This is a genomic window from Sporosarcina sp. BP05 (assembly GCF_014282005.1).
Classification (GTDB): Bacteria; Bacillota; Bacilli; order Bacillales_A; family Planococcaceae; genus Sporosarcina.
Map to the genome: position 1 here is coordinate 1 of NZ_JACFTD010000007.1, position 230686 is coordinate 230686.

At 42.4% G+C, this 230686-nt stretch carries 214 protein-coding genes, 3 pseudogenes, 1 riboswitch and 1 other annotated feature (1 of these 219 cut by a window edge); of the genes and pseudogenes, 21 read left to right on the forward strand and 196 right to left on the reverse strand.

Annotated elements, in window-relative coordinates; genetic code table 11:
• Positions 1–277 precede the first annotated feature (277 nt).
• Genes H2672_RS09750 through H2672_RS09770 form a run of 5 tightly spaced genes read right to left on the reverse strand, consistent with a single transcriptional unit; the run spans position 278 to position 4853 of the window.
• Complete coding sequence (locus H2672_RS09750) at positions 278–1408, reverse strand: hypothetical protein (protein WP_186671134.1); 1131 nt, start codon at positions 1406–1408, stop codon at positions 278–280.
• A gap of 12 nt (positions 1409–1420) precedes the next feature.
• On the reverse strand, positions 1421–2671 hold the full coding sequence (locus H2672_RS09755) for a hypothetical protein (RefSeq protein WP_186671135.1): 1251 nt from the start codon (positions 2669–2671) through the stop codon (positions 1421–1423).
• The gene (locus H2672_RS09760; protein ID WP_186671136.1) at positions 2671–3546 is read right to left on the reverse strand and encodes an ABC transporter ATP-binding protein; all 876 of its coding nucleotides are present in this window, start codon (positions 3544–3546) and stop codon (positions 2671–2673) included. Before H2672_RS09760 ends, H2672_RS09755 begins: the two co-directional genes overlap by 1 nt.
• 1 nt (position 3547) lies before the next feature.
• Complete coding sequence (locus H2672_RS09765) at positions 3548–4300, reverse strand: hypothetical protein (RefSeq protein WP_186671137.1); 753 nt, start codon at positions 4298–4300, stop codon at positions 3548–3550.
• Complete coding sequence (locus tag H2672_RS09770) at positions 4281–4853, reverse strand: RNA polymerase sigma factor (RefSeq protein ID WP_186671138.1); 573 nt, start codon at positions 4851–4853, stop codon at positions 4281–4283. The genes H2672_RS09765 and H2672_RS09770 overlap by 20 nt, the downstream gene beginning before the upstream one ends.
• Before the next feature lie 436 nt (positions 4854–5289).
• Between H2672_RS09770 and H2672_RS09775 the strand changes: the two genes are divergently transcribed.
• The gene (locus H2672_RS09775) at positions 5290–5742 is read left to right on the forward strand and encodes a hypothetical protein (protein WP_186671139.1); all 453 of its coding nucleotides are present in this window, start codon (positions 5290–5292) and stop codon (positions 5740–5742) included.
• Between the two features lie 1498 nt (positions 5743–7240).
• Here the strand turns inward: H2672_RS09775 and H2672_RS09780 are convergent.
• The gene (locus H2672_RS09780; RefSeq protein ID WP_186671140.1) at positions 7241–8155 is read right to left on the reverse strand and encodes an NERD domain-containing protein; all 915 of its coding nucleotides are present in this window, start codon (positions 8153–8155) and stop codon (positions 7241–7243) included.
• Positions 8156–8663: 508 nt separating this feature from the next.
• Here H2672_RS09780 and H2672_RS09785 point away from each other — a divergent pair.
• Both H2672_RS09785 and H2672_RS09790 read left to right on the forward strand, forming a co-directional pair.
• Positions 8664–9338, forward strand: coding sequence for a hypothetical protein (locus tag H2672_RS09785; protein ID WP_186671141.1), 675 nt, complete (start codon positions 8664–8666; stop codon positions 9336–9338).
• 568 nt (positions 9339–9906) lie between these two features.
• Positions 9907–10245 carry a hypothetical protein gene (locus H2672_RS09790; RefSeq protein ID WP_186671142.1) on the forward strand — a complete coding sequence of 113 codons (339 nt, stop codon included), beginning with the start codon at positions 9907–9909 and terminating at the stop codon, positions 10243–10245.
• A 346-nt stretch (positions 10246–10591) separates the two neighbouring features.
• On the opposite strand, the gene H2672_RS09795 is transcribed toward H2672_RS09790, so the two are convergent.
• The 4 genes and pseudogenes from H2672_RS09795 to H2672_RS09810 form a co-directional block, all read right to left on the reverse strand.
• Positions 10592–11599, reverse strand: coding sequence for a lysozyme inhibitor LprI family protein (locus tag H2672_RS09795; RefSeq protein ID WP_186671143.1), 1008 nt, complete (start codon positions 11597–11599; stop codon positions 10592–10594).
• A 559-nt stretch (positions 11600–12158) separates the two neighbouring features.
• Positions 12159–12407: pseudogene (locus tag H2672_RS09800) on the reverse strand (transglutaminase domain-containing protein); the annotation flags it as partial.
• Between the two features lie 177 nt (positions 12408–12584).
• A complete protein-coding gene (locus H2672_RS09805; RefSeq protein ID WP_186671145.1) occupies positions 12585–13355 on the reverse strand; it encodes an HNH endonuclease in 771 nt (256 codons plus the stop codon).
• 5 nt (positions 13356–13360) lie between these two features.
• Positions 13361–15295: a DUF2075 domain-containing protein gene (locus tag H2672_RS09810; protein ID WP_186671146.1), complete on the reverse strand. Its 1935-nt coding sequence runs from the start codon at positions 15293–15295 to the stop codon at positions 13361–13363.
• Between the two features lie 491 nt (positions 15296–15786).
• Here H2672_RS09810 and H2672_RS20085 point away from each other — a divergent pair.
• Positions 15787–16500, forward strand: a pseudogene (locus H2672_RS20085) (transposase); the annotation flags it as partial.
• A gap of 200 nt (positions 16501–16700) precedes the next feature.
• Here the strand turns inward: H2672_RS20085 and H2672_RS09815 are convergent.
• Both H2672_RS09815 and H2672_RS09820 read right to left on the reverse strand, forming a co-directional pair.
• Entirely contained in the window at positions 16701–17828 is a 1128-nt protein-coding gene (locus H2672_RS09815) for a DUF4145 domain-containing protein (RefSeq protein WP_186671147.1), read from the reverse strand.
• A gap of 666 nt (positions 17829–18494) precedes the next feature.
• Positions 18495–18650: a hypothetical protein gene (locus tag H2672_RS09820; protein WP_186671148.1), complete on the reverse strand. Its 156-nt coding sequence runs from the start codon at positions 18648–18650 to the stop codon at positions 18495–18497.
• A 455-nt stretch (positions 18651–19105) separates the two neighbouring features.
• Between H2672_RS09820 and H2672_RS09825 the strand changes: the two genes are divergently transcribed.
• Both H2672_RS09825 and H2672_RS09830 read left to right on the forward strand, forming a co-directional pair.
• A complete protein-coding gene (locus tag H2672_RS09825; protein ID WP_186671149.1) occupies positions 19106–19471 on the forward strand; it encodes an SLAP domain-containing protein in 366 nt (121 codons plus the stop codon).
• Between the two features lie 142 nt (positions 19472–19613).
• Positions 19614–20438 (forward strand): aldo/keto reductase, encoded by an 825-nt coding sequence (locus H2672_RS09830; RefSeq protein WP_186671150.1) that lies wholly within the window; start codon positions 19614–19616, stop codon positions 20436–20438.
• Between the two features lie 75 nt (positions 20439–20513).
• Here the strand turns inward: H2672_RS09830 and H2672_RS09835 are convergent, their stop codons facing one another.
• Complete coding sequence (locus H2672_RS09835; RefSeq protein ID WP_186671330.1) at positions 20514–22691, reverse strand: transglycosylase domain-containing protein; 2178 nt, start codon at positions 22689–22691, stop codon at positions 20514–20516.
• Positions 22692–23114: 423 nt separating this feature from the next.
• Between H2672_RS09835 and H2672_RS09840 the strand changes: the two genes are divergently transcribed.
• The 6 genes from H2672_RS09840 to H2672_RS09865 all read left to right on the forward strand — a co-directional run bounded on the left by H2672_RS09840 (position 23115) and on the right by H2672_RS09865 (position 28944).
• Positions 23115–23501: an OsmC family protein gene (locus H2672_RS09840; RefSeq protein ID WP_186671151.1), complete on the forward strand. Its 387-nt coding sequence runs from the start codon at positions 23115–23117 to the stop codon at positions 23499–23501.
• A gap of 495 nt (positions 23502–23996) precedes the next feature.
• Positions 23997–24719, forward strand: coding sequence for a cytochrome c biogenesis CcdA family protein (locus H2672_RS09845; RefSeq protein WP_186671152.1), 723 nt, complete (start codon positions 23997–23999; stop codon positions 24717–24719).
• A gap of 18 nt (positions 24720–24737) precedes the next feature.
• Complete coding sequence (locus H2672_RS09850; protein WP_186671331.1) at positions 24738–25241, forward strand: TlpA family protein disulfide reductase; 504 nt, start codon at positions 24738–24740, stop codon at positions 25239–25241.
• Positions 25242–25270: 29 nt separating this feature from the next.
• Entirely contained in the window at positions 25271–26395 is a 1125-nt protein-coding gene (gene msrB / locus H2672_RS09855) for a peptide-methionine (R)-S-oxide reductase MsrB (RefSeq protein ID WP_186671153.1), read from the forward strand.
• A 48-nt stretch (positions 26396–26443) separates the two neighbouring features.
• Complete coding sequence (locus H2672_RS09860) at positions 26444–27211, forward strand: response regulator transcription factor (protein ID WP_186671154.1); 768 nt, start codon at positions 26444–26446, stop codon at positions 27209–27211.
• Entirely contained in the window at positions 27208–28944 is a 1737-nt protein-coding gene (locus H2672_RS09865) for a sensor histidine kinase (protein ID WP_186671155.1), read from the forward strand. The genes H2672_RS09860 and H2672_RS09865 overlap by 4 nt, the downstream gene beginning before the upstream one ends.
• A gap of 193 nt (positions 28945–29137) precedes the next feature.
• On the opposite strand, the gene H2672_RS09870 is transcribed toward H2672_RS09865, so the two are convergent.
• From H2672_RS09870 to H2672_RS09885, 4 genes are all read right to left on the reverse strand, one after another.
• Positions 29138–29608, reverse strand: coding sequence for a hypothetical protein (locus H2672_RS09870; protein WP_186671156.1), 471 nt, complete (start codon positions 29606–29608; stop codon positions 29138–29140).
• 30 nt (positions 29609–29638) lie between these two features.
• The gene (locus H2672_RS09875; protein WP_186671157.1) at positions 29639–30085 is read right to left on the reverse strand and encodes an Rpn family recombination-promoting nuclease/putative transposase; all 447 of its coding nucleotides are present in this window, start codon (positions 30083–30085) and stop codon (positions 29639–29641) included.
• Between the two features lie 154 nt (positions 30086–30239).
• Positions 30240–33677: a methionine synthase gene (gene metH / locus H2672_RS09880; protein WP_186671158.1), complete on the reverse strand. Its 3438-nt coding sequence runs from the start codon at positions 33675–33677 to the stop codon at positions 30240–30242.
• Between the two features lie 210 nt (positions 33678–33887).
• A riboswitch (SAM riboswitch) is annotated at positions 33888–33992 on the reverse strand.
• A 944-nt stretch (positions 33993–34936) separates the two neighbouring features.
• Positions 34937–35356, reverse strand: coding sequence for a DUF3139 domain-containing protein (locus H2672_RS09885; protein WP_255485648.1), 420 nt, complete (start codon positions 35354–35356; stop codon positions 34937–34939).
• A 432-nt stretch (positions 35357–35788) separates the two neighbouring features.
• Between H2672_RS09885 and H2672_RS09890 the strand changes: the two genes are divergently transcribed.
• A complete protein-coding gene (locus H2672_RS09890; RefSeq protein ID WP_186671160.1) occupies positions 35789–36061 on the forward strand; it encodes an alpha/beta-type small acid-soluble spore protein in 273 nt (90 codons plus the stop codon).
• A 222-nt stretch (positions 36062–36283) separates the two neighbouring features.
• Here H2672_RS09890 and H2672_RS09895 read toward each other — a convergent pair whose 3' ends face one another.
• Both H2672_RS09895 and H2672_RS09900 read right to left on the reverse strand, forming a co-directional pair.
• Positions 36284–36535 (reverse strand): YqkE family protein, encoded by a 252-nt coding sequence (locus tag H2672_RS09895; RefSeq protein WP_186671161.1) that lies wholly within the window; start codon positions 36533–36535, stop codon positions 36284–36286.
• A gap of 19 nt (positions 36536–36554) precedes the next feature.
• Positions 36555–37739: an acetyl-CoA C-acetyltransferase gene (locus H2672_RS09900; protein WP_186671162.1), complete on the reverse strand. Its 1185-nt coding sequence runs from the start codon at positions 37737–37739 to the stop codon at positions 36555–36557.
• A 76-nt stretch (positions 37740–37815) separates the two neighbouring features.
• Between H2672_RS09900 and H2672_RS09905 the strand changes: the two genes are divergently transcribed.
• Both H2672_RS09905 and H2672_RS09910 read left to right on the forward strand, forming a co-directional pair.
• A complete protein-coding gene (locus tag H2672_RS09905) occupies positions 37816–38718 on the forward strand; it encodes a hydroxymethylglutaryl-CoA lyase (protein WP_186671163.1) in 903 nt (300 codons plus the stop codon).
• 15 nt (positions 38719–38733) lie between these two features.
• Complete coding sequence (locus H2672_RS09910) at positions 38734–39660, forward strand: alpha/beta hydrolase (protein ID WP_186671164.1); 927 nt, start codon at positions 38734–38736, stop codon at positions 39658–39660.
• A gap of 437 nt (positions 39661–40097) precedes the next feature.
• Here the strand turns inward: H2672_RS09910 and H2672_RS09915 are convergent, their stop codons facing one another.
• The 6 genes from H2672_RS09915 to yneA all read right to left on the reverse strand — a co-directional run bounded on the left by H2672_RS09915 (position 40098) and on the right by yneA (position 44513).
• Positions 40098–40340, reverse strand: coding sequence for a YneF family protein (locus H2672_RS09915; protein WP_186671165.1), 243 nt, complete (start codon positions 40338–40340; stop codon positions 40098–40100).
• Between the two features lie 206 nt (positions 40341–40546).
• Positions 40547–40996 carry a sporulation inhibitor of replication protein SirA gene (sirA, locus tag H2672_RS09920; protein WP_186671166.1) on the reverse strand — a complete coding sequence of 150 codons (450 nt, stop codon included), beginning with the start codon at positions 40994–40996 and terminating at the stop codon, positions 40547–40549.
• 180 nt (positions 40997–41176) lie between these two features.
• Positions 41177–43183 carry a transketolase gene (gene tkt / locus H2672_RS09925; RefSeq protein WP_186671167.1) on the reverse strand — a complete coding sequence of 669 codons (2007 nt, stop codon included), beginning with the start codon at positions 43181–43183 and terminating at the stop codon, positions 41177–41179.
• Between the two features lie 74 nt (positions 43184–43257).
• A complete protein-coding gene (locus H2672_RS09930; protein ID WP_186671168.1) occupies positions 43258–43491 on the reverse strand; it encodes a DUF896 domain-containing protein in 234 nt (77 codons plus the stop codon).
• Between the two features lie 63 nt (positions 43492–43554).
• Entirely contained in the window at positions 43555–44217 is a 663-nt protein-coding gene (locus H2672_RS09935; RefSeq protein WP_186671169.1) for a YneB family resolvase-like protein, read from the reverse strand.
• Positions 44214–44513 (reverse strand): cell division suppressor protein YneA, encoded by a 300-nt coding sequence (gene yneA, locus H2672_RS09940; RefSeq protein ID WP_186671170.1) that lies wholly within the window; start codon positions 44511–44513, stop codon positions 44214–44216. Before yneA ends, H2672_RS09935 begins: the two co-directional genes overlap by 4 nt.
• A gap of 203 nt (positions 44514–44716) precedes the next feature.
• Here yneA and lexA point away from each other — a divergent pair, with 203 nt between their 5' ends.
• A complete protein-coding gene (gene lexA, locus H2672_RS09945) occupies positions 44717–45337 on the forward strand; it encodes a transcriptional repressor LexA (protein ID WP_186671171.1) in 621 nt (206 codons plus the stop codon).
• A 141-nt stretch (positions 45338–45478) separates the two neighbouring features.
• Here the strand turns inward: lexA and H2672_RS09950 are convergent, their stop codons facing one another.
• On the reverse strand, positions 45479–46747 hold the full coding sequence (locus H2672_RS09950; protein WP_186671172.1) for a methionine gamma-lyase family protein: 1269 nt from the start codon (positions 46745–46747) through the stop codon (positions 45479–45481).
• A gap of 143 nt (positions 46748–46890) precedes the next feature.
• On the opposite strand from H2672_RS09950, the gene H2672_RS09955 reads away from it, so the two are divergent.
• Positions 46891–47490, forward strand: a complete 600-nt coding sequence (locus tag H2672_RS09955; protein ID WP_186671173.1) for a TRIC cation channel family protein — start codon at positions 46891–46893, stop codon at positions 47488–47490.
• Positions 47491–47743: 253 nt separating this feature from the next.
• Here the strand turns inward: H2672_RS09955 and hfq are convergent, their stop codons facing one another.
• The 122 genes and pseudogenes from hfq to H2672_RS10565 form a co-directional block, all read right to left on the reverse strand.
• Positions 47744–47971, reverse strand: coding sequence for an RNA chaperone Hfq (gene hfq / locus H2672_RS09960; protein ID WP_186671174.1), 228 nt, complete (start codon positions 47969–47971; stop codon positions 47744–47746).
• Positions 47972–48016: 45 nt separating this feature from the next.
• The gene (miaA, locus tag H2672_RS09965; RefSeq protein ID WP_255485690.1) at positions 48017–48964 is read right to left on the reverse strand and encodes a tRNA (adenosine(37)-N6)-dimethylallyltransferase MiaA; all 948 of its coding nucleotides are present in this window, start codon (positions 48962–48964) and stop codon (positions 48017–48019) included.
• Positions 48948–49874: an alpha/beta fold hydrolase gene (locus H2672_RS09970; RefSeq protein ID WP_186671175.1), complete on the reverse strand. Its 927-nt coding sequence runs from the start codon at positions 49872–49874 to the stop codon at positions 48948–48950. Before H2672_RS09970 ends, miaA begins: the two co-directional genes overlap by 17 nt.
• A gap of 41 nt (positions 49875–49915) precedes the next feature.
• On the reverse strand, positions 49916–51757 hold the full coding sequence (mutL, locus tag H2672_RS09975) for a DNA mismatch repair endonuclease MutL (protein WP_186671333.1): 1842 nt from the start codon (positions 51755–51757) through the stop codon (positions 49916–49918).
• Positions 51758–51762: 5 nt separating this feature from the next.
• On the reverse strand, positions 51763–54330 hold the full coding sequence (gene mutS / locus H2672_RS09980) for a DNA mismatch repair protein MutS (RefSeq protein WP_186671176.1): 2568 nt from the start codon (positions 54328–54330) through the stop codon (positions 51763–51765).
• A gap of 702 nt (positions 54331–55032) precedes the next feature.
• A complete protein-coding gene (gene cotE, locus H2672_RS09985) occupies positions 55033–55611 on the reverse strand; it encodes an outer spore coat protein CotE (protein ID WP_370569630.1) in 579 nt (192 codons plus the stop codon).
• 123 nt (positions 55612–55734) lie between these two features.
• Positions 55735–56166 carry a YlbF/YmcA family competence regulator gene (locus H2672_RS09990; RefSeq protein WP_186671177.1) on the reverse strand — a complete coding sequence of 144 codons (432 nt, stop codon included), beginning with the start codon at positions 56164–56166 and terminating at the stop codon, positions 55735–55737.
• Positions 56166–57707: a tRNA (N6-isopentenyl adenosine(37)-C2)-methylthiotransferase MiaB gene (gene miaB, locus H2672_RS09995; protein WP_186671178.1), complete on the reverse strand. Its 1542-nt coding sequence runs from the start codon at positions 57705–57707 to the stop codon at positions 56166–56168. The genes H2672_RS09990 and miaB overlap by 1 nt, the downstream gene beginning before the upstream one ends.
• A 327-nt stretch (positions 57708–58034) precedes the next feature.
• Positions 58035–58307: a stage V sporulation protein S gene (locus H2672_RS10000; RefSeq protein ID WP_186671179.1), complete on the reverse strand. Its 273-nt coding sequence runs from the start codon at positions 58305–58307 to the stop codon at positions 58035–58037.
• A gap of 86 nt (positions 58308–58393) precedes the next feature.
• Positions 58394–59191, reverse strand: a complete 798-nt coding sequence (locus H2672_RS10005) for a TIGR00282 family metallophosphoesterase (RefSeq protein ID WP_186671180.1) — start codon at positions 59189–59191, stop codon at positions 58394–58396.
• 65 nt (positions 59192–59256) lie between these two features.
• Positions 59257–60819, reverse strand: a complete 1563-nt coding sequence (rny, locus tag H2672_RS10010) for a ribonuclease Y (protein WP_186671181.1) — start codon at positions 60817–60819, stop codon at positions 59257–59259.
• A 247-nt stretch (positions 60820–61066) separates the two neighbouring features.
• Positions 61067–62125, reverse strand: coding sequence for a recombinase RecA (gene recA, locus H2672_RS10015; RefSeq protein ID WP_186671182.1), 1059 nt, complete (start codon positions 62123–62125; stop codon positions 61067–61069).
• Positions 62126–62301: 176 nt separating this feature from the next.
• Complete coding sequence (locus H2672_RS10020) at positions 62302–63555, reverse strand: competence/damage-inducible protein A (RefSeq protein ID WP_186671183.1); 1254 nt, start codon at positions 63553–63555, stop codon at positions 62302–62304.
• A 14-nt stretch (positions 63556–63569) separates the two neighbouring features.
• Positions 63570–64148, reverse strand: a complete 579-nt coding sequence (pgsA, locus tag H2672_RS10025; protein WP_186671184.1) for a CDP-diacylglycerol--glycerol-3-phosphate 3-phosphatidyltransferase — start codon at positions 64146–64148, stop codon at positions 63570–63572.
• Positions 64149–64198: 50 nt separating this feature from the next.
• Positions 64199–65068, reverse strand: a complete 870-nt coding sequence (locus tag H2672_RS10030; RefSeq protein ID WP_186671185.1) for a helix-turn-helix domain-containing protein — start codon at positions 65066–65068, stop codon at positions 64199–64201.
• Between the two features lie 16 nt (positions 65069–65084).
• The gene (locus tag H2672_RS10035; RefSeq protein ID WP_186671186.1) at positions 65085–65882 is read right to left on the reverse strand and encodes a DUF3388 domain-containing protein; all 798 of its coding nucleotides are present in this window, start codon (positions 65880–65882) and stop codon (positions 65085–65087) included.
• 135 nt (positions 65883–66017) lie between these two features.
• Positions 66018–66752 carry an elongation factor P 5-aminopentanone reductase gene (ymfI, locus tag H2672_RS10040; protein WP_186671187.1) on the reverse strand — a complete coding sequence of 245 codons (735 nt, stop codon included), beginning with the start codon at positions 66750–66752 and terminating at the stop codon, positions 66018–66020.
• The gene (gene yfmH / locus H2672_RS10045) at positions 66749–68047 is read right to left on the reverse strand and encodes an EF-P 5-aminopentanol modification-associated protein YfmH (protein WP_186671335.1); all 1299 of its coding nucleotides are present in this window, start codon (positions 68045–68047) and stop codon (positions 66749–66751) included. The genes ymfI and yfmH overlap by 4 nt, the downstream gene beginning before the upstream one ends.
• Positions 68047–69324: an EF-P 5-aminopentanol modification-associated protein YfmF gene (gene yfmF, locus H2672_RS10050; RefSeq protein ID WP_186671188.1), complete on the reverse strand. Its 1278-nt coding sequence runs from the start codon at positions 69322–69324 to the stop codon at positions 68047–68049. Before yfmF ends, yfmH begins: the two co-directional genes overlap by 1 nt.
• Positions 69325–69499: 175 nt before the next feature.
• Positions 69500–70458: pseudogene (locus tag H2672_RS10055) on the reverse strand (ABC transporter permease).
• Position 70459: 1 nt separating this feature from the next.
• On the reverse strand, positions 70460–71506 hold the full coding sequence (locus H2672_RS10060) for an ABC transporter permease (protein WP_186671189.1): 1047 nt from the start codon (positions 71504–71506) through the stop codon (positions 70460–70462).
• On the reverse strand, positions 71496–73052 hold the full coding sequence (locus H2672_RS10065; RefSeq protein ID WP_186671190.1) for an ABC transporter ATP-binding protein: 1557 nt from the start codon (positions 73050–73052) through the stop codon (positions 71496–71498). The genes H2672_RS10060 and H2672_RS10065 overlap by 11 nt, the downstream gene beginning before the upstream one ends.
• Before the next feature lie 144 nt (positions 73053–73196).
• Positions 73197–74267 (reverse strand): BMP family lipoprotein, encoded by a 1071-nt coding sequence (locus H2672_RS10070; protein ID WP_186671191.1) that lies wholly within the window; start codon positions 74265–74267, stop codon positions 73197–73199.
• A gap of 283 nt (positions 74268–74550) precedes the next feature.
• Entirely contained in the window at positions 74551–75624 is a 1074-nt protein-coding gene (locus H2672_RS10075) for a BMP family lipoprotein (RefSeq protein WP_186671192.1), read from the reverse strand.
• 49 nt (positions 75625–75673) lie between these two features.
• Positions 75674–76402, reverse strand: coding sequence for a GntR family transcriptional regulator (locus tag H2672_RS10080; protein ID WP_186671193.1), 729 nt, complete (start codon positions 76400–76402; stop codon positions 75674–75676).
• Between the two features lie 161 nt (positions 76403–76563).
• A complete protein-coding gene (locus H2672_RS10085) occupies positions 76564–78900 on the reverse strand; it encodes an FtsK/SpoIIIE family DNA translocase (protein WP_186671194.1) in 2337 nt (778 codons plus the stop codon).
• A 196-nt stretch (positions 78901–79096) separates the two neighbouring features.
• A complete protein-coding gene (locus H2672_RS10090; RefSeq protein ID WP_186671195.1) occupies positions 79097–80764 on the reverse strand; it encodes a ribonuclease J in 1668 nt (555 codons plus the stop codon).
• A 108-nt stretch (positions 80765–80872) separates the two neighbouring features.
• Positions 80873–81763, reverse strand: a complete 891-nt coding sequence (dapA, locus tag H2672_RS10095) for a 4-hydroxy-tetrahydrodipicolinate synthase (protein ID WP_186671196.1) — start codon at positions 81761–81763, stop codon at positions 80873–80875.
• Between the two features lie 26 nt (positions 81764–81789).
• Positions 81790–82815, reverse strand: a complete 1026-nt coding sequence (locus H2672_RS10100; protein WP_186671197.1) for an aspartate-semialdehyde dehydrogenase — start codon at positions 82813–82815, stop codon at positions 81790–81792.
• Between the two features lie 177 nt (positions 82816–82992).
• Positions 82993–83583 (reverse strand): dipicolinate synthase subunit B, encoded by a 591-nt coding sequence (locus H2672_RS10105; RefSeq protein ID WP_186671198.1) that lies wholly within the window; start codon positions 83581–83583, stop codon positions 82993–82995.
• Positions 83584–83595: 12 nt separating this feature from the next.
• Entirely contained in the window at positions 83596–84369 is a 774-nt protein-coding gene (locus H2672_RS10110; RefSeq protein WP_186671199.1) for a dipicolinate synthase, read from the reverse strand.
• A complete protein-coding gene (locus tag H2672_RS10115; RefSeq protein ID WP_186671200.1) occupies positions 84359–84634 on the reverse strand; it encodes a YlmC/YmxH family sporulation protein in 276 nt (91 codons plus the stop codon). The genes H2672_RS10110 and H2672_RS10115 overlap by 11 nt, the downstream gene beginning before the upstream one ends.
• A gap of 217 nt (positions 84635–84851) precedes the next feature.
• Positions 84852–86099, reverse strand: coding sequence for a M16 family metallopeptidase (locus tag H2672_RS10120; protein ID WP_186671201.1), 1248 nt, complete (start codon positions 86097–86099; stop codon positions 84852–84854).
• A 117-nt stretch (positions 86100–86216) separates the two neighbouring features.
• Complete coding sequence (gene pnp / locus H2672_RS10125) at positions 86217–88334, reverse strand: polyribonucleotide nucleotidyltransferase (RefSeq protein WP_186671202.1); 2118 nt, start codon at positions 88332–88334, stop codon at positions 86217–86219.
• A gap of 515 nt (positions 88335–88849) precedes the next feature.
• Positions 88850–89119, reverse strand: coding sequence for a 30S ribosomal protein S15 (rpsO, locus tag H2672_RS10130; protein WP_067211137.1), 270 nt, complete (start codon positions 89117–89119; stop codon positions 88850–88852).
• A 128-nt stretch (positions 89120–89247) separates the two neighbouring features.
• On the reverse strand, positions 89248–90195 hold the full coding sequence (locus tag H2672_RS10135; protein ID WP_186671203.1) for a bifunctional riboflavin kinase/FAD synthetase: 948 nt from the start codon (positions 90193–90195) through the stop codon (positions 89248–89250).
• 12 nt (positions 90196–90207) lie between these two features.
• On the reverse strand, positions 90208–91119 hold the full coding sequence (truB, locus tag H2672_RS10140) for a tRNA pseudouridine(55) synthase TruB (protein ID WP_186671204.1): 912 nt from the start codon (positions 91117–91119) through the stop codon (positions 90208–90210).
• A gap of 91 nt (positions 91120–91210) precedes the next feature.
• Complete coding sequence (gene rbfA, locus H2672_RS10145) at positions 91211–91567, reverse strand: 30S ribosome-binding factor RbfA (protein ID WP_186671205.1); 357 nt, start codon at positions 91565–91567, stop codon at positions 91211–91213.
• Positions 91568–91589: 22 nt separating this feature from the next.
• Positions 91590–91868: a DUF503 domain-containing protein gene (locus H2672_RS10150; RefSeq protein WP_067211147.1), complete on the reverse strand. Its 279-nt coding sequence runs from the start codon at positions 91866–91868 to the stop codon at positions 91590–91592.
• The gene (infB, locus tag H2672_RS10155; RefSeq protein ID WP_186671206.1) at positions 91865–94369 is read right to left on the reverse strand and encodes a translation initiation factor IF-2; all 2505 of its coding nucleotides are present in this window, start codon (positions 94367–94369) and stop codon (positions 91865–91867) included. The genes H2672_RS10150 and infB overlap by 4 nt, the downstream gene beginning before the upstream one ends.
• Entirely contained in the window at positions 94317–94694 is a 378-nt protein-coding gene (locus H2672_RS10160; protein WP_186671207.1) for a YlxQ family RNA-binding protein, read from the reverse strand. Before H2672_RS10160 ends, infB begins: the two co-directional genes overlap by 53 nt.
• Positions 94691–94969, reverse strand: coding sequence for an RNase P modulator RnpM (rnpM, locus tag H2672_RS10165; protein WP_067211155.1), 279 nt, complete (start codon positions 94967–94969; stop codon positions 94691–94693). The genes H2672_RS10160 and rnpM overlap by 4 nt, the downstream gene beginning before the upstream one ends.
• Before the next feature lie 18 nt (positions 94970–94987).
• Complete coding sequence (gene nusA / locus H2672_RS10170; RefSeq protein WP_186671208.1) at positions 94988–96184, reverse strand: transcription termination factor NusA; 1197 nt, start codon at positions 96182–96184, stop codon at positions 94988–94990.
• A gap of 22 nt (positions 96185–96206) precedes the next feature.
• Positions 96207–96683: a ribosome maturation factor RimP gene (gene rimP / locus H2672_RS10175; RefSeq protein ID WP_186671209.1), complete on the reverse strand. Its 477-nt coding sequence runs from the start codon at positions 96681–96683 to the stop codon at positions 96207–96209.
• Positions 96684–97050: 367 nt separating this feature from the next.
• Positions 97051–101361: a PolC-type DNA polymerase III gene (locus H2672_RS10180; protein ID WP_186671336.1), complete on the reverse strand. Its 4311-nt coding sequence runs from the start codon at positions 101359–101361 to the stop codon at positions 97051–97053.
• A gap of 349 nt (positions 101362–101710) precedes the next feature.
• Complete coding sequence (locus H2672_RS10185; RefSeq protein ID WP_186671210.1) at positions 101711–103417, reverse strand: proline--tRNA ligase; 1707 nt, start codon at positions 103415–103417, stop codon at positions 101711–101713.
• 318 nt (positions 103418–103735) lie between these two features.
• Positions 103736–104998 (reverse strand): RIP metalloprotease RseP, encoded by a 1263-nt coding sequence (rseP, locus tag H2672_RS10190; RefSeq protein ID WP_186671211.1) that lies wholly within the window; start codon positions 104996–104998, stop codon positions 103736–103738.
• Positions 104999–105041: 43 nt separating this feature from the next.
• The gene (locus H2672_RS10195; protein ID WP_186671212.1) at positions 105042–106190 is read right to left on the reverse strand and encodes a 1-deoxy-D-xylulose-5-phosphate reductoisomerase; all 1149 of its coding nucleotides are present in this window, start codon (positions 106188–106190) and stop codon (positions 105042–105044) included.
• Between the two features lie 16 nt (positions 106191–106206).
• Entirely contained in the window at positions 106207–107001 is a 795-nt protein-coding gene (locus H2672_RS10200) for a phosphatidate cytidylyltransferase (protein ID WP_186671213.1), read from the reverse strand.
• A complete protein-coding gene (locus tag H2672_RS10205; RefSeq protein WP_186671214.1) occupies positions 106998–107792 on the reverse strand; it encodes an undecaprenyl pyrophosphate synthase in 795 nt (264 codons plus the stop codon). Before H2672_RS10205 ends, H2672_RS10200 begins: the two co-directional genes overlap by 4 nt.
• Before the next feature lie 142 nt (positions 107793–107934).
• The gene (gene frr, locus H2672_RS10210) at positions 107935–108492 is read right to left on the reverse strand and encodes a ribosome recycling factor (protein ID WP_186671215.1); all 558 of its coding nucleotides are present in this window, start codon (positions 108490–108492) and stop codon (positions 107935–107937) included.
• Positions 108492–109217 carry a UMP kinase gene (gene pyrH / locus H2672_RS10215; protein WP_186671216.1) on the reverse strand — a complete coding sequence of 242 codons (726 nt, stop codon included), beginning with the start codon at positions 109215–109217 and terminating at the stop codon, positions 108492–108494. Before pyrH ends, frr begins: the two co-directional genes overlap by 1 nt.
• Before the next feature lie 79 nt (positions 109218–109296).
• Complete coding sequence (gene tsf, locus H2672_RS10220; protein ID WP_186671217.1) at positions 109297–110181, reverse strand: translation elongation factor Ts; 885 nt, start codon at positions 110179–110181, stop codon at positions 109297–109299.
• An 85-nt stretch (positions 110182–110266) separates the two neighbouring features.
• On the reverse strand, positions 110267–110992 hold the full coding sequence (gene rpsB / locus H2672_RS10225; protein ID WP_067211184.1) for a 30S ribosomal protein S2: 726 nt from the start codon (positions 110990–110992) through the stop codon (positions 110267–110269).
• A 145-nt stretch (positions 110993–111137) separates the two neighbouring features.
• On the reverse strand, positions 111138–111638 hold the full coding sequence (locus H2672_RS10230) for a DUF6115 domain-containing protein (RefSeq protein WP_186671218.1): 501 nt from the start codon (positions 111636–111638) through the stop codon (positions 111138–111140).
• A 5-nt stretch (positions 111639–111643) separates the two neighbouring features.
• A complete protein-coding gene (locus H2672_RS10235) occupies positions 111644–111943 on the reverse strand; it encodes an RNA polymerase subunit sigma (protein ID WP_186671219.1) in 300 nt (99 codons plus the stop codon).
• Complete coding sequence (locus tag H2672_RS10240; RefSeq protein ID WP_186671220.1) at positions 111940–112722, reverse strand: FliA/WhiG family RNA polymerase sigma factor; 783 nt, start codon at positions 112720–112722, stop codon at positions 111940–111942. Before H2672_RS10240 ends, H2672_RS10235 begins: the two co-directional genes overlap by 4 nt.
• 308 nt (positions 112723–113030) lie before the next feature.
• Positions 113031–113525: a chemotaxis protein CheD gene (locus tag H2672_RS10245; RefSeq protein WP_186671221.1), complete on the reverse strand. Its 495-nt coding sequence runs from the start codon at positions 113523–113525 to the stop codon at positions 113031–113033.
• Position 113526: 1 nt separating this feature from the next.
• Positions 113527–114159 carry a chemotaxis protein CheC gene (locus H2672_RS10250; RefSeq protein ID WP_186671222.1) on the reverse strand — a complete coding sequence of 211 codons (633 nt, stop codon included), beginning with the start codon at positions 114157–114159 and terminating at the stop codon, positions 113527–113529.
• Positions 114149–114616 carry a chemotaxis protein CheW gene (locus H2672_RS10255; RefSeq protein WP_186671223.1) on the reverse strand — a complete coding sequence of 156 codons (468 nt, stop codon included), beginning with the start codon at positions 114614–114616 and terminating at the stop codon, positions 114149–114151. Before H2672_RS10255 ends, H2672_RS10250 begins: the two co-directional genes overlap by 11 nt.
• 15 nt (positions 114617–114631) lie before the next feature.
• Positions 114632–116653 carry a chemotaxis protein CheA gene (locus H2672_RS10260; RefSeq protein WP_186671224.1) on the reverse strand — a complete coding sequence of 674 codons (2022 nt, stop codon included), beginning with the start codon at positions 116651–116653 and terminating at the stop codon, positions 114632–114634.
• 13 nt (positions 116654–116666) lie between these two features.
• Positions 116667–117803 (reverse strand): protein-glutamate methylesterase/protein-glutamine glutaminase, encoded by a 1137-nt coding sequence (locus H2672_RS10265; RefSeq protein WP_186671337.1) that lies wholly within the window; start codon positions 117801–117803, stop codon positions 116667–116669.
• A gap of 1 nt (position 117804) precedes the next feature.
• Entirely contained in the window at positions 117805–118671 is an 867-nt protein-coding gene (locus H2672_RS10270; protein WP_186671225.1) for a MinD/ParA family protein, read from the reverse strand.
• The gene (flhF, locus tag H2672_RS10275) at positions 118664–119776 is read right to left on the reverse strand and encodes a flagellar biosynthesis GTPase FlhF (protein WP_186671226.1); all 1113 of its coding nucleotides are present in this window, start codon (positions 119774–119776) and stop codon (positions 118664–118666) included. Before flhF ends, H2672_RS10270 begins: the two co-directional genes overlap by 8 nt.
• The gene (gene flhA / locus H2672_RS10280; protein ID WP_186671227.1) at positions 119776–121806 is read right to left on the reverse strand and encodes a flagellar biosynthesis protein FlhA; all 2031 of its coding nucleotides are present in this window, start codon (positions 121804–121806) and stop codon (positions 119776–119778) included. The genes flhF and flhA overlap by 1 nt, the downstream gene beginning before the upstream one ends.
• A 261-nt stretch (positions 121807–122067) precedes the next feature.
• Positions 122068–123150, reverse strand: a complete 1083-nt coding sequence (gene flhB / locus H2672_RS10285) for a flagellar biosynthesis protein FlhB (RefSeq protein ID WP_186671228.1) — start codon at positions 123148–123150, stop codon at positions 122068–122070.
• A gap of 1 nt (position 123151) precedes the next feature.
• Complete coding sequence (fliR, locus tag H2672_RS10290; protein ID WP_186671229.1) at positions 123152–123928, reverse strand: flagellar biosynthetic protein FliR; 777 nt, start codon at positions 123926–123928, stop codon at positions 123152–123154.
• A gap of 4 nt (positions 123929–123932) precedes the next feature.
• Positions 123933–124202: a flagellar biosynthesis protein FliQ gene (gene fliQ, locus H2672_RS10295; protein WP_186671230.1), complete on the reverse strand. Its 270-nt coding sequence runs from the start codon at positions 124200–124202 to the stop codon at positions 123933–123935.
• A 12-nt stretch (positions 124203–124214) separates the two neighbouring features.
• Positions 124215–124880 carry a flagellar type III secretion system pore protein FliP gene (gene fliP, locus H2672_RS10300; RefSeq protein WP_186671231.1) on the reverse strand — a complete coding sequence of 222 codons (666 nt, stop codon included), beginning with the start codon at positions 124878–124880 and terminating at the stop codon, positions 124215–124217.
• Positions 124873–125583 (reverse strand): flagellar biosynthetic protein FliO, encoded by a 711-nt coding sequence (locus H2672_RS10305; RefSeq protein ID WP_186671232.1) that lies wholly within the window; start codon positions 125581–125583, stop codon positions 124873–124875. Before H2672_RS10305 ends, fliP begins: the two co-directional genes overlap by 8 nt.
• Before the next feature lie 7 nt (positions 125584–125590).
• Positions 125591–125953, reverse strand: a complete 363-nt coding sequence (locus tag H2672_RS10310; protein WP_186671233.1) for a response regulator — start codon at positions 125951–125953, stop codon at positions 125591–125593.
• 19 nt (positions 125954–125972) lie between these two features.
• Positions 125973–127199: a flagellar motor switch phosphatase FliY gene (fliY, locus tag H2672_RS10315; protein WP_186671234.1), complete on the reverse strand. Its 1227-nt coding sequence runs from the start codon at positions 127197–127199 to the stop codon at positions 125973–125975.
• Positions 127192–128190, reverse strand: coding sequence for a flagellar motor switch protein FliM (gene fliM, locus H2672_RS10320; RefSeq protein WP_186671235.1), 999 nt, complete (start codon positions 128188–128190; stop codon positions 127192–127194). The genes fliY and fliM overlap by 8 nt, the downstream gene beginning before the upstream one ends.
• A gap of 138 nt (positions 128191–128328) precedes the next feature.
• Positions 128329–128754, reverse strand: coding sequence for a flagellar basal body-associated protein FliL (gene fliL, locus H2672_RS10325; RefSeq protein WP_186671236.1), 426 nt, complete (start codon positions 128752–128754; stop codon positions 128329–128331).
• Entirely contained in the window at positions 128744–128965 is a 222-nt protein-coding gene (locus H2672_RS10330) for a flagellar FlbD family protein (protein WP_186671338.1), read from the reverse strand. The genes fliL and H2672_RS10330 overlap by 11 nt, the downstream gene beginning before the upstream one ends.
• An 80-nt stretch (positions 128966–129045) precedes the next feature.
• Positions 129046–129876: a flagellar basal body rod protein FlgG gene (gene flgG, locus H2672_RS10335; protein WP_186671237.1), complete on the reverse strand. Its 831-nt coding sequence runs from the start codon at positions 129874–129876 to the stop codon at positions 129046–129048.
• 85 nt (positions 129877–129961) lie between these two features.
• Positions 129962–130342 carry a TIGR02530 family flagellar biosynthesis protein gene (locus H2672_RS10340; protein ID WP_186671238.1) on the reverse strand — a complete coding sequence of 127 codons (381 nt, stop codon included), beginning with the start codon at positions 130340–130342 and terminating at the stop codon, positions 129962–129964.
• 4 nt (positions 130343–130346) lie between these two features.
• A complete protein-coding gene (gene flgD / locus H2672_RS10345) occupies positions 130347–131030 on the reverse strand; it encodes a flagellar hook assembly protein FlgD (RefSeq protein WP_186671239.1) in 684 nt (227 codons plus the stop codon).
• Positions 131031–131033: 3 nt separating this feature from the next.
• Complete coding sequence (locus H2672_RS19950) at positions 131034–132281, reverse strand: flagellar hook-length control protein FliK (RefSeq protein WP_186671240.1); 1248 nt, start codon at positions 132279–132281, stop codon at positions 131034–131036.
• 40 nt (positions 132282–132321) lie between these two features.
• The gene (locus tag H2672_RS19955; protein WP_186671241.1) at positions 132322–132924 is read right to left on the reverse strand and encodes a MotE family protein; all 603 of its coding nucleotides are present in this window, start codon (positions 132922–132924) and stop codon (positions 132322–132324) included.
• Between the two features lie 7 nt (positions 132925–132931).
• Complete coding sequence (fliJ, locus tag H2672_RS10360; RefSeq protein ID WP_186671242.1) at positions 132932–133381, reverse strand: flagellar export protein FliJ; 450 nt, start codon at positions 133379–133381, stop codon at positions 132932–132934.
• Complete coding sequence (fliI, locus tag H2672_RS10365) at positions 133378–134709, reverse strand: flagellar protein export ATPase FliI (protein ID WP_186671243.1); 1332 nt, start codon at positions 134707–134709, stop codon at positions 133378–133380. The genes fliJ and fliI overlap by 4 nt, the downstream gene beginning before the upstream one ends.
• Positions 134710–134711: 2 nt before the next feature.
• Complete coding sequence (fliH, locus tag H2672_RS10370; RefSeq protein ID WP_186671244.1) at positions 134712–135491, reverse strand: flagellar assembly protein FliH; 780 nt, start codon at positions 135489–135491, stop codon at positions 134712–134714.
• The gene (gene fliG / locus H2672_RS10375; RefSeq protein ID WP_186671245.1) at positions 135475–136488 is read right to left on the reverse strand and encodes a flagellar motor switch protein FliG; all 1014 of its coding nucleotides are present in this window, start codon (positions 136486–136488) and stop codon (positions 135475–135477) included. Before fliG ends, fliH begins: the two co-directional genes overlap by 17 nt.
• Before the next feature lie 14 nt (positions 136489–136502).
• Positions 136503–138092, reverse strand: a complete 1590-nt coding sequence (gene fliF / locus H2672_RS10380) for a flagellar basal-body MS-ring/collar protein FliF (protein WP_186671246.1) — start codon at positions 138090–138092, stop codon at positions 136503–136505.
• 59 nt (positions 138093–138151) lie between these two features.
• Entirely contained in the window at positions 138152–138466 is a 315-nt protein-coding gene (gene fliE, locus H2672_RS10385; RefSeq protein WP_186671247.1) for a flagellar hook-basal body complex protein FliE, read from the reverse strand.
• A 24-nt stretch (positions 138467–138490) separates the two neighbouring features.
• Complete coding sequence (gene flgC / locus H2672_RS10390; RefSeq protein ID WP_186671248.1) at positions 138491–138952, reverse strand: flagellar basal body rod protein FlgC; 462 nt, start codon at positions 138950–138952, stop codon at positions 138491–138493.
• A 2-nt stretch (positions 138953–138954) separates the two neighbouring features.
• Positions 138955–139347 carry a flagellar basal body rod protein FlgB gene (gene flgB / locus H2672_RS10395; RefSeq protein WP_186671249.1) on the reverse strand — a complete coding sequence of 131 codons (393 nt, stop codon included), beginning with the start codon at positions 139345–139347 and terminating at the stop codon, positions 138955–138957.
• A gap of 337 nt (positions 139348–139684) precedes the next feature.
• Positions 139685–140461: a GTP-sensing pleiotropic transcriptional regulator CodY gene (gene codY / locus H2672_RS10400; RefSeq protein WP_186671250.1), complete on the reverse strand. Its 777-nt coding sequence runs from the start codon at positions 140459–140461 to the stop codon at positions 139685–139687.
• Positions 140462–140548: 87 nt separating this feature from the next.
• A complete protein-coding gene (gene hslU / locus H2672_RS10405) occupies positions 140549–141946 on the reverse strand; it encodes an ATP-dependent protease ATPase subunit HslU (protein ID WP_370569633.1) in 1398 nt (465 codons plus the stop codon).
• Positions 141946–142491, reverse strand: a complete 546-nt coding sequence (hslV, locus tag H2672_RS10410; protein WP_156476072.1) for an ATP-dependent protease subunit HslV — start codon at positions 142489–142491, stop codon at positions 141946–141948. The genes hslU and hslV overlap by 1 nt, the downstream gene beginning before the upstream one ends.
• Positions 142492–142500: 9 nt before the next feature.
• A complete protein-coding gene (gene xerC, locus H2672_RS10415; RefSeq protein WP_186671252.1) occupies positions 142501–143400 on the reverse strand; it encodes a tyrosine recombinase XerC in 900 nt (299 codons plus the stop codon).
• A gap of 417 nt (positions 143401–143817) precedes the next feature.
• Positions 143818–145128, reverse strand: a complete 1311-nt coding sequence (trmFO, locus tag H2672_RS10420; RefSeq protein ID WP_186671253.1) for an FADH(2)-oxidizing methylenetetrahydrofolate--tRNA-(uracil(54)-C(5))-methyltransferase TrmFO — start codon at positions 145126–145128, stop codon at positions 143818–143820.
• Between the two features lie 645 nt (positions 145129–145773).
• A complete protein-coding gene (gene topA, locus H2672_RS10425) occupies positions 145774–147849 on the reverse strand; it encodes a type I DNA topoisomerase (protein WP_186671254.1) in 2076 nt (691 codons plus the stop codon).
• Between the two features lie 114 nt (positions 147850–147963).
• Positions 147964–148851, reverse strand: a complete 888-nt coding sequence (gene dprA / locus H2672_RS10430; protein WP_186671255.1) for a DNA-processing protein DprA — start codon at positions 148849–148851, stop codon at positions 147964–147966.
• Positions 148852–148918: 67 nt separating this feature from the next.
• Positions 148919–149821: a succinate--CoA ligase subunit alpha gene (sucD, locus tag H2672_RS10435; RefSeq protein WP_186671256.1), complete on the reverse strand. Its 903-nt coding sequence runs from the start codon at positions 149819–149821 to the stop codon at positions 148919–148921.
• A gap of 18 nt (positions 149822–149839) precedes the next feature.
• The gene (gene sucC / locus H2672_RS10440; protein WP_186671257.1) at positions 149840–151000 is read right to left on the reverse strand and encodes an ADP-forming succinate--CoA ligase subunit beta; all 1161 of its coding nucleotides are present in this window, start codon (positions 150998–151000) and stop codon (positions 149840–149842) included.
• Between the two features lie 117 nt (positions 151001–151117).
• On the reverse strand, positions 151118–151414 hold the full coding sequence (locus tag H2672_RS10445) for an EscU/YscU/HrcU family type III secretion system export apparatus switch protein (protein WP_186671258.1): 297 nt from the start codon (positions 151412–151414) through the stop codon (positions 151118–151120).
• Entirely contained in the window at positions 151411–153411 is a 2001-nt protein-coding gene (locus H2672_RS10450) for a hypothetical protein (protein ID WP_186671259.1), read from the reverse strand. The genes H2672_RS10445 and H2672_RS10450 overlap by 4 nt, the downstream gene beginning before the upstream one ends.
• On the reverse strand, positions 153408–154199 hold the full coding sequence (locus H2672_RS10455; RefSeq protein WP_370569631.1) for a ribonuclease HII: 792 nt from the start codon (positions 154197–154199) through the stop codon (positions 153408–153410). Before H2672_RS10455 ends, H2672_RS10450 begins: the two co-directional genes overlap by 4 nt.
• Positions 154200–154323: 124 nt before the next feature.
• A complete protein-coding gene (gene ylqF / locus H2672_RS10460; protein ID WP_186671261.1) occupies positions 154324–155187 on the reverse strand; it encodes a ribosome biogenesis GTPase YlqF in 864 nt (287 codons plus the stop codon).
• Positions 155188–155204: 17 nt separating this feature from the next.
• The gene (gene lepB, locus H2672_RS10465; protein WP_186671262.1) at positions 155205–155765 is read right to left on the reverse strand and encodes a signal peptidase I; all 561 of its coding nucleotides are present in this window, start codon (positions 155763–155765) and stop codon (positions 155205–155207) included.
• 95 nt (positions 155766–155860) lie between these two features.
• Positions 155861–156205 (reverse strand): 50S ribosomal protein L19, encoded by a 345-nt coding sequence (gene rplS, locus H2672_RS10470; RefSeq protein ID WP_186671263.1) that lies wholly within the window; start codon positions 156203–156205, stop codon positions 155861–155863.
• A gap of 131 nt (positions 156206–156336) precedes the next feature.
• A complete protein-coding gene (gene trmD / locus H2672_RS10475) occupies positions 156337–157074 on the reverse strand; it encodes a tRNA (guanosine(37)-N1)-methyltransferase TrmD (RefSeq protein WP_186671339.1) in 738 nt (245 codons plus the stop codon).
• A complete protein-coding gene (gene rimM, locus H2672_RS10480) occupies positions 157074–157589 on the reverse strand; it encodes a ribosome maturation factor RimM (protein WP_186671340.1) in 516 nt (171 codons plus the stop codon). The genes trmD and rimM overlap by 1 nt, the downstream gene beginning before the upstream one ends.
• Before the next feature lie 270 nt (positions 157590–157859).
• Positions 157860–158093, reverse strand: coding sequence for a KH domain-containing protein (locus tag H2672_RS10485; protein ID WP_067211298.1), 234 nt, complete (start codon positions 158091–158093; stop codon positions 157860–157862).
• Positions 158094–158108: 15 nt separating this feature from the next.
• Positions 158109–158381, reverse strand: a complete 273-nt coding sequence (gene rpsP / locus H2672_RS10490; protein WP_067211301.1) for a 30S ribosomal protein S16 — start codon at positions 158379–158381, stop codon at positions 158109–158111.
• Between the two features lie 112 nt (positions 158382–158493).
• A complete protein-coding gene (gene ffh / locus H2672_RS10495; RefSeq protein WP_186671264.1) occupies positions 158494–159849 on the reverse strand; it encodes a signal recognition particle protein in 1356 nt (451 codons plus the stop codon).
• 12 nt (positions 159850–159861) lie between these two features.
• Positions 159862–160197, reverse strand: coding sequence for a putative DNA-binding protein (locus H2672_RS10500; protein ID WP_067211307.1), 336 nt, complete (start codon positions 160195–160197; stop codon positions 159862–159864).
• 69 nt (positions 160198–160266) lie between these two features.
• Positions 160267–161268 (reverse strand): signal recognition particle-docking protein FtsY, encoded by a 1002-nt coding sequence (gene ftsY / locus H2672_RS10505; protein ID WP_186671265.1) that lies wholly within the window; start codon positions 161266–161268, stop codon positions 160267–160269.
• A gap of 14 nt (positions 161269–161282) precedes the next feature.
• A complete protein-coding gene (gene smc / locus H2672_RS10510) occupies positions 161283–164840 on the reverse strand; it encodes a chromosome segregation protein SMC (RefSeq protein ID WP_186671266.1) in 3558 nt (1185 codons plus the stop codon).
• 2 nt (positions 164841–164842) lie between these two features.
• Entirely contained in the window at positions 164843–165610 is a 768-nt protein-coding gene (gene rnc / locus H2672_RS10515) for a ribonuclease III (RefSeq protein WP_186671341.1), read from the reverse strand.
• Between the two features lie 145 nt (positions 165611–165755).
• Positions 165756–165992: an acyl carrier protein gene (locus H2672_RS10520; RefSeq protein WP_067211315.1), complete on the reverse strand. Its 237-nt coding sequence runs from the start codon at positions 165990–165992 to the stop codon at positions 165756–165758.
• A gap of 408 nt (positions 165993–166400) precedes the next feature.
• A complete protein-coding gene (gene fabG / locus H2672_RS10525; protein ID WP_186671267.1) occupies positions 166401–167147 on the reverse strand; it encodes a 3-oxoacyl-[acyl-carrier-protein] reductase in 747 nt (248 codons plus the stop codon).
• Positions 167147–168091 (reverse strand): ACP S-malonyltransferase, encoded by a 945-nt coding sequence (gene fabD, locus H2672_RS10530; RefSeq protein ID WP_186671268.1) that lies wholly within the window; start codon positions 168089–168091, stop codon positions 167147–167149. Before fabD ends, fabG begins: the two co-directional genes overlap by 1 nt.
• Positions 168088–169080, reverse strand: a complete 993-nt coding sequence (gene plsX / locus H2672_RS10535; RefSeq protein WP_186671269.1) for a phosphate acyltransferase PlsX — start codon at positions 169078–169080, stop codon at positions 168088–168090. The genes fabD and plsX overlap by 4 nt, the downstream gene beginning before the upstream one ends.
• Entirely contained in the window at positions 169077–169661 is a 585-nt protein-coding gene (gene fapR / locus H2672_RS10540; RefSeq protein WP_186671270.1) for a transcription factor FapR, read from the reverse strand. The genes plsX and fapR overlap by 4 nt, the downstream gene beginning before the upstream one ends.
• 734 nt (positions 169662–170395) lie before the next feature.
• Entirely contained in the window at positions 170396–172438 is a 2043-nt protein-coding gene (gene recG / locus H2672_RS10545; RefSeq protein WP_222439371.1) for an ATP-dependent DNA helicase RecG, read from the reverse strand.
• On the reverse strand, positions 172425–173333 hold the full coding sequence (gene sdaAA, locus H2672_RS10550) for an L-serine ammonia-lyase, iron-sulfur-dependent, subunit alpha (protein WP_186671272.1): 909 nt from the start codon (positions 173331–173333) through the stop codon (positions 172425–172427). Before sdaAA ends, recG begins: the two co-directional genes overlap by 14 nt.
• A gap of 28 nt (positions 173334–173361) precedes the next feature.
• Entirely contained in the window at positions 173362–174024 is a 663-nt protein-coding gene (gene sdaAB, locus H2672_RS10555; protein ID WP_186671273.1) for an L-serine ammonia-lyase, iron-sulfur-dependent subunit beta, read from the reverse strand.
• Between the two features lie 138 nt (positions 174025–174162).
• Positions 174163–175830 (reverse strand): DAK2 domain-containing protein, encoded by a 1668-nt coding sequence (locus tag H2672_RS10560; RefSeq protein WP_186671274.1) that lies wholly within the window; start codon positions 175828–175830, stop codon positions 174163–174165.
• Positions 175831–175848: 18 nt separating this feature from the next.
• Complete coding sequence (locus H2672_RS10565) at positions 175849–176211, reverse strand: Asp23/Gls24 family envelope stress response protein (protein ID WP_186671275.1); 363 nt, start codon at positions 176209–176211, stop codon at positions 175849–175851.
• Positions 176212–176679: 468 nt separating this feature from the next.
• On the opposite strand from H2672_RS10565, the gene rpmB reads away from it, so the two are divergent.
• Positions 176680–176868 (forward strand): 50S ribosomal protein L28, encoded by a 189-nt coding sequence (gene rpmB, locus H2672_RS10570; RefSeq protein ID WP_186671276.1) that lies wholly within the window; start codon positions 176680–176682, stop codon positions 176866–176868.
• 231 nt (positions 176869–177099) lie between these two features.
• On the opposite strand, the gene H2672_RS10575 is transcribed toward rpmB, so the two are convergent.
• From H2672_RS10575 to gmk, 12 genes are all read right to left on the reverse strand, one after another.
• The gene (locus tag H2672_RS10575) at positions 177100–177753 is read right to left on the reverse strand and encodes a thiamine diphosphokinase (protein ID WP_186671277.1); all 654 of its coding nucleotides are present in this window, start codon (positions 177751–177753) and stop codon (positions 177100–177102) included.
• Positions 177750–178418 (reverse strand): ribulose-phosphate 3-epimerase, encoded by a 669-nt coding sequence (rpe, locus tag H2672_RS10580; protein WP_186671278.1) that lies wholly within the window; start codon positions 178416–178418, stop codon positions 177750–177752. The genes H2672_RS10575 and rpe overlap by 4 nt, the downstream gene beginning before the upstream one ends.
• Positions 178411–179304, reverse strand: a complete 894-nt coding sequence (gene rsgA, locus H2672_RS10585) for a ribosome small subunit-dependent GTPase A (RefSeq protein ID WP_186671279.1) — start codon at positions 179302–179304, stop codon at positions 178411–178413. Before rsgA ends, rpe begins: the two co-directional genes overlap by 8 nt.
• 28 nt (positions 179305–179332) lie before the next feature.
• Positions 179333–181327 (reverse strand): Stk1 family PASTA domain-containing Ser/Thr kinase, encoded by a 1995-nt coding sequence (gene pknB, locus H2672_RS10590; RefSeq protein WP_186671280.1) that lies wholly within the window; start codon positions 181325–181327, stop codon positions 179333–179335.
• The gene (locus H2672_RS10595; RefSeq protein ID WP_186671281.1) at positions 181324–182082 is read right to left on the reverse strand and encodes a Stp1/IreP family PP2C-type Ser/Thr phosphatase; all 759 of its coding nucleotides are present in this window, start codon (positions 182080–182082) and stop codon (positions 181324–181326) included. Before H2672_RS10595 ends, pknB begins: the two co-directional genes overlap by 4 nt.
• Positions 182083–182115: 33 nt before the next feature.
• Positions 182116–183474: a 16S rRNA (cytosine(967)-C(5))-methyltransferase RsmB gene (gene rsmB / locus H2672_RS10600; protein ID WP_186671342.1), complete on the reverse strand. Its 1359-nt coding sequence runs from the start codon at positions 183472–183474 to the stop codon at positions 182116–182118.
• Between the two features lie 2 nt (positions 183475–183476).
• On the reverse strand, positions 183477–184418 hold the full coding sequence (gene fmt / locus H2672_RS10605) for a methionyl-tRNA formyltransferase (RefSeq protein ID WP_186671282.1): 942 nt from the start codon (positions 184416–184418) through the stop codon (positions 183477–183479).
• Positions 184415–184930: a peptide deformylase gene (def, locus tag H2672_RS10610; protein WP_186671283.1), complete on the reverse strand. Its 516-nt coding sequence runs from the start codon at positions 184928–184930 to the stop codon at positions 184415–184417. The genes fmt and def overlap by 4 nt, the downstream gene beginning before the upstream one ends.
• A gap of 262 nt (positions 184931–185192) precedes the next feature.
• Entirely contained in the window at positions 185193–187604 is a 2412-nt protein-coding gene (gene priA, locus H2672_RS10615) for a primosomal protein N' (RefSeq protein ID WP_186671284.1), read from the reverse strand.
• Positions 187594–188811, reverse strand: coding sequence for a bifunctional phosphopantothenoylcysteine decarboxylase/phosphopantothenate--cysteine ligase CoaBC (gene coaBC / locus H2672_RS10620; protein ID WP_186671285.1), 1218 nt, complete (start codon positions 188809–188811; stop codon positions 187594–187596). The genes priA and coaBC overlap by 11 nt, the downstream gene beginning before the upstream one ends.
• Before the next feature lie 208 nt (positions 188812–189019).
• Complete coding sequence (rpoZ, locus tag H2672_RS10625) at positions 189020–189244, reverse strand: DNA-directed RNA polymerase subunit omega (RefSeq protein WP_186671286.1); 225 nt, start codon at positions 189242–189244, stop codon at positions 189020–189022.
• Positions 189245–189247: 3 nt separating this feature from the next.
• Entirely contained in the window at positions 189248–189865 is a 618-nt protein-coding gene (gene gmk / locus H2672_RS10630; protein WP_186671287.1) for a guanylate kinase, read from the reverse strand.
• Positions 189866–190022: 157 nt separating this feature from the next.
• Here gmk and H2672_RS10635 point away from each other — a divergent pair, with 157 nt between their 5' ends.
• Positions 190023–191714, forward strand: coding sequence for an Rqc2 family fibronectin-binding protein (locus H2672_RS10635; RefSeq protein WP_186671288.1), 1692 nt, complete (start codon positions 190023–190025; stop codon positions 191712–191714).
• A gap of 337 nt (positions 191715–192051) precedes the next feature.
• Here the strand turns inward: H2672_RS10635 and H2672_RS10640 are convergent, their stop codons facing one another.
• Positions 192052–192480 (reverse strand): helix-turn-helix domain-containing protein, encoded by a 429-nt coding sequence (locus tag H2672_RS10640; protein WP_186671289.1) that lies wholly within the window; start codon positions 192478–192480, stop codon positions 192052–192054.
• A gap of 530 nt (positions 192481–193010) precedes the next feature.
• On the opposite strand from H2672_RS10640, the gene H2672_RS10645 reads away from it, so the two are divergent.
• Positions 193011–193304 carry a hypothetical protein gene (locus H2672_RS10645; RefSeq protein WP_186671290.1) on the forward strand — a complete coding sequence of 98 codons (294 nt, stop codon included), beginning with the start codon at positions 193011–193013 and terminating at the stop codon, positions 193302–193304.
• A gap of 176 nt (positions 193305–193480) precedes the next feature.
• Here the strand turns inward: H2672_RS10645 and H2672_RS10650 are convergent, their stop codons facing one another.
• Positions 193481–193711 (reverse strand): hypothetical protein, encoded by a 231-nt coding sequence (locus tag H2672_RS10650; RefSeq protein WP_186671291.1) that lies wholly within the window; start codon positions 193709–193711, stop codon positions 193481–193483.
• A 395-nt stretch (positions 193712–194106) separates the two neighbouring features.
• On the opposite strand from H2672_RS10650, the gene H2672_RS10655 reads away from it, so the two are divergent.
• On the forward strand, positions 194107–194763 hold the full coding sequence (locus H2672_RS10655) for an MOSC domain-containing protein (RefSeq protein WP_186671343.1): 657 nt from the start codon (positions 194107–194109) through the stop codon (positions 194761–194763).
• Between the two features lie 80 nt (positions 194764–194843).
• Here the strand turns inward: H2672_RS10655 and pyrE are convergent, their stop codons facing one another.
• The 34 genes from pyrE to H2672_RS10825 all read right to left on the reverse strand — a co-directional run.
• On the reverse strand, positions 194844–195473 hold the full coding sequence (gene pyrE / locus H2672_RS10660; protein WP_186671292.1) for an orotate phosphoribosyltransferase: 630 nt from the start codon (positions 195471–195473) through the stop codon (positions 194844–194846).
• Positions 195474–195475: 2 nt separating this feature from the next.
• The gene (gene pyrF / locus H2672_RS10665; protein WP_186671293.1) at positions 195476–196186 is read right to left on the reverse strand and encodes an orotidine-5'-phosphate decarboxylase; all 711 of its coding nucleotides are present in this window, start codon (positions 196184–196186) and stop codon (positions 195476–195478) included.
• Positions 196183–197097 carry a dihydroorotate dehydrogenase gene (locus tag H2672_RS10670; protein WP_186671294.1) on the reverse strand — a complete coding sequence of 305 codons (915 nt, stop codon included), beginning with the start codon at positions 197095–197097 and terminating at the stop codon, positions 196183–196185. Before H2672_RS10670 ends, pyrF begins: the two co-directional genes overlap by 4 nt.
• Positions 197094–197870: a dihydroorotate dehydrogenase electron transfer subunit gene (locus tag H2672_RS10675; RefSeq protein ID WP_186671295.1), complete on the reverse strand. Its 777-nt coding sequence runs from the start codon at positions 197868–197870 to the stop codon at positions 197094–197096. The genes H2672_RS10670 and H2672_RS10675 overlap by 4 nt, the downstream gene beginning before the upstream one ends.
• Positions 197867–201064, reverse strand: a complete 3198-nt coding sequence (gene carB, locus H2672_RS10680; RefSeq protein WP_186671296.1) for a carbamoyl-phosphate synthase large subunit — start codon at positions 201062–201064, stop codon at positions 197867–197869. Before carB ends, H2672_RS10675 begins: the two co-directional genes overlap by 4 nt.
• Positions 201057–202157, reverse strand: a complete 1101-nt coding sequence (locus H2672_RS10685; protein ID WP_186671344.1) for a carbamoyl phosphate synthase small subunit — start codon at positions 202155–202157, stop codon at positions 201057–201059. Before H2672_RS10685 ends, carB begins: the two co-directional genes overlap by 8 nt.
• Positions 202157–203434 (reverse strand): dihydroorotase, encoded by a 1278-nt coding sequence (locus H2672_RS10690; protein WP_186671297.1) that lies wholly within the window; start codon positions 203432–203434, stop codon positions 202157–202159. Before H2672_RS10690 ends, H2672_RS10685 begins: the two co-directional genes overlap by 1 nt.
• 1 nt (position 203435) lies before the next feature.
• Entirely contained in the window at positions 203436–204314 is an 879-nt protein-coding gene (locus tag H2672_RS10695; RefSeq protein ID WP_186671298.1) for an aspartate carbamoyltransferase catalytic subunit, read from the reverse strand.
• Between the two features lie 273 nt (positions 204315–204587).
• Positions 204588–205874, reverse strand: a complete 1287-nt coding sequence (locus H2672_RS10700) for a uracil-xanthine permease family protein (protein WP_186671299.1) — start codon at positions 205872–205874, stop codon at positions 204588–204590.
• 60 nt (positions 205875–205934) lie between these two features.
• On the reverse strand, positions 205935–206477 hold the full coding sequence (pyrR, locus tag H2672_RS10705) for a bifunctional pyr operon transcriptional regulator/uracil phosphoribosyltransferase PyrR (RefSeq protein ID WP_186671300.1): 543 nt from the start codon (positions 206475–206477) through the stop codon (positions 205935–205937).
• 246 nt (positions 206478–206723) lie between these two features.
• Positions 206724–207671: an RluA family pseudouridine synthase gene (locus H2672_RS10710; RefSeq protein ID WP_222439364.1), complete on the reverse strand. Its 948-nt coding sequence runs from the start codon at positions 207669–207671 to the stop codon at positions 206724–206726.
• Positions 207672–207673: 2 nt separating this feature from the next.
• Positions 207674–208147 carry a signal peptidase II gene (lspA, locus tag H2672_RS10715; protein WP_186671346.1) on the reverse strand — a complete coding sequence of 158 codons (474 nt, stop codon included), beginning with the start codon at positions 208145–208147 and terminating at the stop codon, positions 207674–207676.
• Positions 208148–208294: 147 nt separating this feature from the next.
• Positions 208295–211057, reverse strand: coding sequence for an isoleucine--tRNA ligase (ileS, locus tag H2672_RS10720; RefSeq protein ID WP_186671301.1), 2763 nt, complete (start codon positions 211055–211057; stop codon positions 208295–208297).
• 209 nt (positions 211058–211266) lie between these two features.
• Positions 211267–211484 (reverse strand) — a binding site (T-box leader).
• A 52-nt stretch (positions 211485–211536) separates the two neighbouring features.
• Positions 211537–212046: a DivIVA domain-containing protein gene (locus H2672_RS10725; RefSeq protein ID WP_186671302.1), complete on the reverse strand. Its 510-nt coding sequence runs from the start codon at positions 212044–212046 to the stop codon at positions 211537–211539.
• A gap of 90 nt (positions 212047–212136) precedes the next feature.
• Positions 212137–212913, reverse strand: a complete 777-nt coding sequence (locus H2672_RS10730; protein ID WP_186671303.1) for a YlmH family RNA-binding protein — start codon at positions 212911–212913, stop codon at positions 212137–212139.
• 54 nt (positions 212914–212967) lie between these two features.
• Positions 212968–213243: a YggT family protein gene (locus H2672_RS10735; RefSeq protein WP_186671304.1), complete on the reverse strand. Its 276-nt coding sequence runs from the start codon at positions 213241–213243 to the stop codon at positions 212968–212970.
• Between the two features lie 26 nt (positions 213244–213269).
• Positions 213270–213719, reverse strand: coding sequence for a cell division protein SepF (locus H2672_RS10740; protein WP_186671305.1), 450 nt, complete (start codon positions 213717–213719; stop codon positions 213270–213272).
• Positions 213716–214408 (reverse strand): YggS family pyridoxal phosphate-dependent enzyme, encoded by a 693-nt coding sequence (locus H2672_RS10745; protein WP_186671306.1) that lies wholly within the window; start codon positions 214406–214408, stop codon positions 213716–213718. The genes H2672_RS10740 and H2672_RS10745 overlap by 4 nt, the downstream gene beginning before the upstream one ends.
• A 69-nt stretch (positions 214409–214477) precedes the next feature.
• On the reverse strand, positions 214478–214723 hold the full coding sequence (locus H2672_RS10750) for a PRC-barrel domain-containing protein (RefSeq protein ID WP_067211451.1): 246 nt from the start codon (positions 214721–214723) through the stop codon (positions 214478–214480).
• A gap of 82 nt (positions 214724–214805) precedes the next feature.
• Positions 214806–215585 carry an RNA polymerase sporulation sigma factor SigG gene (gene sigG / locus H2672_RS10755; protein ID WP_186671307.1) on the reverse strand — a complete coding sequence of 260 codons (780 nt, stop codon included), beginning with the start codon at positions 215583–215585 and terminating at the stop codon, positions 214806–214808.
• A 94-nt stretch (positions 215586–215679) separates the two neighbouring features.
• The gene (sigE, locus tag H2672_RS10760) at positions 215680–216390 is read right to left on the reverse strand and encodes an RNA polymerase sporulation sigma factor SigE (RefSeq protein WP_186671308.1); all 711 of its coding nucleotides are present in this window, start codon (positions 216388–216390) and stop codon (positions 215680–215682) included.
• Positions 216380–217234: a sigma-E processing peptidase SpoIIGA gene (locus tag H2672_RS10765; protein ID WP_186671309.1), complete on the reverse strand. Its 855-nt coding sequence runs from the start codon at positions 217232–217234 to the stop codon at positions 216380–216382. The genes sigE and H2672_RS10765 overlap by 11 nt, the downstream gene beginning before the upstream one ends.
• A gap of 485 nt (positions 217235–217719) precedes the next feature.
• Positions 217720–219204, reverse strand: a complete 1485-nt coding sequence (locus H2672_RS10770; protein ID WP_186671310.1) for a transposase — start codon at positions 219202–219204, stop codon at positions 217720–217722.
• A 346-nt stretch (positions 219205–219550) separates the two neighbouring features.
• Positions 219551–220726, reverse strand: coding sequence for a cell division protein FtsZ (ftsZ, locus tag H2672_RS10775; RefSeq protein ID WP_186671311.1), 1176 nt, complete (start codon positions 220724–220726; stop codon positions 219551–219553).
• Positions 220727–220767: 41 nt separating this feature from the next.
• The gene (gene ftsA / locus H2672_RS10780) at positions 220768–222051 is read right to left on the reverse strand and encodes a cell division protein FtsA (RefSeq protein ID WP_186671312.1); all 1284 of its coding nucleotides are present in this window, start codon (positions 222049–222051) and stop codon (positions 220768–220770) included.
• Positions 222052–222148: 97 nt separating this feature from the next.
• Positions 222149–222517 (reverse strand): small basic family protein, encoded by a 369-nt coding sequence (locus tag H2672_RS10785; RefSeq protein ID WP_186671313.1) that lies wholly within the window; start codon positions 222515–222517, stop codon positions 222149–222151.
• Between the two features lie 3 nt (positions 222518–222520).
• Positions 222521–223240: a DUF881 domain-containing protein gene (locus tag H2672_RS10790; RefSeq protein ID WP_186671314.1), complete on the reverse strand. Its 720-nt coding sequence runs from the start codon at positions 223238–223240 to the stop codon at positions 222521–222523.
• 24 nt (positions 223241–223264) lie between these two features.
• Positions 223265–223987, reverse strand: a complete 723-nt coding sequence (locus H2672_RS10795; protein WP_186671315.1) for a DUF881 domain-containing protein — start codon at positions 223985–223987, stop codon at positions 223265–223267.
• Positions 223968–224756, reverse strand: coding sequence for a cell division protein FtsQ/DivIB (locus H2672_RS10800; protein WP_186671316.1), 789 nt, complete (start codon positions 224754–224756; stop codon positions 223968–223970). The genes H2672_RS10795 and H2672_RS10800 overlap by 20 nt, the downstream gene beginning before the upstream one ends.
• A gap of 15 nt (positions 224757–224771) precedes the next feature.
• Positions 224772–225863 (reverse strand): putative lipid II flippase FtsW, encoded by a 1092-nt coding sequence (ftsW, locus tag H2672_RS10805; protein ID WP_186671317.1) that lies wholly within the window; start codon positions 225861–225863, stop codon positions 224772–224774.
• Between the two features lie 261 nt (positions 225864–226124).
• Positions 226125–227474: a UDP-N-acetylmuramoyl-L-alanine--D-glutamate ligase gene (murD, locus tag H2672_RS10810; protein ID WP_186671318.1), complete on the reverse strand. Its 1350-nt coding sequence runs from the start codon at positions 227472–227474 to the stop codon at positions 226125–226127.
• Entirely contained in the window at positions 227475–228446 is a 972-nt protein-coding gene (gene mraY, locus H2672_RS10815) for a phospho-N-acetylmuramoyl-pentapeptide-transferase (RefSeq protein ID WP_186671319.1), read from the reverse strand.
• 70 nt (positions 228447–228516) lie between these two features.
• Complete coding sequence (locus H2672_RS10820) at positions 228517–230430, reverse strand: penicillin-binding transpeptidase domain-containing protein (protein ID WP_483315864.1); 1914 nt, start codon at positions 230428–230430, stop codon at positions 228517–228519.
• 57 nt (positions 230431–230487) lie between these two features.
• Positions 230488–230686: the end of a penicillin-binding protein gene (locus tag H2672_RS10825; RefSeq protein ID WP_186671320.1), read on the reverse strand. 1964 nt of this gene lie beyond the right edge of the window; only the last 199 of its 2163 coding nucleotides appear in the window; the start codon falls outside the window, past its right edge; it ends in the stop codon at positions 230488–230490.

Genomic DNA, 230686 nt, shown 5'->3' on the forward strand with positions numbered 1-230686 from the left:
ACCCGATTGTTGAACACAAGTTAAACAACACTTTTCAACTAAACTGCCCCGTTAATTGAACAAAAAATATATTTCTATTCAGTGATGCAAAAAGGACATCCTTGTTGTTTTCATACACTTCTCGCTTGACTTGTTTCGGTATAGATACTTGTGATTGCTGTTCTCATAGAATTTCAATTCTTCAACGGAAACCCTTGTTATTACAGAAAGTTGCTGTTGATGCAGCGGCTATCTTCTATTAGTTCAGTCTTTTTAAGATTTAACAAGGTCTTTTTTTTCATAACAAAACTTCCACCTTCTTCTCGCGCTTCACAAGAAAGTAAATAATAATGATGCTTACGATAACCATGCTGCTGAAAGAAACAGGGGCTAACCACTTAGGATTCCAAATGTTTATCATATCCGGCAATAATCGATTCAGGCCGAAGATCAAGAAACCGACAACAAATGGGATTTGGATTCCAATTAATGAAACCATATTAGGAACTACATTTGAAAAACTCATCGTAAGTGTTACAAAGAAGAACCCGATCAAGTAAATAGCAGCGATGCAAAGCATGATGAATTGGAAAAACGTTGGGTCAAACCAGGATTCATTCCAAATAAATGTGTTGACACGCACATTAAAAAACATGTCCGTATTGTTCAAAGAATACACACTGAAATAAACGGCCAACAATCCAGTAATGACGATGAATGTTGCAATATACCCTGCCAGAATTTTCGTTTTGAAAAGATTTCGTCCCTTTTTCGAAGTGTATTGCAGCAGAAGGAGCCCCCTTGAACGGTCCCGCAGTATTATTGGCGAGATGACTAGCACAACGCTGAACAGGATAACAATGCCAACACCTTTAATAAATGATTTAAAGTTCCAGATAACTATTTCCGCGTATACTCCGAATTTTTCTTCAGCAATCAATTCCATTAAACGGTCTCTCTTGTTAACATTAGTTACTTCAGGAGTATTTTTCCTGATATTATAAAACTCAATCAGCCTTTCACGCTCTTGTAACTCCCAAAAGAGATCGATAGTATTATCGAAAAAAACATCATTTTCCAAGGCACGTGCTTCTTCAGAAGGATTCGACCAATCATATGCTTGGAATTTTTCATATGTATCCAATCCAACTACAATAGCATCTTCCCTTGACTGCAAATATCGATTTGTTTCTTCCAATTTTTCCTCATATGTGTTTTGGAAGTCAATGAATTCATCCTCATCCATCGCATCACCGTATTTCTCTACCATCTCAACTGCAATATTGTATGAGTAACTATTATCTCCACTCGGGAAATTAGTAATATAAAACTCAATCAATAGAAAATAGAGGACCGCATTGATAAACAACAGCAATAACATCGTTTTCCACGTGAAGATTTTCTTCAATTCATTCCATAAAATTCTCATTGCTGCACCCCCTCACGAAATATCGACCTTACTAAAACGTTTATATGAAATATAGCAAACTGCAATCGTAATCATCGTCCAACAGCTAATTGTCATCCATTCAAAGTTTTCAAAAAGAATCAATCCGCTGCTTCCCATGAACGAGAAACTGACTGCTAAGAGTAAAGTCGGTAAAGTATACGCAAAGACGAATAATAGGTTTGAAAACTTTGGCATAAAGCTTGGTAATAGCCACATGAGGACGAATAGTGCTGCGATTAGAAAGAAAGTGATGTAGCTGTTTTTCACCGCGACAGAAATTGCAAATGTTAAACCTGAAAATAACAGTAGCGAGATGAAAACAAATGCAATTACACCTATTAGAAAGGTTCCTACAGGTAAATCCCACCAAGCGACATACGGGAAATTATCTTCCCAGTTGAACGCACTGCTAATGGATGTTTGCCAGACGTGGGAGTAATCAAAAACTGTGAAAAACGTTCCGAGTGTTATCGCGAATAGGAAGACTACAATAGTTGTAGCCATTGTTAAAGAAGCTAGAAGCTTGTTCTTCATCAACTTTCTGCCACTTTTGGTGGAGTACGCAACGAGATGTGTCTTGTTTTCAAACTCATACGTCGTGATCAATGCAGTCGTCAAGACGATTAATAGAAGAGATTCGATAATGATATGCAGGAAGACCGTTTTGAATAGAAATTTATGCATGTAGTACGCTTTCCCCGCGAAAAACCATTGCTTATGCTCTCCGTTTTCAACCATTTCCTCGTACCGCTCTGAGAATTTCTCGTATTCATTCAGAAGTGTTTCAGCAGCATTGCCACTGAGACGATACTTCTCTATATCCTCCTCACCCAATTTCCGTATATCAATTTCTTCATAGTTTTCATCAATCGAATTTGCCATGTTCAAATACATTTCTTTTAGTTGCAGTTGGTGAATGAACTCCCATTGTTCATCGGTATAATTCTCGTGATCCTCAAAGTGCAATCCGCCAAGGAATTCATTGACGCTTGTAAACTCGGACGCTGTCATCCTATTTAATTCAGCTATGTCGATTTGAACGTCTCTGCTGAAATCGTCCAATGAATCATCTGTTATGTCCAATTCGTACGTTTCGATAATTTCATTGATTATCTTCAATTCTTCTTTATGGTCGGATGAACTGATGATGACAAATAGATTAAAAGCCGAAAAGACGATGAGCAATGCAATCATGATTGGCGTTGTCAATGCCTTCTTATATTCATAGATGAGTATACGCATCAAACTTCCCCTTCGATTTCATCGCGGTATTCGTAAAGGAACACATCCTCCAGCTCCGGCACGACTGGCTTCCATTCAACTTCCGGCACGCCTTTATGGATAAAGCGGACAATCATCTTGCCATACTCTTGCTTCTCAGAAAGAAGGACATATTTCTTCCGGAACGCTTTCATCAATTCAAAATTGACGGTTGTTTCGAACACATTCCCTTTCAATGTTGAACAAATATTCTCAACCGAATCCTTATAAAGCAGTTGCTTGTTTTTGATCATAATGATTTCATTCGCAATCGATTCAATATCCGATACGATATGGGTAGATATAATGACAAGTCGGTCACGGGCGAGTTCCGTGAGTAAATGACGGAAACGCGCCCTTTCTTTCGGATCGAGGCCTGCCGTTGGCTCGTCTAAAATGAGGATTTTCGGATCGTTCAGCAATGCTTGAGCGATGCCGACACGTTGAATCATTCCACCAGAAAATTTCTTCATTTTTTTATTTACTACATCACCTAAAGCGACTTTTTCCAAGAGTTCGTCTATTTTTCGGAGTGCCTCTTTTTTCCCTAACCCTTTCAAGGCTGCTAAATACAACATATATTGCTTAGGCGAATAGTTTTTGTAATAACCGAATTGCTGCGGCAAAAAGCCTAACAGTTCACGGTACTGCTCATCCATAGCTATGATGTTTTTTCCGTTATAATAGATTTCCCCTTCGCTTGGCGTAATCAAGGTCGCCAACATTTTGATGAGCGTCGTTTTCCCTGCCCCATTTGGAGCAAGCAATCCATAAAGACCCGTGTTGAATTCCAAATTGATCTGTTGCAATGCGGTAAAATCACCGTAACGCTTGCTGACATTTTTCACGACTAACATGTTAAAATACCCCCTCCACCTGCTTGAATACGATTAGTTTTTTCAAGTAGTTCATATAAATTATCAGGCAACAGAGTAGAATAACCGCATATACAATTACTGGTATATGAAGAAGGACCCCGTTGTAAAAATCGTTATTCGCCGACTTCAAAAGTGTGTTACCCATGATCCATACTGTTAATGTTACCGTGACAATCCCTTTTGTCCTCCGATTCATCAAGGCGACTAAAAGAATGATTGAAAATAGGAACAGAGATGTGCCAGATAGCATGAACGCACGCATAAAATGGATTTCTTCAAATTTCATAGCAATAAAGGCAATTGCCAACGTATTGAGGATCAGTGTAGAAACACTAAACGCCAGCATTCGAAAGGCAATGACTTGATAAACATTATATTTACAAGCCATTTCCACGTCGTACGTAGCATTTTGTGTTTTATTCACGTACGTATAGATTGAGAGAGCAAGGAACAGAATCGGTGATAACAGAAAAATAAATGCGTAAAGATCTTGGATTTCGACTTGATTTGGTATGATGAGAAACAGGCTGTATATTCCTATGACGATAGTTAAAATAAAGCTAAGTTCCAATCGATCCGAAAATAGATGCCTCCAGCCCACCTGTTGCACCATTGATTGCAAATAGGACGAAAAGGATTCTCTCTTCACTAAACCTTGTGAGACTATTTGACTGATTTGCCTAACGATGGTGCTGTCATCGGGCATCGGTATTTTAAATTGATCTTTCTTCACGTTTCTCCACCTCCATTTCTTTACGGATCCATTTCAATGCTGCGTAGTATCTAGTTTTTACAGTCGATATGGGAATTGCTTCAAAGGATGCAATCTCCTTCAACGTATAATCACCGAAGAGTTTCAAGCGAATAATTTGTTGTGAATGTGCATCAAGTCGGTTGACTAATTCATTGACAAGCTTAAATTGCTCCTTGTGTTCAAGAGCGATCTCCAAATTGTATTCATCTTCGAAATCCTGATTGATGTCTTGGATTGGCTGTGTAAATTGTGCATACCGATAATGCTTAGAGCGGAAGTAATCGACGATACGGTTTGAAGCGAGCCTATACAGCCATGTACGGAAAGATGCTTTTTTCGGGTCGAAACTATGTATGGATTGCAAGACGACAATGAAATGCTCCTGTGTTAAATCCAGTGACAGCTCCGCATCCAACGTCTGCTTATAATGAAAAGCATACATTTCCTTATAATATTTAGACACGAGCGCATTCGCCGCTGATTCGCTGGCATTTTTCTTTATCTGTTTGATCCAGCGTAGATCATTCTCCATTTATTCATCACATGCTTTCCAAAAATCATTGCTTATAAGTATATTCGTAATTTGTACGAAAAAGGTTTTAACTTTCCTAAAGAAAAATTAGTTTAGATAGGACTGCGTCATTTGCTTTGGAGGATTGATAAAATAAAAAAAGACACCAATTCATATGTGAATTGTGTATCCTATTAAATTGTTATTCAATTTTCTCCCTATCATCCGAACCCGGTAAATAAAGATTGTCGGTTGTTGTTATCGACTTCTCCCTTGTTCAACTAACACCCCTTGAACAAGAAAAAAAGAGCCGACTAAGCAGCTCATTGCGCTTCAAGTAGAGCACCCCGTTAGTTTAACAAGAAACTCGATTATTTCCATCCGCAAACCTTCGAATTTATCGCTTCGTATGTAATTCACATACAAACCAATACTATGTTTAAAGGGAGGTGTAAAAATGAAAAAGAGCATTTTGATACTTTCGTTAATTTCTTTAATCTCATTGAGTATAACTTGGTCCGCATTCGCAACAAACAAACCAGAAGATGATTTTTATTCTTCCTTATCCAAGAATGAAAATGAGTACAAAGAATATAAAAATGCAACTTTTAATATTAGGAAAAAACTTAACGGAAGCGAACTAAAGGATTTAGAACAAGAATTAGCTAAGTATTCTTTTAGCGCTTTAACCGCTGATTATCCAGAACATGATGTGTATTTTTTTGCTTCCTATTATGAAGACAAGCATATGGTAGTAAAGAAATACGCTATTTATGATTTGGATGGAAATTTATTGTATTCTGGAGTTGGTCGTACTGCCAAAAAAGAAGCTGTGTTAAATGGGGAGTTTAATGGTTGGAAAAACCCAAGTGGAGAAAATGAACTTGCTGATGATAATCCAACCGATTAATTCATTCCTATAAACAAGTTAACTAATTTAAAGTTCAACTGTCATAAGATTTGAAAACTTAACGCCTTCTTTTAAAAGTAGGTCTTCATCATCTGTAAATGGATTTTCTATTACGGTAATTATCACATTTCGTTAGGAATATTTGTAAAATTCGCAACTACTTCATTCAAGGAAGTAGTTGACTCCATTACTCAATAAGAATCAGCTGCCATGAAAGGCAGCTGATTCTTCAACTAACCTGCCCCTTTAGTTCAATAAGAAAAAGCTGTCATGAAAGGCAGGAAGCTGATTTCTATTTAAATAGATCAAATAAGGGATATAATGGATTACCGAATAAAGGGATAATAACAAGAATAGTTATCAACATTGCAATGACGAATATTCCGAGCCTTTTTTTTTTGCTCATATGTTATTTCACTTCCTTTTCAATCCAATATTGCAGTAATTATCCAGTTTCTCGAGATTAATCGGCATAACATCGAATCAATCGCTGGAAGGGCTTGTATAGTCCATACCCTTTTAGTTAACATAACGCCAGTTCTCAGCAGTTGATCATACGCCATGACCCCTTATAAACACTCAGTTCATCTCCTGACGTCTTGATTCTTCTTTATGCACGGGAAAATACACCGTTAAGTTAACGGGCTTTCTGGTGAACGCTAGGCATGTCTACATGAATAGTTATGCAGATTGACCTCAACAAGAAGCAGACGAAAACCCTCCCTGGAAATTCATAGCGGGGGGGGGAAAGATATTTTCTGGCCGTGATTTTAACATCTCTTTGATAGCCAGCATTTCGTCCCCAGTGAATTGCCCATGATTAGCATGTGAATCCGTTTTTCTAAGTTACGACATTCCCGTATTGTCTTTACCTATCACGTGTCTTAATAAGCGTCTTATAATATCGTCCTACTGTCCAGATCATCTGATCCATTTCTTAAGTTGTCATATGGGTTGGCTGCTTCCCCTTCAACTGCTCAAACAACTTCTCCTCAGTCCCAATCCCAACATTCGCATACTTCGCATTCAGCTTTTTACTGCATCAATGCAGACTCCGACTTTATGACTAAAAAGAGGTACCTGTGTCAGACACAAAGGTGAACTATTCACACGTTCAAATAATGATACATAAAATAAAAAAACCTTATAGGTATTAATTTAGTTTGTATAATTATACAACCGCATTGTATTCACTGAATAGTGTCAAGCACAGGTACCTAAAATTTATTATATTAGCATTCATAAAGACAATTGAATCTTATTGCAAAGTGATTTCCAATGTATCGCATGCTGAATGACGTATTAGATTTTGGATGGTGTCAAATAATCGGTGCAACCAAAAAGGGGTACCTGTGTGAGACACAGTTTCAAACAATTCACGCGTTCAAGTAATTTATAGAAAAACCGCATAGGTATTGATTTACTTTGTACTATTATAGAGTTGCATTGTATTTACTGAATGGTTTCGCGCATAGGTACATAAATTTGTCTAACAATATCAAACACTCCGCCGCCGCTGCTGCTGATCCACATGCACACTCTCCGTATTCCGACATTTAGGATAATTACTGCAGCCATAAAACTTTCCGAACTTACCAGCCTTCAACGTCAACTGCCCATTACACTTCGAACAAGTAGTATGTGATTGCGGGCTATCATGCTTGGAAATCTTTTTCGCATGGCTCGTATGTGAACGTGCTGGCTTTTTGGCGTTTTTCGCTTTTCGAATCGATTGCATGTGCTCTGCCTTGAAACGTTTCCTATCATTCTTAACTAGAGTCAAAAGTTCCTCGAGCTTTTCATTAATCCCCTTCACGGTATCCTCACTAATTTGTTGCTCCTTGTACTGGCTGATTGTTGTTAGAAGTTCAGGGAACTGTATGACATGTGCAGAGTTGAAACCCTTATTGAATTTAAAAGTAGAGTTAGATGAAAATGCAATGATGGAAAAGACATCCTGCAATTCTTCTTGTGCTATGTAGGTAAGCAAAGCTTGTATATGGCCGTAATTTTGCCGGATTGGATTGTAAATTTTTGTTTTCCGTTTATATAGTACTTGTGTCCAATATGGTTTAAATTCATCACCAAAAATCCAACCGCTGTAATGTTTCGTTTCGATGACAAACACGCCATACACGGAGGTTACGATATGATCTACTTGAGTCAGTCCCCGCTCACCATTCGGAATATACACATCATGGAAGACAGTGTATGCATCCCCTAATTTCCGAAGCTTTTTCTTTACAACCCACTCCCCATACTTCCCTTTAATAACCGGCATCTTCCACTGCAGTATATTCCACAAAATCACCAATAGGACGACAACCGGAAACGCACTTGATGTAATAACCATTTTGATTATAATCAAAATCCCCTCATAAAATCCCGACATCATACTATTGTCTGCATTCATGATATCCCTCCAGGTTAATCACTTAGTTGTCGGCAACCACATCAATGTCTCTACCTTTCCAACTATTACAATAATATCATATAATGCGAAAATAGTTCCATAAAATAGGTACCTGTGTCACCATAGGAATACCCAAACCGATTCGCTCCGTCCAGTTTCCGTATAGTGATGGCTGCCTATGCACCACATACTCCAACTAAAACCTTCTCATAAAGCCCCGTAACAAGTTACAACAAGCCTATGTATAGTGATATAGAAAGCGAGGGAATGAAATGAAAACTTGTTGTATTGTGATAAGAAAGCGACCGATAGATATCGAATAAATGAATTCGGAGATATGTATTGTAAAGAGGAATGTTATGAAGAAAATGATATTAAATGTATGGATCATTTTCACCCATATATCGATGATTACGAAGCAATACGAAGCGTTTATTTCGAATGGTTTGATCATTGGGAAGATGAAATAATCGAAAGAGGGAAAAACTTTCAATGAAGTGTTGACGATGTGCTTGATCTTATAGACGAAGAAATAGAACCCTATTGGGATTACTATATCAAGCAAGGAGATGATGGCGTCTTCGCTCAAGAAATTTATAGATACTATGCAAAGTTCCAACATCCCCAAAGGAAAATACTAAAGTGGAGACCAGAACGTGATGTTTATTATTATAAGTCTTTTCAATTAGACCATCCTTTACTTAAAAACAAATGGATATCGGGTGAAGAGTTTGTCACCTTTCTTACGACTATTCAAGAAATTGAGTTTGCTGAATTATTAAAGGAGCGTTTGCATCCTTACGATGAAATGGCATTTTATTTTGACACGAAAGAAGAGGCAAAAAACATTAGTAGAATTTTAGAGGATAATTTTGGCCTGGACCTAATTGATTCCATCTACATTGATAAAGCATATTTATGTGAAGGCGAATGTCACGATATTGAACCGATTGCTACTATCAATATGGATCATTTGGACGGATGGTTTTTCTGTGATTCATGCCAAAGCTATTTTCCTGGATTTTTTGCAAAAGAAGAGTTATTGAAAGAAATTCAATTATATGAAACACAGCCTACAAGAAATGAATTCTACACACGAAAAATAAAACGTTCCTGTCGCTATCATGATGTGGGCTTTCGAATTTATCTTAGTTTTAGAATAAATAACACTATATACAGCTAATCCTGGGGATGTTCCGGTACGCATAGTTGAGAAATTATACATCATATAAGAAGCTTCCAAAGCTACCGAAATTGCATCTATGGAAACTTTGGTGATGTAACTATAGAATACGAACAGATTTCTCAGATCAACAAGGGAAAGAACTTCGCACCTATAATCAAAAGAAAATCATTTCCCTTCTCACTTGCATGCCCTTGTCCTATTGGAGCGGTTCTTCAAGAGGTTTAATTTCATTTCTAGACAATGTCTTTACAATCCATGTGACTCCTTTACCCGAGCACGCAGAAATTCTTTTCCGATGGACTGAGGAAATTTGTGATTATAAATTGCATGCGTATTTTGAGCGGAAATCGAATTTTGTTGAATGAATTCACATTCACGAATAGGAGTGTGTGGTGCACAGGCAGCCATTATTCCAAAAACTTATCCGTACTTGGATAGGAAATAGCGTTTCCGCGTGGTATTATTAATGGACTATTAATCGGAAGTATACGGGTCGTCTCAGAATGGAACGAGCAGCTAAGGAAGCTGCTTACTATCACTCATACAAGAGAGGAGGAAGTAAACAATGGACAAGGAATTAATGGATGCATTAAAATCCATTTTAGATGCTGCGCTGCAGCCGATCCATCTGGAATTGAAAGCCATAGATCAACGGTTTGACGGGATGGATGAACGGTTTGATAGTTTGGTAGGCGAGTTAAAGGAATTCCGTGATGAAACGAAGACGGCTCTTCAAGTTATTCAAATCGGACAGCAAGGTACGCGAACAGAAATGACCCAACGCTTCAATGAAACGAATAAAGGGCTGGACCGACTTGAATCCGATATTGAATTCACATATCAAAAAACGGCGATGCATGATTTGAAACTCAACCGGATTGAAAACAATCCTAACGAAAACTAGTAATAAAAGAGGCACACAAAGGCGAACTATTCACAAGTTCAAATAATGATACAAAAAATAAAGAAAAACCGCATAGGTATTGATTTATTGGTATTTCTTTTGGCGTGCCTGTGTACCGCACAACTTAAAAACAATTCTGAGTAGTGCCTAAGTTGTGTGGTACACAGGTGCACAAACAATCCCCATACTTACAGCCGTCCAAGTAGATCCATTTTGCTGCAACTTAATGTGTATCGAATCAATTAATTTTAGGATCCCGATACAAGGGTAGAATAACTTTTATTTAATGTCGTGCAAGGCTAGTGGCACCTAAAACTAAGATACCTTTTTTAGCGCACTTCAGCACTTAGTTAAAATACTCTTCTAAAAACCAATAACAACGTTTTCGTGTTTCTTCAGCACTTACCGAATTGTAAACAGCTGGCTCCCAACTACCACCTTTAAATTCAGTAATTGCTTCCTCCGCTTTAATATCTCGCGTCTTTATCCATTCACGCTGTGATTTACGCAATGAATTAAAATCTTCATATGATAACTGGACTTTCAGAAGTCCATAAATTTCATTTAACTTATCATCCCAAATTTGATATTCATCTATTGTAAAACCAACAATTTGATTATCAGAACCAAACTCCCAAACTCCAGATTCCATTGCCAGGTCCTCATCAATTTTTTGTAATTGTGACAAGTATATTGAAAACATTCCACCAGTAGTCTTATCAGTCTTACTTATTATATTTTTATTAATTCCTTCTGAACCATCTAGTATGCTTGAGGTTGATATTACGTCCAGTTGTTCACTAGGTGTCTGCTTCGACTCAACATCACCGACAATAGTATCACTAGTCACAGGAACTACATAACCTTGATCACTGTCAGAACTTGATGAACTTTCGGTAAAATTGTAAGGTGTATCGGTGTTATCATCTGTAAATGAAAAGTTACTGAGAAGTTTCGCTAGGATTGATAGTAAGACGAAACTACTAATAATATATTTCCAGATTGGTTTTCTGTTTTTATGTTCTGTGTCAGGTTGATCTTCAGCATTTACAGTTTCAGATTCCTCTTTAGCCGAATCGTTCGATTGAAAACGCGTTTCATAGTCTTGCTTCTCTTGATTACCATTGTTGTATTTCAAGTTTTCTATCCCGTTATAGATTTTGTCATAATCCCTTCTCATAGATTTATCCATAAGCGTTTCATAAGCAGTATGTAAAATAATAAATTCCGCTTCAGAACCACCCAAATCGGGGTGAGTATTTTTCGAACCAATTCGGTATGCTTTATGGATTAATTCTGTACTGGCGCGGGGGGAGACACCTAGCAGTTCGTAATAATCAATAAAGTCTTTCATAGGCATTCTCTCCTTGTTCGTTTCATTAGCGATTTCACTCTTACATCTACAATATCGCTACCGTAAAGAAACACGATGTTGATACCTAAACACCCAAAGCCTTAGACACAGCATCTGTCGGATCCACATAAAACACCGGCTGGACTTTAGTGTTTGTGTGCCTGTGCAACAAACAACAACCAACAATTCAACCAATTGTATAAAAAGCCAAAGTTTATTAGATAATCAGTTACCTATCTAAACTCCTTTGCATAAATATGAAATTGGAGTGAATTGTCCGAATACACCCCTACACAGGTACCTGACACTAATTGTTTCATGCACGGCATTTTTTTTACTTACGGAACGCTCTTCTATTCGCATAGTCCACACAGAGTGGGCATACGTTTATCTTTACATTCTTCTCATTACGATAAACCCTAAAATCCGCCGACTTTCGTTTGCAAAAATAACAAGTCTTGGTTGCAGGCGTAGTAATCTTTGCTATCTTCTCGAAAAACCTTGTCAAAATAGACACTTCAATTCCCCCTACTCGTTTCCTGTACAATTACATGAGTGTTCAATATTCTATAGATTCGCGCGTATGCGTTTTAAACGTATCTGCGGAAGGGTCAAAATAATCTTCTGTGTAATCCAGAACGAATTCATTATTCTCCATATAACCCGCACCCCAAGTGGGATCCATAGTTAACCACTTACGATCTACTTTTACTTCCAACCACGGTTGATACGTGAGATTGACGTCAAAACCTGTCGTTCCAACTACATACCTCGATTCCAATCCTGCCGCACGAAGAAGCGCAACTGCTAGTGAGAGGTACCTGTGTCAGACACAAAGGCGAACAATTCACACATCCAAATAATCATACAAGAAATAAAGAAAAAACCGCATAGGTATTGATATAATTTGTATTATTATACATTTGTATTGTATTAACTGAATAGTGCCAGACAGGCACCTAACACTACTTGTCGTCAATTTTCACTAAGTATTTTTCAATCTGTAAACCTCTTTCAGCTCGGCAATACTTAAACTTTCATCATTTATTTTTCTGTGTAACATCGCATGACAGTTTGGACAAACAGGAACTAGATCTTTTTTATAATTCACTTTATATGTATCTTCGATTTCATGAAGCGGAACAATATGATGTACATGGATAAAGCCTTTTCCTAATTCACCGTATATTACTTCGAAATTCATATCACACACACTACAATTATGACCATGCTCTTCAATACTTTTATTGCGAGCGACAGAGCTTCTTTCATATATATTCACAGACACTGTTCGCTTATGTCCTTCAATTATACCTTCATCAATTTCTTCTGGAAAAATCCCCTCTGCATAATAATCATTAATATTCTTCTCCAAATAACTTCCTAATTCTTCTTTAACTTTTATTGGACCTTGAGGTGCAGCTTTCAATCCATACTCTTTTAATCTATCTAATGCTAATTTATCGGTATTTACTCGTTCAACGAGTCTGAGTCTAGCATATTTCCCTGATATTGATTTCTCATATTCCTCAATGTTAATCCAATATTTTTTGTCATCAGTAATTTTTTCAAATACCAAATCCACTTTTTCTACTACTGTTTTATACATTACTTTCATATAAGGTTTAGTTGCATAGATGTATACTATATCGCCTACTTGATACTTTGCAGTTTGTCTCCAATCAATGTAACCAAATTCATCAAACGCTGCCACGTGATTATACATTTTACCATTTGCAGAAATTAACCATTTCAACTAACCTACCCCCTCCTATACCCCTCTCGTCCATCCACCAAATACAACGTCTCCTGCCTTTTCTTCCGATAAAACGTAACTTTTTCCAACCGCTCATTCAAATACTCCTGGAGCGCAGAATCCGTGCAATATACAAAACACCCCTTTTGACCACGCGTCATTAATGTTCTATAGGTATTACGAATAATAGGATCTGCCAATGCATGCGCTTCCTCTGGATTTTCTTTTGCAATCTTTTTTATACCCTTTAAAGATTGGTCTGTCTTGGCACGTTTTGTGTAATCTGTGATTATTTGTCCGTTTTCATATCGCATGTCATTGCCGATAATGACGCCTACATAGTCAAACTCCAATCCTTGAGCAGTATGAATACAGCCGGCTTCCCTAACTGAAGAGTTTTCGATTGCCCAGGTGTTTTCTATATTCCAGCTTATTCCGAAGTCGTGTTCAGGAATGGCGATGTCAAGATGATTAACATCCTGCCGATTTTGCTTTGGCCATTCCCAACAGTAACCTGCCATAACACGGGATTTGTTGTTTCTTCTATTAAGTTTTTCAATTTCAGAAAGCATTTCATTGGGGTCTCCAAAAAGTCGAACGTCATAATCCATCCCTAGTTCATGCATATTGGCTGTATTTCTTATTTGCAATACATCATCCAGCCAGGCGATATAGCCGTCTGACCCATCACAACGGAACTGGGACGTTAGTTCACACGAAATTATGTTAGCTTTGTATTGCTTAGCATAGTGTTCTATCAAATCGACACTACCAATATCACTTAGTGTGACTTTTTGATTTTCATCAATAAAAAATATTGTGAATTTGGAGCCTTTGATTAGCTCCTTCACCTGGTTTTCACCTTTATTGCGAAACATGCCTGACTTCTCGTTCAACCGATGTGCTTCATCTACAATCAGTACGTCAAACTCATTTTTCTCAACTTCTGTAAAACTACCGGATCCTTTAAATAGATTATCAATATGCGTCTTTCTAAAATCACCCTTTAGTTTTGCGGAGTAAATATTACGTGGTGCAGCATTCTTTGTTACATACATCGCCACTAATCCCTGATCAATTAGTTTTACCATTAAGTTAATGGCAAGAACTGACTTTCCTGTGCCAGGACCCCCTTGCACAATCATGACTTGTTTTGTACCAGTTTTAACACTATCCATCGCCTGATGAAACGCCTCTTCAAAGAACACTTTTTGTTCATCAATCATTATGAATTCTTCATTGCCTTTTAACATACTGTTTAACGCATCTTGCAACGATTTTGAAGGACGGATTTTGCCGTTCTCAATTTGATAGAGTAATTGGTTCCTGTCCCCTATTTTAATGAATTTCTTAATAAACGAACGGAGCTTTTCTATTTCACCCTTTGTGAAAACAGGTGCTTTTTCGAGATGTTCCTCATAGTGGACATCCGTCAATGGATCATTTTCGACTTTTCTATAGTTATGTAGGTATGCACATGGCTTTAATTGGATTTCTTGCTTTTGAACATTTTCATTAAAATCCTCAATCAGCGCTGAATAAGACCACGCTTGATAGGACGGATGCGTCATTTCTCGATTCGCTTTACCGACAAACGTTTTGACGATGCCATCCCTTGTGGCAATCTTTTCAACGGTCTCCCACTGTTTTAATTCCACAATGACCACATGATCCTGATTTCCATCGTTTCCAGCAATTAAAAAATCAATACGTTTAGATGTATTAGGAATATTAAACTCAATTGCTACTGAAGCATCATTCGGAATTTCTCCGTCTTGCATCACATTGGACATTTTTTGCAATGAATTCTCCCATGAACGAATCTCAGCCTTTGATGTCCGACCAATTTTCTCCTGATATGAATTGTATAAGCGGTCTATGAGCAGTTCATTTACAATGTCCCCTACAAATTGCTCTTTTGTAGATTCATATATGATCATTTATACACCAGCCTTAGTCTTTTAAGTATCAAACTTTTTTTAATCAACATGTTAAATTAGTACCAAAATTCAACTTCCTTATTAATACAATATTACCACATAAAAAGTTAGTTGTTGGAAGTACTGGCAAAATGATATTCATTTTGAAACTACAACCAATCAAGCTTTGCAAGATGCTTGTATGACAATAATATAAAAATAGGTTGTCCTTGGTACTAGTCAATTAATTCACCCAAATTGAATCAATTTCATATCTACGAGCCCTTACGGCGCTAATTGTAAAACGACAAGGAAGCCTGTTTAACATGCAATTTTTATTCGGCTTGGTACCTACCGAACGTTTATATTCAATTTTATCTAGTATTGATATTCATCCAATCCTTGATGTTTTGATGAAAAAGTCTCGATTCAGACCCAAACAATCACTTAATTACCCCGCAATGATCTATTTGTTAATCATTCGAGTCACCGAGCGCATTCCTTTCATTTAGGACCTAGTAAAGCTTCACTTTACAGATTTACGATTTAAGGTTTATTGTGGATTCCTGGTATCTGATGAGATTCCATCCGAAGCTTCCTATTCTCGAATGATCACATTGATTAGCAAATCTGAAGCGCTAGAAATTGTTCACGAAAGGCTGCTTCTTCAGTCGATGTCGGAAGGTTTAGTCTTAGATGAAACAATAACCATTGATGCAACACACGTTGAAACGTGTGATTAGGCCTCATCTAAATTAGAAATGGGGAATAAAGAAGTACAGTGAAGTAAAGTGCGTATTTTGGTATGGATTCAAGTGCCATCTGGCAGTTGGGACGAAAATCCAATACCCCCTTTAATCTCTATATTCTTTGGATAATCTTAATGATGGAAAAGCCTCAATCCCATTATTAAGATTATCCAAAGAACGCCTGCCATTTTTAAAATCAAGAACATGACATTGAATGCTGGGTACGATTACCAACCAGTTTATCGTAATGTGGCGCAGTCTATCATTGCCTATAATAAAAAGAACGAACCCGGGTCAACTGGATTTGATAAGTATTTCGCACCAATATACATGCGGGCACACTCCTATCGTTATGACAGCTTCGATGCAAAGTACATAACGCTGAAATACACAAGACCAAACGAATGTTAGGACTGCCCATTAGCCAACGACAGTCTATCTAAGAAGGTCTATAATAAGAAATTCACAGACGATTTAAAAGAGGTATCTGTGTCAGACACAAAGACGAGGTATTCACAAATTAAAATAATTATACAAAAAATAATGAAGCACCTTATAGGTATCGATTTTTTGTATGATTATACATTTTTCGTATTTAATAAATAGTGTCGCGCAGGTTCTTAAAATTATTTATGGAGAATTTTCAATACCCGGGCGACAAACACTCACTACTGCCCTCACACTGTTACTTCCATCCTTTGCTTCCCCTTCAACTGCTCAAACAACTTCTCCACAGTCCCAATCCCAACATTCTCATACTTTGCGAGGATCACCAATTCCTTCGGCAACTGCCCAACCGTTTCAATCTGGTCTTCATTCAGTTGTCTAAGAAGGCTAGGACTACCAGTAAATTCCTCCGCAGTAAATGGAATTTCAGAAAGTTCTTTTGTCACAACAATGTAGTCCGCTTTATAAAAGAAGAACAGCTCACCCGGACGCTCAAGTGCAAGTTTTCTTCTGACTTTTTCTTCTTCGATATATACCTTTAGTTCATCGAATAAATTCTCGTCGTTTTTTTCACCATACCGTTTTACATGTTTGTGAAGCCCCTCGAGATTGTTTGGTAATTCACTCATGATGCGCGCCTGTTGCTCAGCTCCAAGCCTGATGAGAAACGTTTCGGATTTATCGAACCGCTGTGGCAACAAAAATGCATCTCGCAAAAAATACGGAACGTCGAGTATTTGGCCCTTATATGTAATCGTTCGGATTGTTGTAAATCCAGGTCGTTCGGATTCTGTTACTGCACCCATTTCTTTAGTTGCCGCCACTTCGTCGTGTACAGGTTCTTCCGCAGGCTTCTGTACGGATGCAATAAGCAATTCTTCTAGTGCTTTGAGCCGCACTTCTAGTTCAGTGATGTCATAAGCCTGTTCCGCTCGATGTGATGGATCTTGATAATCCGGAACTGTGACGTCGACGGGACCGTACACTTCGACGTACCATTTGACGATTGTATAGACGGCCTCCCATGACAACAGCGCTTCGGAGTAGCGGAACATCCGGGAATCATGCGCTGCTTTATTGCCAATTTGACGCACGTGGTGAAGTGCGTCTCTGATTTCGGGTGTTAAGTAGCCGTTTTCATTGAGCAAATCGAGTCTTTCTTTTAAATTCGACCACGATTCATCTGGTAGCTTTTCAGCCTGGATGACTTGCTGCAATATATTTTCAACGAATACTCTTGCATGTGTAAGCATTGTGCGTGGGCTTGTGAATATACTGTTTTCAAGCTCACGGGCAACGTATGCAAGTTCTTTTGATAGTGGTTCAAGAAATTTAAAGAAGTATGGTTGATTGTCCATTTGACGTTTCCTCCAGCCGTTTGAATTTCCTATTATAGTCTTATTTTACCACAATTCTATAGTGTCTGCGTTTCCATAATATAGTGAAGCTAAGCTTAGTAGTAAAGATGTTTCCACCTCCCCATTGTCTTGTGGATCATACAGCCATTCTTTCGCTTTCGAATCAATGACAGACACAACGTCGAGATCGTTCTCGACAATATCTTTTTATTTCTTTTAATCTCTTTGGTTATTGCTAGGGGCATTTTGCCCTCTGTAGAGGGTGCAAAATGCACTTCCTCTTGGAGAGATTTTGCGGTCGTCGATGGTGCATCTTGCCCCCTGATTGTGCAGAATTGTATAATCCATGCGGTACCATTTCGTCTTGTGCATTTTCATCCGATTACCCCGCATTAACGGGCAATAAGACCCCCAACTTCAAGTCTTCGTGGAAGCAAGAAGAATTAGTCGGGAATCAATTGCCCGTAGAAGCCCGAATGGCTCAACTAACAATCAGTGGAGGATGAGGCAGACTAAAAACGCGACGTCCTGTCGCAACGTCTGCACTAGCACGTCCTGTACGTCGAAAAAGCCCCACTGATTGAAGTTCCGCTTATACGAAGCGGCCGAAATGATATAACCACTGTCTTCCATTCGACGAATCGCTCTTTTCATCGTATCGCTAGATCAAAATGGGAACTCCTCGTTTTTCCACTCTTCATATGTTTTGTAAACCCACTTATGCCCATCCCGCACATTCGTCGAGATGAGCGCTTTAAAATACAGTTGCTGCAGTAAAATTGCCGCGTTTAATCCAACTGCCATCGCGAGCGACGGAAGCACTTGAAGAGGCATCTCTTAAATTAATAAATGCATCTCGAATCCTCCTTTGAATGAAGTCCAAACACACGTCTCCCTACTCACTAGTGTTTTTTGACGATAGCACGAGGTCTTTGGCCTAGACGAACGATGCTTTCACCCTATATATAGACAAACCATCTGAAAAAGGGGACAACTGGTGACATTTATTTTTAGTTTATGACTGCCATCCATTTTCAGAGCGCCTTAATTGTGTGGTGCCTGTGCACGAAGCATTTATGTATGTTTCTACAATCAGATCTGTATCATGGAAGGAACAACTCAGAATTGCGTTTGAATTGTGTAATAAACAGGCAGCCATCACTCAATATGATAGAAAAAGGCCTTCCAAGCAGATCATTGCAGAACAAATTATCGCTCGTTCATCAAATTGTCAAAAATATGTGAGCGCAAACTAACTGAATGAAGGTGAAAAGACGATGCAAAAGCTCTATTTTGAACCTGCATGGGACCGAGCAATTGCCCCTGCTGATCGCAAAAAAATGATGAATCATTTCCAACAACAAACAAAACAACTGCAAGGCGGCGTCCATTTTTCATTTTTATGGAATGCCCGGAATTATAAAGGTGAACAGCTTATTACTGTACTCATTCACAATTTTGATGAAGTAAACTTCCGCTTACAAAATACAACCATTGCCTACTATGAACAAGGCAACCAACTGGCCAATGCAACGTTTAGCTTACCTTGTGAAATTGCCAGAAATACCTCCATGCCATGGACGTTTATATTTTCAAAAACGATTGAAACAACTAGTTGTCCGGAGTATACAATCTGGAATTAAGGAAAAAGAGTTTGGTCTAATTGCATATCCATTACTTACCTTATGGGCCAAACTCAATAAAAAATAAAGCACATACCTAAAAATCCAATTTTCTGAAAGGTTATGATAGACTAATAGAATAGCAAAGAAAGGAAGCGATTTTATGCAATTTAAAACACTAAACAATGGACTTGAAATCCCTCAACTTGGCTTCGGAGTGTGGAAAATCCCTGATGAAGAAGCAAAAAATGCGGTGGAACAAGCACTAGAAGCTGGCTATCGTTTGATTGATACTGCAAAAATTTATCGAAATGAAGTTGGTGTCGGTAAAGCACTTGCAGCTAGCACTGTGCCGCGAGAGGATCTATTCATCACAACCAAACTTTGGAATGCCGATCAAGGCTATGAAAATACACTACAAGCATTCGATGAAAGTCTCGAAAAACTTGGTCTCGATTATGTTGATCTATACTTAATCCATTGGCCAACACCAATGTTTGATACGTATGTAGAAACGTACAAGGCGTTGGAAACAATTTATAAAGATGGCCGTGCAAAGGCTATTGGCGTCTGTAACTTTGATATCGAGCATTTACAACGAATCATAAACGAATGTGAAGTAATGCCGTCTGTGAACCAAGTGGAGTGCCACCCCTATCTACAGCAAACAGAACTCAAGGCGTTTTGTAAAGAACATGGCATTCTTTTCGAAGCATACAGCCCATTAATGAACGGCACCAAGGTTTTACAAGATCCAGTAATTCAGGAAATTGCAAATCAATATGGCAAAACTCCAGCCCAAGTCATTTTGCGCTGGCATCTTCAAACAGATGTCGTTGCCATTCCTAAAACAGTGACACCTTCACGAATGGACGAAAACATAAACGTATTTGATTTTGAATTAAGTGACACGGATTTAGATAAGATTGCGACACTTGAACGCAACAAACGCCATAATGCAGTACCTAGCCTATTTGACATGCGTTAATTGCAGACACCGAAAATAAAATAATCCCTCATTTTCTCGGAATAGAAAATGAGGGATTATTTTAACTTTCATGATTTAATGAGGATCTTTGTCTTTGTCTTTGTCTTTGTCTTTGTCTTTGTCTTTGCCTTTATCTTTATTTTTCTCCTTATCTCTCTTGTTCTCCTTATCTCTCTTATCCTTTTTGTTTTCTTTCTCACTGTCTCTCCCGTTATCTTTCTTGTCCTCCTTATCCTTTTTGTTCTCTTTCTCTCTGTCTTTCCTCTTATCTTTCTTATCCTCTTTATCCTTTTTCTTTTCTTTATCTTTCTTCTTCCCGTTGTCTATCATTCCACTTCGTTTCTTTTTCTTCTTTTCAACTAATGGTAAATTAAATGCCTTGTTAGGCAATTCACTCATGGATTTAGTTATTATTTGTTGGAATATGGTTGTCACTGTGACACCACTTGTTGCTGTCAAGTAATGGTCTTGATCGGTTTTATCATACCCTAACCAAATCGCACCAACGATATCTGGTGTGTATCCAACAAACCAGTGATCTTTTGAACCAGCTACGCCAGGGAAAGGCAATTGTGTAGTACCGGTTTTTCCAGCAATGTCTATGCCGGGTATCTGTGCATTCTTAGCTGTTCCGTTATCCACTACCCCTTTTAACATATACGTCATCTTTTGAGCAACTTCCGGTTCTGTAACCTGAGCGGACTTTTCACTCCACTTTCCAACTACTTTTCCTCCTGCATCCTTTATTTCTGAAATAGCATGAGCTTGCATCATTATTCCATCGTTCGGAAATGCGGAAAAAGCCTGTGCCATTAATAACGGTGACGTTCCTTGGTGTAAACCACCAAGTGCTAGCCCGAGATTATGATCTTCTTTTTCTAAAGGAATACCAAACCGTTCAACTGTGCTAAAACCTTGTTCAATTCCGATTTTATGTAATAGCCAAACTGGAGGTATGTTGTACGAGTTAATTAGCGCATCATACAGTGTCACTTGGCCGCGGTATCGTTTATCAATATTTTGTGGTTGATAGCCATCTATATTGATTGGTTCATCAACCAGCATATCGTCAAAGTCATAGCCCTGCTCCAATGCAGACGTATAAACAGCAAGTGGTTTTAATGCTGATCCGGGTTGCCTTACTAAATTTGTCGCGTTATTAAATCGTTTGTACGTATAGTCTCCTCTTCCTCCAACTAACGCGCTAATCCCACCCGTTTTAGGATTAAGAAATACGGATCCACTTTGAATTAGTTGATCGGGCTTGCTAACTGGAAAGTTGTTTTCATTCTGATAGACTTCTTCCGTAGCGTCCTGAATAACTGGGTTTAGTTCCGTATAAATGTGAAGTCCCCCGGACAACACTTCGTTTTCAGTTAATCCGTACTTTTGTACTGCTTCCTCGATTAGATAGTCCACATAATACGGATATTTCCCTTTATAATCGATGGTCTCTTTATCCGTTAACGCAATGGGTTGATCTATTGTTTTTTCAAGATCCTTTTGATTGATATAGCCTTCGCTCTTCATTAATGACAGCACGATATTTCTTCGTTCAACCGCTTTTTCCATGCTTTTATAAGGTGATAAGGTAGACGGGGCCTTGACTAGTCCCGCTAATGTAGCTGATTCGTTTAATGTTAATTCACTAACATCTTTACCAAAATAGACGTGTGCTGCTCGTTGAATCCCCCATGCGCCTTCACCAAAATAGATTTGGTTTAAATAACGTTCCATGATTTCATCTTTTGAGTACTTTTTTTCGATTTTCTTTGTGAATATAAGTTCTTTGAATTTACGCGTATACGTGCGTTCCTCTGTTAAAAATACATTTTTCGAAAGCTGTTGCGTAATTGTACTACCGCCAGCAACAACTTTACCTTTTACTAGATTTTTCATAAGTGCTTTGGTAATACCAAAGTAGTTAATACCATTATGCTTATAAAATCGTTGGTCTTCTGTAGCGACAAAAGCTTCAATGAGTTCTGTTGGAATCTGATCCAGACTAACTCCTTCAATTTTCGAGTTAGAAACTTTACTAGCTACTTCGCCATTTATATCATAAATAAATGTAGGTCTTGGTTCTACAATATTCAATTTACTTACATCGCTAAACGCTATTAAAATAGAAAATACCAATAGCCCAAACAAGATAATACCTAGGAAGACTACTACTAGTCTATTGATGCGTTTTTTTGATTTAAACCGTTCTTTACTGCTGCTTAATCGAGTCTGTTGTTTCCTACGTTCCATTCTGCTCAAACGAATACCACCTTCTATGTTGTTGCAAAAAAATATGGAGCTATGAGTTACAACTAATTCTTGGGAATGCATGCCTAACATTTAACACTAAACTAACGCCAATACGATATCAATAGTGTCATTGTCGCATTTGGTGCCAGGTGATACTTTCTCGCAATGCCGTTGTACCCTACTTCCATAATGAAACAATAGTACGACACAAAAAATAACCACCTTATAAAGGTAGTCGGTAGCATACATATCAAATTTTTGTACCTACGAAACGAACAATTCTGTTTGTTTAGACATTCACTATACCTTATTGCACAGCATAGGTACTTCAAATCTTAGGTGCGCATTGAAAAGGTATAAACGTTTTCCACGCTTTATTGCCAAAAATCATATATAATTCAATCATCAAGAGGGGGAAGATTTATGAAATTCGAAATGACGGAAAACGGTTTTGAGACAACGACGGCATTTGGTCAACTAACCATTTCAGGTAATGAGGATTATGGGTTTAGGCCATACCAACTTCTTGTTTCTTCTGTTGCGGTATGTAGTGGTGGTGTATTACGAAATATACTAGAAAAAATGCGCATGCCCGCTGAAAATGTAACAATTGAAGTGAATGAAGTACTTCGTAATCCAGAGATGGCCAACCGAGTTGAAAAAATCCATCTTCATTTTATCATTAAAGGTCAACATATCGATGAGTCAAAAATGGATAAAGTATTCGAGTTGACCAAGAAGAACTGTTCCATGGCCCAATCCGTCATCGATTCAATTGAACTGGTTGAAACGTATGAAATTATAGCTTGAGGTGTAGTATGTTACGTCTGTTGATTAACCAATAGTAATGAGTTAATTACTTGATCAGCACATGCCCACTACTTGTATAGTTGCGCTTTTGGATTGAATGACTTCTATGTTTCAAGTCAAAAAACCCACACTTTCTTTCCATTTAAATAAGGTACCCATATATCAATCATCTAATGAAGTATTTCACTTCGCATGAGATGGATAAATGGGTACCTTTTTATAGCGTTACACCTTAAACTCTTGAATCATTTCTTGCAAGTCGATTGCCTTTTCGAGTCCCGGTTGCCTGTGCACCACACATTTTTTGCAATCCACCATTAATTTGCTCCATCATTCCACCATTTCCTTCTCAAATTTTAGGCAATATCCCTTTCCATATACATATCCCCAAAACACCAAACCATATCTAAGATTTGTATAACCTAAATCTATGTAATTCCTAGACCATTCACACTACAATAAACCTATACAGATGAAAGGCGGTGCTCTACACCTATGATTAGCGAACAAATCTTAATCAGCACAGTTTTCATTGCTGGGATGCTATCCTTTTTTTCACCATGCATCCTTCCCCTACTTCCTGTTTATATATCCATCCTTTCAACGGATGAAAATGGCACACAAGATCGGCAACCTTTGAAAAGACTCGGTAAATGGCAAGTAAACCCGCGTTTAATTTTCAAAACAATTATTTTTGTTTTCGGACTATCCACAAGCTTTGTCATCTTAGGATTTGGTGCTGGGGCTCTTGGCTCTTTCATTAATACAGATTGGTTTATCGGCTTTTGCGGGGCTATCGTGGTGGTGCTTGGATTACACCAAATGGGGTTATTTAACCTCTCTCTATTAAACCGACAAAAAAAGGTTGAACTTAAAAGAAGTGGCAAGCGAGATATGCTAGGAACCTATTTACTCGGTTTTACATTCAGTTTTGGATGGACCCCTTGTATCGGCCCAATCCTTGGCGCAGTTTTAGGATTATCCGCAAGTGAAGGTCACGCACTATATGGGGCTATGCTCATGTCATTTTATGCACTTGGTTTGTTAATCCCCTTTTTACTACTTTCTATTTTCTCGGATCTATTACTAAGACAAGTAAAGAAAATCAACAAGCATATGCGTAAAATACGCTTTATTGGCGGTGTCATTATTGTCATCATGGGCCTTATTCTGATGACGAACAACTTAAATCTATTCGTATCTTTAATACCACAGTAAAGGAGGCGTTTAATTGTGATGAAAAAAATACCTATTCTTCTCGCTCTCGTCTTTTTAATGACAGCATGCTCTGGCGATAAGGATCAAACTACTAAGCAAACAAACAATGAAAAGCAAGCACCAACTTTTGACTTAGTGGATGTAGATGGAAATACGCACAATCTCTCGGATTATGCGGGCAAAAAAGTATATATTAAATTCTGGGCTTCTTGGTGTTCAATCTGCTTATCGGGCCTAGAAGAAATAAATACGCTAGCTGCGGAAGAGAAGGACTTTGTCGTTCTTACAATTGTTTCACCCGGTTTTAACAATGAAAAGAACAGTGATGCCTTTATTAAATGGTTCAAAGGCGTTGAAAATGTCTCGTCTATACCTGTTCTCTTAGATGAGGGTGGCTCCATAGCCAAACACTATCAGGTACGAGGTTACCCTACTTCTGTCTTCATTAATGCAGACGGTGAATTGATCAAAACGCAACCTGGACATTTAAGCAACGAACAAATCAGAACTCAATTAAAATAATACCACTAACGAAGGGGGCTTGAAGAACAATGAAATTTAAACTTATCGGCGGATTAATAGGACTACTGCTTCTACTTGCGGGTTGTTCGACATCGAACGCAACGTTAAAAAGCGTTACAGATACTTCACCTAATTCAGCTGGAGCGACTTCCAAGTATCCTGAAAACCCAAATTTACAAGTGACATATGATCCCGATAAATTAGAGGAAATTTGGCTTGCAGGCGGTTGCTTTTGGGGAGTTGAAGCCTATATGGCTCGGGTGTATGGTGTAGCTGATGTTACTTCTGGTTACGCAAACGGCCATACAGAAGACCCTACCTATGAAAAGGTAATTAAGGGAGACACGGGATACGCTGAAACAGTCCATGTACGTTACGACCCGGAGCGCGTTGATTTGGAAAAACTGTTAACACACTATTTCCAAGTGATTGACCCGACTGTCTTAAATCGACAAGGAAATGATCGCGGAGAACAATACCGTACGGGCGTTTATTATAAAAAATCCTCAGATAAAGGTATAATTGATCAAGTAGTCTCAAAGGAACAGAAAAAATATGATGACCCCATTGTGACTGAAGTTGAATCATTACTATCCTACACACTTGCAGAGGATTATCATCAAGATTATCTGGAGAAAAATCCAGACGGTTATTGCCATATCGAATTTGATTCGCTTGAAGATCAGGAAATACCTAGCCTCATTGATCCCGCGTTATACCCTAAACCGAGCGATAAGGAACTTAAAGAAAAATTGACTGACATTCAGTATAAAGTGACCCAAGGTAATGGAACTGAAATGGCTTTTTCTAATGATTTTTGGGACAATTATGAACCTGGTCTATATGTTGATATTGCAACTGGTGAACCTCTTTTTTCATCATCAGACAAATATGATTCTGGCTGTGGCTGGCCAAGTTTTACAAAACCAATTGACCCGGATGTAGTCGTTGAACTTGAAGATAAAAGCTTTAATATGATTAGAATTGAGGTAAGAAGTCGCTCAGGAAATAGCCATTTAGGGCATGTTTTTGACGATGGACCAAAAGACAAAGGCGGATTACGCTATTGCATTAACAGTGCTGCGATAGCTTTCATTCCACAAGCAGAAATGGAAGCAGCTGGTTACGGCTATCTTAAAAACAGTACAAAATAAGGGGGTTCTTGCCCCCTTTTTAGTCATTTAGATAGAAAGGAGAAAGCCATGTACACATTACTAGTAGTCGATGATGAACCTATCATTATTAAAGGTATTCGCTCCTTTGTCGATTTTGAAGCACTTTCGATTACAGCTGTCTACGAAGCATCCAATGGTGAAATGGCGCTTGAAAGCTTTAAGGAGCATCTACCTGATCTTGTTTTAGCTGATATTAATATGCCTAAAATGAATGGTCTTGATTTTGCCATTGCTGCAAAAGCCATTAAACCAGATGTGAAAATTGCACTCGTAACTGGCTATGATTATTTTGACTATGCATTAACGGCTTTAAAGAATGGCATTGACGACTATGTATTAAAACCCGTATCCAGAAAAGACATTCAAGAAACTTTAAAAAAGCTCATTGAAAAGCTTAACAATGACCAAAGTAATTTAGAGGTTTCGCGACTAGTAAAGGATATTATCAGCAACTCGATTTCTTCTGAAGATACGGGCTACAAATCTAAAATCCAAAATGAAATAGCTCTAAACATCTCAAATAACGAGTTCTCTTTAACCTATTTGGCGAAACAAATGTCTCTTAGCACATCCTACCTAAGCACGCTATTTAAGTCGCTTTATGGCACTACATTCCAAGATCATATGCTTTCCATTCGACTGGATCGCGCTAAAATTTTGTTGCTTAGTACAGAGATGAAAGTATATGAAATTGCTGCTGCAGTAGGCTTTGACGATCCTAACTATTTCAGTGCAACCTTCAAAAGGAGATTTCATTTTTCTCCAAATCAGTTTAAGGAAAAGGCAAAAGAATGAAGCGATTTACATCTAAAATGATGAAAAAACTTCGCGTGCAAATTGCCCTCCATTATTTAATGGCGAGTGCACTCACCCTCTTACTGATGGGATTCATCCTCTATGCGAGTATTTCATCAGTTGTATTAAAAGAGGCTGTAACTACAACCGAGAACGCTGTTGATAAAAGTGGGATGTATATTGACTTATATATTGATCGTTTAAAAGCTGTTTCAAGCTTACTCTCTGAAAATCCACAACTTGTTAGCTATTTATCCAACACAAAGCGTGATCCTTTAGCAAAGAAAGATATATACACGAGTATTGACACAACAATTGCTTCAGATTCCTTCATTAAATCGGTCATTATTGTCAGTAAGGATGGACAAATCCTTTCGAATGAACGTAACTTAAACATGAGCATGTCCAGTGATATGATGAAGGAACAATGGTATACCTCCGCAATCCATAGTGGAAGCATGCCTGTACTCACGTCTGCGAGAATGCAGAAGTTTTCTATGGACAAAGACAGTTGGGTAATCTCCATCAGCCGCGAGATTAAGAACACACAAGGCGAAAATATTGGTGTGTTGCTGATTGATATCGAATATAAGGTAATTGACGATTACTTAGCAAATTTGGATTTAGGTAAAACCGGTTTCTCTTTTATTATCAATGACAATTCCGAGGTCGTTTACCATAAGGACCCTGTTTACTTTAGAGACGTGGCGAAACAAAACACACTTCGAAATATTGTTGCAAATAAAGACAGTTATGACACGAAACAAAATACACTTACACATACCTATCCTCTCAAAAATGCGGATTGGCTCCTTGTCGGTGTGTCTTCTCAAGATGGTCTACTCGCTATAAAAAAACAACTTCTAGAAATCTTTTTATTGGTAGGAATCGTCCTTCAAATCATCGCAGCTATAAGTGTTGGCTTATTTGCTGGGAGAATAACTGCACCTTTTCAAAAATTAGAAAAAGCGATGCAAGAAATTGAGAATGGTTTATCAGAAGTGCCAATTGACGACAAAGGTTGTTATGAAGCACAAAGTTTAGCAAGACATTTCAATCTTATGATTCAAAAAATTGAAAAGCTCATGCAGGAAATTACGGAGAAAGAAAAGCATCTTAGATCTTCTGAAATTAATGTACTACATAGCCAAATCAATCCGCACTTTTTATACAATACGCTCGATACAATTGTATGGATGGCTGAGTTTAATAATAGTGAAAAGGTCATTGAAATCACGAAGGCACTTGCACAATTTTTCCGTTTGTCGCTTAGTGGTGGCAAGGAACTAACGACTGTAGAAAATGAACTCGATCATGTACGCCAATACCTCTTTATACAACAAGAGCGCTATGGGGATCAGATGGCCTATGATATTGTCTGTGATGATGCATTAATGCAGATGCAAATGCCGAAGATTTTAGTACAACCCATCGTTGAAAATGCTTTGTATCATGGCATCCGTGGTATGGCCCATCAAGGTCATATTGAGATTCGGGCCGAAGAGAGCGCTAGTGATATTCTCCTAATTGTAAAAGACAACGGAGAAGGCTTTGATTTGACGCAAATTGACCAGAATGTTTCAAACAATGTCGCTAAACTTGGCGGAGTCGGTATTAAAAATGTTGATGAGCGCATCAAGCTTTACTATGGAGAAGCGTATGGAATAACAATCGATTCAATTGTCGGAAGTGGGACGACTGTAACAATTAAAATCCCCCAGAATAGAGTTTAAAATACACCGCCTACAGATTAACTATCTGTGGGCGGTGTATTTTCTCTTCTATATACGGTGATTGCAATCTTTTGGCTTGCCATCAACTTCGCGACCGTATGCCGTACTTTTTTTCGATATCTAACATTTGAAAGTCCTTTTCTTGAAGTTCAGCTCTTAATGTTCCCTTCAACTTATGCGCATTTTTTGTCTTTCATTTTGTTAACCTCAAGCTTGCGATTTCTTCTTCGCTCAGTGGAAGAAGTCCCATAATCTCTTCATTGCTATATCCCTTTGTAATCATCGAACGTGCAAGAGCTCTTCTTTCTTCAGTAATTCCTTCTTTAATCCCTTCCGCCCTATCCATTGCCATCAGCTCCGCAACTGTAGGCGGTACGTTATTTTTTTCGAAATGTAACATTTGAAAGTCCTCCTCTTGAAGTTCAACTCTTAATGATTCCTTTAGCTGCTCAGGTAATCGCAATAAATAATCGATGAAGTAAAACAATGCAGATATGGATGGACGCTGAATGTTTTCATCGTGCAACAACTCACGCAACAACTTCACCTTGAAAACGAACCGTGCATCCGCATCAAGCTTTGTTTTATTCAAATAAATTGCAGCTAGGACTGCCTTACTGAACAAATTTGGCGATTGTTCCAACTCACTTACATTTTGCTCCATCAACGTGTATTGATTGAATACATAACTTAATTACGTACCGAAATAAGCATACTCGAAAGCGTTGGGAATTATCCGCTCATCCGCACCTGTTTGTATCGCCATTGCAACGATTTCTTGGTCATAGCGGTCGTAGATCCGGTAGAAATATTGAAACATTCTTTTTGGGAAATCTAGGTCAGCGTCACCTTGCACTTCGATATGAATCAAAATCCATTTCTCTTGCCCGTCTTTCAAATGTACTTTGACAATCTGATCGGCAATTTTCCGACCTTTCTTTTTTTCAATAATTACTTTGAATAACTCTTGTTGCAAAAAATCCGGCGGCTTAGTGAAGTCGATTTTCTCATACAGGTCCGGTAGAAAAAACAATAGAAAATCCTCAAACAGATCCGCTATGACCTTCTTCCACAGACCATCCTGATCCACATTACTTACCTTGTAGGCACTTGTTTTTTCAAGAATCAGTGCGTTTACCATAATTATATCACACTCCAAATTCTAAGTTACCACTATAATCAGATTAATTATAACACATAAGAACATACATTCCAATTTGTATAGAAACAAAAACACACCGCCTACAGATAAACTATCTGTAGGCGGTGTGTTTCTCTCTTCTACCATGTTCAGCTTAATTCACAACAAAATACCTCGCATCCGGATGAGCAAATACCATCGCAGACACGGATGCTTCTGGTTCCATCATGAATTCTTCTGTTAACTCAACGCCAATATCTTCTGGGTTTATCAAACCAAAAAGCTTGGCTTGATCATCTAGATTTGGACATGCTGGGTAACCAAAGGAGAAGCGTTGCCCTTGGTATTTGGCAGCGAAAGCATCTTTCATTGTAAAGTCTGTTGCGTCTGGGAAGCCCCACTGATCTCGAATTTCTTGGTGAATTCGTTCCGCAAAACCTTCCGCTAGTTCAAGGGCAGTTGCTTGGAATGCATGGCTTTCTAAAAACTTGCCTTGTTCCTTTAATCTGTTCGCTTCGGCACGCACGCCGTGACCTGTCGTTACTTGCATAAACGCAACATAGTCCATTTCTCCACTTTCCACTGATTTCAAGAAATCAGCTAGGCACAAGAAAGGTGTGACAGATTGACGTGGGAATGTGAAACGTTCGATTTCTGTTTTAGCGTCTTTCGGATCATAGATAATTACATCATCGCCATCTGCTTGCGCAGGGAAAAATTGATACAACCCTCGTGGTTTTAATAGATCCGATCGTAAGAACCCAGTGACGAGTTCATGGAGCCCAGTTGCACGTTCATCTCCTCTTTCGATTAGCTTATCGCTATATCCCCTTAAACCTAAGTGATGGCCAATCAATGTGCGCATATTGACATAAGGATGAAGGTGGGCAACGGAATAATCTCTCATCACATGTCGTCGAAGATCTTTCGGAATGTAGACGGCAACATCTTCACGGACCGTTTTCACTGGCTTCTCTAATACAGCAACCGCAGTTTTGGAAGCACGAACCGCCTCTGCTAGTACACGTTTCTCCTGTTGGATAACTAAGTCGTCCAATAAAACCACTTTATCTTCCTTATCCTGCAAACGATTGGCTAGATCGAGCCCTTGCATGGCATCTTTTGCATATAACACCGGACCGTCGTATTCAGCAGATATTTTTGTTTCTGTGAAACGACGAGACAGAGCTGCTCCCCCTACAAGGATTGGTACATCAATACCCGCCTCTTTAAAATCTTGTGCAGTAATCACCATTTGATGCGCAGATTTAACGAGAAGGCCAGACAAACCAATGATATCCGGCTTTTCTTGACGAATGACTTCTATCAGCTTAGCGGGTGTAACTTTAATGCCAACATCGATTACTTTATAGCCATTATTACTTAAAATAATCTCAACCAGATTTTTCCCAATATCATGCACATCACCCTTGACTGTTGCCAACACGATTTTCCCCTTACCGGAATCGTCTTCTTTTTTCTCCATGAAATCTTCTAGGTAGCCAACAGATGCTTTCATAACACCTGCACTTTGCAGTACTTCGGCAACAATGAGTTTATTCTCATTGAACAAGCGCCCTACCTCAGCCATCCCTTTCATCAGCGGCCCGTTGATAATATCAAGCGGCGTATCATACATCTGAAGTGCAGCTTCCAAATCAGGGAGTAGCCCTTCTTTTGTTCCTTCAATAATGTAATAAGCAAGACGTTCAGGAACTGTTTTTGGAATATCATCTTCTGTTTTCTCTTTTTTCTTACCGCGATAAAAATCAGTGAAATCAGCAAGTGTTTTGTCCGTTGTGGTAAATAAAAGCTCGTCCGCCATTTTAATTTCCTGCTCCGGAATAGACGCAAAACGCTCCAGTTTCTCTGTGTTCACAATCGCAAAATCAAGCCCTGCTTGCGTACAATGGTATAAATAAACGGCATTCAGCACTTCACGTCCAACTGGCGGAAGTCCAAATGACACATTACTTACACCTAACGTCGTTAGACAGCGCGGCATCTTTTCTTTTATTAAACGAATGCCTTCAATCGTTTCTACTGCTGCACCAATGTATTGTTGATCCCCTGTTCCGACTGGGAATACGAGCGGATCGAAAATAATATCTTCCGGCGCAAGGCCCCATTTGTTGACAAGCAAGTCATATGAACGCTCCGCGATTTCAAGTTTTCGTTCACGCGTAACGCCCATTCCAATTTCATCAATCGTCCCTACGACGACAGCGGCACCATACTTTTTCACAAGTGGCATCACTGCGTCAAATCGTTCTTCTCCGTCTTCTAGGTTGATGGAGTTAATGATTGTTTTACCTTGTGAATACTTTAACGCTTCTTCAATCACTTTTTCATCCGTCGAGTCAATGACAAGTGGTACTTTAACTTTTTTCACGACTTCTTTCATGAATTCGGACATGTCCTCTAACTCATCACGGTCTGGGTTCGCAAGACAAATATCAATAACGTGCGCGCCGCCTTTTACTTGAGCACGTGCAATTTCAGATGCTTCTTCAAACTTGCCTTCTATAATTAGTCGTTTAAATTTCCGAGATCCTATTACATTCGTGCGTTCGCCAATTAATAAAGGACGCATTGATTCATCATATTGAAGGGGCTCAATCCCAGATAAAACATGACCACGACTTGATTCCGCCGGCTTACGTGGCGCCAAATCTTTCACCGCTTCTCGTAGTGCTTTAATATGTGCCGGAGTCGTTCCGCAACATCCACCCACCACATTTAACCACCCTTTTTCCGCAAAACCCATTAACTTTTTAGAAAGTGATTCGGGCGATTCATGGTAATGCCCTTCTTCATCTGGTAATCCAGCGTTCGGATAACAACTAACATAGCCATCCGATATCTCTGACAGCGAGCGGATATGATCCCTCATAAATTCTGGTCCAGTTGCACAGTTTAAGCCTACAGAAAGTGGTTTAATATGCTCAATGGAAATATAGAAGGCTTCAATACTTTGTCCAGCTAGCGTCGTCCCCATCGGTTCAATTGTTCCTGAAATCATAATAGGAAGTTCTATCCCCGTTTCTTCAAACGCTTTTTTAATGCCAATTGTAGCAGCCTTGACGTTCAGCATATCTTGGCTAGTTTCTAGTAAAATTAAGTCACTTCCGCCTTCAACTAATGCTTTTGCTTGTATGTAAAAGTCCTGTGTCAATTCGTCAAACGTAATTCCCCCTGTGACAGATAGCGTTTTCGTCGTTGGCCCAATTGCACCTGCTACAAAACGTGGCCATTCATCTGTAGAGAATTCAGCACTGCATTTCTTCGCAAATTGTGCTGCGCGGAAGTTAATGTCATGTGCTTGGTCTCCAAGATCATAATCATTCAACACAACTGGCGTTCCACCGAACGTATTCGTACAAATGATATCGGCACCCGCTTCTAAATAACCACGATGAATCGTTTCAATAACCTCTGGATTAACGATATTTAAATATTCATTACAGCCATCATATTCTTCCCCACCGAAATCTTCCGGAGATAGATTCGCGTTTTGAATCATCGTTCCCATTGCTCCATCAATGATAAGAATTCTTTTTTGAAGTTCCTCTTTAATTAGATGAGTCGACATAGCTGATCTCTCTCTCTCTGTACGTTAATTTAGTTGTGATGGTGAATCAATTTCAGTAACATGCCATTTCGAATGAAAAACGTGATTATGTATTAGCTACTAAAAAACCTTTTGCAGCTTTAGTTCCCCTAGTAAACCTATTCTACTTATCCTGCTAAATCACAAAAAAACCTTCTATGAAAAGAAGGCTTACGATATCTAATACGTTCCTTTTCATCTGTCAGGACATCGCTCGCCTGCTGGATTTAGCACCTGACCTCACGGCTGGTTGCTGAAGCGTCATAGGGCCAGTCCCTCAACTTCTCTTGATAAGAATTCACTATTCAGTTTTAGTTAGTAAGTGTATCGTAACTTGATAGTCTGTTTCAGTCAAGCCTATTTTCGCAAGAAAGGGAATTTTCTCTATCTTACGCTAGACAGTTGATTCAATCATCCTTACCATTTTTATAACCTCCTTTTGCTATTAAGCCATGAATCAATAAAATGATTTTTCATTAAAATTGGTTTATCTTAAATCAGTGCGGGTATAGTTAGATTACAAGGCGGAACTACCGAAGGATGGACCTTAGTAGACGAGTAACCTACAGGCGATTCTGACGATGAACTGCACAGCCTTGGCGGAAAATTTGCTTTACTGGCGACAGGCACACTTTTTTAGAACCACGTTATCAGGTTCCAATCTTTATGTGCTAACCAAGCAGTAAACGTACCATTTTTTGTGGAAGTGCAACTTGAAGACTGACTTCAAAAAAGCGGATCGCGTACCAACCATCTTGCGACTGCATGGCCGGAATGGCTAATTGAGTCAGCCCTATCAAACTGCATCGACGAGCGTTTCATTATTATTCGTCAGGAAGAACAGTTTGTGTGATTGAAATAACTATCAAATTTTCCGAGTGCACCCCCTTTTTTATCAGGGAATAAAAAAAGCATGATCCTCTTAGTTTGTAACCCGTTCAGTGGAGTGGTACAAAATTCAAATTAAAGCATTTTAAAGACCGCTAATTCGATTATGAATTAGCGGTCTTTAAAATGCCTATACAACAATGTTTACATATAAATCACACTCGTTTTTACAATTGGATTGACAGAAGAAGCAATCACCTTGCAATAAATATTGTAAGGTGAATATAACGTGTTAAAACCACTGCTAATTTAGTGGTTAAATTGAAGGATAATGTAGAGAGAAAAGATGAGATTTATTCAACCCAAAAACTTAAAAATGCAAATATGTAAAAAGGACCAAACTTGCCCTTTTGCTAATACCGATTAAGTGAATTGGTGCAATTCTTTTCGCTATGTTTAGTTTCATCTTGGACAATTTCAGTAATTCCAGCTGGAGTTAGTTTATCTTTCTCACAAAACTGTTTTACCTTGTTTCCTATTTTTGTGATTCCATAATAATACGTTATATCTGTTTCATCTTTGAAAACTACCATATAGTGACCGTGAAAAAACTTCCTGTTTATAGTGTGTTTTGGTTCTATAAAGTGAGATTTATTTATCTCTTCTTCTGCATATCCCTTTTCCGACAAATATGTCGGCACTTTTTTGTCTGCTATATATTTTGTAATAGGATTACCATTGTTCAACACGTAAAAAAGACTTAAAGTGATTCCTATGATGATAATAAGCACACTAAGACTTAAAGCAATCACTCTAAAGATTTTCTTTTTCATCAAACTTCCCCCTAGGCAAATTCCGTATTTTGGTAGAGTCGTTGAGTAACGGTACTTTTATTAATACGTTTTAGCAAATATTAAGTTTCATTTTTTAAAAATACCGTGAATTAGAAATGACTACGCATCAATCTCCTTTACCCTCTATACTATATATATCCAACAAATCCTTTTAAAGATAATTTTAAACTTTAGATATCTGATGAGTTCAAGAAATGAAAAAGCACCACTACATACGGTGCTAATTAGTAACTAGAAATGGTGTGAAACATCTGCTGAAATCTAGTTAATTATTGTGTTATTTGATTTGTTATTTTGTGTTTTGTACTACTGAACTGAATGGGGAAAATTTATTAACAGTTGTTATTTCATCAATTTGCGGTTGTAATTTGTTTTATTCCGGGAACACTACAGCTTACTGGAGGAGATAAAATGGCTAGAAATAATAGAATTTTAGTGCCAGGTGCACGACAAGCATTAGATCGGCTGAAAGCGGACGTCATGCAAGCCCAAGGCTACGACGTGGATAAAACCGAGCCTAATAACGTGAAATTCGAAATTGCGAATGAACTAGGCATTCCACTGACGAAGGGCTATAACGGAAAACTAACGTCGGAACAGGCGGGGAAAATCGGTGGCCCGATTGGCGGCAATATGGTGAAAGAAATGGTGAGAATGGCGCAAGAACAAATGGCGAAGAAATGAAAATAACGCTTGTCCCGCAACTTATGGGGCAGCGTTTTTTATTTGTTGGACAGTTTGTCATGTTTGTTGGACACTTCAGCAAAATGGTTGGACACTCTACTGCGTTTGTTAGACACTTCGGTACAATGGTTGGAAATCACCGCGTTCGTCGGACTCTAACATAATGGTTGGACTGTTTGGCACCTAAAAAAGCACCAGCCAAGTTGCAGCCGGTGCTCCCTTTTAAAACTTCGATCCAGTATCTCCGAACTCTTTGAGTAGTTCCCCAAAACTTTTGTTTTTCTCACGTTCTTTGCGTTCAAGGCGAAGTTGCTCTTGGCGTTCTTCTTCTTTCGTCTCTTCAACAGCTGACAATGCCTTTTTTGCCGCTTTTAATTTCTCAAGAATATCATCATCAAGTGCATCGGAATATACAGATCCTTCGTTAGCCCTTTTTTTCGGTTGTGGTGTGGTTTGTTTACGTTTTTTCGCCATTTATTTCACCTACTTTCGTTCATGGTCGTGTAACGATGGTTGCGACACCTTGACCCCCACCAATGCATAGCGTGGCAAGTCCGGATTTAACATCACGACGTTTCATTTCGTGAAGAAGTGTCACTAGGATGCGTGCCCCACTAGCCCCGATTGGATGGCCAAGTGCGATTGCACCGCCGTTGACGTTAAGTTTTGATGCATCAAATTCTAGTTCTTTTCCGACTGCGATTGACTGTGCTGCGAATGCTTCGTTCGCTTCAATCAAATCAATCTCGGATAGTTGCATATTGGCTTTAGTGAGTGCTTTTTTAACTGCTTCCACAGGGCCCAGACCCATAACGGAAGGATCCACGCCAGCATTACCATTGGCTACGATTGTTGCAAGTGGTGTCAAGCCAAGCTCGTCAGCTTTTTCTTTCGACATGATGACAAATGCTGCCGCACCGTCGTTAATGCCCGAAGCATTCCCTGCTGTTACACTGCCATCTTTTTTGAATGCCGGTCGAAGTTTACCGAGCTTGTCTGCAGTTGTTCCGGCTTTGACGTATTCGTCTTGGTCGAAAATAATAGGGGCACCTTTACGCTGCGGGATTTCAATCGCAACGATTTCTTCAGCGAAAGTTCCGGCTTCAATTGCCGCCGCAGCTTTTGCCTGCGATGTTGCCGAAAATGTATCTTGCTCTTCACGTGTAATTGAATAGCGATCACAAAGATTTTCTGCCGTGATGCCCATATGGTAATCATTGAATGCACACCATAGTCCGTCAGAGATCATACTGTCGATAATTTTTTGGTCCCCCATTTTAAAGCCTTCTCGGCCATCTTTCATTATGTATGGGGCTTGGCTCATATTTTCCATACCGCCTGCAACAATAATATCCGCATCTCCTGCAATAATTGCTTGACGTGCAAGATGCACAGCTTTTAATCCAGAACCGCATACTTTGTTAATTGTCAGAGCAGGAACGGTTTCAGGTAGTCCCGCTTTTATGGCCGCTTGTCGTGCCGGATTTTGACCTAATCCCGCCTGTAGGACATTCCCCATGATCACTTCGTCAACGCTCTCTGGTGCTACCCCTGCACGTTTTAATGCCTCTTTGATAACTGTCGCCCCAAGATCTGTTGCCGGTATATCTTTCAATGAACCAAGGAACGATCCGATAGCAGAACGAACAGCACTGATAATTACGATTTCTTTCGACATTTCTTTTCCCCCATTCCCTTATTTAAGTTGCCTGTATATGCATCCCTTCATTACAATATACTAGAGGAGGGATGATATGTTCATTTTACCAAATAACGTTACAATAATCGAGGTTGGTCCACGTGATGGACTACAAAACGAAAAGAAACATGTCGCCGAAAACGACAAACTAGCATTTATTGAAGCTTTACAAGGGGCGGGCATTCAAGAAATGGAGCTAACTTCGTTTGTATCACCGAAATGGGTGCCGCAAATGGCAGATGCAAAAACAATTGTAGAAAAATCAAAGAAGGTCGGCAGGCAATTCGTTCTTGCGCCGAATGACAAAGGTGCCGAGCTTGCAATTGAAGCTGGCGCGACTAGTATTGCCGTGTTCGTTGGGGTGAGCAATACATTTAACATGAAAAACATTAACCGTTCAACAGATGAAAGCATCGATGCGCTCCAGCCCGTCTTTGCGAAATTAAAAATAAATGACATTTTTATACGGGCTTGTATTTCAACTGCGTTTTATTGTCCGTATGAAGGGAAGATAGAAATAGAGGATGTCGTTGCACTATGTAAACGGTTTGTCGACATGGGTGCAGACGAACTAAGTGTCGCGGATACAATCGGTAAGGCGAATCCCCGTGAAAGTTATGAGTTGTTCAAGACGTTGAAAGAGGAATTTCCAAACGTACTGTTGACAGCTCATTTCCACGATACACACAAAATGGCGATAGCAAATATTTTTGCTGCGCTACAAGCAGGTATCAACCGCTTTGATACGTCTGCAGGCGGCTTGGGCGGCTGTCCATTCGCACCTGGAGCAACAGGTAACGTCGCTACTGAGGATGTTGTCAACATGCTCGATACGCTTGGTATCGAAACCGGTGTCGATGTGAATAAAGTTTGTGCTGCAGTCCGAGTGATTGCGCCGCATGTGTCACGGCCGATTGATACAGGTATGTACAGATTGTTCGAAAACAATCAACCTTAAAAGGAGTTGAGTGGTTTGAAACGGCGCATTCTTTATATGACCGGCGTGATTTCCAGTGTTGTTACAGCGTTACTGACCATTTTCGGATTTATCGCAACGAATAGGCTGATGTTTTTGAAGTTGAAGGATTCCAATTTTATTTTAGAACGCGAAATCATTTCGAAACGGTTCGATGAACATTGGTATGAAACAGTGCGCAAAGATGATATGTGGATTAAGTCACCAAACGGTTATTTATTGAGAGCGGTCTTTCTAAAACCACTCGAAACGGCAAGAACTGTGATTATCTGCCACGGCGTAACGGAAAACAAAATCAATTCGACGAAATATGCCCGTCTTTTTGAACGACTTGGATTTAATTCGGTCATCTATGATCATCGACGACATGGGGACTCTGGAGGCAGGACGACAAGTTTTGGTTATTACGAAAAAATTGATTTGCAGGCAATTGTCCATGCTGTACGGGAACGAATCGGAAAGCGGGCTTTGCTCGGTATCCACGGCGAATCAATGGGTGCTGCAACGACAATCTTATATGCGGGAACATATAAGGATGAAGCAAATTTTCATATCGTCGATTGCCCATTTTCAGATTTCTCCGAGCAAATTCTTCATATATTACGGAAAAATACGCCTATTCGGACATCAATGGCTCTACGTATCGCCAACACTTTCCTAAAAATGCGCGATGGCTATACCCTGAACCTTGTTTCTCCGAGAGAAGTCGTCCGAAATATTTCAAAACCTGTCCTTTTCATACACAGTCTGGAAGACGATTTCATCCTTCCCTATATGACAGAGGAATTATACGAAGCAAAGCAAGGCGACAAAATGTTGAAATTTTTTAGTAAAGGTGCCCATGCGAAGTCGTTCAATGATAATCCGGTGCAATACGAAAAAACAGTACAAGAATTTCTGGGACGGTTTGGATTTAGAGATTGAAGAAAAACACCCGTAATGAACGATTAAAATGTACCCCGAATTCCGGACACTTTGAAAAAAGATCCGTGAATTTCGGGGTTTTATATATAATTACTGGAATTCTTCTGGCAAGACCAATCATATCCCATGCCAACCAATCATAAACTCCCCAAGACCGATCATATCCCACGCCAACCAACCATATCCCACGCCAACCGATCATAGATCCCCCTCGACCAATCATATCCTCGCCCTAATCAATCAATAAATTTCTAGACAACAAAAAAACCATCTTCCCTGTCAAACGTTCAACAGAAAAAACGGCTTATTAAGTGATCGGTAGAAAGTTTAAGTAATCCAAGTAAATTTCAGGTGAAAGATTAACCTATGTATACAAAATTGCAGGCTTTCCTTTTCACTAATCCTTTACAAACCCATTAATGACGGGTATTACATAATTACTTTTTAACCTTTTTTTCCTTTTTGTCACTTACTTTGTTCATTTGGTTCATCATTTGATTGATTTTTTTCTGTGAGGGTTTTTGCCCCATTTGCATCATCATCATACGTAACATGTCTTCATTAATCGGCGGGTTATCTTTCAAATATTTCATCATATATTGACGTGCAATGAAAAATCCGAGGGCCACACCTGCTAATAGCGCGACGATGATCAAAACGATCCACCATACTGTACTCATCCGCTATACCTCCTCTACTTCAGTTATTCGATTTTACTCTACCATGATGGATTATACAACATTGTACGGGTGAATAGCAATGGACCTTAATTAAATATTCTATTCATCGCATAATGGACCACTTTACTTCATTCTATTTGAACAGACAAAATAGACCCTAATTTTGAGATTTGGGTCCTTTTTGTCCCTATCCTATCAGAATATTTTCAAAGATAGGCAGCTTCTTCATATGCACGAAAATCAGTCGTTTTGACCGGTTTCAGCCATCCCCACTCCCCGCGTCCGTCCATTACAGCGAAGAAACGATCAGCCGCCCCAGATAAAGCAACAAACAAATCCAAATCCAACATGCGGGATCCGTCGCAAAACACATTAAGCGAATACGATGATAGCGAAATATGAATGGAACCTTTGACAGGATGCGTCAGTTTGTATTCCCCATTTTGAGATTCAATCGACGTAAATCCTTCGCCAAGGTTTGCAATTATAGCCTCATTAATCATTTTCTCTTCAAGCCTGTCACATAAATAATGAATTTCAGGCATACAATTATTCTTCTGCTCGTCTTCTTTTAAAAGATCATACAAAAGCCGTTCACGTCCAATGACGAATGGCTGGTACATTTCTTTCACTTTATAAATTCCATATGATCGCAATATCGCCACCCCCTAGAGATAATCCTACATGGTTTGATGTAAAAAGGATGTCATATTGCGGAATAGAACTGCACTATTATTGTCGGAAAAAACGGATAACTAAAGATTCTGTCAAGTTGCCCTAAAAAGCAGTCCCGATTGCCAAAAATTCTTCGACAAACAGGACTGCTTCATTTATTTTTAGTTGTTGATTAACATTTTTACAGTTGCAAGAACATTGTCCTCTGTGAAACCGAATTCTTTGATGACAGTATCTCCAGGTGCACTTGCCCCGAATGTGTCAATCGCAATGATTGCGCCTTCGTCACCAACATATTTATGCCAGCCTAATGAAACACCCATCTCGATACCCAGACGTTTTTTTACGTCTTTCGGCAATACACTTTGTTTGTATGCATCGTCTTGCTTCTCAAACAGATCCCATGAAGGCATGGAAACAACAGCAACATCGATTCCTTCAGCTAACAGTTTCGATTGTGCAGATACCGCTAGGTTCACTTCCGAACCAGTCGCGATTAAAATTGCGTCTGCTTGTTTTTTGCTTGCAGGAGATATGATGTAAGCTCCCTTTTTGACGCCTTCCATTGCAAGTTCAGCTGACTTCGGAAGAACAGTCAAGTTTTGACGAGACAATACAAGTGCAGTCGGCGAGTTCTTCGACGACACTGCAATATTCCATGCAGCTGCCGTTTCGTTAGCGTCAGCCGGACGAATAACCGACAGTCCAGGCATCGCACGAAGCGCAGCAAGTTGTTCAACAGGTTCATGTGTAGGTCCATCTTCACCAACAGCTACGCTGTCGTGTGTGAAAACGTATGTGACAGGGATAGCCATAAGAGCTGAAAGTCTGATTGCAGGACGTACATAGTCACTGAACACGAAGAACGTTCCACCGAATACATGTAATCCGCCATGCAAAGTCATTCCATTTAGCGCAGTTCCCATTGCGAACTCACGAACACCAAACCAAATATTACGGCCGGAATAATCGGTAGCAAGGAAATCGCCAGCACCTTTAATTGTCGTCTTGTTAGAGCCTGCAAGGTCCGCACTTCCACCAAAGAATGAAGGAAGCTGTTTAGCAATTGCATTGATAGCGTCACCGGATGCAGAACGTGTCGCGTGGGATGAACCCGCTTCATACGTTGGCAAGGATTTTTCGAATCCTTCAGGCAGTTTACGTTCGATTGCATCTTTCAATTGCATCGCAAGATCAGCATGCGTCGTTTCGTATTTTTCAAATAGTTCGTTCCATTCCTGTTCTTTTTGCGCGCCCAATTTCTCAGCCGCTTCTTGGAATGTTTCATAGACCCCTTCAGGAACATGGAAATCTTCTTCCAACGTCCATTTATAGTATTCTTTTGTCAATTTCATTTCATCTTCACCAAGTGGCATGCCATGCGCATCCGATTTTCCGGACCTATTTGGCGATCCGTAACCGATGACCGTTTTAACTTCGATCATTGTCGGGCCTCCGACATTGCCTTTTGCTTCTTCAATCGCTGTTGAAACGAGGTCAATGTTGTTGCCATCTTCAACACGGATGTAATTCCAGCCGTATGATTCAAAGCGTTTACGAATATTTTCAGAGAAGGACATGTCAAGTTCACCATCTAGTGAAATGTCATTGCTATCATAGAGGACAATCAGTTTATTTAACTGCAAGTGACCTGCAAGTGAAATTGCTTCAGCAGCAACGCCTTCCATGAGATCGCCATCACCGCAAAGAGCATATGTGAAGTGGTCGACAACGTCAAAGCTTGGTTGATTGTACGTTGCAGCAAGGTGTTGTTCTGCCATTGCCATTCCGACTGCCATACCAATACCTTGTCCAAGTGGACCAGTTGTTGCTTCAACGCCGACTGTATGACCGTATTCCGGATGTCCTGGTGTTTTAGAGTTCCATTGTCTGAAATTCTTGATTTCATCCATCGGAAGTCCGTAACCGCCTAGATGAAGCAGGCTATATAGGAGCATTGAGCCGTGTCCTGCCGATAAAACGAAACGGTCACGGTTAAACCACTGTGGATTTGAAGGGTTGTGATGCATATGTTTTGTCCAAAGTGTATAAGCCATTGGAGCAGCCCCCATTGGTAAACCTGGGTGTCCAGAATTCGCTTTTTCGATTGCGTCAATAGAGAGCGTACGGATTGTGTTAATGGCTAGCTGGTCAATTTGTTTAGTCATTGTGTACATCCTTCCCGTCATATGTATTTATCTACATATCCTAGTTTAGACAATTCGCGCAGTGAATGCAAAGCTCAGTTTAGATATTTGCCGCTACGGGCGTCTTTCACCTTGTCAGGTGTCACATCGTTGCCTTCAGGATCAAGGACTTTGACTTGCTCAATTGTGTTGCGCATAGACGAACGAAATGTCTCTAAATATTCTTTTCTTAGTTGTGTCTGTTCTTTTGCTTCTTCAATTGATAGACCTGCCGTCTTCGACTTTTTTGAAAGTTCATTAATTCGTTTCATTTTCTCAGCTGGTAGCATATAATTTCCTCCATTTAGTTTATGATTACAAACGTATACAAAAACTGCAGAAAGTGCAATAAATCAGCCTTCCTGCTCCATCTCATATTCTTTATACCTGCGGTGCACGGTCGCTTTACTAATATCATGACCGAGCCCTTTCAAGACGCCCGTAATTTCTTCGTAGGTCAGTCCTTTGTCCCTCAATGAAACGATTTCAGCTATCGGCACTTCAATACGCTCACGGCCTTCAGCGTTGCCCCTGTTTTTCAAGTTACGCTCGGGCCGATAGCCTTCCCTAACTGCACGTTTCATACCCCTCTTAATTTTGGCATTATGTAGTTTACGTTGGTATTCTTCGACGATAGCTAAAATTTCAAGTAACATTGTGTCCATTTCATTGAGCGCAATTGGCCCACTATCATTATGCGAATAAATCGCCGTGTCCGTTTTCGCTAATAGATGCAAAACCGCCATCCGTGCATTTCCACGCCCAAGCCTTGTTTCATCTTGGATAAGGATTGCATCGACTTCCTCATCCCGGATGTAATCCAGAAGACTTAGAAGCCCCTCGCGGTCAATGTCAAAACCACTGTGTTTATCCATAAATGTCGCTACGTGGTCGAGACCAAGTTCTGCTGCCAAGTCAACAAGCTCTTCTTCTTGCCTCACTAGCGACATTTCCTGCGTTTCTTTCTCAGTGCTCACCCGGCAATAGATGACACCTCTTTTATTGCGTCCAGTCATCGATTAACACCCGCCAGTTGTGTATTGGTTTTCCGCACAGTAGGCAAAAGTAGATTCTCACCTTTTTTTATTGTAGCAGATGGTAAGTCATTCAATTTTATCACTTCTTTGATCCATTTATCTGTAGACATATTTGCCGAGTGGTGATTTGCGAGACCCCAAAGTGTATCCCCTTCAGTAATTGTGATTTTCGTGTCCGTTTGTTCTTTCTCGTATTTGCTTACACCTATGATTGCAAAACCCATACATAAAACGATAATTAGTAGAACATAACTATTTTCTTTAATAAAAGTCATCATTATTCCCCCTTGCGAATACTTGTTCGGAATGCCTGTTCTTATTATAGAAAAAACAATCTGCATTGTCAACACTTATTCGAACCTGTGTTTGCCATTTATCCAGGAGACTGATATAATGAATCTATTGAAAAGACTAGATTGTCGGTAATTTTTTCACGGCTTTCGGAAGTTAGCAGAATATAAGGTGAGAGGTGAATGGGATGAAAAAAATTTCAAAAAGACAAGAAGATATTTTGTCTTTCATTAAATCAGAAGTGAAGAAAAAAGGTTATCCACCATCCGTAAGGGAAATTGGCGAGGCTGTCGGCTTGGCATCAAGTTCAACTGTTCACGGACATCTAGCGCGATTGGAAAGCAAAGGTTTCATTAGAAGAGACCCAACAAAACCGAGAGCAATTGAAATACTCGATCCTGAAGGGTTGGAAACGATGAAACCCGGCGTTCTTCACGTACCCCTTGTCGGTAAAGTTACGGCAGGTCTTCCAATTACAGCAATTGAAAATATCGAGGAGTACTTCCCACTTCCTGAATCTTTTGGTACATCTGAAGACAATCTGTTCATGCTTGAAATAGTTGGGAACAGTATGATTGAAGCCGGAATTTTGAATGGCGACTATGTTGTCGTTAAACAACAACAAACAGCTAATAACGGCGAGATTGTCGTAGCAATGACCGAAGACGATGAAGCTACAGTGAAACGTTTCTTTAAAGAAAAAGATTATTTCCGTCTGCAACCTGAAAATGCTTCGATGGCTCCAATCATTCTCGATAATGTATCGATTCTAGGTAAAGTGGTTGGCGTTTATCGCATGATACACTAATTTAAAGTATGCAAAAGGGCTGTATCCTTCACTTGAAGGATACAGCCCTTTTTTAATTGAAGAATTGATTTGACAGTTTGGCTTTGCCAGGACAGTTTAACGCCTTGCACTCACAGTTTCACTGATTGCCAAGACAGTTAACTAACTTTTTTTCCCAATCAAATTTTCTTTAACTAGTTTACCGATTGAGGATAACACAGCTACTTTTACATGCTCGTACGTCAGACCACCTTGGACATATGCCGTATAGGGCGGTCTGATTGGGCCGTCTGCTGTCAGCTCGATGCTGGAGCCTTGAATGAATGTTCCCGCCGCCATGATGACGTCGTCCGTGTAGCCAGGCATATACGATGGCTCAGGCGCGTAGTGCGCATTGATAGGCGAGTTTTCTTGTATTGACCGACAGAACGCAATCATTTGATCTGCATTTTCGAAGGATACCGATTGAATCAGGTCCGTTCTTTTTTCAGAGTAATGTGGCGACGTATTGAGTCCGAAGCTTTCTAGGAGTGCTGCTGTGAATAGCGCTCCTTTTACAGCTTGACTAACAACATGCGGCGCTAGGAAGAATCCTTGGTACATTTCACGTAGTGTATCCAGCGATGCCCCCGCTTCTGCCCCGAGACCTGGTGATGTCATCCGGTATGCACACTTTTCAACTAGATCGGCACGGCCAGCGATATAGCCACCCGTTCTTGCAAGTCCGCCACCTGGATTCTTGATGAGTGAACCTGCCATAAGGTCAACACCGACTTGAGTGGGCTCTTTGTCTTCGACAAATTCACCGTAACAGTTGTCCACAAAAACGACTAGCTCAGGATTAATGGCCTTCACTTTACGAACCATTTCACCGATTTCATCCACCATGAAAGAGGGACGATCCGAATAGCCTTTCGACCGCTGGATACCAATCATTTTCGTCTTACCGTGTATGTTTTTAGCTACTTCTTCAAAATCGACTGTACCATTTTCATTTAGATCAATATGTTTATAGGTAATGCCATAATCATGCAGTGAACCTGTGTCTTTCCCTTTTCCAGAAACGATAGAATCCAATGTGTCATAAGGTTTCCCCGTAATATAAAGGAGTTCATCACCCGGTCTTAGGATTCCGAAAAGGCTGATTGAAATTGCGTGTGTGCCCGAAATAATTTGGTTGCGTACGACGCAATCTTCCGCCCCAAAAACGTCGGCGTATACTTGTTCCAATACATCCCGGCCCGCGTCATCGTAGCCGTAACCTGTTGAACCGGTCAGATGAAAATCGCTCACCATATTTTTACGGAATGCTCTTAGCACTTTCCGTTGATTGTAAAAAGCAGTTTTTTCTACGTCCTTAAAATAGGGTGCAAGTTTCTCTTCTATTATTTCAGCATCCTCAAATAACAAATCGTCTTGTTCAGTAAACATGATTGGTATTCCTCTTTTCATTAAATAGTCACTTCATTATCTTATCAGTCTGCTCGCAGAGGTCAACGTTTTACCGGGGCCTCATTGATAATTTATGAATACCTGTTAGAATTCTAAAGGGTGTATTGAATGGAGGAAACGAAGTGGCTTGGGATGTTTTTAGTTTTATCGGTACTGCGGCATTTGCCATTTCAGGCGCAATTGTTGCGATGGAAGAGGAATATGACATCTTTGGTGTTTATATATTGGGTATGGTCACTGCTTTTGGCGGCGGTGCCGTTCGTAACGTCTTAATAGGTGTGCCTGTCTCTGTTTTATGGGACCAGCAATTCTTATTTTTAGTGGCAAGTATTTTGATAACTATTATTTTCTTTTTTTCTAGGTATCTTCTTTCTCATTGGAATAGATGGGGTAATTACTTTGATGCAATCGGATTAGCTGCGTTCGCCATACAAGGCGCTATGTTGGCTATATCACTCAACATGTCGATTTATGCAATTATGGTCGCTGCGGTTTTAACAGGGGCTGGCGGCGGTGTTATCCGTGACCTGTTAGCAGGCAGGAGACCACTTGTCTTTAAACGAGACATCTATGCAGTATGGGCTGCAATCGCCGGCCTTATTGTCGGCCTCGGCCTATTTAAAAGTGATTTAGCACTATACGGACTGCTCGTTCTGACTGCCACACTTCGTATTCTATCGGTTGTCTTCCAATGGAAATTGCCGAACGGTAAAATCCAATAAATACAAAAGCGGAACGGGGATTATACTCCCTGTTCCGCTTTTTCACGTCTAGACTTCCGCTTTTGCTTACGTCTAGACTCCGGGCACCTAGAGGCTCGGACATAAGTCGGTCCGGCTATGCGGCAAAGAACGCCACTTGGGCCTGCCGGATGCAGGTCATGCAGTCATTGCGACAGGACGTCGCGCACTTAGACTGCCTTCCTTTTTCACGTCTTATGTCTGCCGCCTCTAAACAGGTACCCTCCGCTTTTGGTTATTCAGTTTCGTCTTTTAAAATAACCGGTTTCGTTGGGACATATGTGGAAATCGCATGTTTATAAATTAGTTGTTGCTTGCCGTCCGATTCAAGCAAGACGGTATAATTATCATACGATTTAATAAGTCCTTTCAATTGAAATCCATTCAGTAAGAATACCGTTACAAATGTATTATTCTTTCGTAACGCGTTTAAAAACGTTTCTTGCATGTTAACCTGTTTCATACGCCGAATCCTCCAGTTGTCATAGCTATATTTCTAGTGCTCCACTTACTTTATTCGACCTGGCTTATCGAAATCCTTCAATATTAACAAAATTCTCTTTATAATTTCGGTTGTGCCCAATTCTGCATCGAACCAGCTGATGTCCAATTTGTTGCGGAAATAGGTCATTTGCCGTTTTGCGTAGTTACGCGTATTTTTTTTTATTAATTCAACAGCCTCGTCTAGGTACAACTTTTCTTCGATATAGAGATGAAGTTCCTTATAGCCAATCGCTTGTACAGATTGTACGCCACGAATGTTTTCATCCCATAATCGATTCGCTTCCTTAAGGAGACCTTGTTCCATCATTACGTCGACCCGGAGACCAATCCGTTCATAAAGCACTTCACGGTCCATCTCAAGACCAATAATGAGGTGATCATACAGAGGCGCCTGTCCCGCGTCATCTTCGTGGTCGTCTTTCGTTTTACCTGTCACCTCAATGATTTCAAGCGCACGAACCAACCGACGATGATTGTTCGGATGAATTTTTTCAGCACTCACTGGGTCAAGCTTGACGAGTTTTTCATGCAGATAGGCGGCCCCTTTTTCAGTCAGTTCCTGCTCTAAGCGTTGTCTTACTTCTAGATCCGCCGCTTCTTCTGTAAAACGAAAATCGAACAGCACGGATTGAATATATAATCCTGTACCCCCTGCGATAATTGGTATTTTTCCACGACCTTGTATATCTGCAATCCATTTACGCACATCCGTTTGGTACTCAGCTACAGAAAAAGGTTCATTCGGTTCTTTTATATCGAATAAATGATGCGGGATGCCAGCCATTTCCTCTTCAGTGATTTTAGCCGTTCCAATATCAAGCCCTTTGTATACTTGCATTGCATCGCCATTAATGACTTCCCCACCAATTTTTTTGGCAAGTTCGACACTTAACGCCGTCTTTCCAGATGCTGTTGGTCCGACGATTGCGATTACTTCAGGATAATTTCTCATTTTTTTCAATCCAGTCATAAACGGTTTCGAATACGTGTTGCCGGTTCTTTTCATGGAGCATTTCATGCCTGCCGCCTTCGAACAAAAATACCGTAACCTCTTCTATGCCCGCGTTATTATATTGCTTTGCTACACTCCAAACCCCTTTTCCATTTTCACCTACCGGGTCTTCACTCCCTGAAAAGAGGAATATAGGAAGTTTTTTCGGGATTTTATTTATTTCATCTATGTCATGGATGTCTCCAAGTCCTTTGAATAAATCCGCAAAAAATTGTGTTGTTGAGACTGCTCCACACTGGGGATCAATCAAGTATTTTTCAACCGCTTCCGTATCCGTAGATAGCCAATCGAATGGTGTCTTCGGTTGATGGACCGATTTATTGAAACCACCAAAAACGAGTTTATTCAGGAAATTATCTGGCTGATCAAAACCGTTTTTCTTGCCATTTAGATAGGCAACTGCCTGTCCGGCCAAACGGCTTACACCAGGATTCCCCCCTGTCCCTGACAAGATTGCCAGGTCTACTTCACTGCCATGGAGCTGGATATATCTCCGTGCAACAAACGATCCCATGCTATGACCGAACAGTACAAAACGCGGGGATGGGTACTGCTCCCGGAGATTCGAAATGACTTCGAAAGCATCTTGAACAACGTGGTCAAATCCACCTTCATCGGCAAAATGCCCTTTTATGCCATTCATTTTAGCCGTTTTACCATGTCCTCTGTGGTCGTGGCCGGAAACGATATAGCCTTTCCCTACAAGGTATTGTGCAAATTCTTCATACCTGCCAATATGCTCGGCCATACCGTGGAGAAGATGGATATGTCCCAGTGGATTGCCTTCTGGTTTCATAACGATAGCGTGGATTAAAAAACCATCTGTCATTTCGATTGTCGCTTCTCTCATTGACGTCCACCATCCTTCACTTTAGGTCTTGGAATTGCTTCCTACATCACTCGTTTGAACATTTTTTCAAGTTCATATGTCGTGAAATGAATAAGCACCGGTCTGCCATGCGGACAAGTAAATGGATTGTCGGCGGCGGATAGATCATTCAACAACCTTTCCATATCTGCAAGTGTCAAATGGTGATTAGCTTTGATGGACCGTTTGCAACTCATCATAATGGCTGCTTCTTCACGAAATTTACCAATATCAATTTTCCGTGTAGTCAACACTTGTTCAATAATATCTTCGATGATAACCGTCTCTTCTCCTGCTGGAAACCAAGATGGATATTCTTTTACCGCATAAGAAGAGGGCCCAAACTCCTCCAGAAAGATACCGACTTCCTGCAACAGACTCATGTTTTCCTCGATTTTCGTTTTCTCATCTGCAGAGTAATGAAACATAAGGGGTATCAATAACATTTGACGTTCTTCATTATCTGTCTCACTCAATTTATCTCTAAAAAATTCATATTTTATTCGTTCTTGAGCTGCGTGCTGATCAATCATGAAGAAGCCGTCTTCATTTTGCGCAACAATATAGGTGCCATGAACCTGTCCAACTGGTGCTAGAGTTGGGAAGTTTTTGTCCAATTCCCGCTGTTCCGCTTCGTCTGGAACAGGCGTCAATTCAATTGGTTCAGTTGATTCAGTTGGTTCATTGACCATCCACTGCGTATGGTCTCCTGGTTCATTTTCAGCAAGTTCATAAGGTTGATACGCAGGCTTTTCGAGTGGTGCCATTGACGGCGCTATCACGGGTGTAGGTCTTTCCGTTCGGAATTGATTCCACATATTTACTTGTTCAGATTGATTTTTCTTTGCAGGTTCTTTTTTAATAGCATCTGGAACGATCGTGTTTTTCCGGATCGCTTTCTGGACAGATTCTTTAATTAACGCCAGTAACTCGCCCTCTTTACTCATGCGGATATGTTGTTTGGAAGGATGCACGTTGACGTCTGTCAAATAAGGGTCCCCTTCAACGTTGATAACCGAAATTGGAGATCGTCCAATCGGCAAATACGTATGGAATGCATCTAGTATCGCGTGATTGATCGCATTGCTCTTTACCCATCTACCATTGACGATTAACGTCATATAGTTTCTTGACGCACGGGTCATTTCGGGCAATGTTACATGGCCTGAAACCCTGTAATCTGCATTCTCGCCAGCGAAGCTTACCATTTTACGGGCGACAGCAATGCCATATATATCAGATAGCACACGACGCTGATCTCCGCTTCCAGCTGTCTGCAATAGCACTTGACTGTAATGCGAGAGTTTAAATGCGATGGTGGGATGGCTGAGCGCAAGTCGATTGACGAGATCGATTGTATGACCAAGCTCAGTCTGGATTGTTTTCATATATTTCAGTCGTGCAGGTGTATTGAAAAACAACTGGGAAACAGTAATGTCCGTCCCTTTGCGGAATGCCGCATTATCGTGTTTGACAAGTCGACCTCCGTCAATTTGTACTTCTGTGCCTTCTGTTTCACCGTCAGAAGTCCACATAATGATCTTGGACACGGATGCAATACTCGCAAGTGCTTCTCCGCGGAATCCAAGTGTACGAATTCGGAACAGATCATGGTCATTGGATATCTTACTCGTTGCATGCCGCTCAAACGCTTGAACAGCATCTTTTTTAGACATACCATTGCCGTTATCTGTTACACGAATTGTCAGTAGTCCGGCTTCCTCAAGTCCAATTTCAATCACAGTACTTTCTGCATCAATCGCATTTTCAACAAGCTCTTTCACGATGGAAGCAGGACGTTCGACGACTTCGCCCGCAGCGATTTTATTGGACAGCGTATCGTCCATCACTTTGATGATGTCTATCGGTCTCACCCTTTCTTAGGTCTGAGCTTTTCTTTCAATTCATGGATGTATTGCAGTGCCTGAAACGGCGTCATATTAAGTAGATCAGCATCATTCAGATCAGTCAGTACTTCTTGTTCCTCTGTCGACAAGGTAATCTGCTCTTCCTGTTGGATATCAAAAAAGTTCAATTGCGTCGGTTCATCTTCACGAACCGTTCGTTTTTCCACATTTTCAAAAGTAGTGAGTAATGTTTTTGCTCGGTTGAGAAGCGATTCGGGTAGACCTGCAAGATCGGCAACGTAAATTCCGTAACTTTTATCAGCTGGCCCCGCCATCACTTTATGGAGAAAGACGACTTTTCCATCCTGTTCCATTGCAGCGACATGAACATTTTCAAGTCGTGAAAGTTCTTTATCCAAATTGGTCAGTTCATGATAATGGGTAGAAAACAGCGTATTCGCTCCGATTTCATTGTGAATATGCTCCATCATCGCCTGCGCCAAAGCCATGCCATCGTAAGTTGAAGTCCCGCGTCCGATTTCATCAAAAAGGAGTAGACTTTGTGCAGTTGCATTTGCGATGGCGAATTGAGATTCCATCATTTCCATCATAAATGTACTTTGTCCTGAAGCCAGGTCATCCGCTGCGCCAATTCTTGTGAATATTTGATCGGTAACAGGAAGTAACGCCTGGTCACAAGGAACGTAGCAACCAATCTGTGCCATCACGACAATTAGCGCAACTTGCCTCATGTATGTACTTTTACCGGACATGTTTGGTCCTGTGATAAGGAGCATATTCGCTTCATCAGTCAATTTGCAGTTATTGGGAACATAAAGAGAATGGTCAATCATCTTTTCAACGACCGGATGACGCCCGTTCTTGATTTCCAATGCTTTCCCATCGTGGAATACTGGTTTTACGTAGTTACGCTTTTCCGAAACCGCCGCAAATGAAAGAAGGACATCCAGTTCGCTGAGTACACTTGCGAGATGCTGAATATGCCGAATATGTGTTTTCATGGAATCCCGGATTGTACTGAATAATTGATACTCAAGATCTAGCCCTTCCGCTTCCGCATTTAGGATAAGGTCTTCCTTCTCTTTTAGTTCAGGCGTTATGTAACGTTCAGCATTCGCAAGCGTCTGCTTTCTTTCATATCGGTCCAAATCGGCAAGATGGATATTGGATTTCGTAATCTCTATATAATAGCCGAATATTCTGTTATACCCTATTTTTAAAGATTTAATGCCTGTCCGTTCGCGCTCCTCACGTTCTAGTTCTGCAAGCCATGCCTTCCCATTTTTTGAAGCATCACGGTATTGGTCCAGTTTTGCATCGTAGCCGTCCTTGATGATGCCGCCTTCTTTAACGGATAGTGGTGGATTTTCAGCAATTGCTAGTTCTAGAATTTGTAGCGCTTCTTCGCAACCGTCAATTCGCTCAGAAAATTGATTCAGCAGCGGGCGTTCTGATTCATGAAGTGCTTTTTTGATGTTCGGGACACGACGAAGTGAGTTACGAAGTTGTGCAAGATCCCTCCCACTCGCACTTCCCATCGAAATTCGTCCAGCGAGTCGCTCTAAATCGTATACTTCTTTCAGGCTTGTCTTCAATTCATCCCGCAGGAAAAATTCTTCTATCAGCTCAGTTACTGCATTAAGACGATTTTCAATGGTTCTTTTTTCAGCTAATGGCTGATGAATCCACATTTTTAATTTACGGGCGCCCATCGCTGTAACCGTCTCGTCAAGCAACCAGTAAAGCGTGCCATCCTTGCTACCGTTGCGGATTGATTGAATGAGTTCCAAATTACGCATTGAATTGGCATCAATGGATAGTTTAGTTTGTTTCTGAATAAATTCAAATGGACGTATATGATCGAGTGCCGTTTTCTGCGTGCGCTTCACATAGGATACAAGCATGCTACATGCTTCTGTGACATCGTTTGGAATCGCGCCAAATAGATCTTCCACTGCGAACTGTTCTTCGCCATACTCGATGGACAATACAATACTGCGTTTCGCCATGCTTTCACTAAGTGCGAGATGCAGTCTTTCATCGACAACGACTTCTTTCATACCCAGTGCCTCAATCTCGGCAATCAGCGTCCGCTCATCGCCTTCCACACACTCCACTTTGCCCTCACCTGTTGCTAGGTCAAGATAAGCAAGTGCATACTTGTTGCCATCTATACTATCAGCTGAACCGATAAAATGATTCGTGTTGGCATCAATTGTTTTTCCTTCCGTCATCGTACCAGGGGTAATGATTTTAACGACTTCCCTTTTGACGATGCCCTTCGCTTCTTTCGGATCTTCAGTCTGTTCACAAATAGCCACTTTATGCCCTTTACGTACGAGCGTTTCTATATAACCCGCAGCCGCATGATAGGGTACACCACACATCGGAATCCGTTCACGATTTGCAGCATCCCTACTGGTTAATGTAATTTCAAGAATTTGAGATGCTTTTTCTGCATCCGTGAAAAATAATTCATAGAAATCGCCTAATCTAAAAAACAAAAATGCATCTTCATGCTCTGATTTCACTTTTAAATATTGCTGAATCATTGGTGTATGTGTTGTCATTTTTTAACCTCTTTACGTTTACTGTTTTTTATTATTATACCAAAGTTGGGCCACGAAGAGCCCAACTTCTGCGTGATTTTTGTGGGCTTTGAAAATCTAAGCAAAACTGGGCCACGAAGAGCCCAAATTCTGCGTGATTTTTGTGATCTGCAAAAATCTAAGCAAATACCGGACAACGAAGAGCCCGGTATTTGTGTAATTTACACGGGCTGTGTGGAAATTACAACAAAGTTGGACCACGAAGAGCCCAACTTCTGTGTGATTTTTGTGATCTGCAAAAATCTAAGCAAATACCGGACAACGAAGAGTCCGGTATTTGTGTAATTTACACGGGCTGTGTGGAAATTACAACAAAGTTGGGCCACGAAGAGCCCAACTTCTGCGTGATTTTTGTGATTTTCAAAAATCTAAGCAAAGTGTATAATCTCAACTTCACGATTTTAATTGCAACTTCACCGCTCTAATCGCAACTCCACGATTTTAATTGCAACTTCACCATTCTAATTTCAGCTCCACATTTAGAGTCATAACGCCGGACAATAAAAGTGTGTAATCGTAACTGCGAAATCCTAATCACAACTCCACCGCTCTAATCCCAACTTTGCAATTCTAATGGCAACTTCACGATTCTAATCCCAACTGAACATTTATCATCACAAACTTCATCCAAACGAAAAAAAAGCCGGTAGTGTTTTCCGGCTCTTAAAATGACGATGATTCTCTACCTTGTTTATGATTTTGTCCTTGGCCTTGTTCATTGCCTCGCACCTGCGCTTGCCCCCGCTCATTTTCTTGGCTGTGGCCAGGTTCATGAGATGATGATTCATCCGAGAACTTCCATTCCTCTTCAAAACTTTGCGGATGCACCGTAATACAGACTTTTGTTTCGCCAACAACTTCTGCCATCAATTCTCTTTCAATCGTAATGCAGAACTTCTCACCACATTCCGAAATGATCGCTTCTGTACAGTTCGGATGCTGGATAACATCAACGATAACTTCTTCATGCCCAGATGTCGGCTCGTCTCGATAATGCAAACGAATCCGGTCCTTGTAAGGTACTGACTCCGTAAACACAGATGTCTTTGAATGTTCTTGATGGGAATACCAAACATTGACGTCGAACTTACCGGTAACTTCGATGAATTTACCGACCTTTTTCGCCTGATGTGTATGGTTGATGACCCAACATCCGAGTATACTCGTCGGATTATTTGGTGGCTTCAGTGTAACAGTCGTCTCAGTCCGCTTCTTCCCTTTGGCAATAACCGTCTTCGTCACGATCTGACGTAAATTTTTCAGTTCGATTCCTCCTCCATTCGCTTCAATCCATCTTATGCAACAGAAGCCCAGAGAGTGAGAAAAATCGGCAGGAAATATTTTCCCACCGATTGGTATACTTACTTATAGTTTTTCATATGTCGTATTTTTTATATAAGAACCTGTTTCGCCACGTCTGATATCGCCATCAGTTGCTTTGATGATTTCATCCGTAACAGTGTTTGCGATTGTGTTCGATACAAGTTGGAGTAAATCATTCACTTCACCTTGTGATTGTTTAAATTCCTGAACAATCGGAACTTCGTCTATATCACTTTGGATTTTTTCAATTTTACCTTCAATGATTCCCAACGCTCTTTCTTTTCCGTACTGTTGGAAATTGACTGCCTGCTTTTGCAAGGATTTTAGACTTGCAATATTTTCACGGATTTTTTGGTTTTCATTAATCTGCTCTTCTGCCCGCTTGAAAAACTCTACTTGCTCTGTGTTCGCAATCATTACTGCAATCTCGCGTGCCTTTGCTATAATTTCGTCTTTTGAATATGTTTTTTCCATTATGACATCACCTTTTCCTTTTCTACTACGCCGATAAATTCACCGTCGAGTGACCATGTTTTGGCCTCTATTATTTTTACATTGACAATTTTCCCAATCACAGATTGAGGTGCTTTGAAGTTGACGAGTTTGCTCTTTTCAGTGTATCCAGCGAGAACTTCTGGATTACGCTTACTTTCCCCTTCAACAAGTACCTCAACGATTTTACCTTTGTAAGGTTTCATCGCTTCTGCGGATAAATCATTTACGACTTTATTTAATCGTTGTAGACGTTCTTTTTTCACTTCCATCGGAATATTGTCGACCATTTTTGCGGCCGGTGTGCCATCCCGTGGCGAATAAATATACGTATAAGCGATATCGAAACCGACTTCCTTATACAATGACAGCGTCTCTTCGAATTGCTCGTCTGTTTCATTCGGGAATCCTACGATAATATCTGTCGTTAACGTAACAGTGGGTATTGCTTTTTTAATTTTCCGGACGAGTTCCAGATAATGTTCACGAGTATATTTCCGCGCCATGATTTTCAAAATGTCACTAGAACCCGATTGAACTGGGAGATGAATATGATCGACGAGATTGCCGCCTTTCGCAAGCACTTCGATTAGATAGTCATCGAAATCACGAGGATGGCTCGTTGTGAAACGGATTCGCGCAATGTCGATTTTACTTAAATCATTCATTAAATCGCCAAAACGATAACTCGTCTCTTCAAAATCTTTTCCATACGCATTGACGTTCTGACCAAGCAACGTAATTTCCTTATACCCTTCTGCCGCTAACTGTCGTACTTCCTGGATAATATCTTGCGGACGTCTGCTTCGTTCCTTGCCCCTCGTGTAGGGCACGATGCAATAGGTACAAAACTTATCGCAACCGAACATAATGTTCACCCAAGCCTTAATGTTTCCATGACGGGCTTTTGGAAGACTTTCGATAATGTCGCCTTCTTTGGACCACACTTCAATGACCATTTCTTTTGATAAATAAGCCTCATGTAAAATATGGGGCAATCTGTGGATGTTGTGTGTCCCAAAAATCATATCAACTTGATCATACTTTTTAAGGATTTTATTAACAACAGATTCTTCTTGCGACATACAACCGCATACGCCAATCAAGACATCAGGATTTCTTCTTTTCAACGATTGTAAATGGCCAAGCTCCCCAAACACTTTGTTTTCGGCGTTTTCACGAATGGCACATGTATTGAGCAACACGACATTCGCATCTTCAACAGTGTCTGTCGGTTCATAACCAAGACCTATTAAAATACCAGCAATTACTTCTGTATCATGTTCATTCATTTGGCAACCATATGTCCGTATATAAAACTTCCGATTTGCCCCCATTTCACGGAAGCGCTCGTCAATCTCAAAGTTATCGTAATAAGCGATTTCTTCCTTGCCACGTTTTTTGGCGTCTTTTAAAGAAGGCGGTGCGTAGGCTGTCTGAAAATAGTGGCTATAGTCCTTGTCAGCAGTTTTCGCTAGATTCGGCTTCACTAGCCCTTCATTCAATCGCTGTTCCTCGTTCATTTAACTTGTCCCCTTTCATAACAGAGCCTTGGGAATATTAATTTCGCCTTGGCGTAATTACGTCCAAACTTTGAATTGCGTTTACGCAATTTACTCCTTTTCAAAATTTGTGACATCCGCCGGAGGCTTAACTTTAATCAGCAGGGAGTTTGCGCCCTGCTGATTAAAGTTAAACGTATGGTTTCATTATACTTAATTGTTGACCGCCTGTACAAGAAGTCAAAGCTTTGTCGGTTGTTTGTCACAGTTATTATTGAACTTTCTCTTATTATACAACTAAAAGACCACAGGGAATTAACGCGTCCCGTGGTCCTGACTTTTTCTAATTTAAATATGACGCTGTCGTTTTTCAACAAGTAATTTCAATGCCGTACGTCCTTCACCGTTAATCTCAATATCAGTGAAAGCGGGTGCACAGATGAGATCACCGCCACTTGGAGCGACGAATCCACGTGCAATTGCGATTGCCTTTATTGCCTGATTTAAGGCACCAGCACCTACTGCCTGCATTTCTGCGTACCCCTGGTCCCGTATAACTGCAACGAGTGCTCCTGCAACAGAATTCGGATTCGAGCGAGATGATACTTTTAATGGGTTCAACATGATTCCTCCTTATTTTTCGGTGTCTATGGAACGGATATCTCCATAAACCATCCTATGATTCGGAGGCGATGTTTAGACGCGGATTAGCCTTTGAATGTACGGTCAGCATTGATGGCAACTCGTTCAACTCTGATAGCATTTCCTGTTTCATCATCCAATACTGCGAAGAGTCCGTTCAACTGGGTACGTCCCGTCTTCGGAACTTCAAAACGAACTGGTAAATTCGTACGAAAACGATAGATGACGTCTTCTTTTTTCATACCTAAAATCTCATCGTAGGGACCCGTCATGCCTGCATCAGTTAAATAGGCAGTTCCCCCTGGAAGAATGCGATCATCCGCTGTCTGGACATGCGTGTGCGTTCCTACAACAACAGATGCTTTCCCATCAAGGTGCCAACCCATCGCAATTTTTTCACTTGTCGCTTCGGCGTGGAAATCAACGAAGACAAGCGGAGAAATTTCTCTTGCTTCCGCTACCAATTCATCTGCTTTCTCAAATGGATCGCCGTGCGGTGGTAAAAATGTCCGGCCATGCAGATTGATGATAGATAATGTCACACCATTACGTGAAATCGTTGTCATCCCTTTACCTGGTGCATCATCTGAAAAATTGGCAGGACGGATTAGATAATCTGTGTCATCGATAAAATCGTAGATCTCTTTTTGGTCCCATGTGTGATTTCCCATTGTTACAACGTCTACTCCAGCACGGAGCAGATCATCAAATATCGCTTTTGTGATTCCTCTTCCGGCTGCTGCATTTTCCCCGTTCGCGATAATAACATCAGGGTTATACTTTCTTTTTAGTCGTGGTAAATAGTCAAATACCATATCTCGTCCTAGCGATCCTACTATATCACCTATAAATAATACTCTCATAAAATAATCTCTCCCAATAGAAAAAGAGGCTCCCGGACCGAAATGCACGGAAACCCCCTTTTTCTTTATTTTGCGTATTCGACCGCCCGTGTCTCACGGATGACCGTTACTTTAATGTGTCCTGGATAATCGAGCTCTTCTTCAATCCGTTTCCGGATATCTCGCGCTAGACGATGGGCTGTAATATCATCAATTTGGTCTGGGCGGACAATAATTCGAACTTCGCGTCCTGCCTGGATGGCAAATGATTTCTCCACGCCGTCGTACGATTCAGAAATCTCTTCAAGCTTTTTCAGTCTGCGGATATAGTTTTCAAGCGTTTCACTGCGCGCTCCCGGCCTTGCAGCTGATAATGCATCTGCTGCTGCAACCAATACGGCAATGACTGATGTCGCTTCAGTATCCCCATGATGGGATGCGATACTGTTAATAACAACAGGATGTTCTTTATACTTCGTTGCAAGTTCAACGCCAATTTCAACGTGACTGCCTTCTACTTCATGGTCAATCGCTTTTCCGATATCATGAAGCAGTCCAGCACGTCGTGCGAGCGTTACATCTTCTCCAAGTTCTGCCGCCAATAAACCTGCTAGATAAGCAACTTCTGTCGAATGCTTCAAGACATTTTGGCCATAACTTGTGCGGAATCGCAATCTTCCGATGATTTTAATAAGATCTGGGTGTAGATTATGAATGCCAATATCGAAAGTTGTCTGTTCTCCAGTTTCACGGATAAGTTCATCCACTTCACGCCTCGATTTATCAACCATCTCTTCAATACGTGCTGGGTGAATTCGTCCATCTTGTACAAGTTTCTCTAGTGCAAGTCGTGCAGTTTCCCGGCGTACCGGATCAAAGCCTGACAAGATGACCGCTTCTGGTGTATCGTCGATGATTAGGTCAATTCCTGTCAACGTTTCGAGTGTGCGGATGTTACGTCCTTCACGACCGATAATACGGCCTTTCATCTCATCATTGGGGAGATTTACTACCGATACAGTCGTTTCAGCAACATGGTCTGCTGCAAAACGTTGCAGTGCGATAGAAAGGATTTCACGTGATTTTTTATCCGATTCCTCTTTTGCTCGTTGCTCTGCTTCTTTCGTCATAACGGCGATATCTGTAGCAAGTTCCTTCTCTACTTCACTAAGGATGAGCCTTTTCGCTTCATCGCGTGTCAGTGATGAAATCTTTTCAAGTTCAGCTTTCTGAACCGAAACAAGTTCTTCCGCTTTGCGTTCCATCTGTTCGATATGCTGTTGTCTTCCGGAAAGCGCTTCTTCTTTGCGCTCCAGACCTGCGTCTCTTTTATTGAGAGCTTCATCTTTACGGTCATGATTTTCTTCCCGTTGCAAAAGACGGCTTTCTTGTTTTTGCAGTTCCGCCCTTCGTTCACGGATCTCTGATTCCGCTTCAATTCTCAGTTTGTGAGTTTCATCCTTCGCTTCTAGTAGTGCCTCTTTTTTAAGAGCATCCGCTTCACGCTTCGCCTCTTCGACGATTTGTTCTGCCGTAAATTTGGCACCAGTCACTTTTGAATCGTTCACTTTCTTATTAAAGAAATAGGTAACAGCGACACCAACGAGCAGACCAAGCAAAGCGAAGATGATCAATTGTAGTACTAACATCCAGGTCACCTCCTCCTGCTATTCTTTTCATTTTTAGTCGGCTCATATATCAACGTACAACATACTGCCAAAATCATTTCAATGGTATGAAATTATACAATTCTAATTGTATCTATGTAAATTTGACATGTCAAGGTTACACAAGTCTTTACGACACATTATTCTTGGATTAATAGTAGTATTTTTCAGCGTTTATTTAAAAACCGATCGCGCCCTATAAAGAGGACGGATCGGCTTTCTGTAAAGCTTATTTTTCATCTAGTAAAAGTTCTAACTCTTCATCCTCATCTACTTCATGAGCACCAATCACATAGTTGGAGCTTGCAAGTCCATATGATTCACGAATTTTGTTGGCAATTTCCGCACGAATATCCGGATTTTCCTTCAGGAACTGCTTGGAATTTTCTCGCCCCTGTCCAAGTCGTTCACCTTCATAGGAATACCAAGATCCACTCTTTTGGACAACTTCGGAGTCGGCACCAAGGTCGATGATTTCTCCTTCTCTAGAAATTCCTTCTCCGTACATAATATCGACTTCCGCAGTTTTAAACGGAGGTGCGACTTTATTTTTGACAACACGGATTCGGGTTTTATTTCCCACTATATCATTGCCTTGTTTGATTGCTTCTCCACGTCGTACATCTAGGCGTACTGAAGAGTAGAATTTCAATGCGCGCCCCCCTGGAGTTACTTCTGGACTACCAAACATAACGCCGACTTTTTCACGAATTTGGTTAATGAATATCGCAATTGTATTTGACTTATTAATGGCACCGGAAAGTTTACGCAAAGCTTGTGACATAAGACGGGCTTGTAAACCGATATGCGAATCACCCATCTCGCCTTCAATTTCCGCTTTTGGTACAAGGGCAGCGACGGAGTCTACAACAAAGATATCCACTGCACCGCTTCGTACAAGCGCTTCAGCGATTTCAAGTGCTTGCTCTCCCGTATCAGGCTGGGAAAGTAATAATTCGTCGATGTTAACGCCTAATTTACGGGCATAGATCGGATCGAGGGCATGTTCAGCGTCGATAAATGCCGCTGTTCCTCCAGCTGCTTGTACTTCTGCGATGGCATGAAGGGCAACAGTCGTTTTACCCGAACTTTCAGGTCCGTATATTTCAATGACACGGCCACGTGGATATCCACCTATGCCGAGTGCAGAATCGAGTGCAAGGGAGCCTGTCGAAGAAGTTTCAACTTCCAGGTTTGTTTTTTCACCCAGTTTCATAATAGATCCTTTACCAAATTGCTTTTCTATCTGTTTTAACGCCATTTCTAAGGCGGCTTTACGATCGCTCAATTTATTTCCTCCCTCAAGGTAATGTTTCTGTTTTTCTTACTACCTTTAGTATACTCCTTTAATGAGAAATACTCAATCAAAAAGCGAACATTTATTCGATTACTTTTCTTAAATTAAATATATAAGTGAGAATACCGGGGTGTTTAACGTTTTTAATTGAGAAAGCAAGTTAAATCTTAACTTTGGTCTTCTTTTGCAGTTAGATGTTTAATGAGATAATAGAGCGCAAATCTTGCTGCCCTGAGACGGTTAGCGTTTCTTGAGCCCGATAGTAACAACTTAAATGTTTCTGTATCTGCATTTGTAGATGCGATACCAATCCACACAGTGCCGACCGGCTTACCGTCATGTGGATCTGGGCCTGCCGCACCCGTTAAACCGATTCCGATATCCGTTTTGAACGTTCGTTTTACGTTTACCGCAAGGGCGGCCGCACATTCTGAACTGACGACGCCATACTCCGTAAGTAAAGACTGTTCAATACCAAGTCGTTCCACTTTCGTTTTTTCATTGTAGACGACAACGCCGCCTTCAAGTGACGAACTAATCCCTGGTTCACCGGCCAGTTCTGCCATGAAAAGGCCAGCCGTTAAACTTTCCGCCGCGGCAATTGTCCAACCGTTTCGGATTAGGAGTTCGGCGGCTTTGGACGCTAATGTATCATCATCAGTTCCGTAGATGTAATCCCCAACTAGTGATCGTATCTGCTCTTCCATAGGCTCAATCAGCTTCAATGCCGCACCAGTTGTTTGTGCTTTTGCAGTGAGGCGCAATGTGACCGCGTCAGCTGTTGCCAGCGGGGCAACTGTCGGATTCGTTTGTTTGTCCAAAATGGGTTGAATCCGGTGTTCAAGCTCGGCCTCTCCAATTCCATAAAACTTCAGAACCCGCGATGTGATGACTTCGTGCTTGCCAGTAGCGCCTAATAAATAAGGTATCGCTTCGTCCGTAAACATTGGCTCCATTTCATGCGGTGGACCTGGTAGAAGGATAAATCGTACGCCATCCTTCTCCACAGCCATTCCGGGTGCCATTCCTTTTCGATTCGCAAGGACTTTCGCGCCTCTAAACACCAGTGCCTGTTTCTTATTATTTTCCGTCATAACTCGACCGCTACGTTCGAAGTACTGCTGAATATAAAGAAGTGCCTCGTCATCACTGACTAGTGTTGTACCGATATGTTTCACGATGGTTTCTTTTGTCATGTCATCTTTCGTCGGTCCAAGTCCTCCTGTAAAGATTAGAATATCTGCACGTTTCCTTGCAATTTCAATCACTTCATCCAAACGATCCGGGTTGTCGCCCACGACCGTCTGATAATGAACATCGATACCGATTTCTGCGAGTTTTAATGAAATGAATTTAGCGTTCGTATTCGTAATTTGTCCAAGCAATAACTCTGAACCAATTGCAATGATTTCTGCATTCATAGCTACCCATCCCCTTACATTGAATCAACCAGTACACGTCTGTTTTTATAGAAGTAATCGAAACCTGACCAAATTGTAAAGATGAGCGCGATGTAAAGCATGATGACACCGAATGGTACACCAATCGACTCGAAAAATATATTATTTAACAACAGTGAGGTAATTGCTAAGATCTGTGCTACCGTCTTAATTTTCCCAAGCTGGTTGGCCGCCACGACTTCTCCGCCACCTGCCAGGATAAGCCTAAGGCCCGTCACAGCGAATTCACGGCTAATGATGATGATGACAATCCATGAAGGTGCAGCTCCAAGTTCAACAAGTATGATGAAAGCTGCAGAAACAAGCAATTTATCCGCAAGTGGATCAAGAAATTTCCCCATATTTGTAACAAGATTATTCTTCCTAGCGATATAGCCATCAAGCCAATCTGTTATAGAAGCAATAATAAAAATAAGTCCACCAATTAAATGCTCTTTCATCATTTCTGTACCAGCGACAGTTATAGTGCCCAATTTAAAATCAACCAGCATGAAAACCATAAAAACTGGAATGAGCAGAACGCGTGATACAGTTATTTTATTTGGCAAATTCATAAAATACACCTTTCCTTTCAAAGAAAATAGTCATCTGAAGTAGATGACTATCACTCTTTCCTGTATTCAATCATAATGTTTTGTGGGACAGTATCCTGCGCTGGCACACCATATTCAAGTAACACACCGTTTACATATATTTCTGCAGACTTAGGGCGCCCTACACGGATTCGCACCGAGTCCGTAGCCGTCACATCAAATTCAACCGATTCTCCCGCTGCCATAATGCGCGCAGGCGTCATCCACTCTTTCCCAGCGCCATCTTTAACACCAATCCAAGATCCGCCAGTTAAACGGATTTCAAGTTGGAATGATTCCGCTCCAGTTAATGCGTACATCGACGTTTCACCGGTTGCACTTTCAAAAGCTAAAGTCTGTTCCGGTCTGTCCGGTTCTGGCTCTTCTTCCACAGGCTTTTCTTCTACTTTTTCTGGATCTTTCTTAGTAGGATCTGGCTCGCTTTTTTCCATTATTACTGGTTGGTTCGTTTCGCCGCTATCTACATCACCCTGCTTGTTGTTAGATGTCCCTTGATAAAGAGTCCAAATGACAACCACAATAACGATAATAAATAAAGCAACGATGATCTTTGGCATCATTTCATTTAACTGGTCATTATTTTTCAAACCTCTTTTACGTGTCAATGTCGACGAAGCGCGCTGACCTGCCTCTTCTTTGGATGACACTTCAGGAGACGTGTTTTTATACATAGATAGCATTTCATCAGAATCTAGACCTACTGCTTCTGCATATTGTTTTATGAATGCCCGTACATAAAACGATCCAGGCATCATGCTGTAATCTTCATTTTCGATACCAGAAAGGTACCGTTTCTGTATTTTCGTTATTGACTGTAAATCATCCAATGTAAATCCTTTAGCCGTTCTCGCCTGCTTGAGACGATCACCTAATCCGGTCACCAAAAACACCTGCCTATCAGAAGTTGAATAAACCCGATCCATCCGTCATTCCATGATCGGACATCATATCGTTTTTTTCCATCATTTCATATGTAATTTCTTGATCTGGATCTGTTCTTAATTCAATAATATAATCAAAATCTTCAATACTGTATTCCGAATGCTGAACGAACATATCCGGATGTTCCACAACTTTTATAGAAGGCATTCGCATCATTTCTCGGACAAGTTGCATATGACGCTCATCCTCCGCCTTACGCGTAACAATGCCATCTAAGATGAAGATATTATCTTTTGAAAACTCATCGCCTGCTAAGTTTTTCCGCAATGTTTGCTTAATCATTGTCGAAGAAAGGAAAATCCATTTTTTGTTGGCGCAGACGCTTGCTGCAACAACTGATTCCGTCTTCCCAACACGCGGCATCCCACGAACACCAATCAATTTATGACCTTCCTGTTTGAATATTTCAGCCATGAAATCAACTAGAATTCCAAGGTCACTTCGAAGAAACCGGAACGTTTTTTTATCATCCGCATCACGCTGTATATAACGTCCGTGTCTAACCGCAAGAATATCACGTAACTTCGGCTCACGGATTTTTATCACTTGAATCGTTTCCATCGTCTCGGCGATTTGTTCAAAACGTGCAATCTGGTCGTCGTTGTCAGTTCGTAGCAGCATTCCACGATGTCCGCCATCAACACCATTAATTGTAACAATGTTCACGCGCAACATTCCGAGCAGCGACGATATATCGCCCAGAAGGCCAGGGCGGTTAACCTGAATTTCATATTCAAGATACCATTCACCCATCAGACACACACTCCTTTTGTCCATTTTTTGAACACGCACTACTATATGACGCACAAGAAGTAATATAGTTCTATGATAGCTGATTAAATGCATTATGAAAAGGAAAAAGGGGATTATCGTAATCCCCTTACACAATTAAATATACCAGCCGCCATTCACTTTCATAATTTCGCCTGTCATATAATCCGCCTTGCCGCTTAACAGGAAATTAACTGCTTCAGCGACATGTTCTGGTGTCCCGGTACGCATAAGCGGTATTTCATCAATAACCATCTGTCGTTCATCCAATGGTATGTCATTGTTCATACGTGTTTCAATCCACCCCGGTGCCACAGCGTTGATGCGCATTCCTGAAAAGGCGGCTTCTTTCGCATATGCTTTCACAAATGCGTGTTGCGCCCCCTTCACAGCGGAGTACATCACTTCTCCTGCCGCCCCCGTATTGCCCCATATAGAGCCAATCATGACCACGTACGATTGTTCAAACTTGCGTAATTGAGGAGATACAAGACTTATAAAAAGCGCTGGATTTTGCACATGGACCTTCCATAGTGCATCCATATCTTCAGCGCTCGTTTCCGTCAATAGTTTCATCATCGATTGCCCATTCGCTACAACGACAGCACTAACATTTCGTACTAGTTTGACGAGTAATTCTGCTCCGTCTTGTGCACTAAAATCTGCTTGGACTGCCTGAAAATCCAATTGTGGATATGCTGCACTGAGTTCTTTTTGTAAAGCATTAGCATGTGCAGCATTTTCATTGTAATGAAGGAATAGCGACCAGCCTGCCGCCGCTAGTGTCCGACTAATCGCATCGCCTATTCCACCTGATGCACCAAGTACAACGCAGTATTTCTGTCCCGTCATTCTGCCTTATCAGCTGGAACAATTGAATAGACCGTATGACCGCTTTCATCTGAAAACGTTTGGAATGCATCTTTCAAGTTTTCGAGCGTTAATTTCTCAAGTGTTGGAACAACATCGAACAAATTCATGTTATTGAATGTATAGCGCGTAAACTGGTTGGCGATAAATTCCGGAGAATTCAATGACCGCATGAATTGACCAATTTTCTTTTTCCTCATTCGATTAAGTTCTAGGTCCGTGATTGGCCATGTTTCCACAGTATTTTTCACAGTTGTCCGGATTGCTTTTTCGAGTTGTTCCGGCTGGTCTGTATCAGAACCAATCATTGCGAAACCAAAGCCATTCTCCATCGTGAAATCATAAGAAAACGACTCATCAATAAGCCCCTCATTATATGTTTCCGTATAAAAATTGGAAGACCTGCCAAACAGAATATCCAGGACAAGACCCGCGGAAAGTTCTTGGATTAGCATCTCTTCTCCATCGATATCCGTGTTAGTGCATTTCATACCCATATTTAATTTCGGCTTTGATACGTCCATTGCAAGCTTCCGCTCAGCGATTGCTACAGTATCCGTTTCAGTCGGGAAACTACGTATAATTTCTGCAGGATCTTCGAATGTTTTTGCACCTTGATTTTTTTTGATGAATGCCATCATCTCTTCCGGATCAACAGCACCTACAACGAAAAGCACCATATTGGATGGATGATAAAACGTTTCATAGCATTCATACAAGTAGTCCGCTGTGATGTCTTGAATCGATGCGACCGTACCAGCGATATCAATTTTCACTGGATGTTCATGGAACAGGTTTTCAATTGTTCCGAAATAAAGACGCCAATCCGGCTGATCATCATACATCGTTATTTCCTGGGCAATGATACCTTTCTCCTTATCAACAGTCTTTTCCGTGAAGTACGGTTCCTGTACGAAATCAAGAAGAATTTCCGTATTTTCATACAACTTATCCGTAGCAGAAAACAAATAAGCAGTCCGTGTGAATGATGTAAACGCATTGGCGGATGCACCGTGCACACTAAACTTTTGGAATACGTCCCCATCTTCTTTTTCAAACATTTTATGCTCAAGGAAATGAGCGATACCATCGGGAACCTTCACTTCTTCTGTTTTTCCACGCGGAATAAACGTTCGATCGATTGAACCATATTTAGTTGTAAACGTTACGAATGTTTTTGAAAATCCACGTTTCGGTAAAATATAGACATCCAAACCATTGTCGAGTTTTTCATTATATAATGTTTCCTGTAAATTATCAAAGTGAATATTCTTCATCATTCATTAGCCTCCTTGCCCGATAACAGATAGACGATTTCTAGTTTAATTTCAGCTGCCATATTTTTAACATCGTCTTTTGTAACGGTTTCCCAGCCTGCAATGATTGTGTCTGCCGTGAAATTTTCATCCAGCTCTTTGTATTGATCAAATACTTCAATCTGTCCTCTTGCAGAATCAAACGCACTTTTAATGCCGTTCGCAAGTAATGCTTTCGTCTGTTCCATTTCAAGGTCAGTAATTTCACCTTGTTGAAGAGCCGTGAGTTGAGCATTAATCAGATTTACCGCTTTTTCTTCAAGTTCAGCATCGATTCCTGCCATTACATAAAGAAGCCCATAATGCGAAGAATAAGAACTGGATGCGTAATAGGCCATGCTTTCTTTTTCACGAACATTAACGAAAAGTTTGCTGTGCGCAAAACCGCCGAAAACACCGTTCGTAATTTGCATTTTCGCATAATCAGGATGACGGAATGTAACAGGCGTACTGAAGCCTAAATGTAGTTTCCCTTGTTTCATGTCCTGCTTTTCGCGAACATGACGCACGTCGGTTACTTGAGTCACCGTATGTTGTGTTGTCGATTGACGTGCCTGCACTTTACGGCTACTGAACGTCAATAGTGACCTGATCTTTTCAGTCATGTCATCTTCGTCAATGTCACCTACAATGTAGATATCAATTTCATCTTCATTTAACATGCTTTCGTATGCTGCAAATAGGTCTGCAGATGTAAGTGCATCTACATCCTCTTCCGTTCCATATGACGGTGCGGATGCAGCGCTATCAGGACGTATTAATTCGAGCATACGCATCTGTGCAAATCGCGTCTTATCATCGTAAAGCGAACGAATTCGCTCTTTCACAGACCTTTTTTCACGGTTGACAACCGTTTCATCGAACCGTCCGTCTACCACATTTGGGTCAAATATGACGGTCTTGATCAAACTCAGTACTTCTTCAAGTACGCCGCCTTCGGATAGATATTCGTCATTTACACATTCAGCGGATAGTGAAACGATATGCGTTTCCCCACGTTTTCCAGCGTCTGTGTACAATACGGTTCCGTATAATTCATCTAACGCATTACGGAATTCAGTTTGTGACCGGTATCGACCGTTAGATTCTTCTAAAACATTCGCGAGTACTGCACGAAGAGCCGATTTCTTTTCATCAAGAGCTGTTTTCCACTTGACGGAGAAATTGACAGTTTTGAACTGTTCTGACTTGCGGATATATAATGTGACGCCCTCTTGTAGCTCAACTTTTTTGAACATATAAACACCTCTGTTTTAGTTAATATGCGGAATCCTCACTTCACTATACATTCCAGAAGTCAAAAGATGCAAATTAACTAGCGAATGCATCGTAACTTATATAAAAAACCGGATGCTATAGGCCAAAAAATGCCCCTAAGTCCAACGTAACAGACTATCGGGGCATTTTCATTTTTTATCGATTTCCTTTGATGTACGGTTGTCCACTTGCTTTTGGCGCGTTTGCTCTTCCAATAAACCCTGCTAGCGCAAGAATGGTCAATGCATACGGCAAGATGTGGAAATACACAGCCGGTACATTTTCCAAGTACGATATGCTTGACGAACTAATAGCAAGTGCTTGTGCAAATCCAAAGAACAATGCGGCTCCCATTGCACCAATCGGATGCCATTTACCAAAGATCATTGCAGCAAGTGCCATGAACCCTTGTCCGTTAATCGTCGCATGACTAAAATCATTCGTCATTGTTTGGGAATAAATAGCCCCACCAATACCTGCAAGACCACCCGAAATGATAACCGCAATATAGCGGATTTTAGTTACGTTGATGCCCATTGTATCAGCGGCCATCGGGTGTTCTCCTACTGACCTAAGACGAAGACCAAATGGTGTTTTATAGATGATGAACCAAGCCAAAAACGCAAGGCCTATCGCCAATATTGATGAACCATAAATCCCTGTGAAAAACATGGGTCCAATAAATGGAATTTCATGTAATATCGGAACGTTGAAACGCGGAATACTATGTTGAATGAAATCCGTTTGCCCTTTTCCAAAAATCAATTTCACTGAGAACAACGCAATGGCGATCCCTAGCATGTTAATGGCAACCCCTGATACCACTTGGTCAGCACGGAATGTAATCGATGCGACCGCATGCATAATGGAGAAGATTGCGGAAACAACCATTGCCACAAGTAAGGCAATCCACGGAGTCCATGAGCCAAATGTATCTGCATAAAACAGATTGAATATAATGCCGACAAAAGCACCCATTACCATGAGTCCTTCAAGTCCGATGTTAACTACACCTGAACGTTCCGAGAACACGCCTCCAATTGCAGTGAAAATAAGGGGGCAGCGTATGAAATGGTTAACGGAATGATGAAATAAACTATCTCAAGAAAACTCATATCATTTTGCCTCCTTTTTCTTCTTCATCTTGCTAAGAAGCACTCGGATGATATAGCCTGATGCAACGAAGAATATGATAAGTGCAATAACAATGGAAACAATTTCAATTGGTACTCCTGCCTCATTTGGCATATTGCCGGCACCGTATTTTAGTGATCCGAAAAGCGATGCACCAAAAATAACACCAAGTGGCGTATTAGCCCCTAATAAAGCAACGGCAATCCCGTCAAATCCAATACCAGTAAAGCCACCGCGTGTTACCATGTTACCAAATGTCCCAAGGGCTTCCATCGCTCCTCCAAGTCCTGCGAAAGCACCCGAAACAACCATTGAAAGGATGATGTTCTTTTTAACATTCATTCCTGCATATTGTGAAGCATGGTCGTTAAATCCGACCGATTTAAGCTCAAATCCAGTTTTCGTTTTTTCTAAAATAAACCACATGACTGCTACCATCGCTAGTGCGACGAAGATTCCATAGTGTAACGTAGAGAAATCAGTTAGATTGGATAAAAATTCTGAACGTAGCGATGCCGTTTGATGAATTTTTTCTGTCTTGTATCCACCTTCAGATACCGCTTTTATCAACGCATTTACTGTATGAAGTGCGATGTAGTTCATCATGATTGTAACAATAACTTCGTGTACATGAAGTGTTGCTTTTAAAATACCTGGAATCAATCCCCACAGCGCTCCTGCTAATGCCGCTGCAATAAGGGCAAGTGGCAAGTGGATGAATTTCGGTAATTCAAACGCCATACCGACGTATGCTGCTGCAAACCAGCCAACAATCAATTGTCCTTCTACCCCTATATTGAATAGTCCCGAGCGGAATGCAAATGCAACCGCAAGACCCGCTAGTATATAAGGGCTTATTTGCCGGATGGTTTCTCCGATTGAATACATATCCCCGAAGATTCCATTCCATAACGCGATATAGCCAGCAACCGGATCGTATCCGCTGAACCACATTACGGCCGCTCCCACTAGCAATCCCAAAATAATCGAGATGATGGGTACCAGTAAATTTATAAACCTATTCGACATGGTTATCATCACCTTCTGTTAATGTTACAGCAGCCTTGTCCCTGGATTGTCCTGCCATGAGAAGGCCAAGTTGCTGCTCTGTTGTTTCGGTCGGAATAACTGTATCAACGATAATTCCGTCGTAAATAACCGCAATACGGTCAGAGACGTTCATGACCTCATCTAGTTCAAATGATATAAGAAGAACCGCTTTGCCATTATCACGTTGTTCAATTAATCTTTTATGGATGAATTCAATTGCACCAACATCAAGTCCGCGCGTTGGAAGTGCTGCAATCAATAGTTCCGGGTTACGATCCACTTCTCGTCCAATAATGAGCTTTTGCTGGTTACCACCTGACAGCGAACGGGCTAACTCATGCTCCCCTTGTGTCCGCACGTCAAACATCTCGATAATTTCTTTTGCTTTCTTAGACACGAGTTTATAATTCATAATTCCCTTTTTGGATAGAGGCTCTTTATAATAGGTTTGTAATGCCACATTATAGCCGACAGAGAAATCAAGAACAAGGCCATGCTTATGACGGTCTTGCGGAATATGACCTAGACCAGATTCCGTTATTTCACGAGGTTTTTTCCCAGTGACATCCTTTGAATCTATGAACACTTTCCCACTTTTCACTTTACGAAGACCCGCTACTGCTTCAATCAATTCGGATTGTCCATTGCCGTCAATCCCCGCGATTCCTACGATTTCACCTTTACGGACGGAAAGATTTAAGCCTTTCACTTTTTGAATTCCACGGTAATCTTCTACAACTAGGTTTTCTATTCGAAGAACTTCTTCAGCGGGATAGGACGGTCCTTTTTCCGTTTTGAATGTCACTTGTCGTCCGACCATCAATGTTGCAAGCTCTACCGGGTTCGACTCTGAAGTAATAACTGTTCCAATCCCTTTACCTTTGCGGATAATCGTCACCCGATCAGACACATCCATTATTTCCTGTAGTTTGTGGGTGATGATGATAATCGATTTTCCTTCTTCAATCAGCTTTTTCATAATTGAAATCAATTCATTGATTTCTTGCGGCGTCAAAGATGCAGTCGGTTCATCGAAAATAAGAATTTCTGCTCCACGATAAAGCGTTTTCAAAATCTCTACACGCTGTTGCATACCAACTGAGATATCTTCAATCTTTGCATAAGGATCCACGTCAAGTCCATATAGTTTCGAAATTTCAGCCACCTTTTTCGCGGCATCTTTCACATTAATCATGCCCATTTTTTTCGGTTCATTACCAAGAATGATATTTTCTGTGACAGTCAGATTTTCAACAAGCATGAAATGTTGATGAACCATTCCGATACCCAAACCATTTGCGACGTTGGGGTCTGTAATAGCAGTCGCTTTTCCCCGCACCTTAATTTCTCCACCCTCAGGCTGATAAAGACCAAACAGCACGTTCATAAGTGTAGATTTCCCTGCACCATTCTCGCCTAATAAAGCATGAATTTCACCTTTTTTAAGCTGAAGGGTAATATCGTCGTTCGCAACAAAATTACCGAACTCCTTTCGGATGTTCAACATTTCAATAACATATTCCACTAGGTTCACTCCCTCGCGTTTGCGTATGTAAGATTAAATTAACACAAGAAAAGAGACCTTGAACGGTATCTTTTCTTCTACTAATTTAAAGGACAATCATGGAGACCGAAGTAAATCGGCCTTCATGATTGCTTATCTCTGTTATTATTTTTTAGCTTTGAATTCTGGAACTTCAATTTCACCGTCTGCAATTTGCTTAGTGTATTTTGCTACTTCGTCTAATACATCTTGTGGAATTGCTCCGCGCGAATCAGCAAGTGCAATACCTTCGTCAGCAAGACCGAAAGTTGTTACTTCACCGCCTGGGAATTCACCTTTAGCAGCTAATTCAGCTGTGTTTTTAACTGCAATATCAACGCGTTTAAGCATTGAAGTCAACGTTATGTTATCGTCGCCGATTTGTCCGTCTTCATACTGGTCAGAGTCAACACCGATTACCCAAACATACGCGTTTGGATCTGCTTTTTTACGTTCTTTTGCCTCAGCGAAAACGCCTGTACCTGAACCACCAGCTGCGTGGAAAATAATATCTACGCCTGTAGAATACATACGGTTCGCAAGTGCTTTACCTAGTTCAGCTTTGGCAAAATCGCCTGTATACTGAACATCAACTTTAAGTTCTGGCTTCACTGCAGCAACACCTGCAAGAAATCCAGCTTCAAAACGCTCGATTACTGGGATTTCCATACCGCCAACAAAACCAATTTTACCTGATTTCGTCATATGAGCAGCTGCAACACCCGCAAGGAATGAACCTTCTTGCTCTTTGAACATAAGACTTGCTATGTTTGGCAAATCAGAAACTTCATCAACAAGTGCAAATTTATTGTCTGGACGTTGTGTAGCCACTTCTTCAATAGACTCTTTCAATAAGTAGCCAATTCCGTAAATTAAATCGAAGTCACGTTGAACTAGTTTGTTTAAGTTTGGCATGTATTCAGCGTCTTCTTTTGACTGCAGATAGTCAAAGCCGCCATCGCCTTTTTCAAGATTGTTTTCTTTACCGTAATCCTGGATTCCTTTCCAAGCTGATGTGTTGAACGATTTGTCGTCCACACCGCCTGTGTCAGTTACCATTGCGATTGAAAAAGTATCTTCCTTCGGAGTGCTTGTAGAACCTTCCTTTTCTTTCGCTTTATCCGTTCCGCATGCACCAAGTAGTGTACCTGCTGCAAGAATCATTGATAAAACAAGACCAAATTTACGTTTGCTCATTTGTCGAACCCCCTGTTTTTATTATTATTATTATTATATAGTAGGACGCGTTAGCGTCTAATACCTGTTTCCAGAAAACATAAATGTTGAAAAGTACTAACTAACGCTCGGATGAAGTGGGGGACTTCTGCCAAATCAAGTTAAATCTTTTTCGAAGATTCAGTATCCCCATACCTCATTCCCAGTGATGCACTTCCTCGCGATTGCCTAATAACATAATAATGGTAGCTATAACTTCACACAAATCCATGAAGGCTGGATTACTCAAGCCTCCATGATTTTATTATTTAGTCGGATATTCAGGTACTTCGATTTCACCGTCAGCGATTTTTTTCGCAAACTCATCAACTTTTGCAAGGACATCATCTGGAATCGCACCATGTGAATCAGTAAGTGCCATTCCATCCTCAGCTAGACCGTAAGTTTTCACTTCGCCTCCTGGGAATTTACCGTCACGTGCAAGTTCCGAAATATTTTTCACGGCTACGTCTACGCGCTTGAGCATAGAAGTCAATGTGATGTTTTCATCGCCGACTTGTCCTTCTTCATATTGGTCAGAGTCAACACCTATGACCCAAACGGATGCGTTTTTATCAGCTGATTTACGTTCTTTTGCTTCAGAAAACACACCATTGCCTGTTGCGCCAGCAGCGTGGAATATAATATCTACACCTGAAGAATACATACGGTTCGCAACCGCTTTACCGAGTTCTGCTTTTCCAAAATCACCGGTATACTGAACGTCAACTGTAATGTCAGGGTTCACTGCTGCAACACCTGCTACGAAGCCCGCTTGGAATCGTTCAATAACCGGAATTTGCATTCCACCGGCGAAACCAATTTTGTTAGTTTTTGTCATTAGCGCAGCTGCAGCACCCGCTAGGAAGGCACCTTCTTGCTCTTTGAACATAATGCTGACCACATTCGGACTGTCAGCAATTTCATCGACAAGACCGAACATTGTTTCCGGATGCTGATCCGCAATTACTTCCATCGCATCTTTCAGAAGATAACCGATTCCGTATACAAGATTGAAGTCACGGCGGACAAGTCTGTTCAAGTTCGGCTCAAAATCAGCGTCGCCCTTAGATTCCAAGTAGTCGTAGCCGCCATCACCTCTCTCAAGGTTGTTTTCTTTGGCAAATTCTTGGATCCCTTTCCAAGCCGATTGGTTGAACGATTTATCATCAACACCGTTTGTGTCCGTAATCATTGCAATTGAAAAAGTATCTTCTTTTGCTCCTTGTTTAGAACCTGTGCCTTCGTTGTTCTTTGCTTTTTCCGTTCCACATGCACCAAGTATTGTACCGGCAGCAAGAACCATCGATAAAGCAAGACCAAATTTACGTTTGCTCACTTTTGGAACCTCCTCATTTTCTTCATATTAGTTAGGACGTACTAACGTCTTATACCCTTTTTCGCACAACATGAAAACTAAATTTATCGGCCCGGAAATAATTTTTCGAGTAGAGGACCATTTCGCCTTCCTCACTGTAATGGTGTTGCCGAAGGACAAGGAGTGGAACGTCGACGCCACACCTTAGTATGGACGAAGCTTCATCATCGTATCCAACTGGTTCAATGTGCGTCACAGCTTGAACGATATGAATTGTACCCGACTTTTCGATTGCATCGAATATGGAGTTATTCAATAATTCATCCGTATCTGACGAAAGATTTTTTGATAGAACCTGATCAACGCAATAAACGACCGGGTCGCCGTCCGCAGTCCTTACTCTTTTAATTGTAACTAGACGATCATCTTCACTGCATCCGAATTTCGCGATGCTTTCATCACATGGTGTCGTCTCTAAAACGTCCATAAAAATCGTTCCTGGCTCCATCCCCGCATCGCGAATCATAGAGGATACACTGGATAAATTTTCGATTCCAGATGAAAATAGTGGTTTTGGTTTAACGAACGTGCCAACGCCGTGTTTACGGACAATAACTTTATCCTCCTCTAACACACGAAGTGCCTCACGGAGTGTTGCACGGCTGACACCCAACGTACGAGCAAGTTCAAATTCTGAAGGGAACCGCTCATTCTCTTTGAATATACCTGATTCAATATCCTTTTTCAGCCGTTCAATCACCTGAACATATAGATGCCTTTGGTCCGCCTTTACCATCATTACATCTCCCCCCTTCAACGAGGTCAGACCTCTGATGTTAAACGTCACTACTAATCATCCATACTATATCACTTTCATCGTATAAAATAAAGAATACTTCAAAAAAATATTATCAATGTGTTCTTTTGATGCACTCAAATAGACCTATTCTGCCATTCTTTTTAGGAATGAATATCCGATTCATCCTTACTCATTAGCACTTGACGCGGTTTACTGCCTTCAGGTGGCCCTACAACTCCCCGCATCTCCATCTGATCTACAATGCGTGCCGCTCTCGAATAGCCGACCCTGAAACGACGCTGCAACAAGGAGACGGAAGCTGTCTGCATATCCGTCACAAGTTGTACTGCTTCATCGTAATAGTCATCCGTTTCTTCATGTGGTGCCACTTCTTCTATTTCTGTTGGAATCATCTCTTCTTGGTACTGGGCTTTTTGCTGGTCAATAACAAAATCGACGACTGCCTCAACTTCTGCATCCGTGACAAACGCACCTTGTATCCGGACCGGTTTTGCGACACCCGCTGGAAGGAACAGCATGTCACCTCTACCAAGTAGCTTTTCTGCACCACCGCCATCCAAAATCGTCCTTGAATCAATTGATGATGACACTGCGAATGCAATCCTAGATGGGATGTTCGCTTTAATGATTCCTGTAATAACGTCAACACTCGGCCGTTGTGTCGCAATGATCAAGTGAATCCCAGCAGCACGGGCCATTTGCGCAAGCCTTGTGATTGAATCTTCCACATCGCTGGACGCAACCATCATGAGATCCGCGAGCTCATCGACAATAACGACGATGTACGGCATACGTGGATGCTTTTCATCATTCTCTCCGTTCCAGACTTCGATATGGTCATTGTACCCTTCAATATTTCTAGTTCCCGTGTGAGAAAATAATTCGTAACGTCTTTCCATTTCAGAAACAACTTTCTTCAGCGCTTGAGATGCTTTCCGCGGATCAGTGACAACGGGGGCAAGCAAGTGTGGAACGCCGTTATAGACATTCAACTCAACCATTTTAGGATCAATCATCATCATTTTCACTTCATGCGGTTTTGCACGCATTAAAATACTGACAATAATGCCGTTGATACATACACTTTTACCGCTACCTGTTGAACCGGCTATCAGAACGTGCGGCATCTTATTCAATTCTGCCAGCATCGCCTGTCCTGTTACATCACGTCCAAGGGAGATCATTAATTTTGAATCCGGGCGATTATTCTCTTTTGCTTCAATTACTTCCCGCAGACTGACAACAGCAACCGAACTGTTCGGAACCTCGATTCCGATTGCAGACTTCCCTGGAATCGGTGCTTCAATACGAATTCCGCTTGCTGCAAGTGCAAGTGCGATGTCGTCAGCAAGGCTCACGATGCGGCTTACTTTAACCCCTGTATCCGGTAACACTTCATACTTCGTGACAGCTGGCCCAAGATGTACCTCAGTAACCTTCGCTTTCACGCCGAAACTAAGAAAAGTTCGTTCAAGCTTTTGCGCATTCGCCTGAATCGAATTGTATTCCTCTGATTGATCAATAATAGGCGTTTGTTTAAGTAATGACGGGGGAGGTAAGATGTACGATTCGTTCTCCTCTTCCCCTGTTACACCTGTATAAGCATTAACTTCTATGGTAACTTCCTGTTCATGTTCGTGTTGCTCCTCCACCACTGCCGCCTGCTCGTCCTGAATAGGCTTATCTATCCGTTCACTAAAGGCAGAAATAATTGGTTGGGACACAACCTCTTCGATTTCGGGCTGGATTGGAAGCGGATTTTGCACAGATTGTTCATCCGCTGATTCCGCTTTCTTCTTCGAGCGGGTCGTTCTTGATTCGCTCGAAGTCTTTTTAACTTGCGGTGTCTTTTTGGGAAATGAATCTTTCATCGACTTAAGTATTTTTGGGAATTGTTCGGCTATAAATGGGACAAATGCTTTTCCTGATATGAGAACAACACCAATTAAAAATAATAAAATTCCTGCAACCGTTGCCCCGGCCGAATCGAGCAGTGAATAGAACATTGCGTAAAGAATCGCCCCCGCCATTCCGCCCCCGAGCGCTCCACTTCTCGATGTGATCCCATCATTTATGACAAGTACTTTCCACGTTTCTTTTAGTGCTGAATCCGTCATAAGAACACGACTTTCATACAGTTCCTTGAACAAATGGACGTGGCTAAATAGCACGAAACTTGCCAAGATGAATAAAAATCCGCCCACAATACGGTTTTTCCAACCGCCCACTTTCTGTTTAATCATAAACATGAGTGCCTGAACAATAAGTAGGAGTGGGATTGCAACATGCCAGTTGCCGAAAATAAATCGAGACAAAGAAGAGAGGCCCCTCCCAACAATCCCGTATTCAAAGATGATGATGATGGCAAGGCCAATCATCACCAAGCCCATCACTTCATAGATCAAAGGTTGCAACCCGGATGACTTCTTTTTTTGCGCGGTCGATTTTTTCTTCTTCTTTCCTGATTTCCGTGACATATTCTTACGTTACCTCCTTTTTACAAAAAAGGGTTTCCCGCCGGTCAGACGGCAAGGAAACCCTTTGTAGCTTTATTATCGATTCTATACACCTTGAAAATGAAGATTTCATTCTACCCGCTTCGGCTACCCCATGTAAGGTGCCTTCGCTTAGTTTATATAGGTAGTCATTATTCAACATAATATAGTTGTAGTATTAGTATTCCATAATTATTGGAATAATCATTGGTCTTCTTTTCGTTTGTTGATACAAATACGAACTTAGTGTATCGCGTATCTCTTGTTTAATGTTTGTCCATTCGAACGTCTCTTTATTCACATACTTCTCAACAATTTTTCTGACAAGGTTTGCAGACTCTTCAAGAAGCTCTTCGGATTCGCGTACATAAACGAATCCACGAGAGACTATTTCCGGTCCTGCTGCGATGCGTTTCTGTTTACGGTTTAGAGTGACAACGACTGTAAAGATCCCATCCTGTGACAGGAGTTTACGATCACGGAGTACAATATTTCCAACGTCCCCTACGCCAATGCCGTCAATCAGAATATTACCTGCTTGAACACGTCCACTCATGCGCATCTTACTATTTTTATATTCGACAATGTCGCCTTTGTCTGCAATAAATATTTGTGATTTTTGAAGCCCTGTCTCTTGTGCAAGCTTGGAATGCGCAATAAGCATCCGATACTCGCCTTGGATTGGGATGAAATAGCTAGGTTGCATCAAGTTGAGCATTAGTTTCAAATCTTCAGAACTACCATGCCCGGATACGTGGACATTCTTACTTGAAGTAAGAACATTTGCGCCAGCTTTTGCAAGATCATTCATCGTCTGGAACATCGAAACTTCCATTCCTGGTGATGGTGTGAACGTAATAAGAACTGTATCTGTTTCTTTGATACGTAGGTCTCTATGCTGTTTACGGACAATTTTCTCAAGCGCATCAAGCGGCTCGCCTTGGTTACCCGTCACGATAATGACAACTTTGTCATCGTCATACTTCTCGATTTCTTTTACCGGAATGACAATGTCATCGTCAACAGTTAAATAACCGAGCTTCAAGCCGACTTCGAAGTAACTTTCTAGACTTTTCCCAACGACTGCCACTTTTTTACCTGTTTCCAATGCCGTATCGAATACTTGCTGAATACGGATAAAATTCGACGCATAAAGTGCGACTAGAATTCTACCTTCTGCTCCGTGGAACGTTTTAGATAGACTTTTTTCGATAACCGACTCAGATGTCGTGTAACCCGGACGTTCTGCTTCGGAAGAATCCGACATAAGGATGAAGACGCCTTCTTCACCAAGTGCCGCCATTTTCGCAATGTCAGGGCGATACTTTCCTTTAGCAGACTGATCGAATTTAAATTCTCCTGTATGCACAATTGCCCCTTCACTCGTGTGGAATACGATTCCCAGTGAATCTGGTATGCTGTGTGTCGTATGGAAGAATGTTACGTACGTCCCTTTGAAATTCATGCGACTTTTGTTCGTCACTTCAAAAAACTTAACGTTCTGGGGTGCCGGCATTTCTTTCAAATGTTCTTTTGCCAGTGCGATTGTCAACTTAGAACCATAGACAGGCGCCTGTACTTTTTGCAGAAGATAGGAAATCGAGCCGATTGCATCTTCATGACCATGTGTCAGGAAGATTCCTTTTACGCGGTCTTTATTTTCTTCGATATAACTTATATCTGGAATGACGATGTCAATTCCAAGCATTTCTCCTTCAGGGAACATAAGCCCCGCGTCAACGATGAACAGTTCGTCATCAACTTCGACCACATACATTGCTTTCCCGATTTCTCCAACTCCACCGAGTGGAATAATTCTAATTAGTTCATTTTTAGTTTTTGTCACTTTGTTTCCTCCTATTAATAATTCCCGTCCATAACGACTATATTTCATTATACGGGACTGAAGCTATCTGTACAAACAAAAAAAGCCGGTAATTGATACCGGCCCCGATTAATTAAAAATATGAAGGTTTTTTCTATAGTTTTCCCAGACTTTATCAAAGTGTTCATCCTTGCCTTCAAGCCCGACCAGCGGCAGTCTGACTCCCCCAGTTTCGACGCCTAGTTTTTTTAGCGCGTATTTAACCATTACTGGATTGGGTGCGGTAAAAATTGCCCGAAATAAAGGTAGCAACGCTCTATGCATCGCACCGGCTTGTTCTGTCCGCCCATCTTTGAAGGCAGCAATCATCTGTTGCATTTCATTACCCGCAACGTGTGAGGCAACGGATACGATACCTTTTCCGCCTATTGCAAAGGTCGGTAACGCCAATGAGTCGTCTCCGCTATAGACAGAAAACCCGTCATCCGTCCCTGAAATAATATCAACCATCTGATCCAGGCTGCCACTCGCTTCTTTTACCGCACGGATATTTGTTATTTTCGATAAAGCGATGAGCGTTTCAGGAAGCATGTTGACGGCTGATCGCCCCGGAATATTATACAACATCACCGGCAAGCTAGTTTCTCCTGCAACTAGCGAGAAGTGGGCGTACATTCCTTTTTGGTCGGGTTTATTGTAATAAGGTGCGACGAGCATAATACCATCAGCCCCTACCCGTTCCGCCATCCGTGTCAGCTTGATGGTTTCCTTTGTAGAAAATGTCCCTGTCCCTGCAATGACTGGTATTCGTTTATTTACTGCTTTTATCGTGAACGTAAAAAGTGCTTCCTTCTCTTCGACGGAAAGTGTAGGAGATTCACCTGTCGTACCACAGACAACCAACGAATCGCTGCCATTCGCGATCAGGTGTTCAATCAGTTTTGCGGTTTTGTCGTAATCAATGTCTCCCGTTGCTGAAAATGGTGTGACCATTGCCGTCGATACGCGTCCAAGTTCCATAATTATCAGCCCTTTACTTTTGTTTGTTAATTAAGCAGCGTTTCTGCGATTTGCACCGAATTGAGTGCTGCTCCTTTTAGGAGATTGTCCGATACAATCCACAAATGGAATCCCGCTGGGTGTTCTGGGTCTTTTCGAATACGGCCTACAAACACTTCGTCTTTACCTTCTGCAAATAATGGCATCGGATACAATTGTTTAGATGGATTGTCTTGGACGACGACACCTGGTGCATTTTCTAATAAGTTTTGAAGTACTTCTACAGTAACTCCTTCTGTACCTATTTCAATATAAACCGACTCAGAATGGCCCGTAACAACAGGAAGACGTACACATGTCGCCGACACGGACAATTTCTGATCGCCAAATATTTTTTTTGTTTCATTCATCATTTTTAGTTCCTCAAGTGTATAGCCTGAAGGATCGAAGGCATCAATTTGAGGGATTGCATTGAAAGCGATTGGATAATGCCGTTCTGCTGAAGCTGACGGTAAAATAGTCGCTTCCGTTTTCGAACGGTTTTCAAACTGTAAACTTTGACTTTCTAATTCATTAATCGCTTCAGAACCGGCACCTGAAACGGCTTGATACGTTGACACAATGATTCGATCCAAGCCGAACTTGTCACGAATCGGTTGGAGCGCAGTCACCATTTGAATCGTCGAACAGTTTGGGTTGGCGATGATTCCTGTATGTCCGCTTAAAGCTCCAGCGTTCACTTCAGGAACAACTAACGGAATGTTTTCCATCATCCGGAATGCGCTCGTATTATCAATAACGACCGCTCCTCTTTTGACTGCTTCATGTGCAAACTTTTCTGAAATAGATCCACCCGCACTGAAAAATGCGATGTCAATGCCTTCGAATGATTCTGGAACCGTTTCTTCAACAATATAGTTTTGGCCACCTGCCGTAATTTCTGTACCGGCAGATCGCTTAGAGGCTAGCAGCTTAATTGATTGGACCGGAAAATTACGTTCAAGTAATTTTTCAAGAATTTTTGTACCGACAGCTCCCGTAGCACCGACTATTGCAACATTAACCTTTTTCATCTTTATCTCCCTTTCAGCTTATACGGATGCATAAATAATCAGGACATGCATGTTTTATACTGTTTTTCAAATTGTTGCAAAAAACAGCATGATTAGCACAATTACTTCTGTCCCTTACATCGTTAGCAGTTCATTGGAGGAATTATATCATATATCCGATTATTCTGCCCTGTATTTTTATATTTTGTCGTGAATAATTAATAACGGTTGTAGTTGTCTTTTTTCGAGGGCAGCAGCTGCCGCAGGTACCATGAGTGTGAAATCGGAGATAAGTGAGTTTGGTTTTTTCAACGGATCGTCCTGTCCGAACGGGATAAAAAAGACGTTTTTCATATTGAGCAGTTTCATTAGATTCATTGCATTTAGACCAAGTGCATCGTTTGTTGAAATACCGATGAGCACTGGGCTTTCATTTCGTAGCGTGGCTTTGGCAGCCATTAAGACAGGTGAATCTGTTGCTGCATTAGCAAATCTACTCATGGAATTCCCAGTCATCGGTGCAATAATCATACAATCGACAGGCGTTTTCGGACCGAATGGCTCAGCTCCAACAATTGTAGCTATTACTTTTTCACCAGTTGCAGCTTCTATTCGTGCAATCCATTCTTCCCCAGTTCCGAAACGCGTTGCGGCTGTCAAAACAGAGTGAGTGATAACGGGTACAACGGTTGCTCCCGCGTCTTTTAGTGCATCAATAGTCGGTATGATTGCCTCATACGTACAATGTGACGCCGTAATTCCAAGGCCTATCCTCTTTCCCTTTAGCATCGTGTTCCCCTTTCATCTTCTATACATTCTCTCGAGCGCATCCGCCAAAGCGACTGCTGCATCTACAGGAAAGTGCTTTCCCGGTAATCCGAGGAGTACTGTATAGTATTCAGATGAAAGCTGCGCCTTTAGGCAGCCCGGGGCTGATGCAAGGTCGTAAATGTGCACACTAGGGTTCTGAGGTGCAGCAAGCCATTTTACGGGAATCGTGTTGATCAGCGTTCCCTCTTCCATGGCCCACTCATCCGTTAGACGTTCAATCTTATATCCATGGTAACTAGCTTCGCCGAGCTGATCATCGGACCTGGCAACGACTGTCACAACGGCCCCTAAAGACGCCAATGCGTGCGCTGTCGCCTTGCCAACCCTACCAAAACCCGCTATGGAGAAATGCCCCCCTGAAATACACCGTTTAGTGCGTGCATAGTATTCATGAATGAATCCCTCGGCAGTCAGCTTCGCATTTTGCCAGATGAATTGCTCTTCTTGCGTATAAGAATGGAGTGACAATCCTGCCTCTCTTAAAGGCCTCAACCACTGTTCCGATGCAATGCCTGTATAGAGTTCCACTCCTTCTTCTAGCAATAAAGGAGGAATTGCGTTTTTCATTTGTAAAATCGGGAAAACAATTTGCCTTGGCGAATATTTCACGATTTCTTCACCAAGTTCATCCGTATAATGATCGGTTCCAATGTGGCGAGTGGCAAATCCTCTTTCAAACATTATGTCTCCGCAAGCCGCCAATCTGCTGTCCGTTCCTATGAATAGCCAGTTATTATCTTTCATCGCTAGCCAACTCATCCATACTATGCGTTTTTCCAAACAAAATTCGATGTTCTCCAATCAAGACAATTTCATGCCAAGGTATGAATTCATCCGAAGCTTCTTGACGGTTCTTGAATGAAAAACGACCGAATTTCTTCTTTATTTCAAATCCGATAATATCCCCTGTTCTCCCGTTAAAAATAAGGTCGGTATCCGCCAAAAAACCATAGCGGACCCCGTCCTCAACTTGAATAAGCTCTTTCTGAGCAAGTTCTGAAAGTAGCATCGTCATTCCCCTTTCCTACGTCTCCATCCATCATATGAGATGAACACGGGAAAACTGACTAACGCTATAAAGTTAATCTTAAACAGTGGGGGGCTTTATCCCCCACTGTTTATTAGTTTAACCATTCGGGCTTTTACGGGCAGTTGCCCCCCACTTATTCTACTTGTGTCCTCGAAGACTTGGAGTGGGGGCTTACTGCCCGTTAATGCGGGAGCAATCAACTCATAAATTCTTTTAGAACATCCTTTGGCGCAATGATCGATGTTGCCCGTTGCCCACTAAAGATGTCGTTTGCCATTCTATAAACCTGACTTAATTCGACATTGTCGATAAGAGCTACGACTTCATCAACTGATTTATGCTCCTCTAAAATGAGTTCATTTTTACCGTTTCGGTGCATCCTTGCTTCTGAACTTTCAAGACCTAGTAGGAACCCACCTTTTAACTGCTCTTTCGCATTATGCAATTCGTTTTCTGTAACGCCGTCTTCCAATATTGACTGAATCACTTCATCAATCGTATCGGATAATTCCCTCAAATTCTCAGGAGATGTTCCGCCGTATATCATGAATGCGCCCGTCGTCTTATACGCCGAGTAATAGGAATGAATTGAGTAGGCCAAACCGCGTTCTTCACGTACTTCCTGAAATAGACGTGAAGACATCGAGCCGCCTATAATACTATCCAACACAATCAACTCAGGGATTCGTTTATCGTCCACAGTAAGCCCATTAAAGCCAAGGCAGATATGGGCTTGTTCAATATCTTTTTCTTTCAGCGTACTGCCACCGTGAAATGCAGGTAACGTTACTGGTGACGCCTGTTCAATCTTTTCTTCCTGTTTGAATGAACCGAATTGAACTTCAATCAGCTGTATTAATCGATCATCATAGTTGCCCGCCACGGAAATAACAATCCGTTCTGGTGTGTACTTTCGCCCCATAAAGTCATTGATCATTTTGCGGTCGAACGTATTGATTGTTGATTCATCACCCAGTACCGGTTTACCAATCGGTTGTTCGGGATACATAACGCTCCACAACCGTTCATCTACATCGTCATCCGGTGCATCTTCGACTGCCGCAATTTCATCAAGGACAATCGATTTTTCTTTCGCAATTTCTGCTTCATCAAACTTCGAGTTGAAAAACATATCTGCTAAGATTGATAGCGCACGAGGCGCCTGATGTCCAAGTACTGTCGTGTAATAACAAGTCATTTCTTTTGATGTGAAGGCGTTAACATCTCCTCCAATCCGGTCAAATTCCTCTGCTATCGTGCGCGCACTTCGCGACGGTGTTCCTTTAAAAAGCATATGTTCAATAAAATGAGCGATACCCGCTTCTGATTCCATCTCGTCTCCTGAACCTGCACCGACCCATATCCCTAGTGCTACCGAGCGTACATGCGGCATTTTTTCATGGACGATTCTGACGCCATTTCGGCATACATGTGTTTCTATCATTCATTGAATCCCCCTTTTAAACTCTATTCTATTTTATTTATTATATTTGATTAAAGAAGAAAAAGCCCTCATCTTCACTTGAAGAGGGGGCTTTCCATTCTAGTGCTGTATGTCGATTCAGCTATTCGCTTTTTCAGCTGCTTCTTTTTCTTCAAGAATGACAATTTTTCTAGACAGGTTAACGCGTCCTTGGTTATCAACTTCAGTTACTTTTACGAACATTTCATCGCCCATTTTCAAGACATCTTCAACCACTTTTGTCCGCTCTTCTGCAATTTCAGAAACGTGGAGTAGTCCGTCTTTACCTGGGAATAGTTCAAGGAATGCACCGAATTTCTCAATGCGTTTCACTTTCGCCATATAGTATTCGCCAACTTTTGCTTCGCGAACGATATTCTCAATCATCGCTTTCGCTTTGGCATTCATTTCATTATTTGGAGAAGAGATATAAATCGTACCATCTTGTTCCGTATCGATTTTAACGCTTGTCTCTTCGATGATTTTATTAATCACTTTTCCGCCAGGCCCAATTACGTCACGAATCTTGTCTGGGTTGATTTTGATCATGATAATCTTCGGAGCGAATTCCGAAAGCTCAGTACGTGGGGCACCGATAGCCGTAATCATATGATCCAAGATTTTCAAGCGACCGACTTTTGCTTGCGCCAATGCTTCTTCCAAGATTTGACGAGAAAGACCATCGATTTTAATGTCCATTTGAAGGGCAGTAATTCCTTTTTCAGTACCTGCCACTTTGAAGTCCATATCGCCGAGATGGTCTTCCATCCCTTGAATATCGGAAAGGACTGAGTAGTTATCCCCTTTTTTCACAAGTCCCATTGCAATTCCTGCAACCGGCGCTTTCAGTGGAACACCTGCATCCATCATCGCCATTGTTGACGCACAGATAGAAGCCTGTGAAGAAGAACCGTTCGATTCAAGTACTTCCGCTACCAAACGCAGTGTATACGGGAAATCCGTTTCATTCGGAAGGACAGCTAAAAGTGCACGTTCACCAAGTGCTCCGTGACCGATTTCGCGACGACCCGGTCCACGAATCGGACCTGTTTCACCGACGCTGAAGTTCGGGAAATTATAATGATGCATGAAACGTTTTGATTCTTCTAGGCCAAGACCATCGATGATTTGTACTTCACCAAGTGCCCCAAGTGTACAAACGCTAAGTGCTTGTGTTTGCCCACGTGTAAAGAGACCTGATCCGTGTGTGCGTGGCAAAATGCCAACTTCAGAAGCAAGTGGACGAATTTCGTCAAGACCACGACCGTCTGGACGGATTTTTTCATCCGTAATCAAGCGACGGACTTCTTCTTTAACAAGTTGATCCAGCACGCCTTTTACTTGTTTCATCGTCGCGTCGTCCGCTTCGTTTTCTTTGTAGCGTTCGATTACTTCGTCTTTCACTGCATTGATAGCGTCCTCACGCGCATGCTTTTCCTGTGTTTGAATAGCATTGATAAGGTCTGTTTCACAGCTATTTTTTATGTCCGTTAAGATCACTTCATCCAATTGGAACAATTTCACTTCCGTTTTGGCTTTACCGACTTCGGCAATAATTTTCTCTTGGAATTCAATCAATTTAATGATTTCACCATGTCCGAACATGATTGCTTCTAGAACGGTGTCTTCAGCAACTTCCTTAGCACCGGCTTCAACCATATTGATCGCATCTTTTGTTCCTGCAACAACAAGGTCAAGATCACTCTTCTCTAGTTGTGCCGGTGTTGGATTGACGATGAATTTGCCGTCAATAAGACCAATTTGAATACCTGCAATCGGTCCTTCAAACGGAATATCAGAAACAGACAATGCTAGAGAAGAACCAAGCATTGCAGCCATTTCAGATGAGCAGTCCTGGTCGACTGACATAACAAGTGAGATAACTTGTACATCATTACGGAATCCGTCTGCAAATAAAGGACGAATCGGACGGTCAATCAGACGGCTCGTTAATACAGCCTTATCAGATGGACGTCCTTCACGTTTAAGGAAGCCACCTGGAATTTTTCCAACTGCATACATACGCTCTTCATAGTTCACCGTAAGTGGGAAGAAATCTAACCCCCGTGAATTTTTTGAAGCCGTTGCTGTAGAAAGTACTGTTGTATCTCCGTAACGGACAAGTACTGCTCCGTTCGCCTGTTTAGCAAGTTGCCCCGTTTCAATTGTCAACGGTCGTCCTGCCCAATCAAGTGTATAAACTTTTTTCTCTGTCATAAATTGAACCCCTCTCCATATTCCAGCCTGAACTGTATACGTGTATGTATTAGTAGTAGTGTAAGTGATAGCGCTCAGTGAACACAAGTTTTTATCATCATTTAACCGTCATCATGGCACATTTGTATAGTATACCACTTTTTTGTAGTTTCTAGTATAGAACGGGGGTAATTAATGAGGTTTTGATTTTTTTAGAAGAATAGAACATGTCGAAATGCATTGTGTCAGCTGCTGGCACCACACACTGAACAGAAAAGGCTACACCAAACACTCTCTAAAGACGTAAAGAACATAAAGATTCCACTCAACTCGCTTCGGCTACCCCTGTAAGGCGCCTGCGCTGAATGTTCACATTTCCAATCAGTAGCCGCACACAAAACTACCCAGTACAGAACCAAAAAATACACGGTGCCAGTTACTGACACCACACAATGAATAGGAAAGACCACTCCAAACAACTAAAATAAACGCACAAAAAAAAGCGGGCACAAGGCCCACTTTCTGTAGTCATCTTATTAACGGCGAAGGCCGAGTTTAGCAATAAGATCACGGTAACGCTGAACTTCATTGTCTCGTAAGTATCTCAAAAGTCTTTTACGAGTTCCGATCATTTTGTAAAGACCACGACGTGAGTGGTTGTCTTTCTTATGAAGACGGAAATGTTCTGTCAGGTTATTGATCTCTTCTGTAAGGACAGCGATTTGTACATCTGCTGATCCAGTATCAGTATCATGAATTTTGTATTCACTGATCAATTCATTTTTACGTTCTTGTGTGATAGCCATCTTCTTCACCTCCAATAGTAAGATATCCCCGGTTCCCGAGCAAGCGTTGGTGATTCGCGATGCCAAGGAATGGTTTGTGCACATTGGCACGTATTTATAGTACCATGCCTATTTTCGAAATGCAACAATCATCCACGTGCTCCTAGAATCTCTTGTGCGTTATTTTTGTCTTTGGCAATTTGTTCGATAAGTAGATCAATGGAACCGAATTTTTGCTCATCGCGGATATGTCCAATCCAGTCTACAGATACTTCTTTGCCATAGAGATCTCCGGAAAAATCGAGAACATGCACCTCAACGACGCCCTGCCTTTCACTTGGATCATGGAACGTCGGTTTCACGCCGACATTGCATACACCATCATATATTTTTTCATCCACAGTGAAACGCACTGCATAGACACCATTTGCCGGCAACACCGCGCTACTCTCTGGCATAACGTTGGCAGTCGGGAATCCGAGTAGCCTTCCTCTTTTCTCACCGTCAACAACCACGCCAACCGTCCGAAAAGGTCTGCCAAGAAGTAATTCCGTCTCTTCAACATTGCCTTTAGACAAAAGCTTACGAATCCGTGTTGATGAAATCTTTTGCTCATTATCCGTCACTTTTTTGATTACAGTTGTACCGAATGTTCCGCCCGACAAAGCAGCCATCTGTTCCATAGTGCCTGCACCCTTCGAACCGAATGTAAAATCAAACCCTGCAGTGACATGCAAAACATGTAGTTCTTTCAAGAATACATCGACAAATTGCTTAGGCGACAGCGAAGCAAGCGCCCAGTCGAACGTCACGATAAACAAAGCATCGATGCCCATCGAACGAAGCAGCCTAACTTTTTCTGGATACTGCGTAATATAGCCTACCTTATTTTTATCATCACCAAATAGATGTGAGGGATGCGGATCGAATGTCATAACAGCAGAACGGATACCAAGTTCTTCGGCCTTTCTTTTCGCTCCGTTAATCACCGACTGATGACCTTTATGCAAGCCGTCAAAGAATCCGATTGCAAGGGAATAATGCGCATCATTATCAATCGTAACTTTTCCTGGGTAATGCAATTTGTAGATGTCCATTGTAATCTCCCCTTACCTGTTCAACGGAAACATCTTTTCAGGCTTCATGAGACCAAGCTTGGTAGGATGCTTCCTGTATACTGCAAGTGCCTTGCCTTCATTCATAAATACGATTGCCTCTTCACTTTCAAGCAGTGGATGCTCAGGCAGCACTTGTCCATTCTCTACTTTTTCAAGGAGCTCTTCAGTTATTTCAAGGGCCGCAAAATCATTTAGTGCATCTTCAAGCGGACGAAGTATCGTTGCAATTCGGCCTTCTTCCTGAAGTGCCCTTACTTCATCTAGCGTCCGGCAGTCTGCCTGCACGTAAGTTCCTGACGATGTACGGACTAATGCCGCCATATGCGCAGGGAAACCCAGCAGCTCCCCAATCTGGACAGCAAGCGTGCGGATATACGTTCCTTTGCCGCAAGCAACTCGAATGCGGAACGAAACTGTTTCACCTTCATACCATTGTACAGGGTCCAACAATTCGATTTCATGAATGAACACTTTTCGTTCAGGTCTTTCAACTTCAATCCCTTTTCGGGCGTATTCATATAACTTTCTACCATTCACTTTTACAGCAGAATACATCGGTGGAATTTGGATAATTTCGCCTGTCAATTTGGCGAGTACTGCTTCAATTTCCGTTCGCGTAATATGTTTTGGTGATAAATCCGAAGCTACAACTGCTCCATCTGCATCTTCCGTTTCAGTCGCAGTCCCAATGGACACAACTGCTATATATTCCTTGCCGGAATCTGTTACATATTCAGCGACCTTCGTTGCCTGTCCGATACAAATCGGCAATACGCCCTCTACACTTGGATCAAGTGTACCGGTATGTCCCACTTTTTTCGTACCTAGAATCTTCCGCAATTTGAATACACAATCATGCGAAGTCATTCCTTTTTCCTTCCACAAGGGAAGTATTCCATTCATACACGCCACCGCCTTCACAATTGTCGCTATATGTAAAAAGAAGAAGCCGGAAAGTCCTTGTGGACACCGACTTCCTCCTTTCTTCAATCATTTATTCTTTGACTTCTTCTTCGTTTTTCACCTGTTTAAGAAGTGATTCAATCCGAGTTCCGTATGCAACGGAACTATCGAATTCGAACTTAATTTCGGGTGTTATTCGAAGCCTGATCCGCTTGCCGATTTCAGTACGAATATATCCTTTCGCCTGATTCAGCCCTCTCAGCGTATCTTTCTTTTCCGACTCTTTTCCGAGAACAGAAATGTAAATTGTGGCATGCTGAAGATCACCAGTCACCTCGACATCGGTTACTGTAACAAAACCGATACGTGGATCTTTAATTTTTTGACCGATGATTTCACCAAGCTCTTTTTTCATCTGCTCTGCAACACGATTAGCGCGCATTGTCATGGATGGTCACCCCAATCCCGTTTTAATAATAGTCGAGCGTCAGGTTGGACAATTCCCACTCTGGATTTGACTCCAAAAGTCGGATTGCCCGCCTAACTTCACGCTCAGCTGCATCTTTTGATGAGGCAACAGCAACAAGAGCGATTGTTGTTCGTTGCCATAGATCCTGATGATCTAGTTCTGAGATGGAGACATTATAATCATTTTTGACTCTGTCCGTCATCCGTTTTAAAACAGACCGCTTCTCTTTCAATGAAGCCGCCTCCGGAATGAAGAATGAACATTCCGCGTAGACAATCATACTCGTTTAATTTCTTCCATGATGAAGGCTTCGATAACGTCGCCTACATGGATATCATCAAAGTTTTTGATTGTAATTCCACATTCATAGCCTTTAGCTACTTCTTTTGCATCGTCTTTAAAGCGTTTCAATGTATCTATTTCGCCTTCGAAGATGACGATGTTGTCGCGAACGATACGAACGCTTGAATCACGCGTAATTTTACCGCTTGTTACATAGCTTCCCGCAATCGTTCCGATTTTAGACACTTTAATTGTTTCGCGTACTTCAACTTGTCCGATAACTTTTTCTTCGTATTCAGGATCAAGCATACCCTTCATTGCCAATTCGATTTCTTCAATCACTTTATAGATGACACGGTGTTGTCTGATTTCAACGCCTTCTTCTTCCGCCGCGCGTTTCGCGTTGACGTCTGGACGAACGTTGAATCCAATAACGATGGCATTTGATGCAGCAGCAAGTGAAATATCAGATTCATTAATCGCACCAGCACCTGTATGGATGATTTTAACGTTAACGCCTTCAACTTCAATTTTCATGAGTGAAGATGCCATCGCTTCAACCGTACCTTGTACGTCTGCTTTGACGATTAAGTTCAATTCTTTGATTTCGCCTTGTTTCATATGATCAAACAAGTTATCAAGTGTTACACGTGTTTTCTCAACGCGTTGATCTTGCAGCGCTTCACCGGCTCTAGTTTCCCCGATTTGGCGTGCTGTTTTCTCATCTTCAAAGACAACAAAACGATCTCCAGCTTGAGGTACATCGCTTAACCCTGTAATTTCAATCGGTGTAGATGGGCCAGCTTCTTTCACGCGGCGTCCAATGTCGCTTACCATCGCACGTACGCGACCATATGTGTTACCAACTACGATTGGATCTCCTACACGAAGCGTTCCGTCTTGAACAAGAAGCGTTGCAACAGCACCGCGACCTTTATCAAGAGAAGCTTCAATGACACTTCCGCGTGCGCGGATGTTCGGATCAGCTTTCAGTTCAGCGACTTCAGCAACAAGAAGAACCATTTCAATCAACTGGTCAATTCCTTCGCCTTTTAATGCTGAGATTGGTACGAAAATTGCATCTCCGCCCCATGCTTCAGCAACAAGTCCTTGGTCTGTTAATTCTTGCATAACACGGTCTGGATTTGCAGAAGGCTTATCCATCTTATTCACTGCAACGATAATCGGAACATCAGCCGCTTTTGCATGGTTGATGGCTTCGATTGTTTGTGGCATAACACCATCATCCGCTGCAACAACAAGAATCGTAATATCAGTCACTTTCGCACCGCGTGCACGCATCGTTGTAAACGCAGCGTGACCTGGTGTATCAAGGAATGTTATTTTCTTGCCTTTTTCTTCGATTTGGTAAGCACCAATATGCTGAGTGATACCGCCCGCTTCGCCTTGTGTAACTTTCGTATTACGAATCGAGTCTAGAAGTGTCGTTTTACCGTGGTCAACATGCCCCATGATTGTAACGACTGGAGGACGTTCAATTGAAGCAATAGCTGTTTCCTCATGCTCCTCAAAGTACGTTTCAAGATCAGTTACGTCGATACGAATTTCTTCTTCTACTTCAACTTCATAATCTGCGCAGATGAGTTCAATCGCATCTTTGTCTAATTCTTGGTTGATTGTTGCCATGATACCAAGCATGAAGAGTTTTTTGATGATGCCAGACGGTTCACGGCCTAGTTTGTTCGCTAGTTCAGCAACAGACAGTGATTCGTAAAAAGTGATTTTTTCCGGTAACGGTTTTTCCACTTTTGGAATTGGGTTCGCTGGACGATATCTTCTGCGACCTTGGTTTATACCGCGTGCTGGTGGACGTCCACCGCGACCGCCACCTGGACGACCTCCTGGACCTCCGCCACTTGGGCGACCGCCTTGTCCGCTTGGTGCACCTTGTGCTGGACGATTGCCGCCCGTTGAACCTTGCGCTGGACGGTTGCCGCCTGTTGAGCCTTGCGCTGGGCGATTACCGCTTGTTGAACCTTGTGCTGGGCGATTGCCGCCTGTTGAGCTTTGCGCTGGGCGATTGCCGCCTGTTGAGCCTTGTGCTGGGCGATTGCCGCCTGTTGAGCCTTGCGCTGGGCGATTGCCGCCTGTTGAACCTTGCGCTGGGCGATTGCCGCCTGTTGAACCTTGTGCTGGGCGAGTACCGCCTGTTGAGCCTTGTGATGGGCGATTGCCGCCTGTTGAGCCTTGTGATGGGCGAGTACCGCCTGTTGAGCCTTGCGCTGGGCGATTGCCGCCTGTCGAACCTTGTGATTGATTTGGAGCCATTTTTTGTTCAGCACCCTTCGTTTCTACTTTTGGCGCACTTTGTTTAGTGACATTGCCACTGAATTTACTATTCAGTTTTGTAATTGAATCATTATCCAATGTAGACATATGATTTGTGACACTTACATTTATCTTTCCAAGCTCATCAATAACTTCTTTACTCGTCCGATTCACTTGTTTCGCGTATTCGTGTACCCGTATTTTCGTCATTAGTCCACCCCCGGTTATATTCGTTGAGCAGCCCGGACACTTTTTTAGCAAAACCATTGTCCGTTAGCGCAAGTACGACCCGCGACTCTTTTCCAACTGCATGTCCAAGCTCTTCTCGATTCCCAAAAACATGCTTCTCAACGTTGTAAAACGTACTTTTATCTGTTAATTTTTTCATCGTATTTTTTGATGCGTCCTCTGAAATAATCACAAGACGCGCTTTGCCGGCACGAATCTCCCGAACAACCAAATCTTCACCCATAATAAGCATTCTTGCCCGCGCCGCCATGCCAAGCATTTGATAAATCTTTTTCGGATCTGTCATTTTAATGCCTCCCGGCGGATTGCGTGGAGAAGATCCTCGAATACCTGTTCAGGTACGGCCGTCCCAAGTTGACTTTCAATCGATCTGTTACGGCGCGCGGATTCAACTGCTTCTTCGGATTTTGACACATATGTCCCTCGGCCTGACTTCTTGCCAGTGAGATCGACTGAAACTTCCCCTTCTTTCGGGCGAACAATGCGGATCATTTCCTTTTTAGGAAACATATTGCCTGTCGCCGCACATTTACGCAGAGGAATTTTTTTCATGTTTGTCATGTGTACTCATCCTTCCTCTCAGTCTTCGTTTTCCGTATCCGTATACAGATCAATTGTTTCAGTTCCAATGGCTTCTGTAACTTCATCTTCAACGAAGTATGGATCGCTTTCGTTCGCGTCTTCATCCAATTGGACTTGTTCTATGATTAACGCACTAGTTGCTGACGGATAAATCCCAAGTTCCCGTGCATCCGTTTCGCTCTTAATGTCGATTTTCCAACCAGTCATCTTGGCAGCAAGTCTAGCGTTCTGACCACGTTTTCCGATAGCAAGTGACAATTGATAGTCAGGTACAACAACCGTTGTTGATCGATCTTCTTCATTCACCTGAACGTCAATTACTTTTGACGGGCTCAGTGCATTTGCAACGAATATAGCTGGATCCTCTGACCATTCGACGATATCGATTTTCTCGCCATTCAGTTCATTTGATATTGATTGAACGCGGGCACCTCTTGCACCTACACATGAACCGACCGGATCTACTGCATCATTATTCGTATGAACTGAAATTTTAGAACGATCTCCCGCTTCTCGTGCAATCGATTTTATTTCAACGATGCCTTCAAAGATTTCAGGAACCTCAACTTCAAACAGCCTGCGGAGAAGGCCAGGATGTGTTCTAGATACGAACACTTGCGGTCCACGTGATGTACGTTCAACTTTTGTAATATATACTTTGATACGATCATGGGGTTTATACGTTTCTGTCGGAATCTGTTCCCCTACCGGTAAAACAGCTTCGACTTTCCCAAGACCTACATACAAATTTCGTGCGTCAAGACGTTCAACAATACCGTTGACGATATCATCTTCCCTGTCGACGTACTCTTCATAGATGATGCCACGTTCCGCTTCCCTCACACGCTGCGTAACAACTTGCTTCGCAGTTTGTGCTGCAACACGACCAAAATCGCGAGGCGTCACTTCTTCTTCAACAACATCCTCCAGTTCATAAGATGGGTTGATTTTATGTGCATCTTCAAGACTGATTTGCAGACGCTCATCTTCGACTTCTTCGACAACGTCTTTTCTTGAATACACTTTCATCGTTCCTTTATCAAGGTTCAAATCAACGCGCACATTTTGTGCCTGATTAAAATTGCGTTTATATGCGGTTACAAGTGCTGCTTCGATTGCTTCTACTAATACGTCCCTAGAAATGCCTTTTTGCTTTTCTAGGGCTGTCAATGCATCGAGTAGATCACTACTCATGTTAATCACTCCTACTATTCAATTATGCGGAAAAGTCGATTGCCAAACGGGCAAGTGCGATTTTATCCTGGCCGATTACAACCGTTAATTTTCTCGTCTTAATGCGCATTTCAACTTCTGCTCCCTCAGGACCATATGCCAACAAATAACCTTCGAACTCTTTCATATCATTAATGGCTTCGTACGTTTTAATGAATACGAACTGTCCAATTGCTTTTTGAAAATCTTCTTCCTTCTTCAACGGACGCTCTGCACCTGGTGAAGACACTTCAAGAAAATAGTTTTGCGGAATTGGGTCAGTACGGTCAAGCTCTTCACTTAACTTTTCACTAACTTGAGAGCACTGATCAATATCGATGTTTCCGTTAGGTGTATCGATATAGACCCGTAAAAACCAGTCTCTTCCTTCTTTAACGAACTCTACATCGACAAGTTCCAATTCTAGTTCCTCAACAATTGAACTGGCGATTTTTGCGACTTCTTCCGTAATATTACTCATCTTAGCCCTCCCGAAATATTAATCAAATACGCCTCTGCGTATTTGCGCCCAGATTAAGTAGATTAATTTCACTACAAAATCCGTGGCATCCGCCGGAGGCTCTAATTTCACTTGATGAGAGCCTGAACTCCTACCAAATAAAATTAAAAAACAGTACAGAACAACAGAAAAGAGCGGGAAATCCCACTCTTTTTGCGCAAGACTATTACAAAAGTTGTTCCCATCATACCATACGATATTTGCTGGTGCAAACAAACCGAACAAGAAGGTTCGGTTTGATGTTATAATTCTCGCTCCCATTGCGGAAATTATACAATAGATGCCCAACAACGCACCCTATTGTAATTCGAAAAACATAGCATAAATCCTAGAAGAGAGACAGCTGATTCGCATCAGGCATGCCTTCCAAACAACCTAATGAGTCCATATACTCGACAATCGTCTTCGAAACTCGACCGCGCTGTTGGAAGTCTTCTTTCGAAAGAAACTCTCCGTCTTTCCTTGCTTCAACAATTGAATTCGCAACGTTCGTCCCAAGAGATGGAACTGAATTGAATGGCGGAATCAGTGCATTGCCTTCAATAAGGAATGTTGTTGCGTCGGATTTATACAAATCTGGTCTTTCCAATGAAATACCTCGTTCCCACATTTCCAGCGCAATTTCAAGTACGGTGAGCAAGCTCTTTTCTTTCGGCGTTGCATCCAGCCCTTTTGCATTAATTTCTTTAACTTGCGCCCGGATCGACGCCGATCCCTTCGTCATGGTCAGTAGATCAAAGTCCGTTGCCCGTATTGTGAAGTATGTTGCATAGTACAAAATTGGGTGATGCACTTTGAAGTAGGCGATGCGCAGCGCCATCAATACATAGGCAGCTGCGTGCGCTTTCGGGAACATGTATTTAATCTTTTTACACGATTCGATATACCAGTTAGGCACGCTTTGAGCTTTCATTTCCGCTTCAAACTCCGGTGTCAATCCACGGCCTTTACGGACAAATTCCATAATCTGAAATGCCATCGACGGATCTAATCCTTGATAGATTAAATACACCATAATATCATCACGACAACCGATAACATCTTTCAGTTCACATGTTTTGTTTTGGATCAATTCCTGTGCATTGCCGAGCCAAACGTCCGTACCATGAGATAATCCGGAAATTTGAATTAGTTCCGAAAACGTCGACGGCTTCGTCTCTTCAAGCATCTGCCGAACGAATCTTGTCCCAAACTCAGGTACACCGAGCGTCCCCGTCTTACAACCGATTTGCTCCGGGGTGACCCCGAGCGAAGTTGTACCGCTGAATAATTCCATAACCCCTTTATCATCTGGTGGAATCGTCAGTGGATCAATTCCCGATAAATCCTGCAACATTTTAATCATCGTCGGATCATCATGACCGAGAATATCGAGTTTCAACAAGTTATTGTCAATGGAATGGAAGTCAAAATGAGTCGTCTTCCAGCTCGAATTCAAATCATTCGCCGGAAATTGAATGGGTGTGAAATCGAATATATCCATATCATCGGGAACAACGATTATTCCGCCGGGATGCTGCCCTGTATTCCGTTTAACACCAGAACAGCCTTGTACAAGGCGATCAATTTCAGCGCCGCGGAAGTTCAAATTATTATCATTCATATAACCGCGTACATAGCCGTAAGCCGTCTTCTCAGCGACAGTCCCTATCGTCCCCGCACGGTAAACAAAATCTTCACCGAACAGTTCCTTGGTATAATTATGGGCATGCGCTTGATAATCGCCACTGAAGTTAAGGTCAATATCCGGAACTTTATCCCCATTAAATCCAAGGAAAGTCTCAAACGGGATATCCTGACCATCCTTTTTGAAAGGTGTTTCGCATGTTGGGCACATTTTGTCTGGAAGATCGTAGCCAGAACTGACGGATCCATCATCGAAAAACTCGGACTTCTTGCAGGTCGGGCAAATGTAATGTGGCGGCATCGGATTTACTTCAGTGATTTCCATCATTGTAGCGACAAGCGATGAGCCGACCGACCCCCGAGACCCAACAAGATACCCCTCATCCAGCGATTTCTTCACAAGCTTGTGTGAGATGAGGTAGATAACCGCAAAGCCGTGGCCGATAATCGATTTCAATTCTTTTTCAATACGCGCTTCGATGTTTTCCGGCAATTGCTCACCATATATTCCGTGTGCCATCGAATAAGTCAATTCACGTACTTCTTCGTCCGCACCTTCGATTGTCGGAGTATAAAGATCATCTTTGATTGGTTTTACGTTCCCTATTCTAGCTAAAATTGCATGCGGGTTATCTATAACTATTTCTTCCGCAACTTCTTGACCTAGAAACGCGAATTCCTCCAGCATTTCATCCGTCGTTCGGAATTGAACTGCCGGCAGAGAATGCCTGTTCATCGGATTGGCCCCACCTTGTGATCTGACAAGTACTTGGCGGAATACCGCATCCGTTTCATCAATGTAATGGACATTTCCTGTTGCACAAACCGGTAGACCAACCTTTTTCCCAAGCTTAATCAGTTTGCGCATAATGTCTTCCATATTCCACTCATCGCGAATCAATTCAAGTTCAAGCAGATGTGAATAAACCGGTTTCGGATGTACTTCCAAGTAATCGTAAAACTTCGCAATCTCCTCTACCTCTTCCATCGGTTTCTGCATAAGCCCCTCGAACACTTCACCTTTATCACACCCAGAGCCGACAAGCAGCCCTTTGCGGTATTTAACAAGCAATGAACGTGGTATACGCGGAATACGATAAAAATAATTCATATGTGAGTAAGAAACGAGTTTAAACAAGTTTTTCAATCCTTCATCATCGACCGCTAAAAGTGTACAATGCGATGGGCGAGACCGTTTGTAGACGTCTCCTTCACCAATATGGCGGTTAAAGTCATCCAAGTATTCGATGCCTTTTCCTTCCGCATCTTTTAACAAACGAAGGAACAAATGCGCAGTCGCTTCAGTATCATAGATTGCTCGGTGAGCCTGAGTCAGTTCAATTCCGAACTTTTTCGCCAGCGTGCCTAGCCTGTGATTCCCCATTTCTGGATAAAGGAAGCGGGCCAATTCGAGCGTATCGATGACTGGATAGGCCGCGGCTTCCAAGTCCGCCTTTTTACATGCTTGATAAAAGAAGCCCATATCGAATTTCGCATTATGTGCCACAAGAATCGAATCGCCAATAAATTCGATGAAATCTTTCGTGACATCCTCGATTTCCGGTGCATCTTTCACCATATCATCGGTAATTCCCGTTAGCCTGGTCGTTGTAGAAGATAACGGATGATGCGGATTTGAGAACCTTTCGAACGTCTCAATAATCTCACCATTTTTCACTCTGACCGCAGCCAGCTCGATGATTCTGTCATACACCGCTGAAAGCCCTGTCGTCTCAACGTCAAATACAACAAATGAATCATTTTCCAGTTTTCTATGCTGTTCATCAAAAACGATTGGCACTCCGTCATCCACTAAATTTGCTTCTAGTCCAAAAATGACTTTCACACCATGTTTTTTCCCAGCGTTATATGCCTCTGGAAATGATTGAACGTTCGCGTGATCTGTAATTGCGATTGCGGGGTGTCCCCATTTCGCTGCTTGTTCAACAAGTGCAGATGCAGATACAACGGCATCCATCTGACTCATCGTCGTGTGTGCATGCAGTTCAATCCTTTTCCTGTCCTTCGGCGCCTTGTCGTGCCGGATAATAGGTGACACTTCCATAACGTCTTGGGCCATCATAATGAGATCGCGTACGAACGTATCATTTTGGATACCGCCGCGGGCTCGAATCCATGTCCCTTTTTTCAGCGCCTTCATCATTTCCGCATCTTCGTTATCACGCGAGAACATTTTAACAAGAATTGAATCCGTGTAATCTGTTACTTTAATCGTTAATAGTGAGCGTCCACTCCGAAGTTCCCGAACATCCGTGTCAAATACATAACCTTCTATCGTCACGCGACGTTCTTCGTCCTGAATTTGCTGAATTTCGAGCATAGGCTCATCTGGTTTAATTGGCGTTCCGAGACGGAATGGTCCAGATACAGCGCCACTTTCTTTCTGGGACGTTTCCCTTAGTTTTAAATCCTCAAGCGCTTTTTTACCATACGCTTCCTCTTCCGCTAGCCGTTGCGCCATAAACGCTTCACGGGCAGCTTCCGCCCCGCTATCTTCCTCTGCCAATTTGAAATCGACAACAGGCCGCGGAAAACCGAATGATGTATAAACATCCGTGATGAGTTCAGCATATTTGCCTTTCATCATTTGTAGTTCCAAATCACTTGTACAAGAAAGAGTCATTTTCCCACCCGTCATGACAGGCTTTTGTCCACTAAGACGTTCCCTGATTGGCGGGGACATATCACTCAACTCTTCGATGATAAACGGCCAATAATCCGTTAGTAATTGCCCATCTACTTCCTGGTTTTTGGATGTAATATGAAGCTTCACCGTTGCAATGGCTGCAAATGTTTTATTCACACGTTGCGAAAATATTGTATACACATCTGCCGGTAATGGCTTTTCGAGCGTTAAATTAAATTGCCACACCCTCGATTTCCGATGAATGTTCACACGGTTAAGTTCCGCATGTTCAAAGTGAATGGCATATTGATCATCCGTCATCTCGATTTGCTGCAGCAAGATATATAATTTATTTATAGCGTCCATAAGTCTCTCCAATCCTTCATCAGCGAAAAACGCAAGGCGCCAAAAGGAACGCAGCTTAAGTGCACCACTTCCTGTGGCAACAGCTGCATGACCTACATCCTGTAGGCCCGCGACAGGCATAAGTCTATCCAGGGGAAGGCAGTCTAAGAGCGCGACTTCCTGTCGCAACGACTGCATACCTGCATCCTTGCAGGTACGACGTGGCGCTCTTTGCCACATAGCTGGATTGCTTATGACCCGAGCGGCTGGCGCCTGGAGTTAGACACTGTTCTAGGTCAAAAAACGTATTCTTTCTTATTCTTCCGAAAAAGAAGGGAAGTACCGACATGCGGCCTTCCCTTCTTGATAGTTATTCAGCTGTGAAAAATGCTTGTAACTTTTCAGTTAACTCTTCTTTTTGCCATTCAGCCGTTTCTCCGGTTTGTCTGAATTTAATTTCGACAATTCCTTCAGAAGCTTTTTTTCCGACTGTAATTCGAACTGGCAAGCCAATTAAATCCGAATCGGCGAATTTAACGCCTGCTCGTTCAGGACGGTCATCATAGAGTACATCGTATCTATACGATTTTAGAACACTATATAATTCTTCAGCCAATTCTTTTTGACTTTCATCCTTAAGATTAACAGCAATAAGATGGACATCAAATGGTGCAATCTTCTTCGGCCATTTCAAGCCGTACTCATCGTTGAACTGTTCTGCGACAGCTGCAAGTATACGTGAAACGCCAATGCCATAACAGCCCATGATGTATGGTTTCGATCTGCCATTTTCATCAAGGAATGTTCCGCCCATTGGTTCACTATACGTCGTACCTAATTTGAATACATGTCCAAGTTCAATGCCTCTAGCGAACTTAATCGTACCGTTGCCATCCGGAGATGCGTCTCCTTCAATGATGAATCGAAGATCTTCATAACGATCCACAGCAAAATCACGTTCTGGATTGACATTCGTCAAATGGAAACCATCTTCATTCGCTCCGCATACACCGTTTACGATTGAAGCGATTGAGTGGTCTGCAATTACTTTGAGATCCAGAGGAAGTTTAACAGGCCCAATTGAACCAACCCCACAAGACAGAAGCGCAGTAACATCAACTTCAGCAGCGAATTCAACTTCAGATGCCCCTAGTACATTTTTCAGTTTAATATCATTGATTTCATGGTCACCACGACAAAGCACTGCAATTAGCTCGTCATCTGCTTTGAAGATTAGCGTCTTAATAAGACGAGTCGCATCGACATTCAGGAATGAAGCGACTTCGCTGATTGTTTTTTGATCAGGCGTTGCGACTTTCTCAACTTCCTGTAACGCTTCATCCAGTTTTTCATAGTCCACATTCACTTCGGCCATTTCAATATTAGCAGCATATGACGAAGAGTCGCTATACGCGATTGTGTCTTCACCAATGTCAGATAGCGCCATGAATTCATGCGTATCTGTACCACCGATTGAACCACCATCTGCCATAACCGCACGGAAATCAAGTCCAAGTCTCGTAAAGATATTCGAATAGGCTTGCATCATTTCCTGGTATTTCTCATCAAGGCTTTCTTCCGTCGCATGGAATGAATACGCGTCTTTCATGATGAATTCGCGTCCTCGAAGAAGTCCGAAACGTGGACGCTGTTCATCCCTGAATTTGGTCTGGATTTGGTACATCGTCAACGGTAACTTCTTATACGATTTAACTTCATCACGGACAAGTGAAGTGATTACTTCTTCATGAGTCGCACCAAGAGCGAATTCCCTTTTATGCCTATCAGTCATTCTGAATAGCTCAGGACCATACGAGTACCATCTTCCGGTTTCCTGCCATAGTTCTGCTTGTTGCATAGCAGGCATAAATACCTCTACCGCTTCGATTGCTTCCATTTCTTCACGGATAATTGTCTCGACTTTTTGAAGTACTTTTTTTCCTAAAGGTAGGAATGAATAAATTCCGCTTGTATTTTGTCGGATAAAACCTGCGCGCAAAAGTAATTGATGTGATTTTACATCGGCATCAGAAGGTACTTCACGCATTGTAGGTATGAATGTTCGCGATTGTTTCATCTATGTCCCCACCTTAAGTAATGTTTTTGGAAGTGTTGTTAAATTCTCTAGACTAAACGGCGCCTTGCGCTTTTTTTGTCCAGACTACAGACACCAGCCCCTCGAGCCGCTTCGGTCCTGGCGATAAAGGCAAAGAACGCCTTTACCGACAGGCTCTCCAGCGCTTGTCGGAGCTAAACGGCGCCTTGCGCTTTTCTTGTCCAGACTACAGACGCCAGCCCCTCGAGTCGCTTCGGTCCTGGCGATAAAGGCAAAGAACGCCTTTACCGACAGGCTCTCCAGCGCTTGTCGGAGCTAAACGGCGCCTTGCGCTTTTCTTTAAGAAAAGAAAAAGCGTTGTATATCATTCCAGGTTACAACAAGCATTAGCAACATCAGCAGAACAATTCCAACAAAATGGACCATTCCTTCTTTCTGCTTGTCAACTGGCTTACCTCGAATTGCTTCAAACAAGAAGAACAATAGCCTTCCGCCGTCAAGTGCTGGTAATGGCAACAAGTTCATAATCCCCAGGTTAATGCTTAAAATTGCAGCCCAGTTCATGAGACTATATATACCGCTCTTTGCCATCTCCCCAGTAGCTTGGTAAATACCTACCGGACCTGATAAGGCGTCGAATGACAATTGACCCGTTACGAGCATCCCAAGTAATTCGGCAATTCTTTTAAACCATACAATTGTTTCTTCCGCCCCATACTGAACTGCTTTTAAGGGACCTTTCACTACTGGGCTTGTATATTTCACGCCAATCTGACCGTATTCTGTCCCTTTTTCTTCGAGTGTCTTTGGTACAACATCCATTATCACTGAATCACCGTTACGATCCACTTCGAGTTGGAGCAATACACCGGGACTGTTTTGAATGATTGTAGCAAACTCCTGCCAAGTGCTGATGGGTTTACCATCGACCCCTGTAACGTAGTCTCCATCTTTCATCCCTGCAACCTGTGCTGGATCACCGCTTACTACGCTCGTAATAATCGGTTCATACGTCGGAACACCTTGTAACAATCCAATCGCAAGAAATATGAAAAACGCCAGGATAAAGTTAAATAATGGACCTGCAAAGATAGCCATTGCTCGACTGCCTAGAGATTTCGATTCGAATTGGCGATCATACGGAGCAATAAGCGTTTTCTGCCCCTTCTCATAGATAACCGCTTGTCTAGATATGTTGTAACGGACAAGCTGCCCCTCTTCATCATAACCTTCGATAAACAATTCCTTTTCCAAATCAGATGATTCTGTTTCAAGGAACAGAACGTCAGGATTCGCAACATTGCGGTTCAAATAAATTTTTTCAACTTCATTTGCAGTATTAATCAATAGACCTACACGATAACCAGCCAGTAATTCAACCGTATCAAAGTCTTCCCCTGCCATCCGAACATAACCACCAAGCGGCAGAAGTCGAACTGTATATAACGTTTCACCTTTTTGAATACCAATAATTTTAGGCCCAAATCCAATTGCGAATTCACGCACCATAATTCCAGCCTTTTTCGCAAACAAGAAATGTCCTAGTTCATGAAAAAAGACCAACGTACCGAATACGATTATAAACGAAATAACGGTTTCCATGAAAAACCACCTTCACTGACCTCTTAGGCCGTTTCTAAAAAACTCATTCTACCATAGCATACACCATTTTTCGAGTAAGCGAATCTGTTTCCAAAATCGCTTCAAGATTCGGAGTTGAAATTGTTCGATGCGCCTCCATTACCCGTTCAATGATATCTTCAATTTGTACAAATTGGATGCGCCCATTCATAAACAACGCTACAGCCACTTCATTTGCGGCATTCATAGCAGCTGGCATTGTACCACCTTCTCTACCTGCAGCATATGCAAGTCCCAGCGCCTTAAAGCGAACAAGATCCATTTTCTCGAAATGCAACATTCCAATTTCTTCAAGTCGAAGCGGTTTCGCGTTTTGCATTGGAATCCGATCAGGATAGGTCAAAGCGTATTGGATTGGCACCCGCATATCAGGTGAACCCAGTTGTGCCATGACACTAGTGTCTTCGAACTCAATCATCGAATGGATGATACTTTCTTCGTGAAGCAAGCAATCGATTTTATCATAAGGCATTCCAAAAAGATGATGCGCCTCAATCACTTCGAGTCCCTTGTTTAACATTGTCGCCGAGTCGATTGTTAATTTATTGCCCATCGACCAATTAGGATGCGCGAGAGCCTGTTCGAGCGTCACGTTGGAAAGTTCTGCTCGGGTAAGATCCCTGAAACTTCCGCCTGAAGCGGTCAAAATAAGTCTGGAAATACGTTTCGGATCTTCTCCGTTCAACGCTTGGAAAAGTGCTGAATGCTCACTGTCCACAGGTAAAATCGATACACCGTATTTACGGGCTTCACTCATGACGATATCCCCTGCTGCGACAAGTGTCTCCTTATTGGCAATTGCGATTGTTATCCCTGCGCGGATTGCTTCCAGTGTTGGTTTAAGTCCAACACTGCCGATGACTGCGTTAAGCAAAATATCAGCACCTGTGCGTGCCGCGACTTCAACAAGGCCCTCATCGCCATAAACAAATTCGATAGCCGGAAATTCCGTTTTCAGCATTTCGGCATCTTCACGTTTGATTACAGATACCATTCGCGGCTGATATGCGGAAGCAATTTTCCTTACACTATCGATATTCAAACCAGCCGAAAAAGATACGAGCTTAAATTTATCCGGGTTGGAACCAATGATGTCCAAAGTCTGTATACCGATTGAGCCTGTAGCCCCAAGTAGGCTTATTTTCTTTGTCATGTAAACACCCTTTCTCTTATCCTACAAAGTGTAGGAAATGAAGTAATGGCAATACAAAAAGGAGACTATCGAACCTGTCTAGGATCCCACCATGGCCCGGCAGGAGCTTTCCTGAATCCTTAACTTCATAATGCCTTTTTAATGCCGATTCGACAAGATCGCCCAACTGCCCGACAATCGATGCAATAATCGTCACAACAATAAGTATGATATATGTAGAAGCAATTGGGAAGATGATTTGGAAGATGCAAGCAAAAACAACTGCTGACATTACACCGCCTACAAAACCTTCGACTGTCTTATTTGGAGATATTTCCGGCCACAGTTTGCGCTTGCCAATTTTCCTGCCTATGAAATAAGCACCAGAATCGGTCGTCCAGATTACCAGCAAAGCATACACGACGTATTCGATTCCAAACAATCTCGTTTCAATCAAATAATAAAATCCGATTCCGACATACAATGCTGCCAAAACAGAAAAAGCGGCATGGTCGAACGTAAATCGATTTTTAACAACAACTGTATAAATCAATAGCATAAGGACAAGAGCGAATGTCATTTCTATTTTTGTATAACCAACCATTTCGTAGATGTTACCGCTCCACCTGGCAGGCATAAGTAAAATTGCAAGCGCTATCCATGTCAAAATACCTTCGATTGAAAATAGTTGGATGTCCCTCATTCGTAATAGTTCATATAACCCAATTGTTGCAATTGCATAAACTGCAATCGTGAAGGTCATCCCACCTATTACAACTAGCGGAACGAAAAAGATAAGCGCAACGATTGCCGTTAATATCCTTTGTTTCAAACGTCCCCATTCCCTTCTACACTTCCAAAACGTCTATTTCGCATTTGGAATTCTTCGATCGCATTCAGCATGCATATTTCATCAAAATCTGGCCACAACACGTCTGTGAAAGAAAACTCGGCATATGCGAGCTGCCACAGCATGAAATTGGACAACCTGACTTCACCGCTTGTGCGGATCAGTAAATCCGGTTCCGGTAAATGAGCGGTCATTAAATGAGATCCAATGAGTGACTCATTAATATCCTCAGGATTAATTGAACCGTCGGCTACCAGTGCTGCAATTTCTTTGACGGATTCGACAAGTTCTAGCCTACTACCGTAATTCATTGCAAAGTTCAATGTTAAACCGTCATTGTGCTTTGTTTCATCCATTGCTTTACTAATTGCTTTTTTCGTATGATCTGGCAACATTTCAAAATTTCCAATCATTTCCACTTTTACATTCTGCTCGATTAGCTCGGGGAGATAAGTGCTAAGAAACTCTCCAGGAAGTTTCATCAGGAAATCTATTTCGAGTTTCGGGCGTTTCCAATTTTCCGTAGAGAATGCGTAAAGTGTAAGCACTTTTACACCAAGATCATTTGCGATGCGCGTTATTTTACGAACCTTTTTCATACCTTCATGGTGACCTGCTATTCTGGGTAAATTACGTTGTTTCGCCCATCTGCCGTTGCCGTCCATAATAATCGCCACATGAGCAGGGATATTCCTGCTTTTAGCAGTTGCAATTCGGTCCGTAATTGAACTAGCCGCCACCACAATTTTTTTCCCAAAAAGTTTTTCTAGCATGTCGTTTCCTCCACTCAGCTACTATCAGAGCAAGTACATACTCTATCGTAACAAATTAGACGGTTAATTTCATTTTTAATTGCAGTTAAAAGAAAAAGACGTCCTGAAATAAGGACGTCTCGAAATATAGAAAGTTCTTCTATCAGATTTCCATTATTTCATTTTCTTTAACTTTTGCAATTTCATCGATTCTCACGATTTGCGAATCCGTCAACTTTTGGATTTCCTCACCATAGCGGCGTAGCTCATCCTCAGTAATATCGCTACTTTTTTCGAGTTTCTTGAAATCTTCATTCGCATCACGACGTACATTGCGAATCCCAATTTTCGCTTCTTCTGCTTCTTTTTTCACAGATTTCACAAGCTCTTTACGACGATCTTCTGTCAATGCTGGAACAGCAAGGCGGATGACGCTACCGTCATTCGAAGGTGTAATTCCGATATCCGATTTCATGATTGCCTTTTCAATATCGGCAAGTATTGTTTTGTCATATGGTTGAATGACAAGTAGACGCGCCTCAGGTACTGAAATACCAGCCATCTGTGATATCGGAGTAGGAGCGCCGTAATACTCAATAGTTAATCTGTCCAGCATTGCAGCACTTGCACGTCCTGCACGAATAGACGCTAGTTCTCTCGTATATCCACCAATTGCTTTTTCCATACGATCTTTAGCTTGATCCATTACTTCGTTAGCCATTACAAATTCCTCCTGACGACCGTCCCAATCGATTCACCTAGGACAGCTCTTTTAATATTTCCATTTTCCATAATAGAGAATACTACGAGTGGGATATCGTTGTCCATACATAGAGTTGAAGCAGTAGAATCCATTACTTCAAGCCCTTGATTGATGACATCCAAAAACGATAGTTCTAAGTATTTGACTGCATTCTTATCTTTAGCTGGGTCAGCTGAATAAACGCCGTCCACATTATTTTTCGCCATAAGAATGACATCCGCTTCAATTTCAGCTGCACGGAGTGCTGCTGTCGTATCAGTTGAGAAATATGGATTTCCCGTACCTGCTGCGAAAATGACGACCCGTTTCTTTTCAAGATGGCGGATTGCTTTGCGGCGTATGTATGGTTCCGCAACTTGCCTCATTTCAATTGATGAAGAGACGCGGGTTTCAACGCCGATTTTTTCAAGTGAATCTTGTAGAGCAAGGGAATTCATGACCGTAGCAAGCATGCCCATGTAATCTGCTGTCGCACGATCCATTCCCATTTCACTGCCTACTTTACCACGCCAAATATTTCCGCCTCCGACAACAACGGCAACTTCGACATCGAGGTCAACAACTTCTTTCACTTGTTCTGCAACGTTTTTAATAACCTCTGGCGAAAGACCGAAACCTTGATCGCCAGCAAGTGCTTCACCGCTTAATTTCAAGACGATACGTTTATATTTTGGGTTGCTCATTTGTATCCTCCATCTATTCTTTATTCTTGAAAAATGGGGAACACACGCATGTGTTCCCCATTTGTTAGTCTATAACGGCTCAGTTACCTTTAACTTGACTCATAACTTCGTCTGCGAAGTTATCTTCAGGTTTTTCAATTCCTTCACCAACTGCATAACGGATAAATTCTTTCAATGTGCCACCAGTTGACTTCACGAAGTCTCCAACTTTTTGATCAGAGTTTTTAACAAACGCCTGGTCAAGTACACAAATATCTTCGAAGTATTTACCGATACGGCCTTCAACCATTTTCGCAACGATGTTTTCTGGTTTACCTTCGTTAAGTGCTTGTTCTGTAAGGATTTTACGTTCGTGCTCAACTTCTTCAGCAGAAACTTGGTCACGTGAAACGTATTTCGGATTCAATGCTGCAATGTGCATTGCAACGTCTTTTGCTGCATCTGAATCTGTCGAACCTTCAACAATAGTAAGGACACTGATTCGTCCACCCATGTGCAAGTATGGACCGAATGCATCGTTATCCGTTTTCGTACGGATTTCATAACGACGAAGTGTGATCTTTTCACCGATTTTAGCAACGGTATTTGAAATATGATCCGCTACTGATAATCCGTTTGGCAATATAGATGCAACTGCTTCTTCGACTGTAGCAGGTTTTGTAGCAAGAAGATGTACAGAAAGGTCGCTAACAAGCGTTTGGAAACCTTCATTTTTAGCCACAAAATCAGTTTCTGCGTTCACTTCAATAATAATTGCTTCGTTACCGTCAACGTAAATAGACGTTGTACCGTCTGCAGCAATACGATCCGCTTTCTTAGCAGAACTAGAAAGACCTTTTTCACGTAGGAAATCAATTGCAGCTTCCATATCACCGTTTGTTTCTGTTAACGCTTTTTTACAATCCATCATACCTGTACCTGTTTTTTCTCGTAATTCCTTAACCATTTGTGCTGTAATCTTCATTTTCTATTCCTCCTATATTAAGCCATCGATTCCGAAAAAAGACGATAAGGGTATAAGCCGCTTATCGTCTTTTCATTTACTGGATTTACTCTGCAGCTACAGTTTCTTCTTGAGTCGCTTCTTCGTCTTCGCCTTGTCTTGATTCAAGCAAAGCATCAGCCATTTTGCTAGTCAATAGACGTACTGCGCGAATTGCATCATCATTCGCAGGAATGATGTAATCAATTTCGTCTGGATCACAGTTCGTGTCAACGATTCCAACTAGTGGAATATTCAATTTGATTGCTTCAGCAACCGCGATGCGTTCTTTGCGTGGGTCAACAACGAACATAACATCCGGAATTGCTTTCATATCACGGATTCCGCCAAGGAATTTAACAAGACGTTCGTGTTGTTTCTTAAGTTGTCCAACTTCTTTTTTAGGAAGTACGTCAAATGTACCGTCTTCTTCCATTTTCTCGATTTGTTTCATACGTGCAACACGTTTTTGGATTGTGCCAAAGTTCGTAAGTGTTCCACCAAGCCAGCGTTGGTTAATATAATACATTCCAGCGCGTTCAGCTTCTTCTTTAATTGCATCTTGTGCTTGTTTTTTAGTACCGACGAATAGAACTTTACCGCCATCAGCACCAACTTGACGCATGAATGCGTAAGCTTCTTCAAGTTTCTTCACCGTTTTTTGAAGATCGATGATGTAGATTCCGTTACGTTCCACGAAGATGAATTTCTTCATTTTCGGGTTCCAGCGGCGTGTTTGGTGACCGAAGTGTACTCCGGCTTCAAGCAGTTGTTTCATTGAGATAACTGACATTTTTTATTCCTCCTGTTTTGGTTTAATTCCCTCCGTGTACCTCATCCGCCAAAACGACCTTTCGGCACCATTCCTGACGTCCGTCCACGTGTGTAGTAATACCATTCGATAATATACCATATGATTATCTTTATTGCAACCTACTTCACCTAAATTTCAAGATTAACTCTATCTCTGTGCGTCCCTTGCCTAGTTGCTTAGCAATTTCTTCTATGGACTGTCCCGCGTCATGCAGTCTATTCACCTGTGTTCGTTCATCCCCGGCTTCTACTGGTGCAACAGCCTCCTCTGGGACCTGAGCTGCAGCCTTATAAGACTTGAGAGCAAGATTAACTGGCATCGTAGGTATGCTGGCACGCATGACGGGCCGGACTTCTTCTGATGTCGCGGATTCTTGTGCAGCACGTACTATTGTTTTTTTGAGAGTAGGTTGTTTATCATGGACTGTAAGCTGTTCAATTAAGCGATCGTTCTCGTCTTTCAACTCTGATAAGTATGCGCCAATCGAATTGTCCATTTCAGCCATAAGCTTGCGCTGTTTTTTTTCAAGATCATCAAACTTTGTAACTTTAGTGTAAAGCAAAGCTAGGAAGTAAAAACTTATTATTTGTATGATGAATAAAAACACTAAGAAAATCGTTATCATCGTCATTAGCCTGTAAAGTCGACAAACGCACCTTTGTATGGGTGTACCGTCTTCTTTTCCTCTTCGTTTTGTTGTGGATCTCCGTCCTGAAGCTGACTTTGTTCCTGTCGAAGTCCATCCGAATCCGTCTTCGCTGCCTCTTCCGATTTCAATACAGTTTCTTTACCTTTTAATGCTTGCCGTTCCATAAGAGAATTAGCATGGTCTAGGTTTAATTGGGTTTGTTGGTGCTTTTGTTCAGCGATTTTCCCCGCATCGAAAGTCTTGGGTATGGCAATTTGCAGTTCAATCCCTTTCAGACTCATAAAATCCCTCCATCAACAATTTCAGCTGCTAATAGTTTGCGTAGTTTGAACAACGCCTTGGAGTGAATTTGAGAAATCCGCGACGTAGATAAACCCAAAATTTCTCCGATTTCTGTAAGAGTCATTTCTTCTGTATAAAAAAAGCTCAATACAAGCTGTTCATTTTTATTTAGTTCTTTAATTTTAGTGATCAAGTCACCAATCAATTCGGTCATCATTGTCTTCTGCTCAGGTGTTCTTGTACCCTCGTCCTTTATGACAAACGACTTTTGTCCTTCATCGTCATCATCATTGATTTTCTCATCAATCGAAAGAACGTTGGAAAAGTAATGTTCATGGACAGTCTGATAAACCTGATTTACACTTATCCCCATATGTTCAGCAATTTCTTCCGGTGTCGCATGACGTTGCAACTTCTGTTCAAGCTTCATAATTTCTTCTTCTTGTTTTTTAGATTTCTCCCTTGAAGAACGCGGCAACCAATCTTCTTTTCTCAAACCATCGATAATTGTGCCCCGGATACGAAAAGATGCATACGTATCAAATTTCAAATCCCTGCCCGGATCGAATTTCGTCAACGCGTCAAATAGACCGTGAAGCCCAAGACTCATTATGTCGTCTCGAGACACATTACGTGGCAGTCCAGAGCTAATCCGTTGCACATGATAGCTAACAAGTGGCGTGTATTTACGGACAAGTACGTCTCCTGCTTCGGGATCACGATTATGAATCCACAGGTCCCAACATACATCTTCCTCCATTAAACCCTGTTTCGACATCGAATCCCTCGCTTTCCATGCTGATTCCGTCATAGTTACTTATATTATAGCAAAGAAACGTAAGAAAAGCGCAAGGCGTCTAAAAGGAACGCAGCTTAAGTACGCCGCGTCCTGCGGCAATAAGAAGGGATACAGTTCAATCCCTACCCGCTACGTGAACCACATCCTGTGGGCCTCTGAGCGGCTGGCGCCTGGAGTCTAGACACCGATTGAAGTAGAAAAAACTTATACTTTCATTCAAAAAAGGCGACTGGACTGACCAGCCGCCGTGCTTAATTGTCCTGCGGCCGAATTGATCCGCTCTATTTTCAGATTTCTTTCGTCCCTAAGTTTACTGTACGAACGTTTAGCATTGACTCTATAGGATTAAATTCAATTGTGCGGCCGCTCGACCCACCTGTGTCTTCAGCAATAATTGGGATAGACAGTCGTTTCAATTCTTGTTTAACAGCTTCAACGTTTCGCGGACCAATGCGAATCGTGTCGCTTGAACCGAATTGAAACATTTGTGAACCACCCGCAATTTTCGCCTTCAAAGCCATCGGTCTGACACCTTCCGCCTTTAGCAATTCCATCAACGCGTATATACCGGTATCCGCAAACTTAGCGACATTAATGCGATCCGATTTACCAAGACTGGAATCCGGAAGCATGATATGTACCATTCCCGCAATTTTTTTGCGCTCATCGTAAAGCACAATTCCGACACATGAACCCAGTCCTGAGGTTCTAATTGTCATCGGTTCCTTGACGATATTCATATCCGCAATCCCTACCCTAATTACCTCGTTCAAAATCACCATCTCACATTACACCTAGTGAACGAAAAATTGTAATGTAAGATGAAGGGTCCGGGAGCAGGAAGAAGTGACCATCTACACTTGCAATTCCTCCCTCACTTTCCTCTCGAATCTGCGTATCAATAACGATGACTTCATCGCTATAATGAGATACTTCAATTAGTCCGAAACTGACGATTGCACCAACCATGTCGACACTTAACGAAGGTACTGTGGGATAAATTTTCAAGCCTGTAAAATCGGACAGTGCGGACAAGTAAGATCCCGAAAGAATATTGCCTAGTTCTTGCATTGCGGATATACCTATTTCAGGTAGATTAGGAGAGGCAAAATCGAATGTCTCGTCCCCAATTAATTTTCTAATGAAGTGATTTGCTGATTCAACGGGAAGAACGAAAAACATGCTGCCAGACAAATCCCCCTCAATTCGGAGGTAGATTCCAGCAACTATTGTTTCGGCACCACCAGCAAGGTCACACATTTCATCGAATGATACCAGTTTGACATTCGGAACATGCATATCGATTTTACGGTTAAGCAGTTGTGACAATGAAGTCGCCGCATGCGCAGCTCCAATATTCCCCACTTCTTTCAATACATCAAGATGCATATCTGTAATTGAATTGTCAGAGTTCATCTGACGTCACCCGCTTCACAGGCTCAAGAACTTTATCTAGATTCAACATAACAAGTAGGTGTTTTCCAACTTTTGCAACACCTGATATGAAGTCTGATTCAACGGAACCGACAACTTCCGGTTGTGGTTCGATTGCATTCACTGGAATGTCGAGTACATCATTCGCGGCATCTACAATTAGCCCTACATCAAATTCGTCCAAAGTGACAATAATTATTCTTGTACTGTCATCCATCTCTTTTGATGTGAGGCCAAACCGCTCACGTAAGTCGACAATTGGTGTAACTATTCCTCTAAGGTTAATGACTCCCTTAACATAAGCCGGCGTTTTGGGAACCCGAGTAATCGAAAGTACTTTCTCGATTGACTGAACGATATCAACACTGATGGCATACTCCATATCCAACAATTGAAAAACGATTACTTTCATTTCTTTTTGATTGAGTTTGTCAGTCATATTCTTCACCCCCACTTATTTAATCAATGCATTGCAATCGACAATGAGTGCAACTTGTCCATTTCCAAGAATCGTTGCACCAGATATCGCGAATACACTTTGCAAATAATCACCAAGCGATTTCAACACAATTTCCTGTTGCCCGATGAATGAATCGACAACCAGTCCCGCTAATCTTTCGCCTTTACGGACTATAACTACAGACAGATAGTCATCCGACTCACTATTTCGTTCGGGTATTTCGAAAATTTCCGTCAAATTTAATAATGGAATGATATTGCCACGGAAATCGATAACTTGTTGGTTATGTGCATTCATAATTTCAGAAGTCTGAATGATAGCCGTCTCAATGATTGATGACAACGGAATCGCAAACACTTCTTTTTTCAACTCTACTAGCATAACGGAAATGATAGATAGCGTTAATGGAAGTTGTACTTGGAACAATGAACCTTGTCCTTCTTTCGATTCAATTGACATAAACCCGCCGAGCGATTCAATGGTGTTTTTCACGACATCTAACCCTACGCCTCGTCCAGATACATCCGAAATCTTTTCAGCTGTCGAGAAACCTGATGCAAGAATAAGTTCAGCTACTTGACGGTCCGTGAGCGATTCAGCCGCCTCTTTTGTAACAATGCCGCTTTTAATTGCTTTTGCAAGCACGCGTTCACGATTGACACCAGCTCCATCGTCTTCAAGCTCTATAAATACATGATTACCTGAATGATAAGCACGTAGTGTTACTGTACCCTCCTCAGGCTTTCCTTTTGCAACTCGCTCAGCTGGACTTTCGATGCCATGATCCAGTGCATTACGAATCAAGTGAACGAGCGGATCCCCGATTTCGTCAATAACTGTTCGATCAAGTTCAGTTTCAGCTCCAATGATTTCGAGTTCGACTTTCTTGTTAAGATCACGTGCCAACTGCCTGACCATTTTAGGGAAACGATTGAATACTGTCTCAACCGGTATCATGCGCATGTTCAAGATGATGCTTTGCAAATCACCAGATACACGCGTAATCCGTTCGACCGTTTCATTTAATTCTGGGTTATGGATTTCACTTGCGATTGATTGAAGTCTCCCCCGATCAATAATCAGCTCTTCAAACAGATTCATAAGAACATCGAGTCTATCAATATTCACCCGGATAGTTTTATTACCGGATTGCACCCCTGAGTTACGTTTTCCTTTTTTAGTTTCTGCATCGATACTAGTAGGCGCAATCGATTCTGTCTCTTTAGCAGGCTCTTCATCTGCATCGCGCATCAAATAATCAGTTTTAACAGGAATGACAGTCACACTTTCAATTTCGGACACTTTCAATACTTTGGCTTTCAAGACATCCGCATCTTCTTTTGTAATAAGTGCCACTGTAAACGTTTCGTTAAAGTCTTCATTTTCAAGCCGTTCTACTTTGGGTTCAGATTTAATGATTTCACCGGATTTTTCCAGTATTTCAAATACCATATACACCCTTGCTGCTTTCAATAAACAATCGTCTCGTAGTTTCACATTAATTTCAAATGCGCTGAAGCCTTGCTCAAATGATTGACTAATGACAGTCATTTCGTACCCATCATAACTTAGTGAATCTTCATGACTAACTTCATCTTCAAGTACAACGGCTGCTGCAGTTTCAGCTACTACCGCCCCACCTACTTCAATCCTGTTCAATGATTCTACAAGTTTGGTTACATCTTTTTTTCCTGTTCCACCTGAGGCGATATCCATAACCATCTCTTCAAGGTAATCGACAGCTTGCAAAACGACGTCCAAAATTTCAGTTGTCACACGAATCTTTGAATTACGGATTGCGTCTAATACATTTTCCATCATATGTGTAAGATCGGCGATGTCTTCATATCCCATTGTTGCCGACATCCCTTTCAACGTATGAGCGGACCGGAATACTTCATTTACAATGGCAAGATTTAGCGGGTTTTTCTCGAGTTCCAACAGATGCTCGTTGCATGCTTGTAGATGCTCCTTACTCTCATCTATAAACATTTCCAAGTATTGACTTGTATCCATCGTGACGCCTCCTTTAAGACTTTATGATACCTATGATTGATTCTGATATATCGTGTAAGTCCACGACCTTATCAGCAAAACCAGCTTCTTTAATTGCTTTTGGCATGCCATATACGACAGATGTCTTTGCCGATTCAGCAATCGTTATTGTTTTACCGTTTCTCCGTAATACTTCCATACCATTTTTCCCGTCATACCCCATGCCTGTCATAATAACGGTCAAAAAGTTCAACTCCCCGTACTCGGCAGCTGACTCTAGAAGAACATCAACGGACGGTCGATGTCCTGCACGCGGGGGATCGACCGCGTCTAGTCGGACATAGTAGGACAGGCCTTTTTTTATCATTTTAAGATGTTTTCCACCAGGTGCAATATAGGCTGTACCCTTTTCAAGTAACTCGCCATCTTCTGCTTCTTTTACTTGAATATCACAAAGACCGTCCAGTCTATCTGCAAGAGATTTTGTAAAACCTGGAGGCATATGTTGAACAACAAGTATTGGAACACCGATTGAAGCGGGTAAACCCGTTAGTACCTCTTGTAGTGCCCGAGGTCCCCCCGTCGATGTGCCTATTACAACAAATGTTTTGCCTGTTTTGGGAATCTTATATTTGGACACATTTGTTAGCTGACTCCGATTAGGGAAAAAGGTGGGTATTTCAACAGCTTTATCAACCGTTTTTGAACTAATCGGCTGCGTCAAACGTCGCCCTGTATACTTTCTTGTCAGCGTAGACAGCCGTACGCCCGAAGCGGCAATGACTTTCCCCAGAATTTCTTCTTTCACCTCGTGAAGATTCAAGGATATTGCCCCACCCGGCTTCGCGACAAAGTCAACTGCACCGTATTCCATAGCGAGTATGGTATTTTCTGCTCCAATTTTCGTTGTACTTGACAACATGACAATCGGTACTGGATGGCTCGCCATAATTTCTTTTAACGCTTCGAGACCATCCATAATTGGCATTTCAATATCCATGGTCACAACGTCAGGTTTCAACGTTTGCACTTTTTCGACAGCCTCTTTACCATTGCGTGCAGTCCCTATTACTTCAATTTCCGGATGGCCCGACAGGAAGTCGGATATGAGCTTACGCATAAATGCCGAATCATCCACAACAAGCACTTTCTTGCGATTGCCTGTACTCAAATCATCCACGCCCTTTCGCAAATAAACTTCTCATTTTACCGAGGAATCCTTCTCCTTGTTTGAACCCCTCATCAGAACTTGGACTAACAAACGACTCTGCAATTGCCATCATTCTTTGGGATATAGGAGCTTTGGGATAGAGAAGCAAAAATGGCTCCTGCGCAAGCACGGCCTTATGAACGACTGGATCTTCAGGCAGGAAACCTAGAATTTTAGTCTCTTTCCCTAAGAACTTACGCATAGCATATTGAAGTCTCGTAACAGCATCATTGCCATCATCGCCCTTTGAAACACGGTTACTGACGATGCTGAATACCTTATCGGGATCTTGCAAGCAAATAAATTTCATCATGGAGTAGGCATCAGTGATGGATGTTGGTTCAGTTGTCGAAATGACAATAATCTCATCCACAGAGACAATCAATTCAATTGAACGTTGCGTTGCGCCCGCTCCCATATCAAACAAGATGAAATCATATCTTTGTTGTAAATGTTCAAACGCTTGGATTAGCCTGTCGAACATAGCTGCCGACCATTCCATAACCATATCCAGCCCCGAACCGCCAGAAATGAACGACAATCCTCCAGGTGCTTCATTTACCACTTCATCTATTTCTACCTTATTAAGTAAATAGTCTGTCAAACTATTCCGCGGTGCCATCCCAAGTAGAATGTGGATGTTACCCATTCCAATGTCCATATCAATGATAATTACTTTCTTACCTTTAGCTAAAAGGGCATGGGCGAAATTTGTTGAGAAATTCGATTTCCCAACACCACCTTTACCACTGACTATAGCAATCGATTTTGACAGTTTACCTTGGGATTTCAGCATCTTGAGCCTAAGTGTTTCCGCCTGATCACGCATCATAAGCACCCTTTACTAACAAGGAAATCAGTTTCATACTATCTGCATCGGTAATATCTTCCGGCACTTCCTGACCATCCGTGTAATACGCGGTTCCAATACCATAATCCTTCATCAGATTAAACATCGGACCAATTGAGCCGGTTTCATCCATTTTAGTGAAGATGAACTTTTCAACGGAAAATGACTTGAACTGTTCAATGATTGCCCGCATGTCTTCCTCTTTAGATGTCATAGAAAGAACTAGATACGATTCCATATCAAGCGAAAAATCGATTAGACGAGTCAAATCTTCTACGAATTTAGCCTCTTTGTAATTTCGACCTGCGGTATCAATAAATATCAGATCACGGTCAGCCAATTTCTCGATTGCTTGTTCGAAATCCTTGCTATTATATGCAATTTCCACTGGAGCTTGCAACAAGTTCGCATATGTACGAAGTTGTTCAATCGCTGCAATTCGGTACGTATCAGTGGTGATAAAACCGATTTTCTTCTTTTTTTCAAGAAGTGCCCGTGCAGCAATTTTGGCAATAGTTGTGGTCTTTCCAACACCTGTTGGTCCAAGAACATTAATGAATCTTTTATTGAAAGAAATGCCCCCGAACGGTAAATCACCAATTTCCCGTTCAAGTAATTGTTTCACAATGACAAGCTGCTCTTCATTTGTGAAATCTTTTTTCTCCACTTTCATCCTATCGTAAAGATGTTCACCCAACTCAGTGATGAAATTTGCAGACAATCCCTGTTTTTCAAGATGCGTAAGTAACGGTTTCACTTCATTTGGAAAACGGGAATGGGTAGCGGCTTGCTGCATATCCTTCAACATTTTTTTCATTTCGGTCATTTCTCTTTTTAAGACTCCGGAAGTATCGTCGCCTCTTTCAGCATGCAATGAAATAGATGGGAGAACTGTTTCTTCTTTTCTTGAGACCGGTTCATCAAAACCCGCAACCACTTCCACAGACTTCTTTTTAAACAAACCTAAGAACCCTTTGGATTTAATGACATTTGAACTAAGGATAAGTGCATCATCACCAAAGTCCAGACGAACTTTTTTCATGGCTTCTACCATTGTTTCCGCTGTATATTTTTTCATTTTCATCAGATATCCACCACCCCAACACTTTGGACTTCAATTGAAGCTTCAAGTTCATTGTATGATAACACTGGAATTTGAGGGAAATATCGTTCCGTTATTTGCCTCAAATACATGCGGATTGCTGGCGTACAAAGGACAACCGGCGATTGATCCATCAGTGCGACACGTTCTACTTCCCCTGCAATCGATTCGAGGATTTCCTGGGAATGTTGTGGGTCTAGTGATAAATAATTACCTTGTTCCGTTTGTTGGATACTATCCGCAATCATTTTCTCAACTTTGCCAGAGACGGTCAGTACTTTGAGCAATTGACCAGTCGTCGCGTACTGATTTGTAATTTGCCTTGCAAGAGCCTGTCTAACATACTCTGTTAAGACGTCGACGTCTGATGTATATTTCGAATAATCCGCAAGTGTTTCAAAGATGATTGGCAAGTTCCGTACTGAGACATGCTCGTTCAGCAACTTCGCAAGTACTTTTTGAATTTCACCAATCGATAACGGTGTAGGTGTGAGCTCGTCGACAAGTATCGGGTACGTTTCACGCACGTGATCGACCAATTGTTTTGTTTCTTGACGGCCAATCAAGTCCGCAGCATTCGCACGAATTACTTCTGTCAGATGCGTCGAAACAACACTTGGTGGGTCGACAACCGTATAACCAAGAATCTCTGCATCTTCTTTGACATCTTCCGTTATCCATTTAGCCGGAAGTCCGAATGATGGCTCGATTGTATCAATACCTTCAATCGAATCGTCTCCGCCCGGACTCATTGCTAGGTAATGATCAAGAAGTAATTCCCCTCTTGCTAATTCACTTCCCTTAATCTTGATTCTATACTCATTTGGTTGTAACTGGATATTATCCCTAATACGAACAACCGGGATAACGAGGCCCAGCTCAATTGCCAACTGCCTACGAATCATGACAACACGGTCGAGTAAATCCCCACCCTGCGTCGCATCTACTAGCGGAATAAGCCCATAGCCAAACTCGAATTCAATTGGGTCTACATTTAGCAAATTGACAACATTCTCCGGGCTTTTCAGACCTTCCGTTTCAACATCTTCTTCCATCTCCAGCAGTTCCTTAGGATCTTCTACGACCTTCTTAGACATTAGATAGGCCCCGGCTGCAAGCGTAATCGCAACCGGAATTGTAAGTATGTCGTTAATAGGTGTAGCAAGCCCAAGTAAAAATACTGTTGCAGCTGCGACGTAAAGTAATTTTGCTTCTCCAAAAAGCTGGCTGATAATATCGGTACCTAGATTGCCCTTAGACGCGGCACGTGTTACGACAATACCTGTTGCAGTTGAAATAAGCAGCGCTGGTATTTGTGAAACGATACCATCACCAACTGTCAATTGTGAAAAGAGCAAAGCGGCTTCCGCGAATGGTAGCCCCATTTGAACTACCCCAATGATCATTCCGACAAGCAGGTTTATAATGACGATAATGATACCGGCGATTGCGTCTCCTTTAACGAACTTTGTTGCCCCGTCCATGGCTCCGTAAAAGTCGGCTTCATTACTGACTTTTTCACGTCTCATACGCGCTTCCGTGTCAGAAATCATACCGGCGTTCAAGTCAGCATCGATACTCATCTGTTTCCCTGGCATTGCATCAAGCGTGAAACGGGCTGCTACTTCAGATACCCGCTCCGCACCTTTTGTAATGACGATAAACTGAATAATGACAAGGATAACGAAGATAACGAGACCGACGACGATATTTCCTCCCGTAACAAAGGTACCGAACGTTTCAACAACTCCACCCGCATCTCCGTTTGACAAAATTGCCCGGGTCGTTGAAACGTTAAGGCCCAAACGGAAAAGTGTAAGCAAGAGTAATAAGGTAGGAAAAATTGAAAACTGTAACGCTTCCTGCATGTTCATGGCTGTTAAAAGAACTAAAAGTCCAAGTGTAATATTTATAATTATCAAGAAACTCAAAAGCCATGGTGGAAGCGGGATGACAAGCATCGCAACAATCATAATTACCGCCGCGAGTACTCCTATATCTCTGAATTTCATGTCATCCCTACTTTCTAGTATTTAATCAAACACGCCTTGGAGTGTTTGCGTCCAGATTTTGAATTGAGGTTGTGCAAGCAGGACGCAGGATGCGGCGAACTTAGGTTGCCTTTTCACTCCTTTCAAAATCTGCGACATTCGCCGGCCGACTAAAGGAGCCGCGTCCTGCGGCAACGTCGGCACTAGTACGTCCTGTACGTCGGAGGCTTTTGGTCAACAGGATGGGAGGATTGAACTACATCCTTCCTCCTGTTGACCAAATCAAATTTTACGTTGAATTCTGTATACATACGCAAGTATTTCAGCTATCGCTTTGAAGAACTCTTCAGGAATCCTTCCACCAATTTCAACATCGTCGTAAAGCGCTCTCGCGAGTGGTCGATTTTCTACCATGACAATGTTATTTTCAGTGGCAATCAATTTAATCTTTTGAGCGACGAAATCGACACCTTTTGCGACAACGATGGGCGCATCCATATCCCCGTCCTTATACTTCAGTGCAATCGCATAATGGGTCGGGTTCGTGATAACGACATCTGCGTTAGGCACTTCCTGCATCATGCGTCGCATCGCCATTTCACGTTGCTGCTGCTTAATTTTGGATTTTATAAGCGGATCCCCTTCGGAGTTTTTATATTCATCCTTAATATCCTGTTTGGACATCCGAAGATTTTTTTCATAGTCATATTTTTGATACATAAAGTCTAAAATGGATATGAACAACAAGACAAATGCTGCTGTTATTCCCATCAATGCGGCAAGTTGCCCAATTGTCGTTAATACGTCCCAGGGGCTTTTAAATGCCAGCCCTAGTACTTTATCAATATTCGCCACAAGAATAAGCGTAGTAGTTGTTCCAATAAATGAAATTTTCAATATGGACTTCATCAATTCAATAATGGCACGGATCGAAAAAATCCGCTTAAGCCCTTTGATTGGATCTATTTTCTTCAAATCCATTTTCAGCGGTTCAGCGGTAAGAAGCAAACCGAATTGAAAAATATTCCCAGCCACTCCTGCAACAACCGCAATTAGCATGACAGGCAATAGAAGAAATGCCATTTGAATTAAGACATCTCCATAAATGAGCATTGCCTGATCCTCATCTAGATTCGATATAGGAAGATATTCAGTGAATGCCTGATGGAAAAACATGAAAAAGCGGTCCCTCATAAATCCTGCAGCAAAAAACAGGAAAAGGAACACGGATAGTAGTAGGATTGCACTTGTAACGTCCTGACTTTTTAATACCTGGCCTTTTTTTCGGGAATCTTGACGTTTTTTCTGAGTGGCTTTTTCGGTCTTTTCCCCTGCGAAGAATTGCAGATCAAGCCGCAACATCATACTAGCCACCTCCAAGAATTAACATCAAGTCCCGCATACTGATCATCATCACTTCAAACAATTTCTTCATCATTTGGACCATAACACCCATCATAATAAACAGAACGACGAAACTAACCCCAATCTTGATTGGGAATCCTATAACAAAAATATTTAATTGTGGCACTGCTCTTGCAGTGATTCCAAGTGCTATATCGACAAGGAATAATGTTGCAACAATTGGAATTGACATTTGGAAAGCAATTGCGAATGAGGTTGCAAAAGTCCGAATGACGAAATCGACTACCCCTTCTTTTCCAAAGGCCGGCCACAGTTGGTCCGCCGGAAGAAATTGATAGCTATAAAAAATACCATCTAAAAGCATATGATGGCCGTTTAGTGCCAGTAACAACAGGATGGCCAACGAGTTAAAGAATTGACCAAGAAGTGGAGATTGTGCTCCAGTCTGCGGATCAATTACGTTCGCAATCGCAAAACCCATTTGAAAATCGATAAAACCACCGGCAACTTGAATAGCAGACATAACGATGAATGCGATGATGCCAATGAATAATCCTGTCATGGCCTCTTTTACAACTAACAAGAGGTATGCCCCATCAATCTCCAGCTCAGGCATGTCGACTGTATAGACCATTGCCCACGCTAGCAAAGCACCAAAAATGATACGCTGGGTAGCCGGTATTGCACGGTAAGAAAATAGTGGAAGTGTAACAAAAAAAGCAGTGACTCGGGTCAGTATAAGTAAGTATGCGGCTAATGAAGGTACTAATTCTTCCATTTAATCACCCGACATACCGTCCAAGATTTTCAAAAATATCTGCTGCATACGTTGTAACTCTCGCTAGCATCCAGGGGCCGAAAACGACAATCCCAACTAAAACAGAAACAATTTTAGGCACGAATGCTAGTGTTTGTTCCTGAATTTGTGTGGTTGCCTGGAAAATACTAACGGAAAGCCCTGTCACAAGTGCAAGGATAAGGAGAGGGCCTGAAGTCAAAAGAATGACCCAGATGGCACGCTCAGCTATCTCTATGACTAATTCTTGCGTCATTCAAAACCCCTCCTAAAAACTTTGCAACAATGATTTGATAATGAGATACCAACCATCCACAAGGACGAACAGCAATATTTTAAACGGCAACGAAATCATAACTGGCGGTAACATCATCATTCCCATTGACATAAGGATACTTGCTACAATCATGTCAATAACTAAAAATGGAATGAAAATCATAAAGCCCATTTGGAATGCCGTTTTAATTTCACTCAGTGCGAATGCTGGAACTAACATTGTCAGTGAAATGTCTTCTAGTGATTCAGGTCGATCTGCTTTATTGTAGCGAAGGAATAATTCCAAATCCTTTTGTCTTGTATGTTTACTCATGAACTCTTTGAACGGGATACTTGCCTGTTCATATGCTTCGTCAAGCGAAATCTCATCGGCAAATAATGGTGTTAAAGCCTTATCATTCACTTGCTGAAACGTTGGAGCCATGATGAAAAATGTTAAAAAGAGTGCTAGACCGACAAGTACTTGGTTGGGAGGCATCTGCTGTGTTGCAAGTGCAGTTCTGACGAATGACAGAACTATGATAATCCTCGCAAAAGAAGTCATTAAAATTAGAATAGCTGGAGCTAGAGACAAGACAGTCAGAAGCAACATCATTTTGATAGATGTTGATACATTTGTTGGATCACTATCTGAGAAAAACTGAGCAAAATCATTCATCTCGGTTGCGCTCCTTTTCTGTCAACCGGCTGATATGCCGTTTTCTCTCTTCTTTCATCTCCTCAAGCTTTGATTGAAATATATTACCGAAGTCAGGTGACTCTTGCGTTGTCCCATTCGAGGCACTTTTCGGTTTTCCTGTTACTTTAGCAAGAATCCGATTGAGCATCCCATCTGTTAACTCTGAACTACCACCCTCGTAGAATTCAACTAGTTTATCGACTTCATCGGGATCCGTAATCTCTTTTAACAGACGGATATCGTTTCCAACCCCGATAACGTAATAGGACTCACCTATTAAGACCAATTGTATCGATTTATGCTGACCGAGCGAAATACCACCCATGTTTTTCATAAGTCGATTTTTATCGTAGAGCTTATTTTTTCGATTAACGAACTTCAATAGACCGAATAATAACCCGAGGACGAACACTAAAGCGAATAACGTTTTTATGTAGTCCCCCGCCGAGGAACCGACACCCGCCTTGTCCGTAGTCAGGTCATCAGCAGGTGACGGTGTTAACTTGCCCTCATCGGTGTCGGTACTGGTACCCTTTTCCGGGTCTTTGTTAAACATATCGGACACCGGTTTATTCGGATCCACGTCGGTATCTGCGTGCACGGATACGTATGGCAATTGGGTTACTAGGAAGATGATTAGAATGAATGCTGACAAGTATTTTAGTACAATCGTTAATTTCATCCCTCGATTATCCTAATGCTTTTTCGATTGCTTCAACAACACGATCCGCCTGGAATGGTTTAACGATAAAGTCTTTTGCACCAGCTTGAATTGCATCGATTACCATAGCCTGCTGCCCCATTGCTGAACACATGATGATCTTTGCCGAAGGGTCTTTTTCTTTAATCGCTTTTAAAGCTGCAATACCATCCATTTCTGGCATTGTAATGTCCATTGTGACAAGATCAGGTTTTAAATCGAAATACTTTTCAATAGCTTGTACACCATCTGCCGCCTCGCCAACCACTTCGAAATTGTTCTTTGTCAAAATATCTTTAATCATCATTCGCATGAAAGCTGCATCGTCTACTATTAATATACGTCTACTCATTGTCATTACCCCCGTTAAGTTATCTTAAATTATTTACACGTTCTGCTTGACTCAAAATATCTGTAATTCGCACTCCGAAGTTTTCGTCGATAACAACAACTTCTCCCTTTGCGATATGGCGGTTATTTACTAATATATCAACCGGTTCTCCCGCAAGTTTGTCCAGTTCAATAATGGAACCACTCGACATTTCCAAAATCTCCTTAACCGAACGCTTTGTTCTTCCAAGTTCGACCGTTACTTGTAAAGGAATATCAAGGAGCATATTCAAGTTATTGGATTCAGACTTATTCAAAGATGGGCTTTCAAAGCTTGCAAACTGTGCCTGCTGAACTTGTACCTGCGGTTGTTGCGGACGCATTTGCATCTGCTGTTGTGGTCCTAATTGGTCGTATTGTGCGTCATAAGACGGTTGCTGCATATCTTGACCATAACCAAATTGTTCGTACGACTGCTGGTGTACTTGTTGTTGCTGTGCTGGCTGTTGGACTGGAGTGGATTGCTGTTCTGTTGGTCGAGTCATCTCGGCAACTGCCGCAGTTTCCTCTTCTGCGTCGCCACCCATGAGAGAGGCAACTAATTTCTTGCCGAATCCTAGTGGTAGTAATTGCATAATGTTTGAATCGATCAGGTCGCCTACTTTAAGCGCAAACGATACTTTTATCAATAAGTCATCTTCCGGAATAAGATCCCGGCCTTTATCTTCTAGGACATCCATCAAATTGATTGTTGGTGGTGAAATATCCACTTTTTTATTGAACAAAGTCGACATCGAAGTAGCCGCGGAACCCATCATTTGGTTCATCGCTTCTTGGACAGCACTTAAATGAATTTCACCAAGATCCATATTCGGATTTAAACCATCTCCGCCCAACATCAGATCCGCAATGATAGCCGCATCACTTTGTTTTATAACGAGTAAGTTCATGCCGCTAAGACCTACTGTATAGTCCACCTTAATGGCAACGTATGGATGAATGAATTCTTCTTCCAGAGCTTCCTTATTGACAACCGAAATAGTAGGTGTCGTTATGTCGACTTTTTGTCCGAGCAATGCAGATAATGCTGTTGCTGAACTACCAAAAGAGATATTACCAATTTCACCAAGCGCGTCCTTTTCCATATCGTCCAAATAATCTGCCGTTACTATTTCTTTTGGGCTAGACTTCTTAGGCTCATCGCTTGAGAATGGTTCCCCACGTAATAACGCTTCAATTTCTTCCTGTGAAAGGATATTATCACTCATCATCTTCATCCCCTCCGATCTTTGTATCAATTATCTGAACAGCCATCTGGTTTTTCAATTGCCCTGGCTGTGCGATGAATTTCGGTATATCACCGATTTTAATGACGAGTGGATCGTCAATTTTACGATTTAGCTTTACAACATCCCCCACTTGAAGGTAAAGGAAATCCTCAATCGTCATTTCTGCATTACCTAGTTCGGCGATGACAGACAAAGGAGCTTGTTTCAAACGTTTTTCAAGAACCACAGTTTGCTCTACTGTCGGTTCCTTCTTATTGGTCTGCATCCAATAGCGTACCGACAAATTAGGTACGACTGGTTCAAGAACCACGTGTGGAATACAGATATTGATCATTCCACTTGATTCTCCGATGATAATATTGAACGAGATAACAACGACCGTTTCATTCGGCGATATCATTTGAAGGAACTGCGGATTGACTTCAATCTCCGTCAGGAATGGATCGATATCGATAATCCCCGACCACGCTTCTCGTAAATTATCAAAAGAACGTTCGAATAAATTCGTCATGATTTTCAATTCAATTTCAGTTAAGTTATCAACTTTCCCTGGACTTTCTCCAACTCCACCCATCATGCGATCTAGCATCGTATAAGCTATGTTCGGGTTCACTTCCATCAGGATATTGCCATCTAACGGTGGAACTTCAAAAATATTAATTAAGGTCATATTGGGAATAGAACGAATAAACTCTTCGAAAGGAATCTGATCGACCGATGCGACACTGATTTGGACATACGTACGTAGCTGTGCTGAAAAATACGTCGTTAATAGCCTCGCGAAGTTCTCGTGAATCCTGGTCAAACTGCGAATCTGGTCTTTGGAAAATCGGAGAGCACGTTTAAAATCATACACTTTTACTTTCCGAGTCTCATCTTCCTTTTTCATGTCTTCAGCAGACATTTCCCCTGTTGAAATCGCAGACAATAATGCGTCGATCTCACTTTGGGATAATATATCCCCGGCCATATGGTCACCTCCCGCTATCTAACTCTAGTTCAACTACTTGATTATCTAGGTTGTAATAAAGAATTCCACTGAATCCGCTGGGACGCTAGGGGACTTCTTTGCTATTTATATAGTTATTCATACATTCGACTTAACTAGTTACTGAATAATGTAAGATACGATATAGACTTTTTGAACTTCCCCATTTTGCATAAGCGGGTTGAGATGTCCTATCAAGACATCCTCGAAAGCCTTTTTACCAGCTTTTCCTTCAAGGTCTTTCGACGTCATCTCGGAAAGTTCTTGGATAATTATATTTTTCACTTGGAAATCCCTTTTTGCAAGTTCTTCTCCAGCTAACTTATTATCTGTCTGGATTTTCAAGGTGAGTCGGACAAATTGTCGGTTGCCAAGATTCGTCGTAATTTCTTCGATATCAACCGAAGATTCAATAATTTCATCAATTGTCGGCTCTTTTTCTTCGTCGCCTTTATTCAGTTGCATAACAAGAATGAGTCCAACTGCCCCGATTAGGGTGATACAAACTAGTATGATAAGGGATACCATCATTACTTTATTCTTCATCTTCTACACCTCGTATATGCGGATTTGATAATAACTGGACCGCCTTATAAAATTCGATGATGCGGCTATTCACCTCTTCAGCGGTATCAAAGACAACATACTTGGTTCCTGTCGTTAGGGTAATCGTCGTATCAGGAAATGACTCGACTTTCTCAATGTACAGCGCGTTCAATGTAAATTCGGTTTTGTTTAGACGCGTAACTCGTATCATATGTAAGGGGCCAGGCACAGAGCCGGCCCGACCCTCCTTTTCTAGTGAAGCTATGTTAGATTACCTGGGTTTTGTATTAGTTATCGTTTTAAGTTTACAAGCTCTTGCAAGATTTCATCAGATGTTGTGATGATACGCGTGTTTGCTTGGAATCCACGTTGTGCGACGATCATTTCTGTGAATTCTTCTGCTAGGTCGACGTTGGACATTTCAAGGAAGCCAGATTCGATTTGGCCAAGACCATTGGTTGTCGCGTTGCCAGTAACAACTACTCCCGAGTTAGATGTTGCTTGGAAGTAGTTCCCGCCGTTTTTTTGCAAGCCGCCTGGATTGGGAAACTTAGCAAGCACAAGTTGACCTGCTGTCTGCAAAGCACCAGCTGCATCAACATATGTTACGGTACCATCCTGACCAATTGACATACTTTGTGCAGTCGTCGGAATCTGAATTGGTTTTAGCCCTGCAGGAGCCACGGTAGAGTTACCTACAAGAAATTTTCCATCACTATTTACTAGATACCCGGCATTATCCATGTAAAAATTTCCTGCACGAGTATATAGTGTATTAGTGTAAGCACTGTGAGCCGCATTCGAATCAGCCACTTGAAAAAAACCATCCCCAGCAATCGCAAGATCAAGTGTGTTTCCTGTAAACTGTGTAGAACCTCCCGTATGAATTGTATCTATAGCCGAGATTTGCGATCCAAGTCCTACTTGTTTTGGATTAATCCCACCTCGAGTCGCTGTTGCTCCTGAAGCACCCGCCACCGTCTGTGAAATCAAATCTTTGAAAATCGTACGGCCTTTTTTAAATCCGTATGTATTGACGTTTGCTATATTATTACCAATTACGTCTAGTTTTGTTTGAAAGTTTCGTAGACCTGAAATACCTGAGTACATTGAGCGTAACATTTATATTTTTCCCCTCTCGTTTGTAAAAAGTGTAACCGCATCTATCAGTCAGCGGCTGTTGGCATCCATAAAGGTCCTGCCAAGTTTAACTAAGCACAATTGTACCGTCGATATTTGTAAACAGTTGATCTTTTGCTTCTATGCGATCCATTGCGGTAATGACGGTTGAATTCTTCGCACTCACAATAAGCGCTGCTTGGTCCATCAAGACAAGCGATTCTTTGATTCCTTTTATTTTCGCCTCGTGCACCTTTTCATTGACATGTACCCATTCTGCATCTGATATATGGATGTTTCGTTCCAACAATCGTTCGGAAGCATGCTTGCTAATTTTCAGTTCCGTAGGCTGCACCGCTTTGTTCAGATGTTCGAGAAACGATTGCTTCGGGCTTTGTACGATTTTCAGCGATTGGCCTGGATGGATAAGTGGTTGTGCTGAGATACGATGAAGATTTAATTTATCCATATCATCACTTCACTGTCGCTTCTTCACTTATTGAGGTGAAGTTTTTGCCGTCAATTCGAGAACCGTTATCCAAAATGTATTGCAGTTTCCCGTCTTTATTTGAAACGGATACTACTTTACCTTCCTTCACTTCCTCGCCGTCTTTGTAGCCAACAAACTTACCGATTAGCATGCTTGCTTCAACGAGGCTATTCGTTCCACTAGAACCAGACATCACTTCTGAAATATTGCCGGGTGTCAATTCTTTGCCGTCGTCCATAATGAATTTGACAGAACCATTGTCATACTTCACGGACACAATACGATTGGTCCCTTCATCGACGAGAGGTTTTCCATCTTCCCCAACAACCGGCGTGCCTTTATCATCTACCCTTAATTCATGCCAACGGACTTCTTTTCCGGCAAAACTGTTGTACTGAATGAGTTGTGATTGATTTTGCGCTTCAGCAAATTTATCAAAGGACTTCGATAAGTTCATCGTCTGTTCGAGTGCTGAGAACTGAGCCATTTGTGCGATAAACTCGTTATCTTTCATCGGATTTGTTGGGTCTTGGTTTTGTAATTGGGCGATGAGTAATTTCATGAAATCATCTTTCCCCATTACTCCATCACCCGTTTTACGCTCATCTCGCTTTTTATTGACTAAATAATCCGTTCCTGAAATCGCTTTTTGTCCTTCAATCGTCATTCGTTATACCCCCAAATCAATCATATATTCTTCGAACGTCATTTCTTCTTCATCATTTTGTTCCTGTTGCTCATCTGTTTCTTGTCCTTCTTTTCTGAAGTGCTGATTAAACGCTTGGTCACGATCATTTTTCGCTGTATCTTGTAATGTTTGAGAAACGTCGATTCGTTCTACTTGCAGATTTTGTTGGAGGAATGCGCTTCTAAGCTGATGCAACTGACTATCGAGCATCTCTTTACCGAGTGCAGTGGATGCCAGAATTCGTGCCGTCATAATGCCATTTACCTGTAGCAATTCAATTCGAACTTGCCCCAGATGTTCTGGATACAGTTTGATCAGTAGGCGATTCGTTCCGTCAGTTTGACCGAAATTCGAACGTTTAAAAATAGTTTGCATTTCTTTCATCAAGGCTTCATTTCGTGCGTTATTGCGATTTTCTACTTCAGTAAGTGTAAGTTCACCTTTAGCTGTTACCATAGTACCAAATGCACTACCGGCAACTTGTTGCGATGCATCTTTGGAAGTTCCATCATCCGTCATTGTTCGCCCTGCTTCTACTGGAACGGCAAATCGGACTACATTTTTCGACTCCATCAATTGTACCATGCCATTCTTCGCAGTACTGCTGGAATTAAGTACATATTCGAAACGTTCACTGGCCGTTGCAAGATAGCCTTGCAGCGTGAAAACTTGCTGTTCTTGTTTCATCAACAAATCGGTTATTGGCGCGACAAGTTCCGCAGCTTTTAGCAACGTCAACAATTCAACCGCCTGCTGTTTCGGTATTCCGCCTTTTCCTTCAAGCGCATCTGTCAATTTAGCGAAAAACTGAGGTGCCACGTTGTCAATGGCATTCAATACAGTCCAAAAGTCATACGCATTAGACACTGCCGACAGTCCCTTTTCATCAAGACCTGCTTGTTCCAATAGTTGAAGCAAGCTTTCAATCAGTTGTTTTGATTCAAGATTGAGTAGACTTGCAAGCTCTTCTAGATTGGAAATTGAGTCTAGTTTACTATCGCCATCTTTTAGGTCTTCAATAGAAGTTGCATTAAAAATTGCCATTATCGATTCATCGGTTATCCCGCTGTCAATCTGTTCCTTTACGGGAGCGACAGTTAGTGGGCCATTTCCAGCGATACTTCTAAAAACTGATCCAAATGAATTTGTTGCTCGCTGACCTGACTGCACATTATTCGACGAAGTTTTTACATTCTTCCCTGCCATTGCTTGTAATGATGCGATGTTCACTTGTTCACCTCCCTTCAAAAGTAGCTATGTAAAGTCCCAATTACTTGGTCATCATCGTCATATATTTCGCTGCATCTTCAGGTGTCATTTTTTCAAGAATCGAAGCAAGAGTAGCAGATTTCAAGCTTGTCAAAATCCGTATTGCTTCTGCATCGCTCATTTTCGTAATGACAGGTGCTGATGATTTTGCGGACATTTGCTCAAACGTCGTTACGATTTCAGTGAAGTTTCGTTTTGAGTTATCTTTATCGCGCATCAGCACTGCGATCTCATCCAGGAGCTTTTCTTGTTCAATCAGCAATTTTTCATTTTCAGTAGCTGATTTATCAAGATCTTGTTGGACCTTGAACAGTTGGGCTTCTTTCTCTTGAATTTCCGCCTGCATCGTCACGACCCGCTCTTCAAGGACAAGATCACCCATAATAGGATCTTCTTCTTTCTTTTCAGTGGTGAATGGCAAATTACCAGTCAATTCTTTTGCCTTGTCGAATACGTTGACATCTGCGAATTTTGCAATGATTAGAACAAGCGCCGTTGTGAATAACAGCGGAATCAGCACCCAAAGAAACAGTTTTTGGAAGGTGTTGCTTTTCCCCTCCGGTTCCAGGTTAGATACTTGTTCTGTTTGTTTACTCTTTTTCACCAAATTATCACCTATTTTCTCTTCTTCGGAACTTCAGTGTCGACAATTCATCTAGCTGAATCGCTTCTAGCTGTTCCATTTCAGTGCGATGATGTTCACGATCTTTTTCTTTCATTTTTTCAAACTTTCGAACTTCAAGCGTTTTCTCCAAAAGCTTATTCTCGTACCAATTCATTTTCGAGCGCGCTTGCATGACTTTCTGCTGCACTTCTGCAATTCTTTTCTCTAAGCTGCCAATGAAACGCGAATAATAATGAATTTCATTGACTGAAAAACCGACAGCCAGCTTAAGCTGCTGTTCCGTAAGCGTATCCTCTTTTTTTTTCAGCAACTCATACAGTTTAGTGGCCACTGTTTCGAATGCCTCAACCGATCCTTTAAATTCCACTTCAGTCTCAGTTTTTTCTTGTTCGCGGAAGGTAAGTACTTTTTCAAAGCGGTAATTATAAGGCTTCATGCGTTCCCGCCTCCAGCACCGAGCGATATGAGCTCAGCTATACTGTCTTCAATTGAAATATTATCTTTGAAACCTTGTTTTAAAAAGTTTGTAATATGTGGTTCAAATTCAATTGCTTGATCAATTTCTTTAGACGTCCCGCGTTTATAAGCTCCGATGTTAATAAGATCTTCGGATTTATTGTAGGTGTAATACAGTTCACGTAATCTTTCGGCCGCTTTAACATGCACTGGATCTGCAATGTGGTTCATAAGCCGGCTAACACTTTTCAGAACGTTGATTGCTGGATATTGTCCTTTGTTCGCCAGTGTCCGGTCTAGTACGATGTGACCGTCCAAGATTCCCCGGACCGCATCAGCAATAGGTTCATTCATATCATCGCCATCCACAAGCACTGTATAGAACGCTGTAATGGAGCCGTGCTCATTGGTACCTGTACGTTCTAGCAATTTTGGCAAGATAGCAAAGACTGAAGGTGTGTAACCGCGCGTAGCAGGTGGCTCTCCCACTGCTAGGCCTATTTCCCGCTGTGCCATTGCTACCCGTGTGACGGAGTCCATCATAAGCATGACATTCATACCTTTGTCTCTGTAATACTCAGCGATTGCTGTTGCTGTAAAGGCCCCTTTAATACGCATTAGTGCAGGCTGGTCCGATGTTGTAGCAACAACAATCGACCTGCTCATCCCTTCAGGTCCAAGATCCCGTTCGATGAATTCACGTACTTCACGACCACGCTCTCCAATTAGAGCAATGACATTAAGTTCAGCTGTTGTATTGCGGGCAATCATTCCAAGCAATGTACTTTTCCCAACGCCTGATCCCGCGAAAATCCCGATACGTTGGCCTTTTCCGACCGTCAACATGCCATCAATGGCCTTGACACCCACCGCGAGTTTTTCACTGATTGGCGGACGCGTAAGGGCATTAGGTGGATCTTGTTCAGTCCTAACAGTAGTTAATCCTCTCGGAAGAATGCTGTTATCGATTGGGTTCCCCATTGAATCTAGCACTTTTCCTATTAAATTCATCCCTACTTTAATTTCAAGCGGTTTGCCCAAACTTTCAACAAGGCACCCGCTGGATATATCACGGATATTCGTATAGGGCATCAGAATGACGATTTCTTCCTTGAATCCGACAACTTCTGCCTTAATAATCGAATCTTTGTTGCCTGTATTATTTAAATGAATATGACAGACATCCCCAATTGAACTTTCAGGTCCTTGCGACTCAATCATCAAACCCACAACTCGGACAACGCGTCCCATTTTTTTGAAAGTCTTTACAGTAGGAATAACCCCAATCAAGTCCGCTGCTTTTTTCATCGTCAGTCACCACTTTCCATGATACCGATGAGTTTCTCCCTTAATTCATTCAACTGCTCGTCTATGCTGACTACAATTCGCCCATGATTAGTTTCGATATAACACTCCGTTGATTCGAAATCATCATTTGCAAATATCAGGAATGGTACATTCGGCGGGAAAATTGATGCAAGTTCAGAACGACTATCAGAAACGAGTTCGTAATAATCGAGCGATACATACAATTTAATTTCTTTCATTTCACGCGTCTCTTTTAAGGCTCTTTTGACAACCGACAAATAAATTTCTTCATCGTCTAGGAGTGTTTGTCCAATAATCCGTTCCGCCGAAAGCATCGCAAGATCGAGAATGATGCGCTCCTGGCTTACAAGATATTGACGTGCGCTTTCATAGGATAACTCCGTCGTTTCATTTGCAGTACTTATAGAAGCCGCCATATCGGCTAATGACTTGTTATGTCCCTCTTCGTAACCTACTTGAAACCCTTCGTCATATGCTTGTTGCTGAAGTACTGTTTTCTCGTTCGCCCAAGCAGTTTGCATCGCTAGAATATCTTCAGTAGCCGTTTGCCTTAACTGTTCGATTGCCTCTTTTTCCTGTTCATTTATCTTGTTGGCCTCTTTCAACAAGCGGTCCCGTTCAACAAGTATGGAATCTAATGACAAACTAACTTCCGTGTCGACTTCCCGCGAAACCGAAAGGCTGCGAATGGAGATTTCTTTCGTTTCTCCCTCCTCCAATAGCGTATTGAATGAACGAAATACGTTAGACAATGATGTCATCTCCTCCACCACGAGCAATTATGATTTCACCTGATTCTTCCAATCTACGAATCGTGCTCACAATACGAGATTGAGCCTCTTCGACATCTTTCAATCGTACAGGTCCCATGACTTCCATCTCTTCTTGGAATGATTCTGCCATCCGTTGGGACATATTCCTGAACAAGACTTCTTTCACTTCTTCACTAGACACTTTCAGTGAAAGAATTAGATCTTCATTTTCACAGTCGCGGATAATACGTTGAATTGAACGGTTGTCCAATGTAACAATATCTTCGAAGACAAACATTCGTTTCCGAATTTCTTCTGCGAGTTCGGGATCTTGAATTTCAAGTGCATCAAGAATCGTTTTCTCTGTTGTTCTGTCAACTCCATTAAGCACTTCGACGACTGCATCGACGCCACCCGTTTCCGTGTGATCCTGCGTTACAGTTGAAGATAGTTTCCGCTCAAGTACCGCTTCGATTTCACTGATGACCTCTGGTGAAGTCGAGTCCATCGTTGCGATTCTTTTCGCAATATCTGCCTGCATTTCCTGTGGCAATGCCGATAAAATCATTCCAGCCTGTTCAGCCTCTAAATAGGACAAGATCAGTGCAATGGTTTGCGGATGTTCGTTTTGAATGAAATTTAAGATTTGTGATGGATCGGCACGTCTAGCAAAATCGAAAGGTCGGACTTGTAAAGATGACGTCAAGCGATTGATAATTGCTTGCGCATGATCTTTACCAAGCGCTTTTTCAAGTATCGTTTTCGCGTAGCCTATACCGCCTTGCGAGATATAATCCTGAGCAAGTGCGATGTTATGAAACTCTTCGATAATTTCTTCTTTCACGGACCCCTCAACCTTTTTTACACCAGATATTTCAAGCGTTAGACGTTCAATTTCGTCTTCATTCAAATGCTTATAAATTGCTGCAGATACTTCCGGACCGAGGGAAATGAGCAGAAGTGCTGCTTTTTGTTTTCCTGTCATCCCTTTTTCTTTCTTAACCACAGTTCATCCCTCTTTCATTCCTCAGCTATCCATGTACGCAATAGTTTGGCAAACTCTTCCGGTTTCTCTTTCGCCATCTTCTCGAGTTGTTTCCTGCGGATAGTTCCTTCTGTTTCAAGTTCATTATTAATGTCATCTACATCAAATGTTGCAAGTTGTTCATCCATTATTAATCCTTCTAGCTCTTCCGCTTTTTGTCGATTCCTGATGAACATAAACACAAGAATACCGATAATAAGAAGGAGTACCCCACCAATCACGTAAATCCACCATGGGATTGCGGACTTCGGTGTAGACAAATCGACTGCCTTGCCATTAAAAGGCTGTATCGAAACGGCAATCTTGTCGCTAAGCTCCTCCATCGTCAACGCTCCAGCAGCCTCTTTGTCGATGGATGTACGAATGATTGTCTCCAGTATACGCTGGACATCATCTTGCATTCCTAGTGGCATTGATGCTGGATCATCTGCTGTTGGTGGTTCAACCATTACCTGGATTCCTATATCACGAATCTTATAAGGGCTTTCAACAATTTCTTTACGAATGCGGTTCACTTCATTGTTAACCGTTTCTTCGATTTTTTCATAATCGCCGTTTGAAAATGACCCTTCCATATAGCCGGTTCCATTATCTGTAGGGTCTTCTCCTGCGGGAGTACCACCCGCGACTGGTCCATTTCCTGTAAACGACTCGGTAAGACGTTGCACACTAAGTGCAATTCCTTCCATACTTTCCTCGTCAACAGGCAACACTAAATTTTCTTCCCTGTTTTCAAGTTTGAAATCAATATCTGTTGTGACAGATACAACAATTTTATCTTGCCCCATCATTGTTCCTAGCATCATCTGTACTTGACGTTGCAAATCACGCTCTATTGTCTTTTTTAGCGTCATTTGGTCCGCAATGCTAGGTCCGTATGTATTATCGGTTGCTTTCAAATCGAAATACTCAGAGTACTGGTTCATGATGACAATATCATCGGTGGCTAAATTCGGTATACTTTTTGATATTAGATTATACAGTGCAGTAATCTGTGGATCAGTGAATTGGTGTCCCGCATCTGTTTTCAACATAATCGATGCACTTGCCTGTTGCGTAGTCTCATTTAAGAAAACACTTTCTGTCGGCAATGTGACCATCACTTTTGCATCTTTCACACCTTCGATTCCTTTAATCAGGTTCGCAAGTTCAGTTTGCATCGAAGCCAGTTTAATCATATTGAACTCGTTATCTGTCGTTCCAAATCCCGCATTTTCTGCAAAGAACGAGTAATCAATCATTCCTGAATTCGGAAACCCTTCTGCTGCAAGTGATACAAGCAAGGAATCTACATTGTCCCGTGGCACTAGTATCGATGTTCCACCCGGCGCAACCTTATTTTTCACCCCTTGAGCATCTAACTGTTCTTTAATACGTCCGATTTCTGCCCGAGATACCTCCGAATAAAGTGGCACATATTCCGTCCTTGATAGAAAGTACGTCAAGAAAGCGGCGATTAAAATAACGACTACAGTAGATCCCAAATAAGTAATTTTTTGATTTTTTGTACGACTTGACCAAAACGTCTGAAGATCCGCTCTGATTTTCGTCAATCTTTCATTCATTGTAATCCCCCGGTCAGCTTACGTAATTCAAATATGGACAACACAAATGCTACGTACATTCAAACAGGCATCCGGATGATTTCTTGGTACGCTTCTATTACTTTATTCCTTACTTCCATCGTTGCATTTAACGTAATCGTCGCCTTTTGGGCTGTAATCATGACATCATGAAGCTCGACATCTCCGCCACGCACTAGTTTTTCTGTCATCATATCTGAATCTGATTGTTTATTGTTGACCTCTTGAATTGCATCTTTTAAAAAGGTTCCGAAACTTTGTTGCGCCTCATAGGGCGTTGACGCTGGTTTCATTTGATTGTCCATCTTAAGTAGCCCTGCTGATTGCGCAGGATTAAAAATAGATTGTATGGCCATTCGGGTAACATCCTTCCAGTATCATTATTTGCCGATTTCAAGTGCTTTCATAAGCATTGATTTATTAGCATTAATCACAGTTACATTTGCTTCATAAGAACGTGTAGCGGACATGAGGTCAATCATTTCCCGTAGCGGATCAACATTTGGCATTGACACATACCCTTCGTCATTTGCATCGGGATGAGACGGATCAAAGACAAGCTTAAATGGCGTTTCGGTATCTTCCTTAATCCTAGAAACCGTAACGCCATATCCTGCTGATCCTTTTATTTGTTTGCCCATCGATGCATTTAACATCGATGAGAATTGCCCTTCTCGCGGCTGGAATGTAACCGATTTACGGCGATAAGGTTGCCATTCACCATCAACCATTTTCCCGCGCGTTGTATCGATGTTCGCCATGTTGGATGATATAACATCCATCCGCATGCGTTGCGCAGTCAATGCAGATGCAGACGTATTTAAGCTATGGAATATCGTCAACGTCAACGACCTCCTTTAATAACATTTTGTAACGTATTGAACTTTCCATTAATACGGTCCACAACTGCGTTATAGTAAATTTGGTTGGCCGCGAGATCAGCCTGTTCTTTATCCATATCCACGCCATTTCCATCTTGTCGATAACGAAGATTGGAATAATTGAAAACACCAGGGCTCGTTCCGTTAGATTTAAAATTCATATGCCGCTCGTCTGTTTTATAAGTTTCTAACGAATTCCCTTGCACATTTGCAAAAACTTCTTTAAAACTGACATTTTTCGCTTTATAATTCGGCGTGTCGATATTTGCTATATTTTGCGAAATAGTTTTCCCTTTTGTTGCGGAATAATCCAATCCACGCTCCAATTGCGTTATCATTGATCCAAATAAATTCATTGCTTGCACCTCATGTTCCCTCTATTGGTGAATCAAAATAGTATTCACTCCGCAGTACTAATCTAGTACTCTTAACACATACTCTTATTGTAGCGGATTTTGTTGATTCTTGTCTATATAAGAAGTGTAATATCTCTTAGTCCAAAACAACCTTTTTCAAAGTTGATTAATTATATCAATAAAATTTTTAGTTCCTAAGTCACCATTTATCCATTACTTCTACTTTTCCCCACAAAAAACGGTTAATTCCTTTTATTCTATTTTCCGTTTTAAATTAATTACAAAAAAACACTTCTTTCCAAATTCGGAAGAAGTGTTTTTTTCATCTATGACATACTTATGATTTTTGTTTTTCAAGTTCTTCAAGGAATTTATTATTAAGGACCTTGATATATGTCCCTTTCATTCCTAGGGAACGAGATTCGATGACGCCAGCACTTTCTAGTTTACGAAGTGCATTTACGATTACTGAACGTGTAATACCTACACGGTCTGCAATTTTAGATGCTACTAGTAGACCTTCATTGCCATCAAGCTCATGGAAAATGTGCTCAATCGCTTCGTGTTCACTATATGAAAGTGAATTGATAGCCATTTGAACAACCGCTTTACTACGTGCTTCGATTTCAATTTTCTCTGATTTCTCGCGTAAAATTTCCATTCCCACAACAGTCGCTCCATATTCCGCTAGGATCAAATCGTCATCCTGGAAATCTTCTTTAAGTCTAGCCAAGATTAGTGTACCTAGGCGTTCACCGCCACCAACGATTGGAACAATTGTTGTTAAGCCGTCTTTGAAGAGTTCACGATTTTCAATTGGGAAAACTGTGTGTGAACTGTATACATCCAGATTCGAAGATGTTTCTCTTACTTCAAACAAACGATGTGTATATTCCTCAGGGAATTTACGATCAACGAACATTTGCTTCATGCGTTCGTTTTCGATTTGGTGGTGTATTTCTAAACCAAGTAATTTTCCTTTTCTGCTTACGATGAATGCATTACAGTCGATAACAGAACTAAGCTTCTCAGCCATTTCCTTAAAGTTTACTGGTTTTCCTGCCGATTCTTGTAGCATTGCGTTAATTTCACGTGTTTTTGATAATAAATTCATTTGTTTTCTTCCTCCTCATAATAGTTGCTAAGCGTTTAAAGAATATTCTAAAGGTTTTTAATCATTAAATAAACTAAAACGTTTCGATTAAAGTATAAATTGCGACAAATCTTTATTTTTTGCGATATCTTTCAGCTTTTCATCGACATACGCGGGCGTTATTTTGATTGTTGCCGGTCCGATATCAGCCGCTTCATACGATAGTTCTTCGAGTAGTTTCTCCAAGATTGTATGTAGTCGTCTTGCACCAATATTCTCCGTATTATCATTCACTTCAAATGCAATTTCAGCAAGTCGGCTGATTGCTTCATCAGTAAAATCCAAAACAACATTTTCTGTATTGAGCAATTTTTCGTATTGACGGATAAGAGAAAAATCAGGCTCTTTTAAAATACGTTCAAAATCATTCTTTGTCAGCTTTTCAAGTTCAACCCGAATTGGAAAGCGTCCTTGCAGTTCCGGAATAATATCGGAGGGTTTTGACATGTGGAACGCCCCTGCCGCAATAAACAATATGAAATCGGTCTTTACTGTACCGTACTTAGTCGAAACAGTCGAGCCTTCAACGATTGGTAAAATGTCCCGTTGAACGCCTTCTCGTGAAACATCGGCTGACGAACCACTTCCACCCCGACTTGCAATTTTGTCCATTTCATCAATGAAGATGATACCTGACTGCTCTGTAAGCTCGATTGCTCGTCTCGAGATTTCATCATGATCAATCAGTTTGTCGGCCTCTTCCGCTTCAAGTGCGATTCGGGCATCCTTCACTTTCATCTTCCGTTTGGCTGTCTTTTTCGGCATAAGGGAAGAAAGAGCATCTTGCATATTCGCACCCATCTGTTCCATACCCGACCCTTGTAATGCGTCAAACATGGATGGCTGCTGTGTGGAAACTTCTAAAGTGACCATTTGCTCTTCAAGTTCTCCAGCTTTTAGGCTCGTCGCAATCTCAGAGCGTTTACGCTTCACTTCGGCTACTTCTGCATAATCAGGTTCTTCCTGCTCTGCTTTTTGGCCAAACAGCATTTCGAACGGGTTTTGCATACCGCCCGTTTTCTTTTTTTCGGGAACAAGTAATTCGATTAGCCGCTCTTCTGCAAGAATAACCGCATTCTCTTTCACAGCTTCACGCTGCTCTTCCCGAACAATTCGAACACCGGCTTCTGTTAAGTCTCTTATCATCGACTCGACATCACGGCCTACATAGCCTACTTCAGTAAACTTCGTCGCTTCCACTTTCAGGAATGGAGCATTTACTAGCTTAGCAATTCTTCTCGCGATTTCAGTCTTCCCAACACCTGTAGGGCCAATCATAAGTATGTTTTTTGGTATGATTTCACTTTTCTCGTCATCAGAAAGCAGACTTCTTCTGTACCTGTTACGAATGGCTACAGCCACTGCACGCTTGGCTTTGTCTTGACCGATAATATATCTGTCGAGATGTGCAGTCAATTCCTTGGGTGTCAGCTCTTGTCTCTTTATCATTCGAGTACCTCCACAATAATATGATCATTTGTGAAAACGCATATTTCTGCAGCCGTCTCTAGTGCCGCTTGGGCTATTTCTGCAGCAGTGAGCGAATGCCCGCTATACTTTTTCAAAGCCCGGCCAGCGGCAAGTGCGTAATGGCCGCCTGAACCTATTGCCAAAACACCATCATCCGGTTCAATCACTTCTCCTGTTCCAGATACGAGTAACAAACGCTCATTATCCATAACAAGTAACATCGCCTCAAGCTTCCGTAGAATCCGGTCACCTCGCCATTCTTTCGCAAGTTCAACAGAAGCCCTTTGAAGGTTCCCATTGTACTCCGTGAGTTTGGCTTCGAACAATTCAAATAGCGTGAAAGCGTCCGCTACCGATCCCGCAAAACCTGCCAGTACTTTACCACCAAAAATTCGGCGGACTTTTTTTGCCGTATGTTTCATGACGACTGCGTTTCCTACCGTCACTTGCCCATCGCCTGACATGGCACAAGACCCTTCATGGCGAATGGCAAAGATTGTCGTTGCATGGAATTCCATCAGATCATCCTCCTATGCTCGCGGGTGCGTATTCATATATGTTTTTCGTAAATGCTCTTTTGTTATATGTGTATACACTTGCGTTGAAGATAAGTGACTGTGTCCAAGTAGTTCCTGAACGGTTCTCATGTCGGCGCCCCCTGCCAAAAGGTGGGTCGCAAATGAATGGCGAATCATATGTGGATAGATTTTCGAGTGAAGTGATGCGCGTTCCATCATCATGCTTAAGATATGGCGCACACCCCGGTCAGTCAGTGGGTCCCCCCGTAAATTGACGAACAGCATGTCATGCTCTTTCTGTTTCATCAAATTCAATCTGCTGTTCTCACGATAAGCATCCAGTGCAGATTGCGCAAAACTCCCGAATGGTACATATCGTTCCTTACGTCCTTTTCCCATTACCAAAACAATGCCGAGGTGATCATCGATATCGTGCATTTTGACAGCTGTCAGCTCGCTGACCCGCATGCCGGTTGCGTAGAGTAATTCAAGGAGTGCATAATCACGCAAAGACTTTCTATCTTCCCCCTGACAGGATGAAAATAAAGACTCCATTTCCTCTTCATAAAAAAAAGCCGGAAGTCGTTCTTCCTTCTTCGGGTGATGGAGAGAACGAAATGCGCTATCACTAATGCCATACCTGTCATTCGAAAATTTAAAAAAGGAACGGATAGAAGATATTTTTCTAGAAATCGATGCTCTCGATAAACCCAAGTCATACAGTTCAGTAGCATAAAGTCTTGCTTCAGGATAAGTCACATCGTTCAAATCTATAATGCCTTCAACTTCCAGAAATGACAGAAATGCATCAACATCTTTTTCATACTCTGACACTGTGTAAAATGAATAGTTCTTTTCTAAGCGTACGTACGAAATGTATTCATCACGGATGATAGAAGGTTGTACTGTCATACACTTCACCCCCTGAATAGAAGCCTTTAAGTTATTAAAGTATTTCAAGTCATTTGAATAATAACACATTATTTACGAAACGCCATAGTAAAGCGAGTTGACTAATAGCCGAAAGATAGCGACTAATCCAGAAATTCGAAAGTCATCCACGATTCACTATACAATACATGTTGATCGTACGGCAACTATCTATTGCCAAGAAGTCTGACCTCTTTAAAATTGTTCTCGTTCCCGACACAATTTGTTCATATCCAGGACAAAAGCGCAAGTATTCGCCACCTCAAGGGACTAGAACTTAGGCGTCTACTACCTAATTTTCAACTTATTCACAGTACGGGACTTACTAATTTCCTAGACAATAAAAAGAAGAAGGCTAGGAATACTTTCTCTAGCCTTCTCCTTTAAAAAACAAACTATTCAAGATAGTGATACTAACTGGAACTCACTAATCGCTTTAAGCGCACGTTCCGCATGCTTCTCGGCACGTTCTAATTTAGTTCTAACGCGTTTACCAAGTTCCGGAAAAAGACCAAAGTTGATATTCATCGGTTGGAAGTTTGTCGGATTGGCCTCGGTAACATATCTTGCCATGCTGCCAAGTGCCGTTTCGTGTGGGAAAAGGACTAACTCTTTACCAAGTGCTAGATTGGCAGCGTTAATGCCGGCAATAAGGCCTGAACCTGCCGATTCGACATATCCTTCAACGCCCGTCATCTGTCCCGCGAAAAACACATTAGAGTTCGCCTTTAACTGGTAAGTCGCATCGAGTACACGTGGTGAGTTAATAAATGTGTTGCGATGCATTACACCATAGCGTACGATTTCAACGTTTTCAAGACCTGGAATAAGTCTAATAACTTCCTTTTGCGCACCCCATTTCATATGCGTTTGGAATCCTACGATGTTATACAAGGTTCCGGCTGCATCATCTTGACGAAGTTGAATGACCGCTTTTGCAAGTTTGCCTGTTACCGGATGTTCAAGTCCAACTGGTTTAAGTGCGCCGAATAACAACGTCTGCGCACCGCGCTGGGCAACCACTTCCACCGGCATACATCCTTCGAAGTAGATTTCTTTTTCGAACTCCTTAAGCGGTACAATTTCTGCCGCCACAAGCGCATTATAGAAACGTTCGAATTCTTCCTCATCCATTGGACAGTTTAAATAGGCTGCTTCGCCCTTATCATAACGGGATTTTAAATAGACTTTGTCCATATCGATTGAATCTTTTTCAATAATTGGTGCTGCAGCGTCATAGAAATATAGATATTCCTCGCCTGTCAGTTTACGAATTTGTTCAGCAAGTGCTGGTGATGTCAACGGACCAGTAGCGATAATCGTAATTCCCTCTGGCAGTTCCGTCACTTCTTCATTAATAATTTCGATAAGCGGATGGTTTCGAATCGTGTCGGTAACATGACCAGCGAACTCATGGCGGTCGACCGCCAACGCCCCTCCAGCGGGAACCGCGCAAGCATCAGCTGCTCGTATAATGAGAGAGTCGAGCATTCTCATTTCTTCTTTAATAATACCAACTGCATTCGTCAAATTGTTCGCGCGCAACGAGTTACTGCACACGAGCTCAGCAAATTTGTCTGTATGGTGCGCAGGCGTCTGTTTTACCGGCCGCATTTCATATAAGCGTACATTCACTCCACGGCTAGCAATTTGCCATGCAGCCTCACTCCCCGCGAGGCCTGCACCTATCACATTTACGATGGGTGTCATCCCGTCACCTTCTCTCTAGTGTTCTTTTTGTCTAGGCTTCAGCGCCTAGACCCTCGAGTCGCTTCAGTCCTTAAGTTAAAGGCAAAGAGCGCCTTTATCTTAAGGCCCTCCAGCGCTTTTCGGGTCTACCAGGCGCTTACGCTTTTCTTTGTTGTCCAGACTCCAGCGCCTAGGGGCTCGGGTCATAAGCCAGCCCAGCTATGCGGCAAAGTACGCCGCGTCGCCGGTCCGTCTTATGCCTGCCGCCCCTGACCAGGCGCTTTCGCTTTTCTTGGTTGTCCAGACTCCAGCGCCTAGGGGCTCGGGTCATAAGCCAGCCCGGCTATGCGGCAAAGTACGCCGCGTCGCCGGTCCGTCTTATGCCTGCCGCCCCTGACCAGGCGCTTTCGCTTTTCTTGGTTGTCCAGACTTCAGGCGCCAGATGCTCGGGTCATAAGTCGTTTCGGCTGTGCGGCAAAGTACGCCGCTCCGCCAAACCGCCTTATGCCTGCCGCATCTAGACGGCGCCTTCCGCTTTTCTATGTTGTCCAGCTCCGGGCGCCAGATGCTCGGGTCATAAGCAATCCAGCTATGTGGCAAAAACCGCCACGTCGCTGGCTCGTCTTATGCCTGTCGCACCTGAGCCGCGCCCTCCGCTTTTCTTTGTTACTGCGTATCTTCTTTATAATCACATTCTGTACATTGAATCTGTACGCCTTTTTTCAGTTTCTTCTCAACTAGAGTACTTTCACATTTCGGACACGGTCTCGTAATCGGCTTATCCCATGATACGTATTCACATTCCGGATATCTATCACAGCCATAAAATATACGTTTCGTCTTACTTTTTCGTTCGACGACCTGTCCTTCTTTACATGTTGGACAAGTCACACCGATTGGTTTGATAATGGCTTTGGTATTGCGACATTCCGGAAAATCGGAACAGGCCATGAACTTGCCGTATCGACCCAATTTATATACCATTGCGGAGCCGCATTTCTCACAGTCTTCGCCAGCTGGTTCATCTTTGATTTCGATTTTTTCCATCTCTGCATCTGCGATTTGCACATGCTTTTCAAAATCACCATAGAAGTTACCAATAACCTCAGCCCACTTAATCAGACCATGCTCCACATTATCAAGTTCTTTTTCCATTTGAGCTGTAAACTCAAGGTCGATAATATTAGGGAAGTATTGATCTACGGCTTGATGAACGATACCGCCTAGCTCTGTAGGAAGGAATCTCTTCGCATCGAGAACTACATAGCCTCGTTTTTGAATTGTGTCGAGCGTCGGTGCGTACGTTGATGGACGACCTATTCCCTGCTCTTCAAGCGTCTTGACTAATCTTGCTTCCGAAAACCTTGGTGGCGGCTGAGTAAAGTGTTGTTTGGGATCGATTTCACTGAATTTCACTTGCTCGCCTTCTTCAAGCGGCGGGAGGATACGGTCTTTCTCCTCTTCTTTATCATCGTCACCTTCAACATACACTTTCATGAACCCTTGGAATTTAACTTGCGAACCGTTCGCCCTGAAGCGGACTTCACCATTCACAAGATCGACCGCAACCGTGTCGAGTACCGCTGGCGCCATTTGACTGGCGACGAGTCGTTCCCATATGAGTTTGTAAAGACGTAGTTGATCCCGTGACAATACTGTTTTCATAGCAGCTGGTGGTCGCATAACAGATGTCGGGCGTACTGCCTCGTGTGCGTCCTGCGTTTTTGCGGCGCTACCTTTAGCTACCGGCTTTGATGTTGCTACAAATTCTTCCCCATACATTGTTTCGATGAATGATCTCGCTTCCTCTTTTGCGCTATCGGCAATTCGGGTCGAGTCTGTTCTCATGTATGTAATAAGACCAACTTGACCTTCTTTCCCAAGGTTGATTCCTTCATAGAGCTGTTGGGCAAGCATCATCGTTTTTTTCGCTCGGAAGTTCAGCTTTCGTGCTGCTTCCTGTTGCAAGGATGAAGTGGTGAACGGCAACGCTGGATTTCGTTTACGCTCTTTTTTAACAACATTCGCAATATCGAATGTATCTCCGCTTAATTGGCTTAAGATTGCATCGACCTGTTGTTTGTCTGTAAGTTTCACTTTTTTCTTCGAATCGCCGAAGAACTCCGCTTCGAATGTAGTATCGTCTTTTTCGAATTGACCGGAAATGCTCCAGTATTCTTCAGGGACAAATGCATTGATTTCATTTTCTCTGTCGATAATCATACGTAGTGCGACAGATTGAACCCGGCCAGCGGATAACCCTTTTTTCACTTTTTTCCAAAGTATTGGGCTGATGTTGTAGCCTACAAGTCGATCTAAAATGCGACGGGCTTGTTGTGCATCGACACGATCCATATCGATTGGCCGTGGATTCTTAAATGATTCTTTAATCGCTTCTTTTGTTATTTCATTGAAGACAACTCGACAATCTGATTCGATATCTACGCCAAGCTGATTTGCCAAATGCCACGCAATCGCTTCCCCTTCTCTGTCGGGGTCAGCTGCGAGAAAGATTTTTTTAGCTTTTTTAGCTTCTTTTTTTAAATCTTGAAGAATCGGGCCTTTGCCGCGAATCGTAATGTATTTCGGTTCAAAGTTATTTTCGGTATCTACGCCCATCTGACTGCGCGGAAGATCACGCAAATGTCCAAGTGATGCACGCACTTTATATTTTTTTCCGAGATAGCGTTCAATCGTTTTTGCCTTTGCGGGTGATTCCACAATTACTAGGTAGTCTGCCATTAAGTGTATGCCTCCTTAAAGAGGTTTTGTATTTATTCATCAAAAGAATATCTGTTGCAAAATGTATACCAGTTTTGAGATTAAAGCAACCTTTTCAATGAAAAAGAGTTTTATTCAACCATTGAAAACGAGTGATTCGACGATTTGGAACCCGTTCCACACCGGTCTTGCACCCTCATCTAGCAACCTATTTGGGCCTGCCGACAACAGCGATGTGATGGGCCCGGGAACTGCATAGATATCTTTTCCGTGATCAAGTGCGTGCTCGACCGTACTCATCGTTCCACTTTTATCTGCTGATTCAGTGACAACGACTACATCTGATAACCCGCTTATGATACGATTTCGCATCGGAAAAGTCCAACGTTCAGGGCTTACGTACGGTGGGTATTCAGTAATTAGGAGATGATTTAGTGCAATTCTGTCCGCGAGCGCCTGATTTTCTTTTGGGTAAAGATGGAACAATCCATGCCCAAGTACAGCAATTGTTTTACCGCCGAATTTGAGTGCTGCTACATGCGCCATCGTGTCAGCTCCTGTTGCTAATCCCGATACGATAACGGCTCCATTTTCAACGAGCGGAGGAACAATAAGCGACATTGCTTCTTGTGAATAAACAGTTGCTTTTCGGGCTCCAATAATAGCCACTTTAAATTGTTTAGCAAGTAATGTATGGTCCCCTTTTGCATAAAGAACTGCCGGAGGATCGATAAGTACATGTAAATGGTCAGGGTATAAGGGATTTGTGAACGGAATTGGGGTGATTGCATTCCGCTTATATAACGCTTCGTAGGGGGTATCAGCATTACGGTGTAGACTGTCTTTCAATTGACTAGCTTTTAACACCGGGATGTTTAGGATATGAGCAAGTTCAAACGCCTTGTAAACATATAACTTTTCGAGATTGGGGTCTATCTCGTAAAGTCTGTTTAATCTGTTCAAAGGCACCGGAAATACATAGTGGAGCGCTAGCAATCGCCTTTCGGCATCTGTCAGTTCCATTGAATTCCTCCCTTTAATAGTAGAAAAAAAGATGCAGCGCATAAACTAGCACGCTGCATCTTTCATATTAATGTGTTTTACACTTTTCGTATAGACCTTTTTCTTTAATTACTTTAATTAATGTTTCGCCGATAACAGATGGCGTGTCCGCAACTTCAACACCCGCAGCATTTAGTGCTTTGATTTTTTCAGCAGCTGTCCCTTTACCGCCAGAAATGATGGCACCAGCATGGCCCATACGTTTTCCTTCAGGAGCTGTTTGACCACCGATAAAGCCAACAACAGGCTTCGTCATGTTAGCTTGAATCCACGCAGCTGCTTCTTCTTCAGCAGTTCCGCCAATTTCACCAATCATAACAACCGCATATGTCTCAGGGTCTTCGTTGAATTCTTTTAGTACATCGATGAAGTTTGTTCCGTTAACTGGGTCTCCGCCGATACCAACAGAAGTAGACTGTCCGATTCCAGCGTTCGTCAATTGAAGAACCGCTTCATACGTCAGTGTACCTGAACGTGAAACAACGCCTACATGGCCTTTTGTATTAATGTAACCAGGCATGATGCCGATTTTACATTCGTCTGCCGTGATAACACCCGGGCAGTTTGGACCGACAAGACGCGTTTTCTTGCCTTCCATGTAACGCTTAACTTTGACCATATCAAGTACTGGGATATGTTCTGTAATACAGATTGTCATGTCAAGTTCTGCTTCTACTGCTTCTAGAATTGCATCTGCAGCAAATGGAGCTGGAACATAAATAACTGATACGTTTGCGCCTGTTGCTTTTACAGCTTCTTCAACTGTGTTGAAAACAGGAACACCCGCCGCTTCAGTTCCACCTTTACCAGGTGTAACTCCGCCAACAATTTTCGTTCCGTACTCTAGCATTTGTTCTGTATGGAAAAGTGCTGTAGCACCCGTAATTCCTTGTACGATAACTTTTGTATCTTTGTTAATAAAAATACTCATCGTTTGTCCCTGCCTTTCTTAACCTACTAGTTCTACAATCTTTTTAGCACCGTCTGCCATCGTATCAGCAGCGATGATGTTCAAACCTGATTCATTCAATAGTGCTTTACCTTTGTCGACGTTTGTACCTTCTAGACGAACAACAAGTGGTACTTGTAGACCTACTTCTTTAGATGCAGCAATAACACCTTCAGCAATAACGTCACACTTCATAATACCACCGAAAATGTTGACGAAAATCCCTTTAACATTTGCATCAGAAAGAATGATTTTGAACGCTTCTGTAACTTTTTCAGCCGTTGCACTACCACCAACGTCAAGGAAGTTAGCAGGTGAACCACCGAAGTAGTTAATCGTGTCCATTGTAGCCATTGCAAGACCTGCACCGTTAACCATACAGCCGACGTTTCCGTCAAGAGAAATATAGCTTAGGTCAAATTTTGAAGCTTCGATTTCTTTTGGATCTTCTTCATCATAGTCGCGAAGTGCTTGGATATCTTTATGACGGTATAGTGCACTGTCATCAAAGTTGAATTTCGCGTCAAGAGCAAGTACATCGTCACCAGTTGTTACAACTAGTGGGTTAATTTCAACAATAGATGCGTCTTTTTCTACGAACACTTGGTAAAGTCCAAGCATGAATTTCGCTGCTTTGTTTACAAGGTGTGTAGGGATGTTCATGTTATATGCCATACGACGTGCTTGGAATCCAGTCAAACCAACAACTGGGTCAATGACTTCTTTGAAAATCTTTTCAGGTGTTGCTTCCGCAACTTCCTCGATGTCCATTCCGCCTTCTTCAGAACCCATAAGTGTTACACGGTCTGTTGCACTGTCAAGGACAAGTCCAAGATAGTATTCTTTTTTGATATCAGAACCTTCTTCGATAAGAAGACGTTTGATTTCTTTACCTTCTGGACCTGTTTGGTGAGTCACAAGTGTCTTACCAATCAATTCCTTAGCATAAGCACGAACTTCATCAAGATTTCTTGCAATCTTAACGCCGCCCGCTTTCCCACGTCCACCCGCGTGGATTTGTGCTTTTACTACGATAATGTCTGTACCTAGTTCCTTTGCAGCTTTTACTGCTTCCTCAGGAGAGAAAGCAACTAGGCCGTTAGAAACTGCTACACCATATTCTCTTAGTAGCTGTTTGCCTTGATATTCATGGATATTCATCTTACATCCTCCATTCGTACTTCTAAGCTATTTAATTTACTGCCTTATCCATTGTAGTAAACATGTCAAACAATGTCCACAATTGAATTTCAAATGTAGATATTTGTCGAATCTATTTCAAAATTCCGTTTTTCTTTTCTCTCCATGTTGACGGTCAATCTGATAAATATAGGCAAACACTTCAGATACCGCTTTGTACAATTCTTCGGGAATCGACTCATTAACATTCAATTGCCCTAAAATTTCCACAAGGCTAGGATCTTCCTGAATAGGGATATTATTCTCTTTCGCTTTTTCCAATATATTTTCAGCGATCTTCCCTTTCCCTTTTGCAACTACTTTTGGCGCTCCTGCCGAAAATGGTTCATATGAAAGGGCAACCGCCTCTTTTCGGATATGACGTTCCTCTGTCATATGCGGAAGTCAACTCCTTGCCCATCGATTTTCATCGCTTTTTTCTGTTTCTGCACGTTTTTTTCTTCCTCTATAAAGTTCTTAAAGAATACACCAGACAATTTATAGCCCGTTGACTCGAGTCCCTCTTTCAATCTTTCCTGAAGAGTTCCTCCTCCTATCGACTTAAGCGTCTCATCTGCATTAAAGACGGTGACCATCACGACCCTGTTCTGGACTTGCATGTCAATAATCGTCTTGTCAATCGAGTCGAGTTCGAGATAAAAAAGAATTCGTGCAAAGTCCGCATCAATCTTTCCATTCTTTTGCAGTTGTCCATTCCACTGCAATGTGGCATCGATACGTTTGCCAAAAAACTCCAGTGGAACTTGCATAATCAGTTGGTGTTGTACGCCGTTTTCCCCCGATTGGAGCAGTGGTCCATTCATCCTCGTGACGACCATTTCTGCCGCATCACGAAGAGCTGTCGAGACAGATGGGTCATGCATAAGAGCAAGTAGTTGGGGTTTTAACGTTTCCGCAAGACGTCCGATATCAGGTTCTTTCCCCAGTAATCCCGCCTCATAATTGAGCCCGAATGAACGTATGACTGTTTGCAGCGCATCTTTCACAGCTTTTCCATCAATCATTGAAGCAACGGCGACTTCTGCTACCTGCACCATTTTCTGGATAGCTGGGTTAGCAGATTGTTCCGCCGTTCGCAGAAGCGCCGCCAACTTCTCAGTCCCTTGTTGACCAAGTAGGGCTAGCAATTGTTCTTTGGGACCTTCTGCTAAGGGACTAGCCTGGAAAGGAGCTGCAACTGCATTTTCAGCCGTTATCCGCGTAAATGCCTGACTGAACTCTTGAACGAACTTCGTTGGCGTTTGTGCAATCGGCTGTGCATTTACGGCGCGGTCAATCATTGCCGCGAGCATCGTTTTCTGCTGTGTATTTGTCACCGGATCGGATGAAATCAAAGCTTTTAAATTTCCCAATGGGACCTTCTGTTGAGTTGGCGGAGCCTCTTCAATTTGCTTGAGCATTGTCAGCACCTGCTGCACAATCGGCGATGACACTGAAGACGCTTGGGGCGCGGTGGCGGCCTGCCTATTCATACTTGCGGGGTGAACGTTCTGCGGTCCTACCGGGATTGGTTGTGATGCTGGCAAAGCATTACTTGGACGTGCTGCGCCTTCTCCCAAAATCAATGAAGCGAGCACTTGCGGTAGGTTTGCAAGAGACGTCCGTTCCGGTAAAACACCTTCACTTTTCAGCATTTGCAGGATAGCAAAACGTTCTTCTCCAGGCGCGGAACGATCCAGTAACGTGAGTAGAGATTGACCTAGTAATGCTCCCCCTGTCGCCTGCGCAAAGGGCCTAGCCATCTTCTCTAGCGCAGATAAAATAGCATCTTTGGCTTGCGGCATGACCGTGTTATCCAGTGCCAATGCATTTCGCAACGAAGTCAAAACACTATGCAAACCTTCTTTCGTTTCGACTCCTAAAAGTGACCGAAAGATATTCTCAGTAAGCGGCAATTTCAGCTCAATCATCTTCTGAAGTGACGCAAGTGCTTCATTCCGTGCGGCTGGCGGTACGACCTTTAATAACGCTTCCGCCTCTAGCAAACTATCCCGCGTCATCGGAATTTTATTTTTCATGACGAACGCCAGCAATGCTTGCATTTCTGCCGTCTTTGGCAACTGCATCGCGTCCATTAATCCGCCAAGTTGGCGTGCCTGTCCCTCTGTAGCTTGAAGGGGTCCTGAAATGATTTTCAGTTGCAATTCTGGCTTAACTGCATTTACTTGAAAGTAGTAGGAGTCACCCGCTTTCATCGGGACTTCCAGTTTAGCGAATACCTTTTGTCCCCCAATTTGGACTTCAGCCATTTGCCCCGGAAAAAGCTGCTTAACCTGCCCATGGACCATTTGACCGTCATTCAAGGCCAGCGGTCTATTTGGAACGGCGCCCGCCCCCTGACTTGCCGATACTGCCGCAGTAGGAAAATTCATCGATTTCCCTTCCTCCCCTCCAACATTGATTTAACAGGCTCGAAAGTTATTCGGTGATGTACACACGGTCCATGTGTTTGAAGTGCTAGAACATGTTCCGCAGTCCCGTATCCCGCATTTTTCTTGAAATTATACATAGGAAAGTCGTTATGTAAATTATCCATAATGGCATCTCTTGTTGTTTTTGCAATAATCGACGCAGCCGCCACAGCTAAACTAAACGAATCACCTTTAATGACCGATTCTGTAGGGCAATTTGTAGCGAGTTTCATGGCATCCGCAATGACGAAATCAGGATTGACAGTAAGCCCCTTTACTGCCTGTTCCATCGAATCCCTTGTTGCGGCATAAATATTCATACCATCAATCATATGGGCGGATTGAATATGTGCTGAATAAGCGATAGCGACGCTTTTTATTTGTTCTGCAAGCCGTTCCCGTTCTGCCTTTGATATAGCCTTAGAATCATCAAGACCAACAAGTTCCGGTGTTTCTCGCGGCAGGATAACCGCTGCAGTGACCACAGGACCCGCTAACGGCCCTCTCCCCGCTTCATCTACCCCTGCAATCAATGCTCCTTCAAACGGCGCAAACGACTTATCAAACGTTTCTTTCAGCATATGGTTGTATTCTATAGCTTTCTGCTTTTCATACTGGCGCTTCCAGCGACTAAGTGCATTTTGCACGCCAGTTCTTGAATCCCGTGCAAGCTCTTCCATCCAGAATTCCGGCTCTTTAACATGCGTCAGCCGTTCCGTAATTTCCTTTATCGTTTTCAATGCAATCACTCTCCATTAACAGACGACTTATCGATCCATCTCTTTGTTAGTATATCGGCTATCTTTGCCACTTTTCGACTCCCATAAAAGAAAAGGCCGATTGCCGCGGAATTAATTCCGTGCCGGCATCGGCCTAGTCATTTTGTGATTGTTCTGCTGTGAAGTCGAAGGTCAGTTTGCCAAGGTATTCGTTGCGAATATCACGGACAACCAACTCTGCCACTTTGTCATAATCGATTTCTCCGCCGACAGTATATACTTTACGAAGTGAACCAATCTTTTCAAAAATCGGAAGGATTTCGTCGCCGACAGTTGTTAGTCCATATCTGTCTGTCAGCCTAGCTGGATAATTTGCCTCTAGGAAACGAAGGCCATACACTGCCAAGTCTTCCATATTGACGATTTTATCCTTAATGGCGCCTGTCAGTGCAAGCTTAAAGCCAACTTCCTTATCCTCAAACTTAGGCCACAGAATACCTGGTGTGTCTAGAAGCTCTAGCTCTTTTTCATATTTAATCCATTGCTGGGCTTTTGTAACGCCTGGCGTATTACCAGTTTTGGCAATGTTTTTCTTTGCCAACCTGTTAATAAGTGTCGATTTACCAACGTTAGGAATCCCCACAATCATCGCACGCATCGCGCCTGGACGAATGCCTCTTGAACGCATCCTTTCCAACTTCGGCTCCAAAATCTCTTTCGCAGCTTTTATAACAGTCTGAAGCCCCCTACCTTCAAATGAATTGATGGCAACTGCACGCATTCCTTGCGCTTCAAAATAGCGGATCCAGCGTGCTGTTTCCGTTTCATCCGCAAGGTCCATCTTGTTCAGGATAAGAAGTCTTGGTTTTTGATGAATGACTTCGTCAATCATCGGATTTCTAGAAGATAGTGGTAGCCTAGCATCGATTAATTCAAAAACGATGTCAACAAGCTTCAGCTTTTCGGTTACTTCTCGGCGAGCTTTCGCCATATGTCCGGGAAACCATTGAATTGTCATGTTGTCAGTTCCTCCCGTCAGTTAATAATTCCAAAATCTTTAATCGGCCAGAAAACGACTTTTGTGCTACCAATGATTTCATCGATGGCAACAGCTCCAATATGTCTGGAGTCTTTACTCTTCCTTCTGTTATCGCCCATGACAAATACATGATCTGCCGGGACAGTTTTGCTACCGATTACCTCATCGAGTATGAAATCGCCGGTTAATGGGTTGTCTACGATTTCCCCTTTGTATTGATCAAGATAGGGCTCTTCGAATGGTTCTCCATTAACGTATAAAATGTCATCCCGATACTCTACTTCGTCGCCAGGAAGTCCAATTACCCTTTTTATGTAATCTTTTTCTTCAGGTGCATGGAACACAACAACATCAAACCGTTTTGGTTCTCCGATTGTATAACCAATCTTATTAACAATCATTCGATCACCGTTTTCGAGTGTAGGCATCATCGATACGCCATCGACAACGATTGGTGTAAAGAGGAAAACTCGGATGATTGCTGCAAGGCCGAATGCGATTAAAAGCGCCTTCACCCATTCCCATGTTTCGTTTTTCTTCTTCTTTTCATCATTCATTGGCAAGGCCTCCTGCTTACTACTGTCTTTATTGTACAGTCTATTTATTTTTGAGGCAAAAAGAAAGGAGGCCGTTTGTGGGCCTCCTACATTTTTTATCGTAGTTCTTTGATACGTGCAGCTTTTCCGCGTAATTCGCGAAGGTAGTACAATTTCGCGCGACGTACTTTACCACGGCGTATTACTTCAAGTAATGTGATTTTCGGTGTGTTTACAGGGAATGTACGTTCAACACCTACACCGTTGGAGATTTTACGGACTGTGAATGATTCACTGATTCCGCCTCCACGACGTGATATAACAATTCCTTCAAATAGCTGAATACGCTCGCGCGTTCCCTCTACGATTTTTACGTGCAAACGAACTGTATCTCCTGCACGGAAAGCTGGATGATCAGAACGAAGCTGATCTTTAGTGATTGCTGAAATAATATGTTGCATAGTTAATCTCTCCCTATCCTCAGGTGCTCTTACACTTCTTACCTTGCAGCGGAACATCTGTCAGTATGTACTTACATAGAAGCACATAGTAGATAGTACCACAAATCGCAAGTCGTTGCAAGGTCATCTACTTATTTGTTTTCTCGTTTTAATTGCTGGAGATACTTACGTTGATGTTCGGTAAGTGGTGCATCTTTCAGCAAATCTTTTCTGCGTTCGAATGTCCGAAGAAGCGACTGCTGTTCACGCCATTTATCAATTTCTGCATGATTGCCGGATAACAATACATCCGGTACTTCCATTCCATTAAAATTGGATGGACGTGTGTATTGCGGATGTTCAAGCAATCCTGTCGAAAATGAATCGAGCACGGGAGAATCAGCATTACCAAGGACATTCGGCAACAGCCGGACAACACTGTCGATCACAGCCATCGCAGCGATCTCTCCACCCGTTAGAACGAAGTCTCCAATGGATAACTCATCAGTGACCAGATACTGGCGTATACGCTCGTCGTAGCCCTCATAATGACCACATATGAACACGACATGTTCTTCAGCGGATAGTTCTTCCGCTTTCTTCTGTGTAAATCGTTCTCCCTGAGGACACATCAGAATGACACGCGGTGGTTTTTCAAGCCCTTCGGATATAGCTTCAACCGCTGCAAAGATCGGTTCAGGTTTAAGCACCATACCCGCTCCTCCGCCATAAGGATAATCGTCAACTTTACGATGCTTGCTCGTAGAATAATCACGGAAATCGGTTACACCAAATGTGACTGCACCGTTCGCCTGCGCCTTTTTCATGATCGAAGAATGAAGAACGCCTTCGAACATTTCCGGAAACAGTGAAAGCACATCGATTTTCATCATGAAAGAAGTCCTTCCATCGGATCTATGATGATTTTCTTGCTAGCTATATCGACTTCTTTAACGATGTCTTCGATATAAGGAATGTAGTGAGGCTTGCCTTTTTCAGGCGTTACCGTCCATACATCATTCGCACCGGTTTCAAGTATTTCAGTCACTTTACCTAGTTCGATGCCTTCAGTCGTGAACACTGTACAACCAACGATTTCGTGGTAGTAGAATTCATTTTCATCCAAATCACCAAGTTGGTTTTCCGGTATCATGAAAATACCGTTACGATATTTTTCAACATCGTTAAGATTTGGATGATTTTCAAATGTTAACAAATCAAAAGTCTTATGCTGACGATGACTTGCCACAGTTAAGTAAATAGGCGTTTTGCTGTCCGGCATGAACAAGGCAAGCTTGTTTCCGACCGTATAGCGTTCTTCCGGGAAATGAGTACGCGAGATAACACGGACTTCTCCACGAATACCGTGCGTATTAACAATTGTACCAACGTTGAACCATTGCATAAAAATCACACCTTCCTTAATTTGAAAAGCGCAAGGCGCCATTACAACCGAACGCAGCCTTAGTTCGCGACGTCCTGTCGCAACGGCTGCATGACCCACTTCGTGTGGGTCCAAGCGCTGGAGGAATTGCTGGCAAAGGCGCTCTTTGCCTTTGCCAGCAATTCTGAAGCGACTCAAGGGGTTGCCGCCTGGAGCCTAGATACCACTGTAAGTAGTGAAATAATACTTTAAACAAAAAAGGAAGGAACATAGGCTCCCTCCTTTTCTGTATCAATCTATAATATCGATGTAAACCTTCTTGCCATGGTGACTGCCTGCTGCTGAGTAAACAATGGTGCGTATCGCTTTCGCAACACGTCCCTGCTTCCCGATAACTTTTCCCATATCTTCGGGATTTACAGATAGTTTATAGATGACACGATTATCGTGTTCATCCATCGCAATCCGAACATCCTCTGGATAATCGACTAACGGTTTAACGATTGTCTCAATCAGCTGCTTCATGTGCACCCCTCCTGATTACTTACCGAGTTTAGCGTTATGGTATTTTTCCATGATGCCTTTGTCGGAAAACAGGTTACGGACAGTATCAGATGGTTTCGCACCCTCTTGAAGCCATTTAAGAGCTAGCTCTTCATTGATTTTTACTTCAGCTGGTTTTGTAAGCGGGTTGTAAGTACCAACCGTTTCGATTTGACGACCATCACGTGGTGAACGTGAATCTGCTACTACAATACGATAGAAAGGAGTTTTCTTTGCTCCCATACGTTTAAGACGAATTTTTACTGACATTTTTACTTGCACCTCCGAATAGTTTCACACAAGATAGTATATTATCAAGCTTTCTGTTGTTTGTAAAGTGTTTTTTCTTAACACCTTGAATTTCTTTCAAAAATCCAGGATTTCATTTAAAAAATGAATCCAATCCAGGCATTTTCATCTTCTTTTTACCTTTTTGTTGCATGCCGGTCATTTGTTTGACCATTTTTTTCATGTCTTCGAATTGCTTAAGTAACCGATTGACATCTTGAATGGTTGTTCCTGACCCTTTTGCTATTCGCTTGCGACGATTTGCATTAATGATTTCAGGTGTATTGCGCTCCGCCGTAGTCATCGATTGGATGACTGCTTCAACGCGCCCCATTTGGCCTTCGTCAACCTTAGCATTTTCGAGACCTTTGATTTTATTGGCACCGGGCATCATTTTCAAAAGTTCGTCGAGTGGCCCCATCTTTTTGACTTGCTGAAGCTGTTCAAGGAAGTCGTCGAGTGTAAATGATTGCGTCAGAAGCTTTTGTTCAAGTTCCTTCGACTTCTCTTCATCGACATTCTCCTGCGCTTTTTCGATGAGAGACATGACATCACCCATACCAAGAATTCGAGATGCCATACGTTCCGGATGAAACGGTTCAAGTGCATCCATCTTCTCGCCCATCCCGACAAATTTAATCGGTTTGTCTGTAACAGCACGAATGGAAAGCGCCGCTCCCCCCCGGGTATCCCCGTCGAGTTTCGTCAGGATAACGCCTGTTATTCCAACAGTATCATCGAAACTTTTAGCGACATTTACAGCATCCTGCCCAGTCATTGCATCAACAACAAGGAAGACTTCGTCAGGAGTACTAAGATCCCGAATATCCTTCAGTTCCTGCATCAGTAATTCATCAACATGCAGCCTTCCAGCTGTATCAATGATAACGACATCATGATGCTCTTTCTCCGCCTCTGCGAGCGCCTGGCGAACAATTTCAACAGGTGAAATGTCAGTTCCTAGTGCAAACACAGGCATTGTCAGTTGCTTACCGAGTGTTTCCAACTGCTGAATCGCAGCCGGTCTGTAAACGTCTGCTGCGACAAGAAGCGGCTTTTTATTGTGCCGCTTGCGAAGTACGCTTGCCAGTTTCCCCGTGGTTGTCGTTTTACCCGCACCTTGCAGACCTACCATCATAATGACAGTAGGTGATTTCCGTGCAAACTGGATTGGGTTCTGCTCGCCGCCCATTAGGTTTGTCAGTTCATCTTTAACGATTTTAACAACCTGTTGACCAGGCGTTAGACTCTTCATGACATCATGTCCGACTGCGCGTTCACTTACTGTTTTGACAAACTCTTTGACAACTTTCAAGTTAACGTCGGCTTCAATAAGCGCAAAACGTACTTCACGCATCATTTCCTTGACATCAGCTTCGTCAATTTTACCTTTGCCCCTAATTTTCTGTAGCGTCCCTTGCAGGCGCTGGGCTAATCCTTCAAATGCCATGCACAGAGCCTCCTACTCATGATTTCTTAACGCACTTAACAATTCTTTAATTGTTTCCGATTTTTTATCTGTATCGGTTATGAGCTGCTCAAGATAATCTACAATTTCTGCTCGCTTCTGGAATTCCGAAAATAAATTCAACTTCATTTCATAATCTTCGAGCATCGCTTCCGTCCGACGAACATTGTCATAGACAGCTTGACGCGATACGCCGTATTCACCAGCAATCTCACCGAGTGAAAGATCTTCTAGATAGTAAAGTTGCATGTACAGTCTTTGTTTATCCGTCAAAAGTGACTGATAAAAATCAAAGAGGAAGTTGATGCGTGTCGTTTTTGCAAGCGTCATACGCTTTGCCTCCCCGCTATGTTCTTCCTAAGTCATCATAGTATGACAGCAACGTGCTGTCAAGTTGTTTTACTTGTCTACACTAGTATCTTCCTGTTCAAGCCCATCCGCAAAAAGACCGTATACATACTTTTCCGGATCAAATGGTTGAAGATCATCCACACCTTCACCGAGTCCAACGAATTTAACAGGGATATTTAATTTCTTTCTAATAGCAAGTACTATACCGCCTTTTGCTGTACCATCAAGCTTCGTTAAGACGATGCCTGTAACATTCGTTGCTTCTTTGAATGTTTGCGCTTGGATCAACGCATTTTGCCCTGTTGTTGCATCGAGCGCTAGAAGTACTTCATGCGGTGCACCTTCTACTTCTTTACTGATGACCCGATGCACTTTTTGAAGTTCATTCATCAAGTTCACTTTATTTTGGAGCCTTCCCGCGGTATCACAAATAAGGACGTCCACTTTGCGGTTTTTTGCAGCACGGATTGCGTCGTACATGACCGCGGCGGGATCAGACCCTTCCGATTGACGGATAACTTCTACTCCAGCACGTTCACCCCAGACAACGAGTTGATCGATGGCACCAGCACGGAATGTGTCGCCTGCCGCAAGCATAACCGTCTTGCCTTCTGCCATCAGTCGCGCTGCCAATTTCCCGATTGTCGTCGTTTTCCCAACTCCATTAACCCCTACCATTAAGATTACAGTCAGACTGTCTTCTTGAATATTCAGCTCGTTGTCAAGTTCTTCACCAGCTTGGTAGATTTCAACAAGCTTTTCAGAAATGACCGATTGAATACCCGCTGTATCTTTAATGTTTTTTCGTTGCACTTCGACTTTCAGTAAATCGATGAGCTCCATGACTGTTTCAAAACCGACATCCGCCTGTAACAGCAATTCTTCCAATTCCTCGAAGAATTCTTCATCGATTACTCTGAAGCGTGCAACAAGATCATTCACTTTGGATGTGAACTGATTTCGCGTTTTTGATAAACCATCTTTAAATTTTTCTGTTACCGCTTCGTTCGTGCCTGTTATTTTTTCCTTAAGCTTCTTAAAAAAAGACAATTGTAGTCACCCCTTTACATGATTGCTTCTTCCGGCACCTCGGAAATTTTAACCGAAATGACTCTGGACACACCTGATTCCTGCATCGTGATTCCATAGAGCACATCCGCACCTTCCATCGTACCTTTCCGATGTGTGATTACGATGAATTGCGTCTTCTCTGAAAACTTCTTCAAGTATTTACTGTAGCGTATGACATTCGCTTCGTCGAGTGCCGCTTCGACTTCATCAAGAATACAAAACGGTACAGGTCGTACTTCGATGATTGAAAATAACAACGAAATCGCAGTCAACGCACGTTCTCCACCTGATAAAAGACTTAGACTTTGCAGTTTTTTTCCCGGCGGACGTGCAACAATCTCCACACCTGTTTCAAGTAAATCATCAGGTTGCGTTAGTATCAAATCCGCCTCACCGCCACCAAACATTTCCTTAAATACATGACGGAAACGGTTCTGGATAGCATTGAATGTTGTCAAAAATCGCGTTGTCATTTCAACGTCCATCTCATTCATCGCTTCGTGAAGTGTCGTCTTCGCTTCTATTAAATCATTGCGCTGTTCATCCAAAAAGAGATGACGTTCAGATACTTCTTCAAATTCCACAATAGCTCCCGGATTAACGGGTCCCAAAACTGCCAGTTGGTGTTTTAAGGAGTCAACTTTTTCTCTGGTCTGGACTTCATCAAAATCGTCCGCAATAACACCATCCGCAAACAATCCATATTCAGTTAGAAGCTGCTGTGTGACCGCTTCATATTTCACTTCGAGACGTGATAGCACTATAGATACCGCATTCAATGCAGATATTGTTTCTCCTGTATTACCTCGAAGATTTTGAAGTGATACACTTTTCTCTTCAAGTAAATCTGCAAGCTTTGTTCGAATTTCCCTGTCTGTCCTAATCGATTTCTCAATCAATTTCTTGTCAGTAGATGCCCTTTCAATCTCTGTTGCAATTTGTTCAGCGCTCAACTCTCCACCATTTTCGCTACCAGTGAAATACTGCATTTCATCACGCAAGGAAGTCAATTTAACCTTGGCCTGGGCAGATGCGCCCTCCATTTCGTCGATTGACGCTTGCTGATGTGCTTTCTGTTCACGTAAAACAGCTATGCATTCTCGAAGCTCATTGTATCGACTCGTTAAAGTAGCCTCTTCGTTTCTCCGGTCGGTAGCTAGGCGTTCAAGCGTATCAACTTTTGACTGAATTGCTTCTAGCTCACTTTTCACGCGTTCATGATTTTGATGTAATGCCGCTTTCATTTCTAACAATTCTGTTCCGGTATTCTCAGCACCACGTCTTCCCATCTCAGTCGATGCTATCTCAGATTCCACCGATTTAATGGCGATATCAGTTTCACGAATGGCTGATTCCGCTGTTGCAATTTCAATTTGCAGGCTTTCCGTCATTTTACGATACTGACCCACTTCGAATATCTGCTTCGCGACACCCATTTTCGTGTCGCCAATTTTCTTAGTAGCAGACTCAATTGAATCGGCCATACGAGTTAATTGCAGCTGCAACGTTTCGAGCTCAGCTTTTCTTGTGAAGACGGATGCCTGCCCTTTGACACCACCACCTGTAAGTGAACCACCGGCATTCACAACATCCCCATCAAGCGTTACGACACGGAAGCGATAGCCAAGTACTCCTGCAATGGCCGACGCCCCTACAAGCGTTTTCGCGACAATCGTATTGCCAAGCAAGTTTTCAGTGATAAGTGCATATGCAGCATCAGTCTGCACAAGACGATCGGCAGTTCCAATGTATTCGGGATGCTGTTCAACCGAACGCAATGCGGCTGGTTGAATTTTCCGGGATTTCATCACGTCTCTCGGCAGGAAAGTTGCCCGTCCGGCGTTCTTCGCTTTTAAGTAGCCGATTGCTTTTCTAGCTTCCGGTTCAGTTGCCGTCACGATATGCTGCATCGCACCGCCAAGTGCTGTTTCCACCGCTTTTATATACTCTTTTTCGACAGAAATAAGTTCTGCGACTGCCCCATCAATACCGGCTAGTTTTCCTGACTTTTTCGCAACAAGAATCTCTTTTACACCTGAATAGAAACCAGAGAAATCCGCTTCCATACTTTCAAGTGCACGGACCCTCCCATGCATTTCATGTTGCTTGTTAAGTGCTTTTTGCATGAGTTCCTGTTGTGAAGCGAGTTGATCTTCAGTCTCTCGCAATGCCTTTGATAATTCGCGATATGCCGAATCCGATTCCTTCAATTTCCGTTTCAAGACAGTCAACGCATTCGCTTTCACAGATTTTTCCTGTGTAAGTTTTTCGTAACGTTCCTGCAAAATAGATGTCTGAAGTATAATTTTTTCGGATGAAGACTGTTCCCCCTGGAGACGCTCTACCGCGTGCTTCAAGTCGTTGCGAATTGTCGCCTCTTCGTTCAATCGATCGATATAAGCTGATTTCAATTCATCTATTTCTTTTTCTGTTTCTTTGACGGATCGTTTCAGTATTCGAGAAATACCATCCATCTCAACTCTTGTTTTTTCATATTCAATTTCTGACAATTGCTGCTTTTTACGGGCTGTACCTAGTTTTTCCGATAGTACTGCTAGCTCAGTTTCAGTAGTAGCAAGTTCAAATCGGGACCTCTCAATCAGCTGGTCCGCATTGCGACGTTTTTCAAGTGATAAAAGACGCCTTCCTTCCCACTTCTCTGTCTCTGCACTTGTCACTACAAGTTTTTTTTGTAATGCATCCAGTTGTTCATCCATTTTCGCAAGTTCTTTCTTCGCAAATTCGGACGCTTCTTCAGCTTTCCTCGACTCAGCTTCAAGGAAAACTTTCTTCTCCTGAAACTTTCCAGCTTCTTTCGACCTTTTCAAAATTTCATTACGGAGATTTCTCGCATCAAAGGTTAACAGTGACACATCCGCTTCACGCGTTTCTTCCGAAAGTATTTTATGTTTTTTAGCAGCCTCCGCACTGTTCCGTAATGGCTCAATCCTAGATTCAAGCTCTTTTAAAATATCAAGCACACGGTCAAGGTTGTCTTCTGTCTCAAATAATTTATGCTCCGCTTTCTTTTTTCTCGTTCTATATTTCAGAACCCCCGCTGCTTCGTCGAAAATGCTTCTTCTGTCTTCAGGCCGGCTATTTAATATTTCATCTACGCGCCCTTGAGAAATCATTGAAAATGCTTCTTTCCCAAGTCCCGAATCCATGAAAACATCATTAATATCTTTCAATCGACATTGTTGGCCGTTTAATAGATAAGCACTCTCACCAGATCGGAAAACACGTCTGCTAACACTGACTTCTGTATAGTCAAGCGGAAAAAGACCTTTACTATTATCAAGAATAAGCGTCACCTCTGCGAAATTAAGTGATTTACGCGAATCACTACCTGCAAAGATGACATCTTCCATTTTAGAACCTCGTAGCGATTTCGCCGACTGTTCGCCTAGAACCCAGCGAATAGCATCAGTAACATTACTTTTCCCACTTCCATTTGGACCCACTACCGCTGTAACACCAGGGACAAAATCAATCGCAATTCGTTCGGCGAATGATTTGAATCCCATAATTTCTAGTCTTTTCAGAAACACAATTAATTCTCTCCTTCAACCTGCCGACTCTTTAAATCTTGAATTGCATGGCGGGCTGCTTCTTGCTCGGCCTCTTTTTTTGATTTCCCGAGACCACTTCCAAGTTGTTCATCGCCGAGCCGTACGACAGTAACGAAACTTTTCGCATGGGCAGGACCTTTCTCTTCAACGATTTCGTACTGTAATTGACCATTATTTGTCTGTTGAACGATTTCCTGAAGACGGCTTTTATAATCCATCACATGCGAAAAAGCACCGACACTAATTTTTGGGAAGACGACTTTTTCAAGGAATGGGATAACCGCCTCCATCCCTTGATCTATGTATAGAGCGCCTATAAACGCCTCAAAAACGTCCGCGAGCAATGCAGGGCGCATTCGTCCACCTGTCTGCTCCTCGCCTTTCCCAAGCAGGATAAAGCGGCCTAACCCAAGTTCGTTAGAGAATTTCACAAGAGAAGGTTCGCAGACAATCGCAGCCCTCAGTTTCGTAAGCTCCCCTTCCGTCATATCAGGCTCTGTCGAATAAAGGAATCGGGACACACCTAATTCAAGGACTGCATCACCTAAAAATTCCAATCTCTCATTATCCGTGAAATTTTTTCTCCGATGCTCATTCACATAAGATGAATGAGTAAATGCATTGTACAGTAGTGAATTGTTTATAAAATGGACATCCAATTCATTTTGTAATTCATCGAACTTGTTGCGAATCGCTATCGGTAACAGCGCTGTTGTTTTTTTTCCTTTGAAGTTGTTTGTATGGGTCATCATCGATTCTGCCTTTCAGTGCATAATACATATAATTTTACCCTTTTCAACGCCATAGTGCAAAAAAGAGTTTCGCATAAACCGAAAAGAGACACTTTCATCCTTTCAAGTAGAAAGGATGAAAGTGTCTCAATCAGAATTACAATTAGTTTACTTTCGTTTCGATATGCGAAACTGCGTCTCCGACAGTTGCAATCTTTTCAGCTTCATCATCCGAAATTTCCATTTCGAATTCATCTTCTAATTCCATTACTAATTCTACGACGTCCAATGAATCTGCGCCTAGATCATCACGGAAAGAAGCTTCCATTTTAACTTCACTTTCATCGACGCCAAGGCGGTCGACAATTACTTTAGTTACACGTTCAAGTACTGTTGACAAATTTGTCACCTCCTCTCAAGAAAAGTGGAAGCGCCTGGTCAGAGGCGACAGGCATAAGACGGGCCGGCGGAGCAGCGTTCTTTGCTGCATAGCCGGAACGACTTATGACCCGAGCCTCTAGGCGCTGGAACTGGACAATAAAGAAATGTGGAAGCGGCCCGCTAGATGCGACAGGCATAAGACTGACCGGCGAAGCGGCGTTCTTTGCCGCATAGCTGGGCTGACTTATGACCCGAGCATCTGGCCGCCGGAACTGGACAACAAAGAAAAGTGGAAGCGCCTGGTCAGAGGCGACAGGCATAAGACGGGCCGGCGGAGCAGCGTTCTTTGCTGCATAGCCGGAACGACTTATGACCCGAGCCTCTAGGCGCTGGAACTGGACAACAAAGAAATGTGGAAACGCCTCTATTACATTACCATACCGCCATCAACATGAATCGTCTGACCTGTAATATAAACCGCATCCTCCGATAATAAGAACAGGACAGTACGTGCTACATCTTCAGGTCTGCCAAGCTTACCAAGCGGGATGACCGATAACATCTGATTCTTCACTTCTTCGCTCAATGCATCCGTCATATCCGTCGTAATGAAACCTGGTGCGACTGCGTTTACATTAATGTTGCGTGAAGCAAGCTCTTTTGCCGCTGTCTTTGTAAAACCAATAACGCCAGCTTTTGCTGCTACATAGTTTGCTTGTCCAGGATTTCCAGATACACCAACAATCGATGCAACGTTGACGATTCTTCCCGCGCGTTGTCTCATCATTTGGCGTGTGACACCTTTTGTACAAAGGAAAACGCCTTTTAAATTGATATTAATGACATCGTCCCACTCGTCCTCTTTCATACGCATTAGCAAATTGTCTCTCGTAATCCCCGCATTATTGACAAGGATATCAATTGACCCAAATATTTCTATGGTTTTGTCAACCATAGCTTTAACATCGTCAGCATCCGATACATCTGCCTGAATAGCGAAAGCTTCTCCGCCGGATTCTGTAATTAACTTAACGACATCATCCGCTTTATCCTTGCTGCCGCTGTAGTTGACAGTAACACGAGCGCCTTCTTTAGCAAGAAGTAATGCAATTTCACGACCTATTCCACGTGACGCTCCTGTGACAATTGCGGATTTCCCATCAAATCTACCCATTATGACCACCCTTTCGAAGCTTCGATTACAGTTTGTAATGTCTCTTCATCATAGACTGGGAATACGGTTGCACTCCGGTCAATCTTTTTAACGAGGCCGCTTAGTACTTTTCCTGGGCCACATTCAATGAAATGCGTAACACCGTGGTCAAGCAATGTACGTACAGAATCTTCCCAAAGCACAGGGGAATAAAGTTGTTCGACAAGGAAGCCTTTTATGTCTCCACGATTAGTAACTACTGAAGCGTTCACATTAGCAACGACAGGAATAGATGCATCCTTCATCTCGATTTCATCAAGCGCCGCCCGCAGTTTTTCTGCCGCCGGTTGCATTAGCGAAGAGTGGAACGGTCCACTTACATCTAGTGGTATCGCTCTTTTCGCGCCCGCTTCTTTCAATTGGATACACGCTTTCTCGACGCCTGCTTTCGTACCCGAAATTACGATTTGTCCCGGACAGTTCAAATTGGCTGGTTGGACAGCAAATCCATCTGCTGTAATAGCATCCGTCACTTCCTTCAGCTTCTGACCATCAAGTCCAAGAATTGCCGCCATCGCCCCTTCACCTGCAGGTACCGCTTCATTCATGTACAATCCGCGCTTATGTACGACCGACACACCATCTTCGAACGATATAACACCAGAAGCAACAAGCGCTGTATACTCCCCAAGGCTGTGCCCCGCCGTAAAGTCCGGCGTAACACCTTCGTCTTTTAATCGCGAAGCAATCATAGATCCAACAGTGAGGAGTGCTGGTTGTGCGTTATATGTCAATGTCAGCTCATCTTGTGGTCCTTCCAAGATAAGTTTACTCAGTTGGAAATCAAGTACAAGGTCTGCTTGTTCTAAGAGCTGCTTACTTTTTTCATGCGTTTCCGCGAACTCTTTTCCCATACCGGCCGATTGTGAACCTTGTCCTGGGAAAATAAATGCAATCTTCGTCATCGAGTTTCCACCTTTCCTACCGTTTCACGGATTGTTCCGCAAACATCGTATTGCACCATCGTTCTTGCTTGGCGGACAGCGTTCAATATAGCATTTGCGTTTGATGAACCGTGTGCTTTAATCACGGGCGAATTCAAACCAAATAACCCTGCTCCGCCATATTCTGTGTAATCCATTTTGTTTTTCAGTCCGCGCAAATCGTCTTTCACAAGTGCAGCAGACAGTTTCGATTTCAAGGAAGCGCTATACACTTCTTTCAACATAGAGAAGAAAGCCGAAGCAGTTCCTTCGATTGTCTTAAGAACCATATTTCCCGTGAAACCGTCTGTGATGACGACATCAGCCACACCCGTTAACAGATCACGTGACTCAACGTTACCGATAAAGTTAATGGGCGCTTTCGAAAGCAAATCAAAAGCTACCTTCGTCAATTCATTCCCTTTTCCTTCTTCAGTTCCGATATTTAATAATCCAACGCGTGGATTTTCAAGACCGCGCACCTTTTCAGCGTAGATGCTTCCCATAACTGCATATTGCTCAAGATGAGATGGTTTCGCATCCGCATTTGCACCAAGGTCCAGCATGACAAATCCTTTTCCGTCGACGGTAGGTAGTGTCGGCGCTAAAGCTGGTCTCTCGATACCGTCAATCCTACCCACGATGAATAGCCCTGCCGCCATTAAAGCCCCTGTATTGCCTGCAGAAACGCAAGCTGAAGCTTCGCCGTCTTTAACAGCTTGAGCCATCCTAACCATTGACGCATCTTTTTTCCGGCGGATAGCACGAACCGGCTCATCGTCTGGTTCAATTTTCTCTGTACAGTGAATAACTTTTAGACGGGCATGTCCCTTCAAGAAAGGCGCCATCGCCTGTTCATCACCATAAATATGTATGCTTATATCATCGAATTCAGCGAGACTTTTAAGGGCTCCAGCAATAATTTCACCAGGCGCATGATCTCCGCCCATTCCATCTACAGCTATGATCATTTTAATTCCCCCTGCTTTCTATCAGTCGTCCGGTACATGTGAAATTCGCCAGTGAATACCGTTTCGTCATTGACCGTCGATGCGACCATGACTAATGTCCGCTTCTCTCCCAGACTTTCTTTCTTCACTTCTGCACGTGCAACAACTCTATCGCCAGCTTTCACCGGTTTCAAAAAGTTAATGGTCGACTTCACAGTCAAAGCAAGATCATCATTCATAACTGCGACAGCAAGCGAGTTTGCCTGTGCAAACAGATGATGTCCACGGGCAATTCCGTTACGCTGAAACACATGATCTTCGGTCACATCGAAGATCGACAACGCCCTCTTATCGAGTTCCATATCAACGATATCCCCAAAGACTTCATCGGAATGAAGTGACTTCACTTCCTCATTCATCGTTCGTGACGCAACCGTTTTCAACCGTTCCCGCAGTTCAGGAATTCCACGCTCAAGCCTATCCAAACGAATCGTCTGGACACTTACAGTAAAATGTTCCGACAATTCTTCATCTGTCAAGAACGGATTTTCTTCAAGCAACTTTCCAAGCAGTCGTTGCCTTTCCTTTTTAGGCATTCTCAATCGTTTCACCTTCCGGATTAGCACTTGGTACTAATAGCAGTATATAAAAATAGAAAAAAGAAAGCAAGCATAGAAAAGCGGAAGGCGTCGTTTAGCCCCGAAAAGCGCTGGAGGTCCACGGGAAAAAGGCGTACTTTGCCTTTATCCTGTGGACTGAAGCGACTCGAGGGGCTGACGCCTGAAGCTGGACAGCACTGAAATGCGAAAGCGGTCGTTTTGATGCGACAGGCATAAGACGATTTGGCGAAGCGGCGCCCTTTGCCGCACAGCCGAAGTGACTTATGACCCGAGCATCTGACCGCTGGAGCTGGACAGCACTGAAATGCAGAAGCGCCAAAAGGAACGCAGCCTAAGTTCACCGCATCGTGCGGCAATGGCTGCATGACCTGCATCCTGCAGGCCTCCGAAAAGCGCTGGAGGACTTGTGGAAAAAGGCGCTCTTTGCCTTTATCCACAAGTCTGAAGCGTCTCGAGGGGCTAGGCGCTGAAGCTAGACAGTACAGAAATGCGGAAGGCGTCGTTTAGATGTGGCAGACATAAGAAAGATCATCGAAGTGGCGCACTTTGCCGCACAGATGAGCTGGATTATGTCCGAGCATCTGACGCCTGGAGCTGGACAGCATAGAAAAGCGGAAGCGTCAAAAGGAACGCAGCCTAAGTTCGCCACGTCCTGTGGCAATTAGGAGGGATTTAGTTCAATCCCTCCCCGCTGCATGACCTACATCCTGTAGGCCTCAATCAATCCTATCACCACTAAGAGCACCCGACTCTTCAAGATGTGAGCGAAGAATGCCGTATTCCGGATCTTCCCAGAAATGGCGTGATGCTAACAGTCTTTCCGCGTCTTTCCTTGCCGTTTCAAGCGCCCTATAATCGTGAACGGGATCTGCTACTTTAAACTCAGGCATCCCACTTTGCTTTTTCCCAAAAAAATCGCCGGCACCTCTTAGTTCGAGGTCCTTTTCCGCTAAAACAAATCCATCATTCGTTTCTGTCATCGTTTGCATCCGCTCTTTTCCTTCTTCGGTCTTAGGATCAGCAAGCAGCACACAATAGGATTGCTCAGCACCCCGACCTACGCGCCCCCTAAGCTGATGGAGCTGAGCAAGTCCAAAGCGCGTCGCGTCGTAAATAAGCATGAACGTCGCATTTGGTACGTTGACACCGACTTCTACGACAGTCGTCGACACAAGAACATTAATTTTACCTTCACTGAAGTCGCGCATGATGGCATCTTTATCGTCCGAATGAAGACGGCCATGCATTAGACCGACCGTATATTTACCACTAAAATGAGTCGAAAGCTGACTATGGACATCCACTGCATTTTGGACATCTAATTTGTCGGATTCCTCGATTAATGGACAAATAACATAGGCCTGACGTCCGGCTCTTAATTCATTTTCCATCTTCCGCAAAACTGGAAGAAGAGAATCCTCTTTCAACCAATGTGTTTCGATGAGTTTTCGGCCAGCCGGCAACTCATCGAGTATGGAAACATCCATCTCACCGAAAGCCGTGATAGCAAGCGTTCGTGGAATTGGAGTTGCAGTCATGAATAGAACATCAGGATTCAATCCTTTATCTCGTAAAACACGCCGTTGTTCGACACCGAAACGATGCTGTTCATCTGTAATAACCAACCCGGGATTTTTAAAAATGACATTAGGCTGAATGAGGGCGTGTGTACCGATAAGTAAATCCACTTCGCCCGACTCTAGCTTTTCAAGTAAATCCCTTCTCGCCTTTGCCTTTGTCGAGCCAGCAAGGAATGCAACCGTAATGCCGTGCGGTTCTAGCCATTCTGCAAGCGTAGATGCGTGCTGTTCGGCAAGGATTTCTGTAGGTGCCATAAGTGCCCCCTGAAACCCTGCCGTGATAGCAGCATACAAAGCGATTGCCGCAACAACCGTCTTACCAGAACCAACATCTCCCTGAAGGAGGCGGTTCATCCTAGTCGGACTTTTCAATTCCCCACATAATTCATTAACAACCCGCTTTTGAGCCCCTGTCAATTCAAATGGTAATGCCGCGATGAACGTCTTCACTTTGGCAAGGTCATAGTCGATTGCTACACCCTTCTCGGCTTCTTTTCGTGCTTTTTTCATTCCCAGCATCTTCAGCTGGAACATGAGAAGTTCCTCATAGACAAAACGCCTTCTCGCATGTTTCACATCAGCTGGGCTCGTTGGAAAATGGATCATCTCAAGGCCATTTTCGATGCCAGGCAATCTATACATTTCACGAATATCAGCAGGTAGCGATTCCGCATGCTGACCGACAGCTGTATCCAATGCACTTCGCATGAAGCGTCGAAACGTCTTCTGATGCATAACACCTTTTAAGCTGTAGACTGGCTCAAAATCGGATTGATCTGTTTTCGGACCATCCTTGAAGTTGCTTACATTGATCACTTGCCTGCCCCGGTCCCACTTTCCAGTAACTGTGACAATCGTCCCAAGTGACAAACGCTCTTTTAAGTAATGTTGATTGAAAAAAACCGCCTTCACAAGATGCCTTCCGGCAAGAAGACGGATTTGTAAACGGGATCTATTCTTCCCTAAAAAAAGAACGGAAGGCTCGCTTTCGACCCTTCCTTCAATTGTGACTCGTTCATTATGTGGCGTTTCAGTCAAATCTTTCAGCCTGAAGTCTTCATGACGGTACGGGAACGTCATGAAGAGGTCTTGAAGCGTTGAAACTCCAAGTGCCTCAAGCTGTTCACCGGCCGCTTTTCCGACCCCTTTTATTGTCGTGACAGAATTATGAATTGACAGTGTCACTATCTACCTTATCCTTACCAAATATCTTCGCTTCAAGCGCTTTTCCAGTTGGCGTAGCAGCCAATCCACCTTTTGCTGTTTCCCGTAGCGCTGAAGGCATCGACTTACCTATTTTATGCATTGCTTCAATCACTTCATCTGTCGGAATACGGCTAACTACGCCTGCTAGTGCCATATCTGCTCCAACTAGTGCCTTTGCCGCTCCCATTGCATTCCGTTTCACACATGGTACTTCGACAAGTCCAGCAACCGGATCACAGACAAGACCTAACATATTCTTCATTACGATAGAAAACGCTTCAGCACTTTGTTGTGGAGTCCCGCCCGCCATTTCGACGATTGCAGCTGCAGCCATCGAACCAGCTGAACCTGTTTCCGCTTGGCATCCGCCAGCGGCACCTGATATCGATGCATTATTCGCAACGACAAACCCGAAAGCACCAGACGTAAATAAATAATTAATCATTTGTTCCCGTGTAGGATTCAATTTGTTTTTCACCGCAAATAAAGTACCGGGCACGATACCTGCTGCACCCGCTGTTGGTGTCGCACAGATTGTTCCCATTGCCGCATTCACTTCATTCGTAGCGACTGCCTTACTAACGGCGTCCATGACTACATCTCCACAAAGGGATTTTCCTGATGCCATGTACTTTTGAATAAGAACCGCATCGCCGCCCGTAAGTCCGGATGCAGAATGCACGCCCTGCAATCCTCTTTCTACTGCCTTTTCCATCACCGTTAAGTTATTGTCCATCTGTGCGATGATTTCTTCTCTAGTGCGTTTTGTTATAAGGATTTCTTGTTCAATCATGATTTCTGAAATAGGCTTGTTCTGTGACTCGGCAAGCGCAACTAGTTCTTTAACGTTACTAAATAAAACGTCCATCTATGTTTTCCTCCAATTTTACTACTCTTTAATTTGCCAATGTTGAAACTTGCGTTACATTCGGCAATGACTCCAATTCATTTATCAGTGCAGCGTCGATCATTTGGTCAACTTCAATCACCATTAGGGCCATTTCCCCTTTTTCTTTCCGGTCAACTTCCATATGTGCAATATTTATATTCAGCTTTGCGATCGCGTTGGAAACGCTTGCAATAACGCCTGAACGGTCATTGTGAACGATGAGAAGTGCCGGGTAATGGCCTGATAATCTAAGCGGGAATCCGTTAAGTTCGACAACTTCCATCGTTCCGCCACCAATAGAAATCCCAGTCAACTCCATAACTCCCTCACTGTCCCCAATTACAAGACGGGCCGTGTTCGGATGTACCGCCTCTTCCTCTTCAGGAATAAATTCAAAAGTCATACCAAGTTTCTCTGCATCAGCAAATGCAGATTTAATACGCTCATCGAATGTATCATAATCTAATAATCCACCGATAATTGCTACATCTGTACCGTGTCCTTTATACGTTTCTGCAAAAGAACCATAAAGATGAACCCGAGCCCATTCCGGCTGTCTGCCAAACAGTGTTCGTGCGACACGGCCGATTCTCGCAGCGCCGGCAGTATGTGAAGATGATGGCCCTATCATAACGGGTCCAATAATATCAAAAACTGATCTGTATTTCACAAATACTACCTCCTTGTAATAAGCATGTACTATTATTCATTTTACACGAAATTTGCTTTAAAGACAAAAGATGTTGTTCCTTGTCGACGCAAGGAAAAAGCAGTGCGGCTTTCTACAGGCGCACTGCTCGTTACTGGTTTATTCAACTGAAATAATATATGGATACAACGGCTGTTTTCCGTTATAAAGTTCAACTTCTGCGTGATCAAAGTTATCCTCTACATAACTTGCGATTGCAGCAGCATCTTCCTCACCAACGTCTTCGCCATAAATAATTGTTACAATTTCATCATCTTCATCAATGATAGAGTTCAATAATGTTTTCATGACGTTTTCAAGTGAAGGTGCAGATGTAATAATCTTACCGCCTGAAATACCCATGAAGTCGTCTTTTGTAATTTCAACGCCGTCAATCGATGTATCTCTTACTGCATGTGTAACTTGTCCAGTTTTCACGAACGATGCAGCTTCAGTCATCGCCGCGACGTTTACACTTACTTCCGCTTCCGGATTGAATGCAAGTATAGCAGCAAGTCCTTCTGGTACTGTTTTTGTAGGAACGACTGCCGCTTCGATACCGATCACATCGGCCGCTTGCTGTGCTGCCATAATGATGTTTTTATTGTTCGGTAAAATGAGAACTCGTTCAGCGCCGACTGCTTCAATCGCCTTGACGATATCTTCTGTCGATGGATTCATGGTCTGCCCGCCTTCAATAATGGCTGAGGCACCTACGCTTTTCAGTAATTCAGAAATCCCAGCTCCCATAGCAACTGTCACGACCGCGTATGGATGTTTAACTACTTCTTTTTTCGCCAAATTTTGTACCGAATAATTTTCTCCGACGATTTCAAGATGCTGCTGACGCATATTTTCAATTTTAATTTTAATAAGAGAACCAAATTTCTGCCCGTAACTAAGTGCGTCACCCGGTTCTTCTGTATGGATATGTACTTTCGCAACTTCATCATCAGAAATAACAAGTAGAGAATCACCGAATTGACTTAGACCTTGTCGGAATTGGGATTCATCGTATGGATTCGATTGCAGCTTATCATCCTCAAACTTCACCATGAATTCCGTGCAATATCCGAATTCAATGTCTTCCGTATTCATGAAACCTTGGACTGTACGATGATGTTCCGCACTTACTAAATCATCCATGGACTCGACAACAGTTCTTGATGGAAGTTCTTCGCCTTTCAAGCATGCCAAGAAGCCCTCATATACGTAAACGAGACCTTGTCCACCACTATCAACGACGCCAACTTCCTTTAATACCGCCAATAGATCTGGCGTTCGTTCAAGTGAAGCTTGTGCCTCTTTTACTACAGCTTCCATTACCTCAATAATGTCATCTGTCGACGCAGCTTTTTCAACTCCGATAGTAGAAGCATCTTTTGCGACAGTTAAAATTGTTCCTTCAACAGGTTTCATAACCGCTTTATAGGCCGTTTCAACACCATACTTCAAGGCAGCTGCAAATTGTACTCCATTGACAGTTGCTTCGTTTTCAATCGCTTTTCCGAAACCGCGGAATAACTGTGACAGAATAACGCCAGAATTACCACGCGCACCCATCAGCAATCCTTTCGATAACGCTTGTGCAGTTTGACCGATATGAGCAACGGCATTATCTTCTGTTTCCTTCGCTCCCGAAGTCATCGATAAATTCATATTCGTACCGGTATCACCATCAGGTACCGGAAAAACATTTAGTGAATCGACATAATCTGCATTTTGATAAAGATGGTGGGCACCCAGCTTTATCATTTCCGCGAATTTCAAGCCATCTATGGTTTTCATAGAAATTATTTCCTCCTCTTACAGGTTCGTCACTCGGACTCCCTGGACAAAAATATTAACAGATTTCACAGTCATGCCGACTGTCTTTTTCAATGTATACTTCACTTTTGATTGTACTTGGTAGGCGACTTCTGAGACTTTAGTGCCGTATCCGACAATGACATACATATCGATATGCGTATCATCGCCAATATTACGGACGATGACTCCCCGCGTGAAATTTTCTTTCCCAAGGATTTCAGTAAGGCCATCTCGGATCTGATGCCTTGAAGCCATTCCGACAATGCCATAACATTCGATAGCCGCCTCCCCAACTATCTGGGTAATGACGTCATTCGTAATAGCAATTTTGCCGTATTCGTTCTTCACTTCGATTGACATGTGTAATCCCCCCCGGATCCTTTTTCACTAACCCCATTGTACTATACCTGTTATAATAATAAAAGAAAGCAATTCTACGACTATCAAATACGCCTCGGTGTATTGCGTCCAGATTAAATAAATAGAAGTTAACCTATGAACGTCGCATCCTTGCGACAATAAGGAGGAATGAAATTCAATTCCTCCCTGTTGGTTACTCTGGCGTTGCCACAGGACGCAGCGATCTTAGCCAGAGTTCCACTATTATGCAACGGTTTGAACCCCGCAGAATTATAAGCATCGTTGGCATTTACCTCTCCATTTGTAGGTGCGGAAGAATTTTTGCTGAATAAAGTTAAACGTGTAAAGGTAATTACCTTGAAAGATGTCACAAAAAAGGTTGCAACACGTTTACGCATATGATACATTATTATGGTATGCGAATAAAGAAGTAAATCACTTAATCAACATTCGCAAGGAGGTACTATTATGTCTAAAGAATGTGTTATCACAGGTCGCAAAGCCCGTGCAGGCAATGCGCGCTCTCACGCAATGAACGCAACTCGTCGTACATGGGGTGCGAACCTTCAAAAAGTCCGTATTCTCGTTAACGGTAAACCTAAACGTGTATGGGTCTCTGCTAGAGCCCTTAAATCAGGTAAAGTTCAACGTGTGTAAAGGACTGTAATTAAAGCTTAAACGCCTTGGTTTTTAAGCTTTAAAGAAATAAAACGCCGGGCTGAATTTCTTCAGCCCGACGTTTTTTCTTTTTTCCTTTTTTTATTCTTAGTATTGCTTGCAGTAGCCTTTGGTGAATCATCTTTCTGAAAAGCAACCATGAACTTCCGTACGACTCCACTAACAAACTTTGGCATTGTAAACGTATATACCCGCAATTCCCCACTCCTTTCAGGAATCTGAACTCCTTACCATTAAGCATATGCCCTCATGGAACGAAATAGTACAGACTTCCTCAGCCAGTTCATTGCTTGTAAATAACGTCATGCCAGTTTCAAGCACTGCATCTACCATTTCGTATTTGAAACCTGTAAGTGTAAGTCCTCTAACAGCCCCACCGAATGAGAAAAAGGATATGTATTTAAAACGTTCATCCGGCGTCACTTGATAGTTTCCAGGTGTAAGTATAGAAAGTTCATTCGTCCCATTACGAATTGAAAATGATGTATGGTTATGAGCTGTTTGAAGCCGGTATAGAAGATGAAGGGCTGATTCCATATGATCCAGCCTTCCTCCTGTAACCCCCGTCAAAATGACACGTTCTGGACCGTAGGAAAGGGCACGTTCTACCGCAAGTTCAGTATCGGTCTCATTTTTTTCCGAACGAAATCGACCGATTATGCGGACCGCGGCGGCTATCTCATCGTATTCACTTTTCGTAACCGAATCAAAATCCCCCACTGCTTCAAGAGGAATAATTCCTCTTTGCAGCAAGTGAAGCGCACCTCTATCTGCCCCGATGAACACCGTATCTTTATGATGAAATTCCGTTAAATCAGCTATTTCTGAATCAGGTCCGCCTGCACAGACGACAGCAACCTTCATTTTCTTAGCGCACCTTCACCAGCAGCTTTTATACGGCGTAAAGCTTCCGCACGATTAGGTGCATTGTAGATAGCAGATCCTGCGACAAAGATTGTAGCACCCGCTTCTGCACAAGGTACAATCGTTTCTTCATTAATGCCACCGTCGATTTCAATTTCAATCGGTAGTCCTCGCTCACGAATAATGTCGGCTAGCTGTTTCACTTTCGGTACGACAGAATGAATAAACTTCTGACCACCGAATCCTGGATTGACCGTCATAAACAGGACTAAGTCAATTTCATCTAGCACATGAAGAATCGTTTCAACCGGTGTATGCGGATTCAAAACAACTCCTGATTTCACCCCGTAGGACTTAATCAATTGCAGTGTGCGGTGCAAGTGAGGGCACGCCTCTACGTGTACCGTAATATAATCAGCCCCAGCTTTTGCAAATTGTTCAATATACATGTTTGGATTTTCAATCATTAAATGGACATCCAGTGGCAATTTCGTTACTGGTCGAAGTGCCTCAACAACAATCGCTCCCATTGTAATGTTCGGAACGAAATGCCCATCCATGACATCGATATGGATGAGTTCCGCGCCCGCCGCTTCCACTTCTTTTACTTCTTCGGCAAGCTTTGAAAAGTCTGCTGCTAAAATTGAAGGTGCAATTTTAATCATGTTTTTCATACCTCGGCTTTCGGTCAAGTATTTCTTGCATGAACTGCAAGTAGTGATCATAGCGATGACGTGGAATTTCTCCCGTCTCCACCATCTCTTTTACTGCACACTTTGGTTCTTTCAAGTGCAAGCAACCTCGGAATCTACAGTTCGGCGCAACTTCATCCATATCTACAAAGTAACGTGACAATTCCTCTTTTTCGATATGATCGAATTCAAGTGAACTGAAGCCCGGGGTATCTGCGACAAGACCACCTAATATTTCAAGCAACTCAACATGGCGCGTCGTATGCTTTCCGCGTCCAAGTGCTTCAGATATTTCCCCCGTCTTCAATTCAAGCGTAGGCAATACAGTGTTCAACAATGTCGATTTGCCAACACCCGACTGTCCTGCAAGAACCGTAGTCTTTCCTTCAAAATAGGGATTCAACAAGTCAGTCAGCTTAGGGTCGTCAATAAAAGTCTCGATAACGTCATAACCGATTTTCTTATAATACGCCGCTGATTCAGCTACCATTTTCAGTTCATCAGCATTCGCAAGATCTTTTTTCGTCAGGCAGATAATTGGTTTCACATCGAATGATTCGACGACAACAAGAAACCTGTCTAACAGGTATTGACTAAATGCCGGCTCCACAATTGAGAATACGAGCAGTGCCTGATGCACATTCGAGATTGGCGGACGGACAAGTTCATTGAAGCGCTCATGCACTTCAGTGACTGTCGCATCATTATCTTCAACACGTACATAGGTCACAAAATCACCAACCAGCGGATGAATACCACGGTTTCTGAAAACTCCGCGTCCTCGACATTGAATTATTTCCCCGTCATTTTCCACATAATAATACCCGCTGATTGCTTTTCTAATTTGTCCTTCTGACATTCTTTCACCCCTTCGATTTAGTATCGGTTTAACGGACCGTTTCCGCTTCGATAATTATTGAATCACGCGTAATTTTATATGCCCCAGTCTGTCCTTCTTCCAATTTAAGTTGAATTTTACGCTCGGTAGTTTGCGTAATGATGAACTCATCAACAATGGTCATCGTCGTATTGTTTTTGTCTTGAATAGAAATTTGAATAAGCTGTGGTACTAGAACAGACTGTTGACCGCCATCGGAGTTGTTCCCATCTTCTTCGTCATCGTCTTCGTCTTCCTTATTAGGGGGCTCAACCACTGCCGGTACATACTCAATTATCACCGTTTTAACAATTAACTTATCGGCTTTTTTCTCCGGACCTTTTGATACGACAACTTCAACTTTTGCACCTGGCGCAATCCTTGTATTTCCAGGTGGACTTTGCCTAATGACAAGCCCTTCAGAAAACGTGGCAGAATGCTCAGTTTTTGATACCTTAATATCGAATCCAGACGAATTTCTATAGTCCTGCAGCTGTTCAGCGTCAAAACCCGATAGATTGCCCAGTTCTCTTAAGCCTGGACCACTACTCACGGTAAACAGTAAATCCGTTTCGCTTAGGATTACTTCCCCCGCGGCGGGATCTTGTCCAATGATTGTCCCCACTGGTTGTTCGGAAGATTCCGGATTTGAATTAATCGACTTAAAACCCTTATCATCTAAAGAAGCCATAGTTATTTCGGCATTACGGCCCCTATAATCAGCAAGGATGCTTGGTTCTTTACCGGCACTAATATACAAAGTAATCTTTGAGTCAACAGCGCGTTTTTTATCTGCCTCGGGTATCGTTTTAATGACTTCCCCCTCTTTAAATTCATCGGAGTGCTGTTCCTCTCCAATAACTGAATTGAAGCCTTTTTCTGCGAGCGTATCCCTAGCTTCCGCTTCTTCCATTCCACTCACATCCGGAATAACCGCCTTTTTAGGACTTAGCACGCCTGGGATAAGGGACAATAAAAGTAGCAGGATTGCTACACCAGCAATTCCACCAACAATGTAGGGCCATTTCTTTCGTTTTTTTGGTGGTGGCGGAAATTGTTCAAGCTGAACTGGCTCATTTTTCTTAGTCATTTCAACACTATCAAACTTTGTCGTATCACTAACGATTGGTATCGCGCGCGTACGATCATCATCGAACACAATTGCGAACTTCTTCTCGTTTGCCCGTTCGGGTGACAAGACAGTTAACAAATCATCATACATTTCGTCTGCCGAATCATATCGATAGGTGGCATCTTTCATAGTCGCCTTCAAAATAACATTTTCTAAACTTTGTGGAATAGAAGGGAATAGCATTCTCACTAAGGGTGTTTCTTCTTGTAAATGCTTTAATGCAATCGCAACTGCAGTATCTGCTGTAAATGGCAATTCGCCTGAAAGTAATTCGTAAAGTACGATGCCTAATGAATAGATATCGGACTTTTTCGTTGCCATTCCGCCACGTGCTTGTTCGGGTGACAAGTAATGAACCGTACCAATGACTGAATTCGTTTTTGTATGCGCTGTTGCACTTAGTGCCATCGCAATACCGAAATCAGTGATTTTCGCATTTCCATCCGAATCCATTAAAATATTCTGCGGTTTAACATCACGATGGACGATGCCATTATGATGAGCATTCGCAATTGCAGAAACAATCTGCTGCATAATCGGCAATGCTTGCTTAGGTGTCAAGGCGCCGTTATCTTGAATAAACTTCTTCAAAGTTTGTCCTTCTATATATTCCATCACCAGGTAATGCAGTTCATCTTCCTCACCCACATCGAATATATCAACGATGTGCGGGTGTGTCAGACTCGTTGCAGAAAGTGCTTCACGTTTAAATCTTCTTTTCAGTGCCTCTTCATTCACAAAATCATAATTAAGGACTTTAATTGCAACATCGCGGTCCAGGATGATGTCATGCGCAAGATATACTTTTGACATGCCGCCGTCACCAATATTCCTCACAATTTCATAACGTCCACCTATTCTAGATCCAATCATGGATTAGTCGCCTCCACTTCACTCGAGTCGATTAATATAACGGAGATATTGTCTTCCCCGCCCATCTTGTTCGCTAAATCCACAAGTTCTTCGGTTTTATCACGTAGCGTAGCGGTAGATAGAACAATGTCATTCATCGATTGTTGATTGACTTTATTGCTCAGACCGTCCGTACAAATGAGCATGTACATGTCATCTTCCAGCTCAAGTGAATAAAGATCCGGCACAAGCTTTTTTTCCGAACCTACCGCTTTCATAATCCAGTTGCGTCGTGGATGCACGGCCGCTTCTTCCTCGGTAATCTCCCCACTGTCAAGAAGGACATTTACGTAGGAATGGTCTCGTGTTACTTGGCGCACACCTTGTCCATCAATTGTGTATACACGGCTATCTCCAGTATGCGAAATAAGACAAGAACGTCCACGAATGAGGGCAGCTTCAAGCGTCGTTCCCATTCCTTTATACGCTTCATTTTCGTTTGCATGTTTGTAAAGTAAGTCGTTTACGTAAATGATTGCTTCTTGCAGCCACTGCGCCCATTTACCTTCCGCTTCAAACTTGGAGCTATCAAGTTCCATGAATTGCTCGCCAATTACTTTGACCGCCGTCGAACTGGCGTAATCCCCCCCGAGGTGGCCACCCATACCATCCGCTATCACAGCAAGCATAATGCCGTTCGGAAGTGTGTATACAGCTGCACTATCTTCATTGACTGTTCTTTTTCTGCCGATATCCGTCAAGACTTCAAATCGCAACGTTTATCCCCCCTTTTGCTTCGAGTTCTTTGCTCACTTACCTTTTTTTCGGAAAGCTGCAACAAAAAATCCGTCGCTGCCAAAGTGTTGCGGAAGTACTTGAAGAGTATTTTCTTCAATCGCTAATTTCTCGTTACCAGTGAGTTGTGGCAAAGGGATTTTCTCCATATCCGTATGACGCTGTAAGAACTGTTCAACCATACCTTGATTTTCGGCATACTCCACTGTACACGTACTGTAGACAATGACACCGTCCGATTTAATCAATTCACGGGCCGTATCAAGCAGATCTGATTGAATCGACGTCAACGCATCGAAATCAGCTTGCGTTTTGTTGTACTTAATTTCAGGTTTTCTACGGATAACACCAAGACCACTACAAGGAGCGTCGACAAGAATACGGTCGAACGAAGACAGCTCGTATAGCTCAGTTAGTTTCCTGCTGTCCCCACTTAATGCTTTAATTGACGTTAAGCCAAGGCGAGTCGCATTTGCTTCAATAAGCTTCAGTTTATGCTCATGTAAATCATGCGCGAAAACTTCCCCCTTATCGTTCATTTTTTCAGCTATATGAGTTGTTTTCCCTCCCGGCGCTGCACACATATCAAGCACTTTCATACCTGGTGATAAATCAAGGGCAAGGACAGGTAACATTGAACTTTCGTCTTGAATCGTGATAAGCCCCTTTTTATAGGCTTGAGTATTTGCAGGATTGCCACTATCTGAAATGATACACTCCGGTACAACCTCTCCTTTTCTTACTTCAACGCCTTCTGATTCGAGTAAAGCAATGACTTCTTCTGTCGTAGCTTTTGCTGTATTGACACGGATCGTCATCGCTGCTGGATGGTTATTTTCATGTGCCATAATAGCTGCGTCTTCCTCACCAAATTGTTCAATCCAACGCTTGATTAACCATTCTGGATGACTCGTTTCGATAGAGGTTTTCAACGTACCATCTTGCATTTCATCAAGTGAACGGACGCCTTTGCGCAATACGGAACGAAGAATACCATTTACAGTTGGTGCTATCCGTTTGTGACCGCGTCTTTTCGCAATTTCAACAGCTTCGTGAACAACAGCATGCGGAGGAATTTTCGTTAAATAAACGATTTGATATAACGATAACCGAAGAAGCTCTCGAACCCAGCCGTCCAATTTACCACGGACAAACGGCTCAAGATAATAATCGAGCGTCATGCGGTGTTGGAGCGTACCATATGTCAATTCCGTTAACAAGCCACGGTCTTTCGTTTCGATTCCATACTTTTCAATTGTTCTGTGCAGCAATAGATTACTATAGGCTTGATGATCATTTATCTCCATCAATATTGAAAGGGCTGCGTCTCGGACGTTGCCGTTCCATATTTTCTTTTTCGGTCTAGTATTCATAGTCATTCAAAGTGATCCCCTTTACTCCATTTAGATCCCGTTCCGCGGATAAATTCATCCGCTAGCATCCGTTTTTTTCCGGCTGGTTGAAGATCCGTTATTGCTACAGCGATATCATCGCCTGCTTTGACAATAATACGATCACTTTCGATAGCAATAATTGTCCCCGGTAACGCACTGTCAGTTGTATGGATTTTCTCACTCCACCAAATCTTAACGTTTTCACCTTGAAATACGGTATAGGCAACTGGCCAAGGATGAAGTCCACGGATTTTATCGTAGATTGCTTTTCCGCCTTTCGACCAGTCAATCCGTTCTTGTTCACGGGAGATGTTACGTGCAAATGTCACGAGTGATTCGTCTTGAACTATTTGCGTATTTGTTTCGTTTAAAATAGATGACAATGTCTCTTTCAGTAGTGCTGTCCCCGCCACGGATAGTGCCTTGAACATACTTCCTGTGTGATCCGTATCAGAAATAGGCACTGTCACTTGTGAAATGATATCGCCTGCATCAAGTTTTTCGACCATATACATGATAGTGACGCCCGTTTCGGTTTCACCATCCATGATCGCCTGGTGAATTGGCGCACCGCCGCGATATTTTGGTAATAAGGATGCGTGTACATTTATGCAACCGAGCCGTGGAACTTCCAACAGTTCCTTCGGTAAAATCTGGCCAAATGCTGCAGTCACGATTAAATCTGGTTTTAGCGCAATAATATCTTCAAGCTCAGTGGAACCTCTCAGTTTTTCAGGCTGAATAATCGGCAATCCAAGTCGCAGTGCTTCAACTTTTACTGGTGGAGGTGTTAAGACACGCTTTCGGCCGACTGGCCTGTCCGGCTGAGTGACGACCGCCGCGATAGTATGTCCTTCGTCAAAGAGCATTGTTAGAACAGCTACCGAAAACTCTGGTGTTCCCATAAAGACAATCTTCGTCATTGCAGCTCACCTCCACCGTTTTCCCCAACTATCTCTTCTTCTTCTTCTAATTCAGACGGATCGACAACACGAATGATTTTCGAATCAAATAATACGCCATTTAAATGATCGATTTCATGAAGAATCGCACGTGCTTCATAGTCTTCGGCTTCTAATTCATAAAGTGCGCCATTGCGCTCCTGTGCTTCAATACGAACAAAAAATGGTCTTTCTACCTCGCCAAATAATTCTGGGAAACTGAGACAGCCTTCTACCTCTATTTCGGATCCTCCGGTTGCTGTTACAACAGGATTGACCATTTCAATGACATCCTGTCCTTCGCCCATATCAACGATCGCAACACGAATAGCTTCACCAATTTGAGGTGCAGCAAGGCCAATACCATCCGCCGCCACCATTGTGTCGTACATATCATCTAACAGCTTTGAAAGCTTCTTATCAAATTTCACTACTTCTTTACATTGTTGTTGAAGAACCGGAGCCGGATGCTTCACAATTTCACGTATTGCCAAATCTATTCCTCTTTTCTATGTTGTTATCTAAGATGTTATTTAACCTTGTACTGCGGGTGTGTTTTGACATGAAAAATGCACGTCTAGACTCAAGGCGCCTAGCCCGGGCCCACACGAAGTGGGTCATGCATCTGTTGCCACAGGACGTGGCGAACTTCAGCTGCCTTCTTTCGCTTCAGTCTAGCTGATAAAGGCATAATAACGCCTTTATCTTCAAGCCTTCCAGCGCTTTTCGGGGCTGAACAGGCGCTTTCGCTTTTGTTTAGTATATAGACGCAGGTTCTACGTCAACGGTCATTGTCAGTCCTGATTTTATCCAGTCCGTCCGGTAGTACTTAATAAGCTGTTGCAGCGTTTCTGTCAACTTCGGCTCTTTTTTGTATTTTATCAAACATTGGTAGCGATATCTATTGTTCACTCGACTGATAGCGGAAGCAGTTGGTCCTATAACGACTGTTCCCGCAGATAAGTTCTGTTTCAGGTAGCGAGCTCCCTTTTCTGCAAAGTCCGCTACTTTCAATAAATCCTCGTGCGTAAACTGTACAAGCGTGACGAAATAGAATGGTGGATAGCCATATTGTCTTCTGGCTGCCATTTCCATGTTATAAAAAGGTTCATAATGCTGCGCTTTCGCTAATTCGATTGCGTAATGTTCAGGGGAATAGGTCTGGATGAAAACCTCTCCAGGTAATTCGTGGCGTCCAGCTCGTCCACTTACTTGCGTCATCAATTGAAAGGTTTTTTCAGCGGCACGGAAATCGGCTAAATGGAGTGTTGTATCTGCAGCAAGCACACCGACAAGTGTAATATTTGGGAAATCTAGCCCTTTTGCAATCATTTGAGTCCCAAGCAGGATATCGGCTTGTCCTTCACTGAACTGCCTAAGAAGCCGTTCGTGTGAACCTTTTTGCCTCGTTGTATCGACATCCATTCGAAGGACACGTGCTGTAGGAAACAGTTTCGCAATTTCTTCTTGTGCTTTTTGAGTCCCGGTTCCAAAAAATCGAATATGTTCACTCTTACATTCCGGACATACGAGCGGCACTCGTTCTTCATGACCGCAATAATGGCATTTCAACTGTTCATGCGCACGGTGATAGGTCAGCGAAATATCACAATTCGGGCATTCAACGACCGTACCGCAATCCCGGCAGAGTACAAAAGATGAAAAGCCCCGCTTGTTCAGAAACAGCACGATTTGCTCTCTTTTTTCCAATCGGATACGGATTGCTTCCGCAAGCGGCAATGAAAACATCGAACGATTACCAGTCTTCAATTCCTCTCGCATATCAACGACTGTTACCGTTGGCAAGGCCTGATTTTTGGGTCGTTTCGTCAGTGTAAGCATTGTATATACACCCTTTGACGCTCGTGCATATGATTCAAGTGATGGCGTTGCGCTCCCTAGAATAACAGGACAGTTGTAATATTCCGCACGCTTAATCGCAACATCTCTTGCATGATAGCGCGGCGTATCATCTTGCTTGTACGTTGATTCATGCTCTTCATCGAGAATGATGATACCAATATTTTCAAACGGGGCAAATATCGCCGATCTTGCACCCACGACAACTTTTACTTCCCCCCGTTTAATTTTCCGCCATTCATCATACTTTTCACCAGCAGACAAAGCACTATGCATAACTGCCACAAGCTGACCGAAACGTTCCTTGAAGCGTGACGTCATTTGCGGTGTCAATGATATCTCCGGGACAAGGACAATTGCTTCTTTGCCTTTATCCAAAACGCGTTTAATGGCACGTAAATACACTTCTGTTTTTCCACTACCCGTTACACCATGAAGAAGGAACGTTTCTGCTTGTTGACCATCTGCGGACGCTGCTATATTATCAACTGCGATTTGCTGTTCGTCAGTCAACTGTTCGGGTATCGCTGTATCTTTCAATTGGGGTGCATCAGGTTCACGGTACACTTCAGCAAGTTCTTCGAAAGCCGCGCCTCTTTCTATGACAGTTTTCAGCACAGCCGCTTGAATTCCCGATTGTTCCATTAGTTGTTTTGCACTGATTGTTGTCCCTGCATATTCCAACATCCAGCGAAGTAATTCTGCTTGTTTTTTCGCATTGGAATGAATGGAGTCTATTAAAGATTGAAGCGTTGCCTCGTCTGCCATTTTTATCATGCGCACTTTTTTCACAGCAGTTTTCTGCCCTACAGCCGTATCAACTGTGACAATCCCTTGAGACGCATACCTTTTTAACGTTTTCATCAATTCTGCTGAGTCCACTTCTTTCAACTGAATCCGTTTCCTACCCGCAAGAAAAGCTTTAAAGTCAGCGTCTTCAATTCGTTCTGGTTCTTCGACAATGATGAACTTTTCATATTTTGCACGCATCGCAGCAGGCAACATCACTTGAAGTGCATCAATTTCATACGATAACGTCTCAACCGCGAGCCAACGCGATAATTCAAGCAATTCACTAGAAATGACAGGGTCCAAATCTATAAGTTCATCTATCGGTTTAATTTTGCCAAGTGCAAGCTCACTTTCTACCTTCAATCTTGTTACATAACCGAGTACTTTCCTTGGTCCAAACGGTACTTTTACTCTGGTTCCAGGTTCAATTACGGATTCCAATGCTTTTGGAACGAGGTAATCAAACGGCCTGTCTATTGGATAAGCCGCTACATCTACAATGACTTCAGCAATCATTTAGTTGGTCACTTTCTTCTTTAATAATTGTTTCCAACAATAGAATAGCAAGTTCTTTTTTAGGCATTGCTCGGTATGGCTTATGTGTACCGTTTTTCGATAGAAGTGTAACAACGTTCGTATCCTTCCCGAATCCTGCATCCGGATCAGTCACGTCGTTGATGATAATATAATCAAGGTTTTTACTTTCCAGTTTGCCCATGCCATAGCCAACTGCATTTTCAGTTTCGGCAGCAAAGCCGACAAGAATTTGGTTCGTTTTCATAGAACCGATTGTCTTCAAGATATCGGTCGTACGTTCGAGTTCAATAACTGAGTCGCCTGCTTGTTTCTTCATCTTGTGGGGATGAATCTCTCTTGGACGATAATCCGCTACAGCAGCGGCTTTGATAACGATTGCCGCATCATCGAATTGTGTTCGGACGGCTTCAAACATCTCCGCCGCACTTTCAATATCAATGACAGTTACTCCCACAGGCTTGTCCAATCCGACAGGTCCCGAGATAAGGAATGTGTCAGCACCGAGCTTTACTGCTGCTTCCGCCATCGCATAGCCCATCTTACCGCTTGAAAAATTCGATACGTATCGTACTGGATCAATCCGTTCACGTGTCGGACCTGCTGTGATCACAACTTTCTTTCCAGAAAGCGGAAGATATTTGGACGTTGTGAACCGTTCTGTAATCAGTTCTACAATCTTTTCGGGTTCTTCCAATCGTCCTTTACCTACATAACCGCATGCCAAAAAGCCTTCAGAGGGCTCGATGAATTTATAGCCATCTTCGTGCAACGTAGTAACATTTCGGATAACTGCTTTATTTTCATACATATGGACATTCATAGCAGGGGCAATCCAGACCTCAACCTGCGTAGCTAAAAGTGTGGTCGTTACCATATCGTCAGCAATACCATTCGCAAGTTTACCAATTACATTCGCTGTAGCTGGAGCAACGACGACAAGATCAGCCCAATCTGCCAAATCAATATGGGCAATCACACGTGAATTTTTTTCATCGAACGTATCGAAAAAAACATCGTTTCGTGACATCGCCTGGAATGTAAGTGGTGTAACAAATTCCTTTGCGGATTCAGTCATAATGACCCTTACGTCCGCTCCTGCCTGCGATAACTTACTTACAAGTGCAACAGCTTTATAGACCGCGATTCCGCCAGTGACACAAAGGAGGATTTTTTTATTCAACAACATGATCTCATCCCTTCTAAAAATGACAAACTCCCAAAGAAAAACTCGTTTCTAAGGGAGTATCACGTTTATTTATTTATGATATGAAAAGCGAAAGGAGCCGTTAACAAATGAACGCAGCCTAAGTGCGCCGCGTCTGGCGACTGAAGCCTAGACAACACTTCGAATCGAAAACCCCACTGTCTTTCAAGTGCAAAAACAGCTGGCCCTATTAAACTTCGTCTTCATAGACGATTGAATCGTCCGATTTCTTTTTAGATAGTACGCCTGCCGCTACTTCTTCAAGCGCTTTGCCGACATTCTTATTCGAGACATAAGAATTAAGAAGCTTAGTGCCTTCTTCTTGCATTTGACGTGCACGTTTTGAAGCGAGTGTCACAAGTGTGTATTTCGAGTCGATTTTTTCTTTTAGAGAATCGATTGATGGAGTTAACATTGATTATTCCCCTTTCAGCATACCTAGATAGATTTTTTCAACACGTTCTCTGCGGCAATGTTCGGCAGTGACAATGGCATTGATGCGATCGCATGCATGTGCCACTTCGTCGTTTTCTACGACGTAATCGTACAAATTCATCATTTCGAGTTCTTCACGCGCTTTCAAAATACGTGATGCAATGACATCGGCTTCTTCGGTACCTCTTCCTACAAGTCTGTCTTCAAGTTCCGACAAACTTGGGGGTGCAAGGAAAATGAATAATCCGTCTGGAACTTTGGCGCGCACTTGTGCCGCACCGACAACCTCAATTTCGAGGAATACGTCTCTACCAGCGTCAAGTGTTGCATTAACATAATCAAGCGGAGTACCGTAATAATTGCCTACGTACTCAGCATATTCAAGTAGCCTATCTTCTTCGACCAACCGTTCGAATTCAGCTCTTGATTTGAAAAAATAATCAGAGCCATCCACTTCACCTTCGCGCGGACTTCTCGTCGTCATCGAAATCGAGTATTCATAATTCGTATCCGGTTGTGTAAAAAGCTCTTTTCGAACCGTCCCTTTGCCTACACCGGAAGGTCCAGACAGAACAATTAGAAGCCCACGTTGTTTGTACATGCAATCCCTCTTCTTATCTAATCTAATTTTACAATGGAGCTTCGGCACAATCATGCCGGCTCCGATCGTTATTGATCGAAACAATCTGTTCATATTATACCATATATGCTTGTTGTAGTGCTAAAATAGGGAAAAACGATTTGAAAGAGGAATCCTAATGGCATTTGATGGTTTATTCACAACGGCTATGGTGCAGGAGCTGCAAGTCTTAAAAAATGGACGCATCTCTAAAATTCATCAGCCGAACGCGCAAGAAGTCGTATTTCTTATCCGTGCAGACGGTAAAAATCAAAAACTACTTATTTCAATTCACTCGGCGTATTCACGTATCCAACTGACAGAAGAAGCGATTACAAATCCTTCTGAACCACCTTTATTTTGCATGGTTTTACGTAAACATTTAGAAGGTGGGTCGATTACTTCTATCGGTCAATTCGGGACAGATAGGATTATCACAGTAGACGTTAAGGCAAAAAATGAAATTGGGGACGATATTAACAGACGGTTGTATGTTGAAATCATGGGCAGACACAGTAACTTGCTGCTTGTAGATCCCGATCGCGATATCATCGTTGATAGCATGAAACACTTACCTCCATCGGTGAATAGTTACCGTACAATACTGCCGGGGCAACCTTTCATCCCCGCCCCTCCGCAGGATAAAGTGGATCCTTTTGCGCTGACAGAGGAACAATTTAACGGGTTGCTACCTGAGCTAGAAAGTGCCCGAGACGTCGTCCAACGATTTTCAGGTTTTTCACCAGTTAATGCTGAAGAATTAGTATACCGCTTAAAAGATGCTTCGGCCGCGGATAAATTCATCGTCTTCACAGCACTCCTTGGTTCATTCAAAGGAATAGCTAGCACACCAAACATTTCGGAAATCGGGACAAAAACCGTATTTTCAGCGACGGCGCTGACACATGCCGATAAGACGATTGCGGAATACGAGACGCTAGGTGATTTGCTGGATAAAGTCTACTTCGCTCGTGCTGAAAGAGAACGTGTGAAGTCTCAAGCCGCGGACTTAGAGCGTTGGCTCGACAATGAAGTTGCTAAACTGAATTTGAAAGTGAAGAAACTTGTAAAAGAAAGAGAAGCTGCTGGAAAGCTAGATACATTCCAACTTTATGGAGAATTGCTTACCGCCAATAGTTATGCCATTGAAAAAGGTGCAACGGAAGCGACTGTCGTCAATTATTATGAAGAAGGGACAACGGTAACTATTCCGCTAGACCCTAGAAAATCACCGATTGATAACGCGCAGCGGTTTTATTCAAGGTATTCTAAAGCGAAAACAGCACTTATCATGATCGCTGAACAGCTTGAAAAAACGGCAGAAGATATCGCCTACTTTGAAATGATTAAACAACAAGTACTACAAGCATCCCCTATAGACATCGCAGAAATACGTGAAGAGTTGGCGGAACTTGGTTTTCTAAAGGCTCGCAAGTCGAAAAAGAAACTGAAACCAAAAAAACCAGTACCTGAAACATTTGTATCATCTTCAGGTGTGAAAATTTCAGTTGGCAAGAACAATAAGCAAAACGACTATTTGACGTTCAAAATTGCTTCAAGGGACCAAACTTGGCTCCATACAAAAGATATTCCCGGGTCTCATGTATTGATTCATGATGCGAATCCTGACGAAGAAACAATTCGTGAAGCGGCAATCCTTTCCGCCTATTTCAGTAAGGCGCGCGGATCTTCAGCCGTGCCGGTTGATTACACCGAAGTACGGCATGTGAAAAAACCGAACGGCTCTAAACCTGGATTTGTTATCTATTTTGAACAAAAGACAATTTTAGTCACTCCAGATGAAGATACTGTTATGAAGCTTAAGAAATGAAAAAAAGCTATTCCATATGGAATAGCTTTTTTTCATTTCAAGAAGTATATGCTTACCTACTATTATTCCACTCTTCCTATATAACCACGAGTCTACGCTAAATGGATACACCGTACCAAATCACTTTAGCAATTATCTTGAAGTCACCCTTCGATTTGAACGGGACTATACAATCATGAAAACTATTATCCGTTGATTCCGGTCTTAAGACGATCACTTTTTGCAATTCGATTCTTCTATAACGTCTGACGGCATATTCATTATCAAAACAGTAAACGGCAATGTCACCATCTGCTAAATCATCCCGTTCGATTTTTCTCGCAACGACAGTAGCCCCTTACGGAAAAAGTAAATTCATACTTTCTCCACTTGCTTTGAATGCAATCATTTTTTTGTCCTTCGGGTATTCTCCTAAGAAACTGGCGGGCGGTTTAATAAATTCAATCCCATCACCTTCAATGCCATCTGTAAGTAAAAGTGAAGCCGCTAAAATAGATGGTAAGTATGGAACGGTTATCGTCTCAGCTGTAGGAAAAGAGTTCTCTTTAAAGAAGTATTCCATCGGAACGTCAAAATAATTTGCCAGTTGCTGTAAGGACCCAGACCTCTGAAATTTATGACCCTTTTCCCATTCCGAAATCGTTGATTGGCTCATCCCAATTGCTTGAGCAAGTTCCACCATCGTTACTTTATTTCTTTCCCTCAATCGCTTCAAACGACTGGAAAATTGTTCTTGAATAAGATTGGCGACGAATAGAACCTCCATTTACTTCACACACTGATTGTACATCATTTTAGAGGAGATTTTATTCGATATAACAAATAAACATGTGAAAATACTCCTATAAAGCCCTGCTTGCGATATCACTTTTAGTAATATATAATTACATGTATAGGAGTAATTTATATGATATCTGAAAAACGAGTGCCATTTTACCTACACCAAACACTTCATTCTTTGTGATTAAAATACGGGATGAATTTGCTGAAAGCTTAGGTATCAGTACAACAATATTTGATAAATGGGAAAAGATTCTTCCAACATTTCTTTTAATCATATATTAAAGTTGGAAGAGATATTTCAATAGCCATCCAAGCATATTTTTTTCGAAAAAGAGATTACTTTAAGTAATTCAGAAAGAATAAATCGTCAGTAAAAACAACTTAATAACTTCAACAAATGTTAATGTCCTGTATTCAAAGAAAGTTGTCAAAAAGTTAACCCATGATAATTTTCTTTGAATACAAGACACGGAGTCTTCGTTAAATATTACAGAGAGGTGTTGTTTTGTTAAGGTGGTCAATTTAGATTCTATAGATGACGTTGGGTTAGTTATTTCAAAAATTATGGACAAACAATCAAAATCGTTTCAAACAAGTTTAAAGGACTTCCAGGTTTTATTAGATGAAGGTAAATTAGAGATGGTTATTGTGAAAAATGTCCTATCTATTTATAATGCGTTAGAAACCCTACATAAAGAGAAGAAAATTGATAACCAAGAATTCAAGCAACGCACTGAATCCTTAATCAATATTGTTCAACTTGTTGGCGATGTAAACGCAAATCACATACATAGACGCAAGCCTTGAATTGATCAAGATTTGCCTATAATATAGAACAATGCTTATAATTAATCCGGATGAAACTTAGTTATAAATGTATGTAAAAAATGCTATTCCACGATGGTCTCATCCATCGCGCAATAGCATTTTCTATTTTTAATACTTTTTTGGGCGGATAGCGTCATACTCAAACACCCAAAAGTTTACTCTGACGCTTTTTTACTTTTATCGACTCTATTGTAGTCAGACAATTGAATCACCCGAACATCGCGGGTATTCAACTCGTGGTAAATTCCTCTGCTATCCCGAAACGAAATGTATCGGTCTCGCTCACTTTGGATTAGCTCTTCCGCTTTTTCTTGAGACTCCATATAAATAAACCTTCTTATATAATGCTCTTCATCAAAGAAATAGGTTACTTTGAATTCTTGCATTCGATGCACCTCCTGATAAGCCTAAGCAGTCTAGTCCTGCTATGGACCAGTCAATTTTTCGTTACGTTTTTCCATTAACTCTAAAAATCAAGTCTGTCCATTTCCTTTCATACCTATTCTTCAACTTTTGATAAGCGATATTCAATAAGAGAATTCAAATGTAAGTAGTATATGCTGGTGTTTTCATACACACTTTTGACAACTGATTTTTGCTGTGGTTTGATTATAGAATAGATGGACAATTAAACTAGCTGTGTTGAAATAAAGAATCTCATTGAATCCGCTGCGGCGCTATGGGGTGCCTTCGCTTAGTTTATATTCATATAGGTAGTCGTAGGCTCAACATAACTAGCAATCACTTCTTTTAGAAAGTGGGTATACCTCAAATGACAACTATTAGTGCTGAATTAATAAACTTATCAATCGGATTACCGAAAAAAATGAAATACGGTACTGATAAAGAAATGGATACTGGCATTTGCAAAGAAACAATTGAGACGGTCTTTTTATCGAATGATGGCTTTCGAGGAGATGGTGTAGCAGACCTTCGGCATCATGGGGGTCTTGACCGCGCTGTTTGTGTCTATCCACATGAGCATTATTCGCTTTGGGAACAGGAACTTAACAAGCCCCTACCACGTTCGGCTTTCGGGGAGAATATAACAGTCACCAATATGTTGGAACAAGACGTTCATATTGGTGACATTTTTCGTCTTGGTGATGCTATCATTCAAATATCGCAAGGAAGAATTCCATGTAGCACGATTACAAAGAGAACCGGTACGCCTCCCCTTCTCAATAGAATGGTAGAAACCGGTTTCACGGGTTATTTATGTCGTGTCTTAGAAGAAGGCACTGTACAAAAAGATTCGACAATTGCATTAGTAGAATCACATCCAAAACAGGTATCCGTCCTTCTTGCAAACCAGATTTATTTTCATCATCCAAAAGATATTCAAGGCATCAATAAAGTATTAGACATTCAAGAATTGGCTCTTGATTGGCGAGAGCGGTTAACTAAGCGATTGGAGACATTAACAAATTCAGTTTAAAAATTTTCTGTATAATCTTATTTGAGTTACTAGAAAAAAAGCTATTCCACATGGATTTCACCATGGAATAGCTTTTCAATTTATTTCAATAAACCAGCCTTCAATTTCCCATGCCACTCAAGCAAACTAGTCATCGACTCTTCATTGATGGCACCTTTTTCTTGTGCGACTTCAGCAAGTGCACCGAAATCAGTCAGGCTCTTGTAAGTTAATCCCGCCGACGCAAATGTTTCATCTGCGCTTTGCAGTTCATATGTAAAGATAGAAACAATGCCAGTCACTTCAATACCTTCAGAACGCAGTGCTTCCGCTGCATTCAAGCTACTGCCGCCCGTTGAGATCAAATCTTCGATAATTACCGCTTTATCTGCGACATCAACTTTCCCTTCGATTTGACGGCTTCGACCGTGTCCTTTTGCTTTTGAACGGATATATACCATCGGTAATCCAAGAATGTCTGCAACCCAAGCTGCGTGTGGAATTCCCGCTGTTGCCGTCCCTGCAATGACCGTTGTTTCAGGATAATTTTCACGAATCAATCCTGCAAGGCCTTCCGCAATCTTTTTCCGTCCAACCGGATCTGACATCGTCAAACGGTTATCGCAGTAGATTGGGGATTCAATGCCTGATGCCCATGTAAACGGTTCTTCAGGACTTAATTCAACTGCACCAACATGTAATAGGATTTCAGCAACTTCTTTTCTCACCATTGTTATTTCGTCCCCTTCCAAAGTGCATGTATGTGTTCGTACGCTGCTCGCGGATCCGTTGCTCCCGTAATTGCTCGTCCAACTACTATATGTGTCGAACCTGCAAGACGCGCTTCTCCAGGTGTCGCAATCCGTTTCTGATCATGTGCTCCGCCATCTGCAAGGCGTATGCCCGGCGTCACTTTGAAAAAGGGTTTGCCGCAAACATCTACGATTGTTGTCGCTTCATGAACAGAACAAACCACACCATCAAGACCTGCTTCTTTCGTTAACTTAGCATATTGAAGGACAGACTCTTGTAGCGCAACACCTATTAACTGCTCTTCACGAACTTGCCGTTCATCTGTAGAAGTAAGCTGTGTAACACCGATTAGTGATGGCCGTGATAATCCCGATGGCGTCCCTTTATCCAATCCTTCAAGAGCCGCCTCCATCATTGTCTTACCTCCAGCTGCATGAACATTCACAAGGCCCACGCCGAATCCCGCAAGTACTTCCATCGCTGATTTCACTGTATTTGGAATATCATGTAGTTTCAAGTCAAGGAAAATGTCATAGCCAAGTTCTTTCAAACGAGCAACAATTGCAGGACCTTCTTTATAATAAAGCTGCATGCCCACTTTTACATTGACGTCCCCGTCAAAAGCCCGGAGGAAGTCAAACGTCTTTTCAGCAGAATCAAAATCAAGCGCTATAATCGGGGATGTTTTCATAGACGGTGGCTCCTTCCAATCAGTTCAGAAATATGACCAATTCCTAGCTCGTCCAACTTAGCTGGCAATTGTTCGATGATCTGTGGACAAATAAATGGATTGACGAAGTTCGCTGTTCCTACCGCTACGGCACTTGCACCCGCAGACATAAAGTCGATAATATCGGCTACCTCTGTCACCCCACCCATTCCAATTATCGGAATGTTGACTGCTTTGCTTACTTCATAAACCATCCGAATCGCAACCGGTTTAACAGCTGGGCCAGACAAACCGCCTGTACCGTTTGCAATAACGGGTCGACCTGTTTTCTGATCAAGACGCATCCCAATCAATGTGTTAATCATAGTAATGCCATCCGCTCCGCCAGCTTCAACCGCCTGTGCAATTTCCACGATATTAGTGACGTTTGGGGATAGTTTGACATAAACAGGAACTGAGGACACTTCTTTTACCGCCCTTGTCAGCTCTTTTGCAATTTCAGGATCCGTGCCAAATGTAATTCCTCCACATTTAACGTTTGGACACGAGATATTCAACTCAAGTGCCTTAACGTTTGGAGCTCGAGAAATCATTTTCGCTACTTCCACGTAATCTGCTGTTTCAGTCCCGGCAACGTTCGCGATAATTGGAACATCAAACTGTTCCAGCCACGGTAACTCGCCTTCCAATACGCCTTTTAATCCCGGATTTTGCAGTCCAATCGCATTCAGCATACCTGAAGCGGTTTCTGCAACACGCGGTGTCGGATTGCCTAGCCTCATTTCAAGTGTTGTGGATTTGATCATTATCGCGCCAAGCAAGGATAAATCATACAGTTGGCCATATTCTCTACCGAATCCGAAACAACCGGATGCAGGCATAATTGGGTTTTTTAATGATAAACCAGGTAATTCAATCGATAGTCTATTCATATTGCCACCACCCCCGCTGGGAATACTGGACCATCTGAGCATACCTTAATATATGCTTTTCCCGCTCCTTCCGTCGTTTGACATACACATGCGAAACAAGCACCGATTCCGCAGCCCATGCGTTGTTCGAATGACAGAAAGCCTTTTTTCCCTGCGTACATTTTTTCAATCGCTTCAAGCATCGGCATTGGACCACAGCTGTAATACGTTGAGAATTCATTGCCGAGTTCTGCCATAACTGTGGTCACGAAACCTGCTGTTCCTAGCGATCCGTCGACTGTCACGATATGTGTTTCGCCGAGCTTACTAAATTCTTCTTCGTAAAATACAACGTCCTTTGATTGGAATCCTAAGACATGCGTGCATTTCACGCCCTTCGCCGTCAATTGCTTCGACAACTCATACAACGGTGGTACTCCGATTCCTCCACCAATTAGGATTGCCGTTTCTCCCTGCGCCGTTTCTTCAACAGGAAAACCATTCCCAAGTGGGCCAAGCACATCTACTTCATCACCAGCACGTTTCTGTGAAAGGATTGTAGTCCCCCGACCTTCCGCGCGATAAATAATGGTCATTTCGCCGACTTCTTGATCAATGGAAGCGATTGAAATCGGACGTCTTAATAGTGGTTCAAACGAGTCTGACACACGAATATGGACAAACTGGCCAGGGGAAGAAATTTCCCCGACCAATTTACCGTTTAACTTCATTTCAAAAATGTTATGGGCAATTTGCTGTTGTGAAGTGACCGTCATTCGATCTTGGATGATCATATAGTCTCTCCCACTTTCCCCATTTCCTCAGTTTGGAATGTCATTGATTCAATAACACGTAGCATCGCATCTGCCGTATCAAGTGAAGTGAAGCAAGGTATGCCATTTTCAACTGATTCGCGGCGAATTCTGAAACCGTCACGTTCAGGCTGTTTCCCTTTTGTCAGCGTATTGATAACAATTTGTGCTTCCCCTTTTTGAATAACATCCAGAAGCGTCGGCCCTTCAGAACCAATTTTACCGATTGTTCTCACACGGATGCCGGCATTCTCTAACACGGAAGCTGTACCTCCAGTCGCTAAAATACGGTAACCGATATCCGTAAAGCGTTTAGCGATGCTTACCATCTCTTCTTTATCTTTGTCAGAAACCGTCATTATGACTGAACCGTATTCTTTTATTTCCATGCCCGCTGCAACAAGACCTTTGTACAAGGCTTTTTCAAGCGTAGTATCTTTACCCATTACTTCTCCGGTCGATTTCATTTCAGGTCCAAGCGTGATATCAACTCGACGCAATTTCGCGAATGAAAACACTGGTACTTTAACGTAGACGCCAGATGGAGCAGGAGCCAGTCCATTTTTGTAACCTTGTTCGATAATTGATTGGCCAAGAATGGCTTTTGTCGCAATGTTTGCCATCGGAATGCTTGTGATTTTACTCAAGAACGGAACTGTACGACTTGAACGTGGATTCACTTCAATAACATAGACTTGCCCTTCTGAGATGACGAACTGGATATTGAGCAGACCAACAATTCCAAGTCCTTTTGCAAGTCGTGTCGTATAATCAGCAATTGTTTCCATCTGAGAAGCCGATAAGTTTTGCGGTGGGAACACGGCAATCGAGTCACCTGAGTGAACACCTGCACGTTCGATATGTTCCATAATACCTGGTATCAACACGTTTTCTCCGTCGCATATACCATCGACTTCGATTTCAGTCCCTGTCAAGTAGCGATCGACGAGTACCGGATGATCTGGGCTCGCTTCAACTGCATGCTCCATATAATAAAGCAGTTCTTCCTCATGATAAACAATTTCCATCGCACGTCCACCTAGCACATAAGAAGGCCTTACGAGTACAGGATAACCGATTTCATTGGCAATCGCGACAGCTTCTGGTACTGAAACAGCTGTTTTTCCAAGGGGCTGTGGAATACCAATTTCGCGCAGTGCACTTTCAAATTTATTACGGTTTTCTGCACGGTCAATATCTTCAAGAGACGTTCCCAAAATTTTCACGCCGCGGGCTTCAAGACCAGCTGCTAGGTTGATAGCCGTTTGTCCACCGAACTGAACGATAACGCCTTCAGGCTGTTCTAGGTCGACGATATGCATTACATCTTCGATTGTCAGCGGCTCAAAGTATAATTTGTCCGAAATCGAGAAGTCTGTTGACACCGTTTCGGGGTTATTGTTGATAATAATTGCTTCGTAACCAGCTTCTTGGATTGCCCAAACAGAGTGTACTGTCGCATAGTCGAACTCGACGCCTTGACCGATACGAATCGGGCCCGAACCAAGAACGATTACGCTTTTCTTCTCTGTTCTAATCGATTCATTTTCATCTTCGTACGTGCCGTAAAAATACGGTGTATCCGATTCAAATTCGCCTGCACATGTATCAACCTTTTTGTAGACTGGAATAAGGCCATGCTCTTTTCGCCAATCGTAAATCGCACGCTCATCTGTGCTCCATAGTTCAGCAACTGTTACGTCAGAGAAGCCCATGCGTTTTGCAGTGCGCAACGTTTCATAATCAAACGGATTCCCTTTTAAGACTAGTTCAAACTGGACGATTTTCTGGAACTTGCGTAAGAAAAAGGCGTCGATTTGACTCCATTCGTGTATCGTTTCAACTGTCGCGCCTCTGCGGAATGCTTCGCCGATGAAGAACAAACGCTCATCGCCTGCACGACGGATACGTTTTTCAATCCATTCGTCCGTCATTGTCGAACCGTTTTTCAATGATAAACCGAATTGTCCTGTTTCAAGTGAGCGTACTGCTTTTAAAATTGACTCTTCGAATGTACGGCCGATTGCCATTACTTCGCCCGTTGCTTTCATTTGTGTACCCAAGTTCCGCTTAGCAGATTCGAATTTATCAAATGGCCAGCGTGGGATTTTCGTCACGATGTAATCAAGTGATGGTTCGAAACAAGCGTATGTTGTCCCCGTAACCGGATTCATCATTTCGTCGAGCGTCATGCCGACTGCAATTTTCGCTGCAAGCTTCGCGATTGGATAGCCTGTCGCTTTCGATGCGAGTGCCGATGATCGGCTAACACGCGGGTTCACTTCGATAATGAAGTAGTCAAAGCTATATGGATCAAGTGCAAGCTGAACGTTACATCCGCCTTCAATTCCAAGCGCACGAATAATTTTAAGTGACACATTTCGAAGCATTTGATTTTCACGGTCTGTCATCGTCTGACTTGGAGCCGCGACGATTGAATCGCCCGTATGAATTCCGACTGCATCGACGTTTTCCATATTGCAAACGACGATTGCGTTATCCGCTGAGTCACGCATCACTTCATATTCGATTTCCTTATAGCCAGCAATTGATTTTTCCAGCAAACATTGTGTAGCAGGGCTATATTTCAAACCGCTTGTAACAATTTCTTCTAGATCTGCGTCGTTGTAGCACATGCCGCCTCCTGTACCACCAAGCGTGAATGCAGGGCGAACGATAACTGGATACCCGATTCTTTCAACAAAAGCATGCGCTTCTTCAAGGTTATGGATAATATCGCTGTCAGGAACAGGTTCACCAAGTTCATTCATTAGCGTTCTGAACAAATCACGGTCTTCTGCCTTATGGATTGCATCGAGCTTTGTACCAAGGATTTCAATTCCTAATTCTTTCAATATTCCCGATTCATCCAGTTCAATCGCCATATTCAAACCAGTCTGACCACCCATTGTTGGAAGAAGTGCATCAGGGCGTTCTTTACGAATGATGCGGCTGACGAATTCAAGCGTGATTGGTTCAATATATACTTTGTCCGCAATTTCTGTATCTGTCATAATTGTTGCAGGGTTAGAGTTAATAAGAATGACACGGTAGCCCTCTTCTTTTAATGAAAGACATGCTTGAGTTCCGGCATAGTCAAACTCCGCTGCCTGACCAATGACAATCGGGCCTGACCCGATAACTAATATAGTTTCAATATCTGTACGTTTAGGCATTGAAATTCCCCTTTCGGCTGCTTGTTTTTATTACATCCATGAATCGGTCAAACAGATGTTTCGAATCTTCTGGCCCTGGTGATGCTTCCGGATGAAACTGTACGGAAAACGCTTCGTATTTCGTACTTTTCACGCCTTCAACTGAGCCGTCATTAAGTGCTTTATGTGTCACTTCAAGATCCGTACCTGCAAGTGATTGTTCATCAACAGCGTAGCCATGGCACTGGGAAGTCAATTCCGTCCTACCTGTAGTCAAATCTTTTACCGGGTGATTGCCGCCCATATGACTGTTTTTCAATTTCACTGTACGTGCTCCGCAAGCAAGGGCAAACAGCTGATGGCCAAGGCCTATCCCGAAGATTGGAGCTTTTCCTAACAATTCTTTAATCACTTCAACTGTACCTTCAACATCCATCGGATTCCCCGGTCCATTTGACAACACAATGCCATCTGGTGATAAAGATAGGATTTCCTTCGTCGATGTGTTATATGGAACGACGATAACGTCGCAATCTCTGTCATTTAATTCGCGTAAAATACCATGTTTCAAACCATAATCGATCAGGATAATTCGCTCTCCGCGACCTGGGCTAGGATAAGGTTTTTGTGTCGAAACGCGTGCAACAAGATCTGTCGGTAAGTTGTAAGATGCGACATGTGCAACCGTTTCTTGTACATTTACTTCTTCTCCTGCAGCAGTAAGAATCCCTTTTAGCGCACCTTTGTCGCGCAGCAACCGAGTTAATTTACGTGTATCGATTCCTTGAATTCCAGGAATGCCCTTCATCGTTAACAGTTCGCAAAGCGTCATGCCACTACGGAAGTTCGATGGTTCGTCTGCTAGTTCACGAACGACTACTCCGCTCGCTGCCGGTTCAATAGATTCATAATCATCCCGGTTAATACCATAGTTACCGATAAGTGGGTAGGTCATCACAATGATTTGTCCAGCTCCCGAAGGATTTGAAATGGTTTCTTGATAGCCTGTCATACCTGTTGTGAATACTGTTTCACCGATTGAAGCCTCATCAGAACCAAATGCAATTCCTTCAAAAATTGTTCCGTCTTCTAAAATAAGCATTCTTTTTTTCATCATTGTCCATCCTCCCAAACTACTTTTCCACCGAAAATCGTTTTAACTGGCCAGCCTGTGCATGTCAAACCGTCAAATGGTGTGTTCTTACCTTTAGATACAAATGTTGTGCGATCTATTTTTGCTTCTTTGTTCAAATCAAGTAACACTAAATCCGCAGTGGCTCCAACTTCAATTTTACCGTATGGTAAGCCAAATACATCAGCCGGTTTTTTCGTCATCCAATCGATGAGCTGCTGTAATGTCCATGTTCCTTTTTTTACGAAGTTCGTATAAAGGAGGGGAAATGCTGTTTCAAAACCAGTAATCCCGAATGGTGCTTTTGCAAAACCGACCGCTTTTTCTTCTGCACTATGCGGTGCGTGATCTGTTGCGATGAAATCCAGTGTGCCGTCAAGCAATCCTTCGCGCAGTGCAGCGAGATCTTCTGTTCCGCGAAGTGGCGGATTCATTTTCCAATCTGCATCATCGCCAGGAATATCCTCTTCCGAAAGGAGAAGGTGATGCGGACTTACTTCAGCAGTCACGTGCACCCCTGCTTTTTTCGCGTCGCGGATAACCCGAACCGACTCTTTTGTGCTGACGTGACAAACATGGTAATGAGCGCCAGCCGCTTCAGCCAGTAAAATATCTCGAGCGATATGGACTGATTCTGCTATAGAAGGTATTCCTGGAAGACCTAGTTCTATATTACGTTTGCCTTCGTGCATCGCGCCGCCATAGATAAGCGTATTATCTTCACAGTGTGCAACAATCGGCATACCGATTTTAGCTGCATCCTGCATCGCTTCGTACATCATGCCTGCCTGTTGTACACCGACACCATCGTCTGTGAACGCGAATGCGCCGTGTTCTTTTAGTTCTGCCAGATTCGTCCGTTCTTTGCCGGCTTCCCGAATTGTTATGGATGCGTATGGAAGGACACGGATTAGGGATTTCTGTGCGATTAAGTCATTGACGAGTGTCAGATTTTCTTTTGTATCCGGTACAGGTCGTGTATTTGGCATTGCACAGATTGTCGTGTAACCGCCTTTTGCTGCTGCAAGTGTTCCGCTTTCGATTGTCTCTTTATGCTCGCCACCCGGTTCGCGTAAGTGAACGTGGACATCGATGAAGCCCGGTGCTAGTAAAAGTCCCTTGCCCTCGATTATTTCTGCGTTTTCCACTGTAAGCTGATGACCGATTTCTGTAATTTTGTCACCCGTTACTTTTACGTCTGTTGTAACAAGTTCCCCATCACCGTTAAGCATCTGAACCCCTTGAATAAGTTTCTGCATGTCAATTCCTCCCTTTCAATACTGATTCCAATACGGCCATCCGTATGTATACACCATTTTCCATTTGTTTGAAAATTCGCGACTTTGAACATTCGATTAACGAATCTGCAATTTCAACGCCACGGTTGAATGGTCCGGGATGCATGATGATTGCATTCTCCTTCATCAGCTGCTCGTGGGCTTCTGTTAGACCATATCGTTCGTGATAACTTTCACCTGCAAAAGTACTTTCTACCTCATGTCTTTCATGTTGAACCCTAAGTAACATAACCACATCACTACTTTTAATCACTTCATCCCACGAATCCACACTGTCGAATTCTCCCGCCCACTCTGCCGGACAAAGGAAGGTCACATTTGCGCCAAGTGTCGTCAGCGCATCTGCATTGGATCGGGCTACACGGCTATGTGTAATATCCCCTGCTATAAGTACATTCAGTCCTTTAAATGAACCAAACTCTTCTTTTATTGTAAATAAATCCAGCAGTGATTGTGTCGGATGCTGACCTGAACCGTCTCCACCGTTAATGATAGAAACTGACGTTCTCCCGATCAACTGCTCATAGTAACCATCTTCGGGATGACGGATAACAAGTGCATCTACACCGATTGCTTCGAGCGTTTTTACTGTGTCGTAAATCGTCTCTCCTTTTAACGTGCTGGAGAAGCTTGATTCGAATGGCAATACATCAAGTCCGAGTTTCCGTTCCGCCATTTCAAAACTCATTTTTGTACGTGTGCTTGGTTCGAAAAACAAATTGCTGACACTATATTTCCCGGGCAATTCCCGGACACCAAACTTTTTGAATGTATCAGCCCGATCAAGGATTATCATGATTTCTTCTTCAGTCAGGTGTTTCATCGAGACAAGATGCTGCATCTGGTTTGTCCTCCTTTATAAGAAAAGCGCAAGGCGCTGTCTAGACGTGACAGGCATAAGGCGGTTTGAGAGAAGGCGTACTTCAGCCCCCACAGCAAAACGGCTTATGACCAAAGTAGAAAAAACTTATACTTTCTTATAGATTGAAAAACGAGCCTTTCCGATAGACGGAAAGGCTCGTTAAGTATGACAAACCCAAACCCTACACTTATTGTGTAGAATGGGTGTCAAACGAACCTTTCCCTGACTCTCGGAACAGTGTTAAAAGGTTTTCTATTCTTTTTCATCAACTAGGCTTTCATTTGTTCTTCCTGGCAGAACAAGGTTGAGTATCACACCGATAATTGCTGCCAGTGCCATACCTTCTATTTGGAATGTATCGCTAAATTTGAAGCTCGCACCACCAATTCCGATGACTAGAATGACTGAGGCGATTACTAGATTACGCTGGTTGCCAAAATCTATTTTGTGATCCACGAGCATACGTAAACCAGATGAAGCGATAATTCCAAACAAGAGTATCGAAACCCCGCCGAGCACTGCCGTCGGAATCGTCGCAATCAATGCCATCACTTTTCCTAAGAAAGAGAAGGCTATGGCGAAAATGGCAGCTCCTAAAATGACATAGACACTGTAAACACGAGTAAGCGCAAGTACACCGATATTTTCACCGTATGTCGTCTTAGGTGGCCCACCTACAAGACCACTTATGAGTGTTCCAAGTCCATCACCGAGTAAAGAGCGGTTCAATCCCGGATTTTTTATGTAATCTCTTCCAACGATACGTCCAAGAACGAGCTGATGCCCGATGTGTTCCGATATTGTGACAATTGCTATCGGCACCATAAGGAAAAGGAGCGTAGGTGTAATAACGAAATCATAATCCAAACCTGGAATAAGCATTTTTGGAAATTCAAACCATTTCGCTTCCGTAACTTTTGTGAAATCCAATATCCCTATGAAAGCCGAGTAAATGTAACCAACTATGATGCCAATCAGTATCGGCATTAAGCTAATAATTCCTTTGAAAAACATGAGACAGATGATAGCAACCGCCAGTGTGACAAGTGCTGCTGAGAAATGAAGCAGGTTGTATACCCTGTCATCTCCGACTTGAATTGTACTTGCCATACTGATTGCAGTTGGTGAAAGTGCCAGTCCAATTACGATGATGACAGGCGCCACAACAATCGGAGGCAATACTTTCATAATCCAATTGTAGCCCGTTTTCCAAATGAGTAATGAAATGATCCCGTAGACAAGTGCCACAAACATGCTTCCAATCATGGCGCTGCCAATTCCACCCGTTTCCGTCGCGACTTGTATTGGAATGATGAAAGCGAAAGATGAGCCTAAGTACGCTGGCACTTGGAATCGTGTTACAAGAATAAAGACGATTGTTGCAATCCCGCTTGTCAAAAGGGCGATTGCTGGACTTAACCCGACGAGTTGAGGAACTAATATTGTTGCTCCGAACATGGCAAACATATGTTGTAAACTGAGGATAATCCACCTGGTTGGTGCTGGTTTTTCATGTACATCTAATACTTTTTCATCCATTGCCCAAACCCCCGTGCGGATTACTTTATTTTGTATCTAGCCTTCAGGTGACTTACACTTTTATTTTGAATGAATTGACACACCATCTTTACCATCCGTTTCTACTACACTCACAACGACCCGTTCATCGCTTGATGTCGGAATGTTTTTCCCTACGAAGTCTGGTCGTATTGGTAATTCACGGTGACCCCGGTCAACTAGGACTGCTAGTTGGATTGATGCTGGTCTTCCAAGATCCATAACTGCATCCATCGCTGCTCGAACTGTTCTGCCAGTATAGAGAACGTCGTCTACCAAAATGACTTTCATATCTGTCACATCATGCTTGATATCTACCTGCTGGACTAAAGGTTCGTTGATACCGTGTTTTAGCATAAGGTCATCCCGATACAGTGTGATATCAAGTTCACCGGCTTTAATCGGCTTCCCTTCGATAAGTTCAATTTTTTCAGCAAGCCTGTTCGCTAAGTAAGCGCCGCGTGTTTTGATGCCAACTAGAATGCACTCGTCAATTCCTTTGTTGCGTTCAATTATTTCGTGTGCAATTCGTGTAACTGCCCTGCCAATTGCCTGCTCATCAAGAATATTTGCTTTTTCTGTCATTTCAACATCCTCCATTTTCCTTGTCTACTTCGGTCTTTCGGTCAAATGCCTTCCAGGATCCGGTGGGGTTGGATATTCTCCATAAAAAAACCTCCCGGCCTTGGATGGCGGGAGGGTATACGTGCAGAAATAAATGTACATAGAAACTGCGCGCAGCAGTTTGACTGTACTTCCGTGCAACCTTCCCAGCCTCTCTGGACTGATTTTAAAGGTATCGCTATTCAATTGCTTCATTCAGTATATATTCTACTCTTCTGTTTTGTCAACGCTTTTCCTAACTTTATCGACCAACTCTATAAAATCTTCAGGTAGAGGGCTGCTGAATTCTAAGTACTCACCTGTCACAGGATGATCAAAACCTAGCGTTCCTGCATGCAATACTTGTCCGTTAAATTCGAGTGTTTTTTTCGGTCCATATTTCGGATCTCCAACAAGTGGAAAACCAATATATTTCATGTGCACCCGAATCTGATGTGTTCTACCTGTTTCTAATCTACATTCAACAAGTGTGTAATCGCCGAACCGTTCTAGTACTTTGAAATGCGTTACCGCATGCCTTCCTTTATCAACAATTGCCATATTTTGGCGCTCCCGTGAATCACGGCCGATTGGTGCGTCAATTGTTCCATTATCGTGTGGAATATGGCCATGGACAAGTGCAGTGTAAACGCGCGTTACAGACCTGTTAACAAGTTGGTCAACTAACGACACATGCGCCTTATCATTTTTCGCGACCATCAAAAGCCCCGACGTATCTTTATCAATACGATGGACAATCCCAGGACGAACTACACCATTAATGCCAGAAAGGTCCGTGCAATGGTGCATAAGGCCGTTGACTAGCGTTCCTGATGGATGACCTGGCGCAGGATGAACAACCATACCGCGTGCTTTATTGACAACGAGTACGTCTTTATCTTCATAGACGATATCGAGATCTAGTTCTTCCGCAACAACGTCTAGTTCTTCCAGTTCAGGTTCTTCCACCGTCACTGTATCTCCCAATCTTACTTTATAATTCGGTTTAACTGTAATACCGCCGACAAGAACAAGGCCATTTTTCAGCCATGTTTGAATTTGTGTACGTGACCATTCAGGATTGAACGCCGACAATGCTTTGTCTATACGGCTTCCTTTGTGTTCTTCAGTTATTTCAATTTCAGTTATTTCAATTTCAATTTCAATTTTATCCATTACTACACCTTTTTCTTATTCTTTTTTTCATCCAAAATAATATGGATGATGATCATAATCACACCGACCGTCAATGCTGCATCTGCAACATTAAAGATTGGAAAATCGTAGTTGATAACCGGGATTGTGACATCGACAAAATCGACAACTTCCTTGCGCCACAGACGATCGATAAAATTACCAATCGCACCACCAAGAAGAAACATTAAACTGACTTCAAAGAGCGGTTGCCCTTTCGCTTCTTTATGGAAGAAATAGATAATACCTATTGCAACGACAACTGTGACGATATAAAATAACCACATTTGTCCTTCAAGCATGCCCCAAGCCGCTCCCTTGTTACGGTGAGAAAGAAGCCCTAAATAAGGATCTGCAATGCTAATTTTTTCTTCAAGTTCCATATTTTTAACGACTAGCCATTTCGTAAACTGATCCAAAATAATGACGAATGCCGCCAATCCGTAATAAATGAACAATCCAAATACCCCCGTCCGACAGATTACGTTCCATTTTACCACATCGACACCTGTATGAGCGCGTTTCAACGCTAAATGAATAATATAAAAAGCCACTGCTGCCAGTCTTATATAAAGACAGCAGCAGCGACTTAGCGTTTGACAGTATTACGAATAATGAACTTTCACAACATCTGCACAACGCGTACATAGTGTAGGATGTGTTTCGTCTGATCCGATTGTTTCAGAAATCGTCCAGCAACGCTCACATTTTTCGCCATCTGCATTTTCAACAAGAACACTTACAGCGTCCAGTTTCAAAGTACCTTCCGGCATGTTAGCGAAATCTCCTTCAGCAAACTTCGATACGATGAAGAATTGTGCGAAGTCGATATCATCCGCTGCGAATACATCTTTCAGGTTTTCAGGGACAGCAACTGTTACTTTCGCTTCAAGCGATTTCCCGATAACTTTACCATTACGCGCTTCTTCAAGTGCCTTCAGAACGTCATCACGAACAAGCATCAATGTAGCAAAACGCTCACGCAAAGCCTGTGCTTCTGCTCCTAGATCTTGTGCTTCTGGCATATCTGTTAGTTGAATACTTTCTTCAGTTTTATGCTCGATAAATGCCCACATTTCATCTGTCGTGTGTGGCACAATCGGTGTTAACAATTTCAACAAAGCAATCAACGTTTCATACATCACTGTTTGCATCGCACGGCGATGTGGATGGTCTGCACCTTCGATGTAGACAACATCTTTCGCGATATCTAGGTAGAACGAGCTCAATTCACCTGTACAGAAATTATTCACCGCATGGTAAACACTAGCAAATTCATAGTTTTCATAAGCATTGCGCACTTCTTTGATCAAATCCTGTAATTTCACATAGACAAATTTGTCTACTGTACGAAGATTTTCAAACGCTACTGAATCTGTAGCCGGATTGAAATCTGATGTATTGCCGTGTAGGAAACGAAGTGTGTTACGAATTTTTCTATACACTTCAGAAACTTGCTTGAAGTTAGAATCAGAAACTCGTACGTCCGCTGTATAATCAACAGACGATACCCATAGACGAAGAATATCTGCACCTAGTTGGTTCATTACCTTTGCAGGGATGATGACATTACCGATAGATTTACTCATTTTACGTCCTTCGCCGTCAAGCGTGAAGCCGTGGCTTAGCACACCTTTATAAGGCGCATGGCCATTGATGGCAACACTTGTCGTAAGAGATGAGTTAAACCATCCTCGGTATTGGTCAGATCCTTCAAGATATAAGTCAGCAGGGTAAACAAGATCATCTCGTTCTACTAGCACACCTTGGTGCGTTGAGCCTGAATCGAACCAGACGTCCATGATGTCCGTCTCTTTTGTAAACACTCCGTTCGGGCTTCCTTCGTGCGTGAAGCCTTCTGGCAGTAAATCTTTTGCTTCTCGTTCAAACCAGACATTTGACCCGTTTTCACGGAATAGTTCCGAAACGTTGGCAATCGTTTCATCTGTAATGATTGGTTCACCATTTTCAGCGTAAAATACTGGAATTGGAACACCCCATACACGCTGACGAGAAATACACCAGTCACCGCGATCGCGAACCATATTATACAGTCTCGTTTCACCCCAAGAAGGTGTGAATTTCGTGTTTTTGATTGCTTCAAGCAATTCCGGGCGGAACGATTCAATTGAAGCGAACCATTGTGCTGTCGCGCGGTAAATAACCGGTTTTTTCGTGCGCCAGTCATGCGGGTACGAGTGCGTGATAAATGATAGTTTCTTAAGTGCATTCACTTTATCAAGCGCTTCAGTAACTGCTTTATTTGCATCTTCATAAAATAGACCTTCAAAGCCTGGTGCTTCATCAGTCATGACACCGCGGTCATCGATAGGAGAAAGGGCATCAATGCCATAAGATTTAGACACGTAGAAGTCATCTTCCCCGTGGCCTGGAGCTGTATGGACACATCCAGTACCCGCTTCAGCTGTAACGTGATCACCAAGCATAACAAGCGAATCACGGTCATACAATGGATGCTTAGCAACGACACGGTCAAGTTCAGAACCTTTCAGTTCCCGCTCGACGGAATAGTCTTCCCAACCAATTTCTTTTGCAACAAATGCAAGAAGATCTTTGGCGATCAGGAATTTCTCTTCTAAAGCTTTAACAATGACATATGTGAATTCAGGATGGACAGAAATCCCAAGGTTTGCAGGAATCGTCCATGGAGTCGTCGTCCAGATTAAGAAGTTAACATCTTCGTCAATAACGCCCAGTCCATCTTTCACAGGGAAACTAACATAAATAGATGCTGATTTCTTATCTTGATATTCGATTTCTGCTTCAGCAAGTGCAGATTCACTTGATGGTGACCAATAAACCGGTTTCAACCCTTTATAGATATATCCTTTTTTAGCCATCTCACCAAATACTTGAATTTGACGCGCCTCAAAAGCTGGTTTTAGCGTGATATACGGATTATCCCAATCGCCCCTTACACCAATCCGTTTGAACTGGCTACGCTGATTGTCAATTTGGCCAAGCGCATATTCCTCACACATTTTACGGAATTCCGCTACTGACAATTCTTTTCTTTTTACGCCTTTGTTTACTAATGCCTGTTCAATCGGCAGTCCGTGCGTATCCCAGCCTGGAACGTATGGCGCATGGAAGCCTGTCATTGATTTATGGCGGACAATCATATCTTTCAATACTTTGTTCATGGCATGACCCATATGAAGATCGCCATTCGCATATGGAGGACCATCGTGTAAGACGAAGAACGGGCGACCCGCAGTTCTTTCCTGCACTTTTTTATAAATGTCCATCTCTGCCCATTTTTCTTGCAGTAACGGCTCTTTGTTAGGTAAGTTACCTCGCATCGGGAATTCTGTTTTCGGCATAAGTAATGTATCTTTGTACTCCATGTTTTTTCCTCCTTTATAATTGAAAAGCATAAGGCGCCGTCCAGCCCGGACAGTCATAAGTGAAAAGGAAGGCAGTCTTAGTACGCGACGTCCTGTCGCGACGACTGCATACCTACATCCTGTATATAGATCGCAGTCTAATGGCGCGACGTCCTGTCGCAACGACTGCATACCTACTTCCTGTAGGCACAAAAAAATCCCCGCCCCTTAAAAGGGACGAAGAATTATTCTCGCGTTACCACCCTACTTGCAGCAAACAAATTTGCTACCACTCAGACACCATAACGGGGTGTTTCCGGGATCACGTAAATCATTCCGTAATCCGGCTCAAGAGTGATCTTCATTTCCAATCCATTGACCGGGCTTCCACCGCCCCCGGCTCGCTGCTCATAGATTTGGAAGGTACTTTCTCCTTCAACGCCTGTTCTAAATATATGCCTATAAGTATATGTGTGATTTAAGACCAAAGTCAAGTTTCCTTATGAATCCAGGTCGGCTGCCATTTCTAAACGCTCTGCATCGATTTCATATTCAAGTAAAACGTCCCAGTCATCTGATTGAATCAGATCAAGCTGTGCTTCAATAAGCATTTTGAAACGTGTACGGAAAACCTTCGACTGCTTCTTAAGATCTTCAATTTCAACAGAAATTCTACGTGCACGGGAAAGTGCCTCATTGACAATTCTGTCCGCGTTTTTTTCTGCTTCCTTAACAATCAATTTCGATTCTTTCATAGAGTTACGACGAACGTCCTCTGCAGCTTCCTGTGCGATAAGAATCGATTTTTGCAGCGTTTGCTCGATTGAGTTAAAATGGGAGACCTGATCTTCCGATTGTTTCAAACTACTTTTCAATGCTTTATTTTCTTCCAGAACATTTTCAAAGTCTTTCATGATTTGTTCCAAAAACTCATTTACTTCATCTTCATCATACCCACGGAACTTATTAGCAAATTCTTTATTATGTATATCAAGTGGTGATAAAGCCATTTGAAGCATCTCCCCTTTAACTTATTCATTCTCTATTATACATGTTAAGACATCAGATAACAGTTCTTTTTCAAACTATTATCTGAACAATCATTCTAATTTCCCGACAATGAGCCGAATTTTATCTTTACGCGTTCTTCCTTCAATCGCAATCACTTTAAAACGACCCGAACCTCTAATTGATATCATATCTGATTCTTGAAGCTCGAATGCTGGCTGATCCCTAACAGCCCAGTTTACTTTCACTTTTTCACCGTGTACCAGTGATGCCGCTTTTTGGCGTGGAATAGTGACTAATGCTGCGGTTACTACATCCAGTCGTAATGAACTAACGATATGCAGTTCCTCTGTCCATGTATCCGTAGTAACAATCCAGTCTTCCGGACGTTTACTTTCTTCAACCGTCACTTTTGCTTTTCCAATCGATAAAAAATTAGCCGTCATATAATCCTTTAACTCATCAGCAACTGCAAACTGGACTTCATCAGCTAGCACCCGGATGTCCCCGAATTTCGAACGGTCGATGCCTAAAGACATCATCGAGCCTAGGATGTCCTTGTGATCAAGTTTCAAAAACTTAGAAGCATATTTAACATCAAACATGGCTATCCGATAATCTGCTGGTTCTGGCACATAATAATCTGGATAAATAAGAACTCTTCGTCTTTCCGCTGCTGGAAAAGCTCCATACAATCCGACTAGTAGCATCGAACTGCCCGCAAGCGATTCTACAATGCGCTGTTGCCTAGGATCCAGAAATCCCGTTAGTTTGGGAGAATAAGTATCCTCCACTTCACGTATCCAGCCAATTGCCATTTCAATGAAAGGCTGTTCATCTTTTCTGAAATGCTGCAGTATCGTTTCCATTTCATCGGCTCCTTATAGAAAAATCCTCACATAAGTGAGGACAACATAATCATTTTATAAAAGCATTCTAAATATTGCTGTAACACCATCAGAAATAAACCTCAACGCAAATATGCCAACGATCGGTGATATATCAATCATTCCAAGTGGTGGGATAAATTTTCTGAAAAACCCTAAATAGGGTTCGGTAATCTTCCCAAGCATTATACCAAACTTAGTCTCACGTGAAGCAGGTATCCATGACATTAGTATATAAATAATAAGAAGTATTGAGTATATAGAGATTGCTCCTGATATACCTTGATAAATTAACCCTAAAATATTTTCCATTCTGTTTGGTACACCTCATTCAGATTCTATCGTTCGAAGTAATCGGAGATTGCACCAGCAACCTCCACATTTTCTGGTACACAAAGGAATATATCCGTTCCAATTCGCTGAATATCTCCACCAAGCGCATAAACAGTACCGCTTAGGAAATCGACAATTCGAATTCCTTGATCACGTTCAATTCGCTGTAAATTCACAACAACTGCCCGTTTATTTTTCAAGTGCTCAGAAATATCTTGTGCCTCCGCATAGACTCGCGGCTCAATTAGTATGACTTTGGAAGACTTCTGAACACTTTGCAAACTGACAACCGTTGCTGATTGTTGTGGTTCGCCTGCTACTTGCTTCCTCATTGGTGCCCTGCCGCGCGGCTGTTCCTGCACAGGACGCTGTTCTTCCCGGCGTGGCTGTTCTTGTACTTCTTTTTCTTCATCGTCCAAGTAAAACCATTTCTCAAACTTGTTTTTAATGCTCATACGTCTCCCTCGCTTTCTGCTCCGACAAGTGCAGTCCCGATTCTTACATGGGTTGCACCTTCTTCAATAGCGATAATGAAATCATTTGACATTCCCATGGACAATTGAGTACAAGGCGCATGTGGTAAACTTTTCGCTGAGATACCGTCTCGAAGTTCCCTTAATGACCGGAATACAGAACGAATCTCATCCATATCCTTAATGAATGGAGCCATTGTCATTAAACCTATAATTCGAACTTTATCATAAGGCGCTACTTCTTCAATAAATCTATCAAGTTCAGCTGGTGTTACACCTGATTTACTTGATTCACCGGAAACATTCACTTGAATGAAACAATTAACAACATGATTGGCGCGCTTATGGATTTCTTTCACCAAACTCATTCGATCAATTGAATGTAAATAGTCAATTTGATTGATGATTTCTTTCACTTTTCTGCTTTGAACATTACCGATGAAATGCCAAATCGCACCACCTTGTATCATTTCCTGTTTCCCTAGAAGGCCTTCAGGACGATTTTCGCCAAGATGGAGGATATTTTCTTCCAGCACTGCAGATGTTCTTGCTGCCGAAACTTCCTTCGTAACAGCAACGACCGTAACTTCAGATCTGTTTCGACCTACGCGGTCACAAGTTGCTTGTATATCTTGTTCGATTTTTTGTATTCGTTGTTGTAAATTTCCCATTTTTATCACTACTTTTCCTCAATCTTTCACTTCATTGTACCAACCTAGGCTGAACATATCAATAATAAATCATTTTTCTGCATTCTTTTTACCCACAAGCACAATATCTTTACCGATTGTTGTAATCTCTTTAAGATTGACTTTTTTCGTATCCTTGTCTTTTGTATCAAAAAAACTGTTTCGTTCTCCACCGCCGACATGCAAGGATTCAACTTTTCCAGTTACAGTATCAATCGTTGCATCCTGGACGAATCCTAGGAATGTCCCCTTAGTAGCGTCGATAACCTCTTTTTTTTGTATTTCTGAAAACCTCATAAAATCCCTCCTTACAGTGAATATATGCACACAGGCGCAAGAAAAAACGCAATGCAGTTAGCGCATTGCGTTAGATTTATCATTATTGTTCCATTCCATCACGAATGGTTTTAACAGCACTTTTTTCCAGTCTTGAAATTTGGGCTTGTGAAATGCCTAATTCCTTGGCTATCTCAGTCTGCGTTTGTCCCAAATAAAACCGTTTTGAAAGAATTGCTTGCTGCCTTTCATCCATACTAGATACAGTATCTTTTACAGATACATACGTCAGCCACCGTTCTTCTGAAACCGTTTTGTCCTGTATCTGATCCATCATGAACACAGGATCACCGCCATCGCCATTCATTGGCTCATGAAGTGACATAGGATCTTGAATTGCATCAAGTGCAAAGAGAATATCGTCGGCAGGTATACCTGTCACTTCAGACAAATCCGAAATTCGCGGTTCTTTTTGATTATCGTTAATGAACTGCTCTTTCGCTCTAATTGCCTTATAAGCGGTATCTCGAAGTGATCTCGATACCCGTATTGAATGATGATCACGTAGATGTCTTTTAATTTCCCCAATAATCATCGGTACTGCGTATGTTGAAAATCTGACATTATGTTTCAAATCGAAATTGTCTATTGATTTAAGTAAGCCGATACATCCGACTTGAAATAAATCATCCGCTTGTTCCCCCCTGTATGCAAATCTTTGTACCAGACTGAGGACGAGTCGCAAATTGCCAATGACGAGCTCTTCCCTTGCTGCATGATCTCCGCTCTGCAACCTGATAAACGTTGCTTTCATCACGTCGTTTGTGAGTAACGGCAATTCGGACGTATCGATTCCACAAATTTCAACTCTTGTACGTACCATTCGCTTTTCCTCCGCATTCTGTAGATGACTGTACAAGATAGTCTGTCCGCAGTCGTCCAGAATATGCGGGAATCAGCATCGCCAATTTCAACCATTATGCAATCGGATGATTCAAGCTTTCACGCAGTTCCGAGATAATTTTCTTTTCAAGCCGTGAAATATAGGATTGAGAAATTCCAAGCAGTTCTGCCACTTCTTTTTGTGTCATTTCCTCTTGTCCCGTCAAACCGAAACGGCATTCCATAATGTAGCGCTCTCGTTCATCGAGACTCGTAATCGCTTCAATCATATGCTGACGCTCGATTTTTCTTTCGACATCATCGATGATAATATGCTCATCTGTACCAAGAATATCCGATAACAGTAATTCATTCCCGTCCGCATCTGAATTTAACGGTTCATCAAAAGAAATTTCGGATCGTGTCTTGTTTGTTTTTCGAAGATGCATCAGAATCTCATTTTCAATACAGCGGGATGCATAAGTGGCTAACTTGATGTTTTTGTCGGTTTTAAAAGTTTCGATTGCCTTTATAAGTCCGATAGCACCTATGCTGATAAGATCTTCAATATGTGTATTCGTGTTATCAAAACGACGCGCAATGTAAACAACAAGACGAAGATTTTTTTCAATTAACCTGTCACGCGCGTTCATATCGCCGTTCATAAATGCTGCGATTGTTATTGCTTCTTCTTCCCGGGTCAATGGCTTTGGAAGGGATTCATGGCCTCCGATATAGTATGTGCCGCTTTTTCGTTTAAAAAAGCTGGTGATTATCGACATCCATTTTCTAAATTTATACAGCATAAACAGTTCCCCTCTCCCCATTTAATGACTCCATTGCGGATACATGCAAGATAGCTCCCGCGCCGTCCGGATAACGGCGGTCATTCTTTGTCACTACAATATAACCTGGTTCCAACGCGTTACCTCCCCCTAAAATCCATCGCTTGAATCGAAAACCAACTGCCCAGGATTGACCTTGTACCGTCATTAATCGAATCAGCCGTATTTGTTTGTGATAGCCACCAGGAAACTCCGACATTGAAGGTGTCCCCTGAGGATTCCAAGCAAGCAAAGGCTTCATCAAATCTTCCGGTATATGTTTTTCCAGCGCCTTTAACGATACAAAATGGACAGGTGAACCTGATAATGGCTCCGTGCAACCGTTCCCCGAATCGATGAAAACATCAACCTCAACATCTGCATCCCAAATAGAGAGTACGGAAGACGCCCGAAGTGCGGATACATGACGTGCAGTTCTGACATCAAGCCACTTTTTTCTCATGAAATAAAGAGAGACGTATGCGACAACTGCATAGGCAAGAACTGCAAATGATGAACTGGACATATGGACGCGATATTGAAAAGCCGTTAGTAAACCACCAGCAAAGACCGCTCCTACCAAAACCATTGTCGCAGACTTTTTCCACAGCTCAAAAGCCTTTCCAAAAGCGCAAACGGTCATGCAAATAAAAGATAAAACCACAACACTCACCGATGATGGAAAGATAACGACAGGCATCGCACCCGCAAAAGAGGCGAACAATAGTCGTCCGCGGGAGGCTTGTACGTTTCCAACTTTGTTGGCGAATGAAAGAATTGCATAATTAAACAGCATATTCACTCCGACAATGAATTCCCCATACATAAGCCGCCCTCCCTGACAACAACGATAGCACCTATGCCGTAAAATGTTTGTCGGAACTAGGGGCAGGCAAAAAAAAGAAATCGACAGGATTCGATTTCAGATTTCGGGTGAGCTAGTTGATTGAAAGAAGAGATATGATCGGTTGGTTGGGTTATATGATCGGTCGGCTACGCTTTATGATCGGGCACCCAACAATAATCAGCCATCACCTAATCCACTTCATACCGAACCAAACCTGACAACTCCCACCGCTAAAGCAGTGGGGTTCTAGGATACAGCGGCAAATTGTTGCCTAGTACACTTCTCAACAGTATCCTTATCTTTCCTTGCGAAAAGAGTTTCTACCGAAGCACTGGTGTACGTTCTACTAGAACATTAACGGACGTATTGCGTTTCGCAAGGCACTTCTCCAAGCAGGCGCTAGACCCCTTGTGTGCTTATCGTTCCGCTTCTCTTGGGCGTTTCACGACCAATCAGGTTTGTGATTAGGCGACAAACCAACGCAATGTTTGACTAGATGATTGTGTTAGACGTGCAATCTCACGGGTATGCAGGTTAACAAAGTTGTCCCATTGTGCGTTGCATACATCTACGTCAATGGAATTGAGTTTTTCAGTCGTGTTTCCGATTAAGAAAGCACTGTATAAATCGCGTTGGATACGAAGTCCTCCAACACCATTCCATCGTTCCGAAAGTTGTTTCTTTGTGTATTCCCCAGTCAAATGATTGAACTGACTGGCCTTTGTCGCATAGGTATCTATCTTTTTGATGGACCGTTGTTGATAACCAAGTTTTCGATCGATGATCTCGAGTAGCATGGCAGGGGCACGGTTGGCGATTGACTTCCCAAACCGTTTCTTACGGTTGATCTTGCCGTTCTTCTGATTGCGTGTTGTCTTCTTCGCTCGCTTTTGTAGCGATTGAAACCGCATCGTTTCCACGCGTATATCAGAACCGAGCGCAAGGATCTCGTTCGCTAACTTCTCATGTGACATTTTCCGTTGAACTGCGACTTTTCGATAGTGTTCCTTGCGTTTCTTAAGCAGCTTCCTGTACCGGTAGGAAAAGTTCCAGATATGTCTACCTTTCTTCACTGTTCCATTTTCATTGAAATTATCCGGGTTAGTGGCCCTTTTAGAGCGATCCATTTTGCGTTGGATACTTCGCAGCTCAGCTTCATCTACGTTACACGCTGGCGCAAGTTCACGAAGTGCTACCGTGTTTTCACTACTGATTGCGATGGTAGAAGTGCCAATATCAATTCCTACACGTTTGGCCTCATCATTCGCAACCTTTCGCTTTGATTTTATTGGTGGGTAGCCCTCTTGAATCAGTTGTACGAAGTAGCGAACCTTGCCACGTATTTCAACCTTCAAGATTCGCACGTACTTTGTCTGATCTAGCAAGGCGAGGTGTGCATATTTATCCCTAGCTTTGGGTGCAATGGGCATACAAAGCCAGTTCTTAGGCTTCGGATGTTTCTTTGTTGGCTTATCTCCCCAAAGAATATGGCCATCCGCATACCGCATACCTGTCGTATTTGATTTATTTTCAATGGAAATCGCATCATTAAACGCTTTAAAATGTACGTTTTTTGCTTGTCTAAAATGGAGTTTCTCAACTGCTTGAAAAGCCCGAGTCGCAAGTTTTTGTGCTTCAAAACTACCGATATTTTCTTTGAATTTGTGTTGAACAGATTTCACGAAATCGTGCAAACCGTATTCCGAAAAGCCATAGGATAAACGGATATCTGATAGCTGTTTGCTACGCTCTTTGGACTTAGGTTCATTTAATAAAGCGCGATACTTTTTATCCACTTTCACACGATTATGACGTTTGAGGGCTTCACCTAAACAAGAATTGTAGACGTTCCGAGCAATCTTAAATTTCTTCTCCAAACGATGTTGTTGCCAAACAGGAATAGCTAGCGGAAGCTCAATTGTATAGGTCGGAGTACGTTTTCTTGCCATTGGTTTTAGCACCTTTCTAGTGACGCTTTTTCTGATTCCCAACATAATCAAGTAGATATTGAAACGATTGTTGATGAATGACACAGATATTTTTGTGTTTCTATATTCGTGCTTTCATTATACCACTTCACACATACGTTCGTACATTAGTAGTCCTAATATTCCAAAAATGCGGAGCGATAGATTTTCGTATTTCGGGTTTTGACGCGGCAGAAGCCACGCCTTATCCCGACCTCGCTATCATCCCAACCCTAAAGGAATTGGGCTTTCTCGCTCGGAAAGTCTGTAAAAAAAGCTTTCCGAAAAGTGCAATTGCACTTTTCGGAAAGCTTTTGGTCTTTCATTATTAACGGCGACGATTGCGTAAAAACGTCGGAATATCGAGCGTGTCATCCTGTTGACTACTTTGAGGTTGGCGTGTCGGTTCCGGTTGTTGGAACTGTGGCGCTTCCTCTCTGCTACGCTCCCGTGTTGGTGGCTGTTGTGTTGACGGTTGCTGCTCACGAGTCGTTTGAGTACGACTTGCACCGAAGCCAGGGCTTCTTGCAGGACGTGCTACGGTAAGCTGTTCTTCACTGAAGCCTGTTGCAATGACTGTTACGATAATTTCATCCTTCAAGTTGTCATTAATGACAGAACCGAAGATCATATTCACATCTTCATCTGAAGCTGAAGCAACGATATCTGCGGCTTCCTGTACTTCGAATAGACTCAAGTTTGAACCACCTGTGATATTCATAAGCACACCTTTTGCACCGTCGATTGACGTTTCGAGCAGTGGGCTTGAAATGGCTTTTTTCGCCGCTTCAGCTGCACGATTTTCTCCTGTAGACATCCCAATCCCCATCAGGGCAGAGCCTTTATTGGACATGATTGTCTTAACGTCAGCAAAGTCCAAGTTGATAAGTCCAGGGACTGCGATCAAGTCGGAAATACCTTGAACCCCTTGACGAAGTACATTATCAGCTTCACGGAAAGCTTCTAGCATCGGCGTATTTTTATCTACAATTTCAAGCAATTTATCATTAGGAATAACGATAAGTGTATCCACAGATTCTTTCATAGATGTTATACCGCCGATTGCCTGTGTCTGACGTTTCCGCCCTTCAAAAGTGAACGGTCTAGTCACAACACCTACAGTCAGTGCACCTAGATCTTTCGCAATTTGCGCGATGACCGGAGCAGCCCCAGTTCCTGTTCCACCGCCCATGCCTGCAGTAACAAATACCATATCAGATCCACGCAATGCTTCTTCGATTTGTTCTCTGCTTTCTTCAGCAGCTTTTTTACCAACTTCCGGATTCGCACCAGCTCCAAGTCCGCGTGTCAATTTACCACCAATCTGCAATTTCACTTCAGCAGTTGAAAGATTTAATGCCTGTGCATCCGTATTCACCGCGATAAATTCCACACCTTGCACACCATGTTCAATCATTCTATTTACAGCATTATTACCGCCACCGCCAACACCAATTACTTTGATGACTGCTAACGCGTCAACATTCGTATCAAATTCTAGCATCGTCTCTCCTCCTAGTCCATTTCATACAGTTGTTCATTGACTCATTCGAAGAAATTGTCAAAGACTTTCTTTGCTTTATCTAAAATACCAGGTTTCTTTTCTTTGTTCCGGTCTACTGACTTTTTCTTGTTAACCGGAGCCGGCGTATGATTATCGGAAGCCGAAACTGTCGGTGAATCTGGGACATGACCAAAATAAGAATCTTGCATATGTGCATAGCGTATTAGTCCTACCGCAGTTGCATACATCGGTTCTCTAACCCCGATATACTCCGGTGTATGGATACGGACCCTAGTTTTCAACACATGTCTCGCTAGTTGTAAGATACCATCCATCTTTGTTATGCCACCGGTCAATACGACTCCGCCTGGTAAATCATGTACGCCCATGCGGTACAACTCTTCCAGAACGAGATCAAAAAGTTCTTCAAGCCGAACACCGATAATTTCCGATATGTATCTTTGGCTGTATTGATCTTTTGAATCAGCACCGATGACGGGTACTTCAAACAATTCATCATCCGATGCATCATCTGAGAACGCATGTCCATACTGATGCTTAATTTTTCTTGCCTGTTCAGTTGGCGTTTTCAATATAATTGAAAGATCTTTTGTAATATGATCCCCACCTACCGGTATCACCGCTGTAGCCATGAATCGGTTTTCACCAAATATGGAGACTGTGGTAGAACCTCCTCCAATATCGATAAATGCACTGCCGTGATTCTTTTCATCATTCGTCAAAGCAAACGTACCCGCAGCAAGCGGTTGCAAATAAATTTCTTGGATTACAAGACCTGCCCGTTCTACGCAGCGTAGTATATTATGAATAAGTGTTTTTGATGTAGTTATTAGCGTTCCGTCCATTTCAAGCCGGACACCGATCATTCCCCGAGGATCCGTTATTTCATCATAATCGTCAACGATGAATTGTTTCGGAATGATATTAACGATTTCCCGATCAGGTGGAACAGACATGACTTGTGCTGATTTCATAACCCGATCGAGGTCGTCATCAGTAATTTCACGATTCTCCGAGTTAACTGCCACAACCCCTTTGACGTCCTGTAACAAAACGCCATTTGCAGGAATGCCCAGAATGACTTCACGGATTTGCATCCCTATCATTCTCTCAGCCTGTTCAACCGCTTTCCGGATAGATTGGACAGTTGCATCAATATCGATGATTGTCCCTTTCCGGATTCCCGCAGATTGAACATTGCCAACTCCGATAACGTGCAAGGATCCGCCATCCACTTCACCTACTAACACCTTAACCGACGAAGAACCTATATCAAGTGATACATATAATTCTGATTGGCTCAATTACTGGCACCTCCTAAATCAACTCTTAACTCCCATTCTATTGCATTGGGAGTGCATTGTCTAAATATTTTCGACATCTCTTATTCAAACCCCTTCATTAATGTACATTTGTGTTGGAAACTTTCCCCCGCTCTGTCCATTTTACAAGCAGTATCCTTCTAATAACGGCGATGTTTTGGAATAGCCTGACACCAAATGCGAAAATTGCCGCAAGATATAAATCGACTCCTAGATGCACCCCTAAAAACGCCAGTGCGGCCGCCAGTGCTATGTTGAAGAAGAATCCAGATACAAACACCTTATCATCGTATACTTGCTGCAAATGAGCCCTGATGCCACCAAATAGCGTATCAAGAGCAGCTAGTACAGCAATCGATAAGTAATTGTCATATACCTGTGGAATTTGAATATCTGATAATAGACCCAGCGAAATTCCGAGTACAAGACCAAGTAATGGTAACCACATAAGTCATTCCCCTTTCGGCAATTCCTTTAAAAATTGATTTTCCAACCTATCTGGATAACCGCGGATTTCCACCGCCATTTCTGGTTCCCCAACTTCAAGGATTAAATCATCCAGATAAAAGTCATCGTGAATTGCCGAGGCTACTAAATAATTGTATACTTTCTCACTTTCTGCAAGGGTCGGGGAAATGATTTTCATGGAAAAGGGCGGTGTTGAAACATTCAACCCATTTACAGTCGTCATTCCGTTAATGTCTCTGATGGAGCTCAATATCGTATATCTTTTGCCATCAATTTCGAAAACGAGGCTTTTAAAACGATTCAACTCATTGACAAAACGGGTAAGTAAATCTGGGGATATTCCAGTGATTGGCAAACCCAAGGCCACACTTTCAGCAGATGGCCGAACTTTGATAATTATACCCGGTCCTTCAACGTCAGTAACACCCGCTTGCCGATAAAGCTTGTCCACTGTTTGGGTTAGAGCTCTCCCCGTGTTTTCTATATTTATCGATTTGTATGTAAGTAGTGTCTTGTCCAACTCACGAATTTCAGAAAGCAATTCAGAATGGAATTGCTTCTCGCTTGCTAGGGCTTGACGGATTGCCCAAATGTCCCTCGTATCTCGTTCTTCCGGGTTTTTCATCGAATTAAATTGAACGGCTGTCATAAACCCGACGAGGAGCAAAATTAGTGTAAATCTCCAGTGTATTGTTTTTCTCATCCGTCCAACCCCCTACACCATTACTCAACTCTCATTGCGCAAAGCTGACAGCCTGATTTCCTTTAACTGTTCTGTAGTAACGACGATATTGTCCCGAATTAGGCTATCGATCACACCACCTTTTAAATGTAAGGCCGAAGAAAGAACGTTCATATCACCAATCGCTTCTATAACAAATGGTGCCGGATAAGTTCTTCCATCAACCGTAATGACTGGCCCTGTGCATTTTATATAAGAATTTGATGTGATTCGATGTCCATTTATCGCTAATCCTTGCGCTCCGGAAATCCTTAATTCGTTGACGACCCGAAGAATATGACTTTCATGAACAATATAATCGTTCGGATTCTGTTCAACAGGATCGTAGTCGGCGTCTTTCAAAGTAACCTTAACACCTTGTCCGATAGCAGGGATTACACCAAGCAGCAAGCGGAGATCTTTAGCCTCATCAACGAGACTGGCATGATCTTTCTCCCCCATGGAGAAAGAACGTTCATACTCACGTATCTCTTCCTGCTTGGCGGCGATTTCATCGGTCAGTTCCTTATTCCGTTCCTGCTGACGGATTAACCCTTCCCGGTAATCCTCTTCCTTGTTAAATGCTGGCGATCCAGTACTATCGGTCTCCTGGTTTATACCAAGGGTTCGATATGAAAACGCGAGGATAAAGCCCAGTACAAGAAATACAACCGAAAAAAGAATACTTCTTCCCCTCTTTTTGTATGCATCATTCACCTTCTTCGACAATCGGCTCCTCCTCCCCTATTAGACCATATACTTTACTAAAAGGAGTGAAAAACGTCCCGACTTCCATGTCAATTACACCTTTTTCATAGCTGTTCAATTGTGCTGTTATATCCGGATAATAAGCCATTTTCTCAGCAAATGTTGAGATGAATGCGCGGACCTCGAAGCCATCGTCCATATAGACTGTAATACTATCCGAATCCTTTTCATCCCCTGTAACAATAACTTCTGAAATCAAGTGATAGACAGTGTCGTCCATTTTCAGCAACTGTGCTGTTATCCGCTTTCGCGTATCGGTATTCTTGAAATTATTCAAGACAGGCGATTCAGCCTCAGGTAACAACATACCGGTTGGAAACGTTTCACCACTTTCTAACAGTAAACTATACTGGCCCCCGTCTTCTAAGTAGGCAACCGTCTTCCATTCGGTAATTTCGATTTCAATACTCCTAAACCATTTTCGTGACACTGACACCTTTTGTACGCCTTCGATTTTCTCCATCGATTCTTCGATGTCATCGGTACTGAAGCTCCAAAGAGAGTTGTCAATTGTTAAACCACTTTTTTCCTCATAAAATGCCTGCTCGTGGAGAACCGCACCGCTAACCTTAATCATCTCTAGCTTACTCAGTGGGGATTGAAAATAAAGGATAGCTAGGAGCGCAACACCAAACACAGTCAACATGAACAGGAATTTTTTATTCGTTTTTCTGCGACGCTTTTCCCGCAAGGATGGAATTCGCTCTTCGATGTCAATGACTTTGTCCATTTTGCCCCTCCTCTATCAACTAGATTTTCTACCCACTGTAAAATGCATGATGGTCCCAGCCGCTATCCACGTCGTCATCAATGATGAGCCTCCATAGCTTATAAAAGGCAAAGTGACACCTGTTACGGGCAAAAGCCCTGATACAACGCCGACATTCAAGAACGTTTGAAAAATGATCATCGAACCCATGCCTGCAACCATCAGAAATGCATGCCGTCCTTTCGTTCTAATTGCGATTCCGAAAGTTGAAGCCAACAAAACGGCAAATAGCAACAACACCAACGTCGCCCCAATGAATCCCGATTCTTCCGCGATAATCGAAAAAATGAAGTCATTTTGCGGTTCAGGCAAATAGAGATACTTTTGGCGGCTATTGCCGTAACCATGACCAACCAATCCTCCAGGCGCAATCGCAAACAACGACTGAATTCCTTGGAAGCCCTTACCAAGTGGGTCACTCCATGGGTCGATATACGATTTGATACGATCCAACCTGTAAGGCGCCGCGGCAATCAGCGCTACAAAGGCACCTATACCTGCGAAACCAAGAAATGCGAAAAATTTTAGTGGGTAGCCTGCAATGAACAGAATAACGAACGCTGAGACAATCATAATAACGGCAGAACCAAGATCCGGTTGCAGCATGATAAGGGCAGCAGGTAACAAGATCAATCCGAAGTGGCCAAACCGAAATATTCCTTTTCCATGAATTTTGTTCATACTGCATGCCAGCTTCCCAATAAGTGCAACTTTGACGAACTCGGCAGGTTGAATACTAAATGGGCCAAGTGCGATCCAGCTTTGAGATCCATTCCTCACTGCGCCAATCCCCGGAATAAGCACAGCAACGAGTAACAGGATTGTCACCCAATAAACAAACGTCCATGTTTTCGGACTCGATGTCAGAGGACTTTTCATAATTACAAGGGCAATGCCGATTGACACTGCCATATAAATTGCTTGTTTCACGATGAACGGCGAGGAGTCAGCATAATGGACCGCTCCCCAATACGAACCAGCGGAATGGACAAAAGCCAATCCGATGAATGATAGGGCTACGGCAGAAACGATAAATGACGTTTTCAACTTAGCTTCCAGTGAACGCATCCTTCCGCAAATTTGCTGAATCATGTAAATGACTATATAAGTTGAAATACAGAACCCTATTGAATTCGCTACGGCGTTCGGGGATGCCTGTCAACCTAAGGGCTTCGGCTGCCCCTTGTAAGGCGCCTTCGCTCAGTTTACACAGCTAAAACAGTCACAAGTAGTATGAGGAAAATGCGTTGTGCCTGTTACTGACACCACACACTGGGTACCAAAGCATATACTGAACAATCTCCAGGATCCAAACATCCCCATTAACTCCTACAATTCCATAACCGCTTCTATAAACTGGTCTCCCCGAGCTTCAAAACTTGGATACTGATCCCAACTTGCACAAGCTGGGGAAAGCAAGATAATATCCCCGGCTACAGTAAGCGGGTAGGCTTTCCGCACAGCATCCTTCACATCCGCGGCAGTTATGATTATTTCTACATCGCATGACGCTGCAAATTCCGAAAACTCCCTTGCAGTTTCTCCCACAGCGACAACTGCTTTTACATTGTCCATGTAAGGCCGTAACTCTTCAAATGACTGTCCCCGACCCAACCCGCCAGCAATAAGGATAGTCGGTACATTGAACGCCGCTAATGCACTTTTCGTAGCTAGCGTATTCGTTGCCTTAGAATCATTGTAAAACTTCCGGCCATTTAATTCCTTAACGTATTGCATCCGATGACGTACACCGGTAAAGGAACTTAACACACTTTCGATTGCTTTTTTGTCACACCCTAAGAGGATTGCAGCCGCAGTTGCAGCAAGAATATTTTCAAGATTGTGCTGTCCCGGTAACTTGATGACGGATCTCAATACATAAGGTTGCCCATTCCAGTATATTTGCTCGTCATCTGCCGATATACCCTTTTCTTTCATTCCAGTTAAAGAAAAAGGTACTTTCGCAGCGGTTGAGCGAGCTACATACTTCTTAAGTTCCGGCTGATCATTGTTGTAGATAAAGTAATCTTCTGCAGTTTGATTTTTCGAAACACCGAATTTCGCCTCCGCATACGCTTCAGAAGTCCCATGATAATCGAGATGTGCATCATACAAATTCGTCCAAATGGCTATTTTAGGTCGGAACGTATCTGTCCCCATAAGTTGAAAGGACGAGGCCTCTAAGACAATGATATTTTCTTTCGTAGCTTTTTCGGCAACAGTACATGAGACAGTGCCAATATTCCCCGCGATAAGTGGTTGCTTACTGCCAATATTAAGCATATGGTACAGCAATGTTGTTGTTGTTGTTTTACCATTTGACCCTGTAATTCCTACAATGGGTGCTTCACTTATCCTGTAAGCAAGTTCAATTTCTGTCCACACCGGAATTCCTTTACTGATTGCTTCGACAACAACTGAATTACTGTAAGAGATTCCTGGATTTTTCACAACGATGTCATATCCCGCGTCAAGAATATCAGCAGGATGACCGCCACATATAACTCGGATTCCTTTCAAGCGAAGCCCTGCCGCCTCTTCATTACCCGCTTCTGGTGATGCATCATTAACCGTTACATGAGCACCAGCTGCATGCAATAGTGATGATGCAGCACAGCCACTTTTTGCTAGACCAAGAACAAGTATATTCATTCCGTTAAACTGATTGGCGTTTTTCACTTACATCACCTCCAACAAGACAGGGACTATTGCCGCCAAAAACGCGACTCCCCAAAAAACAAGTACAATTTTCCATTCGGACCAACCCGATAATTCAAAATGATGGTGAATCGGACTCATTTTAAACACCCGTTTACCAGTCGTCTTGAAACTAATGACTTGGATAATAACAGAAAGTGTTTCAATGACATATACAATTCCAATGATGACAAGTAGGAATTCCTGTTTAATTAAAACTGAAATCATTGCAAGTGCCCCACCTAGTGCCAAGGATCCCGTATCCCCCATAAATACCTTTGCCGGTTTGACATTGAAAACCAAAAAGCCAAGCATTGCTCCTGTAACAACAAAAGCAAAGACTGCAATATCATGTTGGCCATATATAAGGGCATGCACGCCGAAAGCAGCAAAAGCAATAGACGATGTCCCAGCCACAAGGCCATCTAGTCCATCGGATAAATTCACTGCATTGGAAAATCCAACAAGCCAAAAAATGAGGAATGCAACATAGAATACACCCAGCTCAATTTCAAATTCAGTGAAAGGAATTTGCACTGCAGTATCAAACGGTCCTAACTTCAAAAGGAAGAATGCAGCCACTGCAACTATAATTTGGCCAATCAGCTTTTGAATAGACGTGAGCCCAAGATTCCTTTTCAAAACGACGATTATAAAATCATCTAGAAAACCGATGATGCCAAAACCTACAAAAACGAGCAACAAGACAATCGTCTGTGTCGTCAGCACGTCATATATGTATGAAAGGGCGAGCGTCGAAATGATAATTGAACCTATGAAAATAAGCCCGCCCATCGTAGGTGTACCAGCCTTTTTCTGATGAGTTTTGGGGCCTTCATCCCGGATACTCTGCCCAAACTTCAATCTCCTAAGGGCTGGAATAATAACAAATCCCAATAATAGTGAAATGGTAAACGCGACCGCAATGGCCGTCAATGTGGTGACAAGTGTCATAAACTTTTTCTCCTTCTACCTTCTGATGTAGCCACTTATTTGCGCTACATCAGACTTTGCATTTAATTGGTTACTCAGTGTAAACATGAATAACATCATCAACCGTGATTAATGTTTCAGCGAGGGGTAACTGGTATTTAACTTGTTCCCCAGAACCGTGCCACTCAATACGATACGTATACAATTGACTAGCGATTTTTCCTTTTGTCATTCCCGTAAGATCGGGAACTCGATGAGTTATTGGGTCTCCCCATCTGTATTCCTTTTCGATTTGCCCTTCCCTGCCGGTAATGCCGGCTAGCGGGGCGATTTCTTCAATGATTCGACCTACTATAGGAGCTGCTATGACGCCCCCGAACTGAATGGAGTTTTTGGGACTATCTATCGCGATATAGACGAGAAGTTCAGGATCATCCGCTGGTGCAAATCCGATAAACGAAACGATATAATCACCGTCTTTATAAACACCATCGACAACTTTCTGTGCAGTTCCAGTCTTTCCGCCAACACGCAGTCCATCTGTAAACGCATTACGGCCAGAACCATTTGCAACAACCGATTCTAGCGCTTCCCTTACTTGCTTGGATGTTTCCTCACTGATTACCCGTCGCTGCATTTCCGGACTAAATGATTGAAGTGTCTTTCCCTTATCATCTGTAATTTCCTTTACGATATACGGACGATAAAGATAACCGCCATTTATCGCCGCGGCAACAGCTTGAACTTGTTGAATCGGCGTCACCGAGATACCTTGACCAAATGCGGTTGTCGCTTGTTCAACAGGACCAAAGTTTTTTTCAGAAAAAAGAATTCCTTTTGATTCGCCTGCAATTCCTGATCCCGTTGATTCTCCAAAACCGAAGTCCTTGATGTATTTGCTTAACTTTTCCGGCCCTAATCGCTGGCCAATTTCAACAAATCCAGGATTGCATGAATTTTCAACGACTTCGAGAAATGTCTGATCCTTATGGCCTTCTCTTTTCCAACAGCGTAATCTCGCTTTTCCGACCATTGAATAGCCAGGATCGTAAAAATGTTCCTTATGAAGATCAATGACTTTCTCTTCGAGTCCTGCAGCAAGCGTTAGAATTTTGAATGTCGAACCCGGCTCGAAGGTCATCCAAACAGGTAAGTTACGATTGTAAATACTTGGGTCTACATTTTGATATTCCGCTGGATGAAATGTCGGTGCGGAGGCAATCGAAAGCAATTCGCCTGTTTTAGGGTTCATGACAATGGCAAGCGCTTGAGTGGCATCATACTTTTCCATCGCCTGCAACATTTCACGCTCCACAATTTCCTGCATACGTAAATCAATTGTCAATTCTACGTTTGCTCCCTTTGCCCCTGTCTTAAAACCATCATCCACATGCGGAAGCGGAATTCCTTTAGCATCCGTGTACAAACGAATCTTGTCACCCGTTCCTTGTAGGATTTCATCGTATGCGTATTCAATACCTGCCAATCCATTCCCATCATAACCCGTAAAGCCAACCAACCTAGATAGTAGCTCCCCGTTTGGATAATGCCTTGCAAAATCAACGCCAGTATACAATCCATCTATTTGCAGAAGGGCTATTTCATCTGCTTGCTCTTTTGTTATATTTTTCCCTTCAGGCGCCAGTTTCACCATATATGCTTTTTCGGACATTTTTTTTTCCAAATCGGCTGCATTAACGCCAAGAATGGATGCCATTGCCATTGCTGAACTTTTTATTTCATGATTTTGGGACGGCATAAAATATAAGGTCGGCGCTAGCCTGTTGCCTACAATCAGGCCCCCATTGCGGTCTACAATGTCCCCGCGTACTCCTCCGAATGGGATTTCACGATCCCAGTTCGCTTCCGCGCGTTCTTTTAACAATTCATGTTTAATGATTTGTACATGGAATAGCTTGGCAACGACCATTCCTAAACAGATTAAAAATATGACAAATACTGCTCGTAACCTTTTTTTAGATTGCAATTGTATAAACTTCCGCAGCGGTTACACACCTCTCGTTTTTCTATCAACGTATGATGTGACACGGACGGCTATTCGTTAGCCACCTACAACACTCTCTTCTTCAGCTTCTTCTTCTATAGGTTTATGGATCTCAGATGGCGACTGCAACTTAATAACAACTGGATCTTCTAATCCGATTACAGCCCCTTTTGAAAGGCTTTGCTCAGTTACATACCCATCTCCGTTAAGCCGTAAATCAAGCCCGGATAACAGTTTATACGAAAGCACCATTTTT

Bases quoted from the DNA above. Each gene is read 5' to 3' on its own strand.
- H2672_RS09750 (WP_186671134.1), bottom strand. From the start codon at position 1,408: ATGAGAATTTTATGGAATGAATTGAAGAAAATCTTCACGTGGAAAACG.
- H2672_RS09755 (WP_186671135.1), bottom strand. From the start codon at position 2,671: ATGCGTATACTCATCTATGAATATAAGAAGGCATTGACAACGCCAATC.
- H2672_RS09760 (WP_186671136.1), bottom strand. From the start codon at position 3,546: ATGTTAGTCGTGAAAAATGTCAGCAAGCGTTACGGTGATTTTACCGCA.
- H2672_RS09770 (WP_186671138.1), bottom strand. From the start codon at position 4,853: ATGGAGAATGATCTACGCTGGATCAAACAGATAAAGAAAAATGCCAGC.
- H2672_RS09775 (WP_186671139.1), top strand. From the start codon at position 5,290: ATGAAAAAGAGCATTTTGATACTTTCGTTAATTTCTTTAATCTCATTG.
- H2672_RS09780 (WP_186671140.1), bottom strand. From the start codon at position 8,155: ATGAATGCAGACAATAGTATGATGTCGGGATTTTATGAGGGGATTTTG.
- H2672_RS09790 (WP_186671142.1), top strand. From the start codon at position 9,907: ATGGACAAGGAATTAATGGATGCATTAAAATCCATTTTAGATGCTGCG.
- H2672_RS09795 (WP_186671143.1), bottom strand. From the start codon at position 11,599: ATGAAAGACTTTATTGATTATTACGAACTGCTAGGTGTCTCCCCCCGC.
- H2672_RS09810 (WP_186671146.1), bottom strand. From the start codon at position 15,295: ATGATCATATATGAATCTACAAAAGAGCAATTTGTAGGGGACATTGTA.
- H2672_RS09815 (WP_186671147.1), bottom strand. From the start codon at position 17,828: ATGGACAATCAACCATACTTCTTTAAATTTCTTGAACCACTATCAAAA.
- H2672_RS09825 (WP_186671149.1), top strand. From the start codon at position 19,106: ATGCAAAAGCTCTATTTTGAACCTGCATGGGACCGAGCAATTGCCCCT.
- H2672_RS09830 (WP_186671150.1), top strand. From the start codon at position 19,614: ATGCAATTTAAAACACTAAACAATGGACTTGAAATCCCTCAACTTGGC.
- H2672_RS09835 (WP_186671330.1), bottom strand. From the start codon at position 22,691: ATGGAACGTAGGAAACAACAGACTCGATTAAGCAGCAGTAAAGAACGG.
- H2672_RS09840 (WP_186671151.1), top strand. From the start codon at position 23,115: ATGAAATTCGAAATGACGGAAAACGGTTTTGAGACAACGACGGCATTT.
- H2672_RS09845 (WP_186671152.1), top strand. From the start codon at position 23,997: ATGATTAGCGAACAAATCTTAATCAGCACAGTTTTCATTGCTGGGATG.
- H2672_RS09850 (WP_186671331.1), top strand. From the start codon at position 24,738: ATGAAAAAAATACCTATTCTTCTCGCTCTCGTCTTTTTAATGACAGCA.
- msrB (WP_186671153.1), top strand. From the start codon at position 25,271: ATGAAATTTAAACTTATCGGCGGATTAATAGGACTACTGCTTCTACTT.
- H2672_RS09860 (WP_186671154.1), top strand. From the start codon at position 26,444: ATGTACACATTACTAGTAGTCGATGATGAACCTATCATTATTAAAGGT.
- H2672_RS09865 (WP_186671155.1), top strand. From the start codon at position 27,208: ATGAAGCGATTTACATCTAAAATGATGAAAAAACTTCGCGTGCAAATT.
- H2672_RS09870 (WP_186671156.1), bottom strand. From the start codon at position 29,608: ATGGAGCAAAATGTAAGTGAGTTGGAACAATCGCCAAATTTGTTCAGT.
- H2672_RS09875 (WP_186671157.1), bottom strand. From the start codon at position 30,085: ATGGTAAACGCACTGATTCTTGAAAAAACAAGTGCCTACAAGGTAAGT.
- metH (WP_186671158.1), bottom strand. From the start codon at position 33,677: ATGTCGACTCATCTAATTAAAGAGGAACTTCAAAAAAGAATTCTTATC.
- H2672_RS09885 (WP_255485648.1), bottom strand. From the start codon at position 35,356: ATGAAAAAGAAAATCTTTAGAGTGATTGCTTTAAGTCTTAGTGTGCTT.
- H2672_RS09890 (WP_186671160.1), top strand. From the start codon at position 35,789: ATGGCTAGAAATAATAGAATTTTAGTGCCAGGTGCACGACAAGCATTA.
- H2672_RS09895 (WP_186671161.1), bottom strand. From the start codon at position 36,535: ATGGCGAAAAAACGTAAACAAACCACACCACAACCGAAAAAAAGGGCT.
- H2672_RS09900 (WP_186671162.1), bottom strand. From the start codon at position 37,739: ATGTCGAAAGAAATCGTAATTATCAGTGCTGTTCGTTCTGCTATCGGA.
- H2672_RS09905 (WP_186671163.1), top strand. From the start codon at position 37,816: ATGTTCATTTTACCAAATAACGTTACAATAATCGAGGTTGGTCCACGT.
- H2672_RS09915 (WP_186671165.1), bottom strand. From the start codon at position 40,340: ATGAGTACAGTATGGTGGATCGTTTTGATCATCGTCGCGCTATTAGCA.
- tkt (WP_186671167.1), bottom strand. From the start codon at position 43,183: ATGACTAAACAAATTGACCAGCTAGCCATTAACACAATCCGTACGCTC.
- H2672_RS09930 (WP_186671168.1), bottom strand. From the start codon at position 43,491: ATGCTACCAGCTGAGAAAATGAAACGAATTAATGAACTTTCAAAAAAG.
- H2672_RS09935 (WP_186671169.1), bottom strand. From the start codon at position 44,217: ATGACTGGACGCAATAAAAGAGGTGTCATCTATTGCCGGGTGAGCACT.
- yneA (WP_186671170.1), bottom strand. From the start codon at position 44,513: ATGACTTTTATTAAAGAAAATAGTTATGTTCTACTAATTATCGTTTTA.
- lexA (WP_186671171.1), top strand. From the start codon at position 44,717: ATGAAAAAAATTTCAAAAAGACAAGAAGATATTTTGTCTTTCATTAAA.
- H2672_RS09950 (WP_186671172.1), bottom strand. From the start codon at position 46,747: ATGTTTACTGAACAAGACGATTTGTTATTTGAGGATGCTGAAATAATA.
- hfq (WP_186671174.1), bottom strand. From the start codon at position 47,971: ATGAAACAGGTTAACATGCAAGAAACGTTTTTAAACGCGTTACGAAAG.
- miaA (WP_255485690.1), bottom strand. From the start codon at position 48,964: ATGAGAAATTATCCTGAAGTAATCGCAATCGTCGGACCAACAGCATCT.
- H2672_RS09970 (WP_186671175.1), bottom strand. From the start codon at position 49,874: ATGAGAGAAGCGACAATCGAAATGACAGATGGTTTTTTAATCCACGCT.
- mutS (WP_186671176.1), bottom strand. From the start codon at position 54,330: ATGACAACACATACACCAATGATTCAGCAATATTTAAAAGTGAAATCA.
- H2672_RS09990 (WP_186671177.1), bottom strand. From the start codon at position 56,166: ATGGAAAAAACATATTCAAAAGACGAAATTATAGCAAAGGCACGCGAG.
- miaB (WP_186671178.1), bottom strand. From the start codon at position 57,707: ATGAACGAGGAACAGCGATTGAATGAAGGGCTAGTGAAGCCGAATCTA.
- H2672_RS10005 (WP_186671180.1), bottom strand. From the start codon at position 59,191: ATGAGAGTATTATTTATAGGTGATATAGTAGGATCGCTAGGACGAGAT.
- rny (WP_186671181.1), bottom strand. From the start codon at position 60,819: ATGTTAGTACTACAATTGATCATCTTCGCTTTGCTTGGTCTGCTCGTT.
- H2672_RS10020 (WP_186671183.1), bottom strand. From the start codon at position 63,555: ATGAATGCAGAAATCATTGCAATTGGTTCAGAGTTATTGCTTGGACAA.
- pgsA (WP_186671184.1), bottom strand. From the start codon at position 64,148: ATGAATTTGCCAAATAAAATAACTGTATCACGCGTTCTGCTCATTCCA.
- H2672_RS10035 (WP_186671186.1), bottom strand. From the start codon at position 65,882: ATGGGTGAATGGTATCTTGAATATGAAATTCAGGTTAACCGCCCTGGC.
- ymfI (WP_186671187.1), bottom strand. From the start codon at position 66,752: ATGACGGGACAGAAATACTGCGTTGTACTTGGTGCATCAGGTGGAATA.
- yfmH (WP_186671335.1), bottom strand. From the start codon at position 68,047: ATGAAGAATATTCACTTTGATAATTTACAGGAAACATTATATAATGAA.
- yfmF (WP_186671188.1), bottom strand. From the start codon at position 69,324: ATGTTCAAAAAAGTTGAGCTACAAGAGGGCGTCACATTATATATCCGC.
- H2672_RS10060 (WP_186671189.1), bottom strand. From the start codon at position 71,506: ATGTCGAATAGGTTTATAAATTTACTGGTACCCATCATCTCGATTATT.
- H2672_RS10070 (WP_186671191.1), bottom strand. From the start codon at position 74,267: ATGAGCAAACGTAAATTTGGTCTTGTTTTATCAATGATTCTTGCAGCA.
- H2672_RS10080 (WP_186671193.1), bottom strand. From the start codon at position 76,402: ATGATGGTAAAGGCGGACCAAAGGCATCTATATGTTCAGGTGATTGAA.
- H2672_RS10085 (WP_186671194.1), bottom strand. From the start codon at position 78,900: ATGTCACGGAAATCAGGAAAGAAGAAGAAAAAATCGACCGCGCAAAAA.
- dapA (WP_186671196.1), bottom strand. From the start codon at position 81,763: ATGGAACTTGGACGCGTATCGACGGCAATGGTCACACCATTTTCAGCA.
- H2672_RS10100 (WP_186671197.1), bottom strand. From the start codon at position 82,815: ATGAAAAAGGTTAATGTTGCAATAGTCGGTGCTACGGGAGCTGTCGGT.
- H2672_RS10105 (WP_186671198.1), bottom strand. From the start codon at position 83,583: ATGCTAAAGGGAAAGAGGATAGGCCTTGGAATTACGGCGTCACATTGT.
- H2672_RS10110 (WP_186671199.1), bottom strand. From the start codon at position 84,369: ATGAAAGATAATAACTGGCTATTCATAGGAACGGACAGCAGATTGGCG.
- H2672_RS10115 (WP_186671200.1), bottom strand. From the start codon at position 84,634: ATGCTACTTTCAGAACTTGCTCAGAAAGAGCTTATTCAAGTTGAGGAC.
- H2672_RS10120 (WP_186671201.1), bottom strand. From the start codon at position 86,099: ATGATAGAAACACATGTATGCCGAAATGGCGTCAGAATCGTCCATGAA.
- pnp (WP_186671202.1), bottom strand. From the start codon at position 88,334: ATGACAGAGAAAAAAGTTTATACACTTGATTGGGCAGGACGACCGTTG.
- rpsO (WP_067211137.1), bottom strand. From the start codon at position 89,119: ATGGCTATCACACAAGAACGTAAAAATGAATTGATCAGTGAATACAAA.
- H2672_RS10135 (WP_186671203.1), bottom strand. From the start codon at position 90,195: ATGGACATCTACAAATTGCATTACCCAGGAAAAGTTACGATTGATAAT.
- truB (WP_186671204.1), bottom strand. From the start codon at position 91,119: ATGAATGGAATACTTCCCTTGTGGAAGGAAAAAGGAATGACTTCGCAT.
- rbfA (WP_186671205.1), bottom strand. From the start codon at position 91,567: ATGACAATGCGCGCTAATCGTGTTGCAGAGCAGATGAAAAAAGAGCTT.
- H2672_RS10150 (WP_067211147.1), bottom strand. From the start codon at position 91,868: ATGATTGTCTACGCGGAATGTTCATTCTTCATTCCGGAGGCGGCTTCA.
- infB (WP_186671206.1), bottom strand. From the start codon at position 94,369: ATGACGAAAATACGGGTACACGAATACGCGAAACAAGTGAATCGGACG.
- H2672_RS10160 (WP_186671207.1), bottom strand. From the start codon at position 94,694: ATGACAGATCCGAAAAAGATTTATCAAATGCTTGGCATGGCGGCGCGG.
- rnpM (WP_067211155.1), bottom strand. From the start codon at position 94,969: ATGACAAACATGAAAAAAATTCCTCTGCGTAAATGTGCGGCGACAGGC.
- nusA (WP_186671208.1), bottom strand. From the start codon at position 96,184: ATGAGTAGTGATCTACTCGATGCATTGACAGCCCTAGAAAAGCAAAAA.
- rimP (WP_186671209.1), bottom strand. From the start codon at position 96,683: ATGAGTAATATTACGGAAGAAGTCGCAAAAATCGCCAGTTCAATTGTT.
- H2672_RS10180 (WP_186671336.1), bottom strand. From the start codon at position 101,361: ATGGACGCTATAAATAAATTATATATCTTGCTGCAGCAAATCGAGATG.
- H2672_RS10185 (WP_186671210.1), bottom strand. From the start codon at position 103,417: ATGAAACAATCGCGAACATTCATACCTACAATGCGTGAAGTACCTTCT.
- rseP (WP_186671211.1), bottom strand. From the start codon at position 104,998: ATGGAAACCGTTATTTCGTTTATAATCGTATTCGGTACGTTGGTCTTT.
- H2672_RS10195 (WP_186671212.1), bottom strand. From the start codon at position 106,190: ATGACAAAGAAAATAAGCCTACTTGGGGCTACAGGCTCAATCGGTATA.
- H2672_RS10205 (WP_186671214.1), bottom strand. From the start codon at position 107,792: ATGCTAGAAAAACTTTTTGGGAAAAAAATTGTGGTGGCGGCTAGTTCA.
- frr (WP_186671215.1), bottom strand. From the start codon at position 108,492: ATGGCTAACGAAGTAATGGATCAAGCTAAAGATCGTATGGAAAAAGCA.
- pyrH (WP_186671216.1), bottom strand. From the start codon at position 109,217: ATGAGCAACCCAAAATATAAACGTATCGTCTTGAAATTAAGCGGTGAA.
- tsf (WP_186671217.1), bottom strand. From the start codon at position 110,181: ATGAAGATTACAGCACAAATGGTTAAGGAATTACGAGAAAAAACAGGT.
- rpsB (WP_067211184.1), bottom strand. From the start codon at position 110,992: ATGTCAGTTATCTCAATGAAACAACTGCTTGAAGCCGGAGTACACTTC.
- H2672_RS10230 (WP_186671218.1), bottom strand. From the start codon at position 111,638: ATGATAACGATTTTCTTAGTGTTTTTATTCATCATACAAATAATAAGT.
- H2672_RS10235 (WP_186671219.1), bottom strand. From the start codon at position 111,943: ATGAGTCTGAAAGGGATTGAACTGCAAATTGCCATACCCAAGACTTTC.
- H2672_RS10240 (WP_186671220.1), bottom strand. From the start codon at position 112,722: ATGTCGAAACAGGGTTTAATGGAGGAAGATGTATGTTGGGACCTGTGG.
- H2672_RS10245 (WP_186671221.1), bottom strand. From the start codon at position 113,525: ATGGTGATTTTGAACGAGGTAATTAGGGTAGGGATTGCGGATATGAAT.
- H2672_RS10250 (WP_186671222.1), bottom strand. From the start codon at position 114,159: ATGAACTCTGACAATTCAATTACAGATATGCATCTTGATGTATTGAAA.
- H2672_RS10255 (WP_186671223.1), bottom strand. From the start codon at position 114,616: ATGACTGACAAACTCAATCAAAAAGAAATGAAAGTAATCGTTTTTCAA.
- H2672_RS10260 (WP_186671224.1), bottom strand. From the start codon at position 116,653: ATGGATACAAGTCAATACTTGGAAATGTTTATAGATGAGAGTAAGGAG.
- H2672_RS10270 (WP_186671225.1), bottom strand. From the start codon at position 118,671: ATGCGTGATCAGGCGGAAACACTTAGGCTCAAGATGCTGAAATCCCAA.
- flhF (WP_186671226.1), bottom strand. From the start codon at position 119,776: ATGAAAATGAAAAAATATACAGCGGAAACAATGGTAGAAGCCATGAAA.
- flhA (WP_186671227.1), bottom strand. From the start codon at position 121,806: ATGAAATTCAGAGATATAGGAGTACTCGCGGCGGTAATTATGATTGTT.
- flhB (WP_186671228.1), bottom strand. From the start codon at position 123,150: ATGATGTTGCGGCTTGATCTGCAATTCTTCGCAGGGGAAAAGACCGAA.
- fliR (WP_186671229.1), bottom strand. From the start codon at position 123,928: ATGGAAGAATTAGTACCTTCATTAGCCGCATACTTACTTATACTGACC.
- fliQ (WP_186671230.1), bottom strand. From the start codon at position 124,202: ATGACGCAAGAATTAGTCATAGAGATAGCTGAGCGTGCCATCTGGGTC.
- fliP (WP_186671231.1), bottom strand. From the start codon at position 124,880: ATGAATGATTTTGCTCAGTTTTTCTCAGATAGTGATCCAACAAATGTA.
- H2672_RS10305 (WP_186671232.1), bottom strand. From the start codon at position 125,583: ATGAAATTAACGATTGTACTAAAATACTTGTCAGCATTCATTCTAATC.
- H2672_RS10310 (WP_186671233.1), bottom strand. From the start codon at position 125,953: ATGAGTAGACGTATATTAATAGTAGACGATGCAGCTTTCATGCGAATG.
- fliY (WP_186671234.1), bottom strand. From the start codon at position 127,199: ATGAGTGATAATATCCTTTCACAGGAAGAAATTGAAGCGTTATTACGT.
- fliM (WP_186671235.1), bottom strand. From the start codon at position 128,190: ATGGCCGGGGATATATTATCCCAAAGTGAGATCGACGCATTATTGTCT.
- fliL (WP_186671236.1), bottom strand. From the start codon at position 128,754: ATGAAGAATAAAGTAATGATGGTATCCCTTATCATACTAGTTTGTATC.
- H2672_RS10330 (WP_186671338.1), bottom strand. From the start codon at position 128,965: ATGATACGAGTTACGCGTCTAAACAAAACCGAATTTACATTGAACGCG.
- flgG (WP_186671237.1), bottom strand. From the start codon at position 129,876: ATGTTACGCTCAATGTACTCAGGTATTTCAGGTCTACGAAACTTTCAA.
- H2672_RS10340 (WP_186671238.1), bottom strand. From the start codon at position 130,342: ATGGATAAATTAAATCTTCATCGTATCTCAGCACAACCACTTATCCAT.
- flgD (WP_186671239.1), bottom strand. From the start codon at position 131,030: ATGACGATTGAAGGACAAAAAGCGATTTCAGGAACGGATTATTTAGTC.
- fliJ (WP_186671242.1), bottom strand. From the start codon at position 133,381: ATGAAGCCTTATAATTACCGCTTTGAAAAAGTACTTACCTTCCGCGAA.
- fliI (WP_186671243.1), bottom strand. From the start codon at position 134,709: ATGAAAAAAGCAGCGGACTTGATTGGGGTTATTCCTACTGTAAAGACT.
- fliH (WP_186671244.1), bottom strand. From the start codon at position 135,491: ATGACATCATTGTCTAACGTATTTCGTTCATTCAATACGCTATTGGAG.
- fliF (WP_186671246.1), bottom strand. From the start codon at position 138,092: ATGAATGAAAGATTGACGAAAATCAGAGCGGATCTTCAGACGTTTTGG.
- fliE (WP_186671247.1), bottom strand. From the start codon at position 138,466: ATGGCCATACAATCTATTTTTAATCCTGCGCAATCAGCAGGGCTACTT.
- flgB (WP_186671249.1), bottom strand. From the start codon at position 139,347: ATGAATTTATTTGGATCAATGATAACGCAATTGGAGCGTGGATTGGAT.
- codY (WP_186671250.1), bottom strand. From the start codon at position 140,461: ATGAATTTATTATCAAAAACACGTGAAATTAACGCAATGCTACAAGAA.
- xerC (WP_186671252.1), bottom strand. From the start codon at position 143,400: ATGACAGTACAACCTTCTATCATCCGTGATGAATACATTTCGTACGTA.
- trmFO (WP_186671253.1), bottom strand. From the start codon at position 145,128: ATGACACCCATCGTAAATGTGATAGGTGCAGGCCTCGCGGGGAGTGAG.
- topA (WP_186671254.1), bottom strand. From the start codon at position 147,849: ATGGCAGACTACCTAGTAATTGTGGAATCACCCGCAAAGGCAAAAACG.
- dprA (WP_186671255.1), bottom strand. From the start codon at position 148,851: ATGGAACTGACAGATGCCGAAAGGCGATTGCTAGCGCTCCACTATGTA.
- sucD (WP_186671256.1), bottom strand. From the start codon at position 149,821: ATGAGTATTTTTATTAACAAAGATACAAAAGTTATCGTACAAGGAATT.
- sucC (WP_186671257.1), bottom strand. From the start codon at position 151,000: ATGAATATCCATGAATATCAAGGCAAACAGCTACTAAGAGAATATGGT.
- H2672_RS10445 (WP_186671258.1), bottom strand. From the start codon at position 151,414: ATGACAGAGGAACGTCATATCCGAAAAGAGGCGGTTGCCCTTTCATAT.
- H2672_RS10450 (WP_186671259.1), bottom strand. From the start codon at position 153,411: ATGAATTTTCCTACTGCGGCAGTATCGGCAAGTCAGGGGGCGGGCGCC.
- ylqF (WP_186671261.1), bottom strand. From the start codon at position 155,187: ATGACAATTCAATGGTTTCCCGGACATATGGCGAAAGCTCGCCGAGAA.
- lepB (WP_186671262.1), bottom strand. From the start codon at position 155,765: ATGAATGATGAAAAGAAGAAGAAAAACGAAACATGGGAATGGGTGAAG.
- rplS (WP_186671263.1), bottom strand. From the start codon at position 156,205: ATGCAACATATTATTTCAGCAATCACTAAAGATCAGCTTCGTTCTGAT.
- trmD (WP_186671339.1), bottom strand. From the start codon at position 157,074: ATGAAAATCGATGTGCTTTCACTGTTTCCGGAAATGTTCGAAGGCGTT.
- rimM (WP_186671340.1), bottom strand. From the start codon at position 157,589: ATGCAATGGTTCAACGTTGGTACAATTGTTAATACGCACGGTATTCGT.
- H2672_RS10485 (WP_067211298.1), bottom strand. From the start codon at position 158,093: ATGAAGCAGCTGATTGAGACAATCGTTAAACCGTTAGTCGATTATCCA.
- rpsP (WP_067211301.1), bottom strand. From the start codon at position 158,381: ATGTCAGTAAAAATTCGTCTTAAACGTATGGGAGCAAAGAAAACTCCT.
- ffh (WP_186671264.1), bottom strand. From the start codon at position 159,849: ATGGCATTTGAAGGATTAGCCCAGCGCCTGCAAGGGACGCTACAGAAA.
- H2672_RS10500 (WP_067211307.1), bottom strand. From the start codon at position 160,197: ATGACGCTTGCAAAAACGACACGCATCAACTTCCTCTTTGATTTTTAT.
- rnc (WP_186671341.1), bottom strand. From the start codon at position 165,610: ATGACCCATACAAACAACTTCAAAGGAAAAAAAACAACAGCGCTGTTA.
- fabG (WP_186671267.1), bottom strand. From the start codon at position 167,147: ATGGGTAGATTTGATGGGAAATCCGCAATTGTCACAGGAGCGTCACGT.
- fabD (WP_186671268.1), bottom strand. From the start codon at position 168,091: ATGACGAAGATTGCATTTATTTTCCCAGGACAAGGTTCACAATCGGCC.
- plsX (WP_186671269.1), bottom strand. From the start codon at position 169,080: ATGATCATAGCTGTAGATGGAATGGGCGGAGATCATGCGCCTGGTGAA.
- sdaAA (WP_186671272.1), bottom strand. From the start codon at position 173,333: ATGGACGTTTTATTTAGTAACGTTAAAGAACTAGTTGCGCTTGCCGAG.
- H2672_RS10560 (WP_186671274.1), bottom strand. From the start codon at position 175,830: ATGAAAACCATAGATGGCTTGAAATTCGCGGAAATGATAAAGCTGGGT.
- H2672_RS10565 (WP_186671275.1), bottom strand. From the start codon at position 176,211: ATGTCAATCGAAGTGAAGAACGAATACGGCAAAATTGCTATTACGAAT.
- rpmB (WP_186671276.1), top strand. From the start codon at position 176,680: ATGTCTAAAGAATGTGTTATCACAGGTCGCAAAGCCCGTGCAGGCAAT.
- H2672_RS10575 (WP_186671277.1), bottom strand. From the start codon at position 177,753: ATGAAGGTTGCTGTCGTCTGTGCAGGCGGACCTGATTCAGAAATAGCT.
- rpe (WP_186671278.1), bottom strand. From the start codon at position 178,418: ATGATTAAAATTGCACCTTCAATTTTAGCAGCAGACTTTTCAAAGCTT.
- rsgA (WP_186671279.1), bottom strand. From the start codon at position 179,304: ATGTCAGAAGGACAAATTAGAAAAGCAATCAGCGGGTATTATTATGTG.
- pknB (WP_186671280.1), bottom strand. From the start codon at position 181,327: ATGATTGGATCTAGAATAGGTGGACGTTATGAAATTGTGAGGAATATT.
- rsmB (WP_186671342.1), bottom strand. From the start codon at position 183,474: ATGAATACTAGACCGAAAAAGAAAATATGGAACGGCAACGTCCGAGAC.
- fmt (WP_186671282.1), bottom strand. From the start codon at position 184,418: ATGACGAAGATTGTCTTTATGGGAACACCAGAGTTTTCGGTAGCTGTT.
- priA (WP_186671284.1), bottom strand. From the start codon at position 187,604: ATGATTGCTGAAGTCATTGTAGATGTAGCGGCTTATCCAATAGACAGG.
- coaBC (WP_186671285.1), bottom strand. From the start codon at position 188,811: ATGTTGTTGAATAAAAAAATCCTCCTTTGTGTCACTGGCGGAATCGCG.
- rpoZ (WP_186671286.1), bottom strand. From the start codon at position 189,244: ATGTTAACTCCATCAATCGATTCTCTAAAAGAAAAAATCGACTCGAAA.
- gmk (WP_186671287.1), bottom strand. From the start codon at position 189,865: ATGTACAAACAACGTGGGCTTCTAATTGTTCTGTCTGGACCTTCCGGT.
- H2672_RS10635 (WP_186671288.1), top strand. From the start codon at position 190,023: ATGGCATTTGATGGTTTATTCACAACGGCTATGGTGCAGGAGCTGCAA.
- H2672_RS10640 (WP_186671289.1), bottom strand. From the start codon at position 192,480: ATGGAGGTTCTATTCGTCGCCAATCTTATTCAAGAACAATTTTCCAGT.
- H2672_RS10650 (WP_186671291.1), bottom strand. From the start codon at position 193,711: ATGCAAGAATTCAAAGTAACCTATTTCTTTGATGAAGAGCATTATATA.
- pyrE (WP_186671292.1), bottom strand. From the start codon at position 195,473: ATGGTGAGAAAAGAAGTTGCTGAAATCCTATTACATGTTGGTGCAGTT.
- pyrF (WP_186671293.1), bottom strand. From the start codon at position 196,186: ATGAAAACATCCCCGATTATAGCGCTTGATTTTGATTCTGCTGAAAAG.
- H2672_RS10670 (WP_186671294.1), bottom strand. From the start codon at position 197,097: ATGAATAGACTATCGATTGAATTACCTGGTTTATCATTAAAAAACCCA.
- H2672_RS10675 (WP_186671295.1), bottom strand. From the start codon at position 197,870: ATGATCATCCAAGATCGAATGACGGTCACTTCACAACAGCAAATTGCC.
- carB (WP_186671296.1), bottom strand. From the start codon at position 201,064: ATGCCTAAACGTACAGATATTGAAACTATATTAGTTATCGGGTCAGGC.
- H2672_RS10685 (WP_186671344.1), bottom strand. From the start codon at position 202,157: ATGAAAAAAAGAATGCTTATTTTAGAAGACGGAACAATTTTTGAAGGA.
- H2672_RS10690 (WP_186671297.1), bottom strand. From the start codon at position 203,434: ATGCAGAAACTTATTCAAGGGGTTCAGATGCTTAACGGTGATGGGGAA.
- H2672_RS10695 (WP_186671298.1), bottom strand. From the start codon at position 204,314: ATGCAGCATCTTGTCTCGATGAAACACCTGACTGAAGAAGAAATCATG.
- H2672_RS10700 (WP_186671299.1), bottom strand. From the start codon at position 205,874: ATGGATGAAAAAGTATTAGATGTACATGAAAAACCAGCACCAACCAGG.
- pyrR (WP_186671300.1), bottom strand. From the start codon at position 206,477: ATGACAGAAAAAGCAAATATTCTTGATGAGCAGGCAATTGGCAGGGCA.
- H2672_RS10710 (WP_222439364.1), bottom strand. From the start codon at position 207,671: ATGGATAAAATTGAAATTGAAATTGAAATAACTGAAATTGAAATAACT.
- ileS (WP_186671301.1), bottom strand. From the start codon at position 211,057: ATGGAGTACAAAGATACATTACTTATGCCGAAAACAGAATTCCCGATG.
- H2672_RS10725 (WP_186671302.1), bottom strand. From the start codon at position 212,046: ATGGCTTTATCACCACTTGATATACATAATAAAGAATTTGCTAATAAG.
- H2672_RS10730 (WP_186671303.1), bottom strand. From the start codon at position 212,913: ATGGAAACGATACTGCAGCATTTCAGAAAAGATGAACAGCCTTTCATT.
- H2672_RS10735 (WP_186671304.1), bottom strand. From the start codon at position 213,243: ATGGAAAATATTTTAGGGTTAATTTATCAAGGTATATCAGGAGCAATC.
- H2672_RS10740 (WP_186671305.1), bottom strand. From the start codon at position 213,719: ATGAGCATTAAAAACAAGTTTGAGAAATGGTTTTACTTGGACGATGAA.
- H2672_RS10745 (WP_186671306.1), bottom strand. From the start codon at position 214,408: ATGGGAAATTTACAACAACGAATACAAAAAATCGAACAAGATATACAA.
- H2672_RS10750 (WP_067211451.1), bottom strand. From the start codon at position 214,723: ATGAGGTTTTCAGAAATACAAAAAAAAGAGGTTATCGACGCTACTAAG.
- sigG (WP_186671307.1), bottom strand. From the start codon at position 215,585: ATGGTACGTACAAGAGTTGAAATTTGTGGAATCGATACGTCCGAATTG.
- sigE (WP_186671308.1), bottom strand. From the start codon at position 216,390: ATGCTGTATAAATTTAGAAAATGGATGTCGATAATCACCAGCTTTTTT.
- H2672_RS10765 (WP_186671309.1), bottom strand. From the start codon at position 217,234: ATGTATGGGGAATTCATTGTCGGAGTGAATATGCTGTTTAATTATGCA.
- H2672_RS10770 (WP_186671310.1), bottom strand. From the start codon at position 219,204: ATGGCAAGAAAACGTACTCCGACCTATACAATTGAGCTTCCGCTAGCT.
- ftsZ (WP_186671311.1), bottom strand. From the start codon at position 220,726: ATGCTAGAATTTGATACGAATGTTGACGCGTTAGCAGTCATCAAAGTA.
- H2672_RS10785 (WP_186671313.1), bottom strand. From the start codon at position 222,517: ATGTGGTTACCATTACTTGGTCTTGTACTCGGAATTTCGCTGGGTCTA.
- H2672_RS10790 (WP_186671314.1), bottom strand. From the start codon at position 223,240: ATGAGAAAAACAATACACTGGAGATTTACACTAATTTTGCTCCTCGTC.
- H2672_RS10800 (WP_186671316.1), bottom strand. From the start codon at position 224,756: ATGGACAAAGTCATTGACATCGAAGAGCGAATTCCATCCTTGCGGGAA.
- ftsW (WP_186671317.1), bottom strand. From the start codon at position 225,863: ATGCGTTCACTGGAAGCTAAGTTGAAAACGTCATTTATCGTTTCTGCC.
- mraY (WP_186671319.1), bottom strand. From the start codon at position 228,446: ATGACACTTGTCACCACATTGACGGCCATTGCGGTCGCGTTTACCATT.